The following is a 195246-nucleotide window of genomic DNA, read 5'->3' as shown; positions in this document are numbered from 1 at the left end:
TTCTAGCTTCTAGCTTCTAGCTTCTAGCTTCTAGCTTCTAGCTTCTAGCTTCTAGCTTCCAGCCGCCCTTATGCTTTTCCCCGAACCCGCGTATAATTCGCGGGTTTTATCTTTAGGTGTTCGCTCAGGTTCCCCGCGGTGCCTGTCGATACCGCCGGAGCGCTGCGTGCGTACCGGCCCCGCGCGTGCCAGCCAGAGGCTGCCGCTGTCGCGCGGCTCACCCTGAATCACAGAAGCTCCTGGGCTCGTCCCAGGGGCTTCTCGGCATTACCAACCTTGCTTTTCGGAGTTATCCCAAATGGCCCTGCAACGTACCTTCTCCATCATCAAGCCCGACGCCGTCGCCAAGAACGTCATCGGCGAAATCCTGACCCGCTTCGAGAAGGCCGGTCTGCGCGTCGTCGCTTCCAAGATGGTCCAGCTGTCCGAGCGCGAAGCCGGCGGCTTCTACGCCGAGCACAAAGAGCGCCCCTTCTTCAAGGACCTGGTCGCCTTCATGACCTCCGGCCCGGTCGTCCTGCAGGTTCTGGAAGGCGAAGACGCCATCGCCAAGAACCGTGAGCTGATGGGCGCCACCGATCCGAAGAAAGCCGACGCCGGCACCATCCGCGCCGATTTCGCCGTTTCCATCGACGAGAACGCCGTTCACGGTTCCGACTCGGAAGCTTCGGCTGCCCGCGAGATCGCCTACTTCTTCTCCAGCACCGAGGTGTGCGAGCGCATTCGCTGATCCAGGCGAATGGGCGAGGGTGAATCCATGACTGATACCGCTGCAAAGGCCAACCTGCTGGGCATGACCAAGCCCCAGCTCGAGGAATTCTTCGAGTCCATCGGTGAAAAGCGCTTCCGCGCTGGCCAGGTGATGCAATGGATTCACCACTTTGGCGCCGAGGACTTCGACGCCATGACCAACGTCGGCAAGGCCTTGCGCGAAAAGCTCAAGGCCTGTGCCGAGATCCGCGGCCCCGAAGTGGTCAGCCAGGACATCTCCAGCGACGGCACCCGCAAGTGGGTGGTGCGCGTGGCGTCCGGCAGCTGCGTCGAGACCGTGTACATCCCGCAGAACGGCCGCGGCACCCTGTGCGTGTCGTCCCAGGCCGGCTGCGCCCTGGATTGCAGCTTCTGCTCCACCGGCAAGCAGGGCTTCAACAGCGACCTGACCTCCGCCGAGATCATCGGCCAGGTGTGGCTCGCCAACAAATCCTTCGGCACCGTGCCCGGCAAGATCGACCGCGCCATCACCAACGTGGTGATGATGGGCATGGGCGAGCCGCTGCTGAACTTCGACAACGTCGTCACCGCCATGAGCATCATGATGGAGGACTTCGGCTACGGCATCTCCAAGCGCAAGGTGACGCTGTCCACCTCCGGCGTGGTGCCGATGATCGACAAGCTCGGCGAAGTCACCGACGTGTCCCTGGCGCTGTCGCTGCACGCGCCCAACGACGAGCTGCGCAACCAGCTGGTGCCGATCAACAAGAAGTATCCCCTGGCGGTGCTGCTGGACGCCTGCCAGCGCTACATCGGCCGCCTGGGCAAGGAGCGCGTGCTGACCGTCGAGTACACCCTGCTCAAGGACGTCAACGACCAGCCCGAGCACGCTGAGCAGATGATCGCATTGCTCAAGGAAATTCCTTGCAAGATCAACCTGATTCCGTTTAATCCGTTCCCCCATTCCGGTTACGAGCGGCCGAGCAACAACTCGATCCGCCGTTTCCAGGACATGCTGCACAAGGGCGGCTTCAACGTCACCGTGCGCACCACCCGCGGCGACGACATCGACGCCGCCTGCGGCCAGTTGGTCGGCCAGGTGATGGACCGTACCCGCCGCAGCGAACGCTACATCGCCGTACGCCAGCTGGCGGCCGACGCCGAGAAGGCGCCCGCCAATCGAAACTGATCTCGAGGGAGGATTCCGATGACCTTGCGCGCCGCGCTGTTCGTGTTCCTGGCCAGCCTGCTGGCGGGTTGCGTGACGTCTGGGAAGCAGGACCCCCTGAGCACCGCCAAGGGCCGTGAAGAGGCCCGCGACGCCTACATCCAGCTGGCCATCGGCTACCTGCAGAACGGCAATACCGAGCAGGCCAAGGTGCCGCTGCGCCAGGCCCTGGAGCTGGACTCCTCGAGCGCCGACGCCCACGCTGCGCTGGCCCTGGTCTACCAGCAGGAGATGGAGCCCAAGCTGTCCGAGCAGGAATACCGCAAGGCGTTGTCCTCGCGCTCGGATGCGCGCATCTGGAACAACTACGGCAGCTTCCTGTACGAACAGAAGCGCTACGACGAGGCCACCAATGCCTTCCAGAAGGCCGCCGAGGACAGCCTCTACCCGGAGCGCTCGCGGGTCTTCGAGAACCTCGGCCTGGTCAGCCTCCAGCTGAAGCAGCGCGAGCAGGCCAAGCAGTACTTCGAAAAGGCCCTGCGCCTGAACCGCCGGCAACCCAGCGCCTTGCTGGAAATGTCGCAGCTGTCCTACGACGATCGCCAGTACGTGCCGGCGCGCGACTACTACAACGAATACCTGAAGCAGGGACAGCAGAACGCCAAGAGCCTGCTGCTGGGCGTGCGGCTGGCCAGGGTCTTTGACGACAAGGACACCGCCGCCAGCTACGGCCTGCAGCTCAAGCGCCTGTATCCCGCATCCCCCGAATACCAGGCATACCAGGCAGAGAAATGATGAAGACGTCGCAGCCAGAAGTCGCCAGCACGAGCCGCGCCAATCCGGGTGAGGCCTTGCGCCAGGCGCGCGAGAGCCGGGGCTGGTCGACCTCGCAGGTGGCCGGTCAACTGAACCTCACCGAGAACTCCCTGCGCCAGCTGGAACTGGGCAATTTCGACAAGCTGCCGGGCCACACCTTCGCCCGCGGCTACGTGCGCGCCTACGCCAAGCTGCTGGGCATGGACCAGGCGCAGATGGTCAGCGCCTTCGACCAGTACACCGGCACCGACGCCACCGGCAGCAACGTGCAGAGCCTCGGCCGGGTGGCCGAGCCGATGCGCCTGTCGCGCAACCTGCTGCGCCTGTTCAGCCTGTTGCTGCTGGCCCTGCTGGTGGGCTTCGGCTACTTCTGGTGGCAGGAGCGCGCCGGGCGCAACCTCGCCGAGAACAGCGGCCTGAACCTGGAGCACGTCGAGGTCGAGAGCGCCGACGGCACCACCGAAGTGCACAGCCTCGACGAGCCCGAAGACCAGGCCGTCGCCGAGGACAAGGCCAGCGCGCCGAGCGAACCGGCTGGCGACAGCGGCGCCGCCGAGCCCGAACAGAATGCCGAGGCCCCGGCCAACCCGGCCGAGACCGCGCCCCAGGTGGCCGCCCCCGCCGCGCCGGCTGCTCCCGCCGCGCCGGCCGCCAACACCGCCGCCGTGCCTGCGACTCCGGCCGCTCCTGCCGCCCCGGCGGTTCCGGCCGCGCCCGCAGCCGAACCTGCTGCCCCGGCTGCCGCTCCGGTGGTGGCTTCGGCCGGCCAGGGCGTGGTCAAGGTGCAGTTCATCGCCGACTGCTGGACCCAGGTCACCGATGCCGACGGCAAGGTCCTGGTCAGCGCGCTCAAGCGCAAGGGCGACTCCATGGAAGTCGCCGCCAAGGTTCCCCTGGAGCTGCGCCTGGGCTTCGCCCGCGGCGCCCAGGTCAGCTACAACGGCCAGCCGGTCGACGTTTCGCCCTATTCCCGCGGCGAGACGGCACGCATGAAGTTGGGTGGTAACTAAAGATGCATTGCGCTTCTCCGATCAAACGCCGCCAGTCCCGCAAGATCTGGGTCGGCTCGGTGCCGGTGGGCGGTGACGCGCCCATCGCCGTACAGAGCATGACCAACACCGATACGCTGGACGTGGCCGCCACAGTCGCGCAGATCCGCCGCCTGGAAGACGCCGGCGCGGACATCGTGCGCGTTTCGGTGCCGGACATGGACGCGGCCGAGGCCTTCGGCAAGATCAAGCAGCAGGTCCGCGTGCCGCTGGTGGCCGACATCCACTTCGACTACAAGATCGCCCTGCGCGTGGCCGAGCTGGGCGTCGACTGCCTGCGCATCAACCCCGGCAACATCGGCCGCGAGGACCGCGTCAAGGCAGTGGTGGACGCGGCCCGCGACAAGAACATCCCGATCCGCATCGGCGTCAACGCCGGTTCGCTGGAGAAGGACCTGCAGAAGAAATACGGCGAGCCGACCCCCGAGGCCCTGCTGGAATCGGCCATGCGCCACGTCGAGCATCTCCAGCGCCTGGACTTCCAGAACTTCAAGGTCAGCGTGAAGGCCTCCGACGTGTTCATGGCCGTGGCGGCCTACCGCCTGCTGGCCAAGGAAATCGAGCAGCCGCTGCACCTGGGCATCACCGAGGCCGGGGGCCTGCGTTCGGGCACCGTGAAGTCCGCGGTGGGCCTGGGCATGCTGCTGGCCGAGGGCATCGGCGACACCATCCGCATCTCCCTGGCCGCCGACCCGGTGGAAGAGATCAAGGTCGGTTTCGACATCCTCAAGTCCCTGCACCTGCGCTCGCGCGGCATCAACTTCATCGCCTGCCCGAGCTGCTCGCGGCAGAACTTCGATGTGGTCAAGACCATGAACGAGCTCGAAGGCCGCCTCGAAGACCTGCTGGTGCCGATGGACGTGGCCGTGATCGGCTGCGTGGTCAACGGCCCGGGCGAGGCCAAGGAGGCCCACATCGGCCTCACCGGCGGCACGCCGAACAACCTCGTCTACATCGACGGCAAGCCGGCGCAGAAGCTGCAGAACGAAAACCTGGTGGATGAGCTGGAACGGCTGATCCGCGAAAAAGCGGCCGCCAAGGCCGAAGCCGACGCCGCCCTGATCGTGCGCGGCTGACCGCAACAAGGACAACATGTGAGCAAGTCCCTGCAAGCCATTCGTGGCATGAACGACATCCTGCCGGACCAGACCCCGGTATGGCGCTACCTGGAAAACACCTTCGCCGGCCTGCTGGAAGAATACGGCTACAGCGAAATCCGCCTGCCGATCATGGAGTTCACCGAACTCTTCGCCCGCGGCATCGGCGAAGGCACCGACGTGGTCGACAAGGAGATGTACACCTTCCTTGACCGCAACGAAGAGTCGCTGACGCTGCGCCCCGAAGGCACCGCGGGCACCGTGCGGGCCATGCTCGAACACGGCCTGACCGGCGGCGGCCAGGTGCAGAAACTCTGGTACACCGGGCCCATGTTCCGCTACGAGAAGCCGCAGAAGGGCCGCTACCGCCAGTTCCACCAGATCGGCGTGGAAGTCTTCAACCTGCCGGGGCCGGACATCGACGCCGAGCTGATCATCCTCACCTGGCGCCTGTGGCAGAAGCTGGGCATGGCCGACGCCGTGACTCTGCAGCTCAACACCCTGGGCTCCAGCGAGGCCCGCGCGCGCTACCGCGAAGCGCTGGTGGCCTACCTGCAGGAACGCTTCGAGCAGCTCGACGAAGACAGCCAGCGGCGCATGACCACCAACCCGCTGCGCATCCTCGACAGCAAGGTGGAAAGCACCCAGGCGCTGCTGGTCGGCGCGCCGACCCTGCACGACTACCTGGACGAAGAGTCGATCGCCCACTTCGAGGGCCTGAAGGCCCGCCTGGACGCGGTCGGCCTGCGCTACGAGATCAACCAGAAGCTGGTGCGCGGCCTGGACTACTACTGCCGCACCGCCTTCGAATGGGTCACCGACAAGCTCGGCGCCCAGGGCACCGTCTGCGGCGGGGGCCGCTACGACGGCCTGGTCGGCCAGTTCGGCGGCAAGCCGACGCCGGGCGTGGGCTTCGCCATGGGCGTGGAACGCCTGGTGCTGCTGCTGGAGACCCTGGGCGTGGTGCCCGCCGAGCTGAAGCGCCCGGCCGACGTCTACGTCTGCGCCTTCGGCGAGCCGGCCGAACTGGCCGCCCTGAGCCTGGCCGAGAAGCTGCGCGACGCCGTCCCCGGCATCCGCCTGCTGCTTAATGCCGGCGCCGGCAGCTTCAAGAGCCAGTTCAAGAAAGCCGACAAGAGCGGTGCCCAATTCGCCCTGATCCTGGGTGACGACGAACTGGCCGCGCGCGTGGTAGGTTTCAAGCCCCTGCGTGGCGAGGGTGAGCAACAGAACATAGCCTGGGAGGCTCTGCCCGAGCACCTGGCAGCCTGCATCCAGCGGGCCTGAGAATCGAGCGGATTAGGAGTATTGGGGTGACCACGCGTACCGAAGAAGAACAACTGGCGGATCTCAAGGACTGGTGGCAGCGCAACGGCATGCCCCTGCTCACCGGGGCCGCCCTGGCGCTGGTGGTGGTGTTCGGCTGGCAGGCCTGGAAGAAGTACCAGGCCAACCAGGCGCAGAACGCCTCCATCCTCTACCAGCAACTGGTCGAAGCCTCGCTGACGCCCTCCGGCCAGCCGGATACCGCGCGCGTCGCCGAGCTGGCCAACAAGCTGACCAGCGAGTACGGCGGTACCCACTACGCCCAGTACGGCCGCCTGTTCGTCGCCAAGGTGGCGGTGGACGCCGGCAAACTGGACGATGCCGCCAGCGAGCTGAAGGCCGTGGTCGACAAGCCGGTTGACGCCACGCTCGGCGAACTGGCCCGCCAGCGCCTGGCCCGTGTCCTGGCCGCCCAGGGCAAGGCCGAGGACGGCCTGAAGCTGCTCGAAGGCGACGCCGACAAGGCCTACGTCTCCAGCCGCGAAGAACTCAAGGGCGACCTGCTGGTGCAGCTCAAGCGCACCGACGACGCCCGCAGCGCCTACGAGAAGGCCAAGGCCGCCCTGCCGGAGGAAGCCGCTGCCGGCGCCCTGCAGGTGAAACTCGACGACCTCGCCAAGGGAGGTGCCTGAGATGCTGCGCTGGAAACATGCGGCGCTGCTGGCGCTGGCCCTGCTCGCGGTCGGTTGCAGCAGCAACAGCAAGAAGGAACTGCCGCCTGCGGAACTCACCGACTTCAAGGAAGAGGTGCGCCTGGACAAGCAGTGGAGCCGCTCGGTCGGTGACGGCCAGGGCGACCTCTACGAACTGCTGCAGCCGGCCGTGGACGGCTCCAGCATCTATGCCGCTTCCGCCGAAGGCCGCGTCATGGCCATGCAGCGCGAGAACGGCGACGTGCTCTGGAAACAGGACCTCGACCTGCCGATCTCCGGCGGTGTCGGCGTCGGTGGCGGCCTGGTGCTGGTCGGCACCCTGAAGGGCGACGTCATCGCCCTGAACGCCGCCAACGGCGAGCAGAAGTGGCGTACCCGCGTGCCCAGCGAAGTGCTGGCGGCGCCGGCCACCGACGGCGACGTGGTGATCGTGCAGACCCAGGACGACAAGCTGATCGCCCTCGACGCCAGTACCGGCAACCAGCGCTGGGTGTACGAGAACACCGTGCCCGTGCTGACCCTGCGCGGCACCGGCGCCCCCATCATCGCCGGGCGCATGGCCATCGCCGGCCTGGCCAGCGGCAAGGTGGTGGCGGTGGACGTGCAGCGTGGCCTGCCGATCTGGGAAACCCGCGTCGCCGTGCCCCAGGGCCGTTCCGAGCTGGACCGCGTGGTGGACATCGACGGCGGCCTGACCCTGGTCGACAACGTGATCTACGTAGCCAGCTACCAGGGCCGCGCCGCCGCCCTCGACCTGGCCAGCGGCCGGGTGATCTGGCAGCGCGAGGCCTCCAGCTACGCCGGCGTCGCCGAAGGCATCGGCAGCGTCTACGTCAGCGATGCCAGCGGCACCGTGGAGGCCCTGGACGGCCGCAGCTCGTCCTCGCTGTGGAGCAACGACGCCCTGGCGCGCCGCCAGCTGTCGGCCCCGGCGGTGTTCTCCAGCAACGTGGTGGTGGGCGACCTGGAAGGCTACGTGCACCTGCTGAGCCAGGTGGACGGCCGCTTCGTCGGCCGCGAGAAGGTCGACGGCGACGGCGTGCGCGTGCGCCCGCTGGTGGTCGACCGGTGGATGTACGTGTACGGCAACAGCGGCAAGCTGGTCGCCTTCACCATTCGCTAAGCTATGTTCTACCTGCCGGCCGCTGTTGGATGACGACAGCGGCCGGCGTGCTTTTTACGAATTCCTGAAATTTCCTGGAGAGCCGCATGGTTCCCGTAATCGCCCTGGTGGGCCGCCCCAACGTCGGCAAGTCCACCCTGTTCAACCGCCTGACCAAGACTCGCGACGCCATCGTCGCCGAGTACGCCGGCCTGACCCGCGATCGCCAGTACGGCGAGGCCAAGTGGCAGGGCAAGAAATTCATCGTCATCGATACCGGCGGCATCACCGGTGACGAGGAAGGCATCGACGCCAAGATGGCCGAGCAGTCGATGCAGGCGATCGAGGAAGCCGATGCGGTGCTGTTCATGGTCGACGCGCGCGCGGGCCTGACCGCCGCCGACGAGATGATCGCCGAGCACCTGCGCAAGCGGAACAAGCGCAGCTACCTGGTGGCCAACAAGATCGACACCGTCGATCCGGACATCGCCCGCGCCGAATTCAGCCCGCTGGGCCTGGGCGACGCCCTGACCATCGCCGCCGCCCACGGCCGCGGCATCACTCACATGCTGCAGACGGCCCTGGGCGAGATGTTCCAGCCCGAGCCCGAGGCGCCGGAAGACAACGACCTGCCGGACGAGCTGGAAGACGTCGCCGAGGGCGAGGAAGCCAAGCGCATCCCCGGCCCGAGCGAGAAGGATGGCATCAAGATCGCCATCATCGGCCGCCCCAACGTCGGCAAGTCGACCCTGGTCAACCGCATGCTCGGCGAGGAGCGGGTGATCGTCTACGACCAGGCCGGCACCACCCGCGACAGCATCTACATCCCGTTCGAGCGCAACGAAGAGAAGTACACCCTGATCGACACCGCCGGCGTGCGCCGCCGCGGCAAGATCTTCGAGGCGGTGGAGAAGTTCTCGGTGGTGAAGACACTCCAGGCCATCCAGGACGCCAACGTGGTGATCTTCGTGATGGACGCCCGCGAGGGCGTGGTCGAGCACGACCTCAACCTGCTCGGCTTCGTGCTGGAGACCGGCCGCGCGCTGGTCATCGCGCTGAACAAGTGGGACGGCATGGAGTCGGGCGAGCGTGACTACGTCAAGACCGAACTGGAGCGCCGCCTGCTGTTCGTCGACTTCGCCGACATCCACTTCATCTCGGCGCTGCACGGCACCGGCGTGGGCCACCTGTACAAGTCGGTGCAGGAGTCGTTCCGCTCCGCCGTCACCCGCTGGCCCACCAGCAAGCTGACGCAGATCCTCGAGGATGCGGTGCAGACGCACCAGCCGCCGATGGTCAACGGCCGCCGCATCAAGCTGCGCTACGCCCACCTGGGCGGTGCCAACCCGCCGCTGATCGTGGTCCACGGCAACCAGACCGAAGCGGTGCCCAAGGCCTACACCCGCTACCTGGAGAAGACCTACCGGCGCGTGCTCAAGCTGGTCGGCACGCCGATCCGCATCGAATACAAGGGCGGCGAGAACCCCTTCGAAGGCAAGAAGACCCAGCTCACCGAGCGCCAGGTCAACAAGAAGCGCCGGCTGATGTCGCACCACAAGAAGGCCGAAAAGAAAAAGAAAGACAAGAAGCGCTAGCCGCAAGCCTGAAGCTGGAAGCTGGAAGCCGGAAGTAGGGCGCTTCCAGCTTCCAGCTTCCAGCTTCCAGCTTTAAGCTAGGCAACCCCCTTCGCCTGCAGTCCTTCGCCATGCTCACCAGCAAACTGCCCAACGTCGGCACCACCATCTTCACCCGCATGTCGCAGCTCGCCGCCGAGTGTGGCGCGCTCAACCTGTCCCAGGGCTTTCCCGACTTCGACGGCCCCGCCGCCCTGCGCGAAGCCGTGGCCCGCCACGTCATGGCCGGGCACAACCAGTACTGCCCGATGACCGGCCTGCCGGCGCTGCGCGAGCAGGTGGCGGCCAAGGTCGCCGCCTTCTACGGGCGCAACGTCAGCGCCGACGCCGAAGTGACCATCACCCCTGGCGCCACCGAGGCGATCTTCTGCGCCGTGCAGGCGCTGATCCGCCCCGGCGACGAGGCCATCGTCCTCGACCCCTGCTACGACAGCTACGAACCCTCGGTGGAACTGGCCGGCGGCCGCTGCGTGCACGTGCCGCTGAACCTGCCGGACTTCCGCATCGACTGGCAGCGCCTGGCCGACGCCATCACCCCGCACACCCGCCTGATCTTCCTCAACAGCCCGCACAACCCCAGCGGCGCGCTGATCGACCGCGCCGACCTGGACCGCCTGGCGGCGCTGATCCGCGAGCGCGAGATCTACGTCATCAGCGACGAAGTCTACGAACACCTGATCTACGACGGCGTGCAGCACGCCAGCGTGCTGGCCCACGACGAGCTCTACGCCCGCGCCTTCGTGGTCAGCTCCTTCGGCAAGACCTACCACGTCACCGGCTGGAAGACCGGCTACGTGGTGGCGCCGCAGGCTTTGTCGGCGGAAATGCGCAAGATCCACCAGTACGTGAACTTCTGCGGCGTCACCCCGCTGCAGTGGGCGCTGGCCGACTTCATGGCCGCGCACCCCGAGCACCTGCGCGAGCTGCCGGGCTTCTACCAGGCCAAGCGCGACCTGTTCTGCGACCTGCTGAACGGTTCGCGCTTCAGCTTCCAGCGCGCCGCCGGCACCTACTTCCAGGTGGTCGACTACTCGGCGATCCGCCCGGACCTGGACGACGTCGCCATGGCCGAGTGGCTGACCCGCGAACACGGCGTGGCGGCCATCCCGGTCTCGGTGTTCTACCAGCAGGCCCCGGCGGACATGCGCCTGGTGCGCTTCTGCTTTGCCAAGAAAGAGGAGACGCTGCGCCAGGCGGCGGACAAGCTATGCGCGATCTGAGCCAACTGCCCGACCTGAACCTGGCCCTGGTGCAGACCACCCTGGCCTGGCACGACGCGCCGGCCAACCGCGCGCACTTCGACGCGCTGCTGGAACAGGCCCGCGGCGCCGACATCGTCATCCTCCCGGAGATGTTCACCACCGGCTTCTCCATGGACTCCGAGGCCATGGCCGAGGCGGAGGAGGGCGAGACCTACGCCTGGCTGCGCCACCAGGCCGCGCGCCTGGACGCCGTGGTGACCGGCAGCATGATCGTCCGCGCCGCCGACGGCAGCCACCGCAACCGCCTGCTCTGGGCCCGCCCGGACGGCGAGATCCTCCACTACGACAAGCGCCACCTGTTCCGCATGGCCGGCGAGCACAAGCACTACACCGCAGGCGATGCCCAGGTGCTGCTGGAGTGGAAGGGCTGGCGGGTGCGCCCGCTGGTCTGCTACGACCTGCGCTTCCCGGCCTGGAGCCGCGACGCCCAGGACACCGACCTGCTGCTCTACACCGCCAACTGGCCGGCCGCCCGCCGGTTGCACTGGAACCGCCTGCTGCCGGCGCGGGCCATCGAGAACCTGTGCTACGTGGCGGCGGTGAACCGCGTGGGCGAGGACGGCAAGGGCCACGCCTATGCCGGCGACAGCCAGGTGCTGGACTTCCAGGGCGAAGCGCTGCTGGAAGCGGCTAACGGCGACGGCGTGTTCCACGCCAGCCTCTCGGCCCAGGCGCTGGCCGCCTACCGCGAACGCTTCCCGGCCTACCTCGACGCCGACCGCTTCCTCATCGAGCCCTGAGGCTGTAGGCAAGCTTTTCGTAGGATGGTGTTGAGCGAAGCGATACCCATCGCCCCGCTCGACTGCACGCCGTCCCTGTCGACGCAATCGCGGGGCCTGCTCCATGCCTCCCTGTAGGAGCGGGCCCTGCCCGCGAATCGCGCGTAGGGCGCGCTCCTACAGGTTGATGCCGAACCTTGCAATGCCGGACAGCCCCCTCTCCCGCTTGCGGGAGAGGGTTGGGGAGAGGGTGCGGCGTAACCCACAACACGGTTGTCGCCGGTAGTCACCATTCGCGAGCAAGCTCGCTCCTACCGCATGAGCGAGCATGGCTTTTCGTAGGATGGTGTTGAACGAAGCGATACCCATCAGCGCAACCGCATGGGTTTCGCAAGCTCAACCCATCCTACGAAGAGCGCCTTGGTGCGGCCCGCAAGACAGTTGCTCCTACAGGCGGAATGCCATGCCTCGCGCCCCTCTAGGAGCGGACTCCGTCCGCGATTCGACCGTCAGGACGCCGCCAGCAACCCCTCGATACGCCGATGCAGGTTGCCCAGCGGCGTGAAGTGTGCCGGATCGATGTGGTTGGAATTCTGCTCCAGCTGCGCCAGGCGCATGCCGCCGGCGACCTGCCCACGCAGTTCCTCGTAGGCGGCGATGACCTCTTCCGCCAGGGCGCGGGCGTGCTCCGGCACCTGATCCAGGCTGTAGCGCCTGACCCGGGCGTTGTCGTAGTAGCCGGCGGCCTCGCCCAGGTCGACGCCCAGCCATGCGCCGGTGTCGCGCAGCACCGCCTCGCCGAGGTCCTCGTGGAACACCGCCCTGACCGAAGGCAGGTTGCGCAGGAAGCGGATGTACAGCGCCATCACCTGCAGGAAGCTCTTGAGCACCGTGTCGTAGCCGGCTGCCTCGTCGCCGTTCAGCTCGGCCAGGCCGCGGGTCGACATGAGCACGTCGATGGGGTTGCGGAAGGTGAAGACGTAGTGCGAACGGTAGAAATGCCGGCAATGGAATTCGAACAGTTGCTGGCAGGTGCGCGCGGCCTCGTGGGGATTGACCACGATCTTGCTGCCGACGTAGCGGTAGTGCCGGGCTAGCCGGGCCAGGTAGTGGTGCCAGGGGGCGTCTTGCTGGAACAGCGGCGGGCAGAAGCTGCTCTTGTTCTCCTGGTTGCCCCAGGACCTGTGCATGGCGTTGTAGCGCGCGGCGAAGTCCGGGGTGCCCGGGTCGTCCTGCAACGCCGGTTCGCCGAGGAGGAAGATCTCCGGCGAGCTGTTCAGGGCGTTCTGGAAGACGGTGGTGCCGCTGCGCGCCGCGCCGATGACGAACAGGCCGCGGTCGTCTGGCACCGCGATGTCGGCGGTTTCCGTCAGGAGCGATTCTTCGCGCTGCGGGTTGGACTTCAGAACCTGCCAGAGGCGTTGCGGCGTGGACAGCATTCTCTGCTCCGTTTTTCTTCTTGTCGGGGGAGACGCGCAGCAGAGAGTACGGGGCCATGGGAGGCCGCGGCAAGTCTCCGCGGCCACCCGGCGGGCGCCTCAATAGGCGCTCGCCGCATCCAGCCGGTGGATATCCTCCTGGCTCAGTTGCAGCCGCGTCGCCGCGACCAGGTCCGGCAACTGCTCGAGGTTGGAGGCGCTGGCGATGGGCGCGGTGATGCCCGGGCGGGCGATCAGCCAGGCCAGGGCCACCTGGGCCGGGGTGGCGTCGTATTCCTCGGCCACTTCGTCCAGGGCCACGAGGATGGTCACGCCGCGCTCGTTCAGGTAGCCCTTGACCTTGTCCGCCCGCGCCGGGCTCTTGTCCAGGTCGGCTTCGCTGCGGTACTTGCCGCTGAGGAAGCCGCCGGCCAGGCCGTAGTAGGGGATGACGCCGATGCCCAGTTCGCGCACCGTCGGTTCCAGGCGCGTCTCGTAGTCGGCGCGGTCGTAGAGGTTGTAGTTCGGCTGCAGGCTCTGGTAGCTGGGCAGGTGCAGGTGCTCGGCCACCTCGCGGGCCTCGCGCAGGCGCCGGCCGTCGTAGTTGGAGGCGCCGATGACGCGCACCTTGCCCTTTTTAACCAGCTCGGCGTAGGCGCCGAGGGTTTCCTCCAGGGAAGTGTGGGTGTCGTCGCAGTGGGACTGGTAGAGGTCGATGTAGTCGGTCTGCAGGCGCTGCAACGAGTGCTCCACGGCCTGTTCGATGTAGGCCGCGGAAAGGCCCTTGTGGCCGTTGCCCATGTCCATGCCGACCTTGGTGGCGATGATCACCCTGTCGCGGTTGCCGCGCTGCTTCATCCACTTGCCGATGATGGCCTCGGACTCGCCGCCCTTGTGCCCGGGCACCCAGCGCGAGTAAACGTCGGCGGTGTCGATGCAGTTCAGCCCGGCGTCCAGCAGGGCGTCGAGCAGGCGGAAGGAAGTCGCCTCGTCGGCGCTCCAGCCGAAGACGTTGCCGCCGAACACCAGCGGCGGAATGGCCAGCCCGGAGTGGCCCAGTTCGCGAGAGTTCACCTGTCACTTCTCCATACTGCGGTGTGGTTGAACCAGCATAGACCCTAGGAGAAGGTTGACAGCCAAGTCCGACGTTGAGCATATTCGGTGCCTGATTCGCGCAACGGACTTCCCATGTTCGCCAACTCCGACCACTCGCTGCCGCTCCCGGGCTCTTTCGCCCCGGCCTGCGCGTGCGTCGCCGTTGCCAAGAAATCGAAGAAACAGTCGCTCATTTGACCGGGGCGCGCTGTCCCGTCAGATGGGCTGACAGGACAACCAGGCGCCAGGTCGATCTTCCCCCGCTTGCATCCCGCACCCTCCCTGACGGCGACCAGACGGTCAGCCACAAGGAGTTTTCGCATGTCTACGTTTCGTGGGATTTGGGTGGCCCTGGCCACGCCCTTGCGTGCCGGGGAAATCGACTTCGCCGCCCTGCGCGGCCTGGTGGGCAGCTTGCTGGAGGACGGCGTCGCCGGCTTCGTGGTCTGCGGCACCACCGGCGAGGCCGCCGCGCTCAGCCATGAGGAGCAGCTGGCGGTGCTCGACGCGGTGCTGCAGTGGGTGCCGCCGCAGCAGGTGATCATGGGCCTGGCCGGCAACAACCTGCGCGAGCTGCTGGCCTTCCAGCGGGAAATCCAGCGCCGCCCCGTGGCCGGTCTGCTGGTGCCGGCGCCTTACTACATCCGCCCGTCGCAGCAGGGCCTGGAGGCGTTCTTCCAGACCGTCGCCGACGCCGCCAGCGTGCCGCTGGTGCTCTACGACATCCCCTACCGAACCGGCGTGCGCATCGAGCGCGAGACCCTGCGGCGCATAGTCCGCCACCCGCGCATCGCCGCGGTCAAGGACTGCAGTGGCGACTTCGAGACCACCCTGGCGCTGATCGCCGACGGCGACGTCGAAGTGCTGGCCGGCGAGGACCTGCAGATCTTCGCCAACCTGTGCCTGGGCGGCGCGGGGGCCATCTCCGCGTCCGCCCACGTGCGCGCCGACCTCTACGTGCGCATGCAGCGCCAGGCGGAGGCGGGCGACCTGGCCGGTGCGCGGGGCACCTTCCTGCGCCTGCTGCCGTGGATGCAGGCGGCCTTCGCCGAGCCCAACCCGGCGCCGCTGAAGGCTGCCCTGGCCTTGCAGGGGCTGATCGCCGACGAGCTGCGCGAGCCCATGCAGCCTTGCTCGGCGGGCACCGTCGAGCGTCTGCGCGGCGTGCTGGCGGCGCTGGCCGACTAGGCGGGGAGGGCCGCTGGCGGGGCTTTGCTCTATGATGGCGGCCTGTCTCACCGGGAATACGAAAAATGTCCGAAGAAACCCTCTACCTGCTGGACCAGCTCGAACTGACCGACATGCTCGAATTGGACGGCCTGCACGCCTGGGAATTCAGCCTCGACGAAGACCTGCTGGACCGCGCCGAGATCGCCGCCGAAGCCGGCCAGCCCTTCGCCAGCGAAGACGTGGTGCTGCGCGTGGAGGTGGTCGACGGCCGCGACAAGCGGCGCTGGCAGTTCACCTACAACGAGGTGATGGAAGCCCAGTACGAGGCCAGCGACGACAGCTGGACGCTGCAATCCGACGGCAGCGAGCACCGCCTGCGTTGCCTGGGCGCGGTGAGCGCCAGCGGCGACGACGAATAGCATTCCCCTGGCTGGCCGGTGGGCGCTTCCGGGCGATCGGTAGTTCGAGTGGCCTGTAGTGTGTTGTAGTATGTTGTAGCGATACATATTACAACCGAGGTGCCCCATGCCCGTGATGTCCCTGCGTCTGTCGGACGATCAGTCCGATACCCTCGCGAGGCTTGCCCAGGCGACCGGCCGCAGCAAGAACTTCCTCGCCGCCCAGGCACTGGACGAATACCTCGCCCGGGAAGCCTGGCAGATCGGCGAAATCCAGCAGGCCATCGTAGAGGCCGATGCCAGTGACTTCGCCAGCGGGGCGGAAGTCGAAGCGGTACTGCACAAGTGGACGCGCAATGCAGGTTGAGTGGCTGCGCAAAGCGCTGCAGAACCTCGACGACGAAGCCGCCTATCTCGCTCAGCACAATCCGGCCGCCGCACGCGACTTCGTCGCTGCGGTGTTCGACGACATCGCACAACTGGCCCTCCACCCCGCGATGGGGCGCGAGGGACGCGTACCCGGCACCCGCGAATGGCCCATGCCTGGCCACCCTTACCTGATCCCCTATCGCGTTCGTGACGGGAAGCTGCAGATCCTGCGCATCTTCCACACCCGGCGCCTGCCTCCCGAGCGGTGGTAGCCCGGCAAGCGTGCTGCGGAGAAAGTTACAAGCGAAAACGCTGGAGAACGCTTGAGGCAGAATGCTCTTCGTAGCCATGCCGATGGCTATCGCAAGCTCAACCCATCCTACGGGAAGCGCCATGTCTCCCGGCGGGTTGTAGCGGGCACTGCCCGCGAATCGCGCGCAGGGCGCGCTCCTACAGGGGAATGGTGCGGGGGGGGCAGCGTAGGAGCGGATCTCATCCGCGATCCGCGCCGGGACGACCGGTCATCGCGGACAAGGTCCGCTCCTACGCCTCCGGCAAACACCACACCCCGTAGGATGGGTTGAGCGAAGCGATACCCATCACCAGGGTCCGGTGGGTATCGCAAGCTCAACCCATCCTACGGAAAGCGCCATGCCTCCCGGCGGGTTGTAGCGGGCACTGCCCGCGAATCGCCCGCAGGGCGCGCTCCTACAGGGGAAAGGGGGGGGGGGGGGAGCGGAGGAGCGGGTCTCATCCGCGATCCGCGCCGGGACGTCCGGTCATCGCGGACAAGGTCCGCTCCTACGCCTCCGGCAAACACCACACCCCGTAGGATGGGTTGAGCGAAGCGATACCCATCACCAGGGTCCGGTGGCTATCGCAAGCTCAACCCATCCTACGGAAAGCGCCATGCCTCCCGGCGGGTTGTAGCGGGCCCTGCCCGCGAATCGCGCGCAGGGCGCGCTCCTACAGGGGAATGGCGCGGGTGGGGCAGCGCAGGAGCGGATCTCATCCGCGATCCGCGCCGGGACGTCCGGTCATCGCGGACAAGGTCCGCCTACGCCTCCGGCAAACACCACACCCCGTAGGATGGGTTGAGCGAAGCGATACCCATCACCAGGGTCCGGTGGCTATCGCAAGCTCAATCCATCCTACGAATCGATGCCTGACCGAGAAGATGAGAAAGGGGCCCGAAGGCCCCTTTTTCACATCACCGGCGGGTTCAGGCGGCTTTCGCCTGGCCCAGGGTCACGGCGCGGTTCAGCGCGCTGAACAGGGCGCGGAAGCTGGCGGTGGTGATGTTCTCGTCGATGCCGATGCCGTGCAGCGAGCGGCCGCCTTCGACGCGCAGCTCGATGTAGGCTGCTGCGCGGGCGTTGGTGCCGGCGCCGATGGCGTGCTCGTTGTAGTCCATGATCTCGACTTCCACCGGCAGCGCGGCGACCAGGGCTTCCAGGGTGCCCTTGCCCTTGCCGTGCCAGCGGTGCTGCTCGCCCTTGTGGGTCACGTCGATGTCGATGGCGCAGATGCCGTTCTCTTCCTGCAGGCGGTAGTTCTTCAGGCCGAACGGCGAGACGGCTTGCAGGTACTCGCTCTGCAGCAGGTTGTAGATCTGCTCGGCGGTCATTTCCAGGCCGAGACGGTCGGTCTCGTTCTGCACCACCTGGCTGAACTCGATCTGCATGCGGCGCGGCAGGCTGATGCCGTATTCCTGTTCGAGCAGGAAGGTGATGCCGCCCTTGCCCGACTGGCTGTTGACGCGGATGACCGCCTCGTAGCTGCGGCCGATGTCGGCCGGGTCGATCGGCAGGTAGGGCACTTCCCACACGGCGTCGTCCTTCTGCTGGGCGAAGCCCTTGCGGATGGCGTCCTGGTGGGAGCCGGAGAAGGCGGTGTGGACCAGGTCGCCGACGTAGGGGTGGCGCGGGTGCACCGGAATCTGGTTGCACTCTTCCACCACCTTGCGCACGGCGTCGATGTCGGAGAAGTCCAGACCCGGGTTGATGCCCTGGGTGTACATGTTCAGCGCCATGGTCACCAGGCAGAGGTTGCCGGTGCGCTCGCCGTTGCCGAACAGGCAGCCTTCCACGCGATCGGCGCCGGCCATCAGCGCCAGCTCCGAGGCGGCCACGCCGGTGCCGCGGTCGTTGTGGGTGTGCAGGCTGATGATCACGCTGTCGCGCTTGTCGATGTGGCGGCCGAACCACTCGATCTGGTCGGCGTAGTTGTTCGGCGTGGCGCACTCGACGGTGGCCGGCAGGTTGAGGATCAGGCGGTTGGCCGGGGTCGGCTGGAACACGTCGATCACCGCGTTGCACACCTCGACGGCGAAGTCGGTCTCGGTGGAGCTGAACACCTCGGGGGAGTACTCGAAGCCCCACTGGGTTTCCGGCGCGGCGGCGGCCAGGCGCTTGATGGTCTTGCCGGCGGCGATGGCGATCTGCTTGACGCCTTCCTTGTCCTGGTTGAAGACGATCTTGCGGAAGCTCGGCGCGCAGGCGTTGTAGTAGTGCACGATGGCGCGCTTGGCGCCCTTCAGCGATTCGAAGGTACGCTCGATGAGGTCGTCGCGGGCCTGGGTCAGCACCTGGATGGTGACGTCATCGGGAATGTGGCCGCCCTCGATCAGCTCGCGGACGAAGTCGAAGTCGGTCTGCGAGGCGGACGGGAAGCCCACTTCGATTTCCTTCAGGCCCACCTGCACCAGGCACTTGAAGAAGCGCATCTTCTTCTCGGCGTCCATCGGCTCGATCAGCGACTGGTTGCCGTCGCGCAGGTCGGTGCTCAGCCAGATCGGCGCCTGGTCGATGATCTTGTCCGGCCAGGTGCGGTCGGGCAGGGTGATCGGGGTGAAGGGACGGTATTTCTTCGACGGGTCTTTGAGCATGGTCATGGGCGGAATCCTTGTTCTTCCGGGCCAGCGGCGGCCCTGCGCGGTAGAAAGATGAAGAGGTGAAGCCGGGAAACGGATTCAGCCACGCAGTCGCGGGCTGACCAGGCGCAGGCAGGCGTGTTGGCGAAGCAGGATGAGGGTGTGTGCGGTTTTCATAGCGCCCACCCTAGTGCGCTTTGGGGGTGGATGGCAAGCATTGTGGAAAAATTGGTAGCTATCATCGGGTTATAAAAATAAACGAGATTTTCTGCTTCTGTATTCGCTTTATTGCGCAAGGAATTGCGAAGCGCTTTTTCTGCTTTACTCCCTGATGCGTCTCCATGCCGCACAGCATTGAGCCATCGGCGAATTGCGCCCATCGGCCCGGCAGGGTAAAACGCCGCCAATCGATTCGGGGACTTCCAGTGACAGGTCGCAGACGGCGAGGCACAGGACAAGGCACGGGCATCTGGCTGGCGCTGTTCGCCATGCTGATGATCCACCTCGGCCCGCTGCTGTCGCAGTCCATGCCCATGGATCACCCCATGCCGGCCATGGCCGGCATGGAGGGCATGGCCTGCTCCGAGCAGATGCGCGGCGGCCACCACGGGGCCGATGCCGCGCAGCAGGGCTTCTCCGCCGACCACTTCATGGAGAAGTGCGGCTACTGCGGCCTGCTGCTCCACAGTCCGGCGTTGCAAACCCCGCGCCTGGCGCTCTCCGCCGACCTGCCCGGGGCCGCCCCGGCGCCTCAGGTCGTCATCGAACAATCCATCCCGCCTTCGCCGATCTTCCCCGGCGCCCGTTCACGCGCGCCGCCGTCCATGAGCGCCTGACCTTTCTTTCGCCGTAGCCAGCGCAAGCGCCATCGCGCAGAGGAACCTTCCTCCGCGCGCGTCCGCCGTGCCTGGCCAGAAGAACATCGTCATGATCATGGAATTTCGCATGTCCAGACTCTTCCTGCGCGGGCGCGTTCGCCCGGCACGCCTACGCACCCTTTGCGCACTCACCGCCCTCGGCGGCATTGTCGGCCTGAGCCCTTCCGTTCGCGCCGACGAGGCCGACGACCCGCACGCCGGCCACCACGCCATCGAACTGCAACCCAGCGTCATCACCGCGGTGGCGCAGAGCTCGCCGCTGACCGTGGTCACCGACCCGAAGCAGGCGCGCCAGCCGATCCCGGCCAGCGACGGCGCCGACTACCTGAAGACCATCCCCGGCTTCTCCGCCATCCGCAACGGCGGCAGCAATGGCGACCCGGTGCTGCGCGGCATGTTCGGCTCGCGGCTGAACATCCTCACCAACGGCGGCGTGATGCTCGGCGCCTGCCCGGCGCGGATGGACGCGCCCACTTCCTATATATCGCCGGAGACCTACGACCGGCTCACCGTGGTCAAGGGCCCGGAAACCGTGATCTGGGGCCCTGGCGCCTCGGCCGGGACCATCCGCTTCGACCGCGATCCGGAGCGCTTCGGCGAGCTGGGCACGCGGATAAACGGCAGCCTGGTGGCCGGCTCCAACGGCCGCTTCGACCGCGTGCTGGATGCTGCCGCCGGTGGTCCCGAGGGCTACCTGCGCTTCACCGGCAACCGCTCGCAGTCCGACGACTACGAGGACGGCGGCGGCAACACCGTGCCCTCGCGCTGGAACAAGTGGAACGGCGACGTCGCCCTGGGCTGGACGCCGGACGCCGACACCCTGGTCGAACTGACCGCCGGCAAGGGCGACGGCGAGGCGCGCTACGCCGGGCGCGGCATGGATGGCTCGCAGTTCAAGCGCGAGAGCCTGGGCCTGCGCTTCGAGAAGTCCAACCTCGGCGGTGTGCTCGACAAGCTGGAGGCGCAGGTCTACTACAACTACGCCGACCACGTGATGGACAACTACAGCCTGCGCACGCCCTCGGGCACCGGCATGATGGCCGGGCCCATGGCCTCCAACGTCGACCGCCGCACCCTCGGCGGGCGCCTGGCGGCCACCTGGCGCTGGGACGACTTCAAGCTGATCTCCGGCGTCGACGCCCAGAGCAGCGAGCACCGCCAGCGCAGCGCCATGGGCATCGGCGCCTACGACGAGGTGCCGTGGAACAAGGACGCGACCTTCCACGACTACGGCGCCTTCGCCGAGCTGACCTGGTACGCCGCCGAGCGCGACCGGGTGATCGCCGGCGCACGCCTGGACCGCGCCTCGGCCAAGGACTACCGGCAGACCACCGGCTCGGGAATGATGACGCGGCCCAACCCCACGGCCGACGACACCCGCGCCGACACCCTGCCCAGCGGCTTCCTGCGCTACGAGCACGACCTGGCCGACTCGCCCACCACGCTCTACGCCGGTCTCGGCCATGTGCAGCGCTTCCCCGACTACTGGGAGCTGTTTTCCCCGAACATGGGCCCGGCCGGCTCGGCCAACGCCTTCGACGCCATCAAGCCGGAGAAGACCACCCAGCTCGACTTCGGCGCCCAGTACGAGGGCGAGAAGCTCAAGGCCTGGGCTTCGGGCTACGTCGGCGAGATCCGCGACTACATCCTGTTCACCTACACCAGCGGCGGCATGATGGGGGCAACGTCCCAGGCGACCAACGTCGACGCACGCATCATGGGCGGCGAGCTGGGCGCGGCCTACCAACTGGCGCCGAACTGGAAGACCGACGCGACCCTGGCCTACGCCTGGGGCAAGAACACCAGCGACGACCGCGCGCTGCCGCAGATGCCGCCGCTGGAAACCCGCCTGGGCCTGACCTACGAGCAGGGCGACTGGAGCGCCGGCGCCCTGTGGCGCCTGGTGGCGAAGCAGGGGCGGGTGGCCGAGGGGCAGGGCAACGTGGTCGGCAAGGACTTCGACGAGAGCGCCGGCTTCGGCGTCTTCTCGCTCAACGCCGCCTACCGCGTGAACAAGCACTTCAAGGTCAGCACCGGCGTCGACAACCTGTTCGACAAGGACTACGCCGAGCACCTCAACCTCGCCGGCAACGCCGGCTTCGGCTACCCGGCGAACGACCCCCAGGCGATCCGCGAACCGGGCCGCACGCTCTGGACCAAGGTGGACTTCAGCTTCTGAGCCCCGGCGACCGCGGTCGCCGGCTTGAGTGGGGGCGCGAAGCGGCTATGCTGGCCGTGCCCCCGGCGAAGCCGCCCGCTCGACGGGCGGCCCATGAGATCGTTAGGAGTTTCCAACATGCGCAAGACCCTCCTGGCCCTGGCGGCCATGCTGTCCTTCTCCACCCCGCTGCTGGCCCACGAATACAAGGCCGGCGACCTCGACGTCGAACACCCCTGGTCGCTGCTGCTGCCGGCCAACTCGGAGAACGGCGCGGCCTATTTCGTCGTGCACAACCACGGCAAGGCGGCCGACCGCCTGCTCGGCGCCGATACCGAGCGCGCGGCCAGCGCCGAGGTCCACGAGCACCAGATGAAGGACGGCATGATGAAGATGCAGAAGGTCGACGGCGTGGACATCCCCGCCGGCGGCACCGTCACCTTCGCCCCGGGCCACTACCACCTGATGCTGCTCGGCCTGAAGAAGCCGCTGGCCGACGGCGAGCGCTTCCCTGTGACGCTGCACTTCCAGCAGGCCGGCGACCTCAAGGTCGAGGTGCAGGTGCAGAAACAGGCGCCCGAGGCCGGTGAGCACGGCATGTCCGGCCACGATATGTCGGGTCACGACATGCCCGGGATGAAGATGAACTGACCGTCCGGCCGGCCGCGCGCCGGCCTTTCTCCAGGGTGGGAAAATGGAACCGGGCCGGTTTCGGCTCGACAGGGGCCACCCGTCGTGGCCGGGAGGTGAGCATGCGCAATGTCCGCAGCGCCGCCATGCTGGCGGCTGCCATTCTGCTGGCTGCCTGCAGCCAGTCCGGGCTGCGCAACGACCCGTTGCCCCTCGACCAGCACCTGGAACGCCTCGGCTACCGCCAGGGCGAGACGGTCAAGTCGATCCCGGTGTGGGAAACCCAGGGCTGGGAATACCTCGACAAGGGCCACATCGTCCTCGGCCACGCGCCCGGCCGGCGCTACCTGGTGGCCTTCTCCTCGCCGTGCGACAACCTGTCGTTCAGCAACCGCCTGAACATCGGCAGCACGGTAGGGGCGGTGACCAGGCTCGACCGCATCCTCTCGTATGACTCGAGCGGTATCCCCGAGCCCTGCCTGATCGGCGAGCTCTATCGCCTGGAGCGCTTGCCCAGCCGCGCGGAATGAAGCTTACGGCTTGAAGGCGCCGATGAAGATCGCCGGGTCGACGCGGGCGTCGTTGAGGCTGACGTTCCAGTGCATGTGCGGCCCGGTGGCCCGGCCGGTGGCGCCGACGCGGCCGACCACGCCGCCGCGCGGGACCTGGTCGCCGAGCTTCACGTCGATCTTCGACATATGGCAGAACATGCTGATGAAGCCCTGGCCATGGTCGACGAACACGGTGTTGCCGTTGAAGAAGTAGTTGCCGATGAGGATCACCTTGCCCGCCGCCGGGGCCTTGATCGGCGTGCCGGCGGGCACCGCGAAGTCCAGCCCGGAGTGCGGGTTGCGTTCCTCGCCATTGAAGAACCGGCGCAGGCCGAAGGGGCTGGAGAGCGGGCCGTTCACCGGCTTGTCCAGCACCAGGTTGCTCGGCGTACCGGGGCTGAAGCTGCGGTAGGCGGCGGTCTGCTCGGCCAGTTCGCGGTTGATGCGCTTGAGGTCCTCGGGCAGCGGGTTGACCTGGCGGGTGTTCTTCAGGGTGATGCGCTGCTCGCGATAGTGTTTGCTGCCGACCTGGAACGGCAGGCTGCGGCTGGCGCCGGCCTGCTTGACCTGCAGCTGCTGCTGGCCCGGCTTGACGCTGAGCGGGATGCCGACCACGGCGATCCAGTCGCGGCCTTCCTCGCGCACCACCAGCACCGGCTTGCCCTGGTAGCTGGCGCTCGGCGCCGGCCCCGCGCTGCCCAGCTGGACCACGGCGACGCCGCCGGGCACCGGCTTGTTCAGGGTACGGCTGATGAAGCCCTCGGCATGGGCGGGCAGGGCGAGAAGGGTGGCGAACAGCAGGCAGAAGACGCGGAACATGGGCTTTCCGTAAATCCGGTAAAGCCGGCAGTCTACATGGCGCGAACCCCGGCGGTGTAACCGTTGGCGGTTATTCGTCCTGTGTGTAGGCGCAACTATCTTGCCGACTGCGCCGGGGTGATGGGTATCGCTCCGCTCAACGCCATCCTACGGGGCAGTCTTACGCCGGAGGGCTCTTCGTAGGATGGGTTGAGCCTGCGAAACCCATGCGGTCGTGGTGATGGGTATCGCTCCGCTCAACGCCATCCTACGGGCAATCTTGCGCCGGAGGGCTCTTCGTAGGATGGGTTGAGCCTGCGAAACCCATGCGGTCGTGGTGATGGGTATCGCTTCGCTCAACGCCATCCTACGGGGCAATCTTGCGCCGGAGGGTTCTTCGTAGGATGGGTTGAGCCTGCGAAACCCATGCGGTCGTGGTGATGGGTATCGCTTCGCTCAACCCATCCTACGAAGAGCCGTGCTTCCGGCGCATGTCACAGCCAATGCCCAGGTCAGTCCAGCAGCGAGAGGGTGACCGGGGCCTGGTGGTTGTCTTCCACCCGCACTTCCAGTTGGCCTTCGCCCAGTTTCGCGGTCAGGCGCTGGCCGGGCTGGGCCTGGGCGGCGCGGCGGATGGCCTGGCCGCGTTCGTCGAGGAGGATGCTGTAGCCGCGCCCGAGGGTCGCCAGCGGGCTGACGATGTGCAGGCTCTGGGCCAGGCCGTCGAGGCGCTGGCGGCGCTCGCGGAGGATCGCCCGGGTGGCGTGGGGCAGGCGCGCGGCCAGGCTGTCTAGCTTCTGCCGCAGCAGCGCCAGGGCGCGGCCCGGGTGCTGTGCCTGCAGGCGCGTCTGCAGGCGGCCGATGCGTTCCTGGCGCACCTGCAGCTGGCGCTCGAAGGCGCGGCGCAGGCGCATGTCCAGGTCGTCCAGGCGCTGGGCCTGCTGGCGCAGGCGCTCGCCGGGGTGGCGCAGGCGCCGGGCGGTGCCTTCCAGGCGCAGGCGCTCGCGGGTCAGGCGGTCCTGGATGCGCAGGATCAGCCGGCGGCGCAGGCCGTCCAGGCGCTGCTGCAGGTCGCCGGCGTGCGGCGCCAGCAGCTCGGCGGCGGCCGAGGGCGTGGGCGCGCGGACGTCGGCGACGAAATCGCTGATGGACACGTCGGTCTCGTGTCCCACAGCGCTGACCACCGGGGTGGCGCAGGCGGCGATGGCGCGGGCCACGACTTCCTCGTTGAAGCACCAGAGGTCTTCCAGTGAGCCGCCGCCGCGGGCCAGGATGATGGCGTCGAAGCCGCGCGCATCGGCCAGCTTCAGGGCACGGACGATCTGCGCGGTGGCCTCGCGGCCCTGCACCGCGGTGGGCACCAGGGTCAGCTCGATCTGGGGCGCGCGGCGGCGGAACACGCTGATGATGTCGCGGATCACCGCGCCGGTGGGCGAGCTGACGATGCCGATGCGCCGCGGATGTGCCGGCAGCGGCCGCTTGCGCTCGGCGGCGAACAGGCCCTCGGCGGCGAGCTTCTGCTTCAGCGCCTCGAAGGCCAGGCGCAGGGCGCCGTCGCCGGCCGGTTCGACGGCGTCGGCGATCAGCTGGTAGTCGCCGCGGCCCTCGAACAGCGAGACCTTGCCGCGCACCTTGACCGCCAGGCCGTCGCGCAGGGCCTGGCGCACGCGCAGGGCGTGCTGGCGGAACAGCGCGCAGCGCACCTGGGCGTTGCCGTCCTTCAGAGTGAAATAGATGTGCCCGGAGGCGGGGCGGGCGAGGTTGGAGATCTCGCCTTCCACCCAAACCTGCGGGAACACGTCCTCCAGGAGCTGGCGGGCGCGCTGGTTGAGCTGGCTGACGGTCAGCACCTCGCGGTCGAGGCCCAGCCGTTGGAAAGGGTCATTGAACATGGCGCTGGATGATAAGCCCGGGGCCTTGCCGAGGGCCAGCGCGAAACCCGCGAATCCAGCGGTCGGGCGCGTTGAGCCCGAGCGTGAAGCTGGGGTATAATGCCGCGCTTCCATTTTCCCGTGTGGGAGCCCTCGCCATGCTGCGCATCAGCCAAGAAGCCCTGACGTTCGACGACGTCCTCCTCATCCCCGGTTACTCCGAGGTCCTGCCCAAGGACGTGAGTCTGAAGACTCGCCTGACCCGGGGCATCGAACTGAACATCCCGCTGGTGTCCGCCGCCATGGATACCGTGACCGAATCCCGCCTGGCCATCGCCATGGCGCAGGAAGGCGGTATCGGCATCATCCACAAGAACATGGGCATCGAGCAGCAGGCTGCCGAGGTGCGCAAGGTCAAGAAGCACGAGACCGCCATCGTTCGCGACCCGGTCACCGTGACGCCCTCCACCAAGATCATCGAGCTGCTGCAGATCGCCCGCGAATACGGCTTCTCCGGCTTCCCGGTGGTGGAAGAGGGTGAGCTGGTGGGCATCGTCACCGGCCGCGACCTGCGCGTGAAGCCGAACGTCGGCGACAGCGTGGCGGCGATCATGACGCCCAAGGACAAGCTGATCACCGCCCGCGAAGGCACCGCCCTGGAAGAGATCAAGGCCAAGCTGTACGAGAACCGCATCGAGAAGATGCTGGTGGTCGACGAACAGTTCCGCCTCACCGGCCTGGTCACCTTCCGTGACATCGAGAAGGCCAAGACCTACCCGCTGGCCTCCAAGGACGAGCAGGGCCGCCTGCGCGTCGGCGCCGCCGTCGGCACCGGCGCCGATACCGCCGAGCGCGTCGCCGCGCTGGTCGCCGCCGGCGTCGACGTGGTGGTGGTGGACACCGCCCACGGCCACTCCAAGGGCGTGATCGACCGCGTGCGCTGGGTGAAGGAAACCTTCCCGCAGGTCCAGGTGATCGGCGGCAACATCGCCACCGGCGAAGCCGCCAAGGCCCTGGCCGACGCTGGCGCCGACGCGGTCAAGGTCGGCATCGGCCCGGGCTCCATCTGCACCACCCGCATCGTCGCCGGTGTCGGCGTGCCGCAGATCTCGGCCATCGCCAACGTCGCCGCCGCCCTTGAAGGCACCGGCGTCCCGCTGATCGCCGATGGCGGCATCCGCTTCTCCGGCGACCTGGCCAAGGCCATGGTGGCTGGCGCCTACTGCGTGATGATGGGCTCCATGTTCGCCGGCACCGAAGAGGCCCCGGGCGAGATCGAGCTGTTCCAGGGCCGTTCCTACAAGTCCTACCGCGGCATGGGCTCCCTGGGTGCCATGGCCGGCGCCACCGGTTCCTCCGACCGCTACTTCCAGGACGCCTCCGCCGGCGCCGAGAAGCTGGTCCCCGAGGGCATCGAAGGCCGCGTCCCGTACAAGGGCCAACTGACCGCCATCGTCCACCAACTGATGGGTGGCCTGCGCGCCGCCATGGGCTACACCGGCAGCGCCGACATCCAGGACATGCGCACCCGGCCGCAGTTCGTGCGGATCACCGGCGCCGGCATGGCCGAATCCCACGTGCATGACGTGCAGATCACCAAAGAGGCCCCGAACTACCGTGTAGGTTGATCGGATCGCAATCGAATTGGCGCTGGAAGCTGGAAGCCAGAAGCTGGAAGTTGAATTCCGGTCTCTGCTTCCAGCTTCTGGCTTTCAGCTTCCAGCTATTCCGAAGGAAAGCCCATGTCCCAAGACATTCACGCTCACCGGATCCTGATCCTCGACTTCGGTTCCCAGTACACCCAGCTGATCGCCCGCCGCGTGCGCGAGATCGGCGTGTACTGCGAAATCCACCCGTTCGACATGAGCGACGACGACATCCGCGCCTTCGCCCCGCGCGGCATCATCCTGGCCGGCGGCCCGGAGTCGGTGCACGAGCTGGACAGCCCGCGCGCGCCCAAGGCGGTGTTCGACCTGAACGTGCCGCTGTTCGGCATCTGCTACGGTATGCAGACCATGGCCGAGCAGCTGGGCGGCAAGGTGCAGGGTTCGGACCTGCGCGAGTTCGGCTACGCCCGCGTCGACGTGGTCGGCAAGGCGCGCCTGCTGGACGGCATCGAGGACCACGTCGATGAAGACGGCGTGCTCGGCCTCGACGTGTGGATGAGCCACGGCGACAAGGTCACCGACATCCCCGAGGGCTTCCACATCCTCGCCAGCACCCCGAGCTGCCCGATCGCCGCCATGGCCGACGACGCCCGCGGCTACTACGGCGTGCAGTTCCACCCGGAAGTGACCCACACCAAGCAGGGCGGCCGCATCCTCTCGCGCTTCGTGCTGGACATCTGCGGCTGCGAAGCCCTGTGGACGCCGTCGAACATCGTCAACGACGCCATCGCCACCGTGCGCGCCCAGGTGGGCAACGCCAAGGTGCTGCTGGGCCTGTCCGGCGGCGTCGATTCCTCGGTGGTCGCGGCCCTGCTGCACAAGGCCATCGGCGACCAGCTGACCTGCGTGTTCGTCGACAACGGCCTGCTGCGCCTGCACGAGGGCGACCAGGTGATGGCCATGTTCGCCGAGAACATGGGCGTCAAGGTGATCCGCGCCAACGCCGAAGACAAGTTCCTCGGCCGCCTGGCCGGCGTCGCCGACCCGGAAGAGAAGCGCAAGATCATCGGCCGCACCTTCATCGAGGTCTTCGATGAGGAAGCCACCAAGCTGCAGGACGTGAAGTTCCTGGCCCAGGGCACCATCTACCCCGACGTGATCGAGTCGGCCGGCGCCAAGACCGGCAAGGCCCACGTGATCAAGTCGCACCACAACGTCGGCGGCCTGCCCGAAGACATGCAGTTCGAACTGGTCGAGCCGCTGCGCGAACTGTTCAAGGACGAAGTGCGCAAGATCGGCCTGGAACTGGGCCTGCCCTACGACATGGTCTACCGCCACCCGTTCCCCGGCCCGGGCCTGGGCGTGCGCATCCTAGGCGAAGTGAAGAAGGAATACGCCGACCTGCTGCGCCGCGCCGACCACATCTTCATCGAAGAGCTGCGCAACTTCGACTGGTACCACAAGACCAGCCAGGCCTTCGTGGTGTTCCAGCCGGTGAAATCCGTCGGCGTGGTCGGCGACGGCCGCCGCTACGCCTGGGTCGTGGCCCTGCGCGCGGTGGAGACCATCGACTTCATGACCGCACGCTGGGCGCACCTGCCCTACGAGCTGCTGGAGAAGGTCAGCAACCGCATCATCAACGAGATCGAAGGCATCTCCCGCGTCACCTACGACGTGTCGAGCAAGCCGCCGGCGACCATCGAGTGGGAGTGATCCCAGCGACCCGGCGCAGCTGAGCGGCGCCGGTAGCCGGAAGACGGGGCGGTCGTGGTCATCCACGCCGCCCCGTCGTCGTTTCAGCGGCCGACGAAATTCGCCTCGCGGCGTTCGAGGAAGGAGGCCACGCCTTCCTTGACGTCGTCGCTGCCCATCAGCGGTTGCAGGTCCGGCAGCAGGCGGCGGGCGGCTTCCGCCTCGCCTTCGGCCAGGGCCAGGCGGGCGCTGGCCAGGGTGGCGCGCACGCCCAGCGGGGCCTGGCGGGCGATGCGTTCGGCGATGGCCAGGGCTGCGGCGAATTCCTCGCCGGGGGCCGTCACTTCCTGCACCAGGCCCATGCGGTGGGCTTCCCGGGCGTCGAATTCGTCGCCGGTGAGCAGGTAGCGCATGGTGTTGCCCCAGCCGATGTTCTGCACGAAGCGGATGGTCGCGCCGCCCACGGCATAGATGCCGCGCTTGACCTCGATCTGGCCGAAGCGGGCGTCTTCCGCGGCGATGCGCACGTCGGCGGCCAGCATCAGTTCCAGGGCGGCGGTGAAGCAGACGCCGCGGGCGGCGACCACGATCGGCTTGGCCACCCGCCGCGCCGGGTCCAGGCCGAAGGGGTCGCAGGCGCCTGGAGGCAGTTCGGGGAAGCGGCCGCTGGCGAACTGCGGGCCCCACTTGTCCAGCTCCAGGCCGGCGCAGAAGTGCTGGCCCTCGCCGTAGAGCAGGCCGCAGCGCAGTTCGTCGTCGCCTTGCAGTTCACCGTAGGCGTCGGCCAGCGCCAGGTACAGCTCCACGTCCATGGCGTTGTACTTCTCCGGGCGGTTCAGCCCGATGCAGAGCACATGGCCCTTGCGTTCCACCTTCAGTTTCTGGCTCATGCCTCGTCTCTCTCGTCGTCAATGGCGGTGTGCCGCCGTGGAAGCGAAGTTATCCAGATAGCCTTCCGTGGCGCCGCTGTCCATGTCTGTCAGGCATTTGCTGCGGTTGCCCGGGATGCGACATCGCGCAGCGCCTTCGCGCTCGCCTTGCCACCGGGAAAATGAGAAAATCTTGCATTTGCGAGATACCCGCAGGGGTTGGGGGAGACATGAGCTTTACCCGCAGACAGGTACTGGGTGGCATCGCCGGCCTCGCCGTGGTCGGCCTCGGCGTCGGCGGCGCGCGCCTTTGGCTGGCACGCCCGCAGGTGACCGCGGAGCACGACTATGAACTGATCGCCGCGCCCATGGACCTGGAGCTGGTGCCCGGGCACAAGACCCCGGCGCTGCTCTACGGCAACCGCTTCCCCGGCTTCGAGATCCGCGCCCGCCAGGGCGACTGGCTGCGCGTGCGCTTCACCAACAAACTGGACCAGCCGACCACCATCCACTGGCACGGCATCCGCCTGCCCATCGAGATGGACGGCGTGCCCTACATCTCGCAGCCGCCGGTGCAGCCGGGGCAGAGCTTCGTCTACCTGTTCAAGACCCCCGACGCCGGCAGCTACTGGTACCACCCGCACCTGATGAGCAGCGAGCAGCTGGGCCGCGGCCTGGTCGGCCCGCTGATCATCGACGAGCGCGAGCCCAGCGGCTTCAGTCACGAGAAAATCCTCTGCCTGAAGACCTGGCACGTGGACGAGCAGGGCGCCTTCACCGCCTTCAGCGTGCCGCGCGAAGCCGCCCGCGAGGGCACCCGCGGCAGCCTGTCGACCATCAACGGCGAGCACGTGCCGGTGATCGAGCTGCCCGCCGGCCAGGTGACCCGCGTGCGCATCCTCAACATCGACAACACCGTGACCTACCGGCTCAACCTGCCGGGCAGCGAGGCGAAGATCTACGCCATCGACGGCCACCCGGTGGAGCCGCGGGACCTCGACGAGCAATACTGGATCGGCCCGGGCATGCGCCTGGAGCTGGCCATCCGCGGCCCGGCCGAGGGCCAGGAGCTGTCCCTGCGCGACGGCGTGGTGCGCCTGGGCACGGTGCGCGGCGTGGCGCCGCTGCAGGGTGGTTCCGCCGAATGGCCGCCGGCGCTGCCGCACAACCCGGTGAGCGAGCCGGACCTGGACAAGGCCGAGACCATCGACTTCAAGTTCGAGTGGGTGGGCGCCATGACCGACTACTCCAAGGGCCAGGCGACCCCGTCGCTGTGGCAGATCAACGGCGTGGCCTGGCAGGGCGGCGAGGAGCACAAGCACAACGCGCCGCCGCTGGCCAAGCTGGAGCTGGGCAAGAGCTACATCTTCACCCTGCGCAACCTGACGCAGTACCAGCACCCGATCCACCTGCACGGCATGACCTTCAAGGTGCTGGCGTCCAACCGCCGCAAGATCATCCCGTACTACAGTGATACCTACCTGCTGGGCAAGAACGAGAGCGCGAAGGTGGCGCTGGTGGCGGACAACCCCGGCCTGTGGATGTTCCACTGCCACGTCATCGATCATATGGAGACCGGCCTGATGGGCACCATCGCCGTGGGTGACGCCTGGTGCGGCTGACCAACAGCAAGGGCCACCCGACGGTGAAGGGGCTGGCCCCGGTGATCGACCGCAGCCGCGACCGCGAATTCATGCGCGAGGCCATGGCCCTGGCCGAGCAGGGCGCGGCCCTGGGCGAGGTGCCGGTGGGCGCGGTGCTGGTGCTGGAGGGCCAGGTCGTCGGCCGTGGCTTCAACCAGCCGATCACCGCCCACGACCCCAGCGCTCACGCCGAGATGGTCGCCATCCGCGAAGCCGCGGCGGCGGCCGGCAACTACCGCCTGCCCGGCAGCACCCTCTACGTCACCCTGGAGCCCTGCAGCATGTGCGCCGGCCTGCTGGTGCACGCGCGCATCCAGCGCCTGGTCTATGCCGCCACCGAGCCCAAGTCGGGGGTGGTGGTCAGTCGGGGGGTGTTCTTTGCCCAGGATTTCCTTAACCACAAGGTGCTGGTGGAGGGCGGGGTGCTGGCGGAGGAGTGCAGTGCGATGCTGTCGGCCTTTTTTAAGGCACGGCGCAAGGGATAGGGCGCGGCGTCCTACGCGAATCGCGGACGGAGTCTGCTCCTGCGATAGTGCATTCCTGAAAACTGTCTTGCCGGCGGAGCGCCGAGGCGCTTTTCGTAGGATGGGTTGAGCTTGCGATACCCATCGGATCATGGTGATGGGTATCGCTTCGCTCAACACCATCCTACGGGTGTTGTGTTTGCCGGAGGCTCCGGCGCGATTCGCGGATGAGAGCCGCTCCTACGCGCTGCCCCACTCGCGCCATTCCCATGTAGGAGCGCGCCCTGCGCGCGAAATCGCGGGCAGGGCCCGCTCCTACAGTTGTCGTGGGGCATGGAGTTTCCTCGTGGCGGACTCCGTCCGCTTCAGAGCTTCTCGTCAGGCTCTTCGCTGGGGCGGGTCTTGTTCACCCCGGGCAGGTGCAGGCCGCTTTCGGCCAACTGGCCGCCTTCGAGTTGCGGCTGGGTCACCCAGGTGAGGATGTCGTAGTAGCGCCGCACGTTCTGCACGAAATGCACGGTCTCGCCGCCGCGGGCGTAGCCGTAGCGGGTCTTGCGGAACCACTGCTTCTGCGACAGGCGCGGCAGCATCTTCTTCACGTCCAGCCACTTGTCCGGGTTCAGGCCTTCCTGCTGGGCCAGCTTGCGGGCGTCGTCGAGGTGGGCGCTGCCGATGTTGTAGGAGGCCAGGGCGAACCAGCTGCGGTCCGGCTCCTTGATGCTGTCCGGCAGCTCGTCGCGGATCTGGTCGAAGTACTTGCCGCCGCCCTGGATGCTCTGCTTGGCGTCGAGGCGGTTGGACACGCCCATGGCCTGGGCGGTGCGGTTGGTCAGCATCATCAGGCCGCGCACGCCGGTCTTGGAGGTGGCGTCGGGCTGCCACATGGATTCCTGGTAGCCGATGGCGGCGAGCAGGCGCCAGTCCATCTTCAGCGTCTGGGCGATCTGCTTGAAGTGCGTTTCGTAGCGCGGCAGGCGCTGCTGCAGGTGCTGGGCGAAGGTGTAGGCGCCGACGTAGCCGAGCACGTCGACGTGGCCGTAGTAGCGGTCCTTCAGGTGCTGCAGGGTGCCGTCCTGCTTGACCTTGTCGAGGAACTTGTTGACCTCGGCGTACAGGCTGTCGTCCGTCCCGCCGGGCAAGGCCCAGGCCAGGCCGCGGGCGTCGCCGAAGTCGAAGGCCACGCGCACGTTGGGGAAGTAGACCTGGTTCATCGCCAGCTCGTTGGAGTCGATCAGCGTCAGGTCGATGTCGCCGACGTCCACCATGCGCAGCAGGTCGACCATCTCGTCGGCGTCGGATTCCTTGTACTCCAGCTTCGGGTACTTCTTCTTCAGCTCGGCCAGCTGCATGGCGTGGCTGCTGCCCTTGAGCACCACGATGCGCTTGCCGACCAGGTCGTCAGGGCGGGTGGGGCGCGGGTCGCCATTGCGGTAGACGACCTGGGGAGTGACGTCCAGGTAGGAGTGCGAGAAGCGTACGGAGGTCTCCCGCTCGCCGCCGGGGGTGAGGCCGGCGGCGGCCAGGTCGGGGCCGCCGGATTGGCCGAGCTTGCTGTAGAGGTCGTCGAGGTTGTCGGCGGTCTCCATCTGCAGCTTCACCCCCAGGTGATCGGCGAAGCGCTTGGCCAGCTCGTATTCGAAGCCGGTCTCGCCGTTGCGATCCTGGAAGTAGGTGGCCGGGCTGTTGCGGGTTATCACCCGCAGCACTCCGTCCTTCTGTACCCGCTCCAGGGCCGTGGGGGCTTTCGCCTCGCTACAGCCGGAGAGCAGCAGAAAGATACAGGTCGCCAGGATCCATACGGCGGAGCGCACGCGGGACGGGTTCAGGGCAAACATCGGCGCAGTATACGCCAAGGTCGCGGAGCCCAATATCTGGACAGCCGGGGGCATCTCTGCTAGCGGCTTCGTTTCAGGGGCCGTGCCAGACGCCGGCCGGGGGCCCGGGGCGCGCCTGGAGCGGGCGTGCGGCGAGCCCGCTCGAAAGCGTTCGAAGATGAATGGCGGCGCTCCCCCGCCCAATGGCAGAAAGCCCTTGCCGTCGGCCGAGCTGCAGGTGCCGCCGGGGCATGCTTTACGGTAGAATGCACGGCCTCTGCGGGCCGGCCCTCCCGGCCCTGCGAATTCCCCTGTCTCCAGAGGCTGTTCCGACAATGCTGATCCTGCGCGGCGCTCCCGCCCTTTCCGCCTTCCGCCACGGCAAACTGCTCGACCTGCTGACCCGGCAGGTACCCGCTGTCACCGGGCTGTACGCCGAGTTTGCGCATTTCGCCGAGGTCAGTGGCGTGCTGACCGCCGATGAGGAACAGGTGCTCGGACGGCTGCTCAAGTACGGCCCGAGCGTGCCGGTGCAGGAGCCCAAGGGCCGGTTGTTCCTGGTGGTGCCGCGCTTCGGCACCATCTCGCCGTGGTCCAGCAAGGCCACCGACATCGCCCACAACTGCGGCCTGGCGAAGCTCGAGCGCATCGAGCGCGGCATCGCCTACTACGTCGCCGGCGAGTTGTCCGAGGCTGACGCTGCGCAAGTCGCCGCGCGCCTGCACGACCGCATGACGCAACTGGTGCTGAACCAGATGGAAGAGGCCGCCGGCCTGTTCAGCCACGCCCAGCCCAAGCCGCTGACCGTGGTCGACATCCTCGGCGGCGGCCGCGCCGCGCTGGAGAAGGCCAACCTGGAGCTGGGCCTGGCCCTGGCCGAAGACGAGATCGACTACCTGGTGAAGAGCTTCGTCGAGCTGGGCCGCAACCCGCACGACGTCGAGCTGATGATGTTCGCCCAGGCCAACTCCGAGCACTGCCGCCACAAGATCTTCAACGCCAGTTGGGACATCGACGGCCAGGCCCAGGACAAGAGCCTGTTCGGCATGATCAAGAACACCTATGAAATGCACCGCGAAGGCGTGCTGTCCGCCTACAAGGACAACGCCGCGGTGATGGTGGGCTCGGTCGCCGGGCGCTTCTACCCCAACCCCGAGACCCGCCAGTACGGCGCCAGCGAAGAGCCGGTGCACATCCTGATGAAGGTCGAGACGCACAACCACCCGACCGCCATCGCCCCGTTCCCCGGCGCCTCCACCGGCTCCGGCGGCGAAATCCGCGACGAGGGCGCCACCGGCCGCGGCGCCAAGCCCAAGGCCGGCCTGGTCGGCTTCACCGTCTCCAACCTGAACATCCCCGGTTACGAGCAGCCCTGGGAAGTGCCCTACGGCAAGCCCGAGCGCATCGTCACCGCGCTGGACATCATGATCGAAGGCCCGCTGGGCGGCGCCGCGTTCAACAACGAATTCGGCCGTCCCAACCTGACCGGCTACTTCCGTACCTTCGAGCAGGCCGTGGCGACCCCGCGCGGCGAGGAAGTGCGCGGCTACCACAAGCCGATCATGATCGCCGGCGGCCTGGGCAACATCCGCGAAGACCACGTGCAGAAGGGCGAGATCAGCGTCGGCGCCAAGCTCATCGTGCTCGGCGGCCCGGCCATGCTCATCGGCCTGGGCGGCGGCGCGGCCTCGTCCATGGCCACCGGCGCTTCCGCCGCCGACCTGGACTTCGCCTCGGTGCAGCGCGAGAACCCGGAAATGGAACGCCGCTGCCAGGAGGTCATCGACCGCTGCTGGCAGCTGGGCGCCAACAACCCGATCAAGTTCATCCACGACGTCGGCGCCGGCGGCATCTCCAACGCCCTGCCGGAACTGATCAACGACGGCGGCCGCGGTGGCCGCTTCGAACTGCGCGCGGTGCCCAACGACGAGCCGGGCATGAGCCCGCTGGAAATCTGGTGCAACGAGTCCCAGGAGCGCTACGTCCTGTCCGTCGACGCCGCCGACTTCGAGACCTTCAAGGCCATCTGCGAGCGCGAGCGCTGCCCGTTCGCCGTGGTCGGCGAGGCCACCGAGGAGAAGCACCTGACCGTCGCCGACAGCCACTTCGGCAACAAGCCGGTGGACATGCCGCTCGACGTGCTGCTCGGCAAGCCGCCGCGCATGCACCGCTCGGTCGCCCGCGAAGCCGAGATCGGCGATGACTTCAGCGCCGCCGCCCTGGACCTGGGCGAAGCCACCGAGCGCGTGCTGCGCCACCCGGCCGTGGCCAGCAAGAGCTTCCTGATCACCATCGGCGACCGCACCATCACCGGCCTGGTGGCCCGCGACCAGTTCGTCGGCCCCTGGCAGGTGCCGGTGGCCGACTGCGCCGTCACCGCCACCAGCTTCGACGTCTACACCGGCGAAGCCATGGCCATGGGCGAGCGCACCCCGCTGGCCCTGCTCGATGCTCCGGCTTCGGGCCGCATGGCCATCGGCGAGACCATCACCAACCTGGCTGCCGCCCGCATCGGCGCGATCTCCGACATCAAGCTGTCGGCCAACTGGATGGCCGCCGCCGGCCACCCGGGCGAGGACGCGCGCCTGTACGACACCGTCAAGGCGGTGGGCATGGAACTGTGCCCGGCGCTGGGCATCACCATCCCGGTGGGCAAGGACTCCATGTCCATGAAGACCCGCTGGCAGGATGCGGGCGTGGAGAAGAGCGTCACCGCTCCCATGTCGCTGATCATCTCCGGCTTCGCCCCGGTCGGCGACGTGCGCAAGACCCTCACCCCGCAACTGCGCCTGGACAAGGGCGAGACCGACCTGATCCTCATCGACCTCGGCCGCGGCAAGAACCGCCTGGGCGGCTCGATCCTGGCGCAGACCTACGGCAAGATCGGCCAGCGGGCCCCGGACGTCGACGACGCCGAAGACCTCAAGGCCTTCTTCGCGGTGATCCAGGGCCTCAACGCCGACGGTCACCTGCTGGCCTACCACGACCGTTCCGACGGCGGCCTGCTGGCCAGCGTGCTGGAAATGGCCTTCGCCGGCCACTGCGGCCTGTCCCTGCGCCTCGACGACCTGGCTTCCAGCCGCGAGGAACTCAATGCCGCGCTGTTCAGCGAGGAGCTGGGCGCGGTCATCCAGGTCCGCGAAGCGGCCACCCCGGAAGTGCTGGCGCAGTTCAGCGCCGCCGGCCTGGGCGACTGCGTGGCGGTGATCGGCCAGCCGGTCAACGGCGACGCCATCGAGCTGGGCTTCAACGGCGCGCCGGTGTACAGCGCCGAGCGCCGCCTGCTGCAGCGCATCTGGAGCGAAACCAGCTACCAGATCCAGCGCCTGCGCGACAACGCCGAGTGCGCCGACCAGGAGTTCGACGGCCTGCTGGCCGAGGACAATCCCGGCCTGTCCGCCAAGCTCAGCTTCGACGTCAACGACGACATCGCCGCGCCCTACATCAAGAAGGGCGTGCGCCCGCAGGTGGCGATCCTCCGCGAGCAGGGCGTCAACGGCCAGGTGGAAATGGCCGCGGCCTTCGACCGCGCCGGCTTCGCCGCGGTGGACGTGCACATGAGCGACATCCTCGCCGGCCGCGTCAGCCTGGAAGACTTCAAGGGCCTGGTGGCCTGCGGCGGCTTCTCCTACGGCGACGTGCTCGGCGCCGGCGAGGGCTGGGCCAAGTCGATCCTGTTCAACGCCCGCGCCCGCGACGGCTTCCAGGCCTTCTTCGAGCGCAAGGACAGCTTCGCCCTGGGCGTGTGCAACGGTTGCCAGATGATGTCCAACCTGCACGAGCTGATCCCCGGCACCGAATTCTGGCCGCACTTCGTGCGCAACCGCTCCGAGCAGTTCGAAGCGCGTGTGGCCATGGTCCAGGTGCAGGAGTCGCAGTCGATCTTCCTGCAGGGCATGGCCGGTTCGCGCCTGCCCATCGCCATCGCCCACGGCGAGGGTCATGCGGAGTTCGAAAGCGAGGAAGCCCTGCTCGAGTCGGACCTGTCCGGCTGCGTGGCGCTGCGCTTCGTCGACAACCACGGCAAGGTCACCGAGACCTACCCGGCCAACCCCAACGGCTCGCCCCGCGGGATCACCGGCCTGACCAGCCGCGACGGCCGCGTGACCATCATGATGCCGCACCCGGAGCGGGTGTTCCGCGCGGTGCAGAACTCCTGGCGCCCGGACGAGTGGCAGGAAGACGGCGGCTGGATGCGCATGTTCCGCAACGCCCGCGTCTGGGTGGGCTGAGGCCGCATCTGACGCAGCAGGAAAAGGGGAAGGCTTCGGCCTTCCCCTTTTTCGTTGCGGGCTCGCGAACCCGACCTCCTGTAGGAGCGCGCCCTGCGCGCGAATCGCAGGCAGGGCCTGCTCCTACAGGTGGCTCCGTATGAGCGAGCATGGCTTTTCGTAGGATGGTGTTGAGCGAAGCGATACCCATCAGCGCAACCGCATGGGTTTCGCAAGCTCAACCCATCCTACGAAGAGCGCCTCGGCGCTGCCGGCAAGACAGTTGCTCCTGCGAGCATTCAAATGTGGCGAATCGGGGCCCCGCCAAAGGTTGGGCTGGGCGCTGGCGGCGCTTTATCGGAAAGTGATGCCGACTGAATCTGGACTCCATCACGTTTTACGAATCTTGGGAATTTTCCCTCAGAACGTGAAGGCAATCGCGCTGTCGATATTTGCCGAGCATGACCGCTGAGTCATTGGAGGCAAAATGCCATCACCTATGGCAGCATTCGCTCCTCGACTCCCCACCCGGTCCCGTTTTCCGCCACGGAGCGTCCGATGTACAAACTCTGCTTCTATGTTCCCGAGACTCACCTGGAGACGGTGAAGAAAGCGGTGTTCGCCGCAGGTGCAGGACGCATCGGTGCCTACGACAGCTGCTGCTGGCAGGTGCTCGGCCAGGGCCAGTTCCGCCCGCTGCAGGGCAGCAACCCCTTCCTCGGCTCGGCCGGCCTCGTCGAGCAGGTGGCCGAATGGAAGGTGGAGATGGTGGTGGCCGACGAGTTGATCCACGACTCGGTCAAGGCGCTGAAGGCCGCGCACCCCTACGAGACGCCGGCCTTCGAGGTGTGGCGATTGTCGGACATGGTCTTCTAGCCACAGCAAAATGAAAAAGGCGCCCGAGGGCTAATGCCAGTCAGTTAAGCTGACTGGCATTTTCATTTTCGTGTCGAATATTTTGCTGGTCGCTGCTTCACCGTTCTCGGGAACCAGCGATCAGGTCGCCGATGAGGTAGGACATACTGCGCCGCTGAGGCCTGCAAATCTGCCAGAAATCCTGGCAAGTTACCGGGATGGTTCAGCGACGTGCCATGCAGCAAGCCCAGGATTGCCCAACTGCAGGCGGTAAAACTCATTTCGCATGGGTATACCCCCGGGCACTGCCTCGACATCTGTACCATCTGATAACGTAACAGGTTGTAGCCCAGCAGCACGCCCCACAGTTCTTGCGCAATCATCTCCGGAGTCTTGCTTCTCAGGGTGTATTCGCCGCCCAAAAGTCCTTGCTTGATCTCCCGATAGCCCAGTTCGATTTCCCAGCGCTGACTGTAAAGATCGACGATCTCATCGCCAGGGAAACGCAGCGGATCGGTCATTGAGGTCAAGACGCTCACCACCTTTCCTTTGATCGTTTTGCTCAGCAACCTCGCTCGAATTTCCAACGGCAAGTCTGGCCATTGTTTGCGAGCCTGAGGCGATGTACGCAGAACGACCTGGGCATCATTGCGCCCAAGCTTGTGCTCTACCTCATACTGAGTGCCCTTTTTCAAAGGGATCAGCCAGTGTCGATGCTCGCCGTGCGATTGCCAGTGATGCAGCAAGCCCAACGAGTAGAAACCTTTGTCGAACAGGGTCAACGAATGATTCGGCGTGGTGGCGATCAGCTGTTCTGCCAGCTTCATTTCGCTACTGTGATAGCCCTCGAAAGTGCTGCTTATCAGTAGATGGCTGGTCAGCTCCATCTGACAGACCATCCGAACTTGAGGAAAGCTGCCGTCACCATGCTGGTTGGTCGCGCTGCCGTAGCACGCACGATTTTCTGCGGTATCAGGCGTATTCCAGACAACGCCGTCCACGCCAAGCAGCGTCAATCCCAACCACTGCGGATGTTTGGTTTCTTCGTGCCATCGCTGCTGGGTCAGCGTAAAGACTTCGCGTACAGCTTCGCTACCCAGCCGCTGCCGCCCTTGCACAACAGCGCTGGGCGCCACCAGCGGCCGCTTGCCCGGTAGCATGATGTCCATGTGGTTCACGACATCCCAAGCCGACATCCGGCGGAACAACGCCATGCCGATGATGCACCACACCAGGCTTTCAAGCGGAAGACGACGCTTGCGAATGGTCGAGACACCTGCAGTCTCGAAAGCCTGTTTCACGATGTCTGGATCGAGCAAAGCTCCCAGCCCCTCCAGCGCATGAGGCCGCGATGCCATTTCGTGAGTGAGGGACAGGGCTTGTGACAGGCGCATAAAAAATCCGATGCTCGTTTCCAAGCATCGGATTTTGCGGCCTGCAGACTAAAGGTCAATGTGTCAGCCTTAACTGACTGGCATTAGCCCGAGGGCGCCTTTTTTCATTGCCGCCTCAGGGGCGGATCTCGATCAGCGTGCCGTCCTTGACCAGGCTCCAGACCTCCTGCATGTCCGGGTTGGTCATGGCGATGCAGCCGTTGGTCCAGTCCAGGGTGGAGAAGTACCACTCCGGGTACTCGTCGCTCAGCGGGGTGCCGTGGATCATGATCATGCCGCCGGGCGACAGGCCCTTCTCGCGGGCGCGCACCACGTCGCGGGCGTTGGGGTAGGAGATGTGCATGGAGAGGTTGAACTTGTCGCTGGTCTTGCGCCAGTCGATCCAGTAGAAGCCCTCCGGCGTGCGGTTGTCGCCCTCGGCCAGCTTGGTGCCGCGCGGGCTCTTGCCCAGGGAGATGCGGTAGCTCTTGAGGATCTTGCCGTTGCTCAAGAGGTGCAGCTTGTGCTCGGACTTGAGCACCAGCACCTTGTCGATGCGGCCTTCCAGGGTCGGCGTCGCATTGGCCTGCGATAGAGCGGCAAAGGTCAGGCACAGAAAGGCAAGCAGCCAGCGCATGGAAAGACTATCCCCCGGATGTTCGATAAAGCGCCGCGATGCACGGCCCTGCAAAGTGTTCAGGTCTTCTTGTAGTGGCCCGGCATGGGTGCAATGGCCTCGTTGCGCACCGGGAAGTCCTGCCTCTGCCGGTCGCTGAAGTAGCATTCTAAGGTACGGCCCACGGTGGGGAAAGCCAGCTCCGACCAGGGAATCGCCGATTCCTCGAACAGGCCCACCTCCAGGCTTTCCTCGCCGGCGGCGAAATCCAGGTCGGCCAGCTCGGCGCGGAAGAACATGTACACCTGGCTGATGTGCGGCAGGTCGAACAGGGTATAGAGCTGCAACTGGCGCACGCGGGCGCAGGCCTCCTCCAGCGTCTCGCGGGCGGCGGCCTGCTCGAGGGTCTCGCCGTTCTCCATGAAGCCCGCCGGCAGCGTCCAGAAGCCCTGGCGCGGGGCGATGGCGCGGCGGCACAGGAGGATGCTCCCCTCCCACACCGGCAGGCAGCCGGCGACGATGCGCGGGTTCTGGTAATGCACCGTATGGCACTGGTCGCAGATGTAGCGCGGCCGGTTGTCGCCGCTGGGGATGCGCAGGCTCACGCTGGCGCCGCACTGACTGCAGAATTTCATGCACTTTCCCTGGGAATCGATACAGCCATCTTGCTCGCCGGAAGGCCCGCGCAGCAAGGGGGTGGGGCTTGGGCGAGGCAGCCTTTCATGCCATGATTCCACAATTGAGAGAATGGCTTACACGCAGGATGTCCGCATGCTGGACGAGCTGCGCCGGCGCATCACGGCGCACACCCCCCAGGACCTGAACAGCGAGCAGCGCTTCCCCGAAGCGGCGGTGCTGCTGCCCATCACCCCCAGCGAGGAGCTGGTGCTGACCCTGCGCGCCACCGGGTTGTCCACCCACAGCGGCGAGGTGGCCTTCCCCGGCGGGCGCCGCGACCCCGAGGACGTCGACCTGATCCACACCGCGCTGCGCGAGGCCGAGGAGGAGATCGCCCTGCCGCCGAGCCTGGTGGAGGTGGTCGGGCCGCTGAGCACCCTGGTCTCGCGCCATGGCATCAAGGTGACGCCGTTCGTCGGTTTCGTTCCCGACTTCGTCGAGTACACCCCCAACGACGGCGAGATCGCCGCGGTGTTCAAGGTGCCGCTGGAGTTCTTCCGCGGCGACCCGCGGGAAATGACCCACCGCATCGACTACTTCGGGCGCAGCTGGTACGTGCCCAGCTACCGCTTCGGCGAATACAAGATCTGGGGCCTGTCGGCGATCATGGTCGTCGAACTGGTCAACCTGCTGTTCGATGACCGCATCGACCTGCACCAAGCGCCGTCGCAATTCATCAAGCTCAGCTGAGCGGCGCATACAACAACGAGATGCCTGAGGAGCCACCGATGAAATACCGCCTGGGCGACGCCCGAGTCGAAACCCACCCCGACAGCTGGATCGCCCCGAACGCCGCGGTGATCGGCAAGGTGCGCCTGGACGCCGGCGCCAGCGTCTGGTTCAACGCCGTGCTGCGTGGCGACAACGAGCTGATCCACATCGGCGAGAACAGCAACGTCCAGGACGGCACCGTGATGCACACCGACATGGGCTTCCCGCTGAACATCGGCAAGGGCGTGACCATCGGCCACAACGTCATGCTGCACGGCTGCACGGTGGACGACTACAGCCTGATCGGCATCAACGCCGTGGTGCTCAACGGCGCGAAGATCGGCAAGTACTGCATCATCGGCGCCAATTCGCTGATCCCCGAGGGCAAGGTGATTCCCGACGGCTCGCTGGTCATGGGCTCGCCCGGCAAGGTGGTGCGCGAGCTGAGCGAGCAGCAGAAGAAGATGCTCGAAGCCAGCGCCGCCCACTACGTACACAACGCCCAGCGCTACGCCCGCGACCTGGCCGGGCAGGAAGAATGAGCCAGGAGCGCCCGGTGGCCTCGCCCTGCGTCTACGTCTGCACCCTGGACGATCAGGACCTGTGCATAGGCTGCCAGCGCACGGCCGACGAAATCACCCGCTGGGGCCGCATGGACAACGACGAGCGCCGCGAGGTGCTGCGCCTGTGCCATGAGCGCGCCCGCGAACAGGGCGTGCTGCTCTAGCGCGCCGACAGAACATCCCCTTCCCGAGGTTGCACGCAATGCCCCGTATTGGAACCCCCCTGTCGCCCACGGCGACCCGCGTACTGCTCTGTGGCTCCGGCGAGCTGGGCAAGGAAGTGGTGATCGAACTGCAACGCCTGGGCTGCGAAGTGATCGCCTGCGACCGCTACGCTAACGCCCCGGCCATGCAGGTGGCGCACCGCAGCCACGTGCTGAGCATGCTCGATGGCGCCGCCCTGCGGGCGGTGATCGAGCAGGAGAAGCCGCACTACATAGTCCCGGAAATCGAGGCCATCGCCACCTCGACCCTGGTGGAGCTGGAGGCCGAGGGCTACACCGTGGTGCCCACCGCCCGCGCCGCGCAGCTGACCATGAACCGCGAGGGCATCCGCCGCCTGGCCGCCGAGGAGCTGGGCCTGCCCACCTCGCCGTACCACTTCGCCGACTCCTACGAGGACTACCTCGCTGGTGTCGCCTCGGTGGGCTACCCCTGCGTGGTCAAGCCGATCATGAGCTCCTCGGGCAAGGGCCAGAGCGTGCTCAAGTCCGACGCCGAGCTCAAGGCCGCCTGGGACTACGCCCAGGAAGGCGGCCGCGCCGGCAAGGGCCGGGTGATCGTCGAAGGCTTCATCGACTTCGACTACGAGATCACCCTGCTCACCGTGCGTCACGTCGGCGGCACCACCTTCTGCGCGCCCATCGGCCACCGCCAGGTCAAGGGCGACTACCACGAATCCTGGCAGCCCCAGGCCATGAGCCCGAAGGCCCTGGCCGAGTCCGAGCGCGTGGCCAAGGCGGTCACCGAGGCATTGGGCGGGCGCGGCCTGTTCGGCGTGGAGCTGTTCGTCAAGGGCGACCAGGTGTGGTTCAGCGAAGTCTCGCCGCGCCCCCATGACACCGGCCTGGTGACGTTGATCTCCCAGGACCTCTCCGAATTCGCCCTGCACGCGCGGGCCATCCTCGGCCTGCCGATCCCGGCGATCCGCCAGTTCGGGCCCTCGGCCTCTGCGGTGATCCTGGTGGACGGCGAGTCGCAGCAGGTCAGCTTCGGCAACCTGGGCGCCGCGCTGACCGAGCCGGACAGCGCCCTGCGCCTGTTCGGCAAGCCGGAAGTCTCCGGCCAGCGGCGCATGGGCGTGGCCCTGGCGCGCGCCGAATCCATCGAGGAAGCGCGGGCCAAGGCCACCCGTTCGGCCGAGGCGGTGGTCATCGAGCTGTGAACCGCCTGGCGGGGCTGGCCTGGTGGGCGGCGGCGCTGCCGTTGCTGCCGCTGGCCCTGCCGATGGCCGTGCGCACCCGGCGCACGGCGCTGCGCCTGGCCCCGGCCGCGGGGGCCTGTGAGCGTCTGGCCGGCGCGGAATTTCCCGGCGAGCCCCTGCGCCTGCTGTTGCTGGGCGAGTCGACCGTCGCCGGCGTCGGTGCCTCCTGCCTGGACTTCGCCCTGGCCGGGCGCCTGGCCACGGCCCTGGCGGCGCGCCTGCAACGGCCGGTGGCCTGGCGGGCGCTGGGGGAGAACGGCATTACCGCGTCCGAGGCCTGCGAGCGCCTGCTGCCGCTGGCCGGGGGGCGCTATGACCTGGTGACCCTGGTCTTCGGCGTCAACGACACCACCCATTTCAGTTCCGGCGAGCGCTGGCGGGCGGCCATCGCCCGGCTGATCGGGCATTTCCAGGCCGATGGCGCGCGAGTGGTGTGCACGGCGGTGCCGCCGCTGCGGCATTTCCGCGCCTTGCCCTGGCTGCTGCGGCAGTTGCTGGGCTGGCGCGCTGCGTTGCTGGATGGCCAGTTGCGGGAATTGGCTACGGCGCTAGGCGCTGGATACTGCGCGGTGGGGCTGGAGATGCAGCCGCAGTATCTCGCCATCGACGGCTATCACCCGTCGGCGCTGGGCTACCAGGTGTGGGGCGAGCATCTGGCCCAGTGGCTGGTGGCCGTGGAACGCGGCTGAGGCCGGATCGCGGACGGAGTCCGCTCCTGCGGTTCCAGGAAGCACGGCTTTTCGTAGGAGGGCGTTGAGCGAAGCGATACCCATCGCCGCAACCGCATGGGTTTCGCAAGCTCAACCCATCCTACGAAGAACACCTCGGCGCAAGACAGTTGCCCCTGCGCCCCGCCACACCATGCCCCGTAGGAGCGGGCCGTGCCCGCGATTCGCGCGCAGGGCGCGCTCCTACAGGAGATCGGCGCCGCTCAGAGCTCCCGCTCCCGCGTCTCGTGCAGGCACAGCACCGCGATCAGGCTCAGCGCCGCCGCCACCGACACGTAGCCGCCGACCCAGCTCAGGCCGCCCATGCCCACCAGCTTCTGGGCGATGTAGGGCGCCACCGAGGCGCCGAGGATGCCGCCCAGGTTGTAGGCCGCCGAGGCGCCGGTGTAGCGCACGCGGGTGGGGAAGAGTTCCGGCAGCAGGGCGCCCATGGGGGCGAAGGTCACGCCCATGAGGAACAGCTCCAGGGCCAGGAAGGCCGCCACTTCCACCGACGAGCCCTGGCTCAGCAGCGGCTGCATGGTGAAGCCGGAGAGGATGGCGGCGATGCAGCCGACGATCAGCACCGGGCGGCGCCCGTAGCGGTCGCTCAGCCAGGCGGAGATGGGCGTGGCCGCGGCCATGAACAGCACCGCGAAGCACAGCAGGCCGAGGAACTGTTCGCGGCTGTAGCCCAGGCTGGTCACCCCGTAGCTCAGCGAAAACACGGTGGAGATATAGAAGAGCGCATAGCACACCACCATGGCCAGCGCGCCCAGCAGCACCGGGCGCCAGTGCTGGGCGAACAGCTCGGCGATCGGCAGGCTGGAGCGCTCCTGGCGTTCCATGGCCTTGGCGAACACCGGGGTTTCCGACAGCTTCAGGCGCACGTAAAGGCCGACGATCACCAGCAGCGCGCTGAGGATGAAGGGAATGCGCCAGCCCCAGGCGCGGAACTGTTCCTCGCTGAGGGTCATGGCCAGGCCGAGGAACAGGCCGTTGGCGGCGAGGAAGCCGATCGACGGGCCCATCTGCGGGAACATGCCGAACCAGGCGCGGCGGTGCCTGGGGGCGTTCTCCGTGGCCAGCAGCGCGGCGCCGCCCCATTCCCCGCCCAGCCCCAGGCCCTGGCCGAAGCGCAGCAGGCAGAGCAGCGCCGGGGCCCAGGCGCCGATGCTGTCGTAGCCCGGCAGCAGGCCGATCAGGGTGGTGGACAGGCCCATCAGCAGCAGCGAGGCGACCAGCGTCGACTTGCGCCCGATGCGGTCGCCAAAGTGGCCGAACAGCGCCGAGCCCAGCGGCCGGGCGAGGAAGGCGATGCCGAAGGTGATGAAGGCGCTGAGCATCTGCGCGGTGCCCGAGGTCTGCGGGAAGAACACCGGGCCTATCACCAGGGCGGCGGCGGTGGCGTAGACGTAGAAGTCGTAGAACTCGATGGCGGTGCCGATGAAGCTGGCGACCGCGACCCGCGCGGTGGAGTTGGCGGGTTGCTGTTCGGCGGCAGCGGCAAGGCTGGCGGTGGTCATGGGATGTCCCTGTCAGTCATGGCCGGCACGGCTCTGCGGGCGTGTCCGGCGGCGATGGAGGCTACGCCCGTGCGCGAGGCGGGAAGCGCCACCCGGGTAGGGCAGGGGCGGGAACCTCGCGGCGGGTCGGGGCGAGGCCGGTTGCTTCGCCGGGCGCAGGCGCGGGGCCGGGCTCGGGCTGGCGGGCGGTCGACTGGCGCCGGGCGTTGCGCGGGTAGCGCGGGCCCTGGCGCGGGATGCTGGGTAAGCAGGGGGCGATTATAGGGCGCGGGCCGGCCGCTCAGGCAAGCCCGTCGGCGCTGCCCGGCGCTGGCGCGGCGGCGCGCCCGGTGAGCCAGACGCGCACGCTCTTCACGCGGTTCTCGCCGGACTGCAGGATTTCCAGGCGGTAGGGGCCGATGCGCAGGCACACCGGGCAGTCGGGGATCTGCTCCAGGGCCTCGGTGACCAGGCCGTTGAGGGTCTTCGGCCCCTCGCTGGGCAACTGCCAGCCCAGGGCGCGGTTGAGCTCGCGGATGTTCGCCGAGCCGTCGATCACGTAGGTGCCGTCGGCCTGGGGGTGGATGTCCGGGTTGCGCAGGGCGTCGGCGTTGCTGAATTCGCCGACGATCTCCTCGAGGATGTCTTCCAGGGTGATGATGCCGATCACCTCGCCATACTCGTCGACGACGATGCCGATGCGCCGCTTCTGCTTCTGGAAGTTGATCAGCTGGGTCGACAGCGGCGTGCTCTCGGGAATGAAGTAGGGCTCCAGGCAGGCCGCGCGCAGGCTGTCCTTGGTCAGTTGGTTGTGCGTCAGCAGGCGGGCGATCTGACGCATGTGGACGATGCCCTCGACCTGGTTGATGTCGTTGCGGAACACCGGCAGGCGCGTGTGGGTGGTGTTGCGCAGCTGGCCGATGATGCTTTCCACGTCATCGTCCAGGTCGATGCCCTGCACCTCGTTGCGCGGCACCATGAGGTCGTTCACGGTGATCTTTTCCAGGTCGAGGATGCTCAGCAGCATGTCCTGGCGGTTGGCGCTGAGCTTCTCGCTGGATTCGCTGACCACGCTGCGCAGCTCGTCGTTGTTCAGCGGCCGGCTGCGGCGCTGCGCCGGGTCCAGGCCGCACAGCCGGAGGATGCCGTTGCTCACCCCGTTCATCAGCCACAGCAGCGGGCTGAACAGGCGCTGCAGCCACAGCAGCGGCAGGCTGGCGGGGAAGGCCACGCGTTCCGGGCGCAGGGTGGCGTAGGTCTTGGGGGTGATCTCGCCGAAGATCAGCAGCACCAGGGTCAGCGCCAGGGCCGTGGGCGCCACCGCGAAGTCGCCCCACAGGCGCAGGGCCAGCAGGGTGGCCAGGGACGAGGCGATGACGTTGACCAGGTTGTTGCCGATGAGGATGGTGCCCAGCAGGCGGTCGGTGCGCAGCAGCAGCCAACTGGTGCGCCGCGCCGCGCGGTTGCCCTGCTTGGCCTGGTGGCGCAGGCGGTAGCGGTCCAGGCTGAGCACGCCGGTCTCGACGCTGGAGAAGAACGCCGAGCACAGCAGCAGGAAGACCAGCAGGCCGATCAGGTAGCCGGGATGGATGTCGCCCATGCGTCGGGTTCCCTCAGCGTTCCGTGGCGCCCAGGCGCCGCCGGGCTCAGATGTGCAGGATGAATTCCTTGACCAGCTTGCTGCCGAAGTAGGCCAGCATCAACAGGCAGAAGCCGGCCAGGGTCCAGCGGATCGCCTTGTGCCCGCGCCAGCCGAGCTGGTGGCGGCCCCACAGCAGCACGGCGAAGACCACCCAGGCGAAGCAGGAGAGGATGGTCTTGTGCGCCAGGTGCTGGGTGAACAGGTTGTCGAGGAACAGCCAGCCGGACACCAGCGACAGCGAGAGCAGCACCCAGCCGCCCCAGAGGAAGCCGAACAGCAGGCTTTCCATGGTCTGCAGCGGCGGGAAGTTGCGGATCAGCCCGGCCGGGTGCTTGTGCTTCAGGCGATGGTCCTGCACCAGCAGCAGCAGGGCCTGGAACACCGCGATGGTGAGCAGGCCGTAGGCCAGCACCGAGAGCAGGATGTGCGCGAGGATGCCCGGCTGCTCGTTGATCGGCTCCAGGGTGCCGTGGGGCACCAGCACCGACAGCGCGGCGGTCAGCATGCCCAGCGGGAAGAGGAACAGCAGCAGGTTCTCCACCGGGATGCGCAGGCAGGCCAGCAGGGTCAGGGCGATCACCGCCGCGGCGATCAGGTTGGCGGCGTTGAAGAAGTCCAGCACCAGCCCGGCGTCGGTCAGCAGTTGCGGCGTCAGGCCCAGGCACTGGGCGACCAGCGCGGCCAGGCCGAGCACCAGCAGCAGGGGTTTGTTCGGCGCGGCGCGGCGCGCCAGGCAGACACCGTGGTAGGCCGTGGCGCCCAGGTAGAGGAGGGCGGCGAGCAGGCTGGGCAGCAGAGGGTGCATAGCGTCTTGGGCGAATCCTTCGAAAGGTGCCGAGTTTGGCACAGAACGCCCATGCCTAGAAAGCAGCCGGGAACGCTTCGCTTTCTCGCTGCGGCGGGATCATCGGCGGTGTCTGTGGCCTTCGCAGTTGGTTATAATCCCGCGCTTGCTGCCACGCCCACCCCGGCCGCTCCCGGCCCGATAGGAACGCGCATGTTCGAAAACCTTACAGACCGCCTCTCGCAAACGCTGCGCCAGGTCACCGGCAAAGCCAAGCTGACCGAGGACAACATCAAGGATACGCTCCGCGAAGTGCGGATGGCCCTGCTCGAGGCCGATGTGGCCCTGCCGGTGGTCAAGGACTTCGTCAACCGCATCAAGGAGCGCGCGGTCGGCACCGAGGTGTCCAAGAGCCTGACCCCGGGCCAGGCCTTCGTGAAGATCGTGCAGGCCGAGCTGGTCGAGCTGATGGGCGCGGCCAACGAGGACCTGGCGCTCAACGCCGCGCCGCCGGCGGTCATCCTCATGGCCGGCCTGCAGGGCGCGGGCAAGACCACCACCGCCGGCAAGCTGGCGCGCTTCCTCAAGGAGCGCAAGAAGAAGTCGGTGCTGGTGGTTTCGGCGGACGTCTACCGCCCGGCGGCGATCAAGCAGCTGGAAACCCTGGCCAACGACATCGGCGTGACCTTCTTCCCCTCGGACACCAGCCAGAAGCCGGTGGCCATCGCCGAGGCGGCGATCCGCGAGGCGAAGCTGAAGTTCATCGACGTGGTGATCGTGGATACCGCCGGTCGCCTGCACGTCGACAGCCAGATGATGGACGAGATCAAGCAGGTCCACGCGGCGATCCAGCCGGTGGAAACCCTGTTCGTGGTCGACGCCATGACCGGCCAGGACGCCGCCAACACCGCCAAGGCCTTCAACGACGCCCTGCCGCTGACCGGCGTGGTGCTGACCAAGGTCGACGGCGACGCCCGCGGCGGCGCCGCGCTGTCGGTGCGCGCCATCACCGGCAAGCCGATCAAGTTCCTCGGCATGGGCGAGAAGAGCGAAGCGCTCGACCCCTTCCACCCGGACCGCGTGGCCTCGCGCATCCTCGGCATGGGCGACGTGCTCAGCCTGATCGAGCAGGCCGAGCAGAACATGGACCGCGAGAAGGCCGAGAAGCTCGCGAAGAAGATCAAGAAGGGCAAGGGCTTCGACCTCGAAGACTTCCGCGACCAACTGCAGCAGATGAAGAACATGGGCGGCCTGGGCAGCCTGATGGACAAGCTGCCGATGCTCGGCGGCGTCAACCTGGCGCAGATGGGCAACGCCCAGGGCGCGGCGGAGAAGCAGTTCAAGCAGATGGAGGCGATCATCAACTCCATGACCCCCGCCGAGCGCCGCGACCCGGAAGTGATCAGCGGCTCGCGCAAGCGCCGCATCGCCATGGGTTCGGGCACCCAGGTGCAGGACGTCGGCCGCCTCATCAAGCAGCACAAGCAGATGCAGAAGATGATGAAGAAGGTCACCGCCAAGGGCGGCATGGCCAAGATGATGCGCGGCATGGGGAGCATGTTCCCCGGCGGCATGCCGAAGATGTGACCCGCAGGCCCGCCTGGCTGGCGGGCCGACGTGCTGCGGCTTGCGGCGCGGGGCTTTAGCTCATAGAATATGCGGCCTTTCGGGCTCCTTGCCCGAGGGCTGCATTTCTTTTTTGCAAGCAAACCATAGGAACAACGTACGCATGGTAACCATTCGTCTGGCTCGTGGCGGCTCCAAGAAGCGCCCGTTCTATCACCTGACCGTGACCAACAGCCGCAACGCTCGTGACGGCCGTTTCGTCGAGCGCGTCGGCTTCTTCAACCCCGTCGCCACTGGCGCCGAAGTCAAGCTCTCGGTCAACCAGGAGCGCGTCAACTACTGGCTGAGCCAAGGCGCTCAACCGTCCGAGCGCGTCGCTCAACTGCTCAAGGACGCCGCCAAGGCTGCCTGAAGTCGATGAACACGATGCCTGCCGCCGAGGAAATGATCGTACTCGGCAAGATAGTTTCCGTGCATGGCATTCGTGGCGAGGTGAAGGTGTATTCCTTTACCGACCCGTTGGACAACCTGCTGGACTACCGGCGCTGGACGCTCAAGCGTGGCACCGAGGTTCGACAGGCTGAACTGGTCAGTGGCCGCGTGCAGGGCAATGTCCTGGTGGCGAAGCTGAAGGGACTGGACGATCGCGAAGTCGCCCGCACCTATGCGGATTTCGAGATCCTGGTACCGCGCAGCGAGCTCCCGGAGCTGGACGACGGCGAGTTCTACTGGAGCCAGTTGGAAGGTCTCAAGGTGATCGACACGAACGGGCAACTGTTCGGGATACTCGACCACATGCTGGAGACCGGCGCCAACGACGTGATGGTGGTCAAGCCCTGTGCGGGCAGCCTGGATGACCGCGAGCGCCTGTTGCCCTATACGGAGCAATGCGTGCAATCGGTGGACCTGGCGGCTGGCGAGATCAGGGTGGACTGGGACGCGGATTTCTGACCCGCAGGGTAGGAGTTTCAACCCATGTGGATCGGAGTCATCAGCATCTTTCCGGAGATGTTCCGCGCCATCAGTGACTACGGCATCACCAGCCGTGCGGTGAAACAGGAGCTGATCCGGCTCGAGTGTTTCAACCCACGCAACAACACTGATGACCGTCACCAGACGGTGGACGACCGGCCCTTCGGCGGTGGTCCGGGCATGGTGATGAAGATCAAGCCGCTGGAAGGCGCACTGGGCGATGCCCGGCAAGCCGCAGGCGGACCGGCGAAGGTGATCTACCTGTCGCCGCAGGGCCGCAAACTGACGCAGGCGGCCGTGAAGGAACTGGCGAACGAGGAGCGGTTGATCCTCATAGCCGGGCGTTACGAAGGCATCGACGAGCGCTTCATCGAAGAGCACGTGGATGAGGAATGGTCGATTGGCGATTATGTCCTGTCCGGGGGTGAGCTTCCGGCCATGGTGCTGATCGACGCGGTCACACGGTTGTTGCCCGGTGCATTGGGCCACGTGGACTCCGCCGAGGAGGACTCGTTCACCGACGGCCTGCTCGACTGTCCGCACTACACCCGACCCGAGGTGTACGCAGACAAACGTGTTCCCGAGGTGCTGCTAAGCGGCAACCACGAACACATCCGGCGCTGGCGTTTGCAGCAGTCCCTTGGAAGGACCTGGGAACGACGTGCCGATCTTCTGGATTGCCGCTCGCTTTCTGGAGAAGAGAAGAAGCTGCTGGAGGAATACATCCGCCAGCGGGACGATAGTTAACGTATCGATGGCGAGCGCCAAGCGCTTGTCTTAGGAGCACTGAGATGACCAACAAGATCATTCAGCAGATCGAAGCTGAACAGATGAACAAAGAGATTCCGGCGTTCGCCCCCGGCGACACCGTAATCGTCCAGGTGAAAGTGAAGGAAGGCGACCGTCAGCGTCTGCAGGCCTTCGAAGGCGTCGTGATCGGCAAGCGCAACCGCGGCCTGAACAGCGCGTTCACCGTTCGCAAGATCTCCAACGGCGTAGGCGTAGAGCGTACCTTCCAGACCTACAGCCCGCTGGTCGACAGCGTCAGCGTCAAGCGTCGCGGCGACGTGCGCAAGGCCAAGCTGTACTACCTCCGCGAACTGTCCGGCAAGGCAGCGCGCATCAAGGAAAAACTGGTCTGAGTCCACGACTCCCAGTCGATCCGGAAAAAAGCAGCCCTCGGGCTGCTTTTTTCATGCCTGGGATTTGCCGGGGACGCCTGTAAGCGGGCCCTGCCCGCGATTTCGCGCGCAGGGCGCGCTCCTACAACTGTGCCTCCGGAACCGTAGGGCGCATAACCGTTCGCGGTTATCCGCCGTTGGCCCGAAATGCCGCTGCCGAGAACGACGGCGTAGGTGCTCTTCGTAGGATCGAGGGGGACGCCTGGTTCTTGCTCGCGAACAAACGCGGTGCCATGCGGTTCGCGAGCAAGCTCGCTCCTACGAAAAGCCATGTTCGCCTGCAACGTAGGAGCGGACTCCGTCCGCGATCAGACCAGCAGGATGACTCCCTGCTTCCCGGCTTCCTCAGGGCCGCATGCTGACGTGCAGCGAGGCCTGGGACAGGTCGATGTCCTGCAGGCTCAGGCTGCCCATGCTCTGGCTCTGCGGGGCGCCGGCGACGCGGATGTTGTCGAAGCGCATTTCGCCGATGGAACTGGGCAGGCGCAGGCTGATCGAGCCGTCGGGGTTGAGGCTGGAGGCCATGTGCTCGGTGTCGTAGACCACGTCCTTCATCGAGGTCTCGGCCTGCAGGCTGTCCACCACCGGCAGCACCAGGCGCGCCAATTGCTTCATGGTGCCCACGCCGTCGCCGGCCTCGGCACTGACGAACAGGCTCTGCAGGGTTTCGTCGAAACCCTGGGCGTTGATGCCGCTCATCTCGCTGTCGCTCAGCGGCTTCAGCCCGCGCTGCTGGTGGCTCTGGCTGATCGCCGGGGCCTGTTGGCGCTGGATGTCCGCGCTGGCCAGCTGGAAGGGCCCGAGCAGGGCCGCCACCAGGGTGGCGGCCAGGCGCAGGTTGTTCTGCTTCTTCAGCGCCCGCTTGACCTGGCGTTCGCTGACCCAGCCCTGGGCGATCAGGGTTTCCCCCAGGCGCAGGCCGTTGCGCAATTGCAGCTGGATCGCCTGGTCCAGTTGGGCGGCGCTGATCAGGCCCTTGCTGACGAGAATCTGGCCGAGGCGGGAATTCTGGGTGTTGGGCATGGTTGTGGACCGTGGAGCTGAAAGAATGATGGCGTGGTGCAATCATTGCCTCCGGCACCCCGCCCTGTCACCCATCTTAGGATAGGCTGACGGACGATTCGCCAGCCGATCCCGGCTCATTCCGACTGCCGGTCGTCCTCCTTGCCGGCCGCGTGGGCGCCTTCCTCGATCAGCGCTATCACCAGCCAGCCTTCCGCGGGGTTCAGCGGCCGGGTGCTGCTGGCCACGTGCATCCAGCCCGACGGATCGCGGGCGAACAGCAGGGTGGCGGCGTTGCCGTACAGCGCCTGGTACTGCTCCCAGCCGAAGCTCTCGCTGAGCAGGGTGCTGCGCACCTCGGCGCCGCGGGACAGCAGGCCGGCGAACTGCGGGTAGCTCAGCTCGCGCGGGCTCAGGTTGTGCCCGCGGTGCTGGTCGCTGGCGCGGTGCTTGTCGGTGCGCCGGCTCTCCTGGCCGCTGGTCAGGCTGAAGAGGCGCGCGCCGAACTCGTGGCGGAAGCGCATGCAGGCCAGGGTGTTCAGCTCGCCGGAGGGCGACAGGGCCAGCAGGTGGCCGAGGCCGACCAGGTCCAGGTGCGCCTCGGCATGCTGCGAGGTGGGGTTGCCGAAGTAGGTGGGCAGGTTGTCCATGCGCGCGGCGCGGATGTTCTCCCAACTGGAGTCGGTGAGCAGCACGCGGCTGCCGGCGTTCTTCAGCGCCGCGCCGATGGCCCGCGCCACCGGGTTGGCGCCGACGATGAGGAAGCCGCTGGGCGCCGGCTCCGCCACTTTCAGCAGGCGCGCCAGGGGCCGCGCGGTGGCGCTTTGCAGGACCACGGTGCCGATGATCACCAGGAAGGTCAGCGGCACCAGCAACTGGGCCTGTTGGTGGCCAGCCTCCTGCAGGCGGATGGCGAAGATCGCCGAGACCGCCGCCGCGACTATCCCGCGTGGGGCGATCCAGGCCAGCAGCGCCCGCTCGCGCCAGTTCAGCGACGAGCCGGCGCTGCTCACCAGCACGTTCAGCGGGCGGGCGACGAACTGGATCAGCGCCAGCACCAGCAGCGCCGCCGGGCCCAGGCCGAGCAGGGCGGACAGGTCCAGGCGCGCGGCGAGGACGATGAACAGGCCGGAGATCAGCAGCACGCTGAGGTTCTCCTTGAAGTGCAGGATCTGCCGCACGTCCACGCCCTTCATGTTGGCCAGGCACATGCCCATCAGCGTCACCGCCAGCAGGCCGGACTCGTGCACCGTGAGGTTGGCACCGATGAAGATGCCCAGCACCGCCGACAGCGCGGCCAGGTTGTGCAGGTAGTCCGGCAGCCACTGGCGGCGCAGCACCTGGCCCAGGGCCAGGCCACCGAGGATGCCGAAGGCGCTGCCGCAGGCGATCACCCCGGCGAAGGCGCCAAGGCTGTGGCGCCAGCCGCTGCCGGTGTCGCTGGCGGCGATGAAGCTGTAGACCACCACCGCCAGCAGCGCGCCTATGGGGTCGATGACGATGCCCTCCCAGCGCAGGATGTTGGCGATGGCCGCCTTCGGCCGCACCACCCGCAGCATCGGCACTATCACCGTGGGGCCGGTGACCAGGGTGAGGGTGCCGAACAGCAGCGCCATCTCCCAGCTGAAGTCCAGCAGCCAGTGCACCGCCAGGGCGATCACGCCCCAGGTCAGCAGCGCGCCCCAGGTGACCATGCGCTGCACCACCTTGCCGATCTCGCGCCACTCGCTGAAGTGCAGGGTGAGGCTGCCTTCGAAGAGGATCAGCGCCACCGACAGCGAGACCAGGGGGAACAGCAGCGGGCCGAACAGCGCCTGCGGGTCGAGCAGGCCGAGCAGGGGCCCGGCGAGGATGCCGGACAGCAGCAGGAAGAGGATCGCCGGCAGGCGCAGGCGCCAGGCCAGCCACTGGCAGAGCAGGGCGCCGGCGCCGATGCCGCCGAGGGAAAGCAGAACTCGGGTTTCATCCATGCGGAGGATTCCTTGACGAGGGGATGGCTGGCCGCGGACGGCCTGCCTGTGGAAGACTAGCCGCGCCCCGTCCGCTTTAGAATCCGAAAACCGCCGTGAATCCCGTTGCGCACCCGCTGATCGACCGCTTCCTCGACGCCCTCTGGCTGGAAAAGGGCCTTGCCGATAACACTCGCCTGGCCTATGGCAGCGACCTGGCGCTGTTCAACGGCTGGCTGGGGGAGCAGGGCGTGAGCCTGGAGCGCGCCGGCCGCGAGGCAATCCTCGACCACCTGGCCTGGCGCCTGGCCCAGGGCTACAAGGCCCGCTCCACCGCGCGCTTCCTCTCCGGCGTGCGCGGTTTCTACCGCTACTGCCTGCGCGAGGGGCTCATCGCCGAGGACCCGACCCTGCAGGTGGAGCTGCCGCAACTGGGCAAGCCGCTGCCCAAGTCGCTGTCCGAGGCCGACGTGGAAGCGCTGCTGGCCGCGCCGGAGACCGAGGACCCGCTGGGCCTGCGCGACCGCGCCATGCTGGAGGTGCTCTACGCCTGCGGCCTGCGCGTCAGCGAGCTGGTCGGCCTGACACTGGAGCAGCTCAACCTGCGCCAGGGCGTGGTGCGGGTGTTCGGCAAGGGCAGCAAGGAGCGCCTGGTGCCGCTGGGCGAGGAGGCCATCGTCTGGCTCGAACGCTACCTGCGCAACGCCCGCGACGACCTGCTCGGCGGCCGCCCCAGCGACGTGCTCTTCCCCAGCCTGCGCGGCGAACAGATGACCCGCCAGACCTTCTGGCACCGTATCAAGCACCACGCCAAGGTCGCCGGCATCGGCAAGTCGCTGTCGCCGCACACCCTGCGCCACGCCTTCGCCACCCACCTGCTCAACCATGGCGCCGACCTGCGCGTGGTGCAGATGCTGCTGGGCCACAGCGACCTCTCGACCACGCAGATCTACACCCACATCGCCCGCGCGCGCCTGCAGGAGCTGCACGCGCAGCACCACCCGCGCGGTTGAGCGTAGGAGCGGACTCCGTCCGCGATGGGCCGGACACCCCCGTAGGATGGGTTGAGCGAAGCGATACCCATCACCACGACCGCATGGGTTTCGCCAAGGCTCAACCCATCCGTTGAGGCGCGCCTCGGCGCAGCCGCCAAGATAGGCCTGTCTGGTGTAGGGCGAACAACCGTTCGCGTTATCCGCCGCTTGACCTGATCGACCAACGGCGCGCCCTGAAGCCTCGTGCTACAAGCTCGCGGTTCGGTCCGCAGGCTCTGCTGTGGTAGGCTGCGAGGTTCATCCACAGGAGTTTTCCATGCGTCTGTCCCGTTTCCTGGCTGCCGCGGCCCTGGGCCTCGCCAGCACCCTCGTCCTGGCCGCCGAGCCCGACCAGACCATCCGCAAGACCCTGCAGTCGCTGCAGCCCGACCTGCCCATCGAAACCATCAGCGCCAGCCCCGTGCAGGGCCTGTACCAGGTCCAGCTCAAGGGCGGCCGGGTGCTCTACGCCAGCGTCGACGGCAACTTCGTGGTGCAGGGCAACATCTACCAGGTGAAGGACGGCGCGGCCACCAACATCACCGAGGTCGCCGAGGCGGCCGGCGTGGCCAAGACCATCAATGCGCTGCCGGCCAGCGACATGGTGGTGTTCCCCGCCCAGGGCAAGGCCAAGGCGCACATCACCGTGTTCACCGACACCACCTGCCCCTACTGCCAGAAGCTGCACGCCGAGGTGCCGGAGCTGAACAAGCGCGGCATCGAGGTGCGCTACCTGGCCTTCCCGCGCCAGGGGCCGAAGTCCCCGGGTGACCAGCAACTGCAGGCGGTGTGGTGCTCCAAGGACCGCGCGGCGGCCATGACCGAGATGTTCCACGGCAAGGAAATCAAGGCCGCGCAGTGCCCCAACCCGGTGGACAAGCAGTTCCAGCTGGGCCAGATGGTCGGCGTGCAGGGCACCCCGGCGATCATCCTCGAAAGCGGCCAGATGCTGCCGGGTTACCAGAGCGCCGGCGAAATCGCCAAGCTGGTGCTGGACACCAAGTGAATCGGGCCCTGCGCCTGATTTGACTAATAGGGAGCCGCTTCGTAATGTGCGGTTCCTTTAACCATGAGGCCGGGCGTTCGCCCGGCCTTCGTACGGTACGTCCCCGCCCTCGCCGCGTATGCGCCGCGGGCCGGGACGTACCCCGTTTGCCGCGATGATGGGGAGTTTCAGCGTGAAACCGGTGAAAGTGGGAATCTGTGGGTTGGGGACCGTCGGTGGCGGTACCTTCAATGTACTCAAACGCAACGCCGAGGAGATTGCCCGCCGCGCCGGGCGTGGTATCGAGGTTGCGCAGATTGCCGCCCGTCGTCCCAATCCGAAATGCGAAACCGGCAGCACCCCCATCACTGCCGACATTTTCGACGTGGCGAACAACCCGGAAATCGACGTGGTCATCGAGCTGATCGGTGGCTACACCCTGGCCCACGAGCTGGTGCTCAAGGCCATCGAGAACGGCAAGCACGTGGTCACCGCGAACAAGGCGCTGATCGCCGTGCACGGCAACGAGATCTTCGCCAAGGCCCGCGAGAAGGGCGTGATCGTCGCCTTCGAGGCCGCGGTGGCCGGCGGCATCCCGGTGATCAAGGCGATCCGCGAGGGCCTGGCGGCCAACCGCATCAACTGGCTGGCCGGCATCATCAACGGCACCGGCAACTTCATCCTCACCGAGATGCGCGAGAAAGGCCGCGCCTTCGCCGACGTGCTCAAGGAAGCCCAGGCGCTGGGCTACGCCGAAGCGGACCCGACCTTCGACGTCGAGGGCATCGACGCCGCGCACAAGCTGACCATCCTGGCGTCCATCGCCTTCGGCATCCCGCTGCAGTTCGACAAGGCCTACACCGAGGGCATCACCAAGCTGACCACCGCCGACGTGAACTACGCCGAGGCCCTGGGCTACCGCATCAAGCACCTGGGCGTGGCCCGCCGCACCGACGCCGGCATCGAGCTGCGCGTGCACCCGACGCTGATCCCGGCCGACCGCCTGATCGCCAATGTGAACGGCGTGATGAACGCCGTGATGGTCAACGGCGACGCCGCCGGTTCCACGCTGTTCTACGGCGCCGGCGCCGGCATGGAGCCCACCGCGTCCTCGGTGGTCGCCGACCTGGTCGACGTGGTCCGCGTGCTCACCACCGACCCGGAGAACCGCGTGCCGCACCTGGCCTTCCAGCCGGACGCGCTCTCCGACCACCCGATCCTGCCGATCGAAGCCTGCGAAAGCGCCTACTACCTGCGCATCCAGGCCAAGGACCACCCGGGCGTACTGGCCCAGGTGGCGACCATCCTCTCCGAGCGCGGCATCAACATCGAATCGATCATGCAGATGGAAGTCGAAGAGCATGACGGTCTGGTGCCGATGATCCTGGTTACCCACCGCGTGCTCGAGTCCCGCATCATCGAAGCCATCGCTGCGCTGGAAGCGCTGGATGACGTGGTCGGCAATGTCGTACGCATTCGCGTCGAACAGCTCAATTAACTCGGAGCTGGAAGCTGCAAGCTGAAAGCTGGAAGCCGCGTTGCTTCAAGCTTCAAGCTTCAAGCTTCAAGCTCAAACCGAAGGTTTGAAGAAATGCGCTACATCAGTACCCGCGGCCAGGCGCCCGCGCTGAACTTCGAAGACGTGCTGCTGGCCGGCCTGGCCAGCGACGGCGGCCTGTACGTGCCGGAAAACCTGCCGCGCTTCACCGTCGAGGAAATCGCCTCCTGGGCCGGCCTGCCGTACCACGAGCTGGCCTTCCGGGTGATGCGCCCGTTCGTCGCCGGCAGCATCTCGGATGCCGACTTCAAGAAGATCCTCGAGGAGACCTACGGCGTCTTCGCCCACAACGCCGTGGCGCCGCTGCGCCAGCTGAACGGCAACGAGTGGGTGCTGGAGCTGTTCCACGGCCCGACCCTGGCCTTCAAGGACTTCGCCCTGCAACTGCTCGGCCGCCTGCTCGACCACGTGCTGACCAAGCGCGGCGAGCGCGTGGTGATCATAGGCGCCACCTCCGGCGACACCGGCTCGGCGGCCATCGAAGGCTGCAAGGCCTGCGAGAACGTCGACATCTTCATCATGCACCCGCACAACCGCGTGTCCGAGGTGCAGCGCCGGCAGATGACGACCATCCTCGGCGAAAACATCCACAACATCGCCATCGAAGGCAACTTCGACGACTGCCAGGAGATGGTCAAGGCCAGCTTCGCCGACCAGGGCTTCCTGAAAGGCACCCGCCTGGTGGCGGTCAACTCGATCAACTGGGCGCGGATCATGGCCCAGATCGTCTACTACTTCCACGCCGCCATCCAGCTCGGCGCGCCGGCCCGTTCGGTGGCCTTCTCGGTGCCCACCGGCAACTTCGGCGACATCTTCGCCGGCTACCTGGCGCGCAACATGGGCCTGCCGGTCAGCCAGCTGATCGTGGCGACCAACCGCAACGACATCCTGCACCGCTTCATGTCCGGCAACCGCTACGACAAGGACACCCTGCACGCGTCGCTGTCGCCGTCCATGGACATCATGGTCTCGTCCAACTTCGAGCGCCTGCTGTTCGACCTCCACGGCCGCAACGGCAAGGCCATCGCCGAGCTGATGGACGGCTTCAAGGCCACCGGCAAGCTGTCCGTCGAGGATGACCGCTGGACCGAGGCGCGCCGCCTGTTCGACTCCCTGGCAGTGGACGACGAGCAGACCTGCCAGACCATCGCCGAGGTCTACGCCGAGTGCGGCGAACTGCTCGACCCGCACACCGCCATCGGCGTGCGCGCCGCCCGCGAATGCCGCCGCAGCCTGGCCATCCCCATGGTCACCCTGGGCACCGCGCACCCGGTGAAATTCCCGGAAGCGGTGGAGAAGGCCGGCATCGAGGCGGCCCCGGCGCTGCCGACGCACCTGGCCGACCTGTTCCAGCGCGAGGAACGCTGCACCGTGCTGCCCAACGAACTGGCCAAGGTCCAGGCCTTCGTCAGCGCCCACGGCAACCGTGGCAAGCCGCTCTAAACCGGCCGCAGGAAGAGCCCGCCAGCTTGGCGGGCTTTTTCGTTTGCGGGGCAAATATCTGAGGTTATTGAACTTTTTCCTTCAGATAGAGGTCTTTTGCTGACGTATCCGTTGTATCCCAGGAGAACCCCATGGACCGACTCGAGCCCCTGCTCGCAGCCATCTTCAGCCAGTACGCCCACGATCTCGGACCCGCGCGTCCGGACGGTGGCCGGGTGCTGAGCCTGAGCACTTCCGAAGGCGAGGTCGTCCTGCGTCGCGTCCTCAGTGGCGAACAACTGGCCGACGAACGCAACTGCCAGGAGGCGCTGGAAGCCATCAGCCGCGACCTGGCGGTCCAGGAGGGGCGGATCTGCAACGACGTCATCCTGGCACTGCGCCAGCGCGCCGCCCAGGTGCTCAGCTACGACACTTGAGCCCGCCGGTTCCATCGCGAATGCCGCCGTCCCGGCCCGGGACGGCGGCATTCGTGTTTCTACAGGCGCCCGCACTGCGCCAGGCGGGCGCGGATGGCCCCGGTGGTGCGGCCATGGGCGCGGGCGATGGCGGTAATCGGCTCGCCCTCGTCGAAGCGCTGCAGCAGGGCCTGTTCCTCTTCCTCGCTCCAGGGCTTGCCGGCCTGCTCCGGCGGCGGGCGTACCTTGCCCTGGGCTTCGAGGGCCTGGATGGCCTGGAACAGGGCGCGGATCACCTCCGGCGCCTGGCAGGCATCCTCCTCGGGAAGCGGCAGGCCGCTGCGCGGGTCGATGCCCTGGGCCAGCTTGCGCAGCGTGTCCAGGCAGTGCTGGTTCATCTCCATGGAGCCTTCTCCTCTGCGGGGCACCCGGAATGGGCGCCGAAAGGATCAGGTAGTGGATTTTCCAGTGCGGATCAGTCGGGTGGTTCCGTTCTTTTCGTAGGAGCGAGCTTGCTCGCGAATGGGGCTTCGCCGGCAATCTCGGCGCTTGACCTGAAGAGCGCCCTCTCCCCAACCCTCTCCCTGAAGGGAGAGGGGGCTTATCCGTGCCGAGATAGGTCAGGATTCCAACCTTGAACTACGTGCTTGCCGGCTAACTCCAGAACAGCCGTTTCTGCCCAACGGTCCCCTCTCCCTTCAGGGCGGGGCGCGCAGCCGAGGGTTAGGGAGAGGGGCGGAGCCAAGCCATGGCGTCGAAGTCGCAGGTGACTCCAGTTCGCGAGCAAGCTCGCTCCTACAAGAGCAGTGTGCTCACCGCTATCAGACCGCCCCATCCCGCCGTAGCGCCGCGATCTGTTCTGCGTCGTAGCCCAACTCCGCCAGGATCGCATCGTTGTGCTCGCCCAGCTTCGGGCCTATCCATTCGGCCGAGCCGGGGGTTTCCGAGAGCTTGGGCACTATGCCGGGCATCTTGAAGGGCTTGCCGTCCGGCAGCTTCGCCGAGAGGAACATCTCGCGGGCGAGGAATTGCGGATCGGCGAACATGTCCTCGGCGGAGTAGATGCGGCTGGCCGGCACCTCGGCCTCGTTCAGCACCTTCAGCACCTCTTCCAGCGGCAGCGAGCGGGCCCAGCGGTCGATCACCCCGTACAGTTCATCGCGCCGCGCATCGCGGCCGTCGTTGCCGGCCAGCTGCGGGTCGTCGGCCAGGTCCTGGCGGCCGATGGCGAGCATGAAGCGGCGGAAGATGGCGTCGCCGTTGGCGGCGATCTGCACGTGCTTGCCGTCGGCCGTGGTGTGCACCGAGGACGGGGTGATGCCGGGCATGATGTTGCCGCTGCGCTCGCGGATGAAGCCGAACACGTCGAATTCCGGGACCATGGACTCCATCATGGCGAACACCGCCTCGTACAGCGCCACGTCCACCACCTGGCCCTGGCCGCCGTTGACCTCGCGGTGGCGCAGCGCCATGAGCGCGCCTATGACGCCCCACAGGGCGGCGATGGAGTCGCCGATGGAGATGCCGGTGCGCACCGGCGGGCGGTCCTCGAAGCCGGTGATGTAGCGCAGCCCGCCCATGGATTCGCCCACCGCGCCGAAGCCTGGCTGGTCCTTGTAGGGGCCGCTCTGGCCGAAGCCGGACAGGCGCACCATCACCAGCCTGGGGTTCAGCGCGTGGAGCACGTCCCAGCCCAGGCCGAGCTTCTCCAGCACGCCGGGGCGGAAGTTCTCGATGAGGATGTCGGCCTCGGCCAGCAGCTTCTTCAGCACCTCGCGGCCGGCTTCCTGCTTGAGGTTGAGCGTCAGCGAGCGCTTGTTGCGCGCCTGCACGAACCACCACAGCGAGGTGCCCTCGTAGAGCTTGCGCCACTTGCGCAGCGGGTCGCCGCCGTCGGGCGACTCGATCTTGGTCACTTCGGCACCGAACTCCGCGCACAGGCGCGCGGCGAAGGGGCCGGCGATCAGGGTGCCGAGTTCCACGACCTTGAGGCCGGCGAGGGGTTTGGCGGTGGCGTTCATCGAAGGTTTCCGTCAGTCGGGCAGTGGGGCGACTCTAGGGCCGTCGCCGGCCCGCCGCAAGCCATGGCCGGGGCGGCGGCACGGGCAAAGCTGACCGATCGGTTGTGAAGGCGTTCCGCGATCGACGCCGGACGCGTAGAGTAGGGAGCATTCCCACACCCTTTTCAGGCCGGCCGGGTATCCGCTCATGGGCGCCGTTGATCTTTCTCCTTCCGTCGACCCTACGTCGCCTGCGCACGGGATGCCGAAGGAGGGCGCATGTCGCTGAGCCTGCCCACTCTGCTGCTGGTGGACCTGTACATCCTCGCCCTGGTCGGCGTGCTGATGTTCTTCGCCTGGTACGGCGGGCGCCGCGAGCCGACCCTCGGCTACATGGCCGCCATGCTCCTGCTCGGGGCGCTGTCCACCTTCCTCATCGCCCTGCGCAGCTTCGGCCTGGAGACGCTGGCCATCGTCGCCGGCAACATGGTGGTGGCGCTTTCCTGCGCGCTGCTGTGGACCAGCATGCGGGTGTTCGCCGGGCGTGCGCCCTACTGGCCCGGCGTGGCCGCGGGCGCCGTGCTCTGGCTGCTGCTGTGCCTGTGGCCGGTCTTCCTGCAGTCGATGGTCCTGCGCATCCAGGTCCACTCGGCGCTGACCGTGGTCTACTGCCTGCTCGCCGCCGCCGAGCTGTGGCGCAGCCGCCAGCGCCTGGAGGTGCCGCTGCGGCCGACCCTGGCCCTGTTGCTGTTCCACGCCGGCTTCTACACCCTGCGCATCTTCGTCGACCGCGGCGAGGTGCCGGTGGTGCCCGCCGGCACCTACACCACCCTGTTCACCCTGCTGGTGTTCGAGACCATGATGGTCGCCGTCGGCCTGGCCTTCACCACCCTGACCATGGTCAAGGACCGCGCCGAGCTGAAGTTCCGTTCGGCGGCCCTGAGCGACCCCCTGACCGGCATCGGCAACCGCCGCGCCTTCATGGATTCCGGCGAGCGCCTGCTGCGCCTGTGCGCCGAGCGTGGCGAGCCGGTGGCGCTGCTGGTCTGCGACCTGGACAACTTCAAGCGCCTCAACGACGCCTACGGCCACCCGGTGGGCGACCGCGCCCTGCAGGAATTCAGCCGCATCACCGCCTCGCGCATGCGCCGCCAGGACGTGTTCGGGCGCATCGGCGGCGAGGAGTTCGCCTGCCTGCTGATCGGCGCCGGCACCGAAGCCGCCTGCCAGGTGGCCGAACGCATCCGCCGGGAGTTCGCCGAGGTGCCGTTCGTCGCGGATGGCCTGCTCAGCGTCAGCATCGGCGTGGCCACCAGCGAGGAGGGCGGCTACGAGCTGGCGCGGCTGCTGTCGCTGGCCGACCAGGCGCTGTACCTGGCCAAGGCCAAGGGCCGCAACCGCATCGAGCTGTCGGCCCCCAGGCCGGGGCGCGAGGGCCGCGGCCACCGCTGAGCGCGACGGGGGCGGCAGGGCCGGCGCAATCGGGGTAGACTTGCCGCCTTCGCATCGCTGGGATAGACCATGGCCCTCTCCGCCACCCCCTACAAGGCCGACATCAGCCTCACCGACCTGGACCGCGGCGTCTACGAGACGCTGCGCTTCACCGTCGCCCGCCACCCCTCGGAAACCGAGGAGCGCCTGGCGGTCCGCCTGATCGCCTTCGTGCTCTGGTACAACGAGCAACTGGCCTTCGGCCGCGGCCTGTCGGACGTCGAGGAACCGTCGCTGTGGGAGAAGAGCCTGGACGACCGCATCCTGCACTGGATCGAGGTCGGCCAGCCGGACAGCGAGCGCCTGGTGTGGTGCTCGCGGCGCTGCGAGAAGCTCTCGTTGCTGGCCTACGGCAACCTGCGCGTATGGACCACCAAGGTCCTCGACGGCGTGCGCCACCTGAAGAACCTGAATGTCGCCGCCGTGCCCCAGGAACCGCTGGAGGAACTGGCCCGCGACCTGCCGCGCTCGATCAACTGGACCGTGATGATCAGCGAGGGGACGATCTTCGTCACCGACGAAAACGGCCAGCATGAACTGCAACTCGAATGGCTGATGGGCGAGCGTTAATTGTGCTAGCTGCGCGTCGGCCCGGCTGTGTCGAAACAGGCCCGGGCTTACTCATTTACACTCGGTAAACTCCGCGCCCGTGCCTGTTTTCGCCTAGCCGTGCTCTAGCTCGCAAGGCGCAAGGTCAGGCTGAAATGGAAGGATTGGAAAGCTCTGATGCGCATCGACCCCCGCCCGTTGCCGGAAACCCTGCCCGACCTCGGCGACCTGCCGCCACTGCTGACCCGCCTGTACGCCGCCCGTGGCGTGAAGTCCGCCGAGGAACTGGACAAGGGCCTGGCGCGGCTGATCCCGTACCGCCTGCTCAAGGGCATCGATGCCGCCGTCGAGCTGCTGGTCGACGCCCTGGAGAAGCGCCAGCGCATCCTCTACGTCGGCGACTTCGACGCCGACGGCGCCACCGCCAGCAGCGTCGGCGTGCTGGCCCTGCGCCTGCTCGGCGCGGCCTGGGTCGACTACCTGGTGCCGAACCGCTTCGAATACGGCTACGGGCTGACCCCGGAGATAGTCGCGGTCGCCCTGGAGAAACGCCCGGAGCTGCTGGTCACCGTGGACAACGGTATCTCCAGCATCGACGGCGTGGCCGCGGCCAAGGCCGCCGGGCTGCGCGTGCTGGTCACCGACCACCACCTGCCGGGCCCGGAACTGCCGGCGGCGGACGCCATCGTCAACCCCAACCAGCCGGGCTGCGAATTCCCCAGCAAGGCGATGGCCGGGGTCGGCGTGATCTTCTACGTGATGCTCGCCCTGCGCGCGCGCCTGCGCGAGCTGGACTGGTTCGCCCGCAGCGGCACGCCGGAGCCTAACCTGGCCGAGCTGCTCGACCTGGTGGCCCTGGGCAGCGTCGCCGACGTGGTGCCGCTGGACGCCAACAACCGCATCCTGGTGCACCAGGGCCTGGCGCGCATCCGCGCCGGCCGCGCCCGCCCGGGCCTGCGCGCGCTGCTGGAAGTGGCCGGGCGTGATGCCCGGCGCATCACCTCCACGGACCTTGGCTTCATCCTTGGCCCGCGGCTGAACGCCGCCGGGCGCCTGGACGACATGTCCCTGGGCATCGAATGCCTGCTCTGCGAGGACGAGGCCCTGGCCCGCGACATGGCGGTGCAGCTCGACCAGCTCAACCAGGACCGCAAGGCCATCGAGCAGGGCATGCAGCGCGAGGCCCTGGCCCAGCTCAAGGAACTGCCGGTGGAAGAAATGCCCTTCGGCCTGTGCCTGTTCGACCCGGACTGGCACCAGGGCGTGATCGGCATCCTCGCCTCGCGCCTGAAGGAGCGCTACCACCGCCCGACCATCGCCTTCGCCGACGCCGGCGACGGCAGCCTCAAGGGCTCGGCGCGCTCGGTGCCGGGCCTGCACATCCGCGATGCGCTGGACGCCGTGGCTGCGCGCCACCCGGGGCTGATCAGCAAGTTCGGCGGGCATGCCATGGCCGCCGGGCTGTCGCTGCCGCAAGGGCATTTCGGCGCCTTCGCCGCGGCCTTCGATGCCGAGGTGCGCCGCCAGCTCAGCGAGGACGACCTCACTGGGCGCATCCTCTCCGACGGCCAGCTGAGCCTGACCGAGTTCCACCTGGAACTGGCCCGCGCCCTGCGCCAGGCCGGCCCCTGGGGCCAGCACTTCCCCGAGCCGCTGTTCCACGGGGTGTTCCAGATCGTCCAGCAGCGCATCGTCGGCGAGCGCCACCTGAAGCTGGTACTCAAGACCGAATGCGGTTCGCTGCAGCTGGACGGCATCGCCTTCAATGTCGACCGCGAGGTCTGGCCGAACCCGACGGTGCGCTGGGCGGAAGTGGCCTACAAGCTGGACGTCAACGAATACCGCGGCAACGAGAGCGTGCAGCTGATGGTGGTGCACCTGGCGCCGCGCTGAGCTCGCCGGCCGATGGGTATCGCAAGCTCGAGCCATCCTGCGAAAGCGCCCTGGCGCACCTGCAGTCCCTCGTAGGATGGGTTGAGCGAAGCGATACCCATCGCAGGGTTTTACCCGCGCCCACCCCAGGCAAAAAGAGACCCGCGCAAGGCGGGTCTGAAATCGCCGCAGGAGAGAACGCGGCGAGCGTGGTTGGTCTTCCGGCTCAGGCTCCGGCCAGCGCCGCGTTGCGCCGGGCCAGGCGGCGGCGCCAGGCGCGGTACAGCGGCAGGCCGAGCATCGCCGCCACCAGGGCCCAGGTGCCGATGGCGATGGGGCTGGACCAGAGGATGCCCAGCTCGCCGTTGGAGATCGACAGCGCGCGGCGCAGGTTCTGCTCCATCAGCCCGCCGAGGATGAAGCCCAGCAGCAGCGGCGAGAGCGGGAAGTCGAGCTTGCGCAGGATGTAGCCGAGGATGCCGATGCCGACCATCAGGAACAGGTCGAAGGTGGTGGCATGCACGGCGTACACGCCGATGGCGGTGATGATCGCGATGCCCGGCACCAGCGCCCAGTTCGGCACCGAGAGGATGCGGGTGAACACCCGCACCATCGGCACGTTGAGGATGATCAGCATCAGGTTGGCGATGAACAGCGAGGCGATCAGGCCCCAGACGATGGTCGGCTGCTCCTGGAACAGCAGCGGGCCGGGGGTGATGTTGTACAGGCTGAGCGCGCCGATCATCACCGCGGTGGTGCCCGAGCCGGGCACGCCGAGGGTCAGCATGGGCACCAGGGCGCCGCAGGCGGAAGCGCCGATGGCGGTTTCCGGGGCGGCCAGGCCGCGCATGTCGCCCTGGCCGAACTTGCCGCTGGCGCCGGCATAGCGCTTCTCGGTCATGTAGGCCACGGCGCTGGCCAGGGTGGCGCCGGCGCCGGGCAGCACGCCCATGACGAAGCCGAGCAGGCCGCAGCGCAGGTTGACGACGAACACCGAGGCCGCTTCCTTGAGGTTGAACAGCATGCGCCCGCTGGCTTCCACGGCTTTGTGCCCGTGGTGGGTCTTCTCCAGCAGCAGGAGGATCTCGCTGACCGAGAACAGGCCCAGCACCAGCACCACGAACTGGATGCCGTCGGCCACGTGGATGCTCTCGAAGGTGAAGCGGTACACGCCGCTGTTGGCGTCGATGCCCACGCTGGACAGGAACAGCCCGAGCAGCGCCGCCAGCAGCGTCTTCAGCGGGCGGTCGCCGGCCAGGCCGCCGAGGGCGACTATGGCGAAGACCATCAGCACGAAGTATTCCGCCGGGCCGAAGGCGATGGCCCATTTCGCCAGCAGCGGGGCGAACAGCACCATGCCGCAGGTGGCGATGAAGGCGCCGATGAACGAGCTCCAGGCCGACAGCGACAGGGCCACGCCGGCCAGGCCGTTACGTGCCATGGGGTAGCCGTCCAGGGTGGTCATCACGGTGGAGGCCTCGCCGGGGATGTTCAGCAGGATCGAGGAGATCCGCCCGCCGTATTCGCAGCCCAGGTACACCGCGGCCAGCAGGATCAGCGCCGACTCCGGCGGCAGGCCGAGGGCGAAGGCCACCGGGATCAGCAGGGCCACGCCGTTGATCGGGCCCAGGCCCGGGAGCAGGCCGACCACGGTGCCGATCAGCGTGCCGATCAGCGCGGTGACCAGGTTGTAGGGGCTCAGGGCGACGCCGAAGCCCTGCCCGAGATAGCTCAGGGTATCCATGACGGTGTCCTCAGAAGGGCAGGAAATCGAGCACGCCCCGCGGCAGCGGGACGTCCAGGGTGCGGTCGAAGAGCAGGTACAGGCCGATGCTCAGCAGCGTGCAGGTGAGCACGCTGACGGCCGGCTTGCCGCCGTAGAGCAGGGCGATGAAGCTGCCCACCAGGGCGCTGGCGAGGATGAAGCCCAGCGGCTCGAAGAGCCCGGCGTAGACCAGCAGCAGGCCGATGCACGCCACCACCTTGCGCAGCAGCGCGCCTTCCAGCGGCTGCTCGTCGTCGTGGCGGGCCGGCGTCGGCCGCAGGATCAGCCAGGCCAGGCCGATCGCCATCAGCGCCAGGCACAGCAGCGGGTAGGCGCGCGGGCCCACCGGTTCGTAGGAGAAGGGCGCCTGGTAGTTCCAGGCCACGGCGGCCAGGCCGAGGCAGGCCAGCAGCCAGGCACCGGCGAACAGCCGCTGCGGCAGCGAATGGGGGGCGTGCATGTCGGGAACCTCGCGGCTTACTGGATCAGGCCGAAGTCATGGGCCATCTGCCGATAGCGGGCGACCTGCTGCTTGACGTAGCTGTCCAGCTCGGGCCCGGTCATGGCGAAGGGGAACAGCTCGCGCTGGTCGCGCAGCTTGGCGAAGTCCTCCGAGGCCAGCAGCTTGTCGAACGAGGCCTTCCAGAACTGGTAGTCCTCGTCGCTGACCTTGGGCCCGACGTAGAAGCCGCGCACCACCGGCCAGACGATGTCGAAGCCCTGCTCCCTGGCGGTGGGAATGTCGGCCATGCCCTCGTCCTGCAGGCGCTCCTCGGCGAACACCGCGAGCAGGCGCATCTTGCCGGCGCGGATGTGCGGCATGGAGTCGGAGATGTCGGTGCTGCCCACCTGGATGTGCCCGCCCAGCAGCGCCGTGGCGATCTCGCCGCCACCTTCCAGGGCGACGTAGCGCAGCCGCTTCGGATCGATGCCGGCGGCCTTGGCGATCAGCGCGGTCTGCATCCAGTCCTGGCTGCCGACGGTGCCGCCGGAGCCGATCACCACCTTGCTCGGGTCGGCCTTGAGCGCGGCCACCAGGTCGGCGAGGTTCTTGTAGGGCGAATCGCTGCGCACGGCGATGGCGCCGTAGCTGGTGCCGATGGCCGCCAGCCACTTCACCGCGTTCTCGTCGTAGCGGCCGAACTTGCCCTGGGCCAGGTTCAGCAGCGAACCGCTGGAGAAGGCGGTGATGCTGTTGCCGTCGGCCGGGCGCTGGGCGACCACGGCGTTGTAGGCCACCGCGCCGACGCCGCCGGGCATGTAGGTGACGCGCATCGGGCTGCTCAGCAGCTTCTCGTCCAGCAGGGCGCTCTGCGCCAGCTTGCAGGTCAGGTCGAAGCCGCCGCCGGGGGCGGCCGGGGCGATGCATTCCGGGCGCTTGGGCTCGGCGTGGGCGACGGCGGCGGTGAACAGCGCGCCGGCGGCGAGAAGCAGGGGGAGGGTGCGGAGCTTGGTCATTATCGGGGCCTCTTCTTGTTGTTGTTTACCAGATCGCCAGGGAATAGGTGAGGTAGACGCGGGTTTCGTCGGCGTTGCGGGCGAAGTTGGAACGGTAGGTGGCGTTGCGCAGGCGCACGCCGAAGTCCTTCAGCGGGCCGCTCTGCACCACGTACTTGAGGTCGGTGTCGCGTTCCCACTCGCGGCCTTCGCCTGCGCGCCCGTTGATCTCGGCGTTGTCGCCCTTGAGGTAGCGGTTCATCAGGGTCAGGCCGGGCAGGCCGAACACGGCGAAGTCGAAGTCGTGGCGCAGTTGCCAGGAGCGTTCCTTGGTCTCGGCGAAGTCGCCGACCTGGACAAAGTTCACCAGGTAGGGGTTGCTGCCGTCGATGTAGGGGAAGGCGCTGTCGCCGTCCATCTGCTGCCAGCCGATGCTGAACTTGTTGGCGCCGAGGGCGTAGCCGAGCATGGCGTTGAAGGCGCGGTTGTCGATCCTGCCGCCGCGGGCGGCGCCGTCGTCGTCGCTGATCGCCAGGCGCCAGTCGGTGGTCAGCTTGCCGTCGCCCAGCTTGTGGCTGCTGAGCAGGCCGATGAAGTGCTGGCGATATACCTCGTCCAGCTCGGCGTAGTGGTAGCGGCCGGTGAAGTGCTCGTCGAACTTGTAGTCGCCGCCGGCCAGGTCGTAGTGCTCGCCGGCGACGCTGCCGGTGAAGCGCTTGTTCTTGTTGTTCAGCGCCAGGTCCTGGGCGTCGGTGGAGTCGCGGTCGATGGCCTTTTCCAGGCGCCCGCCGGTGAAGGTCAGGCCGGGCAGGTCGCGGGACTCCAGCAGTCCGCCCTCGAATATCTGCGGGAACAGGCGGCTGTCGTTGGGCTGCAGGGTGGGCAGGTCGGGGATCAGGCTGCCGAGCTTGAGTTCGGTCTGCGAGACCTTGAACTTGGCGGTCAGCCCGAGCTTGCTGTACTCGTCCGCGGCGCGGCCGTCGTCGTGGGTGGGCAGCAGGCCGCTGCCGGTGCGGTCGGGGCTGGAGTCGAGCTTGAGGCCGAGCATGCCCAGGGCGTCGAGGCCGACGCCGACGGTGCCGTCGGTGTAGCCGGACTGGAAGTCGAGGATGAAACCTTGCGCCCACTCCTCGCGCTTGGACTGGCCGGCGCCGTCGCGGAAGTCGCGGTTGAAGTAGATGTTCTGCGTCTGCAGCTTCAGGCTGCTGTCTTCGATGAAGCCGGAAGCCTCGGCTTCCCCGGCCAGGCCGCCGAGGGCCAGGGCCGCGCCGAAACCGGCGGGGAAGACACGGAACAGGACGGGATTGGCCCCACGGGCCGGGTGCTGGACAGTCAGCATCGGTGGACTCCATTTCTTGTTCTTGTGTGGATGGCGCCACGCCGCCAGCCGATTTTGGGACGATCTGCGTCGTCTGACGGGCGATCCTAGCGCCGCTGCCTTTCACCAGGCTTTCAGCCGTTCACAGGCGCCCGTGGGCGGGTAAACTGCGTGCACCTGTCCACATCCGAGCGAGGAATACCGCCGTGCGCATCCTTCTGGTCGAAGACCATCCGCAACTGGGCGACAGCGTGCAGCAGGCGCTCAAGGGCGCGGGCTGGACGGTCGACCTGCTGCGCGACGGGGTGGCCGCCGACCTGGCCCTGGCCAGCGAGGAATACGCCCTGGCCATTCTCGACGTCGGCCTGCCGCGCCTGGACGGCTTCGAGGTGCTGGCGCGCCTGCGCGGCCGCGGCAAGACCCTGCCGGTGCTGATGCTGACCGCCCGCGGCGAGGTCAAGGACCGCGTCCATGGCCTCAACCTCGGCGCCGACGATTACCTGGCCAAGCCCTTCGAGCTGAGCGAACTGGAAGCGCGGGTGAAGGCCCTGCTGCGGCGCAGCGTGCTCGGCGGCGAACAGCAGCAGCGTTGCGGCGAGCTGGTCTACGACCTGGGCGCGCGGCGCTTCAGCCTGGCCGGCGAGGCGCTGACCCTGACCTCCCGCGAGCAGGCCGTGCTGGAAGCGCTGATCGCCCGCCCCGGGCGGGTGCTGAGCAAGGAGCAGCTGGCCGCCCAGGTGTTCGGCCTGGACCAGGACGCCAGCGCCGACGCCATCGAAATCTACGTGCACCGCCTGCGCAAGAAGCTGGAAGGCGACGCGGTGCGCATCGTCACCTTCCGCGGCCTGGGCTACCTGCTCGAGGCCGTGGATGCCTGAGGTGCTCCGGCGCCTGGCCCTGCCCGGTTCCGGCAGCCTGCGCTGGCGCCTGCTGTGGCGCCTGGGCGGGTTGCTGCTGGTGCTGCTCCTGCTGGGCAGCCTGGCCACCTACCAGCGTGCCCGCCACGCCTCGGACATCGCCTACGACCGCACCCTGCTGGCCTCGGCGCGGGACATCGCCGACGGCCTCTACGACAGCGACGGCAGCCTGCGCGCCAACGTGCCCTACGTGGCCCTGGACAGCTTCGCCTACGACAGCGCCGGGCGCATCTTCTACCAGGTGATCGACACCCGCGGGCAGTCCATCTCCGGCTACGAGAACCTGCCGGCGCCGCCGCCGGGAACTCTGCGCACCGACGACTATCCGGCGCTGGCGCGCTTCTACGACAGCGAATACCAGGGCCAGGGCGTGCGCGTGGTCAGCCTGCTGCAGCCGGTCAGCCAGCCGACGGTCAACGGCATGGCGGAAATCCGCGTGGCCGAGACCCTCGGCGCGCGCGAGCGCCTGGCCCGCGAGCTGCTCACCGACACCCTGCTCAACCTGGCGCTGTCGGCGCTGGCCGCGCTGGTCATGGTCTGGTACGCGGTGAGCGCCGGCCTGCGCCCGCTCGACCGCCTGCGCGCGGCGGTGGAGGAGCGCCAGGCGGACGACCTACGGCCCCTGCCGCCGGTGGCGGTGCAGCGCGAACTGCGCCCGCTGGTGGCGGCGCTGAACCACTTCACCGTGCGCCTGCGCAGCCTGTTCGAGCGCCAGTCGCAGTTCATCGCCGAAGCCTCCCACGAACTGCGCACGCCGCTGGCGGCGCTCAAGGCGCGGCTGGAGCTGGGCCTGCGCGAGCAGAATCCGCAACGCTGGCGCGAGACGCTGGAAGAAGCGGTGCAGTACACCGACCGCGTCACCGGGCTGGCCAACCAGTTGCTGTCCCTGGCGCGGGTGGAAAGCGGCGCCCGGGCCATCGCCGAGGGCGGCGGCGAGGCCATCGAGCTGGGCGCCCTGGCCCGCGAGCAGGGCATGGTGCTGGCGCCGCTGGCCCATGCGCGCGGCGTGGCCCTGGCCCTGGAGGCCGAGCGGCCGGTGTGGATCAAGGGCGATCCGACGCTGCTCCACGAACTGCTCGACAACCTGGTGGCCAATGCCCTGGCCCATGCCGCCGGCAACGTGGTGATCCGCGTCGAGTCGCCGGCCGTGCTGGAGATCGAGGACGACGGCCCGGGCATCCCGGCGGAGGAGCGCGACAAGGTCTTCGGCCGCTTCTACCGCAAGCGCCAGGAGGGCACCGGGCTGGGGTTGGCGATCGTCGGGGAGATCTGCGCGGCGCACCGGGCTCGTATCGAGCTGGCCCATGGGGAGCTGGGTGGGTTGCTGGTGCGGGTGAGTTTTCCGCTGGAGGACGCGAGGGGCGGCTAGGCGCTTTTCGTAGGAGCGAGGGGGACGCCTGGTTCTTGTTCGCGACGAACAGGGCTTGCCGGCGGGCTTCGGTGTTTGGATTGACTCCGCTCCCTCTCCCCAGCCCTCTCCCTGAAGGGAGAGGGGGCTTGTCCGTGCCGGCTGAGAACATGGTGTTAGCCGGAAATTTCAATGCTTACCGGCTAACACTGGAATATCCAAACGCTCCGAACAGTCCCCTCTCCCTTCAGGGAGAGGGTTAGGGAGAGGGCGCTCTTCGGAGCGACACCAAACCTTTCCGGTAGAACGCTATTCGCGAGCAAGCTCGCTCCTCCGAAGAGCCCGCGCCAATGCCGGACCGGCAGCCTATTGCAACATCCCCATCGCCGCCTCCATGGCGGCCGACAGGTCCTCGTCCTCGTTGAGGTTGGCCTGCGGGTCGATGCCCAGCTTGGCGAAGGACGGGATGTCGCTCCAGTCCATTTCGGTGAAGGGATGCTGGCTGCCCAGGTAGCTCTGCAGGGTGGCGACCTGGACGATGTCCACGTAGTCGGCCTTGGCGGAGTCGCGGGTGAAGTCCAGGTAGTGGCCGGGCACTTCGGCGATGGGCGCGGGGAATTCCCAGGCCTTGAGGATGCGGTCGCCGATGACCGGGTGGATGCGCTCGATCACGTGGTTGAGGCTGATGGAGTCGGCCAGCAGCTCGCTGTTCTCCTCGGCGTAGGTGAGGATCGGCAGCACGCCGATCTGGTGCACCAGGCCGGCGAGGGTCGCCTGGTCGGGCATCAGCCGGGTGTAGTGGCGGCACAGCGCGTGGCAGATGCCGGCGACCTCGACGCTCTTGTTCCATACCTCGCGCATCTTGCGGTCGACCACGTCGGAGGTGGCCTGGAACATCTGCTCCATGGCCAGGCCCGTGGCCAGGTTGCTGGTGTAGTTGATGCCCAGGCGGCCGATGGCCATCTGCAGGTCGGTGATTTCCTTGTTGGTGCGCAGCAGCGGACTGTTCACCACCTTGATGATGCGCGCGGTGAGCGCGGCGTCGTTGCCGATCACCCGGGCCAGGTCATGGATGCTGACGTCCGGGTCCTCCGCCGCCTCGCGGACCCGCAGCGCCACCTCGGGCAGGGTGGGCAGCACCAGTTCGTCGTTGTCGATGGCCCGCAGCAGTTCCTGTTGTACTTTTTCGGCAAGCTTGCTCATGGCAGTTCCTTGAGGGACGCCGGGCTCCCCACCCGGCAGGCGATTCGGTCAGCGCTGGATTTCGCGGTCGCTGTCGAGAACGTAGGGCAGCGTCAGCAGGCGCAGGGCCGGGCCGTCCTCGGCCTGGCCGAGGCGCACGCGGCCGTCGGCCACGGCGTCGTCCTGCAGCACCGCCAGCAGCTCGATGCCTTCGGCGGCGCGGGCGGCCAGCACCACTTCGCCGACGCTGCTGCCGTGCACCGGCGAGAACAGCGCGGCGCCCGGCTCGGGCAGCTCGGCGGCGTCCAGCGCCAGGCGATGCAGGCGGCGCTTGAGGCGGCCGAGGTACTGCATGCGCGCGACGATCTCCTGGCCGGTGTAGCAACCCTTCTTGAAGCTCACGCCGCCGACCGCCTGCAGGTTGATCATCTGCGGGATGAACAGCTCGCGGGTGGCGCCGAAGACCTGGCCGACGCCGGCGCGCACCTGGCCCAGCAGCCAGTCGTTGAGGGTGCCTTCGTCCAGCGCGGCGTCGAGCGCCTCGCGCACTTCGCTGGCGCGGGCCGCCGGCACCCAGAGTTCGGCGCGGCCATGGCCCAGGCCGATGGCCAGCAGGTCGCCGTTGCGCGCCACGCGGTCGGCCTCGGCGGGCAGTTCCAGGCCGAGGCCGGCGAGCACGGCCTCGCCGCCGCTCAGGCCGAAGCGGGCCCAGGCGGCGCTGTCGTCGCTCAGGCTGGCCTTGGAGAACACGGCGTACTTCTTCAGGTCGGCCAGTTGCCCTTCCAGCAGCTCGGCGGCCAGCGCCAGCAGGTAGCCGTCGCCCTCGGCGACGATGCGGAAGCTGGAGGTCATGCGCCCCTTGGGCGTGCAGCGGCCGCCCAGGCTGGAAGTCGTGGCGTCGAGGTAGTTGAGGTTGCAGGTCAACTGCCCCTGCAGGAACTTGGCGGCGTCCGCGCCACGGACGGCGAGGACTCCTTCGTGGGTCAGGGCGGTGTAGAACGCGGAATCGGCCATTGCGGGTCGCTGGAAGAAAGTTAGGCTTCTCATCATAGAGCCGGGACCTGCGCTTGTCAGCGGGTGCCGCCAGGCGAGGGCATGCGTATAATGCCGCTCGCTTCACGGAATCCGGCAGGCGCCGCACCGTGGGGTTTCCGATGTAGCGCCGAGGACCCGCAGATGACCGACGAAACCGAACTGAAACGACTCTTCTGGCACAGCCGCCGCGGCATGCTGGAGCTGGACGTGCTGCTGGTGCCCTTCGTGCAGGAGGTCTACCCGGGCCTGGACGCCGAGAACCAGGCGCGCTTCCGTATGCTGCTGGAATGCGAGGACCAGGACATGTTCGGCTGGTTCATGCAGCGCGGCGAGCCGGAAGACGCCGACCTGCGCCACATCGTGCGCATGATCCTGGACCGTGTCCAACCGAAGTGAGCCCTTCGAGTGCCACTGGCGGCCGTCCGAGCGGCTGCTGGCGGCCTACCTGGCGAGCCTGGCGCTCGCCGTGGCGGCGCTGTATCTGGCCGCCATTCCCGCCTTCTGGCAGGTCGCCGGCCTGCTGCTCTGCCTGATCCATGCCCTGTGGGTGCTGCCGCGCCAGGTTTTGCTGCGCAGCCGCCACGCCTACCGCGCTCTGCGCCACGACGCCGACGGCTGGCAGCTATGGAGCCCGGCCGACGGCTGGCAGGCGGTGCAACTGCGCGCCGACAGCCTCGCGCTGCCGGCGCTGATCGTGCTGCGCTTCCGCTTGCCGGGCCAGCGCCTGAGCCGCGGCCTGTGCCTGCCGGCCGACAGCCTGGCGGCGCAGGCCCATCGCCGTTTGCGCGTGCGGCTGCGCTTCAGTCGGGGAAGATGGGCGGCGCCGCAGTAGGTTCAGCGCGGCCTGTTCGCCAGCTCCGCGCCCTGGCGTAGCGCCTCCAGCAGGCTGCGTTCGTCGGCGATGCCCTTGCCGGCGATGTCGAAGGCGGTCCCGTGGTCCACCGAGGTGCGCACCACATCCAGGCCGACCGTAACGTTCACCCCGGCTTCCAGCCCGAGGACCTTCACCGGGCCGTGGCCCTGGTCGTGGTACATGGCCACCACCAGATCGAAGTCGCCGCGGCCGGCGCGGTAGAACAGCGTGTCGGCCGGCAGCGGGCCGGTGACGTCCAGGCCACGCGCCTGCAGCAGGCTGACGGCGGGGATGATCTTTTCTTCCTCTTCGCCGTAGCCGAACAGACCGTTTTCCCCGGCGTGCGGGTTGATGCCGCAGACGCCGATGCGCGGCTGCGGGATGCCGGAGCGCACCAGGGTCTCGTGGCCGCGTTCGATGGTGCGCTGCACCAGGCCGGGCTCGATGCGGCGTATGGCGTCGATGATGCCGATGTGGGTGGTGACGTGGATGACGCGCAGCTTGGGGGCCACCAGCATCATGGACACTTCGTCGACATTGGTCAGGTGGGCGAGCAGCTCGGTATGGCCGGGAAACTTGTGGCCGCCGGCGTGCAGGGCTTCCTTGTTCAGCGGGGCGGTGCAGATGGCGTCGATCTTCCCGGCCTTGGCCAGGTCCACCGCGCGGGCGATGAACCGGTAGGCCGCATCACCCGCCACGGGGGAGAGCACGCCGAAGGGCAGGTCGTCGGGGATGAGCCCGAGGTCGATGCAGTCGATCACGCCCGGCTCGAAGCGGGCGTCGTCGGCATCCTCGATGCGCCGTACCCGGGCCAGCCCGCCGAGCAGCCGGTCGGCCTTCTCCAGGCGCTGCGCATCGCCGATCACCAGGGGGCGGCAGAATCGGTGGAGCCCGGCGCTGGCCAGGCTCTTGACGATGATCTCCGGTCCGACGCCGGCGGCGTCGCCCATGGTGATGCCGATTACGGGAAGATAGTCGTTCATGGGTGGGGCACTCTGAATTCAGGAGGGGGACTGTTGCGCGTCGCGCAGGTGGCGCCACGCGCGATAGAGGGCTTCGGGGCTGCCGAAGGCGCCGGCCTTGGTGACGATGCCGGGTCGGTGGCCGCCCGCCGGGGCCAGGGGATGGCTGAGGACGCTGCCGGCCTCGATCTCGCCGACCAGTTGCAGGCCGTCGATGCCGACCGCGCCGAGCATCGCCCGCGCGGTTTCGCCGCCGGTGGCGACCAGGCCGCCGACCCGATGGAAATGCGGCTTGAGCAGGGCTGCGAGGTTGGCCGAAAGCAGGGCGCCTTCGGCGGGATCGGGGCGTTCGTCGCGGCCGATGCGCAGCAGCAGGTCGCGGCCTTGTTCGAGCAGCGCGCCCACCTGCGCCTGCCAGTCCGGCCAGTCGGCATGCTCGCTGCCCTGGCGCAGCACGGCCGGCGGCAGGCTGAGCTGGAGGATGTCGCTGCGCCGCTGGAGTTCCTCGCATTGCCGGTCGGCGACGGCGGAAAGGCTGCCGGCCAGCACCACGGTCGCCAGTTGCGATGGGAGATGGCCGGTCTCGACGGCTGCTGTTTGCGAAGAGGAGGGCGAAGGCGCTTCGGTTATCTGCCTTGCCAGGCCCCCGGAGCCGACCCAGAACGCCCGGAGTTCCGCCCGCGCCGTTTCCCGTGCCAGCAGGCGCAGGTCCTCGGCCGTCTCGGCGTCGAAGATCAGGGCCTGGACGCCGCGCTCCATGGCCGACTGGATGATCCGGGCCACTTGTCCCGCCGACTGGCGCAGTTGTTCCAGAGCGCAGTGTTCGACGCGCAGCCCGGCGGCGCCGAGCATCCTGGCCATGTCGGCCGGCGCATCGGCATGTTCCAGGCGCCAGGTGTCGGTGCTTTCCAGCGGCGCGCCGTGCACCAGCACCTGGCCGGCGCGCACCGTGCGGCCCATTTCCGGAAAGGCCGGGGCGACCAGCGCCAGGCCTGCCAGGGGATGCAGCGCGGCGACTTCCGCGGCCCAGTTGCCGCGCAGGGTCGAGTCGATCTTCTTGTACAGCCGCTGGCCCGGCCTGGCCAGGGCATGGAAGGCCGCGACGCTGCGCTGCGCGGCCTGTGCCGCATCAAGGCGGCGGCTGTCGGTGTCCACGGCGATGACCTCGACCTGCGCCTGCGTCGGCCGGGCGTCGAGCATCACCAGGCTTCGCCAGCCGCGGCTGGCGAAGCCCACGGCACAGTCCGCCGCGCCGGACAGGTCGTCGGCGATGATCAGCATGTTCATCGGGGCGACTCCGGCGCCATCGAGTCGCGCTGCCCGGCGCTTTCGGCCCGCTGCCGGACGCGCTTGGCCAGGGTGGAGACCAGCACGGGCGTGAGGATGGCGGTGACCACCACGCAGGAGGCGACCAGCATGGTGGCGCTGGCTGCGGCCGGGGCGTAGACCGGGTTGGCGGCGGCGACCAGGGCCGGCACGGCCGCGGCATTGCCCGCCGTGGTGGCCGCCGCGGCACCGGCGACGCCAGTGCCACCGGTCAGGCGGTCGGCGAAGTACAGCGGGATGCCGGTCAGCACCACCACCGCCACACCCATCAGAAGGCCGAGCACGCCGGCCTGCCAGACCTTGTGCAGGTCCAGGCTGGCGCCCAGGGCGAGGGCGAAGAAGGGGATCAGCACCGGCACCGCCTTGCCGAGGAATTCGCGCATTTCACGGTCCAGGTTGCCGATGAGGATGCCCAGCAGCAGCGGCAGTATCGCCCCCAGCAAGGTCGGCCAGGGGAACGCCGAGAGCCCGGCGACGCCCAGGGTGAGCATGGTCAGGAAGGGGCCGGACTCCAGGGACATCACCGAATAGGCGCCGACGTCCTCGGGGCGGCCGTATTGGCCCATCAGCGCCATGTACAGGCCGCCATTGGTGTCGTTCATCGCCGCTACCATGGCCAATGTGGACAGGCCGGCGAAGAAGCCGGCCGAGATGGGTTGTTCCCCCAGGAACTGGCCGAGCAGGATGCCGAGGAGCATCGCCGTGCCGACCTTGGTCGCGAACAGCGCGCCGCCTTTCTTCAGCAGGTAGGGCGTGGTGCGGACATTGATGCTCGCGCCCATGCAGACGTAGAACACCGCGAGTATGGGCAGCGCGCCGGTGAACAGGGCATTGGTGAAGGAACCGAAGAATTTCGGCGTGTCCGGCGCGAAGGTGGCCACCAGCGAACCGAGCAGCAGCGGGACGATCATCATGCCGCCGGGAATACGCTCGATCGTGCGCTTGATCGGGATCTGGATCATGGGCAGGTACCTGTTCGTTCTTGTTCGACTTGTTGTAGGGGGATTTGATCGAATCGCTCATATATTTGATTGAACCGATCATAAGGATGCGATTTAAAGGACAAGTCCTGCGCAAGTCAATCATGATCTTGCGCATTTCGATCAGTAGAGGATGGCTGGCAGGTCGCGGAGGGCAGCGGCTGGAGGCTGGGCGGGCGAGGGAAGGGGCCCGCTTCAGCGGGCGGACGAGCTGGCCGGCGCCAGTTCTACGGTGGCCATGGGCAACTGGCGGAAGGGTTCGAGCGTTCTTTCGTCCGGCGTCGAGGTGATCAGGCGCCATTCCCGCTCCAGCGGCGTCCAGTGCTGCTGGCGCGCGCGGCCCAGCTTCTCGGCGTCGGCCAGTATGTACACCTCGGCCGCCCGCCTGATCACGCATTCCTTGAGGTAGGCCTGCTGGGCGCTGGCTTCGCAGAGGCCGAACCCGGCGACGACGCCGTCGGCGCCGAGGAAGGCGCGGTCGAAGCTCAGCCGGCTCAGCGACAGTTCCGCCAGCGGGCCGAAGGTGCTCATGCCGGTGCTGCGCAAATCGCCGCCGATCAGGGTGATCCGCACGCCCGGGGCATTGGCCAGCGCGGTGAGCGCCAGCAGGTTGTTGGTGATGACGTGCAGGTTCTGCAACGTGCGCAGATGCGCCGCCAGCGCCGCGCAGGTGGTGCCGCTGTCGAGGAAGATGCTGTCGCCCTCGCGGATGTGCGCGGCCGCGGCCCGGGCGATGGCCATCTTTTCCTCGCGGTGGCTGGCGTTGCGCTCCTCCAGGCTCGCTTCCTGCTCGTGGGTGCCGATCAGCGCGGTGGCGCCGCCGTGGGTCCGCACCAGCCGCCGCTGTTGGGCCAGCAGGCTGAGGTCGCGGCGCACGGTGGCCTCCGAAACGCCCAGGGCGGCGCCCAGTTCTTCCACGCTGGTGTCGCGGTGGCGAACGAGGTCGAGGATGGCGCGCTGGCGGTCGGTCGGTTTCATGGCGGTCTCGCTTTGCTGTCGGGGCTGCCGGTTGGCCGTTGCGCAGGCCGCCCGCGGTGGCGGGCTAGCGGGGGCTGAGGATGGTGTCGCGCGCCTCGGGCAGCAGCCCCGGGTAGTCCAGGGTGTAGTGCAGACCGCGGCTTTCGTGGCGCTGCATGGCCGAGCGGATGATCAGGTCGGCGACCACGGCGAGGTTGCGCAATTCGATCAGGTCGCGGCTGACCTTGTAGTTGCTGTAGAACTCGTCGATCTCGCTGAGCAGCATCTGCACGCGGTGCTGGGCGCGCTGCAGGCGCTTGGTGGTGCGCACGATGCCGACGTAGTCCCACATGAAGCGCCGCAGTTCGTCCCAGTTGTGCGCGATGATCACGTCCTCGTCCGAGTCGGTGACCTGGCTGGCGTCCCAGCTCGGCAGGGCCGGGGTGGCCGGGGTGCTTTCCAGGCGCGCCTGGATGTCGGCGGCGGCGGAGCGGGCGTAGACGAAGCACTCCAGCAGCGAGTTGCTGGCCATGCGGTTGGCCCCGTGCAGGCCGGTGAAGCTGGTCTCGCCGATGGCGTAGAGGTGCGGCACGTCGGTGTGGCCGTGCTCGTCCACCAGCACGCCGCCGCAGGTGTAGTGGGCGGCCGGCACCACCGGGATGGGCTCGCGGGTGATGTCGATGCCGAAGGTCAGGCAGCGCTCGTACACCGTGGGGAAGTGTTCCTTGATGAACTCGGCCGGCTTGTGGCTGATGTCCAGGTACACGCAGTCCACGCCCAGGCGCTTCATCTCGTGGTCGATGGCGCGCGCGACTATGTCCCGCGGGGCCAGTTCGGCGCGCGGGTCGAAGCGCTTCATGAAGCGCTCGCCGTTGGGCAGGCGCAGGTAGGCGCCTTCGCCGCGCAGCGCCTCGGTGATGAGGAAGCTCTTGGCCTGCGGGTGGTACAGGCAGGTGGGGTGGAACTGGTTGAATTCCAGGTTGCCGACGCGGCAGCCGGCGCGCCAGGCCATGGCGATGCCGTCGCCGGAGTTGCCGTCCGGGTTGCTGGTATAGAGGTAGACCTTGCTGGCGCCGCCGCAGGCGAGCACGGTGAAGCGCGCCGAGAAGGTGTCCACCTCGCCGCTGTCGCGGTTCAGCACGTAGGCGCCGAGGCAGCGCTGGCCGGGCAGGCCGAGCTTGCGTTCGGTGATCAGGTCGACCGCCACGCGCTGCGCCAGCAGCTCGATGTTCGGGCGCTGCCGGGCCTGTTCCAGCAGGGTGTTGAAGATGGCCGCGCCGGTGGCGTCGGCGGCATGGATGATGCGCCGGTGGCTGTGGCCGCCCTCGCGGGTGAGGTGGAATTCGAAGCCGTTGTCCTCGCGGCCCGCCTCGCTGTCGCGGGTGAAGGGCACGCCCTGGTCGATCAGCCACTGGATGGCCTCGCGGCTGTGCTCGACGGTGAAGCGCACGGCGTCTTCCCGGCACAGGCCGGCGCCGGCGTCCAGGGTGTCCTGCACGTGGGACTCGACGGTGTCGGTGTCGTCCAGCACCGCGGCGACCCCGCCCTGGGCCCAGAAGGTCGAGCCCTGGGACAGTTCCCCCTTGCTCAGCACGGCGATGCGCAGGTGCTGCGGCAATGTCAGGGCCAGGCTGAGGCCCGCGGCCCCGCTGCCGATCACAAGGACGTCGTGATGAAAGTGCTCGCTCATGCCCGGATTCCGATTGGTGGCGGCCTAGTATATAGAAGGGGGGATCGGCACAATAGCGGCCTTGTGCCTGCCGCCGTATTTCTGGCGCAAGCCCCGGCATTCATGCGCCAGGGGCGGCAGGTGGAACTATTTCAGTCTTTCTGGTTCTAACGGTGAATGTCCGAAACCTTCTTGCAACGGGGTTCCCGACGCGCGAGAAGGCTGTGGTTGTTCGCCGATTGCAGTGGATTTTCAAGGGCTTGGACAATGGGTCCGGCCGGGTCGCGGTGAAGCGACAAAAAAACTGTGCGGCGTACGCTTGGAGGGGAGAACTTTTGCAAGACATCCGAGTCTATCTTGGCAGAGCGATTCTGCAGGGTGCTCGCAGCTCCTCCGGGCTTGTTGAGGAGCATGCATGCTAACCCAGGAACAGGATCAGCAACTGGTTGAACGGGTACAGCGCGGAGACAAACGGGCTTTCGATCTGCTGGTGCTGAAGTACCAGCACAAGATCCTCGGGTTGATCGTGCGGTTCGTGCACGACGCCCAGGAAGCCCAGGACGTTGCGCAGGAGGCTTTCATCAAGGCGTATCGCGCCTTGGGCAACTTCCGCGGTGACAGTGCCTTTTATACCTGGTTGTACCGGATCGCCATCAATACCGCGAAGAACCACCTGGTGGCGCGCGGTCGGCGACCACCGGACAGCGATGTGACAGCCGAGGATGCGGAGTTCTTCGATGGCGACCACGCCCTGAAGGACATCGAATCGCCGGAACGGGCAATGTTGCGGGACGAGATCGAGGAAACGGTCCATCGCACCATCCAGCAACTGCCAGAGGACCTGCGCACGGCATTGACCCTGCGCGAATTCGAGGGATTGAGCTACGAGGATATCGCCACCGTGATGCAATGCCCGGTGGGTACGGTCCGCTCACGGATCTTCCGTGCGCGGGAAGCGATAGACAAAGCCTTGCAGCCGTTGCTGCATGATGAACAGCCCTGAATACGGCGGAACAGCCAAGAGAGGTACGCCATGAGTCGTGAAGCCCTGCAGGAGTCGCTGTCCGCACTGATGGATAACGAAGCGGACGAACTCGAACTGCGCCGGGTACTCGCAGCCTGCGGTGAAGACGCGGAAATGCGTGCCGCCTGGTCGCGCTATCAACTGGCCCGGTCGGTGATGCACCGCGAGCCGGTGCTGCCCAAGCTGGACATCGCCGCCGCGGTGTCGGCTGCGCTGGCCGAGGAGGCCGCCCCGGCACAGCCGCGGCGCAATCCGTGGCGCAACGTCGGACGCGTGGCGGTCGCCGCATCGGTGACACTGGCCGTGCTGGCGGGTGTTCGTCTATACCATCAGAATGATAGCGTTGCTCCGAGCCTGGCCCAGCAAGGCGCCACGCCGCAGATCACCCTGCCGCAGGTGCAGGGGCCGGCGGTACTGGCCGGCTACAGCCAGGACGAGGACGCACCGCAGGTCATCACTGGTGGCGCGGGCAGCCCCACCACCTGGCATGAACAGCGTCTTCCGGGATATCTCCGCCAGCATGCCCAGCAGTCGGCGGTGAACGGTGCCGACAGCGCCCTGCCTTACGCGCGAGCCGCCAGCCTGGAAAGTCGCTGAAACCCCTTTAAGGAGCGTCATGCGCGCCACCTTCCTGTTGTTCTTCCTGGGCGGTCTGCTGGCAATGCCGGTACAGGCCGCCGACGTTCAGGCGTGGGTCAAGCGGCTGACCGAGGGCCAGCAGCGACAAAGCTTCCAGGGCACCTTCGTCTACGAGCGCAACGGCATCTTCTCCACCCATGAGGTCTGGCGTTTGGTCGAGCCCGACGGCTCGGTGCGCGAGCACTGGCTGCAGCTGGACGGCCCGCGCCAGGAAGTGGTCAAGCGCGATGGCGTGACCCAGTGCATCGCCGGCGGCATGGCCGGGCAGCTGGGCGCCGGGCAGCTATGGCCGGTGCGCAAGCTGGTCTCGGACGACCTGGCTTCCTGGTACGACATCCGCATGGTCGGCCAGTCCCGCATCGCCGGGCGCGCGGCCACGGTGATCGGGCTGATCCCCCGCGACCAGTACCGCTACGGCTTCGAGCTGCACCTGGACCAGGAAACCGGCTTGCCGCTGAAGTCGCTGCTGCTCAACGACAAGGGCCAGCCGCTGGAACGCCTGCAGTTCACCCAGTTCAGCACCGCGGCGCCGGACGACAGCGGCCTGCAGCCCTCCGAGGCCTGCCAGGCGGTCCCCGCGGGCAAGCCGGACGCCCCGGTCGCCAGCAGCTGGCGCTCGGAATGGGTGCCGCCGGGTTTCACCCTGAACAACACCTATGAGCGCCGCAGCCCGGTATCGGACGATCGCGTCGTCAGCATGGACTATGGCGATGGCCTGGCGCGTTTCTCGATCTTCATCGAGCCGCTGCACGGCGCCAGGATCGACGACGCGCGCACCCAGCTGGGCCCGACCTCGGTGGTGTCCAAACGCCTCAATACCGAAGATGGCGGCATGATGGTCACCGTTGTCGGTGAGATTCCCACCGGGACCGCCGAACGCATCGCCATGTCGGTGCGTCCGCAGGCGCCCGCCCAGGGAGCCGCCGCGCAGTGATCGAAGAGCGGGGGCGGGTGATCGGCGTCGAAACCGCAGCAGTGCGGGTCCAGACGCTGCGCCAGGGCACCTGCTCAGCCTGCAGCGCCAAAGCCGGATGCGGCCAGGGATTGTTGCAGCAATTGGGCTCCTCTGCGGGGCGCGGCGAAGTCCGCGCCCTTTCTGCTTTCCCGCTCGGGGTGGGTGACGAGGTGGTGCTCGGCATACGCGAGGACCTCTTGTTGAAATGCGCCCTGATGTTCTATCTATTCCCCCTGCTCGGCCTGTTCGCCGCTACGCTGCTCGCGTGGTGCGCCGGCCTCGCCGAGCCCTGGTTGATCCTGGCCGGCCTCGCGGGTTTCTTCGTGACCTGGCTGTGGGTACGGCGCCATGCCTGGCGCCATTCGGATGACCCGGCGTTGCAGCCGGTTGTGCTGCGCACGCTGGTCACAGGGGCCGAGGGCCCCGCCTAAGTCCACTTCCCTTTGAATACGGGAGCAGTAGTCCATGCAAACCCTGAAACGCAGTATGGCCGCGATGGTCGCCCTGCTGGCCTTGAGCCTGTCGGTGGTCGCCCGCGCCGAATTGCCGGATTTCACCCCGCTGGTGGAGAAGGCTTCGCCGGCCGTAGTGAACATCAGTACCACCCAGAAGGTGCCGGACCAGGTCGCCAGCGCTCAGATGCCCGACCTGGAAGGCCTGCCGCCGATGTTCCGCGACTTCATCGAGCGCAGCATGCCGCGTGGCCAACGCCCGCCGCGTGGGGCGCAGCGCGAGGCGCAATCCCTGGGTTCGGGGTTCATCATTTCCGATGATGGCTACGTCCTGACCAACAACCACGTGGTCGCCGACGCCGACGAGATCGTCGTGCGCCTGTCCGACCGCAGCGAGCACAAGGCCAAGCTGATCGGCGCCGATCCGCGCAGCGACGTGGCCCTGCTGAAGATCGAGGCCAAGGGCCTGCCGACCCTCAAGCTGGGCGATTCCGACAAGCTCAAGGTCGGTGAGTGGGTGCTGGCCATCGGCTCGCCGTTCGGCTTCGACCACTCGGTGACCGCCGGCATCGTCAGCGCCAAGGGCCGCAGCCTGCCGAACGAGAACTACGTGCCCTTCATCCAGACCGACGTGGCCATCAACCCGGGCAACTCCGGCGGCCCGCTGCTGAACCTGCAGGGCGAGGTGGTCGGCATCAACTCGCAGATCTTCACCCGTTCCGGCGGCTTCATGGGCCTGTCCTTCGCCATCCCGATCGATGTCGCCATGAACGTGGCCGACCAGCTGAAGAAAGGCGGCAAGGTCAGCCGCGGCTGGCTGGGCGTGGTGATCCAGGAGGTCAGCAAGGACCTCGCCGAATCCCTCGGCCTGGACAAGCCGGCCGGCGCCCTGGTGGCCCAACTGGTGCAGGACGGCCCGGCGGCCAAGGGCGGCCTGCAGGTCGGCGACGTGATCCTCAGCCTGAACGGCCAGACCATCAACGAGTCGGCCGACCTGCCGCACCTGGTCGGCGGCATGAAGCCGGGCGACAAGGCGGCCCTGGACGTGTTCCGCGATGGCTCGCGCAAGACCCTGAACATGACCATCGGCAACCTGCCGGACGAGGACGACGAAGTCGCCGCCGTCGAAGGGCAGGGCGCCGAGCGCAGCAGCAACCGCATGGGCGTGACCGTCGCCGACCTCACCGCCGAACAGCGCAAGTCGCTGGACATCAAGGGCGGCGTGGTGATCAAGGACGTCCAGGACGGTCCGGCGGCGATGATCGGCCTGCGTCCGGGCGACGTCATCACCCACCTGAACAACCGCACGGTGGATTCCGCCAAGGCCTTCTCCGACATCGCCAAGGCGCTGCCGAAGGGCAAGTCGGTGTCCATGCGCGTTCTGCGCCAGGGGCGTGCCAGCTTCATCACCTTCAAGCTGGGGGAGTGACTGGCGGGCAGGTAGGCCGGAAAAGGGTCGTGCCGCCGGGGCATCCGGTGTGGCCGATGAATCCAACCGCGGACGGAGTCCGCTCCTACGGCGTGCTTCCCTGAACCGTAGGAGCAACTGTCTGCGTCGAGGTGCTTTTCGTAGGATGGGTTGAGCTTGCGAAACCCATGCGGTTGCGCTGATGGGTATCGCTTCGCTCAACGCCATCCTACGAAAAGCCGTGCTTCCCGGAAGCGTAGGAGCGGGCTCTGTCCGCGATTCGGCGGATAACGCCGCACGCAGAAACCTCCGGGCGCACCGGAATACCTCTGAAGGCCAAATGAAAAACGCCGTTTCCCCCTCAGGAAACGGCGTTTTTTCTTAAGCGCTTCAGCGCGGCTCAGCGGAACGCCCAGCGCACCCCCAACCAGGCGGTACGCGGCGCCCCCGGAGCAACGAATGTCTCCCCCACGGAATTGCTCCGCCTGCCATTGACCGCGCCATTGCCAGCCGCGCCATCGGTACGCATCACGCCATTGTCGTCGAACGGATTGGCGCCAAGCATGCCGGCCGTGGCGTACTCACGGTCGAACAGGTTGTTGACCTGGGCGAAGACGCGCCAGGCCGGGGTGAGCTGGTAGGCGCCGTTGAGGTTGAACACGGTGTAGCCGCCGATCTCGCCGCCGCCCTGGTACAGGCCGCCGCTCTGGTGGTCGTTGTTCTCATTGCCGCGCACGTAGGAGCTGGAGACGCTGATGGCATCGGCGCCGAGGCTCAGGCGCTCGGTCACCGCGTAGTCGGCCGACAGCTTGAGGATGTTGCGCGAGACCAGCGGAATGCGGTCGCCGGACTTCACGCTGATGTTGCCGTCCTCCGCGCTGCTGTTGGCCTCGCCCAGGAAGGTCTCGCCCGAGCGGTAGGTGGCGTCGATGAAGGTGTAGTTGGCGGCCAGCGCCCAGTCGCCCCAATTCCCGGAGATGCCGGTTTCGATGCCGCGCCGGCGGGTTTCGCCGAAGTTCGCGAAGTAGCCGCTGCCGCTGGTGCTGGACGACACGAACATGATGTCGTTGCTGTTGCGCGCGCTGAACAGCCCGGCGTTCCACTGCACGTTGTTTCCGATCAGGCCGCGCAGGCCGGCTTCCCAGGTGCGCGTCACCACCTGTTCCAGCGGCGGATCGCCGGCCATGGAGTTGGGCAGGCGGCAGGGCGACTCGGGGTTGGCGCAGCCCAGCTCGATGGTGGTCGGGGCCCGGCTGCCTTCGCTGTAGCCGACGTAGGTGGTCAGGCTGGGAGTCGGGCGGAAGGTCAGGCCGATGGCCGGGTTGAAGCGGTTGAAGCTGTGCTTGCCGCTGAGCGAGGCGTTCTCGTCGACGGTGTCGCCCAGGGCGTCGCCGTCGAGTTCGTAGTGGGACAGTTGGTCGTGGTTGCGCACCGAGATGTCGTTGTAGCGCCCGGACAGCGTGAGGTCGAGCGTCGGGGCCAGGCTCAGGGTGTCGCTGCCGTAGAGGCTCCAGGTGCGGGTGTTGCCTTTCAGGCGCGCGGCGCGGTCGTCCAGCTCGCCGTCCAGGTTGAAGGCGTTGCCGGCTTCGGCGTACACGCCGGTACCGACGATGCCGCGGTCGGCGGTGAGCGCGCCGTATTCGGCCGACTGGCGGAAGCGTACCTGGCTGTAGTCGAAGCCGCCGCCCAGGGACAGCAGGTTTTCCTTGCCGAACAGCCGGTTGCGCAGCGAGAGCTGCTCGAACAGGCCGATGTTGCTCTGCGTGGTGCGGGTGCGGTTGATCATCCCGGTGCATTTCTCGCCGGGTTCGCCGCCCGGCTCGAACTGCGCGACGCAGGCCGCCAGGTTCGCCGCGGTGGTGTAGCTGCCGGCCGTCGGCAGGATGTTCTGCCCGGCTTCGCCGATGCCCTCGGGCAGGGACTCGTCGTTGATGTCGCCGTTGAAGGTGTCGGTCTTGATGTGGCGGTAGTAGAGGTTGCCGGAAGCGCTCAGGTCGTCGCTGTAGTCGTGGTTCCACTGCAGGTTGAGGAAGTTGGCGGTGTTCTGCGTGTTGTCCGGGTAGGTGTACACGCTGTCGCGGTCGCGGCGCAGGAAGCTCTCGGGGACCATGCCGTTACCGTTGAGGTCGCTGTCGGCGAAGCTGTAGGTCAGCTTCAGGTCGGTGGCCTCGCCCTGCCAGCCGAGCTTGCCGAACAACTGCTGCGCGTCGGAGTCGGAGTGGTCGCGCCAGCCGTCTTCCTCGAAATGGGTGCCGGCGAAGAACCAGTCCCATTGCCCCTCGCTGCCGCCGTATTCGGCCTCGCCGATCCTGCGCCCGTAGGAGCCCAGGGTGGCCTGGACGGTGCCGCCGGGGTTGTCGCGGCCGTTCCTGGTCTGCACCGAAAGTGCGCCGCCCAGGGTGTTGAGGCCGAACAGCGGGTTGCTGCCGGGCATCAGTTGCGCGCCGGCGATGGCGTTGTCGGGGATCAGGTCCCAGCTGACGACGTCGCCGAACGGCTGGTTCATGCGCACGCCGTCGAGGTACAGCGACAGCCCCTGGGGCGTGCCGAGCAGCGGCGAGGCGGTGAAGCCGCGGTAGTTGATGTCCGGTTGCAGCGGGTTGTTCTGGATCTCGTTGACGTAGACCCCGGCGCTGCGCCGCTTGAGGTAGTCGGCCAGGTCGAGCGCCTGGCTCTTCTGCATGTCCTCGCCGCTGAAGGTCTGTACCGGCGCGGCGATCCGGTCGCGGGAAACGCCCAGCGAGGGCAGCGGCAGGCTGCTGATCACCTTGCTCTGCCCGAGCGACAGGGGCTGCTCGCCGTCCGCGGCGCGGGCGGGCAGGGCGAGGCCGGCGGCGTGGGCCACGAGCAGGGCGAGGGCGCTCGGGCCGAAGGGGTGGCGTCTGGGCATGGCAGTGTTTCCTGGTTCTTGTTGGCGTTGTGGAGCGGCGCGGCCGAATCGCTCCGCCGCGCCAGGGCCAGGCGCGCAGGTGCTCGGTGGGGAGGGGTGGCCTTGGCCGGCGTGCGGCTGCACGGAGGACACTAGGGCCCTGGGTGGGGTGGGAAAATCCTACGTTGGATGCGGGCGCATCGTACGAACGTACTGGATGGCGGCCGCTGGGCGTCGGCAGCGCTGCGGCGCAGGGTGACGCCTGGCTGCGGATTCAGGTAAACTCCCCGGCTATTTTTCGGCGGATCGCCGCCTTCAGCCTTCCGAGTGTGTCAAGCCGTGAGTGACCTGAGTCATATCCGCAACTTCTCCATCATCGCCCACATCGACCATGGCAAGTCGACCCTGGCCGACCGCTTCATCCAGATGTGCGGTGGTCTGTCCGACCGCGAGATGGAAGCGCAGGTCCTCGACTCCATGGACCTGGAGCGCGAGCGGGGCATCACCATCAAGGCCCACAGCGTCACCCTGTACTACAAGGCCAAGGACGGTAAGACCTACCAGCTGAACTTCATCGACACCCCCGGCCACGTCGACTTCACCTACGAAGTCAGCCGCTCCCTGGCTGCCTGCGAGGGCGCGCTGCTGGTGGTGGACGCCGGCCAGGGCGTCGAGGCGCAGTCGGTGGCCAACTGCTACACCGCCATCGAGCAGGGCCTGGAAGTCATGCCCGTGCTGAACAAGATGGACCTGCCGCAGGCCGACCCGGACCGGGTGAAGGACGAGATCGAGAGCATCATCGGCATCGACGCCACCGACGCCGTGGCCTGCTCGGCGAAGAGCGGCATGGGCGTGGACGAGGTGCTCGAACGCCTGGTGCAGACCATCCCGGCGCCCGAGGGCGAGATCGAGGCGCCGCTGCAGGCGCTGATCATCGACTCCTGGTTCGACAACTACCTGGGCGTGGTCTCGCTGGTGCGCGTCAAGCACGGCCGCGTCAAGAAGGGCGACAAGATCCTGGTGAAGTCCACCGGTAAGCTGCACCAGGTGGACAGCGTCGGCGTGTTCTCGCCCAAGCACACCGAGACGCCGGACCTCAAGGCCGGCGAAGTGGGCTTCATCATCGCCGGCATCAAGGACATCCACGGCGCGCCCGTGGGTGACACCCTGACCCTCAGCACTACCCCCGACGTGGCCGTGCTGCCCGGCTTCAAGCGCATCAAGCCGCAGGTCTACGCCGGCCTGTTCCCGGTCAGCTCCGACGACTTCGAGGACTTCCGCGAAGCCCTGCAGAAGCTGACGCTGAACGACGCCGCCCTGCAGTACGAGCCGGAAAGCTCCGAGGCCCTGGGCTTCGGCTTCCGCATCGGCTTCCTCGGCATGCTGCACATGGAGATCATCCAGGAGCGCCTGGAGCGCGAATACGACCTGGACCTGATCACCACGGCGCCCACCGTGATCTTCGAGATCGTGCAGAAGAACGGCGACATTCTCTATGTCGACAACCCGTCCAAGCTGCCCGACCTTTCGTCCATCGACGAGATGCGCGAGCCCATCTGCCGGGCCACCATCCTTGTGCCTCAGGAGCACCTGGGCAACGTCATCACCCTGTGCATCGAGAAACGCGGTGTGCAGCGTGACATGCACTTCCTCAGCGGCCAGGTCCAGGTGATCTACGACCTGCCGATGAACGAAGTGGTGCTGGACTTCTTCGACCGTCTGAAGTCGACCAGCCGCGGCTACGCCTCGCTGGACTACAGCTTCGACCGCTTCGAGCCGGCCAACCTGGTCCGTCTCGACGTGCTGATCAACGGCGAGAAGGTGGACGCCCTCGCCCTGATCGTCCACCGCGACAACGCTCCTTACAAGGGGCGCCAGCTGGTGGAGAAGATGAAGGAACTGATCCCGCGTCAGATGTTCGACGTCGCGATTCAGGCGGCCATCGGCGGGCAGATCATCGCCCGCTCGACGGTCAAGGCGCTCAGGAAGAACGTGCTGGCCAAGTGCTATGGTGGTGACGTGAGCCGTAAGCGCAAGCTGCTGGAGAAGCAGAAGGCCGGTAAGAAAAGGATGAAGCAGGTCGGTAGCGTGGAGATTCCCCAGGAAGCCTTCCTCGCCGTGCTCAAAGTGGACAGTTAGATTCTATGACGCTGAATTTCCCGCTGTTGCTGGTGATCGCCGTCGCCCTGTGCGGCGCCCTGGCCCTGGTCGACCTGGTGCTCTTCGCACCGCGCCGCCGGGCCGCCATTTCCGCCTACCAGGGCTCGGTCACCGAGCCCGATCCGGAAGTGCTGGACAAGCTGAACAAGGAGCCCGTGCTGATCGAGTACGGCAAGTCCTTCTTCCCGGTGCTGTTCATCGTGCTGGTGCTGCGGTCCTTCCTGGTCGAGCCGTTCCAGATCCCCTCCGGCTCGATGAAGCCCACCCTCGAGGTCGGCGACTTCATCCTGGTCAACAAGTTCGCCTACGGCATCCGCCTGCCGGTGCTGGACGCCAAGGTGATCCCGGTCGGCGACCCGCAGCGCGGCGACGTCATGGTGTTCCGCTACCCCAGCGACCCGAACATCAACTACATCAAGCGCGTGGTTGGCGTGCCGGGCGACCGCATCCGCTACACCAGCGACAAGCGCCTGTACGTCAACGACCAACTGGTGGCCGAGCAACTGATCGGCGAGGAGCCAGGCAGCCTGGGTAGCGTGACCCTCTACCAGGAGAAGCTGGGCGAGGCCGAGCACCTGATCCGCAAGGAGATGACGCGCTACCGCGTGGAGCCCGGCAAGGAGTGGACGGTACCCGCCGGGCACTACTTCATGATGGGCGACAACCGCGACAACTCCAACGACAGCCGCTACTGGAACGATCCGAAGATCCCCAAGGAGCTGCTGGGCATGGTTCCGGACCGCAACATCGTCGGCAAGGCCTTCGCCGTGTGGATGAGCTGGCCGGACCCGAAACTGCGCAACCTGCCGAACTTCTCGCGGGTCGGCGTGATTCACTGAATGTGAGATGCGTCGAGCGCCGGCCGCCGGTCGGTGCTAGAACGAAGGGCGGGGCGGCACGCGGGGAGCGGGTCTGCCCCGCTTGCACTTGGAACCGCCGGTGGCGGGGGATGAGAACCATACCGACATGAGGTCAGCATGAAGTACGCAGGTTCGCAGAAGGGGATGTCGTTGCTGGGTTGGCTGGTGGTGCTGGCCATTGTGGCCTTCCTGGCCAGTACCGCATTCAAGATCATTCCGCATTACCTCGACTACTACGCCATCGAGAAGGCCATCAAATCGGTGGAAACCGACAAGGCGGCGGATGTGCGTAGCGTCCCGGAGTTCTACTCTTACGTGGACAAGGCGCTGACCATCAACAACATCCGCGACCTGAAGCTCGAGGACGCGCTGACCGTGGAACAGGACAACAACGAGTTCCGCGCGCACCTGAAGTATGAAAAACGCGAGCCGCTGATCGAGAACCTCGACCTGGTGGTCCACTTCGACAAAGAATTCCGTGTAAGAACGCCGTGAGCAATACCCTGGATCGACTCGAGCGCAAGCTCGGCTACACCTTCAAGGACCAGGACCTGATGGTCCTGGCCCTGACCCATCGCAGCTTCGCCGGGCGCAACAACGAGCGCCTGGAGTTCCTCGGTGACGCCATCCTCAACTTCGTCATCGGCGAAGCCCTGTTCAGCCACTTCCCGCAGGCCCGCGAGGGCCAGCTGTCGCGCCTGCGCGCACGGCTGGTCAAGGGCGAGACCCTGGCCCTGCTGGCCCGTGGCTTCGAACTGGGCGACTACCTGCGCCTGGGCTCGGGCGAGCTCAAGAGCGGCGGTTTCCGCCGCGAGTCGATCCTCGCCGACGCCATGGAAGCGCTGATCGGCGCCATCTACCTGGACACCGGCATGGACTCCGCGCGCGAGCGCATCCTCGCCTGGCTCGGCCCGCAACTGCGCGAGCTGACCCCGGTGGACACCAACAAGGACCCCAAGACGCGCCTGCAGGAGTTCCTGCAGTCGCGCGCCTGCGAGCTGCCGCGCTACGACGTGGTGGACATCCAGGGCGAACCGCATTGCCGGACCTTCTTCGTCGAGTGCGAAGTGGCCCTGCTGAACGACAAGACCCACGGGCACGGCGGCAGCCGCCGCATCGCCGAGCAGGTGGCCGCCGCCGCCGCGCTGGTGGCCCTGGGCGTGGAGAATGGCCATGACTGAACAACACGACGACATCAGCCGCTGCGGCTACGTCGCCATCGTCGGCCGCCCCAACGTGGGCAAGTCGACGCTGCTCAACCACATCCTCGGGCAGAAGCTGGCCATCACCTCGCGCAAGCCGCAGACCACCCGCCACACCCTGCTCGGCATCAAGACCGAAGGCGCGGTGCAGGCGGTGTACGTCGACACCCCCGGCCTGCACAAGGACAACGACAAGGCGCTGAACCGCTACATGAACCGCTCCGCCAGCGCCGCGCTGAAGGACGTCGACGTGGTGATCTTCGTCGTCGACCGCCTGCGCTGGACCGACGAGGACCAGATGGTCCTGGACCGCGTGCAGCACGTCAGCTGCCCGGTGCTGATCGCGGTGAACAAGGTCGACCGCCTGGAAGACAAGGCCGAGCTGCTGCCGCACCTGCAATGGCTCACCGAGCAACTGCCCAAGGCCGAAGTGGTGCCGATCTCCGCCCAGCACGGGCAGAACCTCGAGCTGCTGGAAAAACTGGTGGCCGAGCGCCTGCCGGAAAGCGAGCACTTCTTCCCCGAAGACCAGATCACCGACCGCAGCAGCCGCTTCCTCGCCGCCGAGCTGGTGCGCGAGAAGATCATGCGCCAGCTCGGCGCCGAGCTGCCCTACCAGATCACCGTGGAGATCGAGGAGTTCAAGCAGGAAGGCCGCGTGCTGCACATCCACGCGCTGATCCTGGTGGAGCGCGAAGGGCAGAAGAAGATCATCATCGGCGACAAGGGCGAGCGCATCAAAAGCATCGGCCAGAGCGCGCGCAAGGACATGGAAGTGCTGTTCGACTCCAAGGTCATGCTCAACCTCTGGGTCAAGGTGAAGGGCGGCTGGTCCGACGACGAACGCGCCCTGCGCTCGCTCGGCTACGGCGACCTCTGACACCCACCCGCGCGGCCCGCTCCAACGGGCCGCCTGAAGGCCGCACCCGCGCATGAGCCTCGTCAGCGTTCCCCTGCCGACCTTCATCCTGCACAGCCGCCCGTACAAGGAAACCAGCGCGCTGGTGGACTTCTTCACCCCCGAAGGCCGCCTGCGCGCCGTGCTGCGCGGCGCGCGCGGCAAGTCCGGGGCGCTGGCGCGGCCGTTCGTGCCGCTGGAGGCGGAATTCCGCGGCCGCGGCGAGCTGAAGAACGTCAGCCGCCTGGAAGCTGCCGGCATCCCCAACCTGCTGGCGGGCGAGGCGCTGTTCAGCGGCTTGTATCTGAACGAACTGCTGATTCGTGTGCTGCCGGCCGAGGTCGCCCATCCCGGGTTGTTCGAGCACTACCGCGCGACCCTGCCGGCGTTGGCCGCCGGACGCCCGCTGGAGCCCTTGCTGCGTGCCTTCGAATGGCGGCTGCTGGACGAGCTGGGCTATGGTTTCGCCCTCGATCGCGATATTGTCGGACAAGATATCGTCCCCGGCGGCCTCTACCGCCTGCTGCCCGACGCCGGCCTGGAGCCGGTGGGCGGCTTCCAGCCGGGCCTGTTCCACGGCGCCGACCTACTGGCCATGGCCGAGGCCGACTGGAGCGCCCCCGGCGCCCTGGCCGCGGCCAAGCGCCTGATGCGCCAGGCCCTGGCGCCGCACCTCGGCGGCCGACCGCTGGTCAGCCGCGAACTCTTCATGAATCGCAAGGAACCTCCCCGTGACTGAAGCCAACCGCATCCTCCTCGGCGTCAACATCGACCACGTCGCGACCCTGCGCCAGGCCCGTGGCACCCGCTACCCGGACCCGGTGAAAGCGGCGCTGGACGCCGAGGAAGCCGGCGCCGACGGCATCACCGTGCACCTGCGCGAGGACCGCCGGCACATCCAGGACCGCGACGTGCGCGTGCTCGCCGAGGTGCTGCAGACGCGCATGAACTTCGAGATGGGCGTGACCGAGGAGATGCTGGCCTTCGCCGAGGCGATCCGCCCGGCCCACGTCTGCCTGGTCCCGGAAACCCGCCAGGAACTGACCACCGAAGGCGGCCTGGACGTGGCCGGCCAGGAGGCGCGCATCCACGCCGCGGTGCAGCGCCTGGCCGCCGCCGGCTGCGAGGTGTCGCTGTTCATCGACGCCGACCCGCGGCAGATCGAGGCTTCCGCCCGCGTCGGCGCGCCGGCCATCGAACTGCACACCGGGCGCTACGCCGACGCCCACGGCGTGGCGGAAACCGCGCTGGAACTGGCGCGCATCCGCGATGGCGTGGAGGCCGGCCTGTCCCACGGGCTGATCGTCAACGCCGGCCACGGCCTGCACTACCACAACGTAGAGGCTGTGGCGGCGATCGCCGGGATCAACGAACTGAACATCGGCCACGCCCTGGTGGCCCACGCGCTGTTCGTCGGCTTCAAGCAGGCGGTGGCGGAGATGAAGGCGCTGATCGTGGCGGCGGCCAAGCGCTGAGCCCTAGGGGGGCCGGGCGCGGCCTCGGCGTTGGTGGAGGCGGCGGTGTATCGGCGTATAACCGCGAACGGTTATACGCCCTACGCCGAGACTGCTTTTCGTAGGATGGCGTTGAGCGAAGCGATACCCATCAGCGCAACCGCATGGGTATCGCAAGCTCAACCCATCCTACGAAAAGCCGTTCCGCCGGTATGGTAGGAGCGGACCTTGTCCGCGATAGCCGGAGGTTCCGGCGCGGTTCGCGGATGAGATCCGCTCCTACGCAACCCCACCCACGGCATTCCCCCTGCCCGCGATTCGCTAGGGCTTACGCGCCACCAGGGTGGCGCGCAGCGGCGCCGGCAGGCCTTCGATGGTGCGGCTGGGGTCGTGCGGGTCGAGGAATTCCGGCAGCGACTGGTAGCGCATCCATTGGGTGGAACGCTGTTCCTCCACCGTGGTGCGGCTCTGGTCGACGCAGCGCACATCCGTGAAGCCGGCGCGGCGCAGCCACAGTTCCAGGGCCGCCACCGAGGGCAGGAACCAGACGTTGCGCATCTGCGCGTAGCGGTCCTCCGGCACCAGCACGGTGGTGACGTCGCCTTCCACCACCAGGGTTTCCAGCACCAGTTCGCCGCCGCGGCGCAGGCAGTCCTTGAGCGCATAGAGGTGGTCGATGGGCGAGCGGCGGTGGTAGAGCACGCCCATGGAGAACGCGGTGTCGAAGCCTTCCAGGCTCGAAGGCAGCTCCTCCAGGGTGAGCGGCAGGTACCAGGCGGGCAGCTCCGGTAGGTAGCGCTTCATGGCCAGGAACTGGCAGAAGAACAGCCAGTTCGGGTCCACCCCCACCACGCTGCGGGCACCGGCGCCGAGCATGCGCCACTGGTAGTAGCCGTTGCCGCAGCCGACGTCGAGGATGCGCTTGCCGGCCAGGTCCAGGTGCGGCGAGACGCGCTCCCATTTCCAGTCCGAACGCCACTCGGTATCGATGTGCACGCCGAACACGTCGAAGGGCCCCTTGCGCCAGGGGATCAGCCCTTGCAGGGCAGTCTTCAGTTCGGTGCGGGTGGCTTCGTCGCAGGGGCCTTCCAGGGCGAAGCAGCGGGCCAACTCGATGTTTTCGGCGCGCAGTCCGGGCAACTGGTCGACGGCGGCCAGCCAGCGTTCCAGGTCGCCGTGGCCGTCCGCCACCTTGGCCGCGAGCTGCGCGGCGAGGGATTCGCTCCAGGCTTGCAGGGGCGTGCCGGCCAGTTCCCGGCGCAGGCCGTCGAGGGCGAAGCGTTCGATCATGGCAGGGCGACCAGCGAGGCGAAGTTCAGGCACTGGAACCACGGCACCACCTTGGAGAAGCCGGCCCGGGCCAGGCGCTCGCGGTGCTCGTCCAGGGTGTCCGGGCGCATCACGTTCTCGATGGCGGTGCGCTTCTGGGCGATTTCCAGCTCGCTGTAGCCGTTGGCGCGCTTGAAGTCCAGGTGCAGCTCGTTCAGCAGCTCCTGCTCGGCGTTGTCGCTGAAGCGCAGCTTCTCCGAGAGGATGAGCGCGCCGCCGGGCAGCAGGGCCTGGCGGATGCGCTGCAGCAACTCCAGGCGCTTGCCCGGCTCGATGAACTGCAGGGTGAAGTTCATGGCCACCAGCGAGCAGCTCTGGAAGTCCATGGCCAGGATGTCCGCCTCCAGCAGGTCCGCCGGCAGCAGTTCCTGGTACATGGCGTCCTGGGCGCTGAGGTACTCGCGGCAGCGCGCCAGCATGGCGGCGGAGTTGTCCACGCCCAGCACCCGGCAGCCGTCGGCCCTGACGTGGCGGCGCAGCGCCTGGGTCACCGCGCCCAGCGAGCAGCCCAGGTCGTAGATCAGGCTGTGCGGCTGGGCGAAGCGCGCGCCGAGCACGCCGATGTTCTCGACGATGGTCGGGTAGCCCGGCACCGAGCGCTTGATCATGTCCGGGAAGACGCGCGCCACGTCCTCGTTGAAGGTGAAGTCGGCGACGTGTTCCAGGGGTTGGGCGAAGATGCGGTCAGACTCGCTCACGCGGTGGGGCCTCGGTACGGTGGTGCGGACGGCCGGCGCCAGTCTCGGGCGCCGGGGTGCGCATTGTAGCCGAGCGGGGCGCGGCGCCCCAACCTCCGGGCGACGAGCCCGGCGCCTCACTTGAGCTTGTCGGAGAAGTACTCGCCGGCGCCCTGCAGCGGGCCCAGGGGGTTCTTCTTGTCTTCCACGCGGCGAATGTTCGGCTCGCCGTTGCTGACCTTGTGCACCACCACGTCGTCGATCAGCACGAACACCGGGCGGAACGACCAGCCCTGGACCTGGCGGCGCTTGCGGAAGTTGAACATGTCGGCCCAGAAGCTGCCGATGCGCTGGCTGTCGGTCTTGTTGAAGTCGAAGGAATAGCCGATGCAGCGGTCCTTGGCCTGCAGGCAGGTCACCAGGCCGTCGGGCAGGTAGTCGATGGGGATGTTCGGCTGCACGAAGAGCAGGCGCACGTCGATGAACGAGAGCATCTTGGCGTTGCCCTGGGTCAGCGGGTCGAAGCCCAGGCTGAGCAGTTGCGAGCGCGTGGTCCGGCCCGGCACCACCTGTTCGTAGCGGTGCTCGGCGTCCTGGTAGTCGATGAAGGGAGACTGCACCTCGGCGCGTTCGCTGGGCAGCAGGCTGCCGCACGCGCCAAGCATCAGACAGGTTCCAAGCATCCCCAGCAAACGGACTTCAGCACGCATGAAACCTCTCCATTCGATACTCCCTGGTATTTGATCTATAGACGATGACGGCAGCGCCTGCCGGACTTTTCTACAGGGCGAATGTGTCAGTCGACAGAGACCAGGTACTCGCGCATCAGCGGTGCCCAGGCGTCGCCTTCGCGCAGCCTGCGCAGGCCCTCGTCGAGCTGCGCCAGGCGTGCGTCGGCGTTCTTCAGGTGTGGGCTCAGGGCCACGTACATCGGCCGCGGGCTGGGCAGCTCGCCGGCGCTGCGGACCTGCCCGGCGAGGCCCTGGCGCTGGAGGTAGCGGTCGACGATGCGGCGGTCCTCGACCACCACGTCGACGCGGCCGAGCAGCAGCTTCTGCAGGTTGCGTTCGAGCACGCGCTCGCCGCTGAGGACCTGCACCCGCTCGTGGTCGTCCAGGTTGCGGTCGCGCCAGGCGTCCAGTTGCTCGCCGTAGGAATAGCCCTGCGCCAGGCCGACGGCGAGCCCGTCGAGGGAGGCCGGGTCGCGGTAGCGCCAGTCGCTGTCGGCGCGGGTGTAGAAATGCATGTCGGCCCAGGCGATGGGTTCGCGGCCGATCAGCAGCCCCTGGCTTTCCTCCGCGTAGGCGCCGATCACCCCGTCGATCAGGCCTTCGCGGGCCATCTGCAGGGCCCGCGACCAGGGCAGGTTCTCGAACTGCGGCGGCTCGGGCAGGGCCTGGCCCAGGCCTTCGAGCAGGTAGCCGGGTTTCTCCGGCGTCTGCGGGCACAGGTAGGGGCACCAGTCGTCGCCGCCCAGGCGCAGCGGCTCGGCGGTGGCGCCCAGGGCTGCCGCGCAGCACAGAGCGGTGAGGGTGGCGCGCAGCATGGCGTCCTCAGGCGAGGGGGTTCGCCTGCGAGTATGGCAGAGGCGTATGGCGCGCACTAACCGAGGCGGCGATGCCCAGCTGGCCGAGCCAGTAGCTGAGCATGATGGCGTAGCCGGAACCGGCGAAGGGCGAGACGAAGCGGTTGATGCCGATCATGCCGTCGGAGATCACGAACAGCAGGGCGCCGGCGGCGGCCAGGCGGGCGCTGGGCGAGGCCTGCGGCAGCCGGGCCAGGGCGCGCCAGAGCATGCTGGCGATCACCAGGCTGTACGCCGCGATGGGCAGGCGCAGCGGGCCCAGGCCCTGGCGGTCGAGCAGCAGGAACAGGCCGCCGCCCAGCGCTGCGGCACAGGCCAGGGCCAGCGGGGCGGGGCGTCGCGTCTCGCCCAGGTAGGCGGCGAGGTAGGCCAGGTGAGCGAGGAGGAAGGCGCACAGGCCGGGCACGAAGGCGTTGAGCGGCCATTCCAGCAGCACGTCGCCGAGCAGCGATAGCGCCAGGCCCAGGGTGATCCAGCGGCGGTAGGCTGTGGCGGGTTCGCGGCTCACCCAGCCGAGCAGGGCGATGATCGGCAGCGGCTTGCAGAGCATGCGCAGCCAGGGCAGGTCGAGGGCGATGCCGAGCAGGTAGGCGAGGCCGGCGAGGACGGCCAGGGGGAGCAGCCAGCGCATCTGTCGATTCTCCGCAGCAGGGTGCGTCGACTGTGCCGCAGCCGTCGCCGCCGCCCCAGGCCGCGGGCGTCAGATCGGGTGGTATTTGGCGCCGCGTTCAGTACGCCTTGAGCGCGCAGTCGAAGGTGCGCTCGGGGGCGACGTCGGCCTCCCAGGGGCGGCGGTAGGCCAGTTGCAGGTGGTCCTCGCCGCTGGCGGTGACGCGGAAGCGCCAGGTGGACTCGCCGGCGCTGCCGACCAGGCCGCTGTCCTCGGGATTGTTGTAGACCTCCGGGCCCAGGCTGGCCAGCACGTGGCTGGCAGGGTTGCGCACTTCCCAGCGGAAACCGGTGGTGGGGTTGCTCGGCAGCATTAGCACCAGTTCCTGGCCCTGGTGCAGTTCCAGGGGCTTGCAGGGCTTGTCGTCTTCCAGGCTGACCACGGGCTTGGGTTGGCTGGCGCAGGCGGCGAGCAACAGCAGGGGCAGGGCGAGCAGGGGGCGGGGCGACGGCATGACGACTCCTCGGGCTGGGTCCGGACAGGCGGGAGGATATCGCAAAGGTCCGACGCGGTGGGGCCATACGTCCCCAGGGAACGGCATGGGTGAGAGGCTCTTCGTAGGCGCGAGCCGTGTCAGCCTGCAGCTCGCGCCGGGATGGCCGGCGATCGCGGACAAGGTCCGCTCCTACGGGGGAATGCCGTGCCTCGGGGCAACCTGCGGGCCCTGCCCGCGATTTCGCGCGCAGGGCGCGCTCCTACATGGGAATGGTGTAGGTGGGGCGGCGTAGGAGCGGATCTCATCCGCGAATTGCGCCGGGATGGCCGGCCATCGCGGACAAGGTCCGCTCCGGGGGAATGCCGTGCCTCGGGGCAACCTGTAGCGGGCCCTGCCCGCGATTTCGCGCGCAGGGCGCGCTCCTACATGGGAATGGTGTAGGTGGGGCGGCGTAGGAGCGGATCTCATCCGCGAATCGCGCCGATAGTTCCGGCTATCGCGGACAAGGTCCTACACCCTCCGGCAAACACAACACCCCGTAGGATGGTGTTGAGCGAAGCGATACCCATCACCAGTGTCCGATGGATATCGCAAGCTCAACCCATCCTACGAAGAGCGTTCCGGCGCAGCGCTGGCCCTCAGGCCGGGAACAGCACCTTGGCCACGTCGCCGTAGCGCTTGGCGAAGTGCACCGTCAGGCCTTCCTTGAGGTAGTCCGGCAGTTCCTCGAAGTCGCCGCGGTTGGCTTCCGGCAGGATCAGCTCGTGGATCTTCTGCCGGCGCGCCGCGATCACCTTCTCGCGCACCCCGCCGATGGGCAGTACCTGGCCGGTGAGGGTCAGCTCGCCGGTCATGGCCACGCCCTTCTTCGGCGCCTGGTTGCGCGCCAGGGACAGCAGGGCACTGGCCATGGTGACGCCGGCGCTGGGGCCGTCCTTGGGCGTGGCGCCCTCGGGCACGTGCAGGTGGACGAAGGCCTGGTCGAAGAAGTTGGCGTCGCCGCCGTACTTCTTCAGGTTGGCGGTGATGTAGCTGTAGGCGATTTCCGCCGACTCCTTCATCACGTCACCCAGTTGCCCGGTCAGCTTGAAGCCGCGGTTCAGCGTGTGGATGCGCGTCGCCTCGATGGGCAGGGTGGCGCCGCCCATGCTGGTCCAGGCCAGGCCGGTGATGACGCCGATGCCGGAGAGCAGTTGCTCGGTGCGGAACACCGGCATGCCGAGGTAGCTCTCCAGGTCCTTGGCGCCGATCTTCAGCTTGGCCTCGGGGTCTTCCAGCAGCTTGACCACGGCCTTGCGCACCAGCTTGCCGAGCTGTTTCTCCAACTGCCGCACCCCGGCCTCGCGGGCGTAGCCCTCGATCACCGCGCGCAGGGCGGCGTCGTTGATCGACAGCCGCTCCTTCGGCACCCCGGCCTTCTCCAGCTGCTTGGGCCACAGGTGGCGCTTGGCGATGGCCAGCTTCTCCTCGGCGATGTAGCCGGACAGGCGGATGACCTCCATGCGGTCGAGCAGCGGCCCGGGGATGGAGTCCAGGGTGTTGGCCGTGCAGACGAACAGCACCTTGGACAGGTCCAGGCGCAGGTCCAGGTAGTGGTCGAGGAATTCCACGTTCTGTTCCGGGTCCAGCGTCTCCAGCAGCGCCGAGGCCGGGTCGCCCTGGTAGCTGGCGCCGAGCTTGTCGATCTCGTCGAGCATGATCACCGGGTTCATCACCTCGACGTCCTTCAGCGCCTGCACCAGCTTGCCCGGCAGGGCGCCGATGTAGGTGCGGCGGTGGCCCTTGATCTCCGCCTCGTCGCGCATGCCGCCGACGCTGAAGCGGTAGAACGGCCGGCCGAGGCTCTCGGCGATGGACTTGCCGATGCTGGTCTTGCCCACCCCGGGCGGGCCCACCAGCAGCACGATGGAGCCGGCGATCTCGCCCTTGAAGGCGCCCACGGCGAGGAATTCGAGGATGCGGTCCTTGACGTCTTCGAGGCCGGCGTGGTGCTTGTCCAGCACCTTGCGCGCGTGGGGCAGGCTGAGCTTGTCCTTGCCCAGCACGCCCCAGGGCACCGCGGTGGCCCAGTCCAGGTAGTTGCGGGTGACCGCGTATTCCGGCGAGCCGGTCTCCAGGATCGACAGCTTGTTCAGCTCCTCGTCGATGCGCTTCTTCGCCTGCTCGGGGAGGATCTTGCCTTCCAGGCGGGCGCGGAACTCGTCGGCGTCGGCGCTCTTGTCGTCCTTGGTGATGCCCAGCTCCTGCTGGAGGGTCTTGAGCTGCTCCTTGAGGAAGAACTCGCGCTGGCGCTCGCCGATCTTGCGGTTGACCTCGGCCGACAGTTCCTTCTGCAGGCGCGCGACTTCCACCTCCTTGCGCAGCAGCGGCAGGACCTTCTCCATGCGCTTGAGCATCGGCACCGTGTCCAGCACCTCCTGCAGCTCGTTGCCGGGCGCGGTGGTCAGGGCCGCGGCGAAATCGGTCAGCGGCGAGGGGTCGTTGGGGTTGAAGCGGTTCAGGTAGTTCTTCAGCTCCTCGCTGTACAGCGGGTTGAGCGGCAGCAGCTCCTTGATCGCGTTGATCAGCGCCATGCCGTAGGCCTTGACCTCGTCGCTGGAGTCGCTGGGCGTGTGCGGGTAGTCCACCTCGACCAGGAACGGCGGGCGGTGGCGCTTGATCCAGCCGCGGATGCGCACCCGCGCCAGGCCCTGGGCGACGAACTGCAGCTTGCCGCCTTCGCGGCTGGCGTGGTGCACGCGCACCAGGGTGCCGTGCTCGGGCAGGCTGTCGGGGTCGAAGTGGCGCGGGTCGTCCGGCGGGTTGTCCATGAAGAACAGCGCCAGGCTGTGGTGGTCGGTCTTGGCCACCAGCTCCAGGGTTTCCGCCCAGGGCTCCTCGTTGACGATCACCGGCAGCACCTGCGCGGGGAAGAACGGGCGGTTGTGGATCGGGATGACGTAGACGGTGGTCGGCAGCTTCTGGCCGGGCAGCACCAGGCCGGTCCCGGTGACCTCCTCGGCGCTGTGGATATCGTGAATCTCGTCTTGGTCGCTCATGAGGCACCTGACTGATTGAACATGACAGTCTAGATGGGGAATCGGCCCGCGACTTTCAATTCCCCGACGAGCGCGGCCTGTTGCCGGAGGTTTCCCGCGGCGGGCGCAGGAAGTCGCTGGGCGGGCGGCCGAACTGGCGGCTGAACATGGCGCTGAAGGCGCTGGGCGTGGAGTAGCCGACCTCCAGCGCCGCCTCCAGCACGCTGGCGCCGCTGCCCAGCAGCTCCAGGGCGCGCAGCAGGCGGGCCTGCTGGCGCCACTGGCCGAAGGTCAGCCCGGTGTCGCGCAGGAACCAGCGGCGCACCGTCTTGGCGTCGACCTTGGCCCGCGCGGCCCAGTCCTGGAGCCCGGCGTCCAGGCCCATGTCCCGGCACAGCCGGCGCAGGCGCGGCTCGTTGGGCAGCGGCAGGTGCAGGGGCAGCGCCGGCTCGCTGGTCAGCTCGTCGAGCAGCAGGCGCAGCACGCGGCCGTCGCGGCTGTCCGCCGGGACCTCGCCGGCGATGCCGACGGCGGCCAGGATCAGCTCGCGCAGCAGCGGCGAAATGGCCAGCACCGTGCACGCGGTGGGCAGGTGCGGCGCGCTGTCCGGCTCGATGTAGAGGGTGCGCACGCGCACCTCGCCGACCATCCGCGTCCAGTGCTCGACGCCGGCGGGAATCCACAGGCCACGGTTGTCCGGCACCACCCAGAGGCCGCCGGCAGTGCCCACCACCAGCACCCCGCGCACCGCATAGAGCAGCTGCGCGCGCTGGTGGCTGTGGCTGGGCACCTGGTGGCCGTCGGCGTAGTCCAGGGCGACGGCGGTCACCGGGCCGGTGGCGTGCTGGTCGCCGTGGATGGAAGGAATGTCCGCTTCTCGCATTTCATCGCCCGTTTTGCGTTAGACGGCCAGTCTCGCCCGTTACTAGCATGCTCGCCAATCCCCTCGCGCCCGGTTTTTCCCATGTCCGATTTCGCCAGTGCCCTGCAACCGCTCACCGAACAGCTCACCCGCATCGCCGACCTGCTGCAGCGCAACCTGCCGCCGCAGCCGGCCCAGGCGCTGCAGCCGGAGGTGATCGCCTACCTCTGGGAATACCGCCCCCACGCCGGGGTGGCCCAGGCGCAACTGACGCCGGTGCGCGAGCCGGCGCTGATCGCCTTCGACGACCTGCGCAACGTCGAGCGGCAGAAGACGCTGATCGAGCGCAACACCCGCCAGTTCGTCCAGGGCCGCCCGGCCAACAACGTGCTGCTCACCGGCGCCCGCGGCACCGGCAAGAGCTCGCTGGTGAAGGCCTGCCTGTACGCCTTCCACGCCGAGGGCCTGCGCCTGATCGAGGTGGACAAGGAACACCTGGGCGACCTGCCGCAGATCATCGAGCTGGTGCGCCAGCGCCCGGAACGCTTCATCCTGTTCTGCGACGACCTCTCCTTCGAGGACGGCGAGACCGGCTACAAGGGCCTGAAGACGGTGCTCGACGGCTCGGTGGCGGGGCAGGCCGGCAACGTGCTGATCTACGCCACCTCCAACCGCCGCCACCTGCTGGCCGAGCGCGCCGCCGACAACCTGGCCTTCTCCCGCGGCGAGAACGGCGAGCTGCACCCGGGCGAGGCGGTGGAAGAGAAGGTCTCGCTGTCCGAACGTTTCGGCCTGTGGATTTCCTTCTATGCCTTCAGCCAGGACGAATACCTGGAGGCGGTGGCGCGCTGGCTGCAATCCCACGGCCTGGGCGAGGAGGCCATCGAGGCCAGCCGCGCCGAGGCGATCCGCTGGGCGACCCACCGCGGCTCGCGCTCCGGGCGCATCGCCGCGCAGTTCGCCCGCGACTACGCCGGGCGCCACGCCGGCTGACCGGCGCGGCTGGGCAGGGCCGCGCAACTTCGCTAGAGTGCGGGAAAGCCACGCACGCCTCCTGCCGATGTTGCACGCACGCCTCGCTCGCCTGCCCGAGCAGTCCCACGCCCACGACCACGAACATCACCAACTGGTGATGGCCCTGGCCGGCCGCGCCGAGTTCGAGGTCGACGGGCGCGGCGGCGAGGTCTGCCGCATGCGCGCCTGCCTGGTGCCGGGGGATGCCCGGCACGCCTTCGCCGGTACGGGCGACAACCGCATGCTGATCCTCGACCTGCAGGCGCCAGGCGTGGCGGACGAGGACCGCGAGCTGCTGGCGCGGCTGTTCGAGGCGCCGCGCTACCCGACGTTGGATGCCGACTTCCAGAACCTGCTCAGCTACGCCGGCGCGGAACTGGCGCGCTACGGCAGCGACCCGCTGCTGGCCAGGGCGCTGGGCGGCGTGCTGCTGCGCGCCCTGCACCTGCGCCTGTTCGGCGAGACGCCCCGGCCGGCCACCGGCCCGCTGGACATGCAGCGCCTGGACGGGCACATCCGCAGCCACCTGGCGCGGCGCATCACGGTGGCCGAACTGGCCCAGGTGGCCTGCCTGAGCCCCAGTCATTTCCACGCCCAGTTCAAGGACAGCGTCGGCCTGACGCCGCACCAGTACCTGCTCAAGCAGCGCCTGGACGCCGCCGCGCGCCTGCTGCGCGAGACCGACCTGGCGCTGGTGCGGGTGGCGGAGGAGTGCGGCTTCTCCAGCCAGAGCGCCCTGACCACGGCGATGCGCCGCTACCTGGGGCTCACGCCCGGGGCCCTGCGCCGAGGTTGAGCCGGCCGCCTCAGGGGCCGGCGATGTCGCGGGAATCGACCTCGGCGCGGTAGCCGGGGCCGACGTCGAAGAGCACGAAGTAGGGCACCGCCGGGCGCTGGAAGGTCAGGCTGGAGTCGGCGCCCAGGCGTTCTTCCAGCAGCGTCTGGCCGTCATGGCCGAGGACCCGCAGCTTCACGCCCTGCGCCTGGCTGCCGTCGCTGAAGCCGCCCAGGCAGCGGATGCGTTCGGCGTCCAGGGCCTTGCATTCGAGGAAGGGCGCGTGGGCCATTGCCTGCGGGGCGAGGCCCAGCAGGAGGAGGGGAAGCAGGGCTTTCATCGGGACGCTCCTTGGCGGTCGAGCCAGGCCACCAGCGACGGGGAGGCCTCGGCGAGGGGCAGGCTGGCCTGGTGCACGCTGCCGTCCCAGGCTTCGACGGTCAGCCACAGCTGGTCGTCGGCGCGGGCGCGTGGCGGCACCGCCACCTCGGTGAACTGCTGGTACGGGCTGCCGCTGAGCAGCGCGCCGGGGGCGCTCAGGCTGTAGGGCCGGCCGATGCGCAGGTAGGCCGCGCGGATTCGCTGCTCGCAGCCCTGGCACCAGGCCAGGGTGAAGGCCTTGAGGTGGCCGGCGCGGCCTTCGTCCTCGGGGTCGCCGACTTCCCATTCGGCCAGGCGCGCGTGCCAGGGGCCGACCTGCAGTTCGCCGACCTCGCGTTCGCCCAGGCCGGTGAGGCCGCGGTCGACGCGGGCGTCGTGGAGGAACGCCGGCAGGTAGCCGAGGGGGATCAGCACCAGCAGGGCGCTGAGGTGGAAGCGCCAGCGCAGCCACTGGCGGCGCAGGCGCGAAGATTGACGGGCGGGCATGGCGTTCACTCCGTGAGGGCCGCGGTGCGCTGCGGGGCGCGTTGTTTCTTCTTCAACTGCTTGGCGGTGGCCAGCAGGGTGCGCTTGCTCCAGATCTGCAGGCCGCTGAGCACCATCAGGCTGAGCAGCAGGCCGAAGGCGAACCAGATCAGTTTCACCCAGAGCCCGCCGAAGTCGCCCACGTGCAGCGGGCGCATGGATTCGCTGAAGAACTCCAGGCCGCTGCGGTCGCCCAGGCGCCGGGTGGCGGCCAGGCTGCCGTCGTAGGGGTTGACCTTGGCGCGCTCGAACAGCAGCGGGAACCAGCCGTGGCCGAGCAGGCCGATGGGCGCGAAGGCGTCGCCCGGCAGCGTCAGGTAGCGCGGCTCGAAGCCGGGAATCTCGCGCTGCGCGACGGCCAGCGCCTGGTCCAGGCCGATGCGCGGCGGCGGCCCGCCGTCGACGCCCGGCGGCACCTGCTCGGGCTGGATGATGGCCGGCACGCCCTCGCTGGAGATGGAAATGGCGTTGTCGTAGAGCACCGCCTGGACCAGGAACCAGGTGCCGCTGACGGCGATCACCGCGATGAACCAGATCGACCAGATCCCGGTCAGGCGGTGGAAGTCGCCCCAGAAGATGCGCGCGCCCTGGTTCAGGCGCAGGCGCGGGGCGAGGAAGCCGCGCCAGAAGCGCTTGTAGACCACCAGCCCGGTGACCAGCGAGGCCAGCATCGGCAGGCCCAGCAGCGTCACCAGGTACCAGCCCCAGCTGTAGCCGTGGCTGAAGGGCACCAGCCACCAGCCGTGCAGGGCGCGGGTGAAGTTGCGGAAGTCGAACAGCGGCGCCTCGCCCTGGATGGCGCCGCTGTACGGGTTGACGTAGAGGGTGGCGTTGCGCGCGTCCGGGTAGCTGACCTGGGCTTCTATGGCGAAGTGCTCTTCGCTCGGCACGTGCAGGCCCTGCACATGGGCCTGCGGCTGCTGGCGCCGGACCGCGGCCAGCAGGGCGTCGTAGCCCAGGCGCTGGGCGTCGCCGGGCGGCGCGTTGGCGCGGATGGCCGGGTTGGCCAGCCAGACGATCTCCTGGCTGACGGTGGCCAGGGTGCCGGTGATGCACACCAGGAAGACGAAGAACCAGATGGGCAAGGCCAGCCAGCTGTGGATCAGGAACCAGTTCCTGGCACGGGATTTCTTGGACATGGGGGCTTCAGGCTTCACGCAGTGGAGGAGGCGGCGATGCCGCCGGGGCCCCGCCATTGGCCGGGGATTCTATGGATAAGGACGGATGAGACGGAGAAATCGGCCAGTGGGTTTGCAATAAATTATTTCATCGCTCCGGTTGCCGGTTTTGCCCCGCTCGTTCGTCTTCATTAGAGAAAGCCGCAATGGCGGCCCGGAAAAGGACTCTTTCGTGACCCTCCACCCTCGCTTCCCCGACGCGGCCGCCGACGGCCGGCCCGAGGTCCTGCCGCTGGCGCTGCGCCGCGAACTGCGCCCGGCGCGCAAGTTGCTCGAACGCGCCGGCCTGCGTTGCAGCCTGCCGCGCCTGAAGGTACTGGACGTGCTCTGCTCCGGCGGCTTCTACAGCGTTTCGGCGCTGCACCAGCGCCTGCTGGACGAAGCCGCGCCCATCTCGCCCAACTGCGTGCGCCAGACCTTGCGGCGCCTGCATGCCAGCGGCGTGCTGCGCCGCGATGCGCAGCGCCGCTACGGCCTGGAGACAGAGCTGTTGGCTTAGGGCCGAGGGGTTCGTGGACGAACGATTGACGTGTCGGCCGGCCAACCCGGTCTACAGTTGAAGTGTCGATCATTCGTTGAAAGAACCTGAGGGAGTGTAGCCATGAGCCAGCTGTTCGAGCCCCTGACCCTGCGCCAACTGACCTTGCCCAACCGCATCGGCGTTTCCCCCATGTGCCAGTACTCGGCCGAGGACGGCCTGGCCAACGATTGGCACCTGGTGCACCTGGGCAGCCGCGCCGTGGGTGGCGCCGGCCTGGTCCTGGTGGAAGCCACCGCGGTGGTTCCGGAAGGGCGCATCACCGACCGCGACCTGGGCCTGTGGAAGGACGAGCAGGTCGAGCCCCTGCGGCGCATCACCCGTTTCATCGAATCCCAGGGCGCTGTGGCCGGCATCCAGCTGGCCCACGCCGGGCGCAAGGCCAGCACCTATGCGCCCTGGCTGGGCAAGCCGGGCAGCATGCCGGTGGCCGAGGGCGGCTGGGTGCCGCTGGCGCCGTCGGCCATTCCCTTCGACCCCAAGCACACCACGCCCACGGCGCTGACCGAGGCGCAGATGGCCGAGGTCACCCAGGCCTTCGTCCGTTCCGCCGAGCGCGCCCTGGCGGCGGGCTTCAAGGTGGTGGAGGTGCACGCGGCCCACGGCTACCTGCTGCACCAGTTCCTCTCGCCGCTGTCCAACCAGCGCCGCGACCAGTACGGCGGCTGTTTCGAGAACCGCATCCGCTACCTGCTGGAAGTGACCCAGGCGGTGCGCGAGGTCTGGCCTGAGGAACTGCCGCTGCTGGTGCGCCTGTCGGCCACCGACTGGGTGGAGGACGGCTGGAACCCCGACGAGACGGTGGCGCTGGCCCGGCGCCTGAAGGACCTGGGCGTCGACCTGATCGACGTGTCCTCCGGCGGCACCGCGGTGAACGCCGAGATTCCGGTGGGCCCGGGCTACCAGACGCAGTTCGCCGAGCGCGTGCGCAAGGAGGCCGAGATCGCCAGCAGCACCGTCGGCATGATCACCGAGCCGGTGCAGGCCGAGCACATCCTGCGCACCGGCCAGGCCGACCTGATCCTGCTGGCCCGCGAACTGCTGCGCGAGCCCTACTGGCCGCTCAACGCCGCCGACGAACTGGGCGGCCAGCAGGTGCCCTGGCCGGCGCAATACCTGCGCGCGGCCCAGCGCGGCACGCCGATGCGCAAACCCCTGGGCGAAGCCTGAGGCCATGGCGCGCCGTCCGTCGGGCGGCGTGCCAGCACTTTCGTACAACAAAATATGAAATGGATCGTATGCAGGCATTTTGCTGCTATGCTCCGCCGCAACGCGTCAGGACGACGCACTTCCCACTGGTACACGCATGGACGCACGCACCCCACCCTCCGCCGTGCCGGAGTCGGAAATCGCCCTGCTGGCGAACATCCTGGCCCTGGCGACGCGCAACATGTCCGCCCTCAGCACCCTGATCGGCCAGCTTTCCCTGGAGTTGGGCCGCAGCGCCGACCCGCGCCTGCAGCAGGCCGGCCAGCGCGCCCTGAACGACATCGCCCAGTTGGCCGGCGACCTGGAAATCCAGTGGGAGCTGATCGGCAGCCTGGCGCGCTTCTGCCCGCTGCTCAAGCGCAGCCAGCTCAAGCCCGAGCCGCTGCTGACGGAAATCCACATCACCGAGCTGCCCAGCGCCGAGTGAGCCTTTGATCGGGATCAGCTGCCTGTCGCCGGGGCGGGGCTAGCCTGTCCTGACCATTCCCCGAAAGGAGCCCGGCCATGAAAGCCCTGGTCTACCGCGGTGTCGGCGACATCGCCCTGGAAGAGCGCCCCGACCCCGAACTGCAGGCCCCCGGCGACGCCGTGGTGCGCCTGGTCCGCACTACGCTCTGCGGCACCGACCTGCACATCATCAAGGGCGACGTGCCGGCCTGCAAACCCGGACGCATCCTCGGCCACGAGGGCGTCGGGGTGGTCGAGCAGGTCGGCGCGGCGGTCAGCCAGTTCAAGCCCGGCGACCGCGTGCTCATCTCCTGCATCAGCGCCTGCGGCAAGTGCGACTTCTGCCGCAAGGGCATGACCTCGCACTGCCGCACCGGCGGCTGGATCCTCGGCCACCTGATCGATGGCACCCAGGCCGAGAAGGTGCGCATCCCCCATGCCGACACCAGCCTCTACCACCTGCCCACCGAAGTGGACGAGGAGGCCATGGTGATGCTCAGCGACATCCTCCCCACGGGCTTCGAATGCGGCGTGCTCAACGGCCGCGTGCAGCCCGGCGGCAACCTCGCCATCGTCGGCGCCGGCCCGGTGGGCCTGGCCGCGCTGCTCACCGCGCAGTTCTACTCGCCGGCGCGGATCATCATGATCGACCTGGACGACAACCGCCTGGAAGTGGCGAAGGGCTTCGGCGCCACCGACTGCTTCAATGCCGGCGACCCGCAACTGCTGGAGAAGGTGAAAGCGCTGACCGACGGCCTGGGCGTGGACAGCGCGGTGGAAGCGGTGGGCGTGCCGAGCACCTTCAGCCTGTGCGAGGAACTGATCGCACCCGGCGGCGACATCGCCGTGCTCGGTGTGCACGGGGTGCCGGTGGAGTTGCACCTGGAGCGCCTGTGGTCGCACAACATCACCCTGCGCACCCGCCTGGTGGACGCGGTGACCACGCCGATGCTGCTCAAGAGCGTGCAGGCCGGCAAGCTGCAGCCCGAACAGCTGATCACCCACCGCTTCGCCCTGGGCGACATCCTCCAGGCCTACGAGACCTTCGGCAAGGCGGCGCAGAACAAGGCGTTGAAGGTGATTATCGAGGTTTGATAGCGGGGTGCTTTTCGTATTTTCGTAGGAGCGAGCTTGCTCGCGAACCGTGTATTCCTGCGATGTTGGCGTGATGGATTGACTCCGCTCCCTCTCCCCAACCCTCTCCCTGAAGGGAGAGGGGGCCTTATGGTTTGAAGCGCAACATTGATGCTCGCCGGCGACATCGATGCTGCCGGTGAGCACCATTCCTTTCCGCAGGCACGGATAGCTCCCTCTCCCTTCGGAGCGGGGCGCGCAGCCAGGGCGGGGGAGAGGGCTGGTGGGCATAGCACCAACAGCCCCACGTTAACCTCACCACCCCAACTGCTTATGCAACCCAAGGGCGTCGTAGTAATCCCCCTGGTAAACGATCTTTCCGTCCTTGACCTTCACGTAGCTCACACCGTCGAACGACAGCGGCTTGTTGGTCGCCGGCGTCTGCGCGTCCCAGGCGCCGGTGTTGGTGCCGCTGAAGGTCCACTGGAAGGCGATGCCGTCCTTGTCGACGATGGGCTTGCCGTTCATCTTCCACTTCAGGTCCGGCACGGCGCCGACGAAGACCTTGATCACGTTGTCCCGCGTGGCCTCGCGGCCCTTCTGCGGGGTGCCGACGGTGACGTCGAAGTACTCCGCGTCCTTGGCCAGGTAGCCGGCGGCCTTCTCGGCGTCGTGGGCGTTCCACGCGGCCATGTAGGCGTCGACTATCTGTTTCGGTGTTTCCTGGGATGAAGAGCTGGCGGCCTGGGCCAGGCCGGCGAGGGTGAACAGCGACAGCAGGTAGAACGCTCTGACGAGGTGACGCATGCTTGCCTCCGTTGCGGGCGCGCCCGCGGGTTGTGGGCCGGGTGGCCCTGGGTGCGGGGAAGGCGCTGGGCCCCCGCGAAGGCGGGAGCCCGGCGACTTGCCTCAGTGCTTGAACATCACATGACGAACGGCGGTGTAGTCCTCCAGCCCGTACATGGACATGTCCTTGCCGTAGCCGGAAAGCTTCATGCCTCCATGGGGCATCTCGGTGGTCAGCATGAAGTGAGTGTTGACCCAGGTGCAGCCGTACTGCAGGCGGGCCGCCAGGCGGTGGGCGCGGCCGATGTCGCTGGTCCACACCGAGCTGGCCAGGCCGTAGTCGGAGTCGTTGGCCCAGGCCAGCGCCTGCGCCTCGTCGTCGAACTCGGTGACCGAGACCACGGGGCCGAAGATCTCGCGGCGCACCACTTCGTCGTCCTGGCGGGCGCCGGCCAGCACGGTCGGTTCGAAGAAGAAGCCGGGGCGGTCGGCGCGCTTGCCGCCGGTGACCACCTCGATGTGCGGCTGCTGGCGGGCACGTTCGACGAAGCCGATGACGCGCTCCAGGTGCTGCTCGGTGATGACCGGGCCGAGTTCGGTGTCCGGGTCGTCCTGCTCGCCGTAGCGGATGCTGGCGACGGCTTCGCCCAGTTTCTCCACGAATTTGGCGTAGATACCCTTCTGCGCGTAGATGCGGCAGGCGGCGGTGCAGTCCTGCCCGGCGTTGTAGAAGCCGAAGGTGCGGATGCCTTCCACGGCGGCGTCGATGTCGGCGTCGTCGAAGATGATCACCGGGGCCTTGCCGCCCAGCTCCATGTGCATGCGCTTCACGGTGTCGGCGGTGCCGGCGATGATGCGGCTGCCGGTGGCGACCGAGCCGGTCAGCGAGACCATGCGCACTTTCGGGTGGGTGGTCAGCGGCTCGCCGACGCTGGGGCCGCGGCCGAAGACCAGGTTGACCACGCCGGCGGGGAAGATGTCGGCCATCAGCTCGGCCAGGCGCAGGGCGGTCAGCGGCGTCTGCTCGGAGGGCTTGAGCACCACGGTGTTGCCGGCGGCCAGGGCCGGGCCGAGTTTCCACGCGACCATCATCAGCGGGTAGTTCCAGGGCGCGATGGAGGCCACCACGCCGATCGGGTCGCGGCGGATCATCGAGGTGTGGCCGGGCAGGTATTCGCCGGCGGCGGAACCCTGCAGGCAGCGGCTGGCGCCGGCGAAGAAGCGGAACACGTCGGCGATGGCCGGCAGTTCGTCGTTCAGCGCGGCGCTGTAGGGCTTGCCGCAGTTGTTGGATTCCAGGCGGGCCAGTTCCTCGGCGTGGGCGTCGATGGCGTCGGCCAGTTTCAGCAGCAGCAGCGAGCGGTCCTTCGGCGCGGTCTGCGACCAGGCGTCGAAGGCGGCGTCGGCGGCCTGCACGGCGGCGTCGACCTGGGCCGGGGTGGCCTCGGCGATCTCCACCAGGGTGGTGCCCTGGGAGGGGTTGAGCACGGCGAGCTTCTCGCCTTCGCCAGCGACCAGTTGGCCGTTGATCAGCAGTTTGGTTTGCATTCTTTAAGTCCTCTTGGTCAGGGCTTGCAGGTATTCGTTGGGGTTTCTTTTATGGGGCCGCCGGTTTCGGCAGTCCTGAGGGGGTCTGTTATGTCGGAGCGGGGCTTTTCCCTCTCCCCCCGCCCTCTCCCTGAAGGGAGAGGGAGCCGTACGTGCCGGCTGAGGCCTTGGTTTCCTCCTGCTCCGATCAAGTCCCCTCTCCCTTCAGGGAGAGGGTTAGGGAGAGGGCCGCACGGCACCGTAGTCACTTGCCACTCCCCGCCACGCCCTCGCCACCCTTGGTCAGGTAGTAGGCGCCGAGGATCGGCAGCATGGTCACCAGCATCACCAGCATGGCCACCACGTTGGTCACCGGCACGTCGCGCGGGCGCGTCAGTTGGTTGAGCAGCCAGATCGGCAGGGTGCGTTCGTGGCCGGCGGTGAAGGTGGTCACGATGATCTCGTCGAAGGACAGGGCGAAGGCCAGCATGCCGCCGGCCAGCAGGGCCGAGCCGAGGTTCGGCAGGATCACGTAGCGGAAGGTCTGCCAGCCGTCGGCGCCCAGGTCCATCGAGGCCTCGATCAGGCTGTGGGAGGTGCGGCGGAAACGGGCGATCACGTTGTTGTAGACGATCACCACGCAGAAGGTCGCGTGGCCGATGACGATGGTCAGGAAGCCTGGTTCTATCCCCAGCGTCTTGAATGCCGAGAGCAGCGCGATGCCGGTGATGATGCCGGGCAGGGCGATGGGCAGGATCAGCATCAGCGAGATGCCCTCCTTGCCGAAGAAGTCGCGGCGGTACAGCGCGGCCGCGGCCAGGGTGCCCAGGAGCATGGCGATCAGGGTGGCGATGCAGGCGATCTTCAGCGACAGGCTGATCGACTCCAGCACGTCCTGGCGGCCGAAGGCGACGCTGAACCAGTGCAGGGTGAAGCCCTGTGGCGGGAAGCTGAACGCGGCGTCTTCGGTGTTGAAGGCGTACATGAAGATGATCAGGATCGGGAAGTGCAGGAACACCAGCCCGCCCCAGGCGGCGGCTTTCAGGCCGAAGGAGGCCTTCTCTTGAGATGAGGAGTCAGAGTGCATCGAAGGCCCCCAGGCGTTTGACGATGGACAGGTACACGGCGATCAGCACGATCGGCACCAGGGTGAAGGCGGCAGCCATCGGCATGTTGCCGATCGCGCCCTGCTGGGCGTAGACCATGCTGCCGATGAAGTAGCCCGGCGGGCCCACCAGCTGCGGCACGATGAAGTCGCCGAGAGTCAGGCTGAAGGTGAAGATCGAGCCGGCGGCGATGCCCGGGATCGACAGCGGCAGGATCACTTGCAGGAAGGTCTGCCGCGGGTGCGCGCCGAGATCCGCGCTGGCTTGCAGCAGCGACGGCGGCAGGCGCTCCAGGGAGGCCTGGATCGGCAGGATCATGAACGGCAGCCAGATGTACACGAACACCAGGAAGCGCCCCAGGTGCGAGGTGGACAGGGTGTTGCCGCCCACGCCGGGCACGTCCATCAGCAGGTCCAGCAGCCATTGCAGGCCGAGGTGGTGCACGAACCACATGGCCACGCCGCCCTTGGCCAGCAGCAGGGTCCAGGCGTAGGCCTTGACGATGTAGCTGGCCCACATCGGCATCATCACCGCGATGTAGAAGAAGGCCTTGGTCTTGCCGCTGGTGTAGCGCGCCATGTAGTAGGCGATGGGGAAGGCCACCACGCCGCTGGCGATGGACACCGCGACCGCCATCGCCAGGGTGCGCTGGATGATGTCGAAGTTGGCCGGGGTGAACAGGGCGGCGAAGTTGGCCCAGGTCAGGTCCGGCGTCACCGTCATGGTGAAGTCGTCGAAGGTGTAGAAGCCCTGCCACATCAGGGTCAGCAGCGAGCCCAGGTAGATGGCGCCGAACCACAGCAGCGGCGGCACCAGCAGCAGCGAGAGGTACAGCGTCGGCTTGCGGTACAGCAGGTTGGACAGGCGGCGCAGCGGGCCGTTGCCGGCCGTGGGCGCCTGCGCGTTCATCGTCAGTTCCATCTCAGGCGCCCTCGTTCAGCGCCACCATGGCCTCGCGCGCCCAGCGCGCGGTCACGCGCTGCCCCGGCTGGTGGGCCACGGCGGCGGCGTCCCACTGGCTGTTGGCCTGGCTCAGGCAGAGGTTCTGGCCGTTGTCCAGGCGGATTTCGTAGCGGGTGGCGGCGCCCTGGTACTGGATGTCGTGCAGCAGGCCGCTGATCTCCAGGTCGCCGGCGCCACGCTCGCCAGTGGCGAAGCGGATGTGCTCGGGGCGGATGGAGAACGGTCGGGCGTTGCCGGTGAGTTGTTGGGCCAGGTCGCCGCGCAGCACGTTGGAGGTGCCGACGAACTCGGCGACGAAGGGCGTGGCCGGTTGCATGTACAGGTTGCGCGGGGTATCGACCTGCTCGATGCGGCCCTTGTTGAACACCGCCACGCGGTCGGACATCGACAGCGCTTCGCTCTGGTCGTGGGTGACGAAGATGAAGGTGATGCCCAGCTGGCGCTGCAGCTTCTTCAGCTCGCTCTGCATTTGCTCGCGCAGCTTCAGGTCCAGCGCGCCCAGGGGTTCGTCCAGCAGCAGCACCCGCGGGTGGTTGACCAGGGCGCGGGCGAGCGCTACGCGCTGGCGCTGGCCGCCGGAGAGCTGCACCGGCTTGCGGCTGCCGTAGCCGCCGAGGGCGACCATGCCCAGGGCCTCTTCGGCGCGCTTGAGGCGCTCGGCCTTGGCCACGCCTTTCACCTTCAGACCGTAGGCGACGTTCTCCAGCACGTTCATGTGCGGGAACAGCGCGTAGTCCTGGAACACCGTGTTGACGTCGCGTTGGTACGGCGGCAGGCCGGCGGCTTCCTCGCCATGGATGCGGATGGAGCCGGAGGAGGGCTGTTCGAAGCCGGCGATCAGGCGCAGGCAGGTGGTCTTGCCCGAGCCCGAGGGGCCGAGCATGGAGAAGAACTCGCCGTCCTTGATGTCGATGGACACCCGGTCGACGGCTTTCACCTCGCCGAACTGGCGGGAGACCTGGGTGAATTGAACAGCGGGGGTGGTCATGGGGCACGCTCCAGGGGCAGGAATTCGGCGTGCGAAGGCCCTGCCCGGAAAAATCGGGTGAATCAGAAACGGATGGTGGGCTGGGCGCCCCCTCTCCCTTCAGGGAGAGGGACGGGGAGAGGGGAGCCTTGGCATCGGCATGGGGCATTCCCCTCCCCCCCAGCCCCTCTCCCTGAAGGGAGAGGGGAGCCAGTCAGGCGCGAAGCGAAGCCTCGTGCTTAACGGCCACCCATGATCGCGATGTAGTCCTGGGTCCAGCGGCTGTACGGGACGAACTTGCCGCCCTCGGCCTGCGGGGTCTTCCAGAAGGCGATCCTGGCGAACTGGTCGAAGCCGTTGGTGGCGCAGCCTTCGGCGCCCAGCAGCTCGCTGGCCTTGCAGCCTTCCGGCGCGGCCGGCACCGAACCGAACCAGGCGGCGACGTCGCCCTGCACCTTGGGCTCCAGCGACCAGTTCATCCACTTGTAGGCGCAGTTCGGGTGCGCGGCCTCGGCGTGCAGCATGGTGGTGTCGGCCCAGCCGGTGACACCTTCCTTCGGGAACACGGTGGCGATCGGCTGCTTCTCGGCCTTCAGCGCGTTGGCCTGGTACGGCCAGGAGCTGGAGGCGGCCACGCCCTCGTTCTTGAAGTCGCTCATCTGCACGGTCGCGTCGTGCCAGTAGCGGTGGATCAGCGAATGCTGCTTGCGCAGCAGGTCGAGCACGGCGCCGTACTGCGCCTCGGTCAGCTGGTACGGGTCCTGGATGCCCAGTTCCGGCTGGGTGCTCTTCAGATACAGCGCGGCGTCGGCGATGTAGATCGGGCCGTCGTAGGCCTGCACGCGGCCCTTGTTCGGCTTGCCGTCGGGCAGGTCCTGCGCCTGGAATACCACGCTCCAGCTGTCCGGCGCCTTGGGGAAGACCTTGGTGTTGTACATGAGCACGTTCGGGCCCCACTGGTACGGGGTGCCGTAGGTCTTGCCGCTGACGGTGTACCAGGGCGCGTCCTTCAGGCGTGCATCGACGTTCTTCCAGTTGGGGATCAGCTCGGGGTCGATCGGCTGCACGCGTTTGCCGTAGATCAGCCGCAGCGAGGCGTCGCCGGAGGCGGTGACCAGGTCGTAGCCGCCCTTGGCCATCAGGCTGACCATCTCGTCGGAGGTGGCGGCGGTCTTCACGTTGACCTGGCAGCCGGTGTCCTTCTCGAACTGGGTGACCCAGTCGTAGGCCTTGTCGGATTGGCCGCGTTCGATGTAGCCCGGCCAGGCGATGATGTCCAGGCGGCCTTCACCGGCGCCGACCGCCTTGATGGCGTCGGCGGCCTGTACGCCGGCGCTGGCCAGCAGGGCGGTGGTGATGGCGCTGAACAGTGCTGTCTTGCGCATGCGATGTCTCCCTCGTTTGTTGTCTCTATTGGTGGGGCAGTGTCAATCGAGCAACGGCCCTCGCGCGGCGTACCGCCGGGGCATTTCTTATGTACCGGCGGGCGGGCCCGCCGGGGCGTTCAATCCAGGCGGTCGCCGTGGCGGGCCATGATGTGGCGCACCACGCTGTAGTCCTGCAGCGAGTCGCTGGACAGGTCCTTGCCGTAGCCCGAGCGCTTGAGGCCGCCGTGGGGCATCTCGCTGGCGAGCATGAAATGGGTGTTGATCCAGGTGCAGCCGTACTGCAGGCGGTTGGCGATCTGGAAGGCCTTGTCCAGGTTCTGCGTCCACACCGAGGAGGCCAGGCCGTACTCGGAGTCGTTGGCCCAGTCCACCGCCTGCTCCAACTGGTCGAAGCGGGTGACCGTGACCACCGGGCCGAACACCTCGCGCTGGACGATCTCGTCCTGCTGCTTGCAGCCGGCCAGCAGCGTGGGCTGGTAGTAGAAGCCGGGGCCGGAGTGCACGGCGGCGCCGGTCACGCGTTCGATATGCGGCTGGCCCAGGGCGCGTTCGACGAAGCTGGCCACGCGGTCGCGCTGGCGGGCGCTGATCAGCGGGCCGATCTCGTTGTCCTGATCGCGCTTGCGGGCGAAGCGGATGCTCGCCACCGCCTCGCCCAGCTCGGCCACCAGGCGGTCGTGGATGCCGGCCTGGGCGTAGATGCGGCAGGCGGCTGTGCAATCCTGCCCGGCGTTGTAGTAGCCGTGGGTGCGCACGCCCTGGACGACCGCCTCGATATCGGCGTCGTTGCAGACGATGACCGGCGCCTTGCCGCCCAACTCCAGGTGGGTGCGCTTCAGGGTGCGCGCGGCGGCCTGGAGAATCTTCTGCCCGGTGACGATATCGCCGGTCAGCGAGACCATGCGCACCCGCGGGTGGCCGACCAGGTGGCTGCCGACGTTCTCGCCGCCGCCGCAGACGATGTTGAGCACGCCCGGCGGGAGGATGTCCGCCAGCGCCGGGGCCAGCGCCAGGATCGACAGCGGGGTGTGCTCGGAAGGCTTGAACACCAGGGTGTTGCCGGCGGCCAGGGCCGGGGCGATCTTCCACGCCGCCATCATCAGCGGGTAGTTCCAGGGCGCGATGGAGGCCACCACGCCCACCGGGTCGCGGCGCACCATGCTGGTGTGCCCGGGCACGTACTCGCCGGCCAGCTGGCCCTGCTGGCAGCGCACGGCGCCGGCGAAGAAGCGGAACACGTCGGCGGTGGCGGGGATGTCGTCCTGCCGCGCCAGGTGCAGCGGCTTGCCGCAGTTCAGGGCTTCCAGGCGGGCGAGGGCGTCGGCGCGCTTGTCGATGGCGTCGGCGATGGCCAGCAGCGCGGCGGAGCGTTGCGCCGGGGTGGTCCGCGACCAGGCCGGGAAGGCGCGCTGGGCGGCGTCGATGGCCTGTTCGATCTGCTCGGGGGAAGCATCGGCGACCGAGACCAGGGTTTCGCCGCTGGCGGGGTTGAGGATCGCCTCGGCAAGGCCCTGGCCGGGCGTCAGCTGACCGTCGATCAGCAGCTCGGTGTACAGGGTCGGGGTGCTCGCCAGGGCGTTCATCTTCGCGGCTCTTTTCTTCTCGGTCTTGTTTTCGGGGGCCATGGGCTGCTCCGGTGGGTTGCCCGGCCCTTCTGTATGAAGCCAGAGACTAGATTCCGGGCCTGAGGTCGACAAATTCTAAATACTGAAAGTGGTATTCGATTAAATCGAATGCTGCTAGATGGAAAGCCGCTTGGCGTTGGGTTGTTCACGGGCCACGGTGAGGAACGGGTCCACCAGCGCCGGCCGCGCCGTGCCGCGGCGCCAGGCCAGGCCGACGTCCAGCGGCTCGCCCAGGTCCACCAGCGGGCGCGCCTCGATGATGTCGCCCTCCAGCGACCAGGGGCGGTAGGTCATGTCCGGCTGGATCGACAGGCCGAGGCCGGCGGCCACCAGGCTGCGCACGGCCTCCACCGAGGCGGTGCGCAGCGTCACCTGCGGCACCAGCCCGGCGCGCGACCAGATGCGCTGGGTGTGCAGGCCCATCTCGTCGGCGTTGAGCTGGATCAGCGGCTCCCCGGCGACGTCCGCCAGGCCGATGCTGTCGCGCTCCAGCAGCGGGTGCTGGGCTGGCAGCCAGAGGCGGTGCGGCGAGTGGGTGAGCACCTCGGTCTGCAGGGCGTGGCGGTCCTCCAGGTTGGAGAGGATCAGCACGCCGACGTCGATCTCGCCGCTCACCAGCAGGTGCTCTATATAAGGTCGCTCGTCCTCCACCACGCGCGTCTGCACGTTGGGGTAGGCACGCTGGAAGCGGGTGATGAGGTCGGCCAGGTAGTAGCCGGCGACCAGGCTGGTCACGCCGATGGTCAGGCTGCCGGCGACCTTGTCGGTGCTCTGCTGCAGGCTGCGCTTGGCGTTCTCCACCGTGGCCAGGATCAGGTGCGCCTGGCGCAGGAACTGGTGGCCCTGGTGGGTGAGCGTCATGCCCTTGGCGTGGCGCTCGAACAGGCGCACGCCGATTTCCTCCTCCAACTGCTGGATGGCCAGGGTCAGGGTGGACTGGGAAATGAACACCGCCTGGGCTGCGGCGGAGATCGAACCGGTCTCGGCAACGGCGATGAAATGGCGGATCTGGCGCAGGGTCATCATGGGTGGCGGGCCATGGCTTTGTGCTTTATCGAAAATCTATAGGAGCATTCTTTTAAATCGAATGAAAGCGTCCACCCAGCCCGCCTGCTCTTCGTAGGATGGGTTGAGCCTGCGAAACCCATCGGGCAGCGGTGATGGGTATCGCTTCGCTCAACACCATCCTACGGAGTGGTTTGCCGGCGGGGGTAGGATCGGGCCCTGCCCGCGATTCGTACTCCCCAGCAATATCCCGAAGCACTCTGCGCCTGCGCACATACGGGAGCGGGCGCTAGAGTCGAGGTTTCCCTCAACCGACCCAGGAGACCGCCATGAACACCCGTGGCCTGCTCGACCAACTGCTCAAATCCGGCCAGGACCTCCTGCAGAACAAGGGCCTCGCCCAGGGCGGCGGCCAGCCCGGCCAGGCCCAGGGCAAGGGCGGCCTGGACCTCGGCAGCCTACTCTCCGGCGCCGGTGGCGGCGCCCTGGCCGCCGGCGCGCTGGGCCTGCTGCTGGGCAGCAAGAAGGCGCGGAAGATGGGCGGCAAGGTCGTCACCTACGGCGGCCTGGCCGCCCTCGGGGTGATCGCCTACAAGGCCTACGGCAACTGGCAGAGTAAGCAGGCCAGCGCACCGCGCGGCGAACCGCAGACCGTCGACCGCCTGCCGCCGGTGGAGGCCGAGGCCCACAGCCACGCCATCCTCCGCGCCCTGGTGGCGGCGGCCAAGGCCGACGGCCACATCGACGCCCGCGAGCGCCAGCTGATCGACGGTGAGATCGCCAAGCTCACCGGCGACCTGGAGCTGCAGGGCTGGCTCGACCGCGAACTGGCCAAGCCGCTGGACCCGCGGGAAGTGGCGGGGGCCGCGCAGAGCGAGGAAATGGCCGCCGAGATGTACCTGGCCAGCCTGCTGATGGTCGACGAGGAAAACTACATGGAGCGCGCCTACCTCGACGAACTGGCCCGCCAGCTGAGCCTCGACCCGGGCCTCAAGGCCGAGCTGGAAGCCCAGGCGCAGAAGGCCCTGCAGGCACTGCCGGCCTGATTCTCAGCGCGCCCCTGAATAGTCCCGGACGGCATTGGCGGAATCCGCCACCGGGACTATCGTTGCCTGACTGCAACCACGCCGAGGGCGCTGCCATGAACACCACGGATCTGCTGGAACAACTGCTGCGGGCCGGCCAGGGCGCGCAGGCGCAACAGGGCGGCGCAGGCGGCGCAGGCGGCCTGGGTGGCCTTGGCGGGTTGCTCGGCGGCCTGCTTGGCGGAGCCACCGGCGGTGGCGCAGCGGCCGGAGGCCTGGGCGGCCTCGGCGGCGTGCTGGGCAGCATGCTCGGCGGCGGCGCCCCGGCCAGCCAGGGCCGCTCCAGCGGCGGCGGGGTCAACTACGCCATGCTCGCCTCCCTGGGCATGATGGCCTTCCAGGCCTACCAGAACTGGCAGCAGCAACAGGCGACCGCCGCGCAGCAACAGCCGCCGACCACCGTCGACCAGCTCTCCGGCGACGAAGCCGAGGCCCACAGCCACGCCATCCTCATCGCCCTGATCGCCGCGGCCAAGGCCGACGGCCGCATCGACGACAAGGAAAAGCAGGCGATCTACGCGGAAATCTCCCGCCACGCCGGCGAGCCGGAGCTGCAGGCCTGGCTCGACAACGAAGTGCAGAAACCCCTCGAAGCCGCCGACGTGGCCCAGGCCGCGCAAGGCGACCCGGGCAAGGCCGCGGAAATGTACCTGGCCAGCGTGATGCTGGTGGACGACCAGCAGGAAAGCGAGCGCAACTACCTGGACGAGCTGGCCTACCAGCTGCAGCTCGACCCGGAACTGCAGGCGCACCTGGAACAGCAGGCCAAGACCGGCGGTGAAGTAGCCTGAAACAACTTCGCGCGGCCCCGGGCCGCGCATTCGCACAGGCGCATGGTCGAAGGGACGCAATCAACCCGGACGAGCGCATCCAGCGCGATGCGTTCGCCCTTCAACCGGCAAGGAGGCGTCATGCCCTTCACCCGTTTCACCCTCTCCACCGCGCTGCTGCTCAGCGCCACCGCCAGCCTGGCCAACGCCGCCAAACTCGAAGACGTGGCGCCCTATCCCAAGGCCGAAGACGGCTTCGTGCGTCAGGTCATCCACCTGCCGCAGCAAGCCCATGAAGAGAACTTCAAGGTCGAAGTCCTGGCCGGCAAGACCCTGACCGTCGACTGCAACCGCCAACGCCTGGGCGGCAGCCTGGAAGAAAAGACCCTGGAAGGCTGGGGCTACCCCTACTACCGCCTGGACAAGGTCGGCGGCCCGGCCAGCACCCTGATGGCCTGCCCGCAAGGCACCAGCAGGAAGGACTTCGTACCGGTGGTCGGAGACGGCTTCCTGCTGCGTTACAACAGCAAGCTGCCGATCGTGATCTACGCCCCCAAGGACATCGAAGTCCGCTACCGCATCTGGTCCGCCTCGGACAAGGTCGAACACGCCCGCGCCGAATAAACCCCCCGACCAAACCCATGCATCCTGTAGGAGCGGGCCCTGCCCGCGATTCGCGCGCAGGGCGCGCTCCTACATGGGAATGGCGCAGGTGGGGTAGCGTAGGGGCGGATCTTATCCGCGATTCGCGCCGAAACCTCCGGCAATCGCGGACAAGGTCCACTCCTACGGGGAGAGGAATGCCGTGTTTCCCGGCGACCTGTAGGAGCGGACTCCGTCCGCGATCCCGCCAGCACTGCTGGCGCCCGGCCAAGCACGGCGATGGGTATCGCTTCGCTCCACCCATCCTACGAAGAGCGCCGTGGTTCGGCCTGCGATGCAGTTCGCCTGGACTCACTTAACGTCAACGGCAGGGTTGCCGCACAATACGCGGCCTGCTGCAGCCGCAGCAGGCCGACAGGGAGCGTTTTGTGAAAAGAATCCTGATCATCGGCTCCGGTGGTAGCGGCAAGAGCACCTTGTCCGCCACCCTCGGCCAACGCCTGGCGCTGCCGGTCATCCACATGGACGCACTGTACTGGCAGCCCGGCTGGCAAGAGCCGGAAAAACCGGACTGGCAGGCCCGCGTACAGGCGCTCTGCCTGGGCGAGCGCTGGGTGATGGACGGCAACTACTCCGGCACCCTGGCGCAGCGCCTTGCCGCCTGCGACACCGTGATCCTCCTCGACCTGCCACCCTTGCTCTGCCTGTGGCGCGCCCTCTGGCGCGGCTTCCGCTACCGCGGCCGAGTCCGCCCGGACATGGCCGAAGGCTGCCCCGAGCAACTGCCCGACCCGGCGTTCCTGAGTTGGATCTGGAACTATCCCAAGGGCAGCCGCCCCAAGGTGATGGAATTGCTGGATGCGCACCGGCAGGGGCGGCGCATCATCCGCCTGCGCTCGCGGCGTGAGGTCAGGCAGTTTCTCCGGGAGTTGGACTGGAATCCGTCTGCGACAGCGGAACACAACCTCTGAGTGCAGAAACCTGAGTCGTCAATACCGCGCTGGTAGGAGCGAGCTTGCTCGCGAAGGAGGCTCGCCGGCGATTCTGGTGTTTTCGGTTGAACCCGTCCCCTCTCCCCAGCCCTCGGCTACGCGCCCCGCCCTGAAGGGAGAGGGGGCTTGTCCGTGCCAGTGGGGAAGGATGGTTTCAGCCGGAAACCACCATCGTGGCCGGCTAACACCATGACATCCAACTCTGCCCAACGGTCCCCTCTCCCTTCAGGGAGAGGGTTAGGGAGAGGGCGCTCTCATGCCTGGCACCGGCATGACCGGGAAACTCCCTTCGCGAGCAAGCTCGCTCCTACAAAAGCACCCCGCAGCCCAAGCCACGGGGCGCCGACCTCAACCCAAGCGCATCGTCTGCGCCAACTCCGGCAGCGGCACCCAAACCTGCCCCTGCCAATCCAGCACGCTCAACTGCTGTTGCTCCCAACGCAGCAACCGCCGCTGCGGCACCTCACCCAGCGCCGGCGCAGCCGCATCCCGCAGGCTCGGCACCACCGAATTGCTGATCCACTGGCGAATGCCACGGTTCTCCGGATGGTGGAAAAGAATCAGCACGGCATACACCGCGGACTCGCTCAGCAGCTCCACCTCTTCGGCCAAGCCGTTGTCATTGCGCAGCATGGCGCGACGCAACTGATCCGGATCGAGATTGCGCGCCAGGCGATCCTGCAGAAAGGCGTTCATCAGCTTGCTCAGGTCGCGCACGACGAACCAGGGTTGGCCTTCGATCAGCAGGGCGCGGAGGCGGCGTTTGTGGCGGTAGAAGTGGGTGGGAATGAGCTGGGGCTGGACAGACGTCGTGGAAATGGAAATAGACATGGATGTTGCGTCCTTTCAGATACGCTCCATGCTGACGGGCATGTATTCCGCCGTGAGGGTGTGTTCAGCACCGAGATTTTAAAATAGTGAATAGGGACTGGTTGGTCAACCGAATAGCAAGTGATTCTACGGATTGAAATTATCTTGTCTTTACTAGGTTGTTAGGTATGAGAGAGCAAATAAAAAAATCTATTTCTTCAAAGTGGCTGAGTCTTGATGCTTGGTCGGAGACTTATGTAGGGGCTAGGTGGTTGCTAGTTAATGAGTTGCCGGATTTTCAATATAAGGCTGAGGTTCATCATGGGGCTCTTGCTCAAATGGTTTTGTTAGCTGCGCATAGTTTGGTTGAAATAATGTTTTTCAGCTGTGTGGACGAGGTCTTGAGTAAGGCTCAAGAGAAGAAATCGATGTTAGACCCAAAATACAGGGGCGCAAGTTTCACGGCGGCGTTTAAGAGCTGGCCCATAGTATTGGTAGGTTCGCCTTTCGATCTAACGGTAGAACCATACAAGTCAGCGTTGTTGTTAGCGCGAAGACGTAATGCAACGGTGCATAAAGAGTCGGCGCTTGCAACCGTCGAGATGGCGAGGTCGGCAGTGTATTCGGCGGTTGAGGCGTCGAAGATGGTTGAAGGGCATCTTCTTGGCAGAAGTGAATTTAAATACTGTAAAGTTATTTCAAAATACCCTTTGAAAACCGAGCGATGGTTTAGTGACGTGAGCTTATTGAGCGAAGAGAAAGAGTGAATTGAAAAATCCTAGTCGTTTCTCTATTGTTCATTGCTACTTAAATCTTTATAGATTCCAGTTTCCCTTCCATTAGAATCCCCTGCTCCCGCTCACACAACCCCACCAGAAAATCCCAAACCAACCTCAGCCGCACCGACCGGTGCAACTCCCGTCGCGTACACATCCAGTACTCCCGCTCGATGAATTCCTCCGGCAGCACCGGCACCAGCAGCGGATCGTGCAGGCCCATGAACTGCGGGAGGATGGCCAGGCCGACGCCGGCCTGGGCGGCTTGTTGCTGGGCCACCACGCTGGTGCTGCGGAACACCACCTGGGGGTGGCGGCAGAAGCTGTGGTGGAACATCAGTTCCTGGCTGAACAGCAGGTCGTCCACGTAGCCGATCCACTGGTGCTTGCACAGGTCGTCGCGGTCGCGCAGGGGCGGGGCCTTTTCCAGGTAGGCGGGGCTGGCGAACAGGCTCAGGCGGTAGCGCGTCAGGCGACGGCTGATCACCAGGTCGGCGTTGGGCCTTTCCAGGGTGATGGCGATGTCCGCCTCGCGGTTGGTGATGCTGACGAAGCGCGGCACCGACACCAGTTCCAGCTCAAGGCCCGGGTACTGGCGCATCAGCTCGCCCAGGCGCGGGGCGAGGAACATGGTGCCCAGGCCCTCGGTCACGCCCAGGCGCACCTGGCCCAGGGGGCTGATGCTCTGGCTCATTTCCTCCTGGGCGAGCAGGGCGGTGTTCTCCATGGCCTCGGCGTGCTTGAGCAGCGCCAGGCCCGCCGGGGTCAGCTGGTAGCCGCCGGTGTGCTGGGCGAACAGCTGGGTGCCCAGGTCGCGCTCGATGTTCTCGATGTGCCGGGCCACGGTGGCGTGGGTGGTGTTCAGCTTACGCGCGGTAGCCAGCAGGCGGCCGCTGCGGTGCAGTTCGAGGAAGTAGCGCAGGTCGTTCCAGTCGAACATGGCGGGCTCCGTTGTTAGAAAACGATCAGCAGCTGACTCGAAATGTTCGTTTTTTTATCGCGAATGAGCGGCTAGCCTCAAGCGACGCATCGATAAGAACGACTAACTATAAGAACAACTGGAGGTCAGCCCATGCCCCAGGCACTGGACGCTTTCGACTACCTGATCGTGGGTGCCGGCCCCGCCGGGTGCCTGCTGGCCAACCGCCTGTCCGCCGACCCGGCCAACCGCGTGCTGCTGATCGAAGCCGGCGGCCCGGACAACTACCCCTGGATCCACATCCCCGTCGGCTACCTCTACTGCATCGGCAACCCGCGCACCGACTGGTGCTTCGACACCGAAGCGGTGCCCGGCCTCAACGGCCGCGCCATCAAGTACCCCCGCGGCCGCGTGCTCGGCGGCTGCTCGTCGATCAACGGCATGATCTACATGCGCGGCCAGGCCCGCGACTACGACGGCTGGGCCGCCGAGGGCAATCCCGGCTGGGGCTGGAACGACCTGCTGCCGCTGTTCCTCGGCATGGAGGACCACTTCGCCGGCGACAGCGCCATCCACCACGGCGGCGGCGAATGGCGGGTGGAGCAGCAGCGGCTGTCCTGGGAAATCCTCGATGCCTTCCGCGAGGCGGCGGCGCAGACCGGCATCGCTTCGGTGGACGACTTCAACGGCGGCGACAACGAAGGCTGCGGCTACTTCCAGGTGAACCAGCGCGGCGGTGTTCGCTGGAACGCTTCCAAGGCCTTCCTGCGCCCGGTCGAGCAGCGCCCGAACCTGCTGGTGCTGACGAATGTCGAGGCGCAGCAGTTGATCCTCGAAGACGGCCGCGCCAAAGGCCTGGTGGTGGACTGGCAGGGCGCCCGCCGCGAACTGCGGGCGCGCCGCGAGGTGATCCTGTGCGCCGGCGCCATCGGCTCGCCAACCCTGCTGCAGCGCTCGGGCATCGGCCCGCGGCCCTTGCTGGAACAACTGGGCATCGGCGTGCGCCACGCGCTGCCCGGCGTCGGCGAGAACCTGCAGGACCACCTGCAGCTGCGGCTGATCTACCGCATCCAGGGCACCCGCACCTTGAACCGCATCGCCGCCACGCCCTGGGGCAAGGTCGGCATGGGCCTGGAGTACCTGTTCAAGCGCAGCGGCCCGCTGTCCATGGCGCCGAGCCAACTGGGCGCCTTCGCCAAGTCCGACCCCGGCCAGGCCTCGGCCAACCTCGAATACCACGTGCAGCCGCTGTCGCTGGAGCGCTTCGGCGAGCCGCTGCACGCCTTCCCGGCCTTCACCGCCTCGGTGTGCGACCTGCGCCCGCAAAGCCGCGGCAGCGTGCGCATCCGCAGTACCGACCCGCGCGCCAAGCCGCTGATCCAGCCCAACTACCTGAGCCACCCGGAAGACCTCAAGGTGGCCGCCGACGCCATCCGCCTGACCCGCCGCATCGCCGCCGCGCCGGCCCTGGCGCGCTTTCGCCCGGAGGAATACAAGCCCGGCCCGGACTTCCGCAGCGAGGAAGACTTGCACCGCGCAGCGGCGGACATCGGCACCACCATCTTCCACCCCGCCGGCACCTGCCGCATGGGCAGCGGGCCGAATGCCGTGGTCGATAGCCAGCTGCGCGTGCACGGCATCCCCGGCCTGCGCATCGCCGACGCCTCGATCATGCCCACGCTCATCTCCGGCAACAGCTGCTCGCCGGTGCTGGTGATCGCCGAGAAGGCGGCGCGGATGATCCTGGCCGAACCCTCGCGGCAGGCGGAGGTCATCCCTATCAGCGGCCGGGAGGAGAAGGCCCTGTCCTGACGGCCACCCCGGCGGGACGAACACGAGGTTCGACACCAGACAGCGTCGCGCGGCCCCGGGCCGTGGCGGTCGAGGCTGAAACAACAATAAGAGCCCCCACGAGGGGCAGGAGAGCCGTAATGACCGATCTAGCACAGCCCCAGTCGTTCGAACGGGGGCGCTCCAGCAGCCGCGAAGAGCGCAAGGTGATCTTCGCTTCCTCGCTCGGCACCGTGTTCGAGTGGTACGACTTCTTCCTCTACGGATCGCTGGCAGCGGTCATCAGCAAGCAGTTCTTCGCCGGCGTCAACGACACCACCGCCTTCATCTTCGCTCTGCTGGCCTTCGCCGCCGGCTTCCTGGTGCGGCCCTTCGGCGCCCTGGTGTTCGGCCGCCTGGGCGACATGATCGGGCGCAAGTACACCTTCCTCGCCACCATCCTGCTGATGGGCCTGTCGACCTTCTGCGTCGGCCTGCTGCCGTCCTACGCCAGCATCGGCGTGGCCGCGCCGATCATCCTCATCGCCCTGCGCCTGCTGCAGGGCCTGGCCCTGGGCGGCGAATACGGCGGCGCGGCCATCTACGTCGCCGAGCACGCCCCGGCCAACAAGCGCGGCGCCTACACCAGCTGGATCCAGTGCACCGCCACCGCCGGCCTGCTGCTGTCGCTGCTGGTGATCTGGGGCTGCCGCCAGGCCACAGGCGAAGCCTTCGAGGCCTGGGGCTGGCGCCTGCCGTTCCTGATTTCCATCGTGCTGCTGGGCATTTCCACCTGGATCCGCCTGTCCATGCAGGAGTCGCCAGCGTTCCTGAAAATGAAGGCCGAGGGCAAGATCAGCAAGTCGCCGCTCAAGGAGTCCTTTACCCGCTGGAGCAACCTGAAGATCGTGCTGATCGCCCTGTTCAGCATCAACGCCGGCCAGGCGGTGACCTTCTACGCCGCGCAGTTCTACGTGATGTTCTTCCTCACCCAGGTGCTCAAGGTCGACCCGGGGCTGTCCAACGTGCTGCTGATCATCTCCCTGGTGATAGGCGCGCCGCTGTTCGTGCTGGCCGGCTGGGTGTCCGACAAGGTCGGGCGCAAGCCGGTGCTGGTGGTCGGCCTGCTGCTGGCGACGGTGTTCTACTTCCCGCTGTTCAAGGCCCTGACCCACTACGCCAACCCGCAGATCGACCAGGCCTCGCGCCAGGCACCGGTGGTGGTGATGGCCGACCCGGCCACCTGCACCTTCCAGTTCGACCCGGTGGGCAAGGCCAAATTCGACAGCCCCTGCGACAAGGCCAAGACCCTGCTGGTGAAAGGCGGCGTGCCCTACAGCACCCAGGCCGCGCCGGCCGGCAGCGAGCTGGTGGTGAGCGTGGGCGAGAAGCGCATCGAAGGCTTCGACGCCGCCGCCCTGGGCGCCGCGGTGAAGGAAGCCGGCTACCCGACCCAGGCCGACGCCTCGCTGGTGAACCGGCCGATGGTGATCGCCATCATCGTGGCGCTGATCTTCATCGCCACCTGCTGCTACGGCCCGCTGGCGGCGCTGATGGTCGAACTGTTCCCGACGCGCATCCGCTACACCTCGCTGTCGCTGCCGTACCACATCGGCAACGGCTGGTTCGGCGGCCTGCTGCCGACCATCTCCTTCGCCCTGGTGGTGTACACCGGCAACATCTTCTACGGCCTCTGGTATCCGGTGCTGATCACCGGCGTGAGCCTGGTGTGCTCGCTGCTGTTCCTGCGCGAGACGCGGCACAACGACATCCATGCCGATTGAGCATGGCGCCGCCGGGGGCTCTTCGTAGGAGCGAGCTTGCTCGCGAATGGTATTTACCGGCGGCAGCCGTGTGCCAGGTTGACTCCGCCCCTCTCCCAGAAGGGAGAGTGGGCTGTCCGGTGCGCTCGGGAAGTTCGGCGTCAACCTGTAGGAGCGGACTCCTTCCGCGAATCGCGCGCAGGGCGCGCTCACCCGTCCGTGCCACCGGGGCGTCCGGCGTGGTCGGCGAATCCAATCGCGGACGGAGTCCGCTCCTACGCCCGTGCTTTTCTGAACCGTAGGCGTAACTGTCTTGCAGGCCGCGCCGGGGTGCTCTTCGTAGGATGGGTTGAGCTTGCGAAACCCATGCGGTGGCGGTGATGGGTATCGCTTCGCTCAACACCATCCTACGACGGAACTCCTCCCGTGGGTGGGCGTGTTCAGAACAACGCCATCTGCCGATCGACCAGCCGTGCGAAGTCGTCGCCGACGAAGGGCAGGATGGCGTCGGCCACCGGTTGCAGCTGGCGTGTCAGGTAGTGCTCGTAGTCGATGGCCGCGCGGCGGTTCTCCAGGGGCTCGGGGCCGGCGGTGGTGATCAGGTAGCTGATCCAGCCGCCGTGCTGGTATTGCCGTGGGCGGCCCTGGCTCTGGTTGTAGTCGTCGGCGGCGCGGGCCGCGCGCACGTGGGGCGGGACGTTGCGTTCGTAGTCGTCCAGGCGCCGGCGCAGGCGCTTGCGGTAGACCAGCAGGTCGTCCAGCTCGCCGGCCAGGGTGCGGCGCACGTAGTCGCGCACGTAGTCCTGGTAGGGCAGGCGGCGGAAGATGCGTTCGTACAGCTCCTGCTGGAAGCGCTGGGCCAGCGGCGACCAGTCGGTGCGCACCGTTTCCAGGCCCTTGAAGACCATTTCCTCGCTGCCGTCGGCGCGCCGCACCAGGCCGGCGTAGCGTTTCTTGCTGCCTTCCTCGGCGCCGCGCACCGTGGGCATCAGGAAGCGCTGGTAGTGGGTTTCGTACTGCAGCTCCAGGGCGCTTTCCAGGCCGTAGGTTTCGCGCAGGTGCTCCTTCCACCATTGGTTGATGCGTTGCACCAGGGCGCGGCCGATGCGCTCGGCGTCCGCCTCGGCGTGGGCGCCGCCGAGCCAGACGAAGGTGGAGTCGGTGTCGCCGTAGATCACCTGGTGGCCCTGCGCTTCGATCAGCTCGCGGGTGCGGCGCATGATCTGGTGCCCGCGCATGGTGATGGACGACGCCAGGCGCGGGTCGAAGAAGCGGCAGCCGCTGGAGCCGAGCACGCCGTAGAAGGCGTTCATGATGATCTTCAGCGCCTGGGACAGCGGCTTGTTGCCCTCGCGCTTGGCCGCCTCGCGGCCCTGCCACACGCGCTCGACGATGGCCGGCAGGCAGTGCCGGCTGCGCGAGAAGCGGGCGCCGCGGAAGCCTTCCACCGAGTGTTCGTCATCCGGCTGGCGCAGGCCTTCCACCAGGCCCACCGGGTCGATCAGGAAGCTGCGGATGATCGACGGGTACAGGCTCTTGTAGTCCAGCACCAGCACCGATTCATACAGCCCCGGGCGCGAGTCCATGACGAAGCCGCCGGGGCTGGCCTCCGGCGGCTTGCCGCCGAGGTTGGGGGCGACGAAGCCGAGTCGGTGCATGGCCGGCAGGTACAGGTGGGTGAAGGCCGCCACCGAGCCGCCGCTGCGGTCGGCGGGCAGGCCGGTGACGCTGGCGCGTTCGAGCAGGAAGTGCAGCAGCTCGGTCTTGGCGAAGATGCGCGTGACCAGCTCGCAGTCCTTGAGGTTGTAGTGGGCCAGGGCCGGCTTGTCCTCGGCGAACTTGCGGTCGATCTCGGCCATGCGGTCGTAGGGGTTGTCGATCGCCTTGCCTTCGCCCAGCAGCGTCTGCGCCACGCTTTCCAGGCTGAAGGAGGGGAAGCTCCAGGTCGCCGAACGCAGCGCCTCGATGCCGTCGATGATCAGCCGCCCGGCGGCCGCGGCGAAGTAGTGGTTGCTGCCGCTGCCGTGCTGGCGCCAGCCCATTTCGTCACCGTCGCGGCCCAGGCGCAGGGGGATCTTCAGGCGCTGGGCGTGTTCGCGCAGCACGCGCAGGTCGAACTGCACCAGGTTCCAGCCGATGATGGCGTCGGGGTCGTGCTCGGCCAGCCACTGGTTGAGGCTTTCCAGCAGTTCGCCGTGGCTGTCGCGGTAGGCCAGGTCGAAGTCCAGCCAGCTGGCATCGCCGTTGGCTGGGCCGAGCATGTACACCTGGCGCTGGCCGCAGCCTTCCAGGGCGATGGAATAGAGGTTGCCGTGGATGTCGGTCTCGATGTCCAGGGACACCAGCTTCAGCCGTGGCCGATAGTCCGGCGCCGGCTTCAGCACGGCTTCGCACAGCACGCCCTCGGCATCGGCCTCGCCATCGAAGCTCACCGGGGCGGTGATGAAGCGCTCCATCAGGTAGCGCTCCGGCGGGCGGATGTCGGCTTCCAGCACTTCGACGCCGGCCGCGCGCAGGCGCTTGTCCAGGTCCATCAGTTGGCGGTGCTGGCGGCAGTACAGGCCCAGCACCGGGCGTTGCTCGAAGTCGCGCAGCTGCAGCGGGCGCAGCTCCACGCCGGTTTCGCCCTGCAGCAGGCGCTGCGCCGCCTCGCGCTGGGCGGCGGGGAGGAAGGCCACCGAGGTCTGCGGCGGCAGGCGCACCCGGCGCGGGCCGGCGTCGGTGGCCAGCCAGAACTCCACCTCGGTGCCGGCGGGCGTGTCGCGCCAGTGCCGGGTGAGGACGAAGCCGTGTTGTGCTGCCACCGGTAACCCCTGGGAAGAATCTTTCAGACGCTCATTCTACCCGGGGCGCCGGACGCGCGCCCGGCCGCCTCTGGACGAAAGGCCTAAGGTTGGCGGCGGTAGCGGCCGATAAGTGGGGGTCATTCCACCCGCCGGTACCCTATTCGTCATGCCTCACTCTTCCTTCTCCCTGGAAAACCACTACCGCAAGGCCGACCGCATCATGTTCGGCGTGCTCTGGCTGATGTTCGCCTACTCGCTCGCCCTGGCCGCCTGGCACGATACCTGGGGGCAGGCCCTGCTGATCGGCGGCGGCACGCTGGCGGCCATGCACGGCCTGTACCCGCTGATCGGCGGCCGGCGCCTGATGCGCTGCTGCATGGGCATCGCCTTCATGGCCTTCGCCGCCCTGCAGATCAACCAGAGCGGCGGGATCATCGAGATGCACTTCGGCATCTTCGTGCTGCTGGCGATCCTGGTGTTCTACCGTGACTGGCTGCCCATCGTGGTCGCCGCCAGCTTCATCGCCGTCCACCACCTGGCCTTCTTCGCCCTGCAGCAGGGCGGCAGCGGGCTGTGGGTGGCGCCCCAGGGCACCTGGCCGATCATCTTCCTGCACGCTTTCTACGTGGTGCTGGAAAGCTCGATCCTGGTCTACCTGGCCATCCAGTCCCACGCCGAGGCCCGCGGCGCCATGGGCCTGCTGGCCTCGGTGAGCCGCCTGACCGAAAGCGACGTGGTCGACCTCAGCTACCGCAGCCCGGTGTCCGGCGCCATGAACTCGCGCCTCAACCGCTTCCTCGCTCGGCTGGACGAACTGGTCGCCGTGGTCCTGCGCGATGCCCTGGGGCTGAACGAACTGGCCCAGCAGCTGGCCAGCACCACCCAGACGCTGCGCGACGGCGCCCGGCGCCAACTGGGCGAGACCGCGCACATGTCCGGCGCCATGCGCCAGATGGGCAGCACCATCGAGGGCGTGGCGGCCAATGCCGGCGAGGCCGCGCAGACCGCCCTGCGCATCAACCAGGAGGCGCGCGACGGCAGCGAGCTGATGCGCGAGAGCCTGGAGGAGATCGGCCGCCTCGCCAGCCAGATCGACGACAGCGACCGCCAGGTCCAGGACCTGGACGCCCAGGCCCAGCAGATCGGCCGGGTGGTGGAAGTCATCCGCGGCATCGCCGAACAGACCAACCTGCTGGCGCTCAACGCCGCCATCGAGGCCGCGCGGGCCGGCGAGCAGGGCCGCGGCTTCGCCGTGGTGGCCGACGAGGTGCGCAACCTGGCGCAGAAGACCGCGCTGTCCACCCGCGAGATCCAGGAAGTGATCGGCCGCCTGCAAAGTGGCAGCCGCGCCGCGGCCCAGGCCATGTCGAGCAGCCGGGAGAACGTCGAGCAATGCGTGTCGCGCAGCCGGCGCACCAGCGAACTGCTCCTGCGCATGACCGAGGGCATCGCCAGCATCAGCCAGATGAACCAGCTCATCGCTACGGCCACCCAGGAGCAGAGTTCCGTCAGCGAGGAGGTCATCCTCCACCTACAGGACGTGCAGGGCGTGGCCGAGCACAACGACAGCGATGCCCAGGCCCTGGAGCGCGAGGGCTCGCGCCTGCAGGAACTGAGCGGGCGCCTGCAGCGCCTGACCGAGCGCTTCCAGGTCACCCGCTGAGGTGCTACGGGCGGTTCTCTTTTGCGCCGATCCTGTCCAGAATGGCCGCCCCTTTTCCCAGCCCCGACGCCATGAACGCACAAGCCCTCGACGTACTCCTGCAACAGCTGCTGGCCGCCCTGGAGGCGCCGCCCGCCGAGGTTCGCCGCCTGTTCCACGGCCGCGGCCGGCGCTGGCCGGGGCTGGAGCACGTGACCGCGGACTGGCTGCAGGGCGTGCTGCTGGTGTCGCTGTTCCGCGAGCCGGGCGAAGATGAACTGGCGGCGCTGGAGCGCCTGCTGCTGGGCCTTTGCGAGTCGCCGCAATGGCGCGCCAGCGGCGCCGAGGCCTTGCTGCTGCAGCACCGCTACCGCCCGGACAGCGCCATGCAGGCCCTGTTCGGCGAGGTGCCGGAGGAGCGCGTGGTCGGCGAGAATGGCCTGCGCTACCTGTTGGACCTGGGGCGCAAGCAGAACAACGGGCTGTTCCTCGACATGCGCCTGGGCCGCCAGTGGGTGCAGGCCCGGGCCGCCGGGCAGCGGGTGCTCAACCTGTTCGCCTACACCTGCGGCTTCTCGGTGGCGGCCATCGCCGGCGGCGCCGAGCACGTGGTCAATCTGGACATGGCGCGCGCCGCGCTCAGCCGCGGGCGCGACAACCACCGGCTGAATGGCCACGACCTGTCGCGGGTGGAGTTTCTCGGCCACGAGCTGTTCAAGTCCTGGGGCAAGGTGAAGAAGTCCGGGCCCTACGACCTGGTGATCATCGACCCGCCGTCGTTCCAGAAGGGCAGCTTCGCCCTCGGCAAGGACTACCCGCGCATCCTGCGCCGCCTGCCCGAGCTGCTGGCGCCCGGCGGCCGGGTGCTGGCCTGCGTCAACGATCCGTCCGTGAGCCCGGCCTTCCTTATCCAGGGCATGGCGGCCGAGGCGCCGGAGCTGGCCTTCGTCGAGCGCCTGGACAACCCGCCGGAGTTCGCCGACGTCGATGAGGATGCGGCGCTCAAGGCGCTGGTGTTCGCCTACCCGGGCTAAGCCCGCACCTGGATGTAACACCTGGCACACAATCTGCTCCGCATCGGCCATGGCACGGAAAACGCCGGTTTTCCGTCATCCCCTGGCCACGGAGCGAATCCCATGCGCTTTTCCTGCAACGGTTGCGGCAAGTGCTGCCATGACCACCACGTACCCCTGACCCTCGACGAATCCCGCGACTGGGTGGCCGACGGCGGCAGCCTGATCGTCCTGCTGGAAGCGGTGCTGGACGATGGCGCCGGGCTGCCGGAGGGGCAGCGCGAGCACGTGCTGCGCCGTTCGCTGCCGGTCCGCTGCGGCAGCACCCAGGCGCACCTGGCGATCACCTTCGCTGCCTTCAACCAGGGCGCCTGCCTCCACCTGGGCAGCGACATGCGCTGCGGCATCTACGAGCGGCGGCCGCTGGTGTGCCGCATCTATCCCATGGAGATCAACCCGCACATCCCGCTGCGCGCGGAGGCCAAGGACTGCCCGCCGCAGGTCTGGGACGAGGGCCCGGAGCTGATCGTCGGCGGACGCCTGGTGGACACCGAACTGGCGGCGCTGGTCGAGCGCTCGCGCCAGGCCGACCGCGAGGAGATCGCCGCCAAGGCGGCCATCTGCGAGCGCCTGGGCATCAGCGTCTCGGCGCTCAAGGGCGACGGCTTCACCGCCTACCTGCCGCAGCGCAAGGCCTTCCTGGCGGCCCTGGACGCGGTGCGCGCGCAGACGCCGGCCAGTTCCGCGGCGGACTGGCAGTTGCATGTCTCCAGCGACGACCTGGCCCGCCAACTGGAGGAAACCGGGGCGATGATCGCCGCCCTGCTGAGCGACGACTGCGCCTTCATTCCCCTGCGCGCGGCCTGATGGGGGAGGGGATGGTCGGGTAGTAGTCCTTCGGAATAATGACGCCGAAAATTCGCCGGTGCGGATAATATATGCGGCATTTTCCGCTAGAACTGAAAAGAAGGCTGACGCCAATCTGCCTTCGTCTGCAGGTTTTATCTGTCAGACAGCCGATCATCACCAGGGGAATACTGTGAAGAATTGGACGCTCCGCCGACGTATCCTGGCCAGCTTCGCGGTCGTGATCGCGATCATGTCGCTGATGGTGGTGGTTTCCTACATCGCCCTGCTCGCCGTCGAGCGCGACTCGCGCAGCGTCAGTACCGACGCCATGCCGGGCACCTATGCGCTGACCACGGTGCGTACCACCTGGACCGACACCATGCTGCGCACCCAGGCCCTGGTCGGCCTGGGCGACGGCAAGCCGCTGGACGCCGCCGGCCGCCAGGGCTTCCGCGAACTGCACGAGACCCTGCTGCAGCGCATCGCCACCTACGAGGCCACCGTGCACGCGTCGGCCGACCGCGAGCTGCTGGCCCGCTACAAGCAGCAGGCGCTGGACTTCCAGGCGCAACTGGAGCAACTGCTCGACCTCTACGACAAGGACCACCAGGCCGCCCGCCAGTCGCTGCTGCACGACCTGCTGCCGGCCTGGGAGAAGGGCCGGCAGACGCTCAACGAGCTGATCGCGCTGAACCGGCAGATCGCCGATGCGGCGGTCATCGCCATCGTCCACCAGGTGGAGCTGGCCGAGGCCGCCATGCTGGTCTCGCTGCTGCTGGCCATCGTCGCCGCCGGCGTCCTCGGCCTGCTGCTGATGCGCGCCATCACCGGCCCGGTGGAGAAGGTGGTGAAGACCCTCGAGACCGTGAGCGGCGGCGACCTCACCGCGCGGCTGGCGCTGGAGCGCAACGACGAGTTCGGGGTGATCGAGAGCGGCTTCAACGGCATGGCCGAGGAGCTCAAGGCCCTGGTGGCGCAGGCGCAGCGCTCGGCCATCCAGGTCACCACCTCGGTCACCGAGATCGCCGCCACTTCCAAGCAGCAGCAGGCCACCGCCACCGAGACCGCCGCCACCACCACCGAGATCGGCGCCACCTCGCGGGAGATCGCCGCCACCTCGCGCGACCTGGTGCGCACCATGACCGAGGTGTCCAGCGCCGCCGAGCAGACTTCCACCCTGGCCGGCTCCGGCCAGCTGGGCCTGGCCCGCATGGAAGAGACCATGCACCAGGTGATGGGCGCCGCCGAGCTGGTCAACGCCAAGCTGGCGATCCTCAACGAGCGCGCCGGCAACATCAACCAGGTGGTCACCACCATCGTCAAGGTCGCCGACCAGACCAACCTGCTCTCGCTCAACGCCGCCATCGAGGCGGAGAAGGCCGGCGAGTACGGCCGCGGCTTCGCCGTGGTGGCCACCGAGGTGCGTCGCCTGGCCGACCAGACCGCGGTGGCCACCTACGACATCGAGCAGATGGTCCGCGAGATCCAGTCGGCGGTGTCCGCCGGGGTGATGGGCATGGACAAGTTCTCCGAGGAAGTGCGCCGCGGCATCGCCGAGGTCGGCCAGGTCGGCGAGCAGCTGTCGCAGATCATCCACCAGGTGCAGGCCCTGGCGCCGCGGGTGCAGATGGTCAACGAAGGCATGCAGGCGCAGGCCACTGGCGCCGAGCAGATCAACCAGGCCCTGGTGCAGCTGGGCGAGGCCACCGGGCAGACCGTTGAGTCGCTGCGCCAGGCCGGTTTCGCCATCGACGAGCTGAACCTTGTGGCCAATGGACTGCGCAATGGCGTCTCGCGCTTCAAGGTCTGAGGCCGGCGGGCGGCTGTACCTGCAGTTCCGCCTGGGCGCCGACCGCTACGCGCTGGACGTGTACGAGATCGTCGAGGTCCTGCCGCTGCGGCGCTTCAAGCAGGTGCCCGAGGCGCCGGCCTGGGTGGCCGGGCTGTTCGTCCACCGCGGCGAACTGCTGCCGGTGCTCGACCTCAGCCAGATCGCCTGCGGCCGCCCGGCGCCGCGGCACACCAGCACGCGCCTGGTGCTGGTGGACTACCGCTTCGCCGGCAGCGGCCCGCAGCGGCGCCTGGGGCTGATCCTGGAACAGGCCAGCCAGACCCTGCGCCGCGACCCGGCGGCCTTCCGCGACTACGGCCTGGAGCCGGGCGAGGCGCGCTACCTGGGGCCGGTGCTGGAAGACGCCGAGGGCCTGCTGCAGCGCGTGCAGGTGGACGAACTGCTGCCCGAACACGTGCGCGAACTGCTCCTGGCCCAGGGTGAGCGGCCATGAGCGACGAGCGTTTCAGCCAATTGCTCAAGGCGCGCATCGGCCTGGACGCGGAGTCGGTGGGCGAGGCGGTCATCGCCCGCGCCGTGCGCCAGTGCGCCAACCGCAGCAGCGGCGGCGACCTGGAGGCCTACTGGCAGCGCCTGCAGGGCTCCGCCGAGGAACAGCAGGCGCTGATCGAGGCGGTGATAGTCCCGGAGACCTGGTTCTTCCGCTACCCCGAATCCTTCGCCGCCCTCGGCCGCCTGGCCCTGCGCCGGCAACTGGAACTGGCCGGCGCGCGGCCCCTGCGCCTGCTCAGCCTGCCCTGTTCCACCGGCGAGGAGCCGTACTCCATCGCCATGGCCCTGCTCGATGCGGGGCTGCCGGAGGCGGCCTTCCAGATCGACGCCCTGGACGTCAGCCCGGCCTCGCTGGAGCGCGCGGCTCACGGCGTGTACGGGCGCAACTCGTTCCGCGGCAGCGAACTGGGTTTCCGCGACCGCTACTTCCACGCCGAGGGCCCCGACTACCGCCTCGACGAGCGGGTGCGCCGCCGCGTGCGCCTGCGCCGCGGCAACCTGCTGGCGCCCGGCCTGCTGGCCGAGGAGGCGCCCTACGACTTCCTGTTCTGCCGCAACCTGCTGATCTATTTCGACCGCGACACCCAGGAACGCGCCGTGCAGGTGCTGCTGCGCCTGGTGCGTGAGGACGGCGCGCTGTTCATCGGCCCGGCCGAGGCCAGCCTGACGTCGCGCCCGGGGCTGCGCGCGCTGGGCGTGCCGCAGTCCTTCGCCTTCCTGCGCGTGGCGGCGCAGCCCGAGGTACCGGCGACCAGGCCGCGCTCCACCATGCAAACCACGCCGCCGCTCTCCGTGGCGCCGCGCCCGGCACCGCGCCGCGCGCCTCCGCCGCCACCCGCCAGGCCGGCGGTAGCGCCGCCGAGCGGTGCCGAACAGGGCCTGGCGGAAATCGCCCGGCTGGCCAACCTGGGCCAGACGGCCCAGGCCCGCGCCGCCTGCGAGGCCTACCTGGCCCAGCACGGCCCGGCGGCCCAGGCCTATTACTGGCTCGGCCTGCTGGCCGATGCCGAGGGCCGCAACGAACAGGCCCAGGGCTACTACCGCAAGGCGCTGTACCTGCAGCCCGACCACCAGGAAAGCCTGCTGCACCTGGCCGCCCTGCTGGCCGCCCGCGGCGACCGGGAAGGCGCGCGACGCCTGCAGGAGCGCGCCGCGCGAGGAGTGAAGCGCGATGCCTGAGCAGCGCTACCACCTGCACCCGGAGGCCGCCGAACAGGCGGTGGACGACTGCTGGAACCGCATCGGCATCCGCGGCGACAAGTCCTGCCCGCGGCTGGCCGAACACATCCACTGCCGCAACTGCCCGGTCCACGCCGCCGCCGCCGTGCGCCTGCTGGACCGCTACGCCCTGGGCGCCGAAGGCGAGCAGGCCGCCAGCGTCGAGGACGAGGCGCCGCCGGGCGACGCCTACCTGCTGTTCCGCCTCGGCGAGGAATGGCTGGCCCTGCGCACCCTGGCGCTGGCGGAGGTGGCGCCGAACTGCCCGGTGCATTCGCTGCCGCACCAGCGCTCGCCGGTCGTGCTGGGCGTGGCTAACGTGCACGGCGCGCTGGTCGCCTGCCTGTCGCTGGCCGAACTGCTCGGCCTGCCGCCTTCCGCCCCGCGCGAGGACGAGGGCCGCCGCCTGCCGCGCATGCTGGTGCTGGCCACCGACAGCGGGCCGGTCCTGGCGCCGGTGGACGAGGTGGATGGCATCCACCCGCTGGCGCCGGGCCAGGCGCGCGTCGCCGCGGCGGCCGGCAGCCGTTTCACCCACGACGTGCTGAAGTGGCGCGAGCGCAGCGTGCGCCTGCTCGACCACCAGGCCCTGCTTGCCGCCGCCGCCCGGAGCCTGGCATGACCCCCGAGCAGATGAAGGACGCCTCGCTGCTGGAACTCTTCCGCCTGGAGGCCGAGGCCCAGGCGCAGGCGCTCGGCCAGGGCCTGCTGGCGCTGGAGCGCGAACCGCGCCAGGCCGCGCAGCTGGAGGCCTGCATGCGCGCCGCGCATTCGCTCAAGGGCGCCGCGCGCATCGTCGGCCTGGACGAGGGCGTGCAGGTCGCCCACGTCATGGAGGAATGCCTGGTGGCCGCCCAGGATGGCCGCCTGCTGCTGGGCGCGGAGCACATAGACGCGCTGCTGGCCGGCACCGATATCCTGCTGCATATCGCCGACGTCCAGGCCGAGCGTGCTGCCCAGGCGCGCGCGGCGGTGCCCGGCCTGGTGCAGCGCCTGGAGACACTGCTGGGCGCGGAGCCTGCGCAGCCCGCCGCACCTGTCGCCGCCGAAGCGCCGCCGGCTGCGCCGCCAGAGCCACCGGCCGAAACCGCCGAGCCGGCGCCCGCCGCAGTCGAGAAAAAGGGCGAGGAGGGCACCGGCCGGGTGCTGCGCGTCACCGCCGAGCGCCTGAACCAGTTGCTCGACCTTTCCAGCAAGGCCCTGGTCGACTCCCAGCGCCTGCAACCGCAACTGGCCTCCATGCAGCGCCTCAAGCGCCTGCAGGCCACCGCCAGCCGCCTGCTCGACGGTGCCCGCGACGCCGCCGGCGCCTCCCTCGACCCGCAGGCCCAGGCCTTCCTCGCCGATGCCCGGCGTCTGGTCGGCGAGTGCCAGCAACTGCTGGGCGAGCAGATGGCCGAGCTGGACGAATTCGCCTGGACCACCTCGCAGCGCGCCCAGACCCTCTACGACAGCGCCCTGGCCTGCCGCATGCGGCCCTTCGCCGACGTGCTCGGCGGCCAGGCGCGCATGGTCCGCGACCTCGGCCGCGAGCTGGGCAAGTCGGTGCGCCTGGAGGTGGACGGGGTGTCCACCCAGGTCGACCGCGAGGTCCTGGAAAAACTCGAAGCGCCGCTGACGCACCTGCTGCGCAACGCCGTCGATCACGGCATCGAGGCGCCGGAGGTGCGGCGCCGGGCCGGCAAGCCGGAGCAGGGGCTGATCCGCCTGCTGGCGCGGCACCACGCCGGCATGCTGGTGCTCGACCTGCGCGACGACGGCGCCGGCGTCGACCTGCAGCGCCTGCGCAAAGGCATAGTGCGCCGTGGCCTGTCCACCGGGGAGACGGTCGCGCGGCTGTCCGAGGAGGAACTGCTGGCCTTCCTCTTCCTGCCCGGCTTCAGCCTGCGCGAGCAGGTCACCGAGGTCTCCGGCCGCGGCGTTGGCCTGGACGCCGTGCAGCACATGGTGCGCCAGCTGCGCGGCGGCATCCGCATGGAGCAGGTGCGCGGGCAGGGCAGCCACTTCCACATCGAGGTGCCGTTGACCCTCTCGGTGGTGCGCAGCCTGGTGGTGGCGATCGGCGGCGAGGCCTATGCCTTCCCCCTGGCGCACATCGAGCGCATGCGCAGCCTGGCGCCGCAAGACATCGTGCAGATCGAGGGCCGCCAGCAGTTCTGGCACGAGGGCCGGCACGTCGGCCTGGTGGCCGCGCACCAGTTGCTGCAGCGCCCGGAAGGCCGCGCGCCGGAGGGCGACATCCCGCTGGTGCTGATCCGCGAGCGCGACACCCTGTACGGCGTGGCGGTGGAGCGCTTCATCGGCGAACGCACCCTGGTGGTGATGCCGCTGGACGCGCGCCTGGGCAAGGTCCAGGACGTTTCCGCCGGCGCCGTGCTGGACGACGGCACGCCGGTGCTGATCCTCGACGTCGAGGACATGCTGCGTTCGGTGGACAAGCTGCTGGCCAGCGGCCGCCTGGAACGCATCGACGCCGGCAACCGCCAGGGCGCGGCGCTGCGCAAGCGCGTGCTGGTGGTGGACGACTCGCTCACCGTGCGCGAGCTGGAGCGCAAGCTGCTGGCCGGCCGCGGCTACGACGTGGCGGTGGCGGTGGACGGCATGGACGGCTGGAACGCCCTGCGTTCGGAGCGCTTCGACCTGGTCATCACGGATATCGACATGCCGCGCATGGACGGTATAGAACTGGTCGGGCTGATCCGCCGCGACGCCCGCCTGCAAGCCCTGCCGGTCATGGTCGTGTCCTACAAGGACCGCGAGGAGGACCGCCGCCGCGGGCTCGATGCCGGCGCCGACTACTACCTGGCCAAAGCCAGTTTCCACGACGAGGCCCTGCTGGACGCGGTGGTCGATCTGATCGGAGGTGCGTAGGGTCGGCTCCCGTTTCGGCGCGGCCGCGACGGAGCCGCATTTTGCGCAGAGCAAGGCGCGAGGAGAGAGGTTTGGTTATTCCAAATGAACGACGAGTAACGCGGCGCTGCGCAAAATGCGGCCCGTCCCTTCGGGTTGCGTGGCAAATCACGCCATGCGTCGTTGCGGGACTTGCCAAGGGAGCGACCATTGCCTGCGTCCCGCGCCTAGCCTGGCGTGATTTGTCGCGGCAACGCGGCTCGCGCCGAAACGGGAGCCGACCCTAAGATGAGAATTGGCATCGTCAACGATATACCTCTGGCGGTGGAAGCGTTGCGCCGGGCCTTGGCCTTCGAACCTACGCACCGCGTGCTGTGGGTCGCCAGCAACGGCGCCGAGGCGGTGGAAATGTGCGCCGCGCAGACCCCCGACGTGGTGCTGATGGACCTGCTGATGCCGGTGATGGACGGCGTGGAGGCCACGCGGCGGATCATGGCCGCCTCGCCCTGCGCCATCATCGTGGTCACCGTGGACCTGGAGCAGAACCTCTCGCGGGTGTTCGAGGCCATGGGCTGCGGCGCGGTGGACGCGGTGAACACCCCGGCGCTGGGCGTCGGCGACTCCCTGGAGGCGGCCCGCCCGCTGCTGCGCAAGCTACAGAACCTGGCCTGGCTGTCGGCCCCGGGCAACAGCCGGCCGCGCAGCGAGGTCGCCGTGCGCGAAAACCCGGCCAAGGCCCGCCGCCTGGTGGCCGTGGGCGCCTCGGCCGGTGGCCCGGCGGCCCTGGCCGAGTTGCTGGGCCTGCTGCCGGCGAGCTTTTCCGCGGCCATGGTGGTGGTGCAGCACGTGGACGAAGTGTTCGCCGCCGGCATGGCCGAATGGCTGGCCAGCCAGGCGCGCATCCCGGTGCGCCTGGCGCGCAACGGCGAGGTGCCGCAGCCCGGCTGCGTGCTGCTGGCTGGCACCAACGACCACATCCGCCTGCAACGCAACGGCGAGCTGGCCTACACCGCCGAGCCCTGCGGGCACATCTACCGGCCCTCGATCGACGTGTTCTTCGACAGCGTGGCCGACAACTGGGTGGGCCAGGCCACCGGCGTGCTGCTCACCGGCATGGGCCGCGACGGCGCCCAGGGCCTGAAGCACATGCGCGAGCGCGGCTTCCTGACCCTGGCCCAGGACCAGGCCAGCAGCGCCGTGTACGGCATGCCCAAGGCCGCCGCGGCGATCGGCGCCGCCACCGAGATCCGAGCCCTGGGCGACATCGCCCGGCGCCTGGGCGAACTGTACGGCTGACATTCCGGAGGCAGCGCCAGCGGCGCCACGACGACGATGAACCCCAAGCATAGCGAGAACCCCTTGATCACTCCGGACGACACCGCGGTCATGGTCCTGCTGGTCGACGACCAGGCCATGATCGGCGAGGCCGTGCGCCGCGCCCTGGCCGAGGACGGCGGCATCGACTTCCACTTCTGCTCCGACGCCACCCAGGCCATCGAGCAGGCCCTGCAGATCCGCCCGACGGTGATCCTGCAGGACCTGGTGATGCCCGACACCGACGGCCTGGAGCTGGTGCGCCAGTACCGCCGCCACCCGCAGACGCGCGACATCCCGATCATCGTCCTGTCGACCAAGGAGGAGCCGCAGGTCAAGAGCGCCGCCTTCGCCGCCGGGGCCAACGACTACCTGGTCAAGCTGCCCGACGCCATCGAGCTGGTGGCGCGGGTGCGCTACCACTCGCGCTCCTACCTCGCCCTGCAGCAGCGCGACGAGGCCTACCGCGCCCTGCGCGAGAGCCAGCAGAAGCTGCTGGAGACCAACCTGGTGCTGCAGCGGCTGATGAACTCCGACGGCCTCACCGGGCTGTCCAACCGCCGCCACTTCGACGAGTACCTGGAAATGGAATGGCGCCGCGCCCTGCGCGAGCAGAGCCAGCTGTCGCTGCTGCTGATCGACGTCGACCACTTCAAGGCCTACAACGACACCTTCGGCCACGTCGCCGGCGACGAGGCGCTGCGCCGCGTCGCCGGGACCATCCGCGAAAGCTGCGCGCGCTCCTCCGACCTGCCGGCGCGCTACGGCGGCGAGGAGTTCGCCATTATCCTCCCGGGCACCTCGCCGGGCGGCGCGCGGCTGCTGGCGGAAAAGCTGCGGCTGACCGTGCAGGCCCTGGGTATCGCCCACGAGCAGCCGGATTCCGGCGCGGTGCTGACGGTCAGCGTCGGTGTGGCGACGCTCACCCCGGGGCAGGGCGAAAGCTGCCTGCGGCTGATCGAACACGCCGACCGCGCGCTCTACAACGCCAAGCACGGCGGGCGCAACCAGGTGGGGGTGGACGGCGGCGCAACCGGCTGACGCACAGCCGCCCACGGGCGGCTTTCTCGGGTATACTTCCGGGTTTTTCCACGCCATTACCCGTGAGTGCTGACCGCCATGGAAATCCAACCGATCCTCAACAGCATCAAGGACCTCTCCGACCGTACCCAGTCCATTCGGGGGTATCTTTGACTACGATCTGAAACATGATCGTCTGATCGAAGTAAACCGCGAGCTGGAAGACCCGGCGGTCTGGAACAAGCCCGAATACGCCCAGAACCTGGGCCGCGAGCGCGCCATGCTGGCGCAGATCGTCGAGACCCTCGACGAACTGACCGGCGGCCTGGCCGACTCCCGCGACCTGCTCGACATGGCGGTCGAGGAGAACGACGAAGGCGCCGTCGGCGACGTCGAAGCGGAAGTCCAGCGCCTGCGCGAAATCCTCGAGAAGCTGGAATTCCGCCGCATGTTCAGCGGCGAGATGGACCCGAACAACGCCTACCTGGACATCCAGGCCGGCTCCGGCGGCACCGAGGCCCAGGACTGGGCCAACATGCTGCTGCGCATGTACCTGCGCTGGGCCGACAAGAACGGCTTCGACGCCGAGATCGTCGAACTGTCCGAGGGCGAGGTCGCCGGCATCAAGGGCGCCACCGTGCACATCAAGGGCGAGTACGCCTTCGGCTGGCTGCGCACCGAGATCGGCGTGCACCGCCTGGTGCGCAAGAGCCCGTTCGACTCCGGCAACCGTCGCCACACCTCGTTCACCGCGGTGTTCGTTTCGCCCGAGATCGACGACAACATCGAGATCGAGATCAACCCGGCGGACCTGCGCATCGACACCTACCGCTCCTCCGGCGCGGGCGGCCAGCACGTGAACACCACCGACTCCGCGGTGCGTATCACCCACGTGCCGACCAACACCGTGGTGGCGTGCCAGAACGAACGCTCCCAGCACGCCAACAAGGACACCGCCATGAAAATGCTGCGGGCCAAGTTGTACGAGCAGGAGATGCAGAAGCGCACCGCCGCCTCGCAGGCGCTGGAAGACACCAAGTCCGATATCGGCTGGGGCCACCAGATCCGTTCCTACGTGCTCGACCAGTCGCGCATCAAGGACCTGCGTACCGGCGTGGAACGCAGCGATTGCGACAAGGTGCTCGACGGCGACCTCAACGAATACCTGGAAGCCAGCCTTAAACAGGGCCTGTAGACCGCACCCCGTAGGAGCGAGCTTGCTCGCGAACCCGCTGAAGAGCTTCGCGAGCAAGCTCGCTCCTACAGTTGTTATCCCTAATTGAATGAATCGACGCCAGGCAGATAGAACGACCATGAGCGACCAACAACTCGACCAGCACGAGCTGCAACAGGAAGAAAACAAGCTGATCGCCCAGCGCAAGGAAAAGCTTGCCGCCGTGCGCGAGGCCAGGGCCATCGCCTTCCCCAACGACTTCCGCCGCGACGCCTATTTCGCGGACCTGCAGAAGCAGTACGCCGACAAGACCAAGGAAGAGCTGGAAGCCGCAGCCATCCCGGTCAAGGTCGCCGGTCGCATCATGCTCAACCGTGGCGCCTTCATCGTCCTGCAGGACAGCAGCGACCGCCTGCAGGTCTACGTCAACCGCAAGACCCTGCCCGAAGAGACCCTGGCCGAGATCAAGACCTGGGACCTGGGCGACATCATCGGCGCCGAAGGCACCCTGGCCCGCTCCGGCAAGGGCGACCTGTACGTCGACATGAGCAGCGTGCGCCTGCTGACCAAGTCGCTGCGCCCGCTGCCGGACAAGCACCACGGCCTGACCGACACCGAGCAGCGCTACCGCCAGCGCTACGTCGACCTGATCGTCAACGAGGAAACCCGCCACACCTTCCGCGTGCGTTCCCAAGTGATCGCCCACATCCGCCGCTTCCTGTCCGAGCGCGGTTTCCTCGAAGTGGAAACCCCGATGCTGCAGACCATCCCCGGTGGCGCCGCGGCCAAGCCCTTCGCCACCCACCACAATGCGCTGGACATGGCCATGTTCCTGCGCATCGCTCCGGAGCTGTACCTCAAGCGCCTGGTGGTCGGCGGTTTCGAGAAGGTCTTCGAGATCAACCGCAACTTCCGCAACGAAGGCGTCTCGACCCGGCACAACCCCGAGTTCACCATGCTCGAGTTCTACCAGGCCTACGCCGACTACGAAGACAACATGGACCTGACCGAGGAACTGTTCCGCGAGCTGGCCCAGGCGGTGCTCGGCACCACCGACGTGCCCTACGGCGACAAGGTCTTCCACTTCGGCGAGCCGTTCGCCCGCCTGTCGGTGTTCGACGCCATCCTCAAGTACAACCCGGACATCACCGCGGCCGACCTGCAGGATGTCGACAAGGCCCGCGAGATCGCCAAGAAGGCCGGCGCCAAGGTCCTCGGCCACGAAGGCCTGGGCAAGCTGCAAGTGATGATTTTCGAGGAGCTGGTGGAGCACAAGCTGGAACAGCCGCACTTCATCACCCAGTACCCCTTCGAAGTCTCCCCGCTGGCCCGCCGCAACGACCGGGACCCGAGCGTCACCGACCGCTTCGAGCTGTTCATCGGCGGCCGCGAGATCGCCAACGCCTACTCCGAGCTGAACGACGCCGAAGACCAGGCCGAGCGCTTCATGCTGCAGGTCAAGGAGAAGGACGCCGGCGACGACGAGGCGATGCACTACGACGCCGACTTCATCAACGCCCTGGAATACGGCATGCCGCCCACCGCCGGCGAAGGCATCGGCATTGACCGCCTGGTGATGCTGCTGACCAACTCGCCGTCGATCCGCGACGTGATCCTGTTCCCGCACATGCGCCCGCAGGCGTAAGCGCTGGAGCTGTGGAAAAGCCGCCTTCGGGCGGCTTTTTCGTGTCTGAGGGCAAGGCTCTTCGTAGGAGCGAGCTTGCTCGCGAACGGTGCTTGCCGGGGATTTGGGCGCTGGGTTTGGGAGCGCCCTCTCCCTAACCCTCGGCTGCGCGCCCCGCCCTGAAGGGAGAGGGGACCGTTCGGCGTGTTCGGGGGTTTCGGCGTTAGCCGGCTAGCACAGAGATTACCGACTGAAACCACTCCTCCTCTCGGCACGGACAAGCCCCCTCTCCCTTCAGGGAGAGGGCTGGGGAGAGGGTGCGGAGGCCACCTCATGCACCCACATACCCGGGAGGCACCCCGCCCCAATTGATTCCCCAAGCAAAAGCCCGAACAATGCGCCATCGCCCGCGAGCGGAGGAAAGATCGTGCCCCGAGCAGTTTCCAGAGACAGCGCCGCCCAGGCCGCCAGTGCGGTGGCCGAGAGTGTCCAGTACCAGGGCCGCAAGGCCGCCCGCCAGGGCAGCGAGCAGCGCCGCCAGGCGATCCTCGACGCGGCCATGCGCATCATCGTCCGCGAGGGCGTGCGGGCCGTGCGCCATCGGGCGGTGGCGGCCGAGGCGGACGTGCCCTTGTCGGCCACCACCTACTACTTCAAGGACATCGACGACCTCATCACCGACACCTTCGCGCTCTTCGTCGAACGCAGCGCCGAAGCCCTGTCGGCCTTCTGGGCCAGCGTCGAGGGCGACCTGCAGGCCCTGGCCGCCGGCCTCACCGGCAGCCCCGAGGCGCGCCGCGAGCTGGCCGACCGCATCACCGAGCTGGCCATCCAGTACGTGCGCGTGCAGCTCACCGAGCGCCGCGAGCACCTGCTGGCCGAGCAGGCCTTCCGCCAGGAGGCGCTGCTCAACCCGCGCCTGGAACAGCTGGCGCAGAGCCACAGGCGCATCCTCTCCCTGGGCGTGGTGCACTTCTTCGAGGTGCTCGGCTCGCAGCAGCCGGAACAGGACGCCAAGGTGTTGACGGCCATCATCCTGCAGATGGAGTATCAGGGCCTGCTGGATGGCGTGGAGCACCTGGACACCGTGGAAATGCGCGCCATCCTGACCCGCTACCTGTACCTGGTGCTGGGCCTCTGAAGCCCGCCGACGACCCCATATGGCGTGCCGCCCGCGGCCCCTGAGGAGACTTCGATGAAAGCCTGGCGCGCCTTGCTGCTGTTGAGCATCTTCCTGCTCGGCGGCTGCCTGGTGACCTTCAAGGAGCCGATCCCGGCGAAGGAGGCCGCGCCCAAGCAGTTGCTCGGCCAGTGGTCGCGGATCGACGAATACGGCGAGGAACAGTTCCTCGAGATCAGCCGCACCGGCGAGGGCCTGTACCGCGCCTTCAGCTACTACGACGACAGCGGCAACACCGACAGCGCCGAGGACCTGCCCTTCACCGTGGTCCACCACGGCCAGCGCTGGTACCTGTCCGCCGAACTGCCCAAGAGCCAGGGCGGCAACTACGTGCTGGCCGGCTTCGAGATCACCGACAAGGACGAACTGGTGGTCTACTCGCTGGACGTCGAGCAGATCCTCCAGGCCATGGCCAAGGGCACCCTGCAGGGCCAGAAGGTGGACAGCGAGCAGGGCGCCGGCGCCCTGGTGGCCAGCCCCCTGGGCGACGTCCTGGCCTACCTGGACGAGCCCGCCAACGCCGAAGTCTTCAACGAAGCGCTACGCTTCCAGCGAGTGACTCCGGGAGAACGCCCATGAACCCGCGGCGCAAGAAAAGCACGCCCAGCGAGTACCAGCAGATCATCCGCGGCCTGTCCGACCGCCTGGTGGAGGCGCAGACGCCGATCCGCGTGCTCGATGCCATCAAGTGGGACGACAGCGTGCGCGCGGACTTCCTCAAGGGCCGCGGCAAGCACGCGCCCAAGGTCGACCGTGGCTACTACGACGGCCGCCCGCTGGCCTTCGACGGCAACGCCAAGAAGCAGGAATTCCAGAACCTGGAGCGCGACATCACCCGCCAGCTCGGCCAGTTCAACCCGGTGGGGCAGATCATGCGGCGCATGTGCCGCGAGTACCGCATGGTCATCCGCATGCTGGAGGCGCGCGGCACCCAGGACTTCGGGCTGATCTCCCAGGAACTCTACGGCTCGGCCTCCGACGCCTTCCACGCCGGTGACCCGACCCTGGCCGACCTCGGCCTGATGCTCTCGGACTACCTGAACAACATCGCCGACCGCGGCGACCTCAAGGACGAACCCAAGACGCTCACCGCCAAGGAAGCGGTGGCCATGCTGCAGGAGCGCCTGAACAAGACCTTCGGCGAGGCCGAGGACACCATCCGCGTGTTCGAGTCCGACGGCATAGTCGCCGACGCCGCGGCCGGCGCCGACTACATCAAGGTGCGCGCCGACGCCATGTTCAACGAGCGCGACGTGCGCGCCCTGGAGGTCCACGAGGGCCTGGTGCACGTGGGCACCACCCTGAACGGGCAGAACCAGCCGATCTGCACCTTCCTGGCCAAGGGCCCGCCGTCCTCCACCGTGACCCAGGAGGGCCTGGCCATCCTCATGGAAGTGATCGCCTTCGCCTCCTACCCCACGCGCCTGCGCAAGCTGACCAACCGCACCCGCGCCATCCACATGGCGGAGGAGGGCGCGGACTTCCTCGAGGTGTTCCACTTCTACCGCGAGCAGGGCTACAGCCAGGAAAGCAGCTACCAGAACGCCAGCCGGGTGTTCCGCGGCTCCACGCCCGGCGGGCTGCCGTTCACCAAGGACCTGTCGTACCTCAAGGGCTTCATCCTCATCTACAACTACATCCAGCTCGCCGTGCGCAAGGGCAAGCTGGAGCAGATTCCGCTGCTGTTCTGCGGCAAGGCCACCCTGGAAGACATGCGCACCCTCCGCCAACTGGTGGACGAGGGCCTGGTGGTGCCGCCGAAGTACCTGCCTCCGCAGTTCCGCGACCTCAACGCGTTGTCGGCCTGGATGTGCTTCTCCAACTTCCTCAACCACCTGAGCCTGGACCGCATCGAGGCGGACTACGCGAATATCCTCTGACGCCATGCCGACCCGTTCAGGCCCCGTAGGATGGCGTTGAGCGAAGCGATACCCATCGATGGGAATCGCTCCGCTCGTCCCATCCTACGAAAGCGCTTCCGTGCCGCCAGTGTGGGAGCGATCCCCGGCCCCAAGGATGACCCGACCATGACCCACCGCTTCAAGGCCGCCGCGCTGTCCCTGCTGCTTCTGCTCGGCGGCTGCAGCTCGCTGCTGTTCTACCCCAGCCCCGACGTGGCCATCACCCCGGCGCGGGCCAAGCTGGACTACCGCGACGTCACCCTCACCACCGCCGACGGCGTCAAGCTCGCCGGCTGGTGGCTGCCGGCCAAGCCCGGCGTGCCGGTCAAGGGCACGGTGCTGCACCTGCACGGCAACGGCGGCAACATGGCCTGGCACCTGGGGGCCACCTTCTGGCTGCCGGAACAGGGCTACCAGGTGCTGATGCTCGACTACCGCGGCTACGGCCATTCCCAGGGCGAGCCCAGCCTGCCGGCGGTGTACCAGGACATGGACGCCGCCTTCGCCTGGCTGGACAAGGCCCCGGAAGCCCGGGGCAAGCCGCTGATCCTGCTCGGCCAGAGCCTGGGCGGCGCCATGGGCGTGCACTACCTGGCGCAGCATCCCGAGCGAGTGAAGCAGCTCAAGGCCGTGGTGCTCGACGGCGTGCCCGCCAGCTACCGCGAAGTGGCCCGCTACACCCTGGGCACTGCCTGGCTGACCTGGCCGCTGCAGACTCCGCTGTCCTGGTTCGTGCCCGATGGCGACAGCGCGATACGCGCCATGCCGCGACTTTCTGGCGCACCCGTGCTGTTCTTTCACAGCATCGACGATACCATCGTGCCTCTGGACAACGGCCTGAGCCTGTACAAGGCGGCGCGGCCGCCGAAAGTCTTCCAGCTGACCCGCGGCGGGCACGTGGAAACCTTCGGCGAACCGACCTGGCGCGAAGTGATGCTGCGCTTCCTCGACGACCCGCAGCGCTTCAGCGGCCTGCGCCGCCTGGCCGAAGTCCCCAACACCGATCCGCCGGCCGAGCCGGCCAGCCAGTCCCAGGGCAAGCCATGACCACCAGCACCGACCGCAACATGATCCCGTACATCCTCACCGCCATCGGCAGCATCATCGTCAGCGTGGGCACGCTCTGGTACTACGGCTACCTGCACTTCGCCAAGGAGCAGGACGCCCTGCTGCTGGCCGAGTTCACCATGCTCAAGAGCATTCCCGGGCAGGACGTGAAACTCTCGCTGGAACCGGCCAACCAGATCGCGCAATGCATCGACGGCGTGCTGGTGCTGTTCGACACCACCCAGAAGGGCCTCTCCGGCGTGCTGGTGGACAACAGGAAGCACGCCGTGCGCTGCGCCGGCGAGGAAACCCCGCAGGAAGTCCGCTGACGGCATGCTTCGGGGGCCAGTCTGGGAGCAACCTGGAGGGCGCGACCATGAGCAACCCCGAAATCCACGTCTGGCAGGGCGACATCACCACCCTGCGCATCGACGCCATCGTCAACGCCGCCAACAGCTCGCTGCTCGGCGGCGGGGGCGTGGACGGCGCCATCCACCGCGCCGCCGGCCCGGAACTGGCGAACCACTGCCGCAACCTGGGCGGCTGCAGGACCGGCGAGGCCAGGATCACCCCCGGCTTCCGCCTGCCCGCCGCCCACGTCATCCACACGGTAGGCCCGGTCTGGCGCGGCGGCGGCCACGGCGAGCCGGACCTGCTCGCCGCCTGCTACCGCAACAGCCTGGCGCTGGCCGAACAGCATGAGCTGGAGGGCATCGCCTTCCCGGCGATCAGCTGCGGCATCTACGGCTATCCCCTGGAAGCGGCGGCCAGCATCGCCATCACCGAACTGCGCCGCCAGCGCCCCGCCGGCAGCAGTCTGCAACGCCTGTTGCTGGTGCCTTTCGCCGAAGACATGGCCGAACTCTACCGGCGCCTGTTGCGGGGTGGCGCGTAGGCGCCGACTGCGCCGAGGTGCTCTTCGTAGCGGGCCCTGCCCGCGAAATCGCGCGCAGGGCGCGCTCCTACATGGGAAAGGTGCGGGTGGGGCGGCGTAGGAGCAACTGTCTTGCGCCGAGGAGCTCTTCGTAGGATGGGTTGAGCTTGCGATACCCATGCTGCCGTGGTGATGGGTATCGCTTCGCTCAACGCCATCCTACGAAAAGCCGTGCTTCCTGGAACCGTAGGATCTCATCCGCGAAGCGGGCCGGTGGTTCCGGCTATCGCGGACAAGGTCTGCTCCTACATGGATAGCCGCGTCAGTAATCGCTATTCACCGACGACCGCGGCACCACCGGCTTGGCGTCGTTGGAGATGGTCACTTCCACCCGGCGGTTCTGCGCGCGGCCGGAGGATGTGGCGTTGCTCGCCACCGGGTAGTCCTTGCCGTAGCCGCGGGTGGTCACCCGCGCCGGGTCCACGCCCTGGGCCAGCAGGGCCATGCGCACCGAGTCGGCGCGGCGTTCGGACAGGCCCTGGTTGTAGCCGGCCGAGCCGCTGCTGTCGGTGTAGCCCTCGACCAGCACCTTGCGCTCGGGGTTCTGCTGCAGGTAGCTGGCCAGTTGCTGGATGTTGTGGCTGGCCTCGGGCTTGAGGTCGGCGCGGTCGAGGTCGAAGAGCACGTCGCCGAAGGTCACCAGGGTGCCGCGCTGGGTCTGCTTCGCCTGCAGCTCCTTGAGCTGCTGGGTGCGCACGTCCAGGCGGGCCTGGGTGCGCTGCGCCGAGGCGTTCTGCAGCTGCCCTTCGGCGCTCTTCAGGGCGATGGTCTGGTTGGCCAGGTTGATGCGCTGCTGCGTCAGGTAGGCCAACTGGTCCACGTCCTGCTGCTTCTCGCCGTCGCGGTAGGCCTTGTCGGCCTTGGCCAGCCAGTCGCCGGCGTCCTTGGTTTCCAGGGCCGCGAGCTGGGTGGCCTGGGGTTGCGCCTGCAGGGCGGAGTAGTCGCTGCGGGCCTTCTCCAGGTTGGCGTTGGGCTCGTGGGCGCAGGCGGCCAGCAGCAGCGCCAGGCTGGAGAGGGCGGGGAGGGCGATGAGTTTACGCATGGCTGTCGTCCTTAATGATCCGGAGGGGGGAATGGGGAAGGGCGCCTACTGCTGTGGCTGCTGGAGCTTCTGTAGCCCTTCCTCGCGGATTTCCATCACGCCCTGCTGGGCGTCCTTGACGGCGTTCTGCGCCTTGACCGCCTGCGACTTGCGCTCGGCCACGCGGGCGTCCCATTCGGCCTGCTGGGCCAGGCGCCTGGCCTGCTCGTATTCCTTGTCGTTGAGGGCGATGCGCGCCTGGGCGAGCTTGTCCTGGGCGGTCTTCATCTCCAGCGGCGCGTATTGCGGGCCGCCGGCGCTGACCGCGGCGTTCACCGCCGATTCGGTGACTGCCATCTGTTCGCTCGGCGGGTTGCCGGCGCAGCCGGCCAGGGCCAGGGCGCCGAGGCCGGCCAGCAGGCCCGTGCGCAGGAAGGCGAGGCGGGGTTGGGGTGTTTTCAGTTCCATTGTTCGAGTCCTCTCGTCTGGGGAACGCGGATTCTCAGCGGGCGGTGCCCGGCCCGGCCGTTCGCAGCCCTGCGCTGCGGCGTTGTCCCGTGATGGCCAGGTACTACTGGGGACTTGAGGACTTGTCCGAGGGTTCAAAAAAAATGGCCGCCCGGCGGGGCGGCCATGTCTGCGGCGCGGCTTTCAGAAGCGCAGGCGGAGCAGGCGCAGGCCGTTGAACACCACCAGCAGGCTGGCGCCCATGTCGGCGAACACCGCCATCCACAGGGTGCCCAGGCCGGCCAGGGTGAGGGCCAGGAATACAGCCTTGATGCCCAGCGCCAGGCTGATGTTCTGCACCAGCACGGCGTGGGTGCGGCGCGACAGGCGGATGAATTGCGGCAGCTTGCGCAGGTCGTCGTCCATCAGCGCCACGCCGGCGGTCTCGATGGCCGTGTCGGTGCCCGCCGCGCCCATGGCGAAGCCGATGTCGGCGCGGGCCAGGGCCGGGGCGTCGTTGATGCCGTCGCCGACCATGCCCACCCGCGCGCCGCCGGCCTGGTGCTGCTCGACCTCGCGCAGCTTGTCCTCGGGCAGCAGGTTGCCGCGGGCCTGGTCGATGCCCACCTGGGCGGCGATGGCGGCCGCGGTGTGCGGGTTGTCGCCAGTCAGCATCAGTGTCTTCACGCCCAGGCCGTGCAGCTCGACGAGGGCCTCGCGGCTGGTCTGCTTGACCGCGTCGGCCACGGCGAACAGGGCCAGCGGGCCTTCGTCGTCGAGCAGCACGATGACGGTCTTGCCCTGTTGCTCCAGGGCATCTAGGCGTGCTTCCAGCGCCGCCGAGCACAACCCCAGTTCCTCCACCAGGCGATGGTTGCCCAGGTGGTGCAGGCGGCCGTCGACCACGCCCTTCACGCCCCGGCCGGGGATAGCCTCCAGCGCGTCGACGCCGTACAGCGCCAGGCCATCGGCCTCGGCGGCGCGGGCCACGGCCTGGGACACCGGGTGATCGGAGCGTGCCGCCAGGCTCGCGGCCAGCAGCCGGGCGCGCGCCTCGTCGCCGCGCAGGCCGTGGAAGTCGGTTTGCGTCGGGCGGCCTTCGGTGAGGGTGCCGGTCTTGTCCAGGGCCAGCCATTGCAGCTGGCGGCCCAGTTCGAGGAACACCCCGCCCTTGATCAGGATGCCGACGCGCGCCGCCGCCGACAGGCCGCTGACGATGGTCACCGGGGTGGAGATCACCAGCGCGCAGGGACAGGCGATCACCAGCAGCACCAGGGCGCGGTACACCCAGTCGAGCCAGGCGCCGCCGAAGGCCAGCGGCGGGATGAGCGCGGTGGCGATGGCGATGAGGATCACCACCGGCGTGTAGATACGTGCGAACTGATCGACGAAGCGCTGCGTCGGCGCCCGCGAGCCCTGGGCTTCCTCTACGGCGTGGATGATCCGCGCCAGGGTGCTGTCGTCGGCGCCGCGGCTCACCGCATACTCCAGCGCGCCCTCGCCGTTGATGCTGCCGGCGAACAGGGGTTCACCGGCCTGCTTTTCCACCGGCAGGCTCTCGCCGGTGATGGGCGCCTGGTTGACGCTGGAGCGGCCCTCGACCACCTCGCCGTCGAGGGCGATGCGTTCTCCGGGGCGCACGCGCACGCGCTCGCCCACGGCCACCGACTTGGCCGGCACGTCCTGCCATTGCCCGTCGCGCAGCACCGTGGCCTGTTCCGGGGCCAACTGCAGCAGGCCGCGGATAGCGCTGCGCGCACGTTCCAGGGAGCGCGCCTCGATCAGCTCGGCGATGGCGAACAGCACCGCGACCATGGCCGCTTCCGGCCACTGGCCGATGAGCATGGCGCCGGTCACGGCGATGCTCATCAGCGCGTTGATGTTCAGGTCGCGGTTCTTCAGGGCGATCCAGCCCTTGCGGTAGGTCGGCAAGCCGGCGCCGAGGATGGCCGCCAGCGCCAGGCCGGCCACCAGCCACTGCGGGCCGAGGGCGAACCATTCGCAGACTTCCGCGGCCAGCGCCAGCACCCCGGCCAGGGCCAGCGGCCACCAGGGCTTGTGCCTGGCCGGGGCGCTGGCGAGCGGCTGGCCGTCTTCCACGGCCTCGGCCTGCATGCCCAGGGAGGCGACCAGCTTCTGCAGCGGCTCCAGGCTGTCGAAGCGGTGCTGTACCTTGAGCAGGCGCTGCATCAGGTTGAATTCCAGCTGCTCCACCGCCGGCAGCTTGCCCAGGGCGTCGCGCAGCAAGCGCTCCTCGGTGGGGCAGTCCATGGCCTCGATGCGCAGGCTGCTCCAGCGCAGCTCACCAGTGGCGGCGGCTGCGGCGGCGAGCTGCGCCGGTTCGGCGTGGCGCGGGCGCTCGTGGTGGTGGTCATGCCCATGCTCGTGTTCATGGCGATGCACGGCGGCGGGGGCGTGGTCGTGGCAGCAGGGCCCGCATCCAGGCTGGCGGCTGTTGGCGTCGGTCATCAGGTCGTTTCCCATTTGACGGTATGCTTGCGATTGCACACCCTGTAGCAACTACAGAGTCAAGCGGTTCCGGGAGGAAAGGGCGATGAAGATCGGTGAACTGGCGAAACTGACCGGCTGCCCGGTGGAGACCATCCGCTACTACGAGCGCGAGGGCCTGCTGCCGGAGCCGGCGCGCACCGGCGGCAACTACCGGCAATACGACAGCGCCCACGTCGAGCGGCTGTCGTTCATCCGCCACTGCCGCTCGCTGGATATGACCCAGGAGGAAATCCGCATCCTCCTCGGCCTGCGCGACCGCCCCGAGTCCGACTGCGGCACCGCCAACCGGCTGATCGACGAGCACCTGCACCACGTGGAAGTGCGCATCGCCGAACTGCAGTCGCTGCGCCAGCAACTGCAGGACCTGCGCGCCCGCTGCAGCGGCAGCGGCAACAGCGAGGACTGCGGCATCCTCCGCGAACTGCAGCTGCCCGCCGAGCCCTCTGCGGTGCCGGAAGCCTGCGCCGAGGCCGGGCACCTGCACGTGCCCGGGGTGCATGGCCGGCATTGAGAAAAAACAGCGTAGGCATTCCCCTCGTAGCGGATTCATCCGCGATTGCGCCGGCAAGGGCGCTCTCAGGCCTGGCGACAGAGTCCCCGGACGCCTCGTTCGCGAGCAAGAACTAGGCGTCCCTCTCGATCCTACGAAGAGCCGCTGGGCGCCTCAATCTTCCGGCCACATCCGCAGCACGCGGCTGTCGGCCGAGAGCAGGCGCAGTTCGCCCTTGTCGGTGATTTCCCAGCGCTGCACTTCGCCCAGCGCCTGGAAGAACCGCTGCTCCTGCTCCATCAGCGCCGGCGCGCACATCCGCCGGGTGCTGCCGGGCTGGCCGAAGCTCAGGGTTTCGCCGTCCAGCTGGTAGCTGGCGAACCAGTGGTTGCAGCCGGCGTTGCCGAAGGCGCGGCCCTGGCCGTCGAAGGTCAGGCTGACGTGGCTGCGGCCCACCAGCGGGCGCTTGCCGATCCATTCCACGCGGTAGGCCTGGTCGCTTTCCGGTTCCGTCGGGTGCTGGGCGCAGCCGGCTAGCAGCAGGGCGCCGAGCAGGGTCGTCAGTGTCTTGTTCATGGGTTCCCCCGGGCCTGGCAGGCGGGGCAGAGGTGGCGGTCGCCGTCCACCGTCCAGCCCAGTTCGGTGATCCGAGCGGCGGCGGCGGGGGCGTGGGCGGGCTTGCCGAGGCTGGCGTCGACGGCGAACTCGAAGTCCAGCATGGTCCCGCAACCGTCGCACTTGACCTGCCAGTTGAGGATCGACAATTCCTTGAACACCGGGCCCTTGGCCACCGCGGTCCATTGCCCCGGCGGGTTGATCAGGTGGCGCACCTTGTCCACCGTCAGCGTCATGCTCAGGTCGCGGCTGCCCTTGAGGCTGACCAGCAGGGTGTCGCCGTTCTGGATCGAGCCACCGTTGCCGGTGACCTGGTAGAGGCCCGGCCCGAGCGCGCGGCATTCGTTCAGCGTGTGTTGCGGGTTGAGCAGGTTGTAGCGAAAATCGTGTTGAGCCATGGGTCCTCCGAAAGTCCGCCCATAGTAGGGGAAGTGGCCCGGACTCGCGACCGTGGCGGCGTGGCCACGGCCCCGGGGCTCAGGGTTCGACGAGGTTGACAGGGGCACCTTGGCGCCAGGCGCCGATGTTGTCCAGCGTGGTCCCGGCGATGGCCGCCAGCGCCTCGCGGGTGAGGAAGGCCTGGTGCGCGGTGATGATCACGTTGGGGAAGGTCAGCAGGCGCGCCAGCACGTCGTCCTGCAGCGGCAGGTCGGAACGGTCGGCGAAGAAGATTTCCGCTTCCTCCTCGTAGACGTCCAGCCCCAGGTAGCCGAGCTGGCCGCTCTTGAGCGCCTCGATCAGCGCCGGGGTGTCCACCAGGGCGCCGCGGCCGGTGTTGATCAGCATGGCGCCGCGCTTCATGCGTTGCAGGCTGTCGGCGTTGACCAGGTGGCGGGTGGCGTCGTTGAGCGGGCAGTGCAGGCTGATGATGTCGGACTTGGCCAGCAACTGGTCGAGGCCGACGAAACGCCCGCCGAGGGCATCGATGGCCGGGTTGGGGTAGGGATCATAGGCCAGCACTTGGCAGCCGAAGCCGCGCATGATCTGCGCGAACACCTGGCCGATCTGGCCGCTGCCGACCACGCCGACGGTCTTGCCGTGCAGGTCGAAGCCGGTCAGGCCGTGCAGCGAGAAGTCGCCTTCGCGGGTGCGGTTGTAGGCGCGGTGCAGGTGCCGGCACAGGGCCAGGACCAGCCCCACGGCGTGCTCGGCCACCGCGTGCGGCGAGTAGGCCGGCACCCGCGCCACGGTCAGGCCCAGGGCGTGGGCGGCGGCCAGGTCGACGTGGTTGTAGCCGGCCGAGCGCAGGGCGATCAGCCGCGTGCCGCCGGCCGCCAGTTGCTCCAGCACCGGCCGCGAGAGGTCGTCGTTGACGAACGGGCAGACCACCTCGAAGCCCATGGCCAGGGCGGCGGTGTCCGGGCGCAGCGGGCTCTGCTGGAAGTGCAGTTCGAAGCCGTGGCCGGGGTTGGCGGCGAGGAAGCTCTCGCGGTCGTAGTTCTGGCTGCTGAACAGGATGATGCGCATGGCCGGCCTCAATGGGTGTCGTGGGGCGTGCGCTGCCCGGTATGGCTTTCGGTGGCGCGGGTCAGTTCGCCGATGGCGTGGTCCAGGTCCTCCAGCGCGGCGCCGGACTGCGGGTCGTTCTGCTTGAGCAGGGTTTCCGCGCGCTGGCAGGCGCCGCGCAGTTGCGGCACGCCGCAGTAGCGGGTGGCGCCGTGCAGGCGGTGCACGCGCTCGATCAGGGTGGCGCGGTCGTTGCGCTCGCGGGCCAGGCGGATGGCCTGGCGATCGGCGGCCAGGGAGGCGAGCAGCATGGCCAGCATGTCGGCGGCCAGGTCGGCCTTGCCGGCGGCCAGGCGCAGGCCTTCCTCGGGGTCGAGCACGGCCAGGCCGTCGGCGGCGAAGCGCGCGCCCTGGGCCGCCACGCCGCGGCCGGCCAGGGCCAGGCCGGTCCACTTGAGCACCACCTGGGCCAGTTGGCGCTCGTCGATGGGCTTGGTCAGGTAGTCGTCCATGCCGCCCTGCAGCAGGGCGCGCTTCTCGTTGGCCAGGGCGTGGGCGGTGAGAGCGACTATGGGCACCGGGCTGACCTCGCGCTGGGCTTCCCAGTGGCGGATCGCCTCGGTGGCCTGGCGGCCGTCCATGCCGGGCATCTGCACGTCCATGAAGACCAGGTCGAAACGCTCGCGCTGCACCGCTTCCACCGCGGCCAGGCCGTTGTCCACCGCGGTGACTTCCGCGCCTAGGTCGCAAAGCAGCGTCTGCACCAGCAGCAGGTTGGCCGGGTTGTCGTCGACGCACAGCAGGTGCGGCACCTGGCGCTCGGCCCGCGGCGAGGGCTTGTCCTGGCGCGCCGGGCGCAGGTGCAGGAGCTGGTCGAGGGCGTGCTGCAGCTTGCGCGTGCAGGCCGGCTTGCTCTGCACCTGGCCCTCGGGCAGCACGGCGTTGTACTGCGACTGGTCGACGGTGGGGCAGAGCACCAGGGTCTTGCAGCCCTTGAACTCGAAGTCGCGGATGGTCTGGCGCAGCACGTCCGGTTGGCTGTCGGCGAGGTTGACGCCGAGCACCGCCAGCCCGATCGGCGCGCTGCCGGCGTCGGCGGGCTTGTCCAGGGCCGCGCGCAGGGCGTCGAGGTCCTCGAACTCGTGCACTTCCAGGCCGCAGTCCTCCAGCTGGTGGTGCAGCGCGGCGCGGGTCAGCTCATGGGGTTCGCAGAGCGCCACGTGGTGGCCGCTGGGCGGCGCCGGCAGGTTGTCGTCGCTGTCCTCGCGGGCCTTGGGCAGGCTCAGGCTGATCCAGAATTCCGAGCCCTCGCCGGAGCTGCTGTCCACGCCTATCTCGCCGCCCATCTGCTCGATCAGGCGCTTGGAGATCACCAGCCCCAGGCCGGTGCCGCCGGCCTGCCGCGACAGCGAGTTGTCGGCCTGGCTGAAGGCCTGGAACAGCGCGCGCAGGTCGGCGTTGGTCAGGCCGATGCCGGTGTCGCGCACGCTGATGCGCAGCTGCGCGCGCTCGTCGTTCTCGTCCTCGAGCATGGCGCGCACGGCGATGGTGCCTTCGTGGGTGAACTTGATGGCGTTGCTCACCAGGTTGGTCAGCACCTGCTTCAGGCGCAGCGGGTCGCCCACCAGGTTCAACGGGGTGTCGCGGTAGATCAGGCTGACCAGCTCCAGGCGCTTCTCGTGGGCGGCCGGGGCGAGGATGGTGAGGGTGTCCTGGACCAGCTCGCGGAGGTTGAACGGGATGTTCTCGAGGATCAGCTTGCCGGCCTCGATCTTGGAGAAGTCGAGAATCTCGCTGATGATCCCCAGCAGGCTCTCGGCGGACTTCTGGATGGTGCCCAGGTAGTCCTGCTGGCGCACGGTCAGGTCGCTTTTCTGCAGCAGGTTGGTGAAGCCGATGATGCCGTTGAGCGGGGTGCGGATCTCGTGGCTCATGTTGGCCAGGAACTCGGACTTGATGCGGCTGGCCTCCAGGGCCTCCTTGCGCGCCAGGTCCAGCTCGATGTTCTGGATCTCGATGGTCTCCAGGTTCTGCCGCACGTCCTCGGTGGCCTGGTCGATGTTGTGCTGCATCTCTTCCTGGGCGCTCTGCAGGGCCTCGGCCATTCGGTTGATGCCGCCCGCCAGTTCGTCCAGCTCGTGGCTGCCGAGGGCCGGCAGACGGGTTTCCAGGCGGCCCTCCTTGAGCTGCGCGACGCCCTGGGCGATCTGCCCCAGGGGCGCGCTGATGGCGCGGCTCATGCGCAGGGAGAGCAGGGCGGTGACCACCAGCCCGGTGACGATCAGCAGCAGGCTGGTGAACAGGCTGCGGTAGCCGCGCAGCAGGGTGCCGTGGTGCGAGAGTTCCAGCTCGACCCAGCCGAGCAGGCGGTTGGCGTCTTCTTCCGGGGTGCTGGACAGGCTGCGGTGGCGGCCCAGCACCGGCAGCAGGAAGTGCGTGGTGTCCAGGCTGCTGACCAGGCTCAGGTGGCTGCCGTCGCCGCTGGGCATGGGGGTGAGGATGCTCGGCCCGGCATGCACCAGGCGCACGCGCTCGGGATTGAGGAAGGTCACCGCGCGCACGTCGGGCTGGTCCAGGGCCTCGTTGGCGATCCGCTCCAGCAGCGGCAGGTCGCCATGGTCCAGCGCGGAGGCCGACAGCGGAGCGAGCTGTTCGGCGATCAGTTGGCCGCGCTCGATCAGTTGCACGCGCATGTCCGACAGCTGCACCCAGGTGAAGTAGCCGCCCAGCACCAGCGTCAGCAGGCTGGTGGGCAGCAGGGTGAGCAGCAGCACCCGCCCCTTGATGCCGAGATCCTTGAACACGCGCGTCCTCCCAAACGGTTTCGGGGCAGTTTAGCGGGTCGCCGGGCGGGAATCCCGAACATTGACCGCCGGACGGCTGCGCTTGCCCTGGGCAGGCGCTGTCATGAATACTTGTCGTTCGCGAATAAGTCTTGTTTGTCATGACGCCGACCGCCACCAGCCAACCCCGCCTGCTGACCATCGAGGACGACCCTACCCTGGGCGCCCACCTGCACAGCCACCTGAGCCAGCGCGGCTTCGCCGTGACCTGGTGCCGCGACGGCCGCGAGGGGCTCGACCAGGCGCTGAGCGAGGCCTTCGACCTGGTCCTGCTGGACGTCATGCTGCCCGGCTGCAGCGGCCTGGAGGCCCTGCGCCAGCTGCGCCGCGAGCAGCGCGTGCCGGTGATCCTGATGTCCGCCCTGGGCGCCGAGCAGGACCGCATCGCCGGTTTCTCCCAGGGCGCCGACGACTACCTGCCCAAGCCCTTCAGCCTGGCGGAGCTGAACGTGCGCATCGACGCCATCCTCCGCCGCGTCGCCCTGGAGCGCGGCAGCCTGCTGCCGGCCGGCCCCGCGGACGCCGGGCTGCGGCTGAGCGAGGAACCCTGCGAGGTGGCCTGGGAAGGTCAGTCCGCGGCGCTCACCGCCACCGAGCAGCGCCTGCTGGAAACCTTCCTCGGCAATGTCGACGAAACCCTGAGCAAGCCGTTCCTCTACCAGCACGTGCTGAACCGTGGCTACACCGCCCACGACCGCGGCCTGGACATGCACGTCAGCCACCTGCGCCGCAAGCTGCAGTCCATCGGTTATGCGCGCCATCAACTGCGCGCGGTCTGGGGCAAGGGCTATGTTTTCGCTAGTGCCGAGTGAGCGGCGCGCGCGCCAGGTACTGCCCAGCCGCCATTCGCTGTTCTGGCGCCTGGCGGTGCCGGTGGTGCTGCTCTGCCTGGTGCTGATCTGGCTGTCCTGGACCTGGGGCCGCCAGGTCGAGCGCCGCGGCTATTTCCTCGATACCCAGGCCCAGTCCGTGCTCCGTGGTTACGCGGCCGACCTGGAACGGGCCTGGAACGCCGGCGGCGAGGCCGCGGTGGACGACTGGCTGGCACGCATGCGGGCCAGCGAGCAGACCTGGATGGTGGCGCTGGACGGCCGCCTGCAGCCCCTGGGCAGCCAGCCGCTGAGCATCGAGGAGGCCACGCGCCTGACCTTCCAGCGCGGCCTGGACTGGCCGGTTAGCAACCGCAGCCGGAGCCTGCCCTACATCGGCATTCCCTTCCCCGAGCACCCCGCCGACGGCCGCCTGGTGCTGCAACTGCCGCAACGCTTCAAGCCCGCCGGCTACTCCACGCTGGCGCGCATCTTCACCCATGGGGTGGTGCCCGCCGCGCTGGCGCTGCTGCTGTGCGGGCTGCTCTATCGCCAGTTGATCCACCCGCTGGCGCGCCTGCGCGAGCACGCCAACGCGCTGCGCGCCGACGACCTGGGCTCGGGCGCCGCCCGCGAGGTCAGCGTCCGCCGCGACGAGCTGGGCGAGCTGGGCCGCGCCTTCGACCACATGGCCCAGCGCCTGAGCGGCCACGTGGAGTTCCAGCGCCAGTTGCTGCGCGACCTGTCCCACGAGCTGCGCACGCCGCTCAGCCGCCTGCGCGTCGCCGCCGAGAGCGCGCCGGCCGAGGACCCGCTGCGCCTGCGCCTGGAGCGCGAGGTGGAAGTCATGCAGCGGCTGGTGGCCAACACCCTGGAGCTGGCCTGGATGGACACCGAGCGGCCGCGCCTGCCGCTGGAGGACGTCGCCATCCTGCCGTTGTGGGAACTGCTGGTGGAGGACGCCGGCTTCGAGTCCGGCTGGGCGCCTTCGCGCTTCCACTGCGAGGTGCCGGCGGACTGCGTCGTCCGCGGCCACCTCAATGGCCTGGCGCAGGCTTTGGAGAACCTGCTGCGCAATGCCATCCGGCATTCCCCGGAGGGCGGTTGCGTCCGCCTGCTCGGCCAGCGCGAAGGCGACTACTGGCACCTGTGCCTGGCCGACCGGGGGCCGGGGGTGGAGGCCGCCGACCTGGAACGCATCTTCCTGCCCTTCACCCGCCTTTCCGCGGCGCGTTCCGGCGAGGGCTTCGGCCTGGGCCTGAGCATCGCCCGCAGCGCCATCCGCCTGCAGGGCGGCGAACTCTGGGCCGAGCGCGGCAACCCCGGCCTGCGCATGCACCTGCGCCTGCCGGCCGCCTGACGCCGTGCGGCGCCAGGCGACCGGCGGCCGTCAGAACTCCATCACCGCCGACAGCCACAGCCGGCGCCCTTCCTCCAGGGTACCGCTGGTCCCCGCGCTGCCCTGGATGTAGTGCGAGGCCCAGCCCGTGGTGCCGTTGGCGGCGGTGTAGGAGTCGCCGCCGAGGAAGTCCTTGTCGAACAGGTTGTACAGGGTGGCGTTCAGCGTCAGGTTGCGCGTGGCCTTGAACGAGCCGCCGAGGTGGAACACCTGGTAGGCGTCGAGGTCGCCCAACTGGTCGGCGATGGCCTGGTTGGTCGCGTTGAGGTTGGCGTAGCGCGCGGTGAAGCGCGCCCGCTCGCCGTGGTATTCGCCCTTCAGCCAGAGCTTCAGGCGCTCGCTGGCCTGCCAGTCCAGGCGCAGGTTGGCCATGTGTCGCGGGGTGTTGGTCAGCGGGGCGCCCTTGTCGTCGCCGCTGAGCTGCTCGCTGTCGGTGTAGGTGTAGTTCAGCGAGGCGCTCAGGGCCGGGGCGAAGGCCCAGCGTCCGGCCAGTTCCACGCCCTGGGTGCGGGCCTTGCCGATGTTCACCTGCTGGGCGAAGTTCTCCTGCAGGAAGCTGCTGCCCATGTCGATGCAGCCGGCCTGGTTCGGCGCGTCCGGCCAGTTGCAGTTGGGGATCGGGGTGCCGCTGTCGATCTTGTCCTTGAAGCGGGTATGGAACAGCGTGAGGTTGGCGTTGAAGTCGGCGAGGTTGTCGTAGTAGACGCCGAATTCGGTGTTGGTGCTGGTTTCCGGGTCCAGGTCGGGGCTGCCGATGGTGAGGATCTGGCCCTGGCCGCTGACACCGTTGATGCCGTCGTGCAGCTGGTTCAGCGTGGGCGTCTTGTAGCCCTGGCTGACGCCGCCCTTGAGCGTCCAGCTGTCGGTGGTGTTCCACACCAGGTAGGCGCGCGGGCTGAAGTGCCCGCCGAAGGCCTCGTGGTCCTCGTAGCGGCCGCCGAGGGTCAGCGCCAGGTCCTGGCGCAGGCGCCACTCGTCCTCGGCGAACAGCGCCCAGGAACTCTGCTGGAATTCCTCGGTGGCGATGCCGTCCTCGACCTTCGCGTCCCAGTACTGGCCGCCGAGGGTGAACATGTGCGCCTCGCCCAGGGGCATCACCAGCTTGCTGTCCAGCACCAGGTCGGTGGACTTGAGGGTGCGGTCGTCGCCGCCGACGATCGACGGGTAGCCGCTGTAGGGCCGCCCGACGGTGCCGGGGATGGTGCGCCCGATGGTCTCGGTGGTGCTGTGCGTCAGGCTGCTGTCTAGGGTGCCGAAGCCCAGGCGGCCGGTGTGGGAGAGGGCGAACTGGTCGCGCTCGAAGCGCAGTTCGTCCTTGTAGCCGTTGGCGCGTGTCGGTGCGTCGCGGTTGCAACCGTCGGTGGCGCTGCCGCCGGCCTTGCCGTCGAGGGTGCCCAGCTGGCAGTCGTCGTTGTTGTACGCCTGGCGACCACGCTCGAAGTCCAGGGAGATGTCGTGCTCGGCGTTGGGGGTGAAGGTCAGGCGGCTGCCGATGTTGTAGTTCTGGCCTTCCACCGGGGAGGCGCCGCGGCGGCTGACGGTGGCGCCGTCGTCGAAGCTCAGGTCCGAGGCGCTGCGGTCGAAGAAGCTGCCGCGCAGGTTCAGGCCGAGCCGGTCGGCCACCAGCGGGCCGCTGGCGTAGAGGCTGGTGCCGCTGCTGTCGCCGTAGTCGCGGTGTTCCTGGACGGTGTGGTCGAGGCTGAGGCTGGCGCCCCATTCGCGGGCCACCTTGCGGGTGATGATGTTGACCACCCCGCCCATGGCGTCGGAGCCGTAGAGGGTGGACATGGGGCCGCGGATCACCTCGATGCGCTCGATGGCCGAGAGCGGCGGCATGAAGCTGGTGGAGGTCTCGCCGAAGCCGTTGGGGGTGATGTTGCCGGCGCTGTTCTGCCGGCGGCCGTCGATCAGCACCAGGGTGTAGTCGCTGGGCAGGCCGCGGATGCTGATGTTCAGGCCGCCGGTCTTGCCGGTGCTCTGGCCGATGTCGACGCCTTCGACGTCTTCCAGGGCCTCGGCCAGGTTGCTGTAGCGCTTCTCTTGCAGTTCCTCGCGGGTCAGCACGCTGATGCTGGCCGGCGCTTCTGTGACCTTCTGTTCGTAGCCGGCGGCGGTGACCACGGTGTCGCCCAGGCTCAGGGTGTCGTTGCCCTGGGCCTGGCCGGCCATGGCCAGGGCGATGGCGCCGGCCAGGGAAGTGCGGGAAAGAGGAATGGACATCGGTAGGCTCCTGACTGCTCGTGATGGCGGCGGAGCCTGTCGGTAACGTAAATCATTTTCATCTTCATGAAAGTTACTGCATATGTCCGCAGAGGCCTGAAATCGCACTGCAGCGCCCGGCTCATGGGGGCTGGAACGCATTGTGGCAGCATGTTAATTGCGGAGATTTCCTACGCGGATGTTCCGGTCTCCGAGCAAGGAATCCGGGACGGCGAGGCAGATGCGGATGCCGCCGCCGATGCCACTCGCTGCGCTTGCCGATATGGCCGGCGGCGGTTTACCGGTATCATAGGCCGCTATCCAGATTGGCCTTGCTGACGACGAGCGACTCCATGACCGTGCAGTACCCCACCATCGCCGAGTGCATCGGCAATACTCCGCTGGTGCGCCTGCAGCGCCTGCCCGGGGAAACCTCCAACACCCTGCTGGTGAAACTCGAAGGCAACAACCCGGCCGGCTCCGTGAAGGACCGCCCGGCGCTGTCGATGATCACCCGCGCGGAGCTGCGTGGCGACATCCGCCCCGGCGACACCCTGATCGAGGCCACCTCCGGCAACACCGGCATCGCCCTGGCGATGGCCGCGGCGATCAAGGGCTACCGCATGATCCTGATCATGCCGGACAACTCCACCGCCGAACGCAAGGCGGCCATGACCGCCTACGGCGCCGAGCTGATCCTGGTGAGCAAGGAGCAGGGCATGGAAGGCGCCCGCGACCTGGCCGACCAGATGCAGCGCGAAGGCAAGGGCAAGGTGCTGGACCAGTTCGCCAACGGCGACAACCCGGTGGCCCACTACCAGGGCACCGGCCCGGAGATCTGGCGCCAGACCAACGGCGAGATCACCCACTTCGTCAGCTCCATGGGCACCACCGGCACCATCATGGGCGTGTCGCGCTACCTCAAGGAGCAGAACCCGGCGGTGCAGATCGTCGGCCTGCAGCCGATGGAAGGCTCGTCCATCCCCGGCATCCGCCGCTGGCCGCAGGAATACCTGCCGAAGATCTTCGACGCTAGCCGCGTCGACCGCGTGGTGGACATGCACCAGAGCGAGGCCGAGGACGTGATGCGCCGGCTGGCCCGCGAGGAAGGCATCTTCTGCGGCGTGTCCTCCGGCGGTGCGGTGGCGGCCATGCTGCGCCTGTCCCGCGAACTGGAGAACGCGGTGCTGGTGGCGATCATCTGCGACCGCGGCGACCGCTACCTGTCCTCCGGAATCTACGACCCCAGCTGACATGGCCAAGCACAGAAGCGGCCTGCGCTTCCAGCCCAGCGGCGGCGCCCGCAACGCCGGCGTGCCGGTGGGCAAGAAGCAGCGCCTGCGCATCGAGCGCCTGGCCCATGACGGCCGCGGCATCGCGCACCTGGAAGGGCGCACCTGGTTCGTCGCCGGCGCGCTGCCCGGGGAAGAGGTCGAGGCCCGCGTGCTGGCCGCGCGCAGCCAGGTGGTGGACGCCCGCGGTGAACGCATCCTGGCCGCCGCGCCGGAGCGCCGCGCCGAGCCCTGCACGGTGGCCGGCAAGTGCGGCGGCTGCACCCTGCAGCACCTGCCCCACGCCGGACAATTGGCGCTCAAGCAGCGCACCCTGGCCGAGCAGCTGCAGCGCTTCGGCGACATCGTCCCGGAAGAGTGGGCAGCGCCCCTGGCCGGCCCCGAATTCGGCTACCGCCGCCGGGCCCGCATCGCCGTGCGCTGGGATGCCAAGGCCCAGCGCCTGGAGGTGGGGTTCCGCGCCGCCGCCAGCCAGGCCATCGTTGCCTTCGACGACTGCCTGGTGCTGGTGCCCGAGCTGCAGACTCTTGCCCGCGCGTTGCCGGCGCTGCTGCAGGGGTTCCAGCGGCCGCGGGCCATCGGCCACGTCGAGCTGTTCCACGGCACCGCCTGCGCCTTGCTGCTGCGCCACACCGAACCTCTGCCCGCCGCCGACCTCGAACGCCTCCGGGCCTTCTGTTCGGCACGGGATGTGCAGCTGTGGCTGCAGGGCGACGGCGAACCGACGCCGGCCGACGGCGAAGGGCGCCTGGGCTACCGCCTGGACGCCTGGGACCTGACCCTGGCCTACCGGCCGGGGGACTTCGTCCAGGTCAACGAGCCGGTCAACGCGGCCATGGTCGCGCAGGCGCTGGACTGGTTGGCCCCCGCACCGGCGGAACGGGTGCTAGACCTGTTCTGTGGCCTGGGCAATTTCGCCCTGCCGCTGGCCCGAAGCGCCGCCTGCGTGGTGGGCGTGGAAGGCGTGCAAAGCATGGTCGCGCGCGCCGCGGCCAACGCCCGGGCCAATGGCCTGGACAACGCCGTGTTCCACCAGGCCGACCTGGCGCAGCCGCTGTCCGCGGCGCGCTGGTTCGCCGGGGACGCGGCCAAGGGATTTTCCGCCGTGCTGCTCGACCCGCCGCGTGACGGCGCGCTCGAGATGGCACGGGGCATGCGTGAACTGGGCGCCGAGCGGGTACTCTATGTGTCCTGCAACCCGGCGACCCTGGCGCGCGACGCCGGCGAACTGGCCCGTCAGGGCTATCGCCTGAAGCGTGCCGGAATCCTCGACATGTTCCCGCAGACGGCGCATGTGGAGGCGATGGCTCTGTTCGAGGTAGGTTAGGACGACCTGCGCAATCCGACCGGCCCACGCCAGAAAGGCCGGCGCAGTCGAGCGGTGTGCCACGGCACACCGTGGGGAAGGGTAGACAAGATGGTACAGGTGAGAGCGCACCAGCCGGTCAACACCGACGGCAGCATCAACCTCGAGGCCTGGCTGGACCACGTCCAGACCCTGGTCCCGGTGCTGGATCGCAAGGTCCTGCTGGAGGCCTGCGAGTTCGCCCGCGAGGCCGAGAACAAGGCGGTCAGCCAGGTGGAAGCCGCCTGGGCCGATGGCACTTCGAGCTTCCAGACCGGCCTTGAGATCGCCGAGATCCTCGCCGACCTCAAGCTGGACCAGGAGTCGCTGGTGGCCGCGGTGATCTACCGTGGCGTCCGCGAGGGCAAGGTCAAGCTGGAGGAAGTGCAGCAGCGCTTCGGCCCGGTGGTGGCCAAGCTGATCGAGGGCGTGCTGCGCATGGCGGCGATCAGCGCCAGCCTCAACCCGCGGCAATCCATGGTGCTGGGCACCCAGGCGCAGATCGAGAACCTGCGCAAGATGCTGGTGGCCATGGTCGACGACGTGCGCGTCGCGCTGATCAAGCTGGCCGAGCGCACCTGCGCCATCCGCGCGGTGAAGAACGCCGACGAGGAGAAGCGCATGCGCGTCGCCCGCGAGGTGTTCGACATCTATGCGCCGCTGGCGCACCGCCTGGGCATCGGCCACATCAAGTGGGAGCTGGAGGACCTGTCCTTCCGCTACCTGGAGCCCGACCAGTACAAGCAGATCGCCAAGCTGCTGCACGAGCGCCGCCTGGACCGCGAGCAGTACATCGCCACCGTGATGCAGCAGCTCAAGGACGCCCTGGCCGCCACCGGCATCAAGGCCGACCTGTCCGGCCGCGCCAAGCACATCTACTCGATCTGGCGGAAGATGCAGCGCAAGGGCCTGGACTTCAGCCAGATCTACGACGTGCGCGCGGTGCGCGTGCTGGTCCCGGAGATGCGCGACTGCTACACCGCGCTGGGCATCGTGCACACCCTGTGGCGGCACATCCCCAAGGAATTCGACGACTACATCGCCAACCCCAAGGAAAACGGCTACCGCTCGCTGCACACCGCGGTGATCGGCCCCGAGGGCAAGGTGCTGGAAGTGCAGATCCGCACCCACGCTATGCACGAGGAAGCCGAGTTGGGCGTGTGCGCGCACTGGCGCTACAAGGGCACCGACGTCAAGTCCGGCTCCAACCACTACGAGGAGAAGATCTCCTGGCTGCGCCAGGTCCTGGAGTGGCACGAGGAGCTGGGCGACATCGGCGGCCTGGCCGAGCAGCTGCGCGTGGACATCGAGCCGGACCGGGTGTACGTGTTCACCCCCGACGGCCACGCCATCGACCTGCCCAAGGGTTCCACGCCGCTGGACTTCGCCTACCGCGTGCACACCGAGGTGGGCCACAACTGCCGCGGCGCCAAGATCAACGGGCGCATCGTGCCGCTGAACTACAGCCTGCAGACCGGCGAGCAGGTGGAAATCATCACCGGCAAGCACAGCGGCCCGAGCCGCGACTGGCTGAACCAGAACCTCGGCTACGTCACCACCTCGCGGGCGCGGGCGAAGATCGTCCACTGGTTCAAGCTGCAGGCCCGCGACCAGAACGTCGCCGCCGGCAAGGCCATGCTCGAACGCGAACTGGGGCGCCTGGCGCTGCCGCCGGTGGACTTCGAGAAGCTGGCCGAGAAGGCCAACTACAAGACCGGCGAGGACCTGTTTGCGGCCCTAGGCGCCGGCGACCTGCGCCTGGCCCACGTGGTCAACTACGCCCAGGCGCTGGTGGAGCCGGAGCGCGGCAACGAGCAGCTCGAACTCATCCCGCGCAAGCCCAGCCGCCTCGGCCACGGCAAGCGCGGCGACATCCAGATCCAGGGCGTGGGCAACCTGCTGACGCAGATGGCCGGCTGCTGCCAGCCACTGCCGGGCGACCCGATCGTCGGCTACATCACCCTCGGCCGCGGCGTCACCATCCACCGCCAGGATTGCGCCACCGTGCTGCAACTGGCCGGCCGCGAGCCGGAGCGGATGATCCAGGTGAGCTGGGGCCCGGTGCCGGTGCAGACCTACCCGGTGGACATCGTCATCCGCGCCTACGACCGTTCCGGCCTGCTGCGCGATGTGTCCCAGGTACTGCTCAACGAACGCATCAACGTGCTGGCGGTGAACACCCGCTCGGACAAGGACGACAACACCGCGACCATGCGCCTGACCATCGAGATCCCCGGCCTGGATTCCCTGGGCCGCCTGCTGGCGCGCATCTCGCAGTTGCCCAACATCATCGAGGCGCGGCGCGACCGCGCGGGTGGCAAGGATGTATAAGCTCGACGACCTGCTGTACCTCATGGCGCGCCTGCGCGACCCGCAGCACGGCTGCCCCTGGGACCTCAAGCAGGACTACGCGAGCATCGCCCCCTACACCATCGAGGAGGCCTACGAGGTCGCCGACGCCATCGAGCGCGGCGACTTCGACCACCTGCGCGAGGAGGCCGGCGACCTGTTGTTCCAGGTGGTCTACTACGCCCAGCTGGCCCGCGAGGAGCAGCGCTTCGACTTCGACGCGGTGGTCCACGGCATCACCGCCAAGCTGGTCCGCCGCCATCCCCATGTGTTCCCCGACGGCGACCTGTACGGCGAACCCGACGCGGCGAAGCTGGCGGAAGCGGCGGTGAAGCAGCGCTGGGAAGAACTCAAGGCCGAGGAGCGCGCGGCCAAGGCCGCCGAGCCGGTGCAACTGTCGCTGCTGGACGACGTGCCGGTGGCGCTGCCGGCCCTCAGCCGCGCGGCCAAGCTGCAGAAGCGCGCCGCCCAGGTCGGCTTCGACTGGCCGGAAGCCCTGCCGGTGGTGGACAAGCTGCGCGAAGAGCTGGACGAAGTGCTGGAAGCCATGGCCGACGGCGACGCCGAAGCCCAGGCAGAGGAGATCGGCGACCTGCTGTTCGTGGTGGTCAACCTGGCCCGGCACCTGAAAGTCGACCCGGAAACCGCCCTGCGCGCGGCGAATGGCAAGTTCGAAAGGCGCTTCCGCTACATCGAGACCACCCTGCGCGACCAGGGCCGCAAGGCCGAGGAGTGCAGCCTGGAAGAGCTGGATGCGCTGTGGGGCGAGGCCAAGCGGGAGGAGACGAATCCGCTGGGGTGTGGTTAGTTCGCCGGCGTTACGAAAAAAGCCCCGGTTCGCCGGGGCTTCTTGTAGGAGCAACTGTCTTGCTCCGAGGCGCTCTTCGTAGGATGGGTTGAGCTTGCGATACCCATGCTGCCGTGGTGATGGGTATCGCTTCGCTCAACGCCATCCTACGAAAGGCCGTGCTTCCCTGGAATCGTAGAGTCTCATCCGCGAATCGCGCCGGCACCTCCTACGTGAACATCCAGCGAATCAGCAATACCAGCAACAGCACCGCCAGAATCGGCCGACCGATGCGGTAGGCCTTGGGATAGCGCCGCTTGAACTTCTTCACCTGAGCACCCACGCCGTTGCCGATACGAATCAGCACCGAGTAGGCCTGGTTGATCCCGCCGACGCGCTCGCCCTCGACGTTCTGCGGCGCCGTGGCGCGGCCGAGAAAGGCGCTGACGCGGCGGTTGATGCGCGTCAGCAGCGGCGACTTGAGCGGACGCTCGACGTCGCAGAAGAGGATCAGGCGCGATTCGTCCGTCTCGTTCTTCACCCAGTGCACGAAGGTCTCGTCGAACATCACGTCCTCGCCGTCGCGCCAGGCGTAGGGTTGGCCGTCGACGAAGATGCGGCAGGCGTCCGAGTTCGGCGTGGCCAGGCCCAGGTGGTAGCGCAGGGAGCCGGCGTAGGGGTCGCGGTGCTTGTTCAGGTGGCTGTTCGGCGGCAGGCGGGTGAACATCGCGCCCTTGACGTTGGGGATGCTGCTGACCAGCTCCACGGTCTTCGGGCACAGGCGCTGCGCGGAGGGCAGGGGGCCGTCGTACCAGGTCAGGTAGAAGCGCGTCCAGCCCTTCTTGAAGAAGGAGCCGAAGCCCGCCTCGTTGTTGTTCAGGGCGTCGCGGATGTAGCCCTCGTCGAACAGCTGCTCGGCTTCCTCGCGGATCATCTGCCAGTTGTCGCGCAGCTTGTCGAGTTCCGGGAAGCGCTCACGGTCCAGGTAGGGCTTGGAGGGTACGCTGGAGTTCAGGTACATCAGCGAGTTGTACGGGGCGAACCAGGCCGAGTGGTTGACCACCTGGCGCAGGAACGGCAGGCGTACCTTGCCGCGCAGGTGCACGTAGAGAATGGCGATGAGGAAGATGGCGAGGATCGCGAGGACGAGGAGCTTGATCATGGGATGGCGAGTCCGCCCTGTTTGGCTGAAAAACGGCCGGCCACTTGCGCAACGCCGACACAGGCCCGAGGATTATACCCTCAGCGCGCGTCGCCGCTGAATTTTCCGCCACGTCAGAATTGTCCTGCGTCATATTCGCAGGCTGTCGGAGAGTCGTTAGCCAATGAGCATGTCATTGCGTGACCAGTTGCTGAAAGCCGGGCTGGTCAACGAAAAGCAGGCCAAGCAGGCCAGCAAGCAGAAGCAGAAACAGCAGCGCCTGGAGCACAAGGGCCAGGCCGAGAAGGACGACAGCCAGCGCCAGGCCGCGTTGCAGGCCCAGGCCGAAAAGCTGGCCCGCGACCAGGAGCTGAACCGCCAGCAGCAGGAGAAAGCCGAGAAGAAGGCTCGCGCCGCGCAGGTCAAGCAACTGATCGAAGGCACCCGCCTGCCCAGGATGGAGGGCGACGACTACTACAACTTCGTCGACGCCAAGAAGGTCAAGCGCATCGCGGTGAACGCCCTGATCCGCGACAAGCTCAGCCGCGGCAGCCTGGCCATCGTCAGTTACGACGGGCGCTACGAGATAGTCCCGCGCGATGCCGCGCTGCGCATCCAGGAGCGCGACGAGCGCCGCGTGGTGCTGCTCAACGAGCCCAGCGGCGAGCCGGACGAGGACGATCCGTACAAGGACTACGTGGTGCCCGACGACCTCATGTGGTGACAGCTGCGGAAACGAAAAAGCCGGGCGGATGCCCTAATGCCAGTCAGTTAAGCTGACTGGCATTTTCATTTTCGTGTCGAATATTTTGCTGGTCGCTGCTTCACCGTTCTCGGGAACCAGCGATCAGGTCGCCGATGAGGTAGGACATACTGCGCCGCTGAGGCCTGCAAATCTGCCAGAAATCCTGGCAAGTTACCGGGATGGTTCAGCGACGTGCCATGCAGCAAGCCCAGGATTGCCCAACTGCAGGCGGTAAAACTCATTTCGCATGGGTATACCCCCGGGCACTGCCTCGACATCTGTACCATCTGATAACGTAACAGGTTGTAGCCCAGCAGCACGCCCCACAGTTCTTGCGCAATCATCTCCGGAGTCTTGCTTCTCAGGGTGTATTCGCCGCCCAAAAGTCCTTGCTTGATCTCCCGATAGCCCAGTTCGATTTCCCAGCGCTGACTGTAAAGATCGACGATCTCATCGCCAGGGAAACGCAGCGGATCGGTCATTGAGGTCAAGACGCTCACCACCTTTCCTTTGATCGTTTTGCTCAGCAACCTCGCTCGAATTTCCAACGGCAAGTCTGGCCATTGTTTGCGAGCCTGAGGCGATGTACGCAGAACGACCTGGGCATCATTGCGCCCAAGCTTGTGCTCTACCTCATACTGAGTGCCCTTTTTCAAAGGGATCAGCCAGTGTCGATGCTCGCCGTGCGATTGCCAGTGATGCAGCAAGCCCAACGAGTAGAAACCTTTGTCGAACAGGGTCAACGAATGATTCGGCGTGGTGGCGATCAGCTGTTCTGCCAGCTTCATTTCGCTACTGTGATAGCCCTCGAAAGTGCTGCTTATCAGTAGATGGCTGGTCAGCTCCATCTGACAGACCATCCGAACTTGAGGAAAGCTGCCGTCACCATGCTGGTTGGTCGCGCTGCCGTAGCACGCACGATTTTCTGCGGTATCAGGCGTATTCCAGACAACGCCGTCCACGCCAAGCAGCGTCAATCCCAACCACTGCGGATGTTTGGTTTCTTCGTGCCATCGCTGCTGGGTCAGCGTAAAGACTTCGCGTACAGCTTCGCTACCCAGCCGCTGCCGCCCTTGCACAACAGCGCTGGGCGCCACCAGCGGCCGCTTGCCCGGTAGCATGATGTCCATGTGGTTCACGACATCCCAAGCCGACATCCGGCGGAACAACGCCATGCCGATGATGCACCACACCAGGCTTTCAAGCGGAAGACGACGCTTGCGAATGGTCGAGACACCTGCAGTCTCGAAAGCCTGTTTCACGATGTCTGGATCGAGCAAAGCTCCCAGCCCCTCCAGCGCATGAGGCCGCGATGCCATTTCGTGAGTGAGGGACAGGGCTTGTGACAGGCGCATAAAAAATCCGATGCTCGTTTCCAAGCATCGGATTTTGCGGCCTGCAGACTAAAGGTCAATGTGTCAGCCTTAACTGACTGGCATTAGGCGGATGCCCGGCTTTTTTCATGCTGCCCGAGGTTACGAGCCCTTGACCTGCCTGCCGTCGACGGTGCCGTCCTTGAGCATGATCTGGTACTCCTTGCCGTCGGTCTCCTGCTGGTACAGGCGCACCAGCAGGTAGTCCCAGTCCTTGGCGAACCAGAGGACGGTCTTGCGGTTGCTCTTGGTCGGGTCGCGCACGCGCTCGACCTTGATGGCGTCGATCTGGCCGGCCTGGGTGGCGACCTTCTCCTCGCCGAGCACGCGGAAGTCGTAGGTATCGGTGTCGGTACCCTCGATCACCTGATAGCTCATGCTCTTCTTGCCGACGGCGACGTCGTGCTGCAGCACCAACTGGTAGGTGGACTTGTCGAGCTGGCCGCGGTTCAGCGGCAGGCGCACGGCGTCGCCTCGGTCGCTGCCGGTGACCTGTTTCTGCGCCCAGTCGAACTGCAGGTCGGTGGACTTGTTCTTGCCCAGGCCCTCGCGGGCCCAGTGGTAGGTCTGCGGCAGATAGGTGTCGCCTTCGACCTTGAAGGAACTGCTCTCCTTCAGGCTGGCGAGCAGCATGGAGGCCTGGAAGTCGAGTTCCCAGTTGCCGCCGTCGCCTTGCTTGAGGCTGCGGGAAGCGGTCCCGCTCAGCGGCATCTGCTTCCAGTCCGCGGTGTAGCTGGCCTCGAACGGCTTGATCTGGAACGAGGCGGCATACGCCGGCAACGTCAGCAGGGCCATCAGGAACAGCAGGACTCTACGCATCGCGAATCTCCTAGGTTCGGAACGGGTAGCCGGTGGCCGGCAACGCCTGGCCATCCAGCATGGCGCCTCGCTCGCCCAGGCGCAAACGGCCTTCGGCGAACCAGCGCATGGCCAGCGGGTAGATCAGGTGCTCCTGCACGTGCACCCGCGCGGCGAGCGTCTCCGGCGTGTCTTGCGACTCTACCGGGATTGCCGCCTGTACGACCAGAGGGCCGCCGTCGAGTTCCTCGGTGACGAAATGCACCGAGCAGCCATGCTCGGCGTCACCGGCCTCCAGCGCCCGCTGGTGGGTGTGCAGGCCCTTGTACTTGGGCAGCAGCGAGGGGTGGATGTTCAGCAGGCGGCCGTGGTAGTGGCGCACGAAGGCCGAGCTGAGGATGCGCATGAAGCCGGCCAGGACCACCAGGTCCGGGGCGTGGGCGTCGATGCGGCGGATCAGCTCGGCGTCGAAGGCTTCGCGGTCGGCGAAGCCCTTGTGGTCCAGGACCTCGGTGGCGATGCCGGCAGCGGCGGCGCGCTGCAGGCCGTAGGCGTCCGCGCGGTTGGAAATCACCGCGCGGATGGTTGCCGGCGTGGCGCCGTCGGCCAGGCTGTCGATCAGTGCTTGCAGGTTGCTGCCGGAGCCGGAAATCAGCACCACGACATTGCAAGGACGGGACATCAGTGGCCTTTCAGGTTGTTCAGCACCACGCGTTCGGCGTCCGCTGCGCAGGCGTCGATGCGGCCGATGACCCAGGGCTGCTCGCCGGAAGCGCGCAGGGAGGCGAGGGTGGCCTCGACCTGGTCCTGGGCGACGCAGATGACCATGCCCACGCCGCAGTTCAGCACGCGGTGCATCTCGTGCTCGTCGACATTGCCCTTCTCCTGCAGCCAGTCGAACACCGCCGGGCGCTGCCAGCTGGCCACGTCGATCACGGCCTGGGCGTTGTCCGGCAGTACGCGCGGGATGTTGTCCAGCAGGCCGCCGCCGGTGATGTGAGCCATGGCCTTGACCGCGCCGGTCTGCTCGATCAGCTGCAGCAGCGGCTTGACGTAGATGCGCGTCGGCGCCATCAGCAGGTCGGCCAGGGGCTTGCCGTCGAGTTGGGTGGCCTCGATGTCGGCGCCGGAGACTTCGATGATCTTGCGGATCAGCGAGTAGCCGTTGGAGTGCGGGCCGGAGGAGGGCAGGGCGACCAGGGCGTCGCCGGCGACCACCTTCGAGCCGTCGATGATCTCGGCCTTCTCCACCACGCCGACGCAGAAGCCGGCCAGGTCGTAGTCCTCGCCCTCGTACATGCCGGGCATCTCGGCGGTTTCACCGCCGACCAGCGAGCAGCCGGCCAGCTCGCAGCCGGCGCCGATGCCGGTCACCACGGTGGCGGCGACGTCGACGTTGAGCTTGCCGGTGGCGTAGTAGTCGAGGAAGAACAGCGGCTCGGCGCCGCAGACCACCAGGTCGTTGACGCACATGGCGACCAGGTCCTGGCCGATGCTGTCGTGCTTGTTCAGGTTCAACGCCAGGCGCAGCTTGGTGCCGACGCCGTCGGTGCCGGAAACCAGCACCGGCTGCTTGTAGCCGGCCGGGATCTCGCAGAGCGCGCCGAAGCCGCCCAGGCCGCCCATGACTTCAGGACGCGCGGTGCGCTTGGCGACGCCTTTGATGCGTTCGACGAGGGCTTCGCCGGCGTCGATGTCCACACCGGCGTCCTTGTAGCTCAACGAGGGTTGCTTGCTGCTCATGTATCCAGGCCTGTAGAAAGGAGTGATTCGTCTGCCGGCCGCGGCGCGAAGGATTCGCGGCGACCTCGCGGGAGGCGCGGGATTTTATCAGGCTTGCCCGGCAGCGGCCATCTCGCGCTGTTGCCGCTGACCGGAGGGCTGTTTAAGGTATAGGCCTTCCGGAGGGGCTTGCCAGGTGCCGTTCCCTTCCTTACTCCGTTCGTCGAGAGCCTGTCATGCGATTTACCGCCCGCCTGTTGATCCTCTGCCTGTCGTTGCTCAGCCTGCCGTCCTTCGCCGCCGCGCTGGGCAACCTCTACCAGGTGCACGAGCCGGTGGCCTCGCAGCAGCCGGACGAGCGCAGCGCCGGCCTGTCCCGCGCGCTGCAGACCCTGGTGCTGCGCCTGACCGGCGATGCCCGCGCCGCCCAGAGCGGCGCGCTGGCCGGCTACTTCAAGGACCCGCAGCAACTGATCAGCCAGTACGGCTACGAGAACGGTCCGCCGCTGGCCCTGGTGGTGGACTTCGACCCCGCCTCGGTGAACAACGCCCTGCGCCAGGCCGGCCTGCCGGTCTGGGGCGCCAACCGTCCGAGCCTGCTGACCTGGTGGCTGAACGAAAGCGCCGCCGGCAGCAGCCTGGTGGGCGACAGCCAGGAAGGCGCCGCGCCGCTCAACCGCGCCGCCCAGCGCCGCGGCCTGCCGCTGCTGCTGCCGATGGCCGACCTCTCCGAGCAGGGCGTGGGCACCGCGCAGAACATCACCGCCGCCCAGCCCGACGCGCTGCGCGCCGCCTCCGAGCGCTATTCCGCCGACGGCCTGCTGGCGGTCGACGCCAAGGAAGACGGCGGCAAGTGGCAGGCGCAATGGCGCCTGTGGCTGGGCGACTCGCGCGAACAGGGCCAGGTTCAGGGCGACAGCCCGGACGCCTTGGCCGACGCCGTGATGCTGGCGGTCAGCCAGCGCCTGGCGCCGCGCTTCGTCGGCGCGCCGGGCGCGGCCAGCGCCCTGACCCTGCAGGTGCAGGGCGCCAACCTCGAACGCTATGCCCAGTTGCAGAAACTGCTCGACCCGATGGGCGCGAAGCTGGTCCTGGCCCAGGGCGACAACCTGCAATACCGCCTCAACGCCAGCCCCGACCAGCTGCGCGCCCAACTGGGTCTGGCGCACCTGCAGGAGGCTCCGGCCGAGCCGGCCGAGCCGGCGCTGGACGCCAACGGCCAGCCGCTGCCGGCGCAGCCCGCGGCGCCGAGCAACGTCATGCGCTTCCGCTGGTAATGACGCCGTGGGTGGGCCTGGCGCCGGATTCGCAGTATGCTGCGCCTCCGGCGCCTTTTCGGATGCGCCAAAATGATGATTTGGTTACACTTTTGATCCGTACGGCTTCACTGTAAGCGTTTTCGAAGAAAAGCCCCGCCCGGCATGAAACAACCTATGCAGCTCCCCCTGGGCATCCGTCTGCGCGACGATGCCACCTTCGCCAACTTCTACCCCGGCACCAACGCCGCGGCGCTGGGGTATGTCGAGCGGCTGTGCGACTGCGACGCCGGCTGGGCGGAAAGCCTCATCTACCTGTGGGGCGTCGAGGGCGTGGGGCGCAGCCACCTGCTGCAGGCGGCCTGCCTGCGCTTCGAGCAGTACGGCGAGACCTCGGTGTACCTGCCGATGGCCGAGCTGGTGCAATACGGTCCGGCGATCTTCGACGATCTGGAACAACTGGAACTGGTCTGCCTCGACGACATCGAGGCCCTGGCCGGCCTGCCGGAGTGGGAAGAGGCGCTGTTCCACCTGTTCAACCGCCTGCGCGACGCCGGCCGCCGCCTGCTGCTGGCGGCCTCGATGCCGCCGCGCGAATTGCCGGTCAAGCTGCCCGATCTGAAGTCGCGGCTGACCCTCTCGCTGATCTTCCAGCTGCACCCGCTGACCGACGAGGAAAAACTCCGCGCCCTGCAACTGCGCGCCTCGCGCCGCGGCCTGCACCTCACCGACGAAGTCGGGCGCTTCATCCTCACCCGCGGCGCGCGCAGCATGGAGTTCCTCTTCGACCTGCTGGACGAACTGGACAAGGCCTCGCTGCAGGCCCAGCGCAAGCTGACCATCCCCTTCCTCAAGGAAACCCTGGGCTGGTAGGCCCCTTCGGGGGAGCTGCAAGCCATAAGCTGCAAGTTATCCGGAGCCGTACGCTCTTTGCCCTACGACGTTGCGCCGGGGCTTTTCGTAGGATGGGTCGAGCTTGCGAAACCCATGCGGTCATGGCGATGGGTATCGCTTCGCTCAACGCCATCCTACGGGTCTTGTGTTTGCCGGAGGGCGTAGGCGGATGAGATCCGCTCCTACGCTGTGCCAACCACACCGTTCCCCTGTAGTTTCGTAGGATGGGTTGAGCTTGCGAAACCCATGCGGTGGTGGTGATGGGTATCGCTTCGCTCAACCCATCCTACGGGGCTCGGAGTGCCCGGAAACAGGCGCTCCGTGACCGAACCCGAAGCGCGCCGGGGACCAAGGCCAAACGGCGGATAACGCCATAGGCGTTATGCGCCCTACGCTCAGCTGTGGCTCGGCTCTTCCTTGTGCCCCGTCAGCTCATGCAGGTACTTGCGCGACAGCTGCAGGAAGCGCGGGGTAGGGCCGACGTCCTCGTAGAGCGGGTCGCCCTGTTCGTCCAGCGCCACCACCTTCTGCCCCTTCACGTAGGGGAAGCTCGCCTCCAGCTCTTCCAGGGCCGAGCCGACCAGTTCGCCGAGCAGTTCCTCGACGCTGCGCTTGGGGTACATGTCGTGCAGCGCGGCCAGGCGCGCGGCGGTTTCCACGTCCAGCGGGATGCTGTAGCTGTGGCTGGTCATGCGCCCCCTGGCGTTCTGTTCCCAATGGCGTACCAGATCGCGGATCTTCATGTTCACCTCATGGGCCGGCTCGTGGCCGGCGGGGAAGACGGCCCTTTTGGGGCCGCCGGGAAGAATTTCCCGAATCCTTCGGGATCACATCTAGCCTAGACGCTGTCGGAGCAGGATCGCGGGCGTTCGTCGCACGCTTGTCAGTGAGTGTCGCCAGGCGGCACTGTAAGAGAATCCAGACACGGAGAACCCCCATGGCGGATATCGACGCGCGCCTGCGCGAGGACGTGCACCTGCTGGGCGAACTGCTCGGACAGACCATCCGCAACCAGTACGGCCAGGCCTTCCTCGACAAGGTCGAGCTGATCCGCCAGGGCGCCAAGGCGGCGCGGCGTGGTTCTGCCGAAGGCGCGCGGCAGCTGGCGGCGGCCCTCGACGGCCTGGGCGAGGACGAGCTGCTGCCGGTGGCGCGCGCCTTCAACCAGTTCCTCAACCTGGCCAACATCGCCGAGCAGTACCACCGCATCCGTCGCCGCGGGCCGAAGGAGCCGCAGCCCTTCGAGCAGCGCGTGCTCGGCGAGTTGCTGGGGCGCCTGCGCAAGGCCGGCGTGGAGCCGGCGGAACTGGCGCGCCAGGTGGCGCAGCTGGACATCGAACTGGTGCTCACCGCGCACCCCACCGAAGTGGCGCGGCGCACCCTGATCCAGAAATACGACGCCATGGCCGCGCAACTGGCGGCCAAGGACCACACCGACCTGCTCCCCGAAGAGCGCGAGCAGGTGGACACGCGCCTGCGCCGGCTGGTGGCCGAGGCCTGGCACACCGACGAGATCCGCCGCACCCGGCCAACGCCGGTGGACGAGGCCAAGTGGGGCTTCGCGGTGATCGAGCATTCCCTCTGGCACGCCGTGCCCGACTTCCTCCGCCACGTCGACGAGACCCTGCAAAGCTGCACCGGCCAGCGCCTGCCGCTGCAGGCCGCGCCCATCCGCTTCGCCTCCTGGATGGGCGGCGACCGCGACGGCAACCCCAACGTCACCGCCACCGTCACCCGCGAGGTGTTGCTGCTGGCGCGCTGGATGGCCGCCGATCTCTACCTGCGCGACGTCGACAGCCTGGCTGCCGACCTGTCCATGCAGCAGGCCAGCGAGGAGCTGCTGGCGGAAACCGGCGAGGTGGCCGAACCCTACCGCGCCCTGCTCAAGCAACTGCGCGAACGCCTGCGCGCCACGCGGGCCTGGGCCCAGCGCGCGCTGAGCGAAGACGAGGTTGCACCCGAGGCGGTGCTGCAGGACAACCGCGAGCTGCTGGCGCCGCTGGAGCTGTGCCACCGCTCGCTGCACGCCTGCGGCATGGGCGTGATCGCAGACGGCGCGCTGCTCGATAGCCTGCGCCGCGCCGCCACCTTCGGCCTGTTCCTGACGCGCCTGGACATCCGCCAGGACTCCGGCCGCCACGCCGCCGCCCTGAGCGAGATCACCGAGTACCTGGGCCTGGGCCGCTACCAGGAGTGGGACGAGGCGGTGCGCCAGGAATTCCTCCTGGAGGAACTGGGCAACCATCGCCCGCTGCTGCCGGCGGACTACCAGGCCAGCGCCGACACCGCCGAAGTCCTGGCCACCTGCCGCGTGGCGGCTGCCGCGCCGGCGGCCTCGCTGGGCTCCTACGTCATCTCCATGGCCGGCCAGCCGTCCGACGTGCTGGCGGTGCAACTGCTGCTCAAGGAGTGCGGGTTGCGCCGGCCGCTGCGCGTGGTGCCACTCTTCGAGACCCTCGACGACCTGGACAACGCCGGCCCCTGCATCGACCGCCTGCTCGGCCTGGACGCCTACCGCGAAGCTCTGGCCGGGCCGCAGGAAGTGATGATCGGCTACTCCGATTCGGCCAAGGACGCCGGCACCCTGGCCGCCGCCTGGGCGCAATACCGCGCCCAGGAAGCGCTGGTGGACATCTGCCGCGCCCATGGCGTCGAACTGCTGCTGTTCCATGGCCGCGGCGGCACCGTCGGGCGCGGCGGCGGCCCGGCCCATGCGGCCATCCTCTCGCAGCCGCCGAGCTCGGTGGCCGGGCGCTTCCGCACCACCGAACAGGGCGAGATGATCCGCTTCAAGTTCGGCCTGCCCGGCATCGCCCGGCAGAACCTCGACCTCTACCTGGCCGCGGTGCTGGAGGCCACGCTGCTGCCGCCGCCGGCGCCGGAGCCGGCCTGGCGCGAGGAAATGCAGCGCCTGGCCGCCGATTCCCTGGCCGCCTACCGCCAGGTGGTGCGCGAGACGCCGCAGTTCGTCGACTACTTCCGCGAGGCCACGCCGGAACAGGAACTCGGCCGCCTGCCCCTGGGCAGCCGCCCGGCCAAGCGCCGCCAGGGCGGCATCGAGAGCCTGCGGGCCATCCCGTGGATCTTCGCCTGGACGCAGACGCGGCTGATGCTGCCGGCCTGGCTGGGCTGGGAGACCGCGCTGTTCAACGCCATCGACCGCGGCGAGGGCAGCCTGCTGCAGCGCATGCGCGAGCAGTGGCCGTTCTTCCGCGCGCGCATCGACATGCTGGAGATGGTCCTGGCCAAGGCCGACGGCGAAATCGCCCAACTCTACGACGAACGTCTGGTGCAATCGGAACTGCGACCATTAGGTGCGCATTTACGCGACCTATTGTCGCAGGCGCTGCGCGTGGTGCTCGGCCTGACCGGTCAGCAGCGCCTGCTGGCGCAGGCCACAGAGACGCGCGAATCCATCGCCGTGCGCAACATCTACCTGGACCCGCTGCACCTGCTCCAGGCGGAGCTGCTGGCCCGTTCCAGACGCTGCGAAGGCGACGCCTGCGGCGGTCTGGAACAGGCCCTGCTGGTGACGGTGGCGGGCATCGCCGCGGGGCTGCGCAACACCGGTTGAGCGGCCCCGGCCACGACTTTCCGGTGGCTTGTGCGCTCAGGGTGCGCTGTGTATCTTGATCAGCCTTTCGGCGTATTCCTGCGCCATTTCAAGCATGTTCAGATAGGCCCCATAAGGCAGATCCGGGATTTCGCTTTCAACAAGACTAAGGAGCATATCGATGCGTGTGATTCTGCTCGGGGCGCCCGGTGCCGGCAAAGGTACTCAGGCCCGCTTCATCACCGAGAAGTTCAGCATTCCGCAGATCTCCACCGGGGACATGCTGCGCGCAGCGGTCAAGGCCGGCACCGAGCTGGGCCTGCAGGCCAAGAGCGTGATGGATGCCGGCGGCCTGGTTTCGGATGACCTGATCATCAACCTGGTCAAGGAGCGCATCGCCCAGCCCGATTGCGCCAACGGCTTCCTGTTCGACGGTTTCCCGCGCACCATTCCCCAGGCCGAGGCCATGAAGGAAGCCGGCGTGAGCATCGACCACGTGGTCGAGATCGCCGTCGACGACGAAGAGATCGTCAGCCGCATGGCCGGCCGCCGCGTGCACCCGGCCTCCGGCCGCGTGTACCACGTCGAGCACAACCCGCCGAAGGTCGCCGGCAAGGACGACGTCACCGGCGAAGACCTGATCCAGCGCGACGACGACCGCGAAGAGACCGTGCGCCACCGCCTGTCGGTCTACCACACCCAGACCAAGCCGCTGGTCGACTTCTACCAGAAGCTGGCCGCCGTCGAAGGCACCCCGAAGTACAGCCGCGTCGAAGGCGTCGGCTCGGTGGACCAGATTACCGCCAAGGTCCTGGCCGCGCTCAGCTGAGTCGCCGCCCGACCTGCACCAGAGGCCCGCTTGCGGGCCTTTGGCGTTTATAATGCCCGCCCTTTTTCAGCTTGCCGGAAGACCCCGATGCCCACCCTGCTGGCCCTGGACACCTCCACCGAAGCCTGCTCCGTCGCCCTGCTGCACGACGGCCGGCGTTTCAGCCGCCACGAGGTGATCCCGCGGCTGCACGCCAAGCGCCTGCTGCCCATGGTGCAGGAACTGCTCGACGAGGCCGGCATCGCCTTGGGCGCGGTGGACGCCATCGCCTTCGGCCGCGGCCCCGGCGCCTTCACCGGCGTGCGCATCGCCATCGGCGTGGTGCAGGGCCTGGCCTTCGCCCTGGACAAGCCGGTGTTGCCGATCTCCGACCTCGCCGTGCTGGCCCAGCGCGCCCACCGCGAGCACGGCGCCAGCCAGGTGGCGGCCGCCATCGACGCGCGCATGGACGAGGTCTACTGGGGTTGCTACCGCCTGGAGCGGGGCGAGATGCGCCTGGCCGGTGCCGAGGCGGTACTGCCGCCGGAAAAGGTGGCGCTGCCGCGCGACGCCGAGGGCGACTGGTTCGGCGCCGGCACCGGCTGGGGCTACCGCGAGCGCCTGGCGGTTAAGGTGCAGGCCGAGGACGCCAGCCTGCTGCCCAACGCCGGAGACCTGCTGGACCTGGCGTTGTTCGCCTGGGAACGCGGCGACGCCGTGCCGGCGGACCAGGCGCAGCCGGTCTACCTGCGCGACAACGTGGCCACGCCCAAGGCCGGCTGACCGGCGATTGCCAAGCCCCTGGACGCTCGCTAGAGTGAAATCCTTACCCGCTGAGCCCTGAACATGCGCATCGACGGCCTGTCCAGCTACTCCATCACGCCCGACTCCGGCAGCCGCCCCGGCACTGCGGTCACGCCCTATCGCGAGGTCATGCGCGAGGCCGAGGCGCGTCGCGAGCAGCCGGCCTCGGTGGCCGCCAGCCAGGGCCTGGAGCAGCAGGCGCAGACGCGCTACGTGGAGCCGGGCAACGCCGGCACCGGCAGCCTGCCCATCGTCCTCAGCGACGTCCTGGCCTACCAGCGCCCGGTCAGCAACCGCGCCGCCCAGGCCCTGGCCAGCTACAGCAGCACCGCCAACCTGCCGCTGGGCGGCTACGACGCCCCGGAAGTGCTGGGCATCGACCTCTACGCCTGATGGGCCTGCCGTACTACCTGGGCTGCCCGTCGTGGAACGAGCCCGCCTGGCGCGGCAGCTTCTACCCCGCCGACCTGCGCCCGGCCGACACCCTGGGCTTCTACAGCCAGGTGTTCAACGCGGTGGAGGGCAACACCACCTTCTATGCCCGCCCCAGCGCCGACACGCTGCAGCGCTGGGCGCAGACCATGCCGGCGGACTTCCACTTCTGCGCCAAGCTGCCCCGCGACATCAGCCACGAGGGCGATTTGCGCGAGCAGTTCGGCGCCACACGCGACTTCCTCGACCTGCTGGCGCCGCTGGGCAGCCGGGTGAGCCCGCTGTGGCTGCAGCTTTCCGCCGGCTTCGGCCCGCAGCGCCTGGGCGAGCTGGCCGCCTGGCTGGACGAGTTCGGCGCCCGGCGCATCGCCGTGGAAGTGCGCCACCCGGCGTTCTTCGAGAAAGGCGAGGAGGAGCGGCTGCTCAACCGCCTGCTCCATGAACGCGGCGTGGAACGCATCTGCCTGGATTCGCGGGCGCTGTTCGCCTGCCAGTCCGATGACCCGGCGGTGCGCCATGCGCAGTCGAAGAAACCGAGGATTCCGGTGCGCCCGGCGGCCTTCAGCGACAGCCCGCAGGTGCGCTTCATCGGCGGGCCGGACCTGGACGCCAACCAGGCCTACCTGACGCCCTGGGTGGACAAGGTGGCCGGCTGGATCGAAGACGGCCTGACGCCTCACGTGTTCCTCCACACCCCGGACAACCACCGCGCCGCCGAGCAGGCACAGCGCTTCCACGCCCTGCTGGCCGAGCGTCTGCCGGGCCTGCCGGCGCTGCAACTGCCGCAACCGGAAGTGGAGCAACTGGGCCTGCTCTGAGGCCGCGGTTGCGCTAACCTGCAAGCTCCCATTCGCACGGAGAGCGCCCCCATGACCACCCAACACGAACGCGGCCTGGCCTTCCAGGCCCTGCACCGCCGCGACGGCCTGTTCGTCCTGCCCAACCCCTGGGACGCCGGCTCGGCGAAGATGCTCGCCGGCCTGGGCTTCGAGGCCCTGGCCACCACCAGCGCCGGCCTGGCCTTCGCTCTCGGCCGCTGCGACGCCGAAGGCGAGGTGAGCCGCGAGGAAGCCCTGGCCAACGCCCGCGCCATCGTCGAGGCGACGTCGCTGCCGGTGGCCGCCGACCTGGAGAACGGCTACGGCGACGCGCCCGAGGATTGCGTGGCGACCATCCGCCTGGCCGCCAGCATCGGCCTGGTCGGCGGCTCCATCGAGGACGCCACTGGCCGCCCGGACGATCCCATCTATCCCTTCGAACTGGCGGTAGAGCGTGTACGCGCGGCAGTGCAGGCCGCGCATTCCCTGGAGTTCCCCTTCACCCTGGCGGCCCGCGCGGAGAACCTGCTGCACGGCCGCGACGACCTGGACGACACCATCCGCCGCCTGGTGGCCTTCGCCGAGGCCGGCGCCGACGTGCTCTACGCGCCGGGCCTGACCACCCGCGAGCAGATCGACGCAGTGGTGCGCGCGGTGGCGCCGCGGCCGGTGAACGTGCTGGTCGGCTCGCCGGCCCTGCAACTGTCGCTGAGCGACCTGGCCGAGCTGGGCGTGAAGCGCGTCAGCCTGGGTTCGTCGCTGGCGCGAGTGGCCTACGGCGCCTTCTTCCACGCCGCCAGCGAACTGGCCGGCGGGCGCCTGGAGGCGACCCAGGAAGGCATGTCCTTCGCCCGCCTCAACGCGCTGTTCCGGCGCTGAGCCGGGGGCTGCGGTAGAATCGGCGCTTTTGCACCGGATCGACCCGCATGAGCGCCAGCGCAGACACTCCCCGCATCATCGTCCAGGCCCTGGAGCCCCACTACCGCGAAGCCGCCGGCCAGTGGGCTCGGCGCCTGGGCCTGGAACTGGCGGAGGAGGGCGCGGTGGACTTCGCCCTGCAACTGGGCGAGCAGGGCCTGCAACTGCTGCAACTGGGCCCGGACTCGCCGGGCCCGGTGCGCGTGGACTTCCTCGAAGGCGCCGCCGCCCACCGCCGCCAGTTCGGCGGCGGCAGCGGGCAGATGATCGCCAAGGCGGTGGGCGTGCAGCCGGGTGTGCGGCCACATGTGCTCGATGCTACCGCCGGCCTGGGCCGCGACGCCTTCGTCCTCGCCACCCTGGGCTGCGAGATGCAACTGATCGAGCGCCAACCGCTGGTCGCCGCCCTGCTGGAAGACGGCCTGGCCCGCGCGGCGCGCGACCTGGAAGTGGCGCCGATAGTGGCGCGCATGCAACTGCACCAGGGCAACGCCATCGACCTGATGGGCGCCTGGCAGGGCGAGGCGCCCCAGGTGATCTACCTCGACCCCATGTTCCCGCACCGCGACAAGAGCGCCCTGGTGAAAAAGGAAATGCGCCTGTTCCGTCCCCTGGTGGGCGACGACATGGACGCCCCGGCGCTGCTCCAGGCGGCCCTGGCCCTGGCCAGCCACCGCGTGGTGGTCAAGCGCCCGCGCAAGGCGCCGATCATCGAGGGCGCCAAGCCAAGCTACAGCCTGGAAGGGAAGTCGAGCCGGTATGACATCTATCCGTTGAAGTCCCTCAAGCCCTGAGCGGGGGGCTTTTCGTAGGAGCGAGGGGGGGCGCCTAGCTCTTGCTCGCGAACAATGGTGTCAGGCCTTGCTCCAGAGCGAGGTCGAAGTCCGTCCCCTTTCCCCAGCCCTCGGCTGCGCGCCCCGCCCTGAAGGGAGAGGGGGCTTGTCCGTGCCGAGAAAGGATTTGGTGTCAGCCGGCCACTCACTGCAAGCCGGCTAACGCGGAAACATCAGCGCATGCCGAACGGTCCCCTCTCCCTTCAGGGAGAGGGTTAGGGAGAGGGGCGGAGCCGAGCCAAGACACCGTAGCCACCGGGGAACCCCCTTCGCGAGCAAGCTAGCTCCTACAGGAGAAGCGCCTACGGCATACGCCTCAAGGCCGATAAGCCCGCAAAAACAACTCCACCACCTCCTGCACATGCCTTTCGCTCTCCTCCACCGGCGGCCGCTCGACGCAGCCGATCAGCAGGCGGAAGTGCAGGCAGCCCTGCACCAGCATCAGGAAGTGCTCGGCGGCGTTGCGTGCGTCGCCCTCGCGCAGTTCGCCCTTGCGCTGGGCCTGGGCGATCAGCCGTTGCATCTGGTCCAGCACGCGTTGCGGGCCGGCGTCGAAGAACATCTGCGACAGCGCCGGGTTCTGCCCGCCCTGGGCGATCATCAGGCGGCTCAGGGCGATGGCCTCGGGGCTGTTGATCAGGCGGTTGAAGCCGCGCGCGATGTTCAGCAGCAGCTCCTGCGTGGGCGCGTCGGCCGGCGGTTCGTGGAACAGCTCCGGCACCTGCTCGGCGCACTTGGCCTGCACCGCCTCGCAGAACAGCGTCTCCTTGTCGGTGAAATGGCTGTACACGGTGAGCTTGGAAACCCCGGCCTCGGCGGCGATGGCTTCCATGCTGCTGCCGTCGTAGCCGTTGCGCACGAACAGCTCCTTGGCGGCTTCGAGGATCGCCTGGCGCTTGGCCGGGTCCTTGGGGCGGCCGGGGCCGTTGGGGATGGGAGGCTGGGACATTTTATTTTCGCTTCAAATACTGGACTGGTCGGTTTTGTATTCTTACTATACCGCCGAGTATAAGAATTCAACTGCGTTTCGCGAAAGGTCATACATCATGTTCCGCCATGCCTTGTCCGTCGCTGTCCCTCTCGCCTTCTCCCTGACCCTAGCCGCCTGCGGCAACGGCGAACCGGCCAAGCCGGCGCTGCGCCCGGCCATGGTCGTGCAGCCGCAGCTGGCGCGTTCGGTCACCGAGGCCTACCCGGGCGAGGTGCGCGCCCGCCACGAGCCGGAGCTGGCGTTCCGTATCGGCGGCAAGGTGGCCAAGCGCCTGGTGGAGACCGGCGAGCGCGTGCGCCGCGACCAGCCGCTGGCCGAACTCGACCCCGAGGACGTGCGCCTGCAGCTGGAGGCCAACCGCGCCCAGGTCGCCGCCGCCGAGGCCAACCTGCAGACCGTGCGTTCGGAATACCAGCGCTACAAGGTGCTGCTGGAGCGCAAGCTGGTCAGCCAGTCGCAGTTCGACAACATCGAGAACACCTACCGCGCCGGCGAGGCGCGCATGAAGCAGGTGCGCGCCGAGTACGACGTGGCGCGCAACCAGGCCGACTACGCCGTGCTGCGTGCGCCGCAGGACGGGGTGATCTCGGCGCGGCGCGTCGAAGTGGGGCAGGTGGTGGCCGCCGGGCAGACGGTCTTCACCCTGGCTGCCGATGGTGACCGCGAAGTGCTGATCAGCTTCCCCGAACACGCCATCGAGCGCTTCCGCATCGGCGAGGGCGTCAGCGTCGAGCTGTGGTCGCAGCCGGACAAGCGCTTCAGCGGCCACATCCGCGAACTGTCGCCGGCCGCCGACCCACAGTCGCGCACCTTCGCCGCGCGGGTGGCCTTCGACGATGCCAAGGTGCCGGCCGAACTGGGCCAGAGCGCCCGGGTGTACATCCACAGTGAGGGCGCCGTGCCCCTGGCCGTGCCGCTGGCGGCGGTGAGCGCCGAGGGCGGCCAGCCGTTCGTCTGGGTGGTCGACCCGAAGGATGCCAGCCTGCACCGCCGGCCGGTGCGCATCGGGCCCTACGCCGAGGACCGGGTGCCGGTGCTCGAAGGGCTGCAGCCCGACGACTGGGTGGTCGCCGCGGGCGTCCAGGTATTGCGCGAAGGCCAGCAGGTACGCCCGGTCGACCGCGAGAACCGTTCGGTCAAGCTGCTGGCGAAGGAGTGACGCAGGATGCGCTTCAACCTTTCCGCCTGGGCGTTGCAGAACCGGCCGATCGTGCTGTTCCTGATGCTGCTGCTGGGCATCGCCGGGGCGCTGTCCTACACCAAGCTCGGCCAGAGCGAGGACCCGCCCTTCACCTTCAAGGCCATGGTGGTCAAGACCAACTGGCCCGGCGCCACCGCCGAGGAAGTCTCGCGCCAGGTCACCGAGCGCATCGAGAAGAAGCTGATGGAGACCGGCGACTACGACCGCATAGTCTCCTTCTCGCGCCCGGGCGAGTCGCAGGTGACCTTCGTCGCCCGCGAGGACTTCAAGTCCAGGGACATCCCCGAGCTGTGGTACCAGATCCGCAAGAAGGTCAGCGATATCCGCTACACCCTGCCGCAGGGCATCCAGGGGCCGTTCTTCAACGATGAGTTCGGCACCACCTTCGGCAACATCTACGCGCTGTCCGGCAAGGGCTTCGACTACGCGGTGCTGAAGGACTACGCCGACCGCATCCAGCTGCAGCTGCAGCGCATCAAGGACGTCGGCAAGGTCGAGCTGGTCGGCCTGCAGGACGAGAAGATCTGGATCGACCTGTCGAACACCAAACTGGCCACCCTCGGCCTGCCCCTGGCGGCGGTGCAGAAGGCCCTGGAGGAGCAGAACGCGGTGAGCGCCACCGGTTTCTTCGAGACCGCCAGCGACCGCGTGCAACTGCGGGTTTCCGGGCGCTTCGATTCGGTGGAGGACATCCGCCAGTTCCCCATCCGCGTGGGCGACCGCACCTTCCGCATCGGCGACGTGGCCGAGGTGCACCGCGGCTTCAACGACCCGCCGGCGCCGCGCATGCGCTTCATGGGCGAGGACGCCATCGGCATCGCCGTGGCGATGAAGGACGGCGGCGACATCCTGGTGCTGGGCAAGGCGCTGGAAAACGAGTTCCACCGCCTGCAGCAGAACCTGCCGGCGGGCATGGAGCTGCGCAAGGTGTCCGACCAGCCGGCCGCCGTGCGTGAAGGCGTGGGCGAGTTCGTCCGGGTGCTGGCCGAGGCGCTGGTCATCGTGCTGCTGGTGAGCTTCTTCTCCCTGGGCCTGCGCACCGGCCTGGTGGTGGCGCTGTCGATCCCGCTGGTGCTGGCGATGACCTTCGTCTGCATGCGCTACTTCGACATCGGCCTGCACAAGATTTCCCTCGGCGCGCTGGTGCTGGCGCTGGGCTTGCTGGTGGACGACGCGATCATCGCCGTGGAGATGATGGCGGTGAAGATGGAGCAGGGCTACGACCGCCTCAAGGCGGCCAGCTTCGCCTGGACCAGCACCGCCTTCCCGATGCTCACCGGCACCCTGGTGACCGCCGCCGGCTTCCTGCCGATCGCCACCGCGCAGTCGGGCACCGGCGAATACACCCGCTCGCTGTTCCAGGTGGTGACCATCGCGCTGCTGGTGTCCTGGGTGGCCGCGGTGATGTTCGTGCCCTACCTGGGCGCCAAGCTGCTGCCGGACCTGGCCAAGCGCCACGCGGAGAAGCACGGCGGCAGCGACAAGGGCCACGACCCTTACTCGACGGGCTTCTACCAGCACTTCCGGCGCCTGGTGGAGTGGTGCGTGCGCCACAACAAGACGGTGATCGTCCTGACCCTGCTGGCCTTCGTCGGCTCCATCGCCGCCTTCCGCCTGATACCGCAGCAGTTCTTCCCGCCGTCGGTGCGTCTGGAGCTGCTGGTGGACCTGAAGCTGGCCGAGGGCGACTCGCTGGCCGCCACCGCCGAGCAGGTCAAGCGCCTGGAGAAGCTGCTCGCCGAGCATCCGGGCATCGAGAACTACGTGGCCTACGTCGGCACCGGCTCGCCGCGCTTCTACCTGCCGCTGGACCAGCAGCTGCCGGCGGCGAGCTTCGCCCAGTTCGTGGTGCTGGCCAAGGACCTGAAGGGCCGCGAGGAGGTGCGCCAGTGGCTGATCCAGCGCATGGCCGAGGACTTCCCCACGCTGCGCAGCCGCATCAGCCGCCTGGAGAACGGCCCGCCGGTTGGCTACCCGGTGCAGTTCCGGGTGTCCGGCGAGCACATCCAGCAAGTGCGTGAGCTGGCGCGCAAGGTCGCGGCGAAGATGCGCGAGAACCCCCATGTGGTGAACGTGCACCTGGACTGGGAGGAGCCGAGCAAGGTCATCCGCCTCAACCTCGACCAGGACCGCGCCCGCGCCCTGGGCGTGAGCACCCAGGACGTCTCGCAGTTCCTGCAGAGTTCGCTGACCGGCTCCACCGTCAGCTACTATCGCGAGGACAACGAGCTGATCGAGATCCTCCTGCGCGGCGACGCCCGCGAGCGCCAGGACCTGTCGCAGCTGCCGAGCCTGGCCATCCCCACCAACAACGGCCGCAGCGTGGCGCTGTCGCAGGTGGCGACCCTGGAGTACGGCTTCGAGGAAGGTATCATCTGGCGGCGCAACCGCCTGCCGACGGTGACTGTGCGCGCGGACATCTACGACGACTCGCTGCCGGCCACCCTGGTCAAGCAGATTTCCCCGACCCTCGATCCGATCCGCGCCGAGCTGCCGGACGGCTACCTGCTGGACGTGGGCGGCACGGTGGAGGATTCGGCCAAGGGGCAGAACTCGGTGAACGCCGGCATCCCGCTGTTCCTGGTGGTGGTGATGACCCTGCTGATGATCCAGCTGCGCAGCTTCTCGCGCATGGCCATGGTGTTCCTCACCGCGCCCCTGGGGCTGATCGGCGTGACCCTGTTCCTGCTGGTGTTCCACAAGCCCTTCGGCTTCGTCGCCATGCTCGGCACCATCGCCCTGGCCGGGATGATCATGCGCAACTCGGTGATCCTGGTGGACCAGATCGAGCAGGACATCGCTCACGGCCTGGACCGCTGGCACGCCATCATCGAGGCCACGGTGCGGCGCTTCCGCCCCATAGTGCTGACCGCGCTGGCGGCGGTGCTGGCGATGATCCCGCTGTCGCGCAGCGCGTTCTTCGGGCCCATGGCGGTGGCCATCATGGGCGGCCTGATCGTCGCCACGGCGTTGACCCTGCTGTTCCTGCCGGCGCTGTATGCGGCCTGGTTCAGGGTGAAGAAGGAACCTGCGTAGGGCGTATGACCGTTCGCGGTCATACGCCCTAGGGTCCGGGACAACCCTGTAGGAGCGAGCTTGCTCGCGAACGGTACTTGCAGCCACAAACGACACCGCAGGATGGCGCCTACCTTCCAGGCTACTCAGGACAGCTCCCTCTCCCTTCAGGGAGAGGGTTGGGGAGAGGGAGCGGAGTCACCTGATACGACGATGTAACCGGAAAAACACCCTTCGCGAGCAAGCTCGCTCCTACGAGCTCCGCGGGCCTCAGAGCGCCCCAAAAACCTTCTTGGCCAAACTGGTAGCCGCCCCCGCCGGATTCTCCCGAATCCCCTTCTCCTGCTGGGCGAT

Annotated in this window: 176 protein-coding genes (1 of these 176 running past the window's edge); 109 read left to right on the top strand and 67 right to left on the bottom strand. The window is 67.9% G+C overall.

Annotated features, from left to right (window positions below):
* Positions 1-298 precede the first annotated feature (298 nt).
* From ndk to FG99_RS17660, 11 genes are all read left to right on the top strand, one after another.
* Positions 299-730 carry a nucleoside-diphosphate kinase gene (ndk, locus tag FG99_RS17710; RefSeq protein ID WP_009616170.1) on the top strand — a complete coding sequence of 144 codons (432 nt, stop codon included), beginning with the start codon at positions 299-301 and terminating at the stop codon, positions 728-730.
* A gap of 27 nt (positions 731-757) precedes the next feature.
* Positions 758-1900, top strand: a complete 1143-nt coding sequence (gene rlmN / locus FG99_RS17705) for a dual-specificity RNA methyltransferase RlmN (protein ID WP_009616171.1) — start codon at positions 758-760, stop codon at positions 1898-1900.
* 18 nt (positions 1901-1918) lie between these two features.
* A complete protein-coding gene (pilW, locus tag FG99_RS17700; RefSeq protein ID WP_009616172.1) occupies positions 1919-2674 on the top strand; it encodes a type IV pilus biogenesis/stability protein PilW in 756 nt (251 codons plus the stop codon).
* Positions 2671-3705, top strand: coding sequence for a helix-turn-helix domain-containing protein (locus tag FG99_RS17695; protein WP_009616173.1), 1035 nt, complete (start codon positions 2671-2673; stop codon positions 3703-3705). Before pilW ends, FG99_RS17695 begins: the two co-directional genes overlap by 4 nt.
* 2 nt (positions 3706-3707) lie before the next feature.
* A complete protein-coding gene (gene ispG, locus FG99_RS17690; protein WP_009616174.1) occupies positions 3708-4820 on the top strand; it encodes a flavodoxin-dependent (E)-4-hydroxy-3-methylbut-2-enyl-diphosphate synthase in 1113 nt (370 codons plus the stop codon).
* An 18-nt stretch (positions 4821-4838) separates the two neighbouring features.
* Positions 4839-6128 carry a histidine--tRNA ligase gene (gene hisS, locus FG99_RS17685; RefSeq protein WP_043271459.1) on the top strand — a complete coding sequence of 430 codons (1290 nt, stop codon included), beginning with the start codon at positions 4839-4841 and terminating at the stop codon, positions 6126-6128.
* A 26-nt stretch (positions 6129-6154) separates the two neighbouring features.
* Complete coding sequence (locus tag FG99_RS17680; RefSeq protein WP_009616176.1) at positions 6155-6799, top strand: YfgM family protein; 645 nt, start codon at positions 6155-6157, stop codon at positions 6797-6799.
* A gap of 1 nt (position 6800) precedes the next feature.
* Entirely contained in the window at positions 6801-7943 is a 1143-nt protein-coding gene (bamB, locus tag FG99_RS17675; protein WP_141766256.1) for an outer membrane protein assembly factor BamB, read from the top strand.
* A gap of 86 nt (positions 7944-8029) precedes the next feature.
* On the top strand, positions 8030-9517 hold the full coding sequence (gene der / locus FG99_RS17670) for a ribosome biogenesis GTPase Der (RefSeq protein ID WP_043271456.1): 1488 nt from the start codon (positions 8030-8032) through the stop codon (positions 9515-9517).
* A 110-nt stretch (positions 9518-9627) separates the two neighbouring features.
* The gene (locus tag FG99_RS17665; protein WP_043271454.1) at positions 9628-10776 is read left to right on the top strand and encodes a pyridoxal phosphate-dependent aminotransferase; all 1149 of its coding nucleotides are present in this window, start codon (positions 9628-9630) and stop codon (positions 10774-10776) included.
* Entirely contained in the window at positions 10764-11558 is a 795-nt protein-coding gene (locus tag FG99_RS17660) for an amidohydrolase (RefSeq protein ID WP_043271452.1), read from the top strand. Before FG99_RS17665 ends, FG99_RS17660 begins: the two co-directional genes overlap by 13 nt.
* A 488-nt stretch (positions 11559-12046) precedes the next feature.
* Here FG99_RS17660 and FG99_RS17655 read toward each other — a convergent pair whose 3' ends face one another.
* Together FG99_RS17655 and FG99_RS17650 are read right to left on the bottom strand one after the other, a co-directional pair.
* Entirely contained in the window at positions 12047-12976 is a 930-nt protein-coding gene (locus FG99_RS17655; protein ID WP_043271450.1) for a sulfotransferase, read from the bottom strand.
* A gap of 99 nt (positions 12977-13075) precedes the next feature.
* Positions 13076-14029: an aldo/keto reductase gene (locus tag FG99_RS17650; protein WP_043271448.1), complete on the bottom strand. Its 954-nt coding sequence runs from the start codon at positions 14027-14029 to the stop codon at positions 13076-13078.
* 342 nt (positions 14030-14371) lie between these two features.
* Between FG99_RS17650 and dapA the strand changes: the two genes are divergently transcribed.
* The 4 genes from dapA to FG99_RS17630 all read left to right on the top strand — a co-directional run bounded on the left by dapA (position 14372) and on the right by FG99_RS17630 (position 16259).
* The gene (dapA, locus tag FG99_RS17645) at positions 14372-15238 is read left to right on the top strand and encodes a 4-hydroxy-tetrahydrodipicolinate synthase (RefSeq protein WP_043271447.1); all 867 of its coding nucleotides are present in this window, start codon (positions 14372-14374) and stop codon (positions 15236-15238) included.
* A 65-nt stretch (positions 15239-15303) separates the two neighbouring features.
* Positions 15304-15639 carry a DUF5629 family protein gene (locus FG99_RS17640; RefSeq protein WP_009616185.1) on the top strand — a complete coding sequence of 112 codons (336 nt, stop codon included), beginning with the start codon at positions 15304-15306 and terminating at the stop codon, positions 15637-15639.
* 106 nt (positions 15640-15745) lie between these two features.
* Entirely contained in the window at positions 15746-15985 is a 240-nt protein-coding gene (locus FG99_RS17635) for a CopG family ribbon-helix-helix protein (protein WP_043271444.1), read from the top strand.
* The gene (locus FG99_RS17630; RefSeq protein ID WP_009616187.1) at positions 15975-16259 is read left to right on the top strand and encodes a type II toxin-antitoxin system RelE/ParE family toxin; all 285 of its coding nucleotides are present in this window, start codon (positions 15975-15977) and stop codon (positions 16257-16259) included. Before FG99_RS17635 ends, FG99_RS17630 begins: the two co-directional genes overlap by 11 nt.
* Positions 16260-17209: 950 nt before the next feature.
* Here the strand turns inward: FG99_RS17630 and leuA are convergent.
* A complete protein-coding gene (gene leuA / locus FG99_RS17625) occupies positions 17210-18880 on the bottom strand; it encodes a 2-isopropylmalate synthase (protein WP_043271442.1) in 1671 nt (556 codons plus the stop codon).
* 467 nt (positions 18881-19347) lie between these two features.
* Here leuA and FG99_RS17620 point away from each other — a divergent pair, with 467 nt between their 5' ends.
* The 4 genes from FG99_RS17620 (at position 19348) to FG99_RS17605 (ending at position 23055) form a co-directional block, all read left to right on the top strand.
* The gene (locus FG99_RS17620) at positions 19348-19695 is read left to right on the top strand and encodes a DUF2946 domain-containing protein (protein WP_051878975.1); all 348 of its coding nucleotides are present in this window, start codon (positions 19348-19350) and stop codon (positions 19693-19695) included.
* A gap of 109 nt (positions 19696-19804) precedes the next feature.
* Entirely contained in the window at positions 19805-21916 is a 2112-nt protein-coding gene (locus FG99_RS17615) for a TonB-dependent copper receptor (protein WP_141766218.1), read from the top strand.
* Positions 21917-22033: 117 nt separating this feature from the next.
* The gene (locus tag FG99_RS17610) at positions 22034-22546 is read left to right on the top strand and encodes a copper chaperone PCu(A)C (protein WP_009616191.1); all 513 of its coding nucleotides are present in this window, start codon (positions 22034-22036) and stop codon (positions 22544-22546) included.
* A 101-nt stretch (positions 22547-22647) separates the two neighbouring features.
* The gene (locus tag FG99_RS17605; RefSeq protein ID WP_051878973.1) at positions 22648-23055 is read left to right on the top strand and encodes a DUF6491 family protein; all 408 of its coding nucleotides are present in this window, start codon (positions 22648-22650) and stop codon (positions 23053-23055) included.
* 3 nt (positions 23056-23058) lie between these two features.
* On the opposite strand, the gene FG99_RS17600 is transcribed toward FG99_RS17605, so the two are convergent.
* Positions 23059-23895, bottom strand: coding sequence for a M23 family metallopeptidase (locus tag FG99_RS17600; RefSeq protein ID WP_043271440.1), 837 nt, complete (start codon positions 23893-23895; stop codon positions 23059-23061).
* A gap of 491 nt (positions 23896-24386) precedes the next feature.
* On the bottom strand, positions 24387-25766 hold the full coding sequence (xseA, locus tag FG99_RS17595) for an exodeoxyribonuclease VII large subunit (RefSeq protein ID WP_043271438.1): 1380 nt from the start codon (positions 25764-25766) through the stop codon (positions 24387-24389).
* Positions 25767-25903: 137 nt separating this feature from the next.
* Between xseA and guaB the strand changes: the two genes are divergently transcribed.
* Positions 25904-27373, top strand: coding sequence for an IMP dehydrogenase (gene guaB, locus FG99_RS17590; RefSeq protein ID WP_009616195.1), 1470 nt, complete (start codon positions 25904-25906; stop codon positions 27371-27373).
* A gap of 114 nt (positions 27374-27487) precedes the next feature.
* Positions 27488-29065, top strand: a complete 1578-nt coding sequence (gene guaA / locus FG99_RS17585; RefSeq protein WP_043271436.1) for a glutamine-hydrolyzing GMP synthase — start codon at positions 27488-27490, stop codon at positions 29063-29065.
* Between the two features lie 83 nt (positions 29066-29148).
* Here the strand turns inward: guaA and FG99_RS17580 are convergent, their stop codons facing one another.
* Positions 29149-29934: a crotonase/enoyl-CoA hydratase family protein gene (locus FG99_RS17580; RefSeq protein ID WP_043271434.1), complete on the bottom strand. Its 786-nt coding sequence runs from the start codon at positions 29932-29934 to the stop codon at positions 29149-29151.
* Between the two features lie 209 nt (positions 29935-30143).
* Here FG99_RS17580 and FG99_RS17575 point away from each other — a divergent pair, with 209 nt between their 5' ends.
* Both FG99_RS17575 and tadA read left to right on the top strand, forming a co-directional pair.
* Positions 30144-31535, top strand: a complete 1392-nt coding sequence (locus tag FG99_RS17575; protein ID WP_043271432.1) for a multicopper oxidase family protein — start codon at positions 30144-30146, stop codon at positions 31533-31535.
* A complete protein-coding gene (tadA, locus tag FG99_RS17570) occupies positions 31523-32041 on the top strand; it encodes a tRNA adenosine(34) deaminase TadA (protein WP_043271431.1) in 519 nt (172 codons plus the stop codon). Before FG99_RS17575 ends, tadA begins: the two co-directional genes overlap by 13 nt.
* Positions 32042-32385: 344 nt before the next feature.
* Here tadA and mltF read toward each other — a convergent pair whose 3' ends face one another.
* Positions 32386-33855 (bottom strand): membrane-bound lytic murein transglycosylase MltF, encoded by a 1470-nt coding sequence (gene mltF / locus FG99_RS17565; RefSeq protein ID WP_043271429.1) that lies wholly within the window; start codon positions 33853-33855, stop codon positions 32386-32388.
* Positions 33856-34169: 314 nt separating this feature from the next.
* On the opposite strand from mltF, the gene purL reads away from it, so the two are divergent.
* Positions 34170-38066 carry a phosphoribosylformylglycinamidine synthase gene (gene purL / locus FG99_RS17560; protein WP_043271427.1) on the top strand — a complete coding sequence of 1299 codons (3897 nt, stop codon included), beginning with the start codon at positions 34170-34172 and terminating at the stop codon, positions 38064-38066.
* A gap of 537 nt (positions 38067-38603) precedes the next feature.
* Positions 38604-38921, top strand: a complete 318-nt coding sequence (locus FG99_RS17555; protein WP_043271426.1) for a YqfO family protein — start codon at positions 38604-38606, stop codon at positions 38919-38921.
* A gap of 62 nt (positions 38922-38983) precedes the next feature.
* Here FG99_RS17555 and FG99_RS17550 read toward each other — a convergent pair whose 3' ends face one another.
* From FG99_RS17550 to FG99_RS17540, 3 genes are all read right to left on the bottom strand, one after another.
* On the bottom strand, positions 38984-40294 hold the full coding sequence (locus FG99_RS17550; protein WP_043268243.1) for an IS4 family transposase: 1311 nt from the start codon (positions 40292-40294) through the stop codon (positions 38984-38986).
* A gap of 115 nt (positions 40295-40409) precedes the next feature.
* Positions 40410-40910, bottom strand: coding sequence for a L,D-transpeptidase family protein (locus FG99_RS17545; protein WP_009616312.1), 501 nt, complete (start codon positions 40908-40910; stop codon positions 40410-40412).
* A 59-nt stretch (positions 40911-40969) separates the two neighbouring features.
* The gene (locus FG99_RS17540; RefSeq protein ID WP_043271424.1) at positions 40970-41524 is read right to left on the bottom strand and encodes an NUDIX hydrolase; all 555 of its coding nucleotides are present in this window, start codon (positions 41522-41524) and stop codon (positions 40970-40972) included.
* 136 nt (positions 41525-41660) lie between these two features.
* On the opposite strand from FG99_RS17540, the gene FG99_RS17535 reads away from it, so the two are divergent.
* Genes FG99_RS17535 through FG99_RS17515 form a run of 5 tightly spaced genes read left to right on the top strand, consistent with a single transcriptional unit; the run spans position 41661 to position 44953 of the window.
* Complete coding sequence (locus FG99_RS17535) at positions 41661-42257, top strand: CoA pyrophosphatase (protein ID WP_043271422.1); 597 nt, start codon at positions 41661-41663, stop codon at positions 42255-42257.
* A 38-nt stretch (positions 42258-42295) separates the two neighbouring features.
* Positions 42296-42820: a gamma carbonic anhydrase family protein gene (locus tag FG99_RS17530; protein ID WP_043271421.1), complete on the top strand. Its 525-nt coding sequence runs from the start codon at positions 42296-42298 to the stop codon at positions 42818-42820.
* Complete coding sequence (locus tag FG99_RS17525; RefSeq protein WP_009616323.1) at positions 42817-43005, top strand: DUF1289 domain-containing protein; 189 nt, start codon at positions 42817-42819, stop codon at positions 43003-43005. Before FG99_RS17530 ends, FG99_RS17525 begins: the two co-directional genes overlap by 4 nt.
* Before the next feature lie 38 nt (positions 43006-43043).
* Positions 43044-44225 (top strand): formate-dependent phosphoribosylglycinamide formyltransferase, encoded by a 1182-nt coding sequence (gene purT, locus FG99_RS17520; protein WP_043271419.1) that lies wholly within the window; start codon positions 43044-43046, stop codon positions 44223-44225.
* The gene (locus tag FG99_RS17515; RefSeq protein WP_043271417.1) at positions 44222-44953 is read left to right on the top strand and encodes an SGNH/GDSL hydrolase family protein; all 732 of its coding nucleotides are present in this window, start codon (positions 44222-44224) and stop codon (positions 44951-44953) included. The genes purT and FG99_RS17515 overlap by 4 nt, the downstream gene beginning before the upstream one ends.
* A 242-nt stretch (positions 44954-45195) precedes the next feature.
* On the opposite strand, the gene FG99_RS17510 is transcribed toward FG99_RS17515, so the two are convergent.
* From FG99_RS17510 to FG99_RS17500, 3 genes are all read right to left on the bottom strand, one after another.
* Positions 45196-46497 carry an MFS transporter gene (locus FG99_RS17510; RefSeq protein ID WP_009616338.1) on the bottom strand — a complete coding sequence of 434 codons (1302 nt, stop codon included), beginning with the start codon at positions 46495-46497 and terminating at the stop codon, positions 45196-45198.
* Between the two features lie 280 nt (positions 46498-46777).
* The gene (locus tag FG99_RS17505; RefSeq protein WP_043271416.1) at positions 46778-48076 is read right to left on the bottom strand and encodes an HlyC/CorC family transporter; all 1299 of its coding nucleotides are present in this window, start codon (positions 48074-48076) and stop codon (positions 46778-46780) included.
* 46 nt (positions 48077-48122) lie between these two features.
* Positions 48123-48923, bottom strand: a complete 801-nt coding sequence (locus FG99_RS17500; protein ID WP_009616342.1) for a cytochrome C assembly family protein — start codon at positions 48921-48923, stop codon at positions 48123-48125.
* A 192-nt stretch (positions 48924-49115) separates the two neighbouring features.
* On the opposite strand from FG99_RS17500, the gene ffh reads away from it, so the two are divergent.
* From ffh to rplS, 5 genes are all read left to right on the top strand, one after another.
* Positions 49116-50489, top strand: coding sequence for a signal recognition particle protein (gene ffh / locus FG99_RS17495; RefSeq protein WP_009616344.1), 1374 nt, complete (start codon positions 49116-49118; stop codon positions 50487-50489).
* Between the two features lie 142 nt (positions 50490-50631).
* Positions 50632-50880, top strand: a complete 249-nt coding sequence (gene rpsP, locus FG99_RS17490) for a 30S ribosomal protein S16 (protein WP_009616346.1) — start codon at positions 50632-50634, stop codon at positions 50878-50880.
* Positions 50881-50885: 5 nt separating this feature from the next.
* The gene (gene rimM, locus FG99_RS17485; RefSeq protein WP_009616348.1) at positions 50886-51419 is read left to right on the top strand and encodes a ribosome maturation factor RimM; all 534 of its coding nucleotides are present in this window, start codon (positions 50886-50888) and stop codon (positions 51417-51419) included.
* 24 nt (positions 51420-51443) lie between these two features.
* Positions 51444-52187: a tRNA (guanosine(37)-N1)-methyltransferase TrmD gene (gene trmD, locus FG99_RS17480; RefSeq protein WP_009616361.1), complete on the top strand. Its 744-nt coding sequence runs from the start codon at positions 51444-51446 to the stop codon at positions 52185-52187.
* Between the two features lie 44 nt (positions 52188-52231).
* Positions 52232-52582, top strand: coding sequence for a 50S ribosomal protein L19 (gene rplS / locus FG99_RS17475; RefSeq protein WP_009616363.1), 351 nt, complete (start codon positions 52232-52234; stop codon positions 52580-52582).
* 384 nt (positions 52583-52966) lie between these two features.
* Here the strand turns inward: rplS and FG99_RS17470 are convergent, their stop codons facing one another.
* Both FG99_RS17470 and FG99_RS17465 read right to left on the bottom strand, forming a co-directional pair.
* A complete protein-coding gene (locus FG99_RS17470) occupies positions 52967-53644 on the bottom strand; it encodes a cyclic di-GMP-binding domain-containing protein, MshE-related (protein ID WP_009616368.1) in 678 nt (225 codons plus the stop codon).
* A gap of 116 nt (positions 53645-53760) precedes the next feature.
* On the bottom strand, positions 53761-55593 hold the full coding sequence (locus tag FG99_RS17465; protein WP_043271413.1) for a cation:proton antiporter: 1833 nt from the start codon (positions 55591-55593) through the stop codon (positions 53761-53763).
* Between the two features lie 95 nt (positions 55594-55688).
* Between FG99_RS17465 and xerD the strand changes: the two genes are divergently transcribed.
* The 5 genes from xerD to FG99_RS17440 all read left to right on the top strand — a co-directional run bounded on the left by xerD (position 55689) and on the right by FG99_RS17440 (position 61008).
* Positions 55689-56585 (top strand): site-specific tyrosine recombinase XerD, encoded by an 897-nt coding sequence (gene xerD, locus FG99_RS17460; RefSeq protein WP_009616372.1) that lies wholly within the window; start codon positions 55689-55691, stop codon positions 56583-56585.
* A 298-nt stretch (positions 56586-56883) separates the two neighbouring features.
* Positions 56884-57612: a DsbC family protein gene (locus tag FG99_RS17455; protein ID WP_009616374.1), complete on the top strand. Its 729-nt coding sequence runs from the start codon at positions 56884-56886 to the stop codon at positions 57610-57612.
* 172 nt (positions 57613-57784) lie between these two features.
* The gene (locus tag FG99_RS17450; protein ID WP_043271412.1) at positions 57785-59089 is read left to right on the top strand and encodes a homoserine dehydrogenase; all 1305 of its coding nucleotides are present in this window, start codon (positions 57785-57787) and stop codon (positions 59087-59089) included.
* Between the two features lie 93 nt (positions 59090-59182).
* On the top strand, positions 59183-60592 hold the full coding sequence (thrC, locus tag FG99_RS17445) for a threonine synthase (RefSeq protein ID WP_043271410.1): 1410 nt from the start codon (positions 59183-59185) through the stop codon (positions 60590-60592).
* 131 nt (positions 60593-60723) lie between these two features.
* Positions 60724-61008 (top strand): DUF3509 domain-containing protein, encoded by a 285-nt coding sequence (locus tag FG99_RS17440; protein WP_009616381.1) that lies wholly within the window; start codon positions 60724-60726, stop codon positions 61006-61008.
* Between the two features lie 59 nt (positions 61009-61067).
* Here FG99_RS17440 and FG99_RS17435 read toward each other — a convergent pair whose 3' ends face one another.
* Together FG99_RS17435 and FG99_RS17430 are read right to left on the bottom strand one after the other, a co-directional pair.
* Positions 61068-61391: a hypothetical protein gene (locus tag FG99_RS17435; protein WP_043271408.1), complete on the bottom strand. Its 324-nt coding sequence runs from the start codon at positions 61389-61391 to the stop codon at positions 61068-61070.
* 417 nt (positions 61392-61808) lie between these two features.
* Positions 61809-63008, bottom strand: coding sequence for a CaiB/BaiF CoA transferase family protein (locus tag FG99_RS17430; protein ID WP_043271407.1), 1200 nt, complete (start codon positions 63006-63008; stop codon positions 61809-61811).
* Between the two features lie 258 nt (positions 63009-63266).
* Between FG99_RS17430 and FG99_RS17425 the strand changes: the two genes are divergently transcribed.
* From FG99_RS17425 to recJ, 3 genes are all read left to right on the top strand, one after another.
* On the top strand, positions 63267-64439 hold the full coding sequence (locus tag FG99_RS17425; protein WP_043271405.1) for a GGDEF domain-containing protein: 1173 nt from the start codon (positions 63267-63269) through the stop codon (positions 64437-64439).
* Between the two features lie 69 nt (positions 64440-64508).
* Positions 64509-65048, top strand: coding sequence for a YaeQ family protein (locus tag FG99_RS17420; RefSeq protein WP_009616386.1), 540 nt, complete (start codon positions 64509-64511; stop codon positions 65046-65048).
* Between the two features lie 156 nt (positions 65049-65204).
* Positions 65205-66920: a single-stranded-DNA-specific exonuclease RecJ gene (recJ, locus tag FG99_RS17415; RefSeq protein ID WP_043271403.1), complete on the top strand. Its 1716-nt coding sequence runs from the start codon at positions 65205-65207 to the stop codon at positions 66918-66920.
* Between the two features lie 205 nt (positions 66921-67125).
* Here recJ and FG99_RS17410 read toward each other — a convergent pair whose 3' ends face one another.
* Genes FG99_RS17410 through FG99_RS17395 form a run of 4 tightly spaced genes read right to left on the bottom strand, consistent with a single transcriptional unit; the run spans position 67126 to position 71440 of the window.
* Positions 67126-68643, bottom strand: coding sequence for a tripartite tricarboxylate transporter permease (locus tag FG99_RS17410; protein WP_043271401.1), 1518 nt, complete (start codon positions 68641-68643; stop codon positions 67126-67128).
* 10 nt (positions 68644-68653) lie between these two features.
* Complete coding sequence (locus FG99_RS17405; RefSeq protein ID WP_043271399.1) at positions 68654-69124, bottom strand: tripartite tricarboxylate transporter TctB family protein; 471 nt, start codon at positions 69122-69124, stop codon at positions 68654-68656.
* 17 nt (positions 69125-69141) lie between these two features.
* Positions 69142-70125, bottom strand: coding sequence for a Bug family tripartite tricarboxylate transporter substrate binding protein (locus FG99_RS17400; protein ID WP_371263874.1), 984 nt, complete (start codon positions 70123-70125; stop codon positions 69142-69144).
* 22 nt (positions 70126-70147) lie between these two features.
* Entirely contained in the window at positions 70148-71440 is a 1293-nt protein-coding gene (locus FG99_RS17395; protein WP_043271395.1) for an OprD family porin, read from the bottom strand.
* 185 nt (positions 71441-71625) lie between these two features.
* On the opposite strand from FG99_RS17395, the gene FG99_RS17390 reads away from it, so the two are divergent.
* Positions 71626-72297 (top strand): response regulator, encoded by a 672-nt coding sequence (locus tag FG99_RS17390; RefSeq protein ID WP_009616396.1) that lies wholly within the window; start codon positions 71626-71628, stop codon positions 72295-72297.
* Complete coding sequence (locus tag FG99_RS17385) at positions 72290-73705, top strand: sensor histidine kinase (protein WP_051878971.1); 1416 nt, start codon at positions 72290-72292, stop codon at positions 73703-73705. Before FG99_RS17390 ends, FG99_RS17385 begins: the two co-directional genes overlap by 8 nt.
* Before the next feature lie 345 nt (positions 73706-74050).
* On the opposite strand, the gene FG99_RS17380 is transcribed toward FG99_RS17385, so the two are convergent.
* Entirely contained in the window at positions 74051-74887 is an 837-nt protein-coding gene (locus FG99_RS17380) for an HDOD domain-containing protein (RefSeq protein WP_009616407.1), read from the bottom strand.
* A gap of 48 nt (positions 74888-74935) precedes the next feature.
* Complete coding sequence (locus tag FG99_RS17375) at positions 74936-75880, bottom strand: CAF17-like 4Fe-4S cluster assembly/insertion protein YgfZ (RefSeq protein WP_043271394.1); 945 nt, start codon at positions 75878-75880, stop codon at positions 74936-74938.
* A 162-nt stretch (positions 75881-76042) separates the two neighbouring features.
* On the opposite strand from FG99_RS17375, the gene FG99_RS17370 reads away from it, so the two are divergent.
* Positions 76043-76297, top strand: coding sequence for an FAD assembly factor SdhE (locus FG99_RS17370; protein WP_009616418.1), 255 nt, complete (start codon positions 76043-76045; stop codon positions 76295-76297).
* On the top strand, positions 76281-76733 hold the full coding sequence (locus tag FG99_RS17365) for a protein YgfX (protein ID WP_043271392.1): 453 nt from the start codon (positions 76281-76283) through the stop codon (positions 76731-76733). The genes FG99_RS17370 and FG99_RS17365 overlap by 17 nt, the downstream gene beginning before the upstream one ends.
* Positions 76734-76735: 2 nt before the next feature.
* Here the strand turns inward: FG99_RS17365 and pdxA are convergent, their stop codons facing one another.
* The 5 genes from pdxA to nadB all read right to left on the bottom strand — a co-directional run bounded on the left by pdxA (position 76736) and on the right by nadB (position 82669).
* Positions 76736-77737, bottom strand: coding sequence for a 4-hydroxythreonine-4-phosphate dehydrogenase PdxA (pdxA, locus tag FG99_RS17360; RefSeq protein ID WP_043271390.1), 1002 nt, complete (start codon positions 77735-77737; stop codon positions 76736-76738).
* 18 nt (positions 77738-77755) lie between these two features.
* Entirely contained in the window at positions 77756-79003 is a 1248-nt protein-coding gene (locus FG99_RS17355; protein ID WP_043271388.1) for a four-carbon acid sugar kinase family protein, read from the bottom strand.
* Positions 79000-80004 (bottom strand): 2-keto-3-deoxygluconate permease, encoded by a 1005-nt coding sequence (locus tag FG99_RS17350; RefSeq protein ID WP_043271386.1) that lies wholly within the window; start codon positions 80002-80004, stop codon positions 79000-79002. The genes FG99_RS17355 and FG99_RS17350 overlap by 4 nt, the downstream gene beginning before the upstream one ends.
* A gap of 213 nt (positions 80005-80217) precedes the next feature.
* Complete coding sequence (locus FG99_RS17345; RefSeq protein ID WP_043271384.1) at positions 80218-81000, bottom strand: DeoR/GlpR family DNA-binding transcription regulator; 783 nt, start codon at positions 80998-81000, stop codon at positions 80218-80220.
* A 64-nt stretch (positions 81001-81064) separates the two neighbouring features.
* A complete protein-coding gene (gene nadB / locus FG99_RS17340; protein ID WP_009616433.1) occupies positions 81065-82669 on the bottom strand; it encodes an L-aspartate oxidase in 1605 nt (534 codons plus the stop codon).
* A gap of 394 nt (positions 82670-83063) precedes the next feature.
* Between nadB and rpoE the strand changes: the two genes are divergently transcribed.
* The 5 genes from rpoE to FG99_RS17315 are packed head-to-tail and all read left to right on the top strand — an operon-like array spanning position 83064 to position 87147.
* Entirely contained in the window at positions 83064-83651 is a 588-nt protein-coding gene (rpoE, locus tag FG99_RS17335; RefSeq protein ID WP_009616435.1) for an RNA polymerase sigma factor RpoE/AlgU, read from the top strand.
* Positions 83652-83681: 30 nt separating this feature from the next.
* Positions 83682-84269 carry a sigma-E factor negative regulatory protein gene (locus tag FG99_RS17330; protein ID WP_043271382.1) on the top strand — a complete coding sequence of 196 codons (588 nt, stop codon included), beginning with the start codon at positions 83682-83684 and terminating at the stop codon, positions 84267-84269.
* A 19-nt stretch (positions 84270-84288) separates the two neighbouring features.
* Positions 84289-85245: a MucB/RseB C-terminal domain-containing protein gene (locus tag FG99_RS17325; protein WP_009616439.1), complete on the top strand. Its 957-nt coding sequence runs from the start codon at positions 84289-84291 to the stop codon at positions 85243-85245.
* Positions 85242-85697 carry a SoxR reducing system RseC family protein gene (locus tag FG99_RS17320; RefSeq protein WP_043271380.1) on the top strand — a complete coding sequence of 152 codons (456 nt, stop codon included), beginning with the start codon at positions 85242-85244 and terminating at the stop codon, positions 85695-85697. Before FG99_RS17325 ends, FG99_RS17320 begins: the two co-directional genes overlap by 4 nt.
* A 34-nt stretch (positions 85698-85731) precedes the next feature.
* Positions 85732-87147 carry a DegQ family serine endoprotease gene (locus FG99_RS17315; protein WP_009616442.1) on the top strand — a complete coding sequence of 472 codons (1416 nt, stop codon included), beginning with the start codon at positions 85732-85734 and terminating at the stop codon, positions 87145-87147.
* 379 nt (positions 87148-87526) lie between these two features.
* Here the strand turns inward: FG99_RS17315 and FG99_RS17310 are convergent, their stop codons facing one another.
* Positions 87527-90016: a TonB-dependent receptor gene (locus tag FG99_RS17310; RefSeq protein WP_043271379.1), complete on the bottom strand. Its 2490-nt coding sequence runs from the start codon at positions 90014-90016 to the stop codon at positions 87527-87529.
* A gap of 318 nt (positions 90017-90334) precedes the next feature.
* On the opposite strand from FG99_RS17310, the gene lepA reads away from it, so the two are divergent.
* The 7 genes from lepA (at position 90335) to pdxJ (ending at position 96590) form a co-directional block, all read left to right on the top strand.
* Positions 90335-92134 carry a translation elongation factor 4 gene (gene lepA / locus FG99_RS17305; RefSeq protein WP_009616447.1) on the top strand — a complete coding sequence of 600 codons (1800 nt, stop codon included), beginning with the start codon at positions 90335-90337 and terminating at the stop codon, positions 92132-92134.
* Positions 92135-92139: 5 nt separating this feature from the next.
* Complete coding sequence (gene lepB, locus FG99_RS17300; RefSeq protein WP_009616449.1) at positions 92140-92994, top strand: signal peptidase I; 855 nt, start codon at positions 92140-92142, stop codon at positions 92992-92994.
* 138 nt (positions 92995-93132) lie between these two features.
* A complete protein-coding gene (locus FG99_RS17295; RefSeq protein WP_009616451.1) occupies positions 93133-93510 on the top strand; it encodes a DUF4845 domain-containing protein in 378 nt (125 codons plus the stop codon).
* Positions 93507-94196 (top strand): ribonuclease III, encoded by a 690-nt coding sequence (gene rnc, locus FG99_RS17290; RefSeq protein WP_009616452.1) that lies wholly within the window; start codon positions 93507-93509, stop codon positions 94194-94196. Before FG99_RS17295 ends, rnc begins: the two co-directional genes overlap by 4 nt.
* Positions 94189-95097, top strand: coding sequence for a GTPase Era (gene era / locus FG99_RS17285; RefSeq protein WP_043271376.1), 909 nt, complete (start codon positions 94189-94191; stop codon positions 95095-95097). The genes rnc and era overlap by 8 nt, the downstream gene beginning before the upstream one ends.
* A 52-nt stretch (positions 95098-95149) precedes the next feature.
* The gene (recO, locus tag FG99_RS17280; protein ID WP_009616456.1) at positions 95150-95854 is read left to right on the top strand and encodes a DNA repair protein RecO; all 705 of its coding nucleotides are present in this window, start codon (positions 95150-95152) and stop codon (positions 95852-95854) included.
* Entirely contained in the window at positions 95847-96590 is a 744-nt protein-coding gene (gene pdxJ / locus FG99_RS17275) for a pyridoxine 5'-phosphate synthase (protein WP_043271374.1), read from the top strand. Before recO ends, pdxJ begins: the two co-directional genes overlap by 8 nt.
* Positions 96591-96890: 300 nt before the next feature.
* Here the strand turns inward: pdxJ and cmoB are convergent, their stop codons facing one another.
* The 8 genes from cmoB to FG99_RS17235 all read right to left on the bottom strand — a co-directional run bounded on the left by cmoB (position 96891) and on the right by FG99_RS17235 (position 105166).
* The gene (gene cmoB / locus FG99_RS17270) at positions 96891-97859 is read right to left on the bottom strand and encodes a tRNA 5-methoxyuridine(34)/uridine 5-oxyacetic acid(34) synthase CmoB (protein WP_043271373.1); all 969 of its coding nucleotides are present in this window, start codon (positions 97857-97859) and stop codon (positions 96891-96893) included.
* Positions 97856-98596 (bottom strand): carboxy-S-adenosyl-L-methionine synthase CmoA, encoded by a 741-nt coding sequence (gene cmoA / locus FG99_RS17265; protein WP_043271371.1) that lies wholly within the window; start codon positions 98594-98596, stop codon positions 97856-97858. Before cmoA ends, cmoB begins: the two co-directional genes overlap by 4 nt.
* 116 nt (positions 98597-98712) lie before the next feature.
* Positions 98713-99285: a hypothetical protein gene (locus tag FG99_RS17260; RefSeq protein WP_009616464.1), complete on the bottom strand. Its 573-nt coding sequence runs from the start codon at positions 99283-99285 to the stop codon at positions 98713-98715.
* 86 nt (positions 99286-99371) lie between these two features.
* The gene (locus FG99_RS17255; protein WP_009616466.1) at positions 99372-100121 is read right to left on the bottom strand and encodes a substrate-binding periplasmic protein; all 750 of its coding nucleotides are present in this window, start codon (positions 100119-100121) and stop codon (positions 99372-99374) included.
* A gap of 7 nt (positions 100122-100128) precedes the next feature.
* On the bottom strand, positions 100129-100791 hold the full coding sequence (locus FG99_RS17250; RefSeq protein WP_043271367.1) for a lysoplasmalogenase: 663 nt from the start codon (positions 100789-100791) through the stop codon (positions 100129-100131).
* Positions 100792-100888: 97 nt separating this feature from the next.
* Complete coding sequence (locus tag FG99_RS17245; protein WP_043271366.1) at positions 100889-101284, bottom strand: protease inhibitor I42 family protein; 396 nt, start codon at positions 101282-101284, stop codon at positions 100889-100891.
* Between the two features lie 620 nt (positions 101285-101904).
* Entirely contained in the window at positions 101905-104304 is a 2400-nt protein-coding gene (gene lon, locus FG99_RS17240) for an endopeptidase La (RefSeq protein WP_043271364.1), read from the bottom strand.
* A gap of 55 nt (positions 104305-104359) precedes the next feature.
* Positions 104360-105166, bottom strand: a complete 807-nt coding sequence (locus tag FG99_RS17235) for an AraC family transcriptional regulator (RefSeq protein ID WP_043271362.1) — start codon at positions 105164-105166, stop codon at positions 104360-104362.
* An 81-nt stretch (positions 105167-105247) separates the two neighbouring features.
* Between FG99_RS17235 and FG99_RS17230 the strand changes: the two genes are divergently transcribed.
* The gene (locus FG99_RS17230; protein WP_043271361.1) at positions 105248-106138 is read left to right on the top strand and encodes an ATP-binding protein; all 891 of its coding nucleotides are present in this window, start codon (positions 105248-105250) and stop codon (positions 106136-106138) included.
* A 67-nt stretch (positions 106139-106205) separates the two neighbouring features.
* On the top strand, positions 106206-106955 hold the full coding sequence (locus FG99_RS17225) for an AraC family transcriptional regulator (RefSeq protein ID WP_043271359.1): 750 nt from the start codon (positions 106206-106208) through the stop codon (positions 106953-106955).
* A 10-nt stretch (positions 106956-106965) separates the two neighbouring features.
* On the opposite strand, the gene FG99_RS17220 is transcribed toward FG99_RS17225, so the two are convergent.
* From FG99_RS17220 to FG99_RS17210, 3 genes are read right to left on the bottom strand one after another with little or no spacing between them, the layout of a single operon-like run.
* Complete coding sequence (locus FG99_RS17220; protein WP_043271358.1) at positions 106966-107274, bottom strand: hypothetical protein; 309 nt, start codon at positions 107272-107274, stop codon at positions 106966-106968.
* Positions 107271-107801, bottom strand: coding sequence for a hypothetical protein (locus tag FG99_RS17215; protein ID WP_043271356.1), 531 nt, complete (start codon positions 107799-107801; stop codon positions 107271-107273). Before FG99_RS17215 ends, FG99_RS17220 begins: the two co-directional genes overlap by 4 nt.
* Before the next feature lie 5 nt (positions 107802-107806).
* Positions 107807-108979: a PepSY-associated TM helix domain-containing protein gene (locus tag FG99_RS17210; protein ID WP_043271354.1), complete on the bottom strand. Its 1173-nt coding sequence runs from the start codon at positions 108977-108979 to the stop codon at positions 107807-107809.
* A gap of 211 nt (positions 108980-109190) precedes the next feature.
* On the opposite strand from FG99_RS17210, the gene FG99_RS17205 reads away from it, so the two are divergent.
* From FG99_RS17205 to FG99_RS17190, 4 genes are all read left to right on the top strand, one after another.
* The gene (locus tag FG99_RS17205) at positions 109191-109517 is read left to right on the top strand and encodes a ferric uptake regulator family protein (RefSeq protein ID WP_237143061.1); all 327 of its coding nucleotides are present in this window, start codon (positions 109191-109193) and stop codon (positions 109515-109517) included.
* A gap of 102 nt (positions 109518-109619) precedes the next feature.
* Positions 109620-110726 (top strand): NADH:flavin oxidoreductase/NADH oxidase, encoded by a 1107-nt coding sequence (locus FG99_RS17200; RefSeq protein ID WP_043271352.1) that lies wholly within the window; start codon positions 109620-109622, stop codon positions 110724-110726.
* Between the two features lie 136 nt (positions 110727-110862).
* A complete protein-coding gene (locus tag FG99_RS17195) occupies positions 110863-111192 on the top strand; it encodes a hypothetical protein (RefSeq protein ID WP_043271350.1) in 330 nt (109 codons plus the stop codon).
* Between the two features lie 77 nt (positions 111193-111269).
* The gene (locus FG99_RS17190; RefSeq protein WP_043271348.1) at positions 111270-112307 is read left to right on the top strand and encodes a zinc-dependent alcohol dehydrogenase family protein; all 1038 of its coding nucleotides are present in this window, start codon (positions 111270-111272) and stop codon (positions 112305-112307) included.
* Positions 112308-112601: 294 nt separating this feature from the next.
* On the opposite strand, the gene FG99_RS17185 is transcribed toward FG99_RS17190, so the two are convergent.
* The 8 genes from FG99_RS17185 to FG99_RS17150 form a co-directional block, all read right to left on the bottom strand.
* On the bottom strand, positions 112602-113093 hold the full coding sequence (locus FG99_RS17185; RefSeq protein ID WP_043271346.1) for an ester cyclase: 492 nt from the start codon (positions 113091-113093) through the stop codon (positions 112602-112604).
* A gap of 102 nt (positions 113094-113195) precedes the next feature.
* Positions 113196-114620, bottom strand: a complete 1425-nt coding sequence (locus tag FG99_RS17180) for a gamma-aminobutyraldehyde dehydrogenase (protein WP_043271344.1) — start codon at positions 114618-114620, stop codon at positions 113196-113198.
* A gap of 244 nt (positions 114621-114864) precedes the next feature.
* Complete coding sequence (locus FG99_RS17175) at positions 114865-115686, bottom strand: ABC transporter permease (RefSeq protein WP_043271342.1); 822 nt, start codon at positions 115684-115686, stop codon at positions 114865-114867.
* On the bottom strand, positions 115676-116626 hold the full coding sequence (locus tag FG99_RS17170) for an ABC transporter permease (RefSeq protein ID WP_043271340.1): 951 nt from the start codon (positions 116624-116626) through the stop codon (positions 115676-115678). Before FG99_RS17170 ends, FG99_RS17175 begins: the two co-directional genes overlap by 11 nt.
* Position 116627: 1 nt before the next feature.
* Positions 116628-117656 (bottom strand): ABC transporter ATP-binding protein, encoded by a 1029-nt coding sequence (locus FG99_RS17165; RefSeq protein WP_043271339.1) that lies wholly within the window; start codon positions 117654-117656, stop codon positions 116628-116630.
* A gap of 218 nt (positions 117657-117874) precedes the next feature.
* Positions 117875-119020 (bottom strand): putative ABC transporter substrate-binding protein YdcS, encoded by a 1146-nt coding sequence (ydcS, locus tag FG99_RS17160; RefSeq protein ID WP_043271337.1) that lies wholly within the window; start codon positions 119018-119020, stop codon positions 117875-117877.
* A gap of 119 nt (positions 119021-119139) precedes the next feature.
* Entirely contained in the window at positions 119140-120648 is a 1509-nt protein-coding gene (locus FG99_RS17155; RefSeq protein WP_043271336.1) for a gamma-aminobutyraldehyde dehydrogenase, read from the bottom strand.
* A 114-nt stretch (positions 120649-120762) separates the two neighbouring features.
* Positions 120763-121674 (bottom strand): LysR family transcriptional regulator, encoded by a 912-nt coding sequence (locus tag FG99_RS17150; protein ID WP_043271334.1) that lies wholly within the window; start codon positions 121672-121674, stop codon positions 120763-120765.
* A gap of 308 nt (positions 121675-121982) precedes the next feature.
* On the opposite strand from FG99_RS17150, the gene FG99_RS17145 reads away from it, so the two are divergent.
* The 4 genes from FG99_RS17145 (at position 121983) to FG99_RS17130 (ending at position 125082) form a co-directional block, all read left to right on the top strand.
* Positions 121983-122699 carry a tellurite resistance TerB family protein gene (locus FG99_RS17145; RefSeq protein WP_043271332.1) on the top strand — a complete coding sequence of 239 codons (717 nt, stop codon included), beginning with the start codon at positions 121983-121985 and terminating at the stop codon, positions 122697-122699.
* A gap of 95 nt (positions 122700-122794) precedes the next feature.
* A complete protein-coding gene (locus tag FG99_RS17140) occupies positions 122795-123529 on the top strand; it encodes a DUF533 domain-containing protein (protein WP_043271330.1) in 735 nt (244 codons plus the stop codon).
* A 120-nt stretch (positions 123530-123649) separates the two neighbouring features.
* Positions 123650-124132 carry a serine protease inhibitor ecotin gene (gene eco, locus FG99_RS17135; RefSeq protein ID WP_043271328.1) on the top strand — a complete coding sequence of 161 codons (483 nt, stop codon included), beginning with the start codon at positions 123650-123652 and terminating at the stop codon, positions 124130-124132.
* A gap of 407 nt (positions 124133-124539) precedes the next feature.
* Positions 124540-125082 (top strand): P-loop NTPase family protein, encoded by a 543-nt coding sequence (locus FG99_RS17130; RefSeq protein ID WP_043271326.1) that lies wholly within the window; start codon positions 124540-124542, stop codon positions 125080-125082.
* A 369-nt stretch (positions 125083-125451) separates the two neighbouring features.
* Here the strand turns inward: FG99_RS17130 and FG99_RS17125 are convergent, their stop codons facing one another.
* The gene (locus FG99_RS17125; RefSeq protein WP_051878970.1) at positions 125452-125934 is read right to left on the bottom strand and encodes a BRO-N domain-containing protein; all 483 of its coding nucleotides are present in this window, start codon (positions 125932-125934) and stop codon (positions 125452-125454) included.
* A gap of 167 nt (positions 125935-126101) precedes the next feature.
* On the opposite strand from FG99_RS17125, the gene FG99_RS32160 reads away from it, so the two are divergent.
* Complete coding sequence (locus FG99_RS32160) at positions 126102-126680, top strand: hypothetical protein (protein ID WP_141766290.1); 579 nt, start codon at positions 126102-126104, stop codon at positions 126678-126680.
* A 40-nt stretch (positions 126681-126720) separates the two neighbouring features.
* On the opposite strand, the gene FG99_RS17120 is transcribed toward FG99_RS32160, so the two are convergent.
* Positions 126721-127629, bottom strand: a complete 909-nt coding sequence (locus tag FG99_RS17120) for a LysR family transcriptional regulator (protein WP_043271324.1) — start codon at positions 127627-127629, stop codon at positions 126721-126723.
* Between the two features lie 132 nt (positions 127630-127761).
* Here FG99_RS17120 and FG99_RS17115 point away from each other — a divergent pair, with 132 nt between their 5' ends.
* Together FG99_RS17115 and FG99_RS17110 are read left to right on the top strand one after the other, a co-directional pair.
* On the top strand, positions 127762-129420 hold the full coding sequence (locus FG99_RS17115) for a GMC family oxidoreductase (RefSeq protein ID WP_043271322.1): 1659 nt from the start codon (positions 127762-127764) through the stop codon (positions 129418-129420).
* Between the two features lie 119 nt (positions 129421-129539).
* A complete protein-coding gene (locus FG99_RS17110) occupies positions 129540-131162 on the top strand; it encodes an MFS transporter (RefSeq protein ID WP_043271320.1) in 1623 nt (540 codons plus the stop codon).
* A 419-nt stretch (positions 131163-131581) separates the two neighbouring features.
* On the opposite strand, the gene FG99_RS17105 is transcribed toward FG99_RS17110, so the two are convergent.
* Complete coding sequence (locus FG99_RS17105; protein WP_043271318.1) at positions 131582-133945, bottom strand: DNA polymerase II; 2364 nt, start codon at positions 133943-133945, stop codon at positions 131582-131584.
* A gap of 148 nt (positions 133946-134093) precedes the next feature.
* On the opposite strand from FG99_RS17105, the gene FG99_RS17100 reads away from it, so the two are divergent.
* The 18 genes from FG99_RS17100 (at position 134094) to FG99_RS17015 (ending at position 153998) form a co-directional block, all read left to right on the top strand.
* On the top strand, positions 134094-135590 hold the full coding sequence (locus FG99_RS17100; RefSeq protein ID WP_043271316.1) for a methyl-accepting chemotaxis protein: 1497 nt from the start codon (positions 134094-134096) through the stop codon (positions 135588-135590).
* Between the two features lie 71 nt (positions 135591-135661).
* Positions 135662-136603: a class I SAM-dependent methyltransferase gene (locus FG99_RS17095; RefSeq protein WP_043271314.1), complete on the top strand. Its 942-nt coding sequence runs from the start codon at positions 135662-135664 to the stop codon at positions 136601-136603.
* Positions 136604-136705: 102 nt separating this feature from the next.
* On the top strand, positions 136706-137449 hold the full coding sequence (locus FG99_RS17090) for a YkgJ family cysteine cluster protein (protein ID WP_043271312.1): 744 nt from the start codon (positions 136706-136708) through the stop codon (positions 137447-137449).
* Positions 137450-137621: 172 nt separating this feature from the next.
* Positions 137622-139241 carry a methyl-accepting chemotaxis protein gene (locus FG99_RS17085; RefSeq protein ID WP_043271310.1) on the top strand — a complete coding sequence of 540 codons (1620 nt, stop codon included), beginning with the start codon at positions 137622-137624 and terminating at the stop codon, positions 139239-139241.
* Positions 139216-139716 (top strand): chemotaxis protein CheW, encoded by a 501-nt coding sequence (locus FG99_RS17080; RefSeq protein ID WP_043271308.1) that lies wholly within the window; start codon positions 139216-139218, stop codon positions 139714-139716. Before FG99_RS17085 ends, FG99_RS17080 begins: the two co-directional genes overlap by 26 nt.
* Entirely contained in the window at positions 139713-140954 is a 1242-nt protein-coding gene (locus FG99_RS17075) for a CheR family methyltransferase (protein ID WP_043271307.1), read from the top strand. The genes FG99_RS17080 and FG99_RS17075 overlap by 4 nt, the downstream gene beginning before the upstream one ends.
* Positions 140947-141615 (top strand): chemotaxis protein CheW, encoded by a 669-nt coding sequence (locus tag FG99_RS17070; protein ID WP_043271305.1) that lies wholly within the window; start codon positions 140947-140949, stop codon positions 141613-141615. The genes FG99_RS17075 and FG99_RS17070 overlap by 8 nt, the downstream gene beginning before the upstream one ends.
* Complete coding sequence (locus FG99_RS17065) at positions 141612-143864, top strand: hybrid sensor histidine kinase/response regulator (RefSeq protein ID WP_043271303.1); 2253 nt, start codon at positions 141612-141614, stop codon at positions 143862-143864. Before FG99_RS17070 ends, FG99_RS17065 begins: the two co-directional genes overlap by 4 nt.
* Positions 143865-144131: 267 nt before the next feature.
* Complete coding sequence (locus FG99_RS17060; protein ID WP_043271301.1) at positions 144132-145139, top strand: chemotaxis response regulator protein-glutamate methylesterase; 1008 nt, start codon at positions 144132-144134, stop codon at positions 145137-145139.
* Positions 145140-145175: 36 nt separating this feature from the next.
* The gene (locus FG99_RS17055; RefSeq protein WP_009616530.1) at positions 145176-146198 is read left to right on the top strand and encodes a response regulator; all 1023 of its coding nucleotides are present in this window, start codon (positions 145176-145178) and stop codon (positions 146196-146198) included.
* A gap of 78 nt (positions 146199-146276) precedes the next feature.
* A protein-coding gene (gene prfB, locus FG99_RS17050) for a peptide chain release factor 2 (protein WP_099049077.1) occupies positions 146277-147372 on the top strand; the annotation gives its coding sequence in 2 pieces (ribosomal slippage) (positions 146277-146348 and positions 146350-147372; 1095 coding nt in all).
* Between the two features lie 118 nt (positions 147373-147490).
* Entirely contained in the window at positions 147491-148996 is a 1506-nt protein-coding gene (lysS, locus tag FG99_RS17045) for a lysine--tRNA ligase (RefSeq protein WP_043271297.1), read from the top strand.
* 406 nt (positions 148997-149402) lie between these two features.
* On the top strand, positions 149403-150116 hold the full coding sequence (locus tag FG99_RS17040; protein WP_009616533.1) for a TetR/AcrR family transcriptional regulator: 714 nt from the start codon (positions 149403-149405) through the stop codon (positions 150114-150116).
* 54 nt (positions 150117-150170) lie between these two features.
* Entirely contained in the window at positions 150171-150734 is a 564-nt protein-coding gene (locus FG99_RS17035) for a hypothetical protein (protein ID WP_043271295.1), read from the top strand.
* Positions 150731-152035 (top strand): flavohemoglobin expression-modulating QEGLA motif protein, encoded by a 1305-nt coding sequence (locus FG99_RS17030; protein ID WP_043271293.1) that lies wholly within the window; start codon positions 150731-150733, stop codon positions 152033-152035. The genes FG99_RS17035 and FG99_RS17030 overlap by 4 nt, the downstream gene beginning before the upstream one ends.
* A gap of 147 nt (positions 152036-152182) precedes the next feature.
* Positions 152183-153103: an alpha/beta hydrolase gene (locus tag FG99_RS17025; protein WP_043271291.1), complete on the top strand. Its 921-nt coding sequence runs from the start codon at positions 152183-152185 to the stop codon at positions 153101-153103.
* Positions 153100-153432 carry a PA3694 family proteiin gene (locus FG99_RS17020; RefSeq protein ID WP_043271290.1) on the top strand — a complete coding sequence of 111 codons (333 nt, stop codon included), beginning with the start codon at positions 153100-153102 and terminating at the stop codon, positions 153430-153432. The genes FG99_RS17025 and FG99_RS17020 overlap by 4 nt, the downstream gene beginning before the upstream one ends.
* Positions 153433-153479: 47 nt before the next feature.
* On the top strand, positions 153480-153998 hold the full coding sequence (locus tag FG99_RS17015; RefSeq protein ID WP_043271288.1) for an O-acetyl-ADP-ribose deacetylase: 519 nt from the start codon (positions 153480-153482) through the stop codon (positions 153996-153998).
* Between the two features lie 301 nt (positions 153999-154299).
* Here the strand turns inward: FG99_RS17015 and FG99_RS17010 are convergent, their stop codons facing one another.
* From FG99_RS17010 to FG99_RS17000, 3 genes are all read right to left on the bottom strand, one after another.
* Entirely contained in the window at positions 154300-155079 is a 780-nt protein-coding gene (locus tag FG99_RS17010; protein WP_009616539.1) for a lipotoxin F family OmpA-related lipoprotein LptF, read from the bottom strand.
* 45 nt (positions 155080-155124) lie between these two features.
* Positions 155125-155526 (bottom strand): DUF4398 domain-containing protein, encoded by a 402-nt coding sequence (locus FG99_RS17005; RefSeq protein ID WP_043271286.1) that lies wholly within the window; start codon positions 155524-155526, stop codon positions 155125-155127.
* 183 nt (positions 155527-155709) lie between these two features.
* Positions 155710-157974 carry a heavy metal translocating P-type ATPase gene (locus tag FG99_RS17000; protein WP_051879001.1) on the bottom strand — a complete coding sequence of 755 codons (2265 nt, stop codon included), beginning with the start codon at positions 157972-157974 and terminating at the stop codon, positions 155710-155712.
* 85 nt (positions 157975-158059) lie between these two features.
* Here FG99_RS17000 and cadR point away from each other — a divergent pair, with 85 nt between their 5' ends.
* Positions 158060-158527 carry a Cd(II)/Pb(II)-responsive transcriptional regulator gene (gene cadR / locus FG99_RS16995; RefSeq protein ID WP_043271284.1) on the top strand — a complete coding sequence of 156 codons (468 nt, stop codon included), beginning with the start codon at positions 158060-158062 and terminating at the stop codon, positions 158525-158527.
* A gap of 153 nt (positions 158528-158680) precedes the next feature.
* Here the strand turns inward: cadR and FG99_RS16990 are convergent, their stop codons facing one another.
* The 4 genes from FG99_RS16990 to FG99_RS16975 all read right to left on the bottom strand — a co-directional run bounded on the left by FG99_RS16990 (position 158681) and on the right by FG99_RS16975 (position 163371).
* A complete protein-coding gene (locus tag FG99_RS16990; RefSeq protein WP_009616877.1) occupies positions 158681-159082 on the bottom strand; it encodes an META domain-containing protein in 402 nt (133 codons plus the stop codon).
* Positions 159079-159519: a hypothetical protein gene (locus tag FG99_RS16985; RefSeq protein ID WP_043271282.1), complete on the bottom strand. Its 441-nt coding sequence runs from the start codon at positions 159517-159519 to the stop codon at positions 159079-159081. Before FG99_RS16985 ends, FG99_RS16990 begins: the two co-directional genes overlap by 4 nt.
* A gap of 79 nt (positions 159520-159598) precedes the next feature.
* Positions 159599-160588 (bottom strand): 2-hydroxyacid dehydrogenase, encoded by a 990-nt coding sequence (locus FG99_RS16980; protein ID WP_043271280.1) that lies wholly within the window; start codon positions 160586-160588, stop codon positions 159599-159601.
* Positions 160589-160596: 8 nt separating this feature from the next.
* The gene (locus FG99_RS16975) at positions 160597-163371 is read right to left on the bottom strand and encodes a response regulator (protein WP_043271278.1); all 2775 of its coding nucleotides are present in this window, start codon (positions 163369-163371) and stop codon (positions 160597-160599) included.
* A gap of 140 nt (positions 163372-163511) precedes the next feature.
* Here FG99_RS16975 and FG99_RS16970 point away from each other — a divergent pair, with 140 nt between their 5' ends.
* Together FG99_RS16970 and FG99_RS16965 are read left to right on the top strand one after the other, a co-directional pair.
* Positions 163512-164222 (top strand): response regulator transcription factor, encoded by a 711-nt coding sequence (locus tag FG99_RS16970; protein ID WP_009616884.1) that lies wholly within the window; start codon positions 163512-163514, stop codon positions 164220-164222.
* On the top strand, positions 164200-165579 hold the full coding sequence (locus tag FG99_RS16965) for a HAMP domain-containing sensor histidine kinase (RefSeq protein ID WP_051878968.1): 1380 nt from the start codon (positions 164200-164202) through the stop codon (positions 165577-165579). The genes FG99_RS16970 and FG99_RS16965 overlap by 23 nt, the downstream gene beginning before the upstream one ends.
* 30 nt (positions 165580-165609) lie before the next feature.
* On the opposite strand, the gene FG99_RS16960 is transcribed toward FG99_RS16965, so the two are convergent.
* The gene (locus tag FG99_RS16960) at positions 165610-167838 is read right to left on the bottom strand and encodes a TonB-dependent receptor domain-containing protein (protein WP_043271276.1); all 2229 of its coding nucleotides are present in this window, start codon (positions 167836-167838) and stop codon (positions 165610-165612) included.
* Between the two features lie 332 nt (positions 167839-168170).
* Here FG99_RS16960 and cysM point away from each other — a divergent pair, with 332 nt between their 5' ends.
* The 4 genes from cysM (at position 168171) to mazG (ending at position 173611) form a co-directional block, all read left to right on the top strand.
* Complete coding sequence (cysM, locus tag FG99_RS16955) at positions 168171-169070, top strand: cysteine synthase CysM (protein ID WP_043271274.1); 900 nt, start codon at positions 168171-168173, stop codon at positions 169068-169070.
* A gap of 1 nt (position 169071) precedes the next feature.
* A complete protein-coding gene (rlmD, locus tag FG99_RS16950; protein WP_043271273.1) occupies positions 169072-170436 on the top strand; it encodes a 23S rRNA (uracil(1939)-C(5))-methyltransferase RlmD in 1365 nt (454 codons plus the stop codon).
* Positions 170437-170526: 90 nt separating this feature from the next.
* Positions 170527-172785, top strand: a complete 2259-nt coding sequence (relA, locus tag FG99_RS16945) for a GTP diphosphokinase (protein ID WP_009616890.1) — start codon at positions 170527-170529, stop codon at positions 172783-172785.
* The gene (mazG, locus tag FG99_RS16940) at positions 172778-173611 is read left to right on the top strand and encodes a nucleoside triphosphate pyrophosphohydrolase (RefSeq protein ID WP_043271271.1); all 834 of its coding nucleotides are present in this window, start codon (positions 172778-172780) and stop codon (positions 173609-173611) included. The genes relA and mazG overlap by 8 nt, the downstream gene beginning before the upstream one ends.
* A 208-nt stretch (positions 173612-173819) precedes the next feature.
* Here mazG and FG99_RS16935 read toward each other — a convergent pair whose 3' ends face one another.
* Positions 173820-174752 carry an aspartyl/asparaginyl beta-hydroxylase domain-containing protein gene (locus tag FG99_RS16935; protein ID WP_043271270.1) on the bottom strand — a complete coding sequence of 311 codons (933 nt, stop codon included), beginning with the start codon at positions 174750-174752 and terminating at the stop codon, positions 173820-173822.
* 163 nt (positions 174753-174915) lie between these two features.
* Between FG99_RS16935 and FG99_RS16930 the strand changes: the two genes are divergently transcribed.
* The gene (locus tag FG99_RS16930) at positions 174916-175455 is read left to right on the top strand and encodes a DUF2058 domain-containing protein (RefSeq protein WP_043271268.1); all 540 of its coding nucleotides are present in this window, start codon (positions 174916-174918) and stop codon (positions 175453-175455) included.
* A 65-nt stretch (positions 175456-175520) separates the two neighbouring features.
* Here the strand turns inward: FG99_RS16930 and FG99_RS16925 are convergent, their stop codons facing one another.
* The 4 genes from FG99_RS16925 to purM all read right to left on the bottom strand — a co-directional run bounded on the left by FG99_RS16925 (position 175521) and on the right by purM (position 179390).
* Entirely contained in the window at positions 175521-176831 is a 1311-nt protein-coding gene (locus FG99_RS16925) for an IS4 family transposase (RefSeq protein WP_043268243.1), read from the bottom strand.
* Between the two features lie 120 nt (positions 176832-176951).
* Entirely contained in the window at positions 176952-177668 is a 717-nt protein-coding gene (locus FG99_RS16920; RefSeq protein ID WP_009616899.1) for a DUF3108 domain-containing protein, read from the bottom strand.
* Positions 177669-177678: 10 nt separating this feature from the next.
* A complete protein-coding gene (gene purN, locus FG99_RS16915; protein WP_009616901.1) occupies positions 177679-178329 on the bottom strand; it encodes a phosphoribosylglycinamide formyltransferase in 651 nt (216 codons plus the stop codon).
* Positions 178329-179390 carry a phosphoribosylformylglycinamidine cyclo-ligase gene (purM, locus tag FG99_RS16910; RefSeq protein ID WP_043271266.1) on the bottom strand — a complete coding sequence of 354 codons (1062 nt, stop codon included), beginning with the start codon at positions 179388-179390 and terminating at the stop codon, positions 178329-178331. Before purM ends, purN begins: the two co-directional genes overlap by 1 nt.
* A 215-nt stretch (positions 179391-179605) precedes the next feature.
* Between purM and FG99_RS16905 the strand changes: the two genes are divergently transcribed.
* Complete coding sequence (locus FG99_RS16905) at positions 179606-180646, top strand: DUF2066 domain-containing protein (RefSeq protein WP_043271265.1); 1041 nt, start codon at positions 179606-179608, stop codon at positions 180644-180646.
* A gap of 144 nt (positions 180647-180790) precedes the next feature.
* Positions 180791-181498 carry a DnaA regulatory inactivator Hda gene (hda, locus tag FG99_RS16900; protein ID WP_009616904.1) on the top strand — a complete coding sequence of 236 codons (708 nt, stop codon included), beginning with the start codon at positions 180791-180793 and terminating at the stop codon, positions 181496-181498.
* Positions 181499-181914: 416 nt separating this feature from the next.
* On the opposite strand, the gene FG99_RS16895 is transcribed toward hda, so the two are convergent.
* Positions 181915-182262 carry a hypothetical protein gene (locus FG99_RS16895; protein WP_009616546.1) on the bottom strand — a complete coding sequence of 116 codons (348 nt, stop codon included), beginning with the start codon at positions 182260-182262 and terminating at the stop codon, positions 181915-181917.
* Between the two features lie 194 nt (positions 182263-182456).
* Here FG99_RS16895 and ppc point away from each other — a divergent pair, with 194 nt between their 5' ends.
* The 7 genes from ppc to FG99_RS16860 all read left to right on the top strand — a co-directional run bounded on the left by ppc (position 182457) and on the right by FG99_RS16860 (position 189646).
* On the top strand, positions 182457-185093 hold the full coding sequence (gene ppc, locus FG99_RS16890) for a phosphoenolpyruvate carboxylase (protein WP_043271263.1): 2637 nt from the start codon (positions 182457-182459) through the stop codon (positions 185091-185093).
* Between the two features lie 160 nt (positions 185094-185253).
* A complete protein-coding gene (gene adk / locus FG99_RS16885; protein WP_043271261.1) occupies positions 185254-185901 on the top strand; it encodes an adenylate kinase in 648 nt (215 codons plus the stop codon).
* 87 nt (positions 185902-185988) lie between these two features.
* On the top strand, positions 185989-186663 hold the full coding sequence (tsaB, locus tag FG99_RS16880; RefSeq protein WP_043271259.1) for a tRNA (adenosine(37)-N6)-threonylcarbamoyltransferase complex dimerization subunit type 1 TsaB: 675 nt from the start codon (positions 185989-185991) through the stop codon (positions 186661-186663).
* A gap of 63 nt (positions 186664-186726) precedes the next feature.
* Positions 186727-187077, top strand: a complete 351-nt coding sequence (locus tag FG99_RS16875; protein ID WP_043271257.1) for a hypothetical protein — start codon at positions 186727-186729, stop codon at positions 187075-187077.
* Complete coding sequence (locus tag FG99_RS16870; RefSeq protein WP_141766176.1) at positions 187074-187934, top strand: DUF72 domain-containing protein; 861 nt, start codon at positions 187074-187076, stop codon at positions 187932-187934. The genes FG99_RS16875 and FG99_RS16870 overlap by 4 nt, the downstream gene beginning before the upstream one ends.
* Positions 187935-187985: 51 nt before the next feature.
* Positions 187986-188813, top strand: coding sequence for an isocitrate lyase/PEP mutase family protein (locus tag FG99_RS16865; protein WP_043271253.1), 828 nt, complete (start codon positions 187986-187988; stop codon positions 188811-188813).
* A 47-nt stretch (positions 188814-188860) separates the two neighbouring features.
* A complete protein-coding gene (locus tag FG99_RS16860; RefSeq protein WP_043271252.1) occupies positions 188861-189646 on the top strand; it encodes a class I SAM-dependent methyltransferase in 786 nt (261 codons plus the stop codon).
* A 355-nt stretch (positions 189647-190001) separates the two neighbouring features.
* On the opposite strand, the gene FG99_RS16855 is transcribed toward FG99_RS16860, so the two are convergent.
* Positions 190002-190634 (bottom strand): TetR/AcrR family transcriptional regulator, encoded by a 633-nt coding sequence (locus FG99_RS16855; protein ID WP_043271250.1) that lies wholly within the window; start codon positions 190632-190634, stop codon positions 190002-190004.
* Between the two features lie 97 nt (positions 190635-190731).
* On the opposite strand from FG99_RS16855, the gene FG99_RS16850 reads away from it, so the two are divergent.
* The gene (locus FG99_RS16850) at positions 190732-191835 is read left to right on the top strand and encodes an efflux RND transporter periplasmic adaptor subunit (protein ID WP_043271249.1); all 1104 of its coding nucleotides are present in this window, start codon (positions 190732-190734) and stop codon (positions 191833-191835) included.
* A gap of 6 nt (positions 191836-191841) precedes the next feature.
* Positions 191842-194913 (top strand): efflux RND transporter permease subunit, encoded by a 3072-nt coding sequence (locus FG99_RS16845; RefSeq protein ID WP_043271247.1) that lies wholly within the window; start codon positions 191842-191844, stop codon positions 194911-194913.
* Between the two features lie 249 nt (positions 194914-195162).
* On the opposite strand, the gene FG99_RS16840 is transcribed toward FG99_RS16845, so the two are convergent.
* On the bottom strand, positions 195163-195246 hold the final stretch of the coding sequence (locus tag FG99_RS16840) for a DUF4197 domain-containing protein (RefSeq protein WP_043271245.1). 594 nt of this gene lie beyond the right edge of the window; 84 of the gene's 678 nt are visible here — the last part of the coding sequence; its start codon lies beyond the right edge, outside the window — the gene reads right to left on this strand; it ends in the stop codon at positions 195163-195165.

Origin of the sequence: Pseudomonas sp. AAC (assembly GCF_000725445.1) — a bacterium.
In the GTDB taxonomy this organism is placed as follows: Bacteria; Pseudomonadota; Gammaproteobacteria; order Pseudomonadales; family Pseudomonadaceae; genus Pseudomonas; species Pseudomonas citronellolis.
Note: the sequence above shows the minus strand (reverse complement) of the source record. Positions and strands in the feature narration are given on the sequence as shown.

Coding starts and splice junctions, on each gene's coding strand:
- ndk (WP_009616170.1), top strand. CDS start 299: ATGGCCCTGCAACGTACCTTCTCCATCATCAAGCCCGACGCCGTCGCC.
- rlmN (WP_009616171.1), top strand. CDS start 758: ATGACTGATACCGCTGCAAAGGCCAACCTGCTGGGCATGACCAAGCCC.
- pilW (WP_009616172.1), top strand. CDS start 1,919: ATGACCTTGCGCGCCGCGCTGTTCGTGTTCCTGGCCAGCCTGCTGGCG.
- FG99_RS17695 (WP_009616173.1), top strand. CDS start 2,671: ATGATGAAGACGTCGCAGCCAGAAGTCGCCAGCACGAGCCGCGCCAAT.
- ispG (WP_009616174.1), top strand. CDS start 3,708: ATGCATTGCGCTTCTCCGATCAAACGCCGCCAGTCCCGCAAGATCTGG.
- bamB (WP_141766256.1), top strand. CDS start 6,801: ATGCTGCGCTGGAAACATGCGGCGCTGCTGGCGCTGGCCCTGCTCGCG.
- der (WP_043271456.1), top strand. CDS start 8,030: ATGGTTCCCGTAATCGCCCTGGTGGGCCGCCCCAACGTCGGCAAGTCC.
- FG99_RS17665 (WP_043271454.1), top strand. CDS start 9,628: ATGCTCACCAGCAAACTGCCCAACGTCGGCACCACCATCTTCACCCGC.
- FG99_RS17660 (WP_043271452.1), top strand. CDS start 10,764: ATGCGCGATCTGAGCCAACTGCCCGACCTGAACCTGGCCCTGGTGCAG.
- FG99_RS17655 (WP_043271450.1), bottom strand. CDS start 12,976: ATGCTGTCCACGCCGCAACGCCTCTGGCAGGTTCTGAAGTCCAACCCG.
- dapA (WP_043271447.1), top strand. CDS start 14,372: ATGTCTACGTTTCGTGGGATTTGGGTGGCCCTGGCCACGCCCTTGCGT.
- FG99_RS17640 (WP_009616185.1), top strand. CDS start 15,304: ATGTCCGAAGAAACCCTCTACCTGCTGGACCAGCTCGAACTGACCGAC.
- FG99_RS17635 (WP_043271444.1), top strand. CDS start 15,746: ATGCCCGTGATGTCCCTGCGTCTGTCGGACGATCAGTCCGATACCCTC.
- FG99_RS17630 (WP_009616187.1), top strand. CDS start 15,975: ATGCAGGTTGAGTGGCTGCGCAAAGCGCTGCAGAACCTCGACGACGAA.
- leuA (WP_043271442.1), bottom strand. CDS start 18,880: ATGACCATGCTCAAAGACCCGTCGAAGAAATACCGTCCCTTCACCCCG.
- FG99_RS17620 (WP_051878975.1), top strand. CDS start 19,348: ATGCTGATGATCCACCTCGGCCCGCTGCTGTCGCAGTCCATGCCCATG.
- FG99_RS17615 (WP_141766218.1), top strand. CDS start 19,805: ATGTCCAGACTCTTCCTGCGCGGGCGCGTTCGCCCGGCACGCCTACGC.
- FG99_RS17610 (WP_009616191.1), top strand. CDS start 22,034: ATGCGCAAGACCCTCCTGGCCCTGGCGGCCATGCTGTCCTTCTCCACC.
- FG99_RS17605 (WP_051878973.1), top strand. CDS start 22,648: ATGCGCAATGTCCGCAGCGCCGCCATGCTGGCGGCTGCCATTCTGCTG.
- FG99_RS17600 (WP_043271440.1), bottom strand. CDS start 23,895: ATGTTCCGCGTCTTCTGCCTGCTGTTCGCCACCCTTCTCGCCCTGCCC.
- xseA (WP_043271438.1), bottom strand. CDS start 25,766: ATGTTCAATGACCCTTTCCAACGGCTGGGCCTCGACCGCGAGGTGCTG.
- guaB (WP_009616195.1), top strand. CDS start 25,904: ATGCTGCGCATCAGCCAAGAAGCCCTGACGTTCGACGACGTCCTCCTC.
- guaA (WP_043271436.1), top strand. CDS start 27,488: ATGTCCCAAGACATTCACGCTCACCGGATCCTGATCCTCGACTTCGGT.
- FG99_RS17580 (WP_043271434.1), bottom strand. CDS start 29,934: ATGAGCCAGAAACTGAAGGTGGAACGCAAGGGCCATGTGCTCTGCATC.
- FG99_RS17575 (WP_043271432.1), top strand. CDS start 30,144: ATGAGCTTTACCCGCAGACAGGTACTGGGTGGCATCGCCGGCCTCGCC.
- mltF (WP_043271429.1), bottom strand. CDS start 33,855: ATGTTTGCCCTGAACCCGTCCCGCGTGCGCTCCGCCGTATGGATCCTG.
- purL (WP_043271427.1), top strand. CDS start 34,170: ATGCTGATCCTGCGCGGCGCTCCCGCCCTTTCCGCCTTCCGCCACGGC.
- FG99_RS17555 (WP_043271426.1), top strand. CDS start 38,604: ATGTACAAACTCTGCTTCTATGTTCCCGAGACTCACCTGGAGACGGTG.
- FG99_RS17550 (WP_043268243.1), bottom strand. CDS start 40,294: ATGCGCCTGTCACAAGCCCTGTCCCTCACTCACGAAATGGCATCGCGG.
- FG99_RS17545 (WP_009616312.1), bottom strand. CDS start 40,910: ATGCGCTGGCTGCTTGCCTTTCTGTGCCTGACCTTTGCCGCTCTATCG.
- FG99_RS17540 (WP_043271424.1), bottom strand. CDS start 41,524: ATGAAATTCTGCAGTCAGTGCGGCGCCAGCGTGAGCCTGCGCATCCCC.
- FG99_RS17535 (WP_043271422.1), top strand. CDS start 41,661: ATGCTGGACGAGCTGCGCCGGCGCATCACGGCGCACACCCCCCAGGAC.
- FG99_RS17530 (WP_043271421.1), top strand. CDS start 42,296: ATGAAATACCGCCTGGGCGACGCCCGAGTCGAAACCCACCCCGACAGC.
- FG99_RS17525 (WP_009616323.1), top strand. CDS start 42,817: ATGAGCCAGGAGCGCCCGGTGGCCTCGCCCTGCGTCTACGTCTGCACC.
- purT (WP_043271419.1), top strand. CDS start 43,044: ATGCCCCGTATTGGAACCCCCCTGTCGCCCACGGCGACCCGCGTACTG.
- FG99_RS17510 (WP_009616338.1), bottom strand. CDS start 46,497: ATGACCACCGCCAGCCTTGCCGCTGCCGCCGAACAGCAACCCGCCAAC.
- FG99_RS17505 (WP_043271416.1), bottom strand. CDS start 48,076: ATGGGCGACATCCATCCCGGCTACCTGATCGGCCTGCTGGTCTTCCTG.
- FG99_RS17500 (WP_009616342.1), bottom strand. CDS start 48,923: ATGCACCCTCTGCTGCCCAGCCTGCTCGCCGCCCTCCTCTACCTGGGC.
- ffh (WP_009616344.1), top strand. CDS start 49,116: ATGTTCGAAAACCTTACAGACCGCCTCTCGCAAACGCTGCGCCAGGTC.
- rpsP (WP_009616346.1), top strand. CDS start 50,632: ATGGTAACCATTCGTCTGGCTCGTGGCGGCTCCAAGAAGCGCCCGTTC.
- rimM (WP_009616348.1), top strand. CDS start 50,886: ATGAACACGATGCCTGCCGCCGAGGAAATGATCGTACTCGGCAAGATA.
- trmD (WP_009616361.1), top strand. CDS start 51,444: ATGTGGATCGGAGTCATCAGCATCTTTCCGGAGATGTTCCGCGCCATC.
- rplS (WP_009616363.1), top strand. CDS start 52,232: ATGACCAACAAGATCATTCAGCAGATCGAAGCTGAACAGATGAACAAA.
- FG99_RS17470 (WP_009616368.1), bottom strand. CDS start 53,644: ATGCCCAACACCCAGAATTCCCGCCTCGGCCAGATTCTCGTCAGCAAG.
- FG99_RS17465 (WP_043271413.1), bottom strand. CDS start 55,593: ATGGATGAAACCCGAGTTCTGCTTTCCCTCGGCGGCATCGGCGCCGGC.
- FG99_RS17455 (WP_009616374.1), top strand. CDS start 56,884: ATGCGTCTGTCCCGTTTCCTGGCTGCCGCGGCCCTGGGCCTCGCCAGC.
- thrC (WP_043271410.1), top strand. CDS start 59,183: ATGCGCTACATCAGTACCCGCGGCCAGGCGCCCGCGCTGAACTTCGAA.
- FG99_RS17440 (WP_009616381.1), top strand. CDS start 60,724: ATGGACCGACTCGAGCCCCTGCTCGCAGCCATCTTCAGCCAGTACGCC.
- FG99_RS17435 (WP_043271408.1), bottom strand. CDS start 61,391: ATGGAGATGAACCAGCACTGCCTGGACACGCTGCGCAAGCTGGCCCAG.
- FG99_RS17430 (WP_043271407.1), bottom strand. CDS start 63,008: ATGAACGCCACCGCCAAACCCCTCGCCGGCCTCAAGGTCGTGGAACTC.
- FG99_RS17425 (WP_043271405.1), top strand. CDS start 63,267: ATGTCGCTGAGCCTGCCCACTCTGCTGCTGGTGGACCTGTACATCCTC.
- FG99_RS17420 (WP_009616386.1), top strand. CDS start 64,509: ATGGCCCTCTCCGCCACCCCCTACAAGGCCGACATCAGCCTCACCGAC.
- recJ (WP_043271403.1), top strand. CDS start 65,205: ATGCGCATCGACCCCCGCCCGTTGCCGGAAACCCTGCCCGACCTCGGC.
- FG99_RS17410 (WP_043271401.1), bottom strand. CDS start 68,643: ATGGATACCCTGAGCTATCTCGGGCAGGGCTTCGGCGTCGCCCTGAGC.
- FG99_RS17405 (WP_043271399.1), bottom strand. CDS start 69,124: ATGCACGCCCCCCATTCGCTGCCGCAGCGGCTGTTCGCCGGTGCCTGG.
- FG99_RS17395 (WP_043271395.1), bottom strand. CDS start 71,440: ATGCTGACTGTCCAGCACCCGGCCCGTGGGGCCAATCCCGTCCTGTTC.
- FG99_RS17385 (WP_051878971.1), top strand. CDS start 72,290: ATGCCTGAGGTGCTCCGGCGCCTGGCCCTGCCCGGTTCCGGCAGCCTG.
- FG99_RS17380 (WP_009616407.1), bottom strand. CDS start 74,887: ATGAGCAAGCTTGCCGAAAAAGTACAACAGGAACTGCTGCGGGCCATC.
- FG99_RS17375 (WP_043271394.1), bottom strand. CDS start 75,880: ATGGCCGATTCCGCGTTCTACACCGCCCTGACCCACGAAGGAGTCCTC.
- FG99_RS17370 (WP_009616418.1), top strand. CDS start 76,043: ATGACCGACGAAACCGAACTGAAACGACTCTTCTGGCACAGCCGCCGC.
- pdxA (WP_043271390.1), bottom strand. CDS start 77,737: ATGAACGACTATCTTCCCGTAATCGGCATCACCATGGGCGACGCCGCC.
- FG99_RS17355 (WP_043271388.1), bottom strand. CDS start 79,003: ATGAACATGCTGATCATCGCCGACGACCTGTCCGGCGCGGCGGACTGT.
- FG99_RS17350 (WP_043271386.1), bottom strand. CDS start 80,004: ATGATCCAGATCCCGATCAAGCGCACGATCGAGCGTATTCCCGGCGGC.
- FG99_RS17345 (WP_043271384.1), bottom strand. CDS start 81,000: ATGAAACCGACCGACCGCCAGCGCGCCATCCTCGACCTCGTTCGCCAC.
- nadB (WP_009616433.1), bottom strand. CDS start 82,669: ATGAGCGAGCACTTTCATCACGACGTCCTTGTGATCGGCAGCGGGGCC.
- rpoE (WP_009616435.1), top strand. CDS start 83,064: ATGCTAACCCAGGAACAGGATCAGCAACTGGTTGAACGGGTACAGCGC.
- FG99_RS17330 (WP_043271382.1), top strand. CDS start 83,682: ATGAGTCGTGAAGCCCTGCAGGAGTCGCTGTCCGCACTGATGGATAAC.
- FG99_RS17325 (WP_009616439.1), top strand. CDS start 84,289: ATGCGCGCCACCTTCCTGTTGTTCTTCCTGGGCGGTCTGCTGGCAATG.
- FG99_RS17315 (WP_009616442.1), top strand. CDS start 85,732: ATGCAAACCCTGAAACGCAGTATGGCCGCGATGGTCGCCCTGCTGGCC.
- FG99_RS17310 (WP_043271379.1), bottom strand. CDS start 90,016: ATGCCCAGACGCCACCCCTTCGGCCCGAGCGCCCTCGCCCTGCTCGTG.
- lepB (WP_009616449.1), top strand. CDS start 92,140: ATGACGCTGAATTTCCCGCTGTTGCTGGTGATCGCCGTCGCCCTGTGC.
- FG99_RS17295 (WP_009616451.1), top strand. CDS start 93,133: ATGAAGTACGCAGGTTCGCAGAAGGGGATGTCGTTGCTGGGTTGGCTG.
- era (WP_043271376.1), top strand. CDS start 94,189: ATGACTGAACAACACGACGACATCAGCCGCTGCGGCTACGTCGCCATC.
- recO (WP_009616456.1), top strand. CDS start 95,150: ATGAGCCTCGTCAGCGTTCCCCTGCCGACCTTCATCCTGCACAGCCGC.
- cmoB (WP_043271373.1), bottom strand. CDS start 97,859: ATGATCGAACGCTTCGCCCTCGACGGCCTGCGCCGGGAACTGGCCGGC.
- FG99_RS17260 (WP_009616464.1), bottom strand. CDS start 99,285: ATGCGTGCTGAAGTCCGTTTGCTGGGGATGCTTGGAACCTGTCTGATG.
- FG99_RS17255 (WP_009616466.1), bottom strand. CDS start 100,121: ATGCTGCGCGCCACCCTCACCGCTCTGTGCTGCGCGGCAGCCCTGGGC.
- FG99_RS17250 (WP_043271367.1), bottom strand. CDS start 100,791: ATGCGCTGGCTGCTCCCCCTGGCCGTCCTCGCCGGCCTCGCCTACCTG.
- FG99_RS17245 (WP_043271366.1), bottom strand. CDS start 101,284: ATGCCGTCGCCCCGCCCCCTGCTCGCCCTGCCCCTGCTGTTGCTCGCC.
- lon (WP_043271364.1), bottom strand. CDS start 104,304: ATGAGCGACCAAGACGAGATTCACGATATCCACAGCGCCGAGGAGGTC.
- FG99_RS17235 (WP_043271362.1), bottom strand. CDS start 105,166: ATGCGAGAAGCGGACATTCCTTCCATCCACGGCGACCAGCACGCCACC.
- FG99_RS17230 (WP_043271361.1), top strand. CDS start 105,248: ATGTCCGATTTCGCCAGTGCCCTGCAACCGCTCACCGAACAGCTCACC.
- FG99_RS17225 (WP_043271359.1), top strand. CDS start 106,206: ATGTTGCACGCACGCCTCGCTCGCCTGCCCGAGCAGTCCCACGCCCAC.
- FG99_RS17220 (WP_043271358.1), bottom strand. CDS start 107,274: ATGAAAGCCCTGCTTCCCCTCCTCCTGCTGGGCCTCGCCCCGCAGGCA.
- FG99_RS17215 (WP_043271356.1), bottom strand. CDS start 107,801: ATGCCCGCCCGTCAATCTTCGCGCCTGCGCCGCCAGTGGCTGCGCTGG.
- FG99_RS17210 (WP_043271354.1), bottom strand. CDS start 108,979: ATGTCCAAGAAATCCCGTGCCAGGAACTGGTTCCTGATCCACAGCTGG.
- FG99_RS17200 (WP_043271352.1), top strand. CDS start 109,620: ATGAGCCAGCTGTTCGAGCCCCTGACCCTGCGCCAACTGACCTTGCCC.
- FG99_RS17195 (WP_043271350.1), top strand. CDS start 110,863: ATGGACGCACGCACCCCACCCTCCGCCGTGCCGGAGTCGGAAATCGCC.
- FG99_RS17190 (WP_043271348.1), top strand. CDS start 111,270: ATGAAAGCCCTGGTCTACCGCGGTGTCGGCGACATCGCCCTGGAAGAG.
- FG99_RS17185 (WP_043271346.1), bottom strand. CDS start 113,093: ATGCGTCACCTCGTCAGAGCGTTCTACCTGCTGTCGCTGTTCACCCTC.
- FG99_RS17180 (WP_043271344.1), bottom strand. CDS start 114,620: ATGCAAACCAAACTGCTGATCAACGGCCAACTGGTCGCTGGCGAAGGC.
- FG99_RS17175 (WP_043271342.1), bottom strand. CDS start 115,686: ATGCACTCTGACTCCTCATCTCAAGAGAAGGCCTCCTTCGGCCTGAAA.
- FG99_RS17170 (WP_043271340.1), bottom strand. CDS start 116,626: ATGGAACTGACGATGAACGCGCAGGCGCCCACGGCCGGCAACGGCCCG.
- FG99_RS17165 (WP_043271339.1), bottom strand. CDS start 117,656: ATGACCACCCCCGCTGTTCAATTCACCCAGGTCTCCCGCCAGTTCGGC.
- ydcS (WP_043271337.1), bottom strand. CDS start 119,020: ATGCGCAAGACAGCACTGTTCAGCGCCATCACCACCGCCCTGCTGGCC.
- FG99_RS17155 (WP_043271336.1), bottom strand. CDS start 120,648: ATGGCCCCCGAAAACAAGACCGAGAAGAAAAGAGCCGCGAAGATGAAC.
- FG99_RS17150 (WP_043271334.1), bottom strand. CDS start 121,674: ATGATGACCCTGCGCCAGATCCGCCATTTCATCGCCGTTGCCGAGACC.
- FG99_RS17145 (WP_043271332.1), top strand. CDS start 121,983: ATGAACACCCGTGGCCTGCTCGACCAACTGCTCAAATCCGGCCAGGAC.
- FG99_RS17140 (WP_043271330.1), top strand. CDS start 122,795: ATGAACACCACGGATCTGCTGGAACAACTGCTGCGGGCCGGCCAGGGC.
- eco (WP_043271328.1), top strand. CDS start 123,650: ATGCCCTTCACCCGTTTCACCCTCTCCACCGCGCTGCTGCTCAGCGCC.
- FG99_RS17125 (WP_051878970.1), bottom strand. CDS start 125,934: ATGTCTATTTCCATTTCCACGACGTCTGTCCAGCCCCAGCTCATTCCC.
- FG99_RS32160 (WP_141766290.1), top strand. CDS start 126,102: ATGAGAGAGCAAATAAAAAAATCTATTTCTTCAAAGTGGCTGAGTCTT.
- FG99_RS17120 (WP_043271324.1), bottom strand. CDS start 127,629: ATGTTCGACTGGAACGACCTGCGCTACTTCCTCGAACTGCACCGCAGC.
- FG99_RS17115 (WP_043271322.1), top strand. CDS start 127,762: ATGCCCCAGGCACTGGACGCTTTCGACTACCTGATCGTGGGTGCCGGC.
- FG99_RS17110 (WP_043271320.1), top strand. CDS start 129,540: ATGACCGATCTAGCACAGCCCCAGTCGTTCGAACGGGGGCGCTCCAGC.
- FG99_RS17100 (WP_043271316.1), top strand. CDS start 134,094: ATGCCTCACTCTTCCTTCTCCCTGGAAAACCACTACCGCAAGGCCGAC.
- FG99_RS17095 (WP_043271314.1), top strand. CDS start 135,662: ATGAACGCACAAGCCCTCGACGTACTCCTGCAACAGCTGCTGGCCGCC.
- FG99_RS17090 (WP_043271312.1), top strand. CDS start 136,706: ATGCGCTTTTCCTGCAACGGTTGCGGCAAGTGCTGCCATGACCACCAC.
- FG99_RS17080 (WP_043271308.1), top strand. CDS start 139,216: ATGGCGTCTCGCGCTTCAAGGTCTGAGGCCGGCGGGCGGCTGTACCTG.
- FG99_RS17075 (WP_043271307.1), top strand. CDS start 139,713: ATGAGCGACGAGCGTTTCAGCCAATTGCTCAAGGCGCGCATCGGCCTG.
- FG99_RS17070 (WP_043271305.1), top strand. CDS start 140,947: ATGCCTGAGCAGCGCTACCACCTGCACCCGGAGGCCGCCGAACAGGCG.
- FG99_RS17065 (WP_043271303.1), top strand. CDS start 141,612: ATGACCCCCGAGCAGATGAAGGACGCCTCGCTGCTGGAACTCTTCCGC.
- FG99_RS17060 (WP_043271301.1), top strand. CDS start 144,132: ATGAGAATTGGCATCGTCAACGATATACCTCTGGCGGTGGAAGCGTTG.
- FG99_RS17055 (WP_009616530.1), top strand. CDS start 145,176: ATGAACCCCAAGCATAGCGAGAACCCCTTGATCACTCCGGACGACACC.
- lysS (WP_043271297.1), top strand. CDS start 147,491: ATGAGCGACCAACAACTCGACCAGCACGAGCTGCAACAGGAAGAAAAC.
- FG99_RS17035 (WP_043271295.1), top strand. CDS start 150,171: ATGAAAGCCTGGCGCGCCTTGCTGCTGTTGAGCATCTTCCTGCTCGGC.
- FG99_RS17030 (WP_043271293.1), top strand. CDS start 150,731: ATGAACCCGCGGCGCAAGAAAAGCACGCCCAGCGAGTACCAGCAGATC.
- FG99_RS17025 (WP_043271291.1), top strand. CDS start 152,183: ATGACCCACCGCTTCAAGGCCGCCGCGCTGTCCCTGCTGCTTCTGCTC.
- FG99_RS17020 (WP_043271290.1), top strand. CDS start 153,100: ATGACCACCAGCACCGACCGCAACATGATCCCGTACATCCTCACCGCC.
- FG99_RS17015 (WP_043271288.1), top strand. CDS start 153,480: ATGAGCAACCCCGAAATCCACGTCTGGCAGGGCGACATCACCACCCTG.
- FG99_RS17010 (WP_009616539.1), bottom strand. CDS start 155,079: ATGCGTAAACTCATCGCCCTCCCCGCCCTCTCCAGCCTGGCGCTGCTG.
- FG99_RS17005 (WP_043271286.1), bottom strand. CDS start 155,526: ATGGAACTGAAAACACCCCAACCCCGCCTCGCCTTCCTGCGCACGGGC.
- FG99_RS17000 (WP_051879001.1), bottom strand. CDS start 157,974: ATGACCGACGCCAACAGCCGCCAGCCTGGATGCGGGCCCTGCTGCCAC.
- cadR (WP_043271284.1), top strand. CDS start 158,060: ATGAAGATCGGTGAACTGGCGAAACTGACCGGCTGCCCGGTGGAGACC.
- FG99_RS16990 (WP_009616877.1), bottom strand. CDS start 159,082: ATGAACAAGACACTGACGACCCTGCTCGGCGCCCTGCTGCTAGCCGGC.
- FG99_RS16985 (WP_043271282.1), bottom strand. CDS start 159,519: ATGGCTCAACACGATTTTCGCTACAACCTGCTCAACCCGCAACACACG.
- FG99_RS16980 (WP_043271280.1), bottom strand. CDS start 160,588: ATGCGCATCATCCTGTTCAGCAGCCAGAACTACGACCGCGAGAGCTTC.
- FG99_RS16970 (WP_009616884.1), top strand. CDS start 163,512: ATGACGCCGACCGCCACCAGCCAACCCCGCCTGCTGACCATCGAGGAC.
- FG99_RS16965 (WP_051878968.1), top strand. CDS start 164,200: ATGTTTTCGCTAGTGCCGAGTGAGCGGCGCGCGCGCCAGGTACTGCCC.
- FG99_RS16960 (WP_043271276.1), bottom strand. CDS start 167,838: ATGTCCATTCCTCTTTCCCGCACTTCCCTGGCCGGCGCCATCGCCCTG.
- cysM (WP_043271274.1), top strand. CDS start 168,171: ATGACCGTGCAGTACCCCACCATCGCCGAGTGCATCGGCAATACTCCG.
- rlmD (WP_043271273.1), top strand. CDS start 169,072: ATGGCCAAGCACAGAAGCGGCCTGCGCTTCCAGCCCAGCGGCGGCGCC.
- relA (WP_009616890.1), top strand. CDS start 170,527: ATGGTACAGGTGAGAGCGCACCAGCCGGTCAACACCGACGGCAGCATC.
- mazG (WP_043271271.1), top strand. CDS start 172,778: ATGTATAAGCTCGACGACCTGCTGTACCTCATGGCGCGCCTGCGCGAC.
- FG99_RS16935 (WP_043271270.1), bottom strand. CDS start 174,752: ATGATCAAGCTCCTCGTCCTCGCGATCCTCGCCATCTTCCTCATCGCC.
- FG99_RS16930 (WP_043271268.1), top strand. CDS start 174,916: ATGAGCATGTCATTGCGTGACCAGTTGCTGAAAGCCGGGCTGGTCAAC.
- FG99_RS16925 (WP_043268243.1), bottom strand. CDS start 176,831: ATGCGCCTGTCACAAGCCCTGTCCCTCACTCACGAAATGGCATCGCGG.
- FG99_RS16920 (WP_009616899.1), bottom strand. CDS start 177,668: ATGCGTAGAGTCCTGCTGTTCCTGATGGCCCTGCTGACGTTGCCGGCG.
- purN (WP_009616901.1), bottom strand. CDS start 178,329: ATGTCCCGTCCTTGCAATGTCGTGGTGCTGATTTCCGGCTCCGGCAGC.
- purM (WP_043271266.1), bottom strand. CDS start 179,390: ATGAGCAGCAAGCAACCCTCGTTGAGCTACAAGGACGCCGGTGTGGAC.
- FG99_RS16905 (WP_043271265.1), top strand. CDS start 179,606: ATGCGATTTACCGCCCGCCTGTTGATCCTCTGCCTGTCGTTGCTCAGC.
- hda (WP_009616904.1), top strand. CDS start 180,791: ATGAAACAACCTATGCAGCTCCCCCTGGGCATCCGTCTGCGCGACGAT.
- FG99_RS16895 (WP_009616546.1), bottom strand. CDS start 182,262: ATGAAGATCCGCGATCTGGTACGCCATTGGGAACAGAACGCCAGGGGG.
- ppc (WP_043271263.1), top strand. CDS start 182,457: ATGGCGGATATCGACGCGCGCCTGCGCGAGGACGTGCACCTGCTGGGC.
- adk (WP_043271261.1), top strand. CDS start 185,254: ATGCGTGTGATTCTGCTCGGGGCGCCCGGTGCCGGCAAAGGTACTCAG.
- tsaB (WP_043271259.1), top strand. CDS start 185,989: ATGCCCACCCTGCTGGCCCTGGACACCTCCACCGAAGCCTGCTCCGTC.
- FG99_RS16875 (WP_043271257.1), top strand. CDS start 186,727: ATGCGCATCGACGGCCTGTCCAGCTACTCCATCACGCCCGACTCCGGC.
- FG99_RS16865 (WP_043271253.1), top strand. CDS start 187,986: ATGACCACCCAACACGAACGCGGCCTGGCCTTCCAGGCCCTGCACCGC.
- FG99_RS16860 (WP_043271252.1), top strand. CDS start 188,861: ATGAGCGCCAGCGCAGACACTCCCCGCATCATCGTCCAGGCCCTGGAG.
- FG99_RS16855 (WP_043271250.1), bottom strand. CDS start 190,634: ATGTCCCAGCCTCCCATCCCCAACGGCCCCGGCCGCCCCAAGGACCCG.
- FG99_RS16850 (WP_043271249.1), top strand. CDS start 190,732: ATGTTCCGCCATGCCTTGTCCGTCGCTGTCCCTCTCGCCTTCTCCCTG.
- FG99_RS16845 (WP_043271247.1), top strand. CDS start 191,842: ATGCGCTTCAACCTTTCCGCCTGGGCGTTGCAGAACCGGCCGATCGTG.